The 227,674-nt window shown below is 73.3% G+C and carries 228 protein-coding genes, 1 tRNA gene and 3 pseudogenes (1 of these 232 only partly in view); 135 read left to right on the top strand and 97 right to left on the bottom strand.

The window, feature by feature from the left end:
- Positions 1-28: 28 nt before the first annotated feature.
- Positions 29-1,534: a sulfite exporter TauE/SafE family protein gene (locus G5V58_RS26090; RefSeq protein WP_165235748.1), complete on the bottom strand. Its 1,506-nt coding sequence runs from the start codon at positions 1,532-1,534 to the stop codon at positions 29-31.
- Positions 1,535-1,810: 276 nt separating this feature from the next.
- Here G5V58_RS26090 and G5V58_RS17895 point away from each other — a divergent pair, with 276 nt between their 5' ends.
- The 3 genes from G5V58_RS17895 to G5V58_RS17885 all read left to right on the top strand — a co-directional run bounded on the left by G5V58_RS17895 (position 1,811) and on the right by G5V58_RS17885 (position 10,061).
- Positions 1,811-7,219, top strand: a complete 5,409-nt coding sequence (locus G5V58_RS17895) for a PKD domain-containing protein (protein ID WP_165235745.1) — start codon at positions 1,811-1,813, stop codon at positions 7,217-7,219.
- Between the two features lie 322 nt (positions 7,220-7,541).
- Positions 7,542-8,819: a hypothetical protein gene (locus tag G5V58_RS17890; protein WP_165235742.1), complete on the top strand. Its 1,278-nt coding sequence runs from the start codon at positions 7,542-7,544 to the stop codon at positions 8,817-8,819.
- A 33-nt stretch (positions 8,820-8,852) separates the two neighbouring features.
- A complete protein-coding gene (locus G5V58_RS17885; RefSeq protein ID WP_165235739.1) occupies positions 8,853-10,061 on the top strand; it encodes a hypothetical protein in 1,209 nt (402 codons plus the stop codon).
- A gap of 6 nt (positions 10,062-10,067) precedes the next feature.
- Here the strand turns inward: G5V58_RS17885 and G5V58_RS17880 are convergent, their stop codons facing one another.
- The 7 genes from G5V58_RS17880 to G5V58_RS17850 all read right to left on the bottom strand — a co-directional run bounded on the left by G5V58_RS17880 (position 10,068) and on the right by G5V58_RS17850 (position 17,787).
- Positions 10,068-11,588, bottom strand: a complete 1,521-nt coding sequence (locus G5V58_RS17880) for an MATE family efflux transporter (protein ID WP_165235736.1) — start codon at positions 11,586-11,588, stop codon at positions 10,068-10,070.
- A gap of 74 nt (positions 11,589-11,662) precedes the next feature.
- Entirely contained in the window at positions 11,663-13,375 is a 1,713-nt protein-coding gene (locus G5V58_RS17875; RefSeq protein ID WP_165235733.1) for a Wzz/FepE/Etk N-terminal domain-containing protein, read from the bottom strand.
- The gene (locus tag G5V58_RS17870; protein WP_165235731.1) at positions 13,365-14,243 is read right to left on the bottom strand and encodes a YveK family protein; all 879 of its coding nucleotides are present in this window, start codon (positions 14,241-14,243) and stop codon (positions 13,365-13,367) included. Before G5V58_RS17870 ends, G5V58_RS17875 begins: the two co-directional genes overlap by 11 nt.
- Positions 14,240-15,109 carry a sulfotransferase family protein gene (locus G5V58_RS17865; RefSeq protein WP_165235729.1) on the bottom strand — a complete coding sequence of 290 codons (870 nt, stop codon included), beginning with the start codon at positions 15,107-15,109 and terminating at the stop codon, positions 14,240-14,242. The genes G5V58_RS17870 and G5V58_RS17865 overlap by 4 nt, the downstream gene beginning before the upstream one ends.
- Complete coding sequence (locus tag G5V58_RS17860; protein ID WP_165235727.1) at positions 15,106-15,675, bottom strand: hypothetical protein; 570 nt, start codon at positions 15,673-15,675, stop codon at positions 15,106-15,108. Before G5V58_RS17860 ends, G5V58_RS17865 begins: the two co-directional genes overlap by 4 nt.
- Positions 15,626-16,405: a hypothetical protein gene (locus G5V58_RS17855; RefSeq protein WP_165235725.1), complete on the bottom strand. Its 780-nt coding sequence runs from the start codon at positions 16,403-16,405 to the stop codon at positions 15,626-15,628. The genes G5V58_RS17860 and G5V58_RS17855 overlap by 50 nt, the downstream gene beginning before the upstream one ends.
- Positions 16,402-17,787 (bottom strand): hypothetical protein, encoded by a 1,386-nt coding sequence (locus G5V58_RS17850; RefSeq protein WP_165235723.1) that lies wholly within the window; start codon positions 17,785-17,787, stop codon positions 16,402-16,404. Before G5V58_RS17850 ends, G5V58_RS17855 begins: the two co-directional genes overlap by 4 nt.
- A 196-nt stretch (positions 17,788-17,983) precedes the next feature.
- Here G5V58_RS17850 and G5V58_RS17845 point away from each other — a divergent pair, with 196 nt between their 5' ends.
- Positions 17,984-18,742 (top strand): LamG-like jellyroll fold domain-containing protein, encoded by a 759-nt coding sequence (locus G5V58_RS17845; protein WP_165235721.1) that lies wholly within the window; start codon positions 17,984-17,986, stop codon positions 18,740-18,742.
- A gap of 12 nt (positions 18,743-18,754) precedes the next feature.
- Here G5V58_RS17845 and G5V58_RS17840 read toward each other — a convergent pair whose 3' ends face one another.
- The gene (locus G5V58_RS17840; RefSeq protein WP_165235719.1) at positions 18,755-19,750 is read right to left on the bottom strand and encodes a hypothetical protein; all 996 of its coding nucleotides are present in this window, start codon (positions 19,748-19,750) and stop codon (positions 18,755-18,757) included.
- Between the two features lie 155 nt (positions 19,751-19,905).
- Between G5V58_RS17840 and G5V58_RS17835 the strand changes: the two genes are divergently transcribed.
- The 18 genes from G5V58_RS17835 (at position 19,906) to G5V58_RS17750 (ending at position 35,964) form a co-directional block, all read left to right on the top strand.
- Entirely contained in the window at positions 19,906-20,628 is a 723-nt protein-coding gene (locus G5V58_RS17835; RefSeq protein WP_165235717.1) for a class I SAM-dependent methyltransferase, read from the top strand.
- A gap of 88 nt (positions 20,629-20,716) precedes the next feature.
- Positions 20,717-21,208, top strand: coding sequence for a glycosyltransferase family protein (locus G5V58_RS17830; protein ID WP_165235713.1), 492 nt, complete (start codon positions 20,717-20,719; stop codon positions 21,206-21,208).
- The gene (locus G5V58_RS17825) at positions 21,205-21,753 is read left to right on the top strand and encodes a glycosyltransferase (protein ID WP_165235710.1); all 549 of its coding nucleotides are present in this window, start codon (positions 21,205-21,207) and stop codon (positions 21,751-21,753) included. Before G5V58_RS17830 ends, G5V58_RS17825 begins: the two co-directional genes overlap by 4 nt.
- A 164-nt stretch (positions 21,754-21,917) precedes the next feature.
- On the top strand, positions 21,918-23,870 hold the full coding sequence (locus G5V58_RS17820; protein WP_165235707.1) for a glycosyltransferase: 1,953 nt from the start codon (positions 21,918-21,920) through the stop codon (positions 23,868-23,870).
- Complete coding sequence (locus G5V58_RS17815; protein ID WP_165235704.1) at positions 23,867-24,703, top strand: sulfotransferase family protein; 837 nt, start codon at positions 23,867-23,869, stop codon at positions 24,701-24,703. Before G5V58_RS17820 ends, G5V58_RS17815 begins: the two co-directional genes overlap by 4 nt.
- A gap of 187 nt (positions 24,704-24,890) precedes the next feature.
- Positions 24,891-25,325, top strand: a complete 435-nt coding sequence (locus tag G5V58_RS17810) for a VOC family protein (RefSeq protein ID WP_165235701.1) — start codon at positions 24,891-24,893, stop codon at positions 25,323-25,325.
- A 132-nt stretch (positions 25,326-25,457) separates the two neighbouring features.
- A complete protein-coding gene (mfd, locus tag G5V58_RS17805) occupies positions 25,458-29,012 on the top strand; it encodes a transcription-repair coupling factor (RefSeq protein ID WP_165235698.1) in 3,555 nt (1,184 codons plus the stop codon).
- A 611-nt stretch (positions 29,013-29,623) separates the two neighbouring features.
- On the top strand, positions 29,624-30,289 hold the full coding sequence (locus tag G5V58_RS17800; protein WP_165235696.1) for a hypothetical protein: 666 nt from the start codon (positions 29,624-29,626) through the stop codon (positions 30,287-30,289).
- A 1-nt stretch (position 30,290) separates the two neighbouring features.
- Positions 30,291-30,887, top strand: coding sequence for a MazG family protein (locus G5V58_RS17795; RefSeq protein ID WP_230486719.1), 597 nt, complete (start codon positions 30,291-30,293; stop codon positions 30,885-30,887).
- Positions 30,888-30,908: 21 nt separating this feature from the next.
- Complete coding sequence (gene eno, locus G5V58_RS17790) at positions 30,909-32,189, top strand: phosphopyruvate hydratase (RefSeq protein WP_165235693.1); 1,281 nt, start codon at positions 30,909-30,911, stop codon at positions 32,187-32,189.
- Positions 32,190-32,192: 3 nt separating this feature from the next.
- Positions 32,193-32,819, top strand: coding sequence for an FtsB family cell division protein (locus tag G5V58_RS17785; RefSeq protein ID WP_196240525.1), 627 nt, complete (start codon positions 32,193-32,195; stop codon positions 32,817-32,819).
- Entirely contained in the window at positions 32,816-33,316 is a 501-nt protein-coding gene (locus G5V58_RS17780; RefSeq protein ID WP_196240524.1) for a DUF501 domain-containing protein, read from the top strand. The genes G5V58_RS17785 and G5V58_RS17780 overlap by 4 nt, the downstream gene beginning before the upstream one ends.
- Entirely contained in the window at positions 33,309-34,211 is a 903-nt protein-coding gene (locus G5V58_RS17775) for a Ppx/GppA phosphatase family protein (protein ID WP_165235690.1), read from the top strand. Before G5V58_RS17780 ends, G5V58_RS17775 begins: the two co-directional genes overlap by 8 nt.
- A gap of 27 nt (positions 34,212-34,238) precedes the next feature.
- On the top strand, positions 34,239-34,634 hold the full coding sequence (locus G5V58_RS17770; RefSeq protein ID WP_165235686.1) for a phage holin family protein: 396 nt from the start codon (positions 34,239-34,241) through the stop codon (positions 34,632-34,634).
- A complete protein-coding gene (locus G5V58_RS17765; RefSeq protein WP_165235683.1) occupies positions 34,634-34,825 on the top strand; it encodes a DUF3618 domain-containing protein in 192 nt (63 codons plus the stop codon). The genes G5V58_RS17770 and G5V58_RS17765 overlap by 1 nt, the downstream gene beginning before the upstream one ends.
- On the top strand, positions 34,822-35,055 hold the full coding sequence (locus tag G5V58_RS17760) for a hypothetical protein (protein ID WP_165235680.1): 234 nt from the start codon (positions 34,822-34,824) through the stop codon (positions 35,053-35,055). Before G5V58_RS17765 ends, G5V58_RS17760 begins: the two co-directional genes overlap by 4 nt.
- A 116-nt stretch (positions 35,056-35,171) precedes the next feature.
- On the top strand, positions 35,172-35,879 hold the full coding sequence (locus G5V58_RS17755; RefSeq protein ID WP_230486718.1) for a uracil-DNA glycosylase: 708 nt from the start codon (positions 35,172-35,174) through the stop codon (positions 35,877-35,879).
- Between the two features lie 11 nt (positions 35,880-35,890).
- Positions 35,891-35,964, top strand: a tRNA-Leu gene (locus G5V58_RS17750).
- 5 nt (positions 35,965-35,969) lie between these two features.
- On the opposite strand, the gene G5V58_RS17745 is transcribed toward G5V58_RS17750, so the two are convergent.
- Complete coding sequence (locus G5V58_RS17745; RefSeq protein ID WP_165235677.1) at positions 35,970-36,854, bottom strand: hypothetical protein; 885 nt, start codon at positions 36,852-36,854, stop codon at positions 35,970-35,972.
- A 162-nt stretch (positions 36,855-37,016) separates the two neighbouring features.
- Here G5V58_RS17745 and G5V58_RS17740 point away from each other — a divergent pair, with 162 nt between their 5' ends.
- Positions 37,017-37,856 (top strand): Bax inhibitor-1/YccA family protein, encoded by an 840-nt coding sequence (locus G5V58_RS17740; protein ID WP_165235674.1) that lies wholly within the window; start codon positions 37,017-37,019, stop codon positions 37,854-37,856.
- 73 nt (positions 37,857-37,929) lie between these two features.
- Here G5V58_RS17740 and G5V58_RS17735 read toward each other — a convergent pair whose 3' ends face one another.
- From G5V58_RS17735 to G5V58_RS17710, 6 genes are all read right to left on the bottom strand, one after another.
- On the bottom strand, positions 37,930-38,601 hold the full coding sequence (locus tag G5V58_RS17735) for a response regulator (RefSeq protein ID WP_230486717.1): 672 nt from the start codon (positions 38,599-38,601) through the stop codon (positions 37,930-37,932).
- The gene (locus G5V58_RS17730; protein WP_230486716.1) at positions 38,586-39,806 is read right to left on the bottom strand and encodes a sensor histidine kinase; all 1,221 of its coding nucleotides are present in this window, start codon (positions 39,804-39,806) and stop codon (positions 38,586-38,588) included. The genes G5V58_RS17735 and G5V58_RS17730 overlap by 16 nt, the downstream gene beginning before the upstream one ends.
- 14 nt (positions 39,807-39,820) lie before the next feature.
- Complete coding sequence (locus G5V58_RS17725; RefSeq protein WP_165235668.1) at positions 39,821-41,137, bottom strand: FtsX-like permease family protein; 1,317 nt, start codon at positions 41,135-41,137, stop codon at positions 39,821-39,823.
- On the bottom strand, positions 41,134-41,877 hold the full coding sequence (locus tag G5V58_RS17720) for an ABC transporter ATP-binding protein (protein WP_165235665.1): 744 nt from the start codon (positions 41,875-41,877) through the stop codon (positions 41,134-41,136). The genes G5V58_RS17725 and G5V58_RS17720 overlap by 4 nt, the downstream gene beginning before the upstream one ends.
- A gap of 130 nt (positions 41,878-42,007) precedes the next feature.
- Positions 42,008-42,499 carry a DinB family protein gene (locus tag G5V58_RS17715; RefSeq protein WP_165235662.1) on the bottom strand — a complete coding sequence of 164 codons (492 nt, stop codon included), beginning with the start codon at positions 42,497-42,499 and terminating at the stop codon, positions 42,008-42,010.
- Positions 42,496-43,539 carry an SGNH/GDSL hydrolase family protein gene (locus G5V58_RS17710; protein WP_165235659.1) on the bottom strand — a complete coding sequence of 348 codons (1,044 nt, stop codon included), beginning with the start codon at positions 43,537-43,539 and terminating at the stop codon, positions 42,496-42,498. The genes G5V58_RS17715 and G5V58_RS17710 overlap by 4 nt, the downstream gene beginning before the upstream one ends.
- Before the next feature lie 40 nt (positions 43,540-43,579).
- On the opposite strand from G5V58_RS17710, the gene G5V58_RS17705 reads away from it, so the two are divergent.
- Genes G5V58_RS17705 through G5V58_RS17695 form a run of 3 tightly spaced genes read left to right on the top strand, consistent with a single transcriptional unit; the run spans position 43,580 to position 46,641 of the window.
- Entirely contained in the window at positions 43,580-44,968 is a 1,389-nt protein-coding gene (locus G5V58_RS17705; RefSeq protein ID WP_165235656.1) for a cystathionine beta-synthase, read from the top strand.
- 45 nt (positions 44,969-45,013) lie between these two features.
- A complete protein-coding gene (locus G5V58_RS17700; RefSeq protein ID WP_165235653.1) occupies positions 45,014-45,460 on the top strand; it encodes a Zn-ribbon domain-containing OB-fold protein in 447 nt (148 codons plus the stop codon).
- Positions 45,457-46,641 carry a lipid-transfer protein gene (locus G5V58_RS17695; protein WP_165235650.1) on the top strand — a complete coding sequence of 395 codons (1,185 nt, stop codon included), beginning with the start codon at positions 45,457-45,459 and terminating at the stop codon, positions 46,639-46,641. Before G5V58_RS17700 ends, G5V58_RS17695 begins: the two co-directional genes overlap by 4 nt.
- Here G5V58_RS17695 and G5V58_RS17690 read toward each other — a convergent pair.
- On the bottom strand, positions 46,631-47,212 hold the full coding sequence (locus G5V58_RS17690) for a TIGR03086 family metal-binding protein (RefSeq protein WP_165235647.1): 582 nt from the start codon (positions 47,210-47,212) through the stop codon (positions 46,631-46,633). The two genes, G5V58_RS17695 and G5V58_RS17690, sit on opposite strands and share 11 nt — an antisense overlap.
- 106 nt (positions 47,213-47,318) lie before the next feature.
- On the opposite strand from G5V58_RS17690, the gene G5V58_RS17685 reads away from it, so the two are divergent.
- Positions 47,319-47,744, top strand: coding sequence for a VOC family protein (locus G5V58_RS17685; protein WP_230486715.1), 426 nt, complete (start codon positions 47,319-47,321; stop codon positions 47,742-47,744).
- On the opposite strand, the gene G5V58_RS17680 is transcribed toward G5V58_RS17685, so the two are convergent.
- Genes G5V58_RS17680 through G5V58_RS17670 form a run of 3 tightly spaced genes read right to left on the bottom strand, consistent with a single transcriptional unit; the run spans position 47,698 to position 51,571 of the window.
- Positions 47,698-49,455, bottom strand: coding sequence for a hypothetical protein (locus G5V58_RS17680; protein WP_165235641.1), 1,758 nt, complete (start codon positions 49,453-49,455; stop codon positions 47,698-47,700). The genes G5V58_RS17685 and G5V58_RS17680 overlap by 47 nt on opposite strands.
- Positions 49,452-51,176 carry an outer membrane protein assembly factor BamB family protein gene (locus G5V58_RS17675; RefSeq protein ID WP_165235637.1) on the bottom strand — a complete coding sequence of 575 codons (1,725 nt, stop codon included), beginning with the start codon at positions 51,174-51,176 and terminating at the stop codon, positions 49,452-49,454. Before G5V58_RS17675 ends, G5V58_RS17680 begins: the two co-directional genes overlap by 4 nt.
- 29 nt (positions 51,177-51,205) lie before the next feature.
- Positions 51,206-51,571 carry a YchJ family protein gene (locus G5V58_RS17670; RefSeq protein WP_165235634.1) on the bottom strand — a complete coding sequence of 122 codons (366 nt, stop codon included), beginning with the start codon at positions 51,569-51,571 and terminating at the stop codon, positions 51,206-51,208.
- A 42-nt stretch (positions 51,572-51,613) separates the two neighbouring features.
- Between G5V58_RS17670 and G5V58_RS17665 the strand changes: the two genes are divergently transcribed.
- From G5V58_RS17665 to G5V58_RS17645, 5 genes are all read left to right on the top strand, one after another.
- Complete coding sequence (locus G5V58_RS17665) at positions 51,614-51,985, top strand: SseB family protein (RefSeq protein ID WP_165235631.1); 372 nt, start codon at positions 51,614-51,616, stop codon at positions 51,983-51,985.
- A gap of 50 nt (positions 51,986-52,035) precedes the next feature.
- Positions 52,036-53,424, top strand: a complete 1,389-nt coding sequence (locus tag G5V58_RS17660) for an AAA family ATPase (protein WP_165235628.1) — start codon at positions 52,036-52,038, stop codon at positions 53,422-53,424.
- Positions 53,417-53,887, top strand: a complete 471-nt coding sequence (locus tag G5V58_RS17655; RefSeq protein ID WP_165235625.1) for a GNAT family N-acetyltransferase — start codon at positions 53,417-53,419, stop codon at positions 53,885-53,887. Before G5V58_RS17660 ends, G5V58_RS17655 begins: the two co-directional genes overlap by 8 nt.
- Entirely contained in the window at positions 53,887-55,923 is a 2,037-nt protein-coding gene (locus tag G5V58_RS17650; protein ID WP_165235622.1) for a vWA domain-containing protein, read from the top strand. Before G5V58_RS17655 ends, G5V58_RS17650 begins: the two co-directional genes overlap by 1 nt.
- Positions 55,924-56,326: 403 nt before the next feature.
- On the top strand, positions 56,327-56,593 hold the full coding sequence (locus G5V58_RS17645) for a CBU_0592 family membrane protein (RefSeq protein WP_230486714.1): 267 nt from the start codon (positions 56,327-56,329) through the stop codon (positions 56,591-56,593).
- On the opposite strand, the gene G5V58_RS17640 is transcribed toward G5V58_RS17645, so the two are convergent.
- From G5V58_RS17640 to G5V58_RS17630, 3 genes are read right to left on the bottom strand one after another with little or no spacing between them, the layout of a single operon-like run.
- Complete coding sequence (locus tag G5V58_RS17640) at positions 56,590-57,084, bottom strand: FBP domain-containing protein (RefSeq protein ID WP_165235619.1); 495 nt, start codon at positions 57,082-57,084, stop codon at positions 56,590-56,592. The two genes, G5V58_RS17645 and G5V58_RS17640, sit on opposite strands and share 4 nt — an antisense overlap.
- A gap of 27 nt (positions 57,085-57,111) precedes the next feature.
- Positions 57,112-57,669, bottom strand: a complete 558-nt coding sequence (locus G5V58_RS17635) for a TetR/AcrR family transcriptional regulator (protein ID WP_230486713.1) — start codon at positions 57,667-57,669, stop codon at positions 57,112-57,114.
- Positions 57,670-57,679: 10 nt separating this feature from the next.
- Complete coding sequence (locus tag G5V58_RS17630) at positions 57,680-58,522, bottom strand: cobalamin-binding protein (protein WP_165235613.1); 843 nt, start codon at positions 58,520-58,522, stop codon at positions 57,680-57,682.
- 187 nt (positions 58,523-58,709) lie between these two features.
- On the opposite strand from G5V58_RS17630, the gene G5V58_RS17625 reads away from it, so the two are divergent.
- Genes G5V58_RS17625 through G5V58_RS17605 form a run of 5 tightly spaced genes read left to right on the top strand, consistent with a single transcriptional unit; the run spans position 58,710 to position 61,410 of the window.
- Positions 58,710-59,489 carry a sulfite exporter TauE/SafE family protein gene (locus G5V58_RS17625; RefSeq protein WP_165235610.1) on the top strand — a complete coding sequence of 260 codons (780 nt, stop codon included), beginning with the start codon at positions 58,710-58,712 and terminating at the stop codon, positions 59,487-59,489.
- Positions 59,490-59,511: 22 nt separating this feature from the next.
- Complete coding sequence (locus G5V58_RS17620) at positions 59,512-59,832, top strand: pyridoxamine 5'-phosphate oxidase (protein ID WP_165235607.1); 321 nt, start codon at positions 59,512-59,514, stop codon at positions 59,830-59,832.
- Positions 59,829-60,569, top strand: coding sequence for a VOC family protein (locus tag G5V58_RS17615; protein WP_165235604.1), 741 nt, complete (start codon positions 59,829-59,831; stop codon positions 60,567-60,569). Before G5V58_RS17620 ends, G5V58_RS17615 begins: the two co-directional genes overlap by 4 nt.
- Positions 60,566-60,922 (top strand): nuclear transport factor 2 family protein, encoded by a 357-nt coding sequence (locus tag G5V58_RS17610; RefSeq protein WP_165235601.1) that lies wholly within the window; start codon positions 60,566-60,568, stop codon positions 60,920-60,922. Before G5V58_RS17615 ends, G5V58_RS17610 begins: the two co-directional genes overlap by 4 nt.
- On the top strand, positions 60,919-61,410 hold the full coding sequence (locus tag G5V58_RS17605) for a GNAT family N-acetyltransferase (RefSeq protein ID WP_230486712.1): 492 nt from the start codon (positions 60,919-60,921) through the stop codon (positions 61,408-61,410). Before G5V58_RS17610 ends, G5V58_RS17605 begins: the two co-directional genes overlap by 4 nt.
- On the opposite strand, the gene G5V58_RS17600 is transcribed toward G5V58_RS17605, so the two are convergent.
- A complete protein-coding gene (locus G5V58_RS17600; RefSeq protein WP_456237791.1) occupies positions 61,407-62,747 on the bottom strand; it encodes an ABC1 kinase family protein in 1,341 nt (446 codons plus the stop codon). The two genes, G5V58_RS17605 and G5V58_RS17600, sit on opposite strands and share 4 nt — an antisense overlap.
- A gap of 256 nt (positions 62,748-63,003) precedes the next feature.
- Here G5V58_RS17600 and G5V58_RS17595 point away from each other — a divergent pair, with 256 nt between their 5' ends.
- The 3 genes from G5V58_RS17595 to G5V58_RS17585 are packed head-to-tail and all read left to right on the top strand — an operon-like array spanning position 63,004 to position 66,640.
- Positions 63,004-65,181: an SPFH domain-containing protein gene (locus G5V58_RS17595; protein ID WP_165235595.1), complete on the top strand. Its 2,178-nt coding sequence runs from the start codon at positions 63,004-63,006 to the stop codon at positions 65,179-65,181.
- Positions 65,182-65,222: 41 nt separating this feature from the next.
- A complete protein-coding gene (locus tag G5V58_RS17590) occupies positions 65,223-66,032 on the top strand; it encodes a metalloregulator ArsR/SmtB family transcription factor (protein ID WP_165235592.1) in 810 nt (269 codons plus the stop codon).
- Positions 66,029-66,640 carry a dihydrofolate reductase family protein gene (locus tag G5V58_RS17585; protein ID WP_165235589.1) on the top strand — a complete coding sequence of 204 codons (612 nt, stop codon included), beginning with the start codon at positions 66,029-66,031 and terminating at the stop codon, positions 66,638-66,640. The genes G5V58_RS17590 and G5V58_RS17585 overlap by 4 nt, the downstream gene beginning before the upstream one ends.
- Here G5V58_RS17585 and G5V58_RS17580 read toward each other — a convergent pair.
- Both G5V58_RS17580 and msrA read right to left on the bottom strand, forming a co-directional pair.
- Entirely contained in the window at positions 66,637-67,008 is a 372-nt protein-coding gene (locus G5V58_RS17580; protein ID WP_165235587.1) for a YciI family protein, read from the bottom strand. The two genes, G5V58_RS17585 and G5V58_RS17580, sit on opposite strands and share 4 nt — an antisense overlap.
- Before the next feature lie 87 nt (positions 67,009-67,095).
- Positions 67,096-67,740 carry a peptide-methionine (S)-S-oxide reductase MsrA gene (msrA, locus tag G5V58_RS17575; RefSeq protein ID WP_165239255.1) on the bottom strand — a complete coding sequence of 215 codons (645 nt, stop codon included), beginning with the start codon at positions 67,738-67,740 and terminating at the stop codon, positions 67,096-67,098.
- A 132-nt stretch (positions 67,741-67,872) separates the two neighbouring features.
- On the opposite strand from msrA, the gene G5V58_RS17570 reads away from it, so the two are divergent.
- Positions 67,873-68,940, top strand: a complete 1,068-nt coding sequence (locus tag G5V58_RS17570) for an NAD-dependent epimerase/dehydratase family protein (protein WP_165235585.1) — start codon at positions 67,873-67,875, stop codon at positions 68,938-68,940.
- A gap of 74 nt (positions 68,941-69,014) precedes the next feature.
- On the opposite strand, the gene G5V58_RS17565 is transcribed toward G5V58_RS17570, so the two are convergent.
- Complete coding sequence (locus G5V58_RS17565; RefSeq protein ID WP_165235583.1) at positions 69,015-69,272, bottom strand: hypothetical protein; 258 nt, start codon at positions 69,270-69,272, stop codon at positions 69,015-69,017.
- Between G5V58_RS17565 and G5V58_RS17560 the strand changes: the two genes are divergently transcribed.
- The 5 genes from G5V58_RS17560 (at position 69,250) to G5V58_RS17540 (ending at position 75,470) form a co-directional block, all read left to right on the top strand.
- On the top strand, positions 69,250-70,407 hold the full coding sequence (locus tag G5V58_RS17560; RefSeq protein ID WP_165235581.1) for a cystathionine gamma-synthase: 1,158 nt from the start codon (positions 69,250-69,252) through the stop codon (positions 70,405-70,407). The two genes, G5V58_RS17565 and G5V58_RS17560, sit on opposite strands and share 23 nt — an antisense overlap.
- Complete coding sequence (locus tag G5V58_RS17555; protein ID WP_165235579.1) at positions 70,404-71,729, top strand: glutamate mutase L; 1,326 nt, start codon at positions 70,404-70,406, stop codon at positions 71,727-71,729. Before G5V58_RS17560 ends, G5V58_RS17555 begins: the two co-directional genes overlap by 4 nt.
- Positions 71,726-73,051: an AI-2E family transporter gene (locus tag G5V58_RS17550; RefSeq protein WP_165235577.1), complete on the top strand. Its 1,326-nt coding sequence runs from the start codon at positions 71,726-71,728 to the stop codon at positions 73,049-73,051. The genes G5V58_RS17555 and G5V58_RS17550 overlap by 4 nt, the downstream gene beginning before the upstream one ends.
- A complete protein-coding gene (gene ilvA, locus G5V58_RS17545; RefSeq protein WP_456237790.1) occupies positions 73,044-74,261 on the top strand; it encodes a threonine ammonia-lyase in 1,218 nt (405 codons plus the stop codon). The genes G5V58_RS17550 and ilvA overlap by 8 nt, the downstream gene beginning before the upstream one ends.
- Before the next feature lie 270 nt (positions 74,262-74,531).
- Positions 74,532-75,470, top strand: coding sequence for a type IV toxin-antitoxin system AbiEi family antitoxin domain-containing protein (locus G5V58_RS17540; RefSeq protein ID WP_165235575.1), 939 nt, complete (start codon positions 74,532-74,534; stop codon positions 75,468-75,470).
- A gap of 98 nt (positions 75,471-75,568) precedes the next feature.
- Here G5V58_RS17540 and greA read toward each other — a convergent pair whose 3' ends face one another.
- Complete coding sequence (greA, locus tag G5V58_RS17535; RefSeq protein ID WP_165235572.1) at positions 75,569-76,078, bottom strand: transcription elongation factor GreA; 510 nt, start codon at positions 76,076-76,078, stop codon at positions 75,569-75,571.
- 147 nt (positions 76,079-76,225) lie between these two features.
- Entirely contained in the window at positions 76,226-76,633 is a 408-nt protein-coding gene (locus G5V58_RS17530) for a DUF4307 domain-containing protein (protein WP_165235569.1), read from the bottom strand.
- Positions 76,634-76,696: 63 nt separating this feature from the next.
- On the opposite strand from G5V58_RS17530, the gene mca reads away from it, so the two are divergent.
- Genes mca through G5V58_RS17505 form a run of 5 tightly spaced genes read left to right on the top strand, consistent with a single transcriptional unit; the run spans position 76,697 to position 79,797 of the window.
- Positions 76,697-77,584 carry a mycothiol conjugate amidase Mca gene (gene mca / locus G5V58_RS17525; protein ID WP_165239250.1) on the top strand — a complete coding sequence of 296 codons (888 nt, stop codon included), beginning with the start codon at positions 76,697-76,699 and terminating at the stop codon, positions 77,582-77,584.
- A 12-nt stretch (positions 77,585-77,596) separates the two neighbouring features.
- Positions 77,597-77,839 (top strand): hypothetical protein, encoded by a 243-nt coding sequence (locus tag G5V58_RS17520; protein WP_165235566.1) that lies wholly within the window; start codon positions 77,597-77,599, stop codon positions 77,837-77,839.
- Positions 77,840-77,858: 19 nt separating this feature from the next.
- Positions 77,859-78,473 (top strand): alpha/beta hydrolase, encoded by a 615-nt coding sequence (locus tag G5V58_RS17515; RefSeq protein ID WP_165235563.1) that lies wholly within the window; start codon positions 77,859-77,861, stop codon positions 78,471-78,473.
- Positions 78,470-79,588, top strand: a complete 1,119-nt coding sequence (locus G5V58_RS17510; RefSeq protein ID WP_230486711.1) for an epoxide hydrolase family protein — start codon at positions 78,470-78,472, stop codon at positions 79,586-79,588. Before G5V58_RS17515 ends, G5V58_RS17510 begins: the two co-directional genes overlap by 4 nt.
- Entirely contained in the window at positions 79,585-79,797 is a 213-nt protein-coding gene (locus G5V58_RS17505; RefSeq protein ID WP_165235560.1) for a hypervirulence associated TUDOR domain-containing protein, read from the top strand. The genes G5V58_RS17510 and G5V58_RS17505 overlap by 4 nt, the downstream gene beginning before the upstream one ends.
- On the opposite strand, the gene G5V58_RS17500 is transcribed toward G5V58_RS17505, so the two are convergent.
- The 12 genes from G5V58_RS17500 to G5V58_RS17445 all read right to left on the bottom strand — a co-directional run bounded on the left by G5V58_RS17500 (position 79,794) and on the right by G5V58_RS17445 (position 89,501).
- Positions 79,794-80,840, bottom strand: coding sequence for an MSMEG_0565 family glycosyltransferase (locus tag G5V58_RS17500; RefSeq protein ID WP_165235557.1), 1,047 nt, complete (start codon positions 80,838-80,840; stop codon positions 79,794-79,796). The genes G5V58_RS17505 and G5V58_RS17500 overlap by 4 nt on opposite strands.
- Positions 80,837-81,655 (bottom strand): carbon-nitrogen hydrolase family protein, encoded by an 819-nt coding sequence (locus G5V58_RS17495; protein ID WP_165235554.1) that lies wholly within the window; start codon positions 81,653-81,655, stop codon positions 80,837-80,839. The genes G5V58_RS17500 and G5V58_RS17495 overlap by 4 nt, the downstream gene beginning before the upstream one ends.
- 13 nt (positions 81,656-81,668) lie before the next feature.
- Positions 81,669-82,934: an MSMEG_0569 family flavin-dependent oxidoreductase gene (locus tag G5V58_RS17490; RefSeq protein WP_165235551.1), complete on the bottom strand. Its 1,266-nt coding sequence runs from the start codon at positions 82,932-82,934 to the stop codon at positions 81,669-81,671.
- Positions 82,931-83,251 (bottom strand): MSMEG_0570 family nitrogen starvation response protein, encoded by a 321-nt coding sequence (locus G5V58_RS17485; protein ID WP_165235548.1) that lies wholly within the window; start codon positions 83,249-83,251, stop codon positions 82,931-82,933. The genes G5V58_RS17490 and G5V58_RS17485 overlap by 4 nt, the downstream gene beginning before the upstream one ends.
- Positions 83,244-84,122, bottom strand: coding sequence for a carbon-nitrogen hydrolase family protein (locus G5V58_RS17480; RefSeq protein WP_165235545.1), 879 nt, complete (start codon positions 84,120-84,122; stop codon positions 83,244-83,246). The genes G5V58_RS17485 and G5V58_RS17480 overlap by 8 nt, the downstream gene beginning before the upstream one ends.
- The gene (locus G5V58_RS17475; RefSeq protein WP_165235543.1) at positions 84,119-85,519 is read right to left on the bottom strand and encodes an MSMEG_0567/sll0787 family protein; all 1,401 of its coding nucleotides are present in this window, start codon (positions 85,517-85,519) and stop codon (positions 84,119-84,121) included. The genes G5V58_RS17480 and G5V58_RS17475 overlap by 4 nt, the downstream gene beginning before the upstream one ends.
- 1 nt (position 85,520) lies before the next feature.
- Positions 85,521-86,579, bottom strand: coding sequence for an MSMEG_0568 family radical SAM protein (locus G5V58_RS17470; RefSeq protein WP_165235540.1), 1,059 nt, complete (start codon positions 86,577-86,579; stop codon positions 85,521-85,523).
- Positions 86,579-87,103, bottom strand: coding sequence for an MSMEG_0572/Sll0783 family nitrogen starvation response protein (locus G5V58_RS17465; protein ID WP_165235538.1), 525 nt, complete (start codon positions 87,101-87,103; stop codon positions 86,579-86,581). Before G5V58_RS17465 ends, G5V58_RS17470 begins: the two co-directional genes overlap by 1 nt.
- Before the next feature lie 38 nt (positions 87,104-87,141).
- Positions 87,142-87,966 (bottom strand): amidohydrolase family protein, encoded by an 825-nt coding sequence (locus G5V58_RS17460; protein WP_165235534.1) that lies wholly within the window; start codon positions 87,964-87,966, stop codon positions 87,142-87,144.
- Positions 87,967-88,088: 122 nt separating this feature from the next.
- Positions 88,089-88,256, bottom strand: a complete 168-nt coding sequence (locus tag G5V58_RS17455; protein ID WP_165235531.1) for a hypothetical protein — start codon at positions 88,254-88,256, stop codon at positions 88,089-88,091.
- 31 nt (positions 88,257-88,287) lie between these two features.
- Entirely contained in the window at positions 88,288-89,085 is a 798-nt protein-coding gene (locus G5V58_RS17450) for a thioesterase family protein (RefSeq protein ID WP_165235529.1), read from the bottom strand.
- On the bottom strand, positions 89,082-89,501 hold the full coding sequence (locus G5V58_RS17445; protein ID WP_165235527.1) for a nuclear transport factor 2 family protein: 420 nt from the start codon (positions 89,499-89,501) through the stop codon (positions 89,082-89,084). Before G5V58_RS17445 ends, G5V58_RS17450 begins: the two co-directional genes overlap by 4 nt.
- A 149-nt stretch (positions 89,502-89,650) precedes the next feature.
- Here G5V58_RS17445 and G5V58_RS17440 point away from each other — a divergent pair, with 149 nt between their 5' ends.
- The 3 genes from G5V58_RS17440 (at position 89,651) to G5V58_RS17430 (ending at position 94,058) form a co-directional block, all read left to right on the top strand.
- Complete coding sequence (locus tag G5V58_RS17440; protein ID WP_165235525.1) at positions 89,651-91,057, top strand: hypothetical protein; 1,407 nt, start codon at positions 89,651-89,653, stop codon at positions 91,055-91,057.
- On the top strand, positions 91,054-91,941 hold the full coding sequence (locus G5V58_RS17435) for a phosphotransferase enzyme family protein (RefSeq protein ID WP_165235523.1): 888 nt from the start codon (positions 91,054-91,056) through the stop codon (positions 91,939-91,941). Before G5V58_RS17440 ends, G5V58_RS17435 begins: the two co-directional genes overlap by 4 nt.
- 137 nt (positions 91,942-92,078) lie before the next feature.
- The gene (locus tag G5V58_RS17430) at positions 92,079-94,058 is read left to right on the top strand and encodes a thioredoxin domain-containing protein (protein ID WP_165235521.1); all 1,980 of its coding nucleotides are present in this window, start codon (positions 92,079-92,081) and stop codon (positions 94,056-94,058) included.
- A gap of 413 nt (positions 94,059-94,471) precedes the next feature.
- Here G5V58_RS17430 and G5V58_RS17425 read toward each other — a convergent pair whose 3' ends face one another.
- A complete protein-coding gene (locus G5V58_RS17425) occupies positions 94,472-95,593 on the bottom strand; it encodes a serine hydrolase domain-containing protein (protein ID WP_230486710.1) in 1,122 nt (373 codons plus the stop codon).
- A gap of 79 nt (positions 95,594-95,672) precedes the next feature.
- Between G5V58_RS17425 and G5V58_RS17420 the strand changes: the two genes are divergently transcribed.
- On the top strand, positions 95,673-97,262 hold the full coding sequence (locus G5V58_RS17420) for a GMC family oxidoreductase (RefSeq protein WP_165235516.1): 1,590 nt from the start codon (positions 95,673-95,675) through the stop codon (positions 97,260-97,262).
- Complete coding sequence (locus G5V58_RS17415) at positions 97,259-98,758, top strand: aldehyde dehydrogenase family protein (protein WP_165235513.1); 1,500 nt, start codon at positions 97,259-97,261, stop codon at positions 98,756-98,758. Before G5V58_RS17420 ends, G5V58_RS17415 begins: the two co-directional genes overlap by 4 nt.
- Before the next feature lie 10 nt (positions 98,759-98,768).
- Here G5V58_RS17415 and trhA read toward each other — a convergent pair whose 3' ends face one another.
- Positions 98,769-99,488 (bottom strand): PAQR family membrane homeostasis protein TrhA, encoded by a 720-nt coding sequence (trhA, locus tag G5V58_RS17410; RefSeq protein ID WP_165235510.1) that lies wholly within the window; start codon positions 99,486-99,488, stop codon positions 98,769-98,771.
- A gap of 103 nt (positions 99,489-99,591) precedes the next feature.
- On the opposite strand from trhA, the gene G5V58_RS17405 reads away from it, so the two are divergent.
- The 4 genes from G5V58_RS17405 to G5V58_RS17390 all read left to right on the top strand — a co-directional run bounded on the left by G5V58_RS17405 (position 99,592) and on the right by G5V58_RS17390 (position 103,315).
- The gene (locus G5V58_RS17405; protein ID WP_230486709.1) at positions 99,592-100,365 is read left to right on the top strand and encodes an isoprenyl transferase; all 774 of its coding nucleotides are present in this window, start codon (positions 99,592-99,594) and stop codon (positions 100,363-100,365) included.
- A 280-nt stretch (positions 100,366-100,645) separates the two neighbouring features.
- The gene (locus tag G5V58_RS17400; RefSeq protein WP_407939633.1) at positions 100,646-101,992 is read left to right on the top strand and encodes a PhoH family protein; all 1,347 of its coding nucleotides are present in this window, start codon (positions 100,646-100,648) and stop codon (positions 101,990-101,992) included.
- 323 nt (positions 101,993-102,315) lie between these two features.
- Positions 102,316-102,963, top strand: a complete 648-nt coding sequence (locus G5V58_RS17395) for an aggregation-promoting factor C-terminal-like domain-containing protein (RefSeq protein ID WP_165235502.1) — start codon at positions 102,316-102,318, stop codon at positions 102,961-102,963.
- Positions 102,964-102,997: 34 nt separating this feature from the next.
- Entirely contained in the window at positions 102,998-103,315 is a 318-nt protein-coding gene (locus G5V58_RS17390) for a hypothetical protein (protein WP_165235499.1), read from the top strand.
- 14 nt (positions 103,316-103,329) lie between these two features.
- On the opposite strand, the gene G5V58_RS17385 is transcribed toward G5V58_RS17390, so the two are convergent.
- Complete coding sequence (locus G5V58_RS17385) at positions 103,330-104,043, bottom strand: class I SAM-dependent methyltransferase (protein ID WP_230486708.1); 714 nt, start codon at positions 104,041-104,043, stop codon at positions 103,330-103,332.
- Positions 104,040-105,434, bottom strand: coding sequence for a class II fumarate hydratase (locus G5V58_RS17380; protein ID WP_165235496.1), 1,395 nt, complete (start codon positions 105,432-105,434; stop codon positions 104,040-104,042). The genes G5V58_RS17385 and G5V58_RS17380 overlap by 4 nt, the downstream gene beginning before the upstream one ends.
- Positions 105,435-105,455: 21 nt before the next feature.
- On the opposite strand from G5V58_RS17380, the gene G5V58_RS17375 reads away from it, so the two are divergent.
- Positions 105,456-106,112, top strand: coding sequence for a GNAT family N-acetyltransferase (locus tag G5V58_RS17375; protein WP_165235493.1), 657 nt, complete (start codon positions 105,456-105,458; stop codon positions 106,110-106,112).
- Here the strand turns inward: G5V58_RS17375 and G5V58_RS17370 are convergent.
- The gene (locus tag G5V58_RS17370; RefSeq protein WP_230486707.1) at positions 106,094-106,780 is read right to left on the bottom strand and encodes a spermidine synthase; all 687 of its coding nucleotides are present in this window, start codon (positions 106,778-106,780) and stop codon (positions 106,094-106,096) included. The genes G5V58_RS17375 and G5V58_RS17370 overlap by 19 nt on opposite strands.
- A gap of 67 nt (positions 106,781-106,847) precedes the next feature.
- On the opposite strand from G5V58_RS17370, the gene G5V58_RS17365 reads away from it, so the two are divergent.
- A complete protein-coding gene (locus tag G5V58_RS17365) occupies positions 106,848-107,045 on the top strand; it encodes a hypothetical protein (RefSeq protein ID WP_165235487.1) in 198 nt (65 codons plus the stop codon).
- A gap of 24 nt (positions 107,046-107,069) precedes the next feature.
- On the opposite strand, the gene G5V58_RS17360 is transcribed toward G5V58_RS17365, so the two are convergent.
- Positions 107,070-107,336, bottom strand: a complete 267-nt coding sequence (locus tag G5V58_RS17360; protein WP_230486706.1) for a TFIIB-type zinc ribbon-containing protein — start codon at positions 107,334-107,336, stop codon at positions 107,070-107,072.
- A gap of 80 nt (positions 107,337-107,416) precedes the next feature.
- On the bottom strand, positions 107,417-108,091 hold the full coding sequence (locus G5V58_RS17355) for an HNH endonuclease family protein (protein ID WP_165235481.1): 675 nt from the start codon (positions 108,089-108,091) through the stop codon (positions 107,417-107,419).
- A 100-nt stretch (positions 108,092-108,191) separates the two neighbouring features.
- On the opposite strand from G5V58_RS17355, the gene G5V58_RS17350 reads away from it, so the two are divergent.
- The 7 genes and pseudogenes from G5V58_RS17350 (at position 108,192) to G5V58_RS17320 (ending at position 116,203) form a co-directional block, all read left to right on the top strand.
- Positions 108,192-108,842, top strand: a complete 651-nt coding sequence (locus G5V58_RS17350) for a DUF1707 SHOCT-like domain-containing protein (protein ID WP_165235478.1) — start codon at positions 108,192-108,194, stop codon at positions 108,840-108,842.
- Positions 108,843-108,860: 18 nt separating this feature from the next.
- On the top strand, positions 108,861-110,573 hold the full coding sequence (locus tag G5V58_RS17345; RefSeq protein ID WP_165235475.1) for an FAD-dependent oxidoreductase: 1,713 nt from the start codon (positions 108,861-108,863) through the stop codon (positions 110,571-110,573).
- A 172-nt stretch (positions 110,574-110,745) separates the two neighbouring features.
- On the top strand, positions 110,746-111,993 hold the full coding sequence (locus tag G5V58_RS17340; RefSeq protein ID WP_165235472.1) for an extracellular solute-binding protein: 1,248 nt from the start codon (positions 110,746-110,748) through the stop codon (positions 111,991-111,993).
- Entirely contained in the window at positions 111,990-112,928 is a 939-nt protein-coding gene (locus G5V58_RS17335) for a carbohydrate ABC transporter permease (RefSeq protein WP_165235469.1), read from the top strand. Before G5V58_RS17340 ends, G5V58_RS17335 begins: the two co-directional genes overlap by 4 nt.
- Before the next feature lies 1 nt (position 112,929).
- Complete coding sequence (locus G5V58_RS17330) at positions 112,930-113,808, top strand: carbohydrate ABC transporter permease (protein WP_329957530.1); 879 nt, start codon at positions 112,930-112,932, stop codon at positions 113,806-113,808.
- On the top strand, positions 113,765-114,973 hold the full coding sequence (locus G5V58_RS17325; RefSeq protein ID WP_196240523.1) for an ABC transporter ATP-binding protein: 1,209 nt from the start codon (positions 113,765-113,767) through the stop codon (positions 114,971-114,973). The genes G5V58_RS17330 and G5V58_RS17325 overlap by 44 nt, the downstream gene beginning before the upstream one ends.
- 146 nt (positions 114,974-115,119) lie before the next feature.
- Positions 115,120-116,203, top strand: a pseudogene (locus tag G5V58_RS17320) (ABC transporter ATP-binding protein).
- A 27-nt stretch (positions 116,204-116,230) separates the two neighbouring features.
- On the opposite strand, the gene G5V58_RS17315 reads toward G5V58_RS17320, so the two are convergent.
- On the bottom strand, positions 116,231-116,779 hold the full coding sequence (locus tag G5V58_RS17315) for a TetR/AcrR family transcriptional regulator (protein WP_230486705.1): 549 nt from the start codon (positions 116,777-116,779) through the stop codon (positions 116,231-116,233).
- Between the two features lie 159 nt (positions 116,780-116,938).
- Here G5V58_RS17315 and G5V58_RS17310 point away from each other — a divergent pair, with 159 nt between their 5' ends.
- Complete coding sequence (locus tag G5V58_RS17310; protein WP_165235464.1) at positions 116,939-117,667, top strand: SDR family oxidoreductase; 729 nt, start codon at positions 116,939-116,941, stop codon at positions 117,665-117,667.
- Positions 117,668-117,924: 257 nt separating this feature from the next.
- Here G5V58_RS17310 and G5V58_RS26755 read toward each other — a convergent pair.
- A pseudogene (locus G5V58_RS26755) lies at positions 117,925-118,338 on the bottom strand (hypothetical protein); the annotation flags it as partial.
- On the opposite strand from G5V58_RS26755, the gene G5V58_RS17300 reads away from it, so the two are divergent.
- Entirely contained in the window at positions 118,325-119,689 is a 1,365-nt protein-coding gene (locus G5V58_RS17300; RefSeq protein ID WP_165235461.1) for an FAD-dependent oxidoreductase, read from the top strand. The pseudogene G5V58_RS26755 and the gene G5V58_RS17300 overlap by 14 nt on opposite strands.
- Here G5V58_RS17300 and G5V58_RS17295 read toward each other — a convergent pair.
- The gene (locus G5V58_RS17295; protein ID WP_165235459.1) at positions 119,686-120,486 is read right to left on the bottom strand and encodes an alpha/beta fold hydrolase; all 801 of its coding nucleotides are present in this window, start codon (positions 120,484-120,486) and stop codon (positions 119,686-119,688) included. The genes G5V58_RS17300 and G5V58_RS17295 overlap by 4 nt on opposite strands.
- A gap of 172 nt (positions 120,487-120,658) precedes the next feature.
- On the opposite strand from G5V58_RS17295, the gene G5V58_RS17290 reads away from it, so the two are divergent.
- Positions 120,659-121,549, top strand: a complete 891-nt coding sequence (locus tag G5V58_RS17290) for an alpha/beta fold hydrolase (RefSeq protein WP_165235456.1) — start codon at positions 120,659-120,661, stop codon at positions 121,547-121,549.
- On the opposite strand, the gene glpX is transcribed toward G5V58_RS17290, so the two are convergent.
- The 3 genes from glpX to G5V58_RS17275 form a co-directional block, all read right to left on the bottom strand.
- A complete protein-coding gene (gene glpX, locus G5V58_RS17285; protein ID WP_165235453.1) occupies positions 121,514-122,533 on the bottom strand; it encodes a class II fructose-bisphosphatase in 1,020 nt (339 codons plus the stop codon). The genes G5V58_RS17290 and glpX overlap by 36 nt on opposite strands.
- Before the next feature lie 10 nt (positions 122,534-122,543).
- Positions 122,544-123,473: an SLC13 family permease gene (locus G5V58_RS17280; RefSeq protein ID WP_165235450.1), complete on the bottom strand. Its 930-nt coding sequence runs from the start codon at positions 123,471-123,473 to the stop codon at positions 122,544-122,546.
- A gap of 312 nt (positions 123,474-123,785) precedes the next feature.
- On the bottom strand, positions 123,786-127,415 hold the full coding sequence (locus G5V58_RS17275) for an nSTAND1 domain-containing NTPase (RefSeq protein ID WP_165235447.1): 3,630 nt from the start codon (positions 127,413-127,415) through the stop codon (positions 123,786-123,788).
- 100 nt (positions 127,416-127,515) lie between these two features.
- Here G5V58_RS17275 and G5V58_RS17270 point away from each other — a divergent pair, with 100 nt between their 5' ends.
- The 3 genes from G5V58_RS17270 to G5V58_RS17260 all read left to right on the top strand — a co-directional run bounded on the left by G5V58_RS17270 (position 127,516) and on the right by G5V58_RS17260 (position 130,496).
- Positions 127,516-128,103 carry a DUF4245 domain-containing protein gene (locus G5V58_RS17270; protein ID WP_165235444.1) on the top strand — a complete coding sequence of 196 codons (588 nt, stop codon included), beginning with the start codon at positions 127,516-127,518 and terminating at the stop codon, positions 128,101-128,103.
- 76 nt (positions 128,104-128,179) lie between these two features.
- Entirely contained in the window at positions 128,180-129,733 is a 1,554-nt protein-coding gene (locus G5V58_RS17265) for an alkaline phosphatase D family protein (RefSeq protein WP_165235441.1), read from the top strand.
- A 31-nt stretch (positions 129,734-129,764) separates the two neighbouring features.
- A complete protein-coding gene (locus tag G5V58_RS17260) occupies positions 129,765-130,496 on the top strand; it encodes a hypothetical protein (RefSeq protein ID WP_165235438.1) in 732 nt (243 codons plus the stop codon).
- Here G5V58_RS17260 and G5V58_RS17255 read toward each other — a convergent pair.
- Together G5V58_RS17255 and xseA are read right to left on the bottom strand one after the other, a co-directional pair.
- Positions 130,493-130,717, bottom strand: a complete 225-nt coding sequence (locus G5V58_RS17255; RefSeq protein ID WP_165235435.1) for an exodeoxyribonuclease VII small subunit — start codon at positions 130,715-130,717, stop codon at positions 130,493-130,495. The genes G5V58_RS17260 and G5V58_RS17255 overlap by 4 nt on opposite strands.
- The gene (xseA, locus tag G5V58_RS17250; RefSeq protein WP_165235433.1) at positions 130,710-131,948 is read right to left on the bottom strand and encodes an exodeoxyribonuclease VII large subunit; all 1,239 of its coding nucleotides are present in this window, start codon (positions 131,946-131,948) and stop codon (positions 130,710-130,712) included. Before xseA ends, G5V58_RS17255 begins: the two co-directional genes overlap by 8 nt.
- A 47-nt stretch (positions 131,949-131,995) precedes the next feature.
- Between xseA and G5V58_RS17245 the strand changes: the two genes are divergently transcribed.
- A complete protein-coding gene (locus G5V58_RS17245; RefSeq protein ID WP_165235430.1) occupies positions 131,996-132,997 on the top strand; it encodes a 4-hydroxy-3-methylbut-2-enyl diphosphate reductase in 1,002 nt (333 codons plus the stop codon).
- 18 nt (positions 132,998-133,015) lie between these two features.
- Here the strand turns inward: G5V58_RS17245 and G5V58_RS17240 are convergent, their stop codons facing one another.
- Positions 133,016-135,559 carry a cellulose biosynthesis cyclic di-GMP-binding regulatory protein BcsB gene (locus G5V58_RS17240; RefSeq protein ID WP_165235428.1) on the bottom strand — a complete coding sequence of 848 codons (2,544 nt, stop codon included), beginning with the start codon at positions 135,557-135,559 and terminating at the stop codon, positions 133,016-133,018.
- A 61-nt stretch (positions 135,560-135,620) separates the two neighbouring features.
- Between G5V58_RS17240 and G5V58_RS17235 the strand changes: the two genes are divergently transcribed.
- Entirely contained in the window at positions 135,621-136,247 is a 627-nt protein-coding gene (locus G5V58_RS17235; protein WP_165235425.1) for an L-threonylcarbamoyladenylate synthase, read from the top strand.
- Here G5V58_RS17235 and G5V58_RS17230 read toward each other — a convergent pair.
- The 4 genes from G5V58_RS17230 to G5V58_RS17215 are packed head-to-tail and all read right to left on the bottom strand — an operon-like array spanning position 136,244 to position 138,667.
- Positions 136,244-136,783 carry a dihydrofolate reductase family protein gene (locus G5V58_RS17230; protein WP_165235422.1) on the bottom strand — a complete coding sequence of 180 codons (540 nt, stop codon included), beginning with the start codon at positions 136,781-136,783 and terminating at the stop codon, positions 136,244-136,246. The genes G5V58_RS17235 and G5V58_RS17230 overlap by 4 nt on opposite strands.
- Before the next feature lie 30 nt (positions 136,784-136,813).
- Positions 136,814-137,215 carry a DUF6542 domain-containing protein gene (locus tag G5V58_RS17225; protein WP_165235419.1) on the bottom strand — a complete coding sequence of 134 codons (402 nt, stop codon included), beginning with the start codon at positions 137,213-137,215 and terminating at the stop codon, positions 136,814-136,816.
- Complete coding sequence (locus tag G5V58_RS17220; RefSeq protein WP_165235416.1) at positions 137,212-138,276, bottom strand: DNA recombination protein RmuC; 1,065 nt, start codon at positions 138,274-138,276, stop codon at positions 137,212-137,214. Before G5V58_RS17220 ends, G5V58_RS17225 begins: the two co-directional genes overlap by 4 nt.
- A 37-nt stretch (positions 138,277-138,313) precedes the next feature.
- Positions 138,314-138,667 carry a nuclear transport factor 2 family protein gene (locus G5V58_RS17215; RefSeq protein WP_165235413.1) on the bottom strand — a complete coding sequence of 118 codons (354 nt, stop codon included), beginning with the start codon at positions 138,665-138,667 and terminating at the stop codon, positions 138,314-138,316.
- Positions 138,668-138,756: 89 nt separating this feature from the next.
- On the opposite strand from G5V58_RS17215, the gene G5V58_RS17210 reads away from it, so the two are divergent.
- Positions 138,757-139,308 carry a hypothetical protein gene (locus G5V58_RS17210; protein WP_165235410.1) on the top strand — a complete coding sequence of 184 codons (552 nt, stop codon included), beginning with the start codon at positions 138,757-138,759 and terminating at the stop codon, positions 139,306-139,308.
- A gap of 4 nt (positions 139,309-139,312) precedes the next feature.
- Here the strand turns inward: G5V58_RS17210 and G5V58_RS17205 are convergent, their stop codons facing one another.
- Positions 139,313-139,891 (bottom strand): TetR/AcrR family transcriptional regulator, encoded by a 579-nt coding sequence (locus G5V58_RS17205; RefSeq protein WP_165235407.1) that lies wholly within the window; start codon positions 139,889-139,891, stop codon positions 139,313-139,315.
- A gap of 3 nt (positions 139,892-139,894) precedes the next feature.
- On the bottom strand, positions 139,895-140,671 hold the full coding sequence (locus G5V58_RS17200) for an exodeoxyribonuclease III (protein ID WP_165235404.1): 777 nt from the start codon (positions 140,669-140,671) through the stop codon (positions 139,895-139,897).
- Positions 140,672-140,716: 45 nt separating this feature from the next.
- Between G5V58_RS17200 and G5V58_RS17195 the strand changes: the two genes are divergently transcribed.
- Positions 140,717-141,439 (top strand): CDP-alcohol phosphatidyltransferase family protein, encoded by a 723-nt coding sequence (locus tag G5V58_RS17195; RefSeq protein ID WP_165235401.1) that lies wholly within the window; start codon positions 140,717-140,719, stop codon positions 141,437-141,439.
- 313 nt (positions 141,440-141,752) lie between these two features.
- Here G5V58_RS17195 and G5V58_RS17190 read toward each other — a convergent pair whose 3' ends face one another.
- Complete coding sequence (locus tag G5V58_RS17190) at positions 141,753-142,247, bottom strand: thioesterase family protein (RefSeq protein WP_165235398.1); 495 nt, start codon at positions 142,245-142,247, stop codon at positions 141,753-141,755.
- A 46-nt stretch (positions 142,248-142,293) separates the two neighbouring features.
- On the opposite strand from G5V58_RS17190, the gene G5V58_RS17185 reads away from it, so the two are divergent.
- Positions 142,294-142,722, top strand: a complete 429-nt coding sequence (locus tag G5V58_RS17185) for a hypothetical protein (RefSeq protein WP_165235396.1) — start codon at positions 142,294-142,296, stop codon at positions 142,720-142,722.
- Positions 142,723-142,773: 51 nt separating this feature from the next.
- Here G5V58_RS17185 and G5V58_RS17180 read toward each other — a convergent pair whose 3' ends face one another.
- Positions 142,774-143,352, bottom strand: a complete 579-nt coding sequence (locus G5V58_RS17180; protein ID WP_165235393.1) for a hypothetical protein — start codon at positions 143,350-143,352, stop codon at positions 142,774-142,776.
- A 106-nt stretch (positions 143,353-143,458) separates the two neighbouring features.
- On the opposite strand from G5V58_RS17180, the gene ychF reads away from it, so the two are divergent.
- The 4 genes from ychF to G5V58_RS17160 are packed head-to-tail and all read left to right on the top strand — an operon-like array spanning position 143,459 to position 145,818.
- Positions 143,459-144,535: a redox-regulated ATPase YchF gene (ychF, locus tag G5V58_RS17175; RefSeq protein ID WP_165235390.1), complete on the top strand. Its 1,077-nt coding sequence runs from the start codon at positions 143,459-143,461 to the stop codon at positions 144,533-144,535.
- The gene (locus tag G5V58_RS17170; RefSeq protein WP_165235387.1) at positions 144,532-144,903 is read left to right on the top strand and encodes a hypothetical protein; all 372 of its coding nucleotides are present in this window, start codon (positions 144,532-144,534) and stop codon (positions 144,901-144,903) included. Before ychF ends, G5V58_RS17170 begins: the two co-directional genes overlap by 4 nt.
- A 57-nt stretch (positions 144,904-144,960) precedes the next feature.
- Positions 144,961-145,341, top strand: a complete 381-nt coding sequence (locus G5V58_RS17165) for a DUF2510 domain-containing protein (protein ID WP_230486704.1) — start codon at positions 144,961-144,963, stop codon at positions 145,339-145,341.
- A gap of 42 nt (positions 145,342-145,383) precedes the next feature.
- Positions 145,384-145,818 (top strand): hypothetical protein, encoded by a 435-nt coding sequence (locus G5V58_RS17160; protein WP_165235381.1) that lies wholly within the window; start codon positions 145,384-145,386, stop codon positions 145,816-145,818.
- A 17-nt stretch (positions 145,819-145,835) separates the two neighbouring features.
- Here the strand turns inward: G5V58_RS17160 and G5V58_RS17155 are convergent, their stop codons facing one another.
- From G5V58_RS17155 to G5V58_RS17145, 3 genes are read right to left on the bottom strand one after another with little or no spacing between them, the layout of a single operon-like run.
- Positions 145,836-147,023 carry a hypothetical protein gene (locus G5V58_RS17155; protein ID WP_165235378.1) on the bottom strand — a complete coding sequence of 396 codons (1,188 nt, stop codon included), beginning with the start codon at positions 147,021-147,023 and terminating at the stop codon, positions 145,836-145,838.
- Positions 147,020-147,577: a hypothetical protein gene (locus G5V58_RS17150; protein WP_165235375.1), complete on the bottom strand. Its 558-nt coding sequence runs from the start codon at positions 147,575-147,577 to the stop codon at positions 147,020-147,022. The genes G5V58_RS17155 and G5V58_RS17150 overlap by 4 nt, the downstream gene beginning before the upstream one ends.
- A gap of 36 nt (positions 147,578-147,613) precedes the next feature.
- On the bottom strand, positions 147,614-147,952 hold the full coding sequence (locus G5V58_RS17145; protein WP_230486703.1) for an HNH endonuclease: 339 nt from the start codon (positions 147,950-147,952) through the stop codon (positions 147,614-147,616).
- 93 nt (positions 147,953-148,045) lie between these two features.
- Between G5V58_RS17145 and G5V58_RS17140 the strand changes: the two genes are divergently transcribed.
- From G5V58_RS17140 to G5V58_RS17125, 4 genes are all read left to right on the top strand, one after another.
- Positions 148,046-148,231: a hypothetical protein gene (locus tag G5V58_RS17140; RefSeq protein ID WP_165235372.1), complete on the top strand. Its 186-nt coding sequence runs from the start codon at positions 148,046-148,048 to the stop codon at positions 148,229-148,231.
- Entirely contained in the window at positions 148,232-151,366 is a 3,135-nt protein-coding gene (locus tag G5V58_RS17135) for an ATP-binding protein (protein ID WP_165235369.1), read from the top strand.
- 51 nt (positions 151,367-151,417) lie between these two features.
- Positions 151,418-152,104: a hypothetical protein gene (locus G5V58_RS17130; RefSeq protein WP_165235366.1), complete on the top strand. Its 687-nt coding sequence runs from the start codon at positions 151,418-151,420 to the stop codon at positions 152,102-152,104.
- Between the two features lie 147 nt (positions 152,105-152,251).
- A complete protein-coding gene (locus G5V58_RS17125) occupies positions 152,252-153,547 on the top strand; it encodes a hypothetical protein (RefSeq protein WP_165235363.1) in 1,296 nt (431 codons plus the stop codon).
- A gap of 64 nt (positions 153,548-153,611) precedes the next feature.
- Here the strand turns inward: G5V58_RS17125 and G5V58_RS17120 are convergent, their stop codons facing one another.
- On the bottom strand, positions 153,612-153,872 hold the full coding sequence (locus G5V58_RS17120; protein WP_165235360.1) for a hypothetical protein: 261 nt from the start codon (positions 153,870-153,872) through the stop codon (positions 153,612-153,614).
- 219 nt (positions 153,873-154,091) lie between these two features.
- Here G5V58_RS17120 and G5V58_RS17115 point away from each other — a divergent pair, with 219 nt between their 5' ends.
- Positions 154,092-155,585 carry an MFS transporter gene (locus G5V58_RS17115; protein ID WP_165235357.1) on the top strand — a complete coding sequence of 498 codons (1,494 nt, stop codon included), beginning with the start codon at positions 154,092-154,094 and terminating at the stop codon, positions 155,583-155,585.
- Here G5V58_RS17115 and G5V58_RS17110 read toward each other — a convergent pair.
- Both G5V58_RS17110 and G5V58_RS17105 read right to left on the bottom strand, forming a co-directional pair.
- Positions 155,527-155,976 carry a MarR family winged helix-turn-helix transcriptional regulator gene (locus tag G5V58_RS17110; protein WP_165235354.1) on the bottom strand — a complete coding sequence of 150 codons (450 nt, stop codon included), beginning with the start codon at positions 155,974-155,976 and terminating at the stop codon, positions 155,527-155,529. The two genes, G5V58_RS17115 and G5V58_RS17110, sit on opposite strands and share 59 nt — an antisense overlap.
- A 21-nt stretch (positions 155,977-155,997) precedes the next feature.
- The gene (locus G5V58_RS17105) at positions 155,998-157,371 is read right to left on the bottom strand and encodes a class-II fumarase/aspartase family protein (RefSeq protein ID WP_165235351.1); all 1,374 of its coding nucleotides are present in this window, start codon (positions 157,369-157,371) and stop codon (positions 155,998-156,000) included.
- 285 nt (positions 157,372-157,656) lie between these two features.
- Here G5V58_RS17105 and G5V58_RS17100 point away from each other — a divergent pair, with 285 nt between their 5' ends.
- On the top strand, positions 157,657-159,804 hold the full coding sequence (locus tag G5V58_RS17100) for a DEAD/DEAH box helicase (protein WP_165235348.1): 2,148 nt from the start codon (positions 157,657-157,659) through the stop codon (positions 159,802-159,804).
- Positions 159,805-160,465: 661 nt separating this feature from the next.
- Positions 160,466-161,263, top strand: coding sequence for a glycoside hydrolase family 16 protein (locus tag G5V58_RS17095; protein WP_165235345.1), 798 nt, complete (start codon positions 160,466-160,468; stop codon positions 161,261-161,263).
- Here the strand turns inward: G5V58_RS17095 and G5V58_RS17090 are convergent, their stop codons facing one another.
- Complete coding sequence (locus G5V58_RS17090) at positions 161,264-162,031, bottom strand: hypothetical protein (RefSeq protein WP_165235343.1); 768 nt, start codon at positions 162,029-162,031, stop codon at positions 161,264-161,266.
- Positions 162,032-162,122: 91 nt separating this feature from the next.
- Here G5V58_RS17090 and G5V58_RS17085 point away from each other — a divergent pair, with 91 nt between their 5' ends.
- Together G5V58_RS17085 and G5V58_RS17080 are read left to right on the top strand one after the other, a co-directional pair.
- Positions 162,123-162,497 (top strand): VOC family protein, encoded by a 375-nt coding sequence (locus G5V58_RS17085; protein ID WP_230486702.1) that lies wholly within the window; start codon positions 162,123-162,125, stop codon positions 162,495-162,497.
- Complete coding sequence (locus tag G5V58_RS17080) at positions 162,490-163,305, top strand: thioesterase family protein (protein WP_165235337.1); 816 nt, start codon at positions 162,490-162,492, stop codon at positions 163,303-163,305. The genes G5V58_RS17085 and G5V58_RS17080 overlap by 8 nt, the downstream gene beginning before the upstream one ends.
- On the opposite strand, the gene G5V58_RS17075 is transcribed toward G5V58_RS17080, so the two are convergent.
- Positions 163,302-163,601, bottom strand: coding sequence for a hypothetical protein (locus tag G5V58_RS17075; protein WP_165235334.1), 300 nt, complete (start codon positions 163,599-163,601; stop codon positions 163,302-163,304). The two genes, G5V58_RS17080 and G5V58_RS17075, sit on opposite strands and share 4 nt — an antisense overlap.
- A gap of 727 nt (positions 163,602-164,328) precedes the next feature.
- Between G5V58_RS17075 and G5V58_RS17070 the strand changes: the two genes are divergently transcribed.
- The 5 genes from G5V58_RS17070 to G5V58_RS17050 all read left to right on the top strand — a co-directional run bounded on the left by G5V58_RS17070 (position 164,329) and on the right by G5V58_RS17050 (position 169,173).
- Complete coding sequence (locus G5V58_RS17070; protein ID WP_165235331.1) at positions 164,329-164,724, top strand: (deoxy)nucleoside triphosphate pyrophosphohydrolase; 396 nt, start codon at positions 164,329-164,331, stop codon at positions 164,722-164,724.
- Positions 164,721-165,650, top strand: a complete 930-nt coding sequence (gene mshB, locus G5V58_RS17065; RefSeq protein ID WP_165235328.1) for an N-acetyl-1-D-myo-inositol-2-amino-2-deoxy-alpha-D-glucopyranoside deacetylase — start codon at positions 164,721-164,723, stop codon at positions 165,648-165,650. Before G5V58_RS17070 ends, mshB begins: the two co-directional genes overlap by 4 nt.
- A 5-nt stretch (positions 165,651-165,655) precedes the next feature.
- Positions 165,656-166,024, top strand: coding sequence for a hypothetical protein (locus tag G5V58_RS17060; RefSeq protein ID WP_165235325.1), 369 nt, complete (start codon positions 165,656-165,658; stop codon positions 166,022-166,024).
- 22 nt (positions 166,025-166,046) lie between these two features.
- A complete protein-coding gene (locus G5V58_RS17055) occupies positions 166,047-167,702 on the top strand; it encodes a peptidoglycan binding domain-containing protein (protein ID WP_165235322.1) in 1,656 nt (551 codons plus the stop codon).
- Positions 167,703-168,072: 370 nt separating this feature from the next.
- Positions 168,073-169,173 (top strand): beta propeller repeat protein, encoded by a 1,101-nt coding sequence (locus G5V58_RS17050; protein WP_230486701.1) that lies wholly within the window; start codon positions 168,073-168,075, stop codon positions 169,171-169,173.
- 235 nt (positions 169,174-169,408) lie between these two features.
- On the opposite strand, the gene aspS is transcribed toward G5V58_RS17050, so the two are convergent.
- On the bottom strand, positions 169,409-170,689 hold the full coding sequence (aspS, locus tag G5V58_RS17045) for an aspartate--tRNA(Asn) ligase (RefSeq protein WP_165235319.1): 1,281 nt from the start codon (positions 170,687-170,689) through the stop codon (positions 169,409-169,411).
- A gap of 844 nt (positions 170,690-171,533) precedes the next feature.
- Positions 171,534-172,454, bottom strand: coding sequence for a GNAT family N-acetyltransferase (locus G5V58_RS17040; RefSeq protein WP_165235316.1), 921 nt, complete (start codon positions 172,452-172,454; stop codon positions 171,534-171,536).
- A gap of 23 nt (positions 172,455-172,477) precedes the next feature.
- Here G5V58_RS17040 and fdxA point away from each other — a divergent pair, with 23 nt between their 5' ends.
- The 3 genes from fdxA to G5V58_RS17025 all read left to right on the top strand — a co-directional run bounded on the left by fdxA (position 172,478) and on the right by G5V58_RS17025 (position 175,193).
- Positions 172,478-172,804 (top strand): ferredoxin, encoded by a 327-nt coding sequence (gene fdxA, locus G5V58_RS17035; protein WP_165235314.1) that lies wholly within the window; start codon positions 172,478-172,480, stop codon positions 172,802-172,804.
- A 4-nt stretch (positions 172,805-172,808) separates the two neighbouring features.
- Positions 172,809-173,909: a succinyldiaminopimelate transaminase gene (gene dapC / locus G5V58_RS17030; RefSeq protein WP_165239238.1), complete on the top strand. Its 1,101-nt coding sequence runs from the start codon at positions 172,809-172,811 to the stop codon at positions 173,907-173,909.
- 183 nt (positions 173,910-174,092) lie between these two features.
- Positions 174,093-175,193 (top strand): GGDEF domain-containing protein, encoded by a 1,101-nt coding sequence (locus G5V58_RS17025; RefSeq protein WP_165235311.1) that lies wholly within the window; start codon positions 174,093-174,095, stop codon positions 175,191-175,193.
- A 559-nt stretch (positions 175,194-175,752) separates the two neighbouring features.
- On the opposite strand, the gene G5V58_RS17020 is transcribed toward G5V58_RS17025, so the two are convergent.
- On the bottom strand, positions 175,753-175,923 hold the full coding sequence (locus tag G5V58_RS17020) for a DUF5999 family protein (protein WP_165235309.1): 171 nt from the start codon (positions 175,921-175,923) through the stop codon (positions 175,753-175,755).
- A 181-nt stretch (positions 175,924-176,104) separates the two neighbouring features.
- Entirely contained in the window at positions 176,105-177,061 is a 957-nt protein-coding gene (locus G5V58_RS17015) for a hypothetical protein (protein WP_230486700.1), read from the bottom strand.
- Between the two features lie 49 nt (positions 177,062-177,110).
- On the opposite strand from G5V58_RS17015, the gene G5V58_RS17010 reads away from it, so the two are divergent.
- Positions 177,111-177,770: a hypothetical protein gene (locus G5V58_RS17010; RefSeq protein WP_165235307.1), complete on the top strand. Its 660-nt coding sequence runs from the start codon at positions 177,111-177,113 to the stop codon at positions 177,768-177,770.
- 1 nt (position 177,771) lies between these two features.
- Here G5V58_RS17010 and dapD read toward each other — a convergent pair whose 3' ends face one another.
- Both dapD and G5V58_RS17000 read right to left on the bottom strand, forming a co-directional pair.
- Positions 177,772-178,710, bottom strand: coding sequence for a 2,3,4,5-tetrahydropyridine-2,6-dicarboxylate N-succinyltransferase (gene dapD / locus G5V58_RS17005; RefSeq protein WP_165235305.1), 939 nt, complete (start codon positions 178,708-178,710; stop codon positions 177,772-177,774).
- A gap of 25 nt (positions 178,711-178,735) precedes the next feature.
- Positions 178,736-178,882: a hypothetical protein gene (locus G5V58_RS17000; RefSeq protein WP_165235303.1), complete on the bottom strand. Its 147-nt coding sequence runs from the start codon at positions 178,880-178,882 to the stop codon at positions 178,736-178,738.
- A gap of 45 nt (positions 178,883-178,927) precedes the next feature.
- Here G5V58_RS17000 and G5V58_RS16995 point away from each other — a divergent pair, with 45 nt between their 5' ends.
- Complete coding sequence (locus G5V58_RS16995) at positions 178,928-180,031, top strand: DNA glycosylase AlkZ-like family protein (protein ID WP_230486699.1); 1,104 nt, start codon at positions 178,928-178,930, stop codon at positions 180,029-180,031.
- Position 180,032: 1 nt separating this feature from the next.
- Here G5V58_RS16995 and G5V58_RS16990 read toward each other — a convergent pair whose 3' ends face one another.
- Positions 180,033-180,521, bottom strand: coding sequence for a DinB family protein (locus G5V58_RS16990; protein WP_165235301.1), 489 nt, complete (start codon positions 180,519-180,521; stop codon positions 180,033-180,035).
- The gene (locus G5V58_RS16985; RefSeq protein WP_230486698.1) at positions 180,518-181,051 is read right to left on the bottom strand and encodes a DinB family protein; all 534 of its coding nucleotides are present in this window, start codon (positions 181,049-181,051) and stop codon (positions 180,518-180,520) included. Before G5V58_RS16985 ends, G5V58_RS16990 begins: the two co-directional genes overlap by 4 nt.
- Positions 181,052-181,126: 75 nt before the next feature.
- Between G5V58_RS16985 and G5V58_RS16980 the strand changes: the two genes are divergently transcribed.
- The 3 genes from G5V58_RS16980 (at position 181,127) to ileS (ending at position 185,748) form a co-directional block, all read left to right on the top strand.
- The gene (locus tag G5V58_RS16980; RefSeq protein ID WP_165235299.1) at positions 181,127-181,405 is read left to right on the top strand and encodes a hypothetical protein; all 279 of its coding nucleotides are present in this window, start codon (positions 181,127-181,129) and stop codon (positions 181,403-181,405) included.
- Complete coding sequence (locus tag G5V58_RS16975) at positions 181,402-182,304, top strand: hypothetical protein (protein ID WP_165235297.1); 903 nt, start codon at positions 181,402-181,404, stop codon at positions 182,302-182,304. Before G5V58_RS16980 ends, G5V58_RS16975 begins: the two co-directional genes overlap by 4 nt.
- 270 nt (positions 182,305-182,574) lie before the next feature.
- The gene (gene ileS, locus G5V58_RS16970) at positions 182,575-185,748 is read left to right on the top strand and encodes an isoleucine--tRNA ligase (protein WP_165235294.1); all 3,174 of its coding nucleotides are present in this window, start codon (positions 182,575-182,577) and stop codon (positions 185,746-185,748) included.
- Here the strand turns inward: ileS and G5V58_RS16965 are convergent.
- The gene (locus G5V58_RS16965) at positions 185,735-186,589 is read right to left on the bottom strand and encodes an LLM class F420-dependent oxidoreductase (protein ID WP_165235292.1); all 855 of its coding nucleotides are present in this window, start codon (positions 186,587-186,589) and stop codon (positions 185,735-185,737) included. The two genes, ileS and G5V58_RS16965, sit on opposite strands and share 14 nt — an antisense overlap.
- Positions 186,590-186,642: 53 nt before the next feature.
- Here G5V58_RS16965 and G5V58_RS16960 point away from each other — a divergent pair, with 53 nt between their 5' ends.
- The 9 genes and pseudogenes from G5V58_RS16960 (at position 186,643) to G5V58_RS16915 (ending at position 192,823) form a co-directional block, all read left to right on the top strand.
- The gene (locus G5V58_RS16960) at positions 186,643-187,104 is read left to right on the top strand and encodes an SRPBCC domain-containing protein (RefSeq protein ID WP_165235289.1); all 462 of its coding nucleotides are present in this window, start codon (positions 186,643-186,645) and stop codon (positions 187,102-187,104) included.
- A 7-nt stretch (positions 187,105-187,111) separates the two neighbouring features.
- Positions 187,112-188,179 (top strand): succinyl-diaminopimelate desuccinylase, encoded by a 1,068-nt coding sequence (gene dapE / locus G5V58_RS16955; RefSeq protein ID WP_196240522.1) that lies wholly within the window; start codon positions 187,112-187,114, stop codon positions 188,177-188,179.
- A gap of 387 nt (positions 188,180-188,566) precedes the next feature.
- Positions 188,567-189,190 carry a DUF5343 domain-containing protein gene (locus G5V58_RS16945; protein WP_165235286.1) on the top strand — a complete coding sequence of 208 codons (624 nt, stop codon included), beginning with the start codon at positions 188,567-188,569 and terminating at the stop codon, positions 189,188-189,190.
- A gap of 2 nt (positions 189,191-189,192) precedes the next feature.
- Positions 189,193-189,732 carry a hypothetical protein gene (locus G5V58_RS16940; RefSeq protein ID WP_165235283.1) on the top strand — a complete coding sequence of 180 codons (540 nt, stop codon included), beginning with the start codon at positions 189,193-189,195 and terminating at the stop codon, positions 189,730-189,732.
- A 328-nt stretch (positions 189,733-190,060) separates the two neighbouring features.
- Positions 190,061-190,303 (top strand): helix-turn-helix domain-containing protein, encoded by a 243-nt coding sequence (locus G5V58_RS16935; protein WP_230486697.1) that lies wholly within the window; start codon positions 190,061-190,063, stop codon positions 190,301-190,303.
- Between the two features lie 201 nt (positions 190,304-190,504).
- Positions 190,505-191,231, top strand: a pseudogene (locus G5V58_RS16930) (LOG family protein).
- A 9-nt stretch (positions 191,232-191,240) separates the two neighbouring features.
- On the top strand, positions 191,241-191,612 hold the full coding sequence (locus G5V58_RS26595; RefSeq protein WP_165235280.1) for a DivIVA domain-containing protein: 372 nt from the start codon (positions 191,241-191,243) through the stop codon (positions 191,610-191,612).
- Positions 191,613-191,627: 15 nt separating this feature from the next.
- Positions 191,628-192,050, top strand: a complete 423-nt coding sequence (locus G5V58_RS16920) for a hypothetical protein (protein ID WP_165235277.1) — start codon at positions 191,628-191,630, stop codon at positions 192,048-192,050.
- Entirely contained in the window at positions 192,050-192,823 is a 774-nt protein-coding gene (locus G5V58_RS16915) for a M14 family zinc carboxypeptidase (RefSeq protein WP_165235274.1), read from the top strand. Before G5V58_RS16920 ends, G5V58_RS16915 begins: the two co-directional genes overlap by 1 nt.
- On the opposite strand, the gene G5V58_RS16910 is transcribed toward G5V58_RS16915, so the two are convergent.
- Positions 192,820-193,641 carry an enoyl-CoA hydratase/isomerase family protein gene (locus tag G5V58_RS16910; protein WP_165235271.1) on the bottom strand — a complete coding sequence of 274 codons (822 nt, stop codon included), beginning with the start codon at positions 193,639-193,641 and terminating at the stop codon, positions 192,820-192,822. The genes G5V58_RS16915 and G5V58_RS16910 overlap by 4 nt on opposite strands.
- A gap of 110 nt (positions 193,642-193,751) precedes the next feature.
- On the opposite strand from G5V58_RS16910, the gene G5V58_RS16905 reads away from it, so the two are divergent.
- The 3 genes from G5V58_RS16905 to G5V58_RS16895 are packed head-to-tail and all read left to right on the top strand — an operon-like array spanning position 193,752 to position 195,851.
- Positions 193,752-193,919, top strand: a complete 168-nt coding sequence (locus G5V58_RS16905; protein ID WP_082574674.1) for a DUF3117 domain-containing protein — start codon at positions 193,752-193,754, stop codon at positions 193,917-193,919.
- Between the two features lie 34 nt (positions 193,920-193,953).
- Positions 193,954-195,513: a leucyl aminopeptidase family protein gene (locus tag G5V58_RS16900; RefSeq protein WP_165235268.1), complete on the top strand. Its 1,560-nt coding sequence runs from the start codon at positions 193,954-193,956 to the stop codon at positions 195,511-195,513.
- Positions 195,510-195,851, top strand: coding sequence for a hypothetical protein (locus G5V58_RS16895; protein WP_165235265.1), 342 nt, complete (start codon positions 195,510-195,512; stop codon positions 195,849-195,851). The genes G5V58_RS16900 and G5V58_RS16895 overlap by 4 nt, the downstream gene beginning before the upstream one ends.
- On the opposite strand, the gene G5V58_RS16890 is transcribed toward G5V58_RS16895, so the two are convergent.
- Entirely contained in the window at positions 195,852-196,505 is a 654-nt protein-coding gene (locus G5V58_RS16890) for an O-methyltransferase (RefSeq protein WP_165235262.1), read from the bottom strand.
- Between the two features lie 140 nt (positions 196,506-196,645).
- Between G5V58_RS16890 and sigE the strand changes: the two genes are divergently transcribed.
- From sigE to G5V58_RS16875, 3 genes are read left to right on the top strand one after another with little or no spacing between them, the layout of a single operon-like run.
- Positions 196,646-197,239, top strand: coding sequence for an RNA polymerase sigma factor SigE (gene sigE, locus G5V58_RS16885; RefSeq protein ID WP_165235259.1), 594 nt, complete (start codon positions 196,646-196,648; stop codon positions 197,237-197,239).
- Positions 197,236-197,697 carry an anti-sigma factor family protein gene (locus G5V58_RS16880; RefSeq protein ID WP_165235256.1) on the top strand — a complete coding sequence of 154 codons (462 nt, stop codon included), beginning with the start codon at positions 197,236-197,238 and terminating at the stop codon, positions 197,695-197,697. Before sigE ends, G5V58_RS16880 begins: the two co-directional genes overlap by 4 nt.
- 45 nt (positions 197,698-197,742) lie before the next feature.
- On the top strand, positions 197,743-199,011 hold the full coding sequence (locus tag G5V58_RS16875; protein ID WP_165235253.1) for a S1C family serine protease: 1,269 nt from the start codon (positions 197,743-197,745) through the stop codon (positions 199,009-199,011).
- Between the two features lie 711 nt (positions 199,012-199,722).
- On the opposite strand, the gene G5V58_RS16870 is transcribed toward G5V58_RS16875, so the two are convergent.
- The gene (locus G5V58_RS16870) at positions 199,723-200,247 is read right to left on the bottom strand and encodes a hypothetical protein (RefSeq protein WP_165235250.1); all 525 of its coding nucleotides are present in this window, start codon (positions 200,245-200,247) and stop codon (positions 199,723-199,725) included.
- Positions 200,248-200,385: 138 nt separating this feature from the next.
- Positions 200,386-200,640 (bottom strand): helix-turn-helix transcriptional regulator, encoded by a 255-nt coding sequence (locus G5V58_RS16865; RefSeq protein ID WP_165235248.1) that lies wholly within the window; start codon positions 200,638-200,640, stop codon positions 200,386-200,388.
- A gap of 99 nt (positions 200,641-200,739) precedes the next feature.
- Between G5V58_RS16865 and G5V58_RS16860 the strand changes: the two genes are divergently transcribed.
- Together G5V58_RS16860 and G5V58_RS16855 are read left to right on the top strand one after the other, a co-directional pair.
- Positions 200,740-201,453, top strand: a complete 714-nt coding sequence (locus G5V58_RS16860) for a CpaB family protein (protein WP_165235245.1) — start codon at positions 200,740-200,742, stop codon at positions 201,451-201,453.
- A gap of 1 nt (position 201,454) precedes the next feature.
- On the top strand, positions 201,455-202,657 hold the full coding sequence (locus tag G5V58_RS16855; protein WP_165235242.1) for an AAA family ATPase: 1,203 nt from the start codon (positions 201,455-201,457) through the stop codon (positions 202,655-202,657).
- Here G5V58_RS16855 and G5V58_RS16850 read toward each other — a convergent pair.
- Both G5V58_RS16850 and G5V58_RS16845 read right to left on the bottom strand, forming a co-directional pair.
- Positions 202,620-203,999 carry a hypothetical protein gene (locus G5V58_RS16850; protein ID WP_230486696.1) on the bottom strand — a complete coding sequence of 460 codons (1,380 nt, stop codon included), beginning with the start codon at positions 203,997-203,999 and terminating at the stop codon, positions 202,620-202,622. The genes G5V58_RS16855 and G5V58_RS16850 overlap by 38 nt on opposite strands.
- 6 nt (positions 204,000-204,005) lie before the next feature.
- Entirely contained in the window at positions 204,006-204,380 is a 375-nt protein-coding gene (locus tag G5V58_RS16845; protein ID WP_165235239.1) for a cupredoxin domain-containing protein, read from the bottom strand.
- A 156-nt stretch (positions 204,381-204,536) separates the two neighbouring features.
- Between G5V58_RS16845 and G5V58_RS16840 the strand changes: the two genes are divergently transcribed.
- From G5V58_RS16840 to G5V58_RS25640, 4 genes are read left to right on the top strand one after another with little or no spacing between them, the layout of a single operon-like run.
- On the top strand, positions 204,537-205,982 hold the full coding sequence (locus tag G5V58_RS16840; protein WP_165235237.1) for a WS/DGAT/MGAT family O-acyltransferase: 1,446 nt from the start codon (positions 204,537-204,539) through the stop codon (positions 205,980-205,982).
- Entirely contained in the window at positions 205,979-206,305 is a 327-nt protein-coding gene (locus G5V58_RS16835; protein ID WP_165235234.1) for a DUF6912 family protein, read from the top strand. Before G5V58_RS16840 ends, G5V58_RS16835 begins: the two co-directional genes overlap by 4 nt.
- A gap of 21 nt (positions 206,306-206,326) precedes the next feature.
- Entirely contained in the window at positions 206,327-207,955 is a 1,629-nt protein-coding gene (pruA, locus tag G5V58_RS16830; RefSeq protein WP_165235231.1) for an L-glutamate gamma-semialdehyde dehydrogenase, read from the top strand.
- A 22-nt stretch (positions 207,956-207,977) separates the two neighbouring features.
- Complete coding sequence (locus tag G5V58_RS25640) at positions 207,978-208,163, top strand: hypothetical protein (protein WP_196240521.1); 186 nt, start codon at positions 207,978-207,980, stop codon at positions 208,161-208,163.
- Here the strand turns inward: G5V58_RS25640 and G5V58_RS16820 are convergent.
- From G5V58_RS16820 to G5V58_RS16800, 5 genes are all read right to left on the bottom strand, one after another.
- Positions 208,148-208,630: a DUF2505 domain-containing protein gene (locus G5V58_RS16820; RefSeq protein ID WP_165235228.1), complete on the bottom strand. Its 483-nt coding sequence runs from the start codon at positions 208,628-208,630 to the stop codon at positions 208,148-208,150. The genes G5V58_RS25640 and G5V58_RS16820 overlap by 16 nt on opposite strands.
- Before the next feature lie 20 nt (positions 208,631-208,650).
- On the bottom strand, positions 208,651-209,094 hold the full coding sequence (locus G5V58_RS16815; RefSeq protein ID WP_165235225.1) for a hypothetical protein: 444 nt from the start codon (positions 209,092-209,094) through the stop codon (positions 208,651-208,653).
- 55 nt (positions 209,095-209,149) lie between these two features.
- Positions 209,150-209,632 (bottom strand): DUF2505 domain-containing protein, encoded by a 483-nt coding sequence (locus G5V58_RS16810; RefSeq protein WP_165235222.1) that lies wholly within the window; start codon positions 209,630-209,632, stop codon positions 209,150-209,152.
- A gap of 68 nt (positions 209,633-209,700) precedes the next feature.
- Positions 209,701-210,672, bottom strand: a complete 972-nt coding sequence (locus G5V58_RS16805; RefSeq protein WP_165235219.1) for a hypothetical protein — start codon at positions 210,670-210,672, stop codon at positions 209,701-209,703.
- 1 nt (position 210,673) lies between these two features.
- On the bottom strand, positions 210,674-211,153 hold the full coding sequence (locus G5V58_RS16800; RefSeq protein ID WP_165235216.1) for a DUF2505 domain-containing protein: 480 nt from the start codon (positions 211,151-211,153) through the stop codon (positions 210,674-210,676).
- 211 nt (positions 211,154-211,364) lie between these two features.
- On the opposite strand from G5V58_RS16800, the gene G5V58_RS16795 reads away from it, so the two are divergent.
- On the top strand, positions 211,365-212,183 hold the full coding sequence (locus G5V58_RS16795; protein WP_165235213.1) for a tryptophan 2,3-dioxygenase family protein: 819 nt from the start codon (positions 211,365-211,367) through the stop codon (positions 212,181-212,183).
- On the opposite strand, the gene G5V58_RS16790 is transcribed toward G5V58_RS16795, so the two are convergent.
- Positions 212,147-213,022 carry an EamA family transporter gene (locus G5V58_RS16790; protein ID WP_230486695.1) on the bottom strand — a complete coding sequence of 292 codons (876 nt, stop codon included), beginning with the start codon at positions 213,020-213,022 and terminating at the stop codon, positions 212,147-212,149. The two genes, G5V58_RS16795 and G5V58_RS16790, sit on opposite strands and share 37 nt — an antisense overlap.
- Positions 213,023-213,110: 88 nt before the next feature.
- Between G5V58_RS16790 and G5V58_RS16785 the strand changes: the two genes are divergently transcribed.
- Both G5V58_RS16785 and G5V58_RS16780 read left to right on the top strand, forming a co-directional pair.
- Positions 213,111-213,557 carry an Lrp/AsnC family transcriptional regulator gene (locus G5V58_RS16785; protein ID WP_230486694.1) on the top strand — a complete coding sequence of 149 codons (447 nt, stop codon included), beginning with the start codon at positions 213,111-213,113 and terminating at the stop codon, positions 213,555-213,557.
- 10 nt (positions 213,558-213,567) lie between these two features.
- Positions 213,568-218,490 (top strand): NAD-glutamate dehydrogenase, encoded by a 4,923-nt coding sequence (locus G5V58_RS16780; protein WP_165235208.1) that lies wholly within the window; start codon positions 213,568-213,570, stop codon positions 218,488-218,490.
- On the opposite strand, the gene G5V58_RS16775 is transcribed toward G5V58_RS16780, so the two are convergent.
- Positions 218,487-218,966, bottom strand: coding sequence for a VOC family protein (locus tag G5V58_RS16775; RefSeq protein ID WP_165235205.1), 480 nt, complete (start codon positions 218,964-218,966; stop codon positions 218,487-218,489). The two genes, G5V58_RS16780 and G5V58_RS16775, sit on opposite strands and share 4 nt — an antisense overlap.
- Positions 218,967-219,096: 130 nt before the next feature.
- Between G5V58_RS16775 and G5V58_RS16770 the strand changes: the two genes are divergently transcribed.
- Complete coding sequence (locus G5V58_RS16770; RefSeq protein ID WP_230486693.1) at positions 219,097-220,905, top strand: ABC transporter ATP-binding protein; 1,809 nt, start codon at positions 219,097-219,099, stop codon at positions 220,903-220,905.
- Positions 220,902-222,761: an ABC transporter ATP-binding protein gene (locus tag G5V58_RS16765; RefSeq protein WP_230486692.1), complete on the top strand. Its 1,860-nt coding sequence runs from the start codon at positions 220,902-220,904 to the stop codon at positions 222,759-222,761. The genes G5V58_RS16770 and G5V58_RS16765 overlap by 4 nt, the downstream gene beginning before the upstream one ends.
- Here the strand turns inward: G5V58_RS16765 and G5V58_RS16760 are convergent.
- Complete coding sequence (locus tag G5V58_RS16760) at positions 222,758-223,612, bottom strand: GNAT family N-acetyltransferase (protein ID WP_165235202.1); 855 nt, start codon at positions 223,610-223,612, stop codon at positions 222,758-222,760. The two genes, G5V58_RS16765 and G5V58_RS16760, sit on opposite strands and share 4 nt — an antisense overlap.
- On the opposite strand from G5V58_RS16760, the gene G5V58_RS16755 reads away from it, so the two are divergent.
- From G5V58_RS16755 to G5V58_RS16745, 3 genes are read left to right on the top strand one after another with little or no spacing between them, the layout of a single operon-like run.
- Positions 223,611-224,552, top strand: a complete 942-nt coding sequence (locus G5V58_RS16755; protein WP_165235199.1) for an alpha/beta fold hydrolase — start codon at positions 223,611-223,613, stop codon at positions 224,550-224,552. The two genes, G5V58_RS16760 and G5V58_RS16755, sit on opposite strands and share 2 nt — an antisense overlap.
- Positions 224,553-224,562: 10 nt before the next feature.
- Positions 224,563-225,402 carry an ABC transporter ATP-binding protein gene (locus G5V58_RS16750; RefSeq protein ID WP_230486691.1) on the top strand — a complete coding sequence of 280 codons (840 nt, stop codon included), beginning with the start codon at positions 224,563-224,565 and terminating at the stop codon, positions 225,400-225,402.
- A complete protein-coding gene (locus G5V58_RS16745) occupies positions 225,399-226,472 on the top strand; it encodes an ABC transporter permease (RefSeq protein ID WP_165235196.1) in 1,074 nt (357 codons plus the stop codon). The genes G5V58_RS16750 and G5V58_RS16745 overlap by 4 nt, the downstream gene beginning before the upstream one ends.
- Before the next feature lie 6 nt (positions 226,473-226,478).
- On the opposite strand, the gene crtI is transcribed toward G5V58_RS16745, so the two are convergent.
- Positions 226,479-227,674: the 3' portion of a phytoene desaturase family protein gene (gene crtI / locus G5V58_RS16740; RefSeq protein ID WP_165235193.1), read on the bottom strand. It continues 370 nt past the right edge of the window; 1,196 of the gene's 1,566 nt are visible here — the last part of the coding sequence; the start codon falls outside the window, past its right edge; the stop codon is at positions 226,479-226,481.

The raw sequence follows: 227,674 nt of genomic DNA, 5'->3' as shown, positions 1-227,674 counted from the left end.
CCGTCCACCGTCGGGTTGAAGGTCTGGCTCACCAACCCGGTCGCTGCGTCGAAGACGAAGAGGTTCTGCCGGCTGTACGCCGTGCCGTTGCGCGGGTCCTGCACCTGCGTGAAGAGCCCGCCGGCCACCATCTTGTCGCCGACCTGGACGATCTTGGTGACCTCTCCGTCGCGCACCCACGGTGTCTTGGTCGTCGGCACCTCGCCGGGCATGCGGCTGGCCGTCGGCCCCGCGACCGCCGCCGCTGCAGCGACGGGGGCGGCGGCCTGGGCAGAGGGTGCGACGAGCACCGCGGTCGGTACGGCGAGTGCGATTCCCGAGAGCAGCGTGAGTAGCCGGCGTGGACGCACGGGGGTCTCCTTGGTTCCGCCCGGAACCGCCGCCACGCGGTGGTCCCGGTGCCCGAACAGGCACCGCAGGCGTGCGGCACCTCTACGGTCAAGGCAAGACCAGTGCGACCGCCGTGTGACGGTCCCGGTCCTGCGGTCCCCTCTATTGGGGAGTCGGGGCGCCGACCCTGTTGAGCGCTTCCTGGCGGGGGGGCCCGCCAGCCGCCAGGGCGGTAGGCAGGATCTTCGACCTGGGCGGGCGTCGACGCGCCGAAGGCCGGCAGGCCGGTCGAGCGTCGCAGCACGCCCCACACCAGCGGCACCAGCACGAGCACGGCGACCCCGACGGCGGCGACGAGCATCGGGTGGGTGTCGTCCTCGCCGGCGCCGAGGGGTGCCCACCCGGCCTTGTCGAGCAGGGCCACGCCCGACATGGTCAGCACGACCACGATGCCACGGCGGACGAACGACTGCGGCACGCGCGGCGCGATCGTGCTCCCGAGAACCGTGCCCGGGACCGACCCGAGCACGAGCGGTACGAGGATCGCCCAGTCGAGCCCGTGCAGGGCGATGTTGGAGACTGCGGCAGCGAAGACCAGGGGAACCGCCTGCACCAGGTCGGTGCCGACGAGGCGGATCGCCGACAGGCCCGGGTAGATCAACAGCAGCGCGATCATGATCACCGAGCCGGAACCGACGCTGGTCACTCCGACGAGCAGACCGCCCAGTGCGCCGACCAGCACGGTGGGCAGTGGCCGTACCGCGGGGTGGTCGTCCTCGGTGTGGCGGCCCGAGCGCATCACTCGCAGGTTGAGGTAGAGCCGCAGCGCGTACGTGACCGCGGCGAACAGCAGCGCCACCCCGATCGACATCTTCAGCACCTCGTCGAGCTCGCCGGGCGGCGCCAGCCAGTAGACGAGGTGCGGACCGAGCAGCGCCATCGGCACTGACCCGAGGACGAGCCACCCGGCCAGCCGGAGGTCTGGTGATCCCTCCCTCTTGTGGACGACCGCCCCTCCGGTCTTGTAGACGGCCGCGGCCGTCAGGTCGGCGGTCACCACCGACGCGGCGTCCCCGACACCCAGGAAGATGAGCGCAGGCGTCATCAACGCGCCGCCGCCCATCCCGGTCAACCCGACGACGATGCCGACGAAGAAGCCGGCGGCGACCACGGCGACGAAGGTGGTGGTCAGGAGGTGGTCCACGAGCCCCATGGGACGGCGACAGCCGCGGCTCGACGGCGTGCCGGCCGGGCGCTCACCGATTTCGGTGATACCTCCGGCGACGTCCGGTCGGGCGCTTGCCCACTCCCTACTTTCGCGGACTGTGGCCACAGGTTCGTGGCCCGGATGTTTCGGCGCATGCCGATGTGAGGGAGAGCAGGCATGAACGGTTCGCGAGCGCGGGTGTCCCAGGGGCTCAGCACTGCGGTGGTGACAGCAGTCGGAAGCCTGGTGGCGTGCCTCCTTGCCGTGCTCGGGGTGGCGGCCGCCTCTCCGGCCACCGCCGCGGACGTCATCACGTTCCGCGCTTCCGCGGAGGTCGCCTTCAACCAGACGACGGCCCGCGCCGTGATCCCCTCGTCAGTCCGTGAGGGCGACGGGCTGTTGCTGTTCGTCACCACCAACGTGGCGGTGTCCTCCGGCACGACCGCCCCGGCGGGGTGGACGCTCGAAGGCCGCCGGCTCTCCGGCAACGACACCGAGACGTCGTTCTACAGCAAGGTGGCGGTGGCGAACGACGCCGGCCGCAACGCGGCCCTGACCTTCCCGCAGACCGTCAAGGGCACACTCAACCTCCTCGCGTACGACGGCACCGGTGCTGACCCGGTCGCGACCTTCGCCTCGGCGGCCGAGACCACCAACCGCGCCGCCCACACGACCCCCGGCGCCAACGTCGCGGCCACCGGCTCCTACGTCGTGTCGTACTGGGCCGACAAGTCCTCGACCACGACGACCTGGACTCTCCCCAGCGCTCAGACCCGCCGCAGCGTTGCGGTCGGCACGGGGACCGGTCGGATCACCGCTGTCGCGTCCGACCCCGGTGTCGGCGCCACCGCGGGAGCAGCCGCCGGCGTGACCGCGACCAGTGACGGCTCCACCGCCAAGGCGACCATGTGGAGCATCGTGCTCCAGCCCGACGAGGCCGCCAGCCCGAACGTGGCCCCCGTGGCGTCGTTCGCTGTCAGCTGCCCGACAGCCACCTGCACGGTGGACGGCTCCGCGTCGAGCGACACCCCGCCCGGGAGCATCGCGTCGTACGCCTGGGACTTCGGTGACGGCACCACCGGCACCGGCGTCACGACGACGCACACCTACACCTCAGGCGGCGCCAAGACCGTCACGCTGATCGTCACGGACAACCAGGGCCTGGCGTCCGCGCCGGCCACCCGCACGGCGAGCCCGGTCATCAGCGCGCCGACCGGCGGGACCCAGCCCGTCCCGGGCCACACGCGGCTCGTGCCCGACGTGCCCCGCAACAACATGCCGCGCATCAGCACCGGCGAGATCTGGGACATCGAGGTCGTCCCGCAGCTCAACCGTGTCTTCATCGCCGGGAACTTCACGTCGATCCAGAACAACAACGGCACGAACACCACGACGTACAACCAGGCAGGTCTCGCGAGCTACAACTACCAGACCGGTCTGGTCGACGCGCAGTTCCGTCCCACCTTCAACGGCGGTGTCGCGGCGGTCGAGGCCAGCCCTGACGGGACCAAGCTCTTCGTGGCCGGATCGTTCAACACCGTCAACGGTGTGGCCAAGCAGAAGGTGGCCAGCCTCAACCTGACCACAGGTGCGCCGTTGACGACGTTCGGCTTCACCAACAGCACCAACAACCAGGTCCAGTCCTTGGCGGCGACCAACTCCACGCTCTACGTCGGCGGCCGCTTCACCCGCATCAACGGTGTCCAGAAGACCGGTCTCGCAGCCGTCGACGCCGCGTCCGGTGTCGTCGACACGGCGTTCGACAACAACCTCTCCGGCGGCATCGGCACCAATGGCCAGCTCGGCGTCCCGCAGCTCAAGCTGACCCACGACAACAGCAAGCTGCTCGTCGTCCACACCGGCCGACAGGTCGACGGCCAGGACCGGCTGGGGATGGCGATCATCGACACCGCCAGCAAGCAGCTCCTCCCGTGGCGCGCCCGGCTCTGGGACGAGAACCTGTCGCGGGTCGGCGGCGTCACGCGCATCTGCTGCGCGGACATCGCTCCTGATGACTCCTACTTCGTGGTCTCCAGCGGCTCGGGCGGTGACGCCCCGCCGATCAGCGACACCGCGGTGCGGTACGACCTCGACCAGGCCTCCCTGCAGAACGACGACGTCCAGCCGGTGTGGATCGAGCGTCAGTTCGACAGCATCTACTCGGTGGCGATCACCGAGAAGGCGGTGTACGTCGGCGGTCACTTCCAGTTCGTGGAGTCGCCGGAGTCGTGCCCGACCGAGCCCTGCTACCCGGGCCTGGAGAACGTGGGCTACGGCACGGGCCAGGGCCTTGCCGGCTACGGACTGGGCGACGCGGTCGTCCGGCGAGACCACCTCGCGGCCCTCGACCCCGCCACCGGCCGGGCGGCCGAGTGGAACCCGCTCGAGGGCTCGAACTCCTACGAGGGCAACAAGGCCATGGAGGCCACGTCCCGCGGTCTGTTCATCGGTGGTGACGGCATGCAGCAGGGTGGGGTCCGCACTGGGCGCGTCGCGTTCTACGACCTCAACAGCGTGGTCTCCCCAGCTGCGTTGCCCGACACCACGATCACGACCCCGATCGAGGGTCGTGTCGTGACCAACAACGTCCCCTTCGACATCACCGGAACGGCGCGGGTCGCGACCGGCTCGGTCGGTCGGGTCCAGGTGTCGGTCCGTGACCGCAACAGCGGTCAGTACCTGCAGGACAACGGCACCGCGTTCACGACGTTCGGGAACACCAGCAACACCCTGAACGCCACGCTCTCGGGCACGGGAACCACTCGCACCTGGAGCATCCCGGCGACCATCTCCTCCAACCGGAACCTCATCGTCACGGCGCAGGCGTTCACCGCAGCCACCGGAGGCACGGGGGACAGCACGTCGGCGACCAAGAAGTTCGAGTCGTTCAGCATCGACGACCAGACGCCGAGCACCGCCATCACAGGACCGAGCAACAGCATCCTGACGTCGTCGACCTTCACCATCACCGGGACGGCGACCGACGACAAGGGCATCAACTCGATCACGTTCTACTTCCGTGATGCTCAGGGTCGCTACCTGCAGAGCGACGGCACCGTCGACGACATCTACAACTCCTTCCGCGGCCAGCCCGACGTCATCGGCGCCACCAGCGCAACGTGGTCCTACGACGTCACGCTCCCGCACGACGGCGAGTGGATGGTCGGCGCCAACGCCGTGGACACCGCAGGCCAGTCCGATCTCCGAGCAGCCACCCGCACGTGGCGGATCGACCCGAACGCCGTGGCCCCCTCGGTCACCATCGAGCAGCCGGCTCCGATGACGCCACCGTTCGCGGTGCCTGCGGTCACGGTCGAGCCGGGTGGGCGCATGACGTTCTCCGGCACCGCCTCGGACGATGAGGGGTTGCGCGACGTGCAGATCTCCCTGCGCAACACCAGCACCGGAGAGGCCCTGGGAAGCGACTGCACGTGGGGTTCGGGCATCCAGGCCGGCCAGTGCCGCATCTCACCCGTCGACATCAACGGGTCCAACTACAACTGGACCTACACCACGCCCTTCAACCTGACGCCGGGCACGTACTCGTTCACGGTTCGCGCCAACGACGACGAGGAGCTCACCACCTCGTCGACGAACCAGGGTCGGCTGACGGTGAACGCTCAGTACGCCGGAGACCTCGCGCCGAACGCGACGATGGCCTTCACCGCCCCGACCGACAAGTCACTCACGATCGCCCTCTCCGGTGCGGCCACCGACGACATCGGTGTGACCAGCGTGAAGGTGTCGCTCCAGGACCGCGAGAGCGGCCGCTACCTGCAGGCCAACGGCACCATGAGCACGACGGTCGCCTGGCGTGACGCCACGCTCGGCACGCCGAACGGCACCGCGACCACCTGGTCACTGCCGTCGATCACGTTGCCCACCGGGGGTGACTGGCGGTTCACCGCGCTGGCCTACGACACCCGCAACCAGCAGGACCCGAGCGCCGCCACCGCGAGCTACGCGGTCTACCCGAACGACGGCCCGCCGACCCTCAACGAGACCCTCGCGCAGCCCGGGGCCGGCGCCGTCTTCAACGACGGCAAGATCGTGGTCAACGGCCGGGCGGAGGACGCTCCGGACAACAGCGCCAGCATCGCCAGCGTCCAGGTCGGGGTCGTCAACAGCGCCGGGCAGTGGATGGGCTCCAACGGGACCTTCACCAGCACCGCGGCGAGCTACCGCACGGCGTTCCTCAACAGCCCCGGGAGCACTGGTTCGAACTACTCCTACACCACGCCCGTGATCCCGGCGGGGACCTACTCGGTCCGAGTCCGCCCGGTCGACGTGCACAACCAGGTGGGCACCGAGAAGATCTCGGACGGCGTCGTCGTCAACCAGCCGACGAACAGCCCTCCGGTGCCGAGCTTCACCTACACCTGCAACCAGAACGTGTGCGAGTTCGACGGCCGGGCCTCGACCGACGAGAACCCGACCTCGCTGACCTACTCGTGGAGCTTCGGGACGCAGGGCTCGGCCTCGGGACCGCTGCCGACGAAGACCTTCACCGCTCCCGGCACCTTCCCCGTGACCCTGACGGTCAAGGACGAGTGGCAGGTGTCGGTCGCCTCGGCGCCGCAGAACGTGACGATCGCCGAGCCCACAGGGAACTCCGCTCCGGCCCCCACCTTCGTGCAGAGCTGCCAAGGCCTCACCTGCTCGGTGAGCAGCCAGGGCACGGTGGACCCGAATGCCGGTGACACGATCACCTACTCGTGGAACTGGGGGGACGGGACGACGCCGAGCACCGGAGCCTCGCCGGCCGCGCACGTCTATGCGGCGTCCGGGAGCTACACGATCACGCTGACGACCACCGACGGCTGGGGCAAGGCCGCCTCGACGACCCGTGCGGTCAGCCTCACCGAGCCGGCGGGCAACACGGCACCCAGCGTCACCTTCACCGCGAGCTGCACGTCGTTCACGACCTGTCAGTTCAACAGTGCTGGCACGACGGACGCCCAGGGCGATGCGCTGCGGTACGCGTGGAGCTTCGGTGACGGTGGGACCAGCACGTCGACGGCTCCATCGCGCACCTACAACACTCCGGGCAGCTACGCGGTGACCCTCACGGTGACCGATGTCTGGGGCAAGGCAGCCAGCTCGACCCAGACGGTGAACATCACAGAGCCGGTGACCAACACGAAGCCGACCGCGGTGATCGCCTCGGGAAGCTGCACCACCTTCACCACGTGCGCGATGAGCGGCGTGGGGAGCAGCGACCCCGACACTGCGGCTGGTGACGGTGTCCGCAACTACGTGTGGAGGTGGGACGACGGAACTCCCGACACCACGGGAACGACGGCGAGCCAGTCGCACGTGTACAACACGGCTGGCACCTACACCGTCACCCTCACGGTGCTGGACAAGTGGGGACGGGCCAGTGACCCGGTGACCTTCGCGGTGACCACGCTCGCCGAGCCCGCGGGCAACAACCCCCCGACGGCGACCTTCACCACCACGTGCAACGCGCGCAGTTGCGCGGTCAACAGCACCGGCACCAGCGATGCCGACGGCGGCATCCGCAGCTACTCGTGGAACTGGGGCGACGGGACGGCGGTCTCGACCGGAGCGAGCCCGGCGGCCCACCTCTACGCGGCGGCTGGTGGCTACACCATCACGTTGACGGTGACCGACAACTGGGGGAGGACGACCACGGTGACCCGCCAGGTCACGGTGGCCTAGCCGAGAGGCACGACTGCACCACTCACAGGACCGGCCCGCTCGAGGAATCGAGCGGGCCGGTCCTTGCGCGTGTGCAGCCACGCGCGACGGGTCCGTGACGGCTGTCGTGTCGCGCGGATGGTAGCGAGTCCGGCGACGGGCGTGGCGAGGTTGTCCGAAGTCGGCCGGAACGGACGAATCGTGCTCGTTCCGCTGCAACGAGGGCCGTGGATCGGCCACTCTCGGGAGGTCTGGCTCGGGGAGACCGGGGCGCGCGACCCGGCGATCGGGGCGCGCCCTGACGCAGCCCTACACGTCCCCCGCCCCCGACGGAGGTACCCCCGTGTCCCACCCCCAGTACGAGCCGAAGCACCGCCTCGAGACCAGCCTGATCGACGACGTGCACCTCGCCGAGGCCGCTGTGCGCGCGGTCGGGCGGCACTCGCGACCCGCCCCGACGCAGCTGGCGGCCGGAGGACGCGACGAGTGCGTCGCCACGGTCCACGACGTCGACTCTGCCCGATTCGGCCGCCGCGCCGTGATCGCCGCTGCCGCAGCCGCCGTGGTGGGTCTCGGTGGCGGCGCTGCTGCTGCTGCCGCCCCCGGGTCCAGGTGGCGGCCAGGCCCGCGCCGCCCGCCGGAGTGGGGTACCAAGCCGCCTCGTGGGCCCAAGCCGCCGACGCACCCGACCCCGACTCCGACGCCGACTCCGACGCCGGACCCCACGCCGAACCCGACCCCGGACCCGAGGCCGACCCAGGACCCGACGCAGGACCCGACCCAGGACCCGACCCAGGACCCGACCCAGGACCCGACACCCGTCCCGAACCCGCCGCCCACCGCCGCAGGCGCCCTCATCGGGATGAACGCGCCGCCGAGCGAGTGGGACATGCGGGCCCGTGAGGTGGGGCCCGGCCTCGGCGCGCGGCGGATCTTCGCCGATCTGTCTGCCGGGCCAGGGCACCAGATGAAGCTGGTCGAGCAGGCGCACGCAGCCGGGCTGCTCCCGGTGATCTCGTACAAGGTTGGAGGTGATGTCGCCGGGGCGGTCGCGGGACGCTACAACGGCGTTGCTGCAGAGGCGGCGGCCAGGCTCGCTTCCTACGGCCTGCCGACTGCGGTGACGTTCTGGCACGAGCCTTACAAGGACATGTCCGGAGCCGACTACGTCGCGGCGAGCAAGCAGCTGTTGCCTCAGTTCAAGCGGGGTGCGCTCAGGGTCGGACCCATCCTCAACGGCTGGTTGCTCAACAACCGGCTCGCGGAGTTCGCGCAGTTCGCGCCGAGGGAGATGTTCGCGCTCTGGGACTGGGTCGGCATCGACACCTACGAGGACGGTGCCACCAAGCCGGCGAGCCGGATCCCCCTGCTGCGGAACTTCATCCGTTCGAACGGTTCGGACCTCCCGATCGGGGTCGGGGAGTACAACGGCTTCAGCGCCGCGACCCTCGCCGAGATGGGTGAGATGTTGCTCAGCACCCCCAATGTCTGGTTCGGTTGTGTCTGGAACAACACGGGGGGCCTGGGGTCGACCTTGGACGGCGACCGCTTGGCCGCGTTCCGGCAGACGCTCACCGACCCCCGTTGTGCCGCGCCGCGCAAGGCGGGTTCGAGCTCCTAGCGAATTCCTCTTCGGAAAGGTTCACCCGACCTCATGACGCCCTTCACCCGCCGTGATGCCCTCCGACTCGGTGGCGTAGCCGGAGCCACAGCTCTTGGTGCGGCTGCCCTGGGGGGCGACCTGTCGGTCGCGGGAGCGGCGCGTGCTGAGGAGCTCAAGAAGCGCGTCCGCGCCCGGCTCGACAAGGTGACGTACCGGCGGGGCGAGAGGATGACCCTGACGGTCCGGGACAACCTCCCACGCGGACGGAGGATCAGCGTGAGGGACTCCTCCGGTCGCACGTGGACCCGCAGGCCTGACTCCGGAAAGCACAGGATCTACACCGCCAGGGCCGACGAGACAGGCCGCGGCACCGTCACGGTGGCGGCGATGTGGGACGACGGACGAGTCGTCCACAACCGGCGCTACCGCTACCAGGTGCACTACGAGATCTCCGGCCAGCAGGTCAACGGCTTCGGCAGCGGTGCGCTCATCGGGATGAACGCGCCGGCCGACGAGTGGGACCTGCGAGTCCGCGAGGTCGGCGCCGGGCTGGCCGCGCGCCGGATCTTCGCCGACCTCTCGGCCGGTGCCAACAGCCAGCTCGACCTCGTCGAGCGGGCCCACGCCGACGGCATGCTGCCGGTGATCTCCTACAAGGTCGGCGGCGACGCAGCAGGAGCGGCCAGTGGTCGCTTCGACGCCGCCGCCGAGCAGGCGGCCACCAAGCTGGCGTCCTACGGACTGCCGACGGCGGTGACCGTCTGGCACGAGCCGTACCCCGACATCTCCGGTGCGCAGTACGCCGCATTGAGCCGGCGGCTGCTGCCCATCTTCAGACGCGGTGAGGTCAAGGTCGGGCCCATCCTCAACGGGTGGCTGCTCGACCGGCAGACGACGACCTTCGCGTCGTACGCTCCCGATGACCTCTTCCGGACCTGGGACTGGTTCGGCATCGACACCTACGAGACCGGCACGGCGACCAATCCGAGCGCCTTCAAACCGGCCGACGCCATCCGCAAGATGTCCGCTTTCGTGACCTCACGCGGTTTCGACCTGCCGCTGGGGGTGGGTGAGTACAACGGGCAGAGCGGGGCGACCATCCTCGCCGCAGGCGACGCGCTGTTCACGACGCCGAACGTGTGGTTCGGCTGCCTGTGGAACCAGAACCTCGACTTCGCGACCGTGCTCACCGGTGATCGGCTCTCGGCGTTCCGCCAGACTCTCGCCGACCCTCGGAGGCGGGACCTGCGGATCGCCTGAGCGATCTCACTGCCCACCCAGGGCCTCGGAACGGGTCACCTCGGGCCTGTCCGAACGGTGCTGGTTGCTGCGGCGACGAACCGCCGAGGCGAAGGTGTCGAGGGACAACGCCTCGCGCCAGGACCACACCACCCGCAGGTACACCGCCGCCGCGAGCCCGACGAGGCCGAGGTCCAACGCTCGGGGCAGGTCCGTCAGGACTCCGACGACGTCCGCGGCACCGAAGCAGGCCAGTGCGACCGCGGCAACCCTGACCGCTGCGGTGGTCACGGGCCACATGCCCATCTGTCGACGCACGATGAGCAACGGCAACAGGTTGCGGACGACGATCGCCGCCGACCACGAGATCGCTGCTCCGCGTATCCCTTGAGCGGGGATGAGGACGAGGTTCAGTGCCACGTTGACGGCGAGCGCAACCGACGCGTTGCGCAGACTCACCCAGCTCCGTCCCGCCATCAACAGCACTGCGTCGACCGAACCGCATGCGGTCGCCAACAACATGGTCAACGCGAGGATGACCACGACGTCCGAAGCGACGTGGTAATCGCCTCCGAAGACGCCCATGACCGAAGGGGCGAAGCCTGCAAGCACGAGGTAGAGCGGCCAGGCGGCGATGACGCTCCACAGCGTCGCCGCCTGGTAGACCGAGTTGGCCGCACGCACCTCGCCCCGTGCGAAGAGCGCGGCGATCTGGGGGGACAAGGCCTGCTGGACCGACTGCACGAACAGCTGACCCACCACGATGAAGCGAGTCGCTGCGGTGTAGAGGGCTGCCTCGGCAGGTGAGGCCAGGGCGGCGACCAGGACGATGTCGGATCGCTTAAGGGCCGTCTGAGTCACCCGAGCGATCGCTCGCGGTGCGGTGTAGGTCCAGAACTCCCGGGCGACCGACCCCCAGGGCGTCGCCTCGTGCTCGGCCTCGAGGCCACTGCTCGTGCGTCTGACGAGCTGGCGGTGGAGCCAGGCCACGCCGGCGAGGAACCCGACGGCGTACGGCAGGGACCATGCCAGCGCCAGCGCGAGCGGCCCCCCGTCCGCCAGGAAGACCACCAGGACGGCGACCGCCTGGAGCCCGAGCCTGCCGATGTTGTCGACGATCACGGTGGGGCGCATCGAACCCGTTCCGCGAGTCGCGGCCATCACGAGGTCGTGCAGGGCAGCGACAGGCATGACGAGCGCGAGGGCGCGCAGCATGGTCGTCATCCACGCTGCGGCGCCGTCACCCGTCAGGTGCGGTGCGACGGCGGGAGCGGCGGCGTACACCGCAACGGACAGACTCAGCGCCAACCCGAGCACCGGCACCGCTGAGACGACCAGGGTTCGCCGGATGTCGCCAGCGCGTCCGGACGCGAGCTGTGCGGGAAGGCACTTGACCAGGCCGGTGTCGGTGCCGAGCAGCGCGAACGACTCGAGGATGAGGAAGGTCGACGTCGCGGCGAACAAGGTGCCGGCGAGCGAGGCGCTGAACCCGTTCGTGACGATGACGACGAGGGCGATGCCGGAGACCGCGCTGAAGGCGGCACCCACGACGCTCGCGCTCCCGCGCCGGGCGAGCCGCTGCAGGTGAGCCCGGTGGGGGTCGGACGTGGAGACGGCTGTGGTCACCGGCGCGTGCGGGCCTTCTCCTCGCCCGCGTCACGCTTCGCTGAGGCAGGGGTCTTCTCCTCGCCTGAGTCACGCTTCGCTGAGGCAGGGATCTTCTCCTCGCCTGCGTCACCCTGCTGCGGGGGAGGAGTCTGCTCCCCGCCCGCGTCACGCTGCTCCAGGGGCAGCGTCGGGGCGGCCTCACGGGTGGTCACCGATCCGGTCTCGACTGTCCGGACCCGTTGCACCGGTCGTGCTCCGACCACGAGAGCGAGGGCCTCCGCGCTCTTGCCACGCACAGCCTGGACAGCGTTCCGCACGGTCCGCGACTGGGACCGACCGCGTCGCACCACCACGATGCCGAGGTCGGCTGCACCGAAGAAGGCCTCGCCCTCGGCGCTGTCCACACCCGGTGCCTGGATCACGATCAGGTAGCCGTCACGGACCAGGGGTGAGAGGACTGCGCGCACGCGGTCGGCGACGAGGAGCTCGCGACTCTGCGCATCGAAGCCCCCGTCGCTGAGCACGGAGAGCAGCGGCTCGACGCTCGGCCGCAGCAGGTCGCGGACATCGACGCGCTCGAAGAGCAGCGCCTGGGCCAGGCCGCGGTCATCGACGTCGACGCCGTCCCGGTTGTCGCCTCCGTCGGTACGCACGAGCACCACCCGATGACCGGCCTTGGCGAACGACTCCGCGATCGCGGCCGGGACCTCGCCGTCGGAGCTGGTGGGCCCGGGCGGGGCGACCGCGATGATGTCCGGGCGCGGCTCGAGCTCCAGCACGGCCGCCCGCAACCGGCGGACAGCGGTGCCGAAGGCCTCGGACTCGCTCCGCCGACGGTCGCGGCGGCGCAGCCCGGACGCAGGAGCGGCTGCGAGGACCGGCACTCCGGTGGCAGCGACGTCCGCGGTGGAGCGGACCACAGCGCGGCTGCGCTCGAGCAGCACGGCCAGCAGGCACCCCAGGGCCAGCCCGACCAGCGCGACCCCGAGCGGGACGACGGTCGCGGTGAGCCCCTCAGCGCTCTTGCCCGCCCCGGCTGGACCGATGACATCCCCGGTCGGCGACTCGCTGTTCTCCAGCGCCGTGCGCTGAGCCCGGAGGCTGACGAGCTCGTTGCGCAGGGCCCCCGACAGCTGCTCGTTGTAGAGCGCGGTCGCGGCGTTGTCGCTCTGGGCATCCGCGGTGGCCCGGCGCAGGTCCTCCATGACGGCGTTGGTGCGGGACTCGACCCGGCTGATCCGGGTCTGGTTGACCTCGTCCGACCGACGTGCCCGGTTCGCCAGGAACGCCTTGGCCACGGCGTCCGCGACCGGCTGGGTCAGGTTCTGCTGCTCGGAGGCGAACGTGATGTCCAGCACCTGGGTGTTCGGCGGGATGACCACCTGCACGTTGCGCTGCAGGGCGCCGAGGCTCAGTCCAGGGAACTGCGGCAAGACCGCGCTCAGCACTTCTTCGGAGCGCACCACCTGGGCCTCTGTCTCCAGGCTCGCGAGCTCGTCCTGCCGCACGGACGAGGGGCTGGGCACGTACGGGTTCCCTACCGACGGGTCGACCAGCACCCGGCTCGTGCTGGTGTAGACCGGCACCTGCGACCCGGCGTAGAGGTAGCCACCGACGACCCCGAGGAAGAGACACACGAGCACCAGCGGGAGGTGGTGCCGCACGGCACGCACCGTCGAGGTCGAACCGGGGCCGGCGTTGCTCGGGCTGGTGAGGTCAGGCGACATGATTGTCCTCGCGGATGGTGGTGGCGACCGGCGTCGCGCGTCGGCTCAAGGTGGAGAGGAGGTCGGGGCGGCGTCTCGACAGGGACCGGGCCAGCGCCCGGACGTCGAGGAGCAGGCTGAAGCGATCGCGGGCGGCACCCGTGAGCACCGCGGCCAACATCCCGAGCATGAGACCGGAGACGACCGGAACCTCTGTGTTGCGGTAGTCGGCCGCGGCCGGCACCGCGGCCGGGCGCAGCACGCGGGCAGGCTCCTGCAGCGCGTCCTGGAGCTCGTCGAGGGCAGCGCGGAACTCGACGACCTCGTTGAAGATGTCGTCTGACTCAGGGATGACGACCCGCATGCTCTGCTGCCGGGCCAGGTCGCGCTCCTTCGAGGAGACCAAGAAGCGCAGCTGGCGCAGCTGGTCCTGGCGCAGTGCGCCCAGCGTGCGTCCGCGTACCTCGATCAGCTGATTCGCTGCCGCGTCAGCGGCGCGGGCGGCCAGCGTCGGCGACGATGCCTGGATCGTGATGAAGAGGACCCGACTGAGCGGCGCGGCGGTCACGGACAGGTGGCTGCGCACACGGTCCGGGTCGATGCCCAGCACGTCGCTGATCGCACCGAGCACCCGAGGCGTCAGCACGAGTTGCGCGTCGGTGTCGATGGTGACCGCCGGAGCGACCAGGTCGCCGGTGGACAGGGTGATGTACTTCGGGACCGGTGCCAGCTCGATCGACGTCGTCGCCGAGTAGACCGCCGTCTGGCGCAGCGACCACGCACCGCCGAGAAGGACTCCGACGAGCATGAGCACACCGAAGACCGCAGCGTGCCTGCGCACGAACTGCGTGTAGTCGGACCAGAGCGGCAGCGTCGCCGGTGTGCTCACTGCCGCCATGCCGGCTCCCGTCCGAGGAGTCCGGCGAGCGCTCGGTCGTGGTCGTCGAAGTGCGACCGCAGACGCTCACGGGTCGCCTCGGACATCGGCGCGCTGGGGCGGCCGTTCCAGCGGTCGAACCGCTCGGGGAGCACCTCGGGCAACCCCAGGAAGTCCAGGAGGGCCGCATAGGTGTCCTCGGGGTGCTCGAAGAACGCCTCGCTCTCGACGACGTGCACTTGTCCGGGGGAGAGGTGCGCCTGCAGCCGGAGCAGCTGCTCGGCGTACTCGCCACGACGCACGTAGGCCTGATGACGGTGGGCATGGCTCCGGTAGTCACGGTCCGCCACCATCCGTGCGACCTCACCGTGGAGGCGTTCGTCCTCCAGACCGAGCGCGGTCTCGAAGGACTCGGTCTCGAAGCCGCGGGCTTGTTCGTGCTTCCAGGCGGAGTACGCGCGCTCTACCGGGTCCCTCAGCATGGCGAGCACCTTGACCTCGGGCAGGTGTCGCGCCAGTCGCTCGGCTGCGCACGGGTGCCACATGTAGTAGCCACTCGCCTCGAAGGTGACGGGCTCACCGGCGACCGGGCGTGGCCCGCGCCGCAGCCCGGCGACGGTGGGGAAGTGGCCCTGGTACCACGAGAAGTCGCGGTGGTAGTTGATGTCGAAGTAGTTGACTCCCTTGTGGAAGTTGGCCGAGTGCACCAGCGGGTGCGACATCAGGGCGCGGTAGAGCGAGGTGGTCCCGGCCCGCTGCGCGCCGACCATGATGAACGAGGGGAGTTGGCGGCGTCCGGCGGTTGCGGACCCCACGCGGACCGAGACCGCGCGTCCGACGGTCTTGACGCCGAGGGGCATCGCGGCACGAACGGTCATGGTCGTCCTCCAGGAGAGAGCTGGAACGGGTGCGTGAGGTGCTGCTCGAGCAGGGAGAGGATCCAGTCGGTGCGCCGTTCGAGCGAAGCCAGGGGCCCGTGCGTCAGCGCGTCCTCGTACCGAGTCGCGATCTCCAGCAGGTAGGTGGCGAACGTCGCCGCGTGGCGAGCCGGCTCGACGTCGAGGTCGAGCAGCGTGACGGGCACCTGGTCCAACAGCTCGCGCTCCCGGCGGGCAGCGTCGCGGCGACCCGGTTGGACAGCCTGCGCGGAGTGGTGCACCGCGTCGAAGCCGATCGGCACGCCTGTCGACGAGCGCTCCCAGTCCCAGACCTGGAGGACCGACCCGTCCATGCCCATGTTCCAGCCACCCCAGTCGCCGTGCCACGTGCCGAGCTCGAGCACCTGGCCGCCGTGGACCCGTTCGACCGCGCCCGCCGCGTCCGCGAGCCGCCGCCCTCGCCGGGTGTCGCCGAGCCGCTGCACACCGCCCGACAGCCGCGCCCAGAAGGCGCTCTCAGCCAGGACCTTCTCCTCCGTGCCGGCCAGGTGCGCCAGCTCCCGCACGGCGGCGCGTCGCGTGCTCGCGTCCACGGCCCGGCGCGGTTCGGTTCGCAGAGCGGTGACGACCAGTACCTGCACCCCCGACCACAGGTCGAGCCCGACCAGACGGGGGGGCCTCGAAGGAGACGGGGTGGCGTGCACTGAGGTCGGTGAGAACCTGTGCCTCCTGCCGCACGAGCCCCGCCGTGAGCTCGTTGTGCCCCACCTTCGCGAAGCCCAACACCTCGCCGGAAAGGTCGAAGACCTGGAGCACCGGCTTCTGGTTGGCACGACGCGTGCCGAGGATGACGCCGACGCGCACGTCGGTGCCGAAGCGTTCTGAGAGGTGGCGCTCGATCGAGTCGGCGCGGTCGGCGGAGCCCGACTCGACGCTCTGCTGCAGCATCGGCCAGCCGGTGAGGGCGAAGGCTCGCGAGCGGACCGACCGCTCGAGAAGGCCGCGCACCGGCGCGAGCGCCCTCGAGCTGCCGCCGAGGCGCCTCACCATGGCCGCCGAGGCAGGCACGTCGGCCGGCACGAGGACCCGGGGGCGCCGGGTGCTGGGGAACACGTACGCCTCACGGCTGGAGACGTGCGCCGCCCCCTGTCGTCGCCGGATCCGCGAGACCACCGGGGCCGTCCAGGGCTCCGGCCACAACAGCCGCGCGACCTCGGAGGCGTAGGACGCCGACGCACCGGGTGACTCCGCGCTCGGATCGGTGTTCGTCGCAGGCGTCGCCCGGGTCACGGTCACACCGCCACCTCCTCGGCGGGCAGGTCGGAGCGTGCCATGAGGCCGATGGTCATCATCGCGGTGAACATCGCAGCGCCGAGCGAGTCGTAGAACAGGAAGCAGAGCACCGCGCAGAGCAGGACGGTGCACGTCGTGACGTCGAGGGCAGCCGGCCCCCGAGCACGTCGCAGGAAGTGGTAGGCGAAGAAGGCGAGGCAGAGAGCCGTCCCGACGAACCCGGTGGTGAGCACCAGCCGCCACATGAACCCCTGCGTGCCGAGGGGTGGTGGAGCGCACTGGTGGCATTCGGCGGTCTCGCCGCCGGCGAGTGAGCTGAAGCTGCCCTGCATCGTCCTGGTGGTCCCGAACCCGACGAACGGAGAGCCGCTGCCGGTGACCGCGACGACCGTCTCCGCGGTGCCGGCACGGCGATCGTTGCTGTGCGGCGTCTCGACACGGAGCACGATCGTGTCGTAGAGCGGAGAGGACACGAACAGGATGCCACCGACGACGAGGGCGGCGACGAGCGCGTAGAGGGCCTTCGTGCGTCCGTTGACCGCGAGCCGGACCGCCGCGTACACCGCGGCGAGGGCCAGAGCGATCCAGAGTCCGCGGTTGAGTGAGAAGACGATCGGGAAGATCGACGCGACGAGCACGACGGGGCCGAGCTTGCGCAGTCGACCGGCGTCCCTGCCGAAGCAGGCCAGCATGAAGTACGGGAGGTAGAGCGCGACGTTGTTGCCCCAGTCGTTGGAATAGGGGAACGGTGCGGTGGGTCGGGGCTGGACGTAGCCCAGGAAGTCGACGCTCGAGGACAAGGAGGGATGGATCAGGGTCTTGACGAAGTAGGTCGACGTGAGGCTCCTCGGGAGGAGCAGCTCCATGAGGGAGGTGAACTCGAGCTCGGGCGTGACGACGGCCAGGACGCCGAAGCTCGCAGTCACCACGAACATCCAGCCGAGCAGTCGGACGACGCGCTGGGTGGGCAGCTCGCGGGCGGTGTTCGTGACGTAGAGCATGGCGATGGTGACCGAGACGTACCAGCCGCCCCAGACCGCGAACCCAGCCACCCGGCCCATGCCGCCGGTGCCGGGCACCGTCTGCGGCGCCTGCGCGCGGACCATCAGGACGCCGGCGAGCATCCACACCATGAAGAGCAGCCAGAGCGCCGAGCCCTTGGGAAGCCGCAACGGCTGCTCGCGACGGTAGAGGATGACCGCCATCGCGGCTGCGGCCACGAAGAAGATGAGCTGGGCCATGCCCAGCGCCCACCAGACCGGGAATCCGCCGAAGAGCACCACCAGCGGCCAGCCCGGCTTCAGAAAGCGGGGTTGCGGACGGCCAGGCGTCCGGGCGCCGTCCGCCGTGGCCAGGTCGGCGCCGACGACGAGCGGCATCGTCATCAGGCGTCCCCTCGTCGTGATCTGGCGTGACACCACCCCTGCGGCGCTGTCGGGTGAGACGCTAGGTAGGTGAGCGGCCCCGACCGGGGTGCCGCCGCAGCCATCCCCAATTGGGGGTACGGACATTCGGGGTGTGGGTGTGAGGCGAGCAGCGGGCGCCGAGTTCCGACGCAGGCGTGACGGAGCTGGCCGGACGGTGACGGCGGCGCTCCTGGCCGCTCTGCTGCTCCTGGCCGCGGGTTGTGGGTCCGACGACCCGCCGCGCGAGCCCCAGCCCCCGGCGGAGGCAGGCCCGGACCTCGACGACGCAGATCTCTGGCTCTCCTTCGAGCCGGACACGGCCGGTGACGTGAGCGCCACCTACACCGACGCCGCCGGCGGCGACGCGGTGGCCCGAGTGGTGACCGCGAACGGCGCGGCCTTGGAGGTCGTCGAGGGCCCGGACGGCGGTGCGGCCCTTGCCTTCCCGCCACTGTGTCCCGATGCCTCGGGATGCGCACGGGCCATGGTGGAGGTCCCGGACAGCGACGCCATCGACCCGGCGGACGGAGACTTCGAGTTCGGGGCCGCCGTCTGGCTGGCGCCCGACCAGACCAACGGCGGCGAGAACATCGTGCAGAAGGGTCGCTTCGGGACCGAGGGCGGCCAGTTCAAGTTGCAGGTCGACAACGTGGAGGGCCACCCCAGCTGTGCCATCCGCGGTGACGGCATGACCACGCCGGTGCTCGCCGAGTCCGACGTCTCGATCGCAGACTCCCGGTGGCACCGCGTCGCGTGTCGACGCGACGCCGGAGGGGTCACCATCGTGGTGGACGGCGAGGAGTCGAACCAGGCGGGGGCCACCGGCTCGGTCGAGAACGAGTGGCCGGTGCGGATCGGAGCCCCGGGTGTCCAGGACGGTGACGACCAGTTCCACGGTCGGGTCGACGACGTCTACCTCGTCATCGGCAGCTGAACGCCAGGCCGCTCAGGTGAGGCGCGCCACCCAGTCGGACGCGAGCAGCTCGGCGAACGCCACCTCGGTCTCGCCGCGCAGGGCGTAGGAGCCGTCGGAGGCGTCGTGCACGGAGTTGAAGTACGACATGGCCACGATGCCGTGCTCCCGGGCGTACTCGGCAGCGTCGACGAGCCAGTCGGCGGCCAGACCGGGGTTCGACGGGTCGTCTTGGCAGCCGTACTCGCCGACGACCAGGGGCGCCCCGCCCGTCCAGCTCAGCACCTCGTCGGCCTTGCTGCCGAACGTGCGCCACTCCTTGCCGTTCTTGGGTGACCAGGAGTTGTAGATGTCGACGCCCACGGCCGCGACGCCGGGGACGAGCCACTTCGACGGGTCGATGTCGTCGTGCAACGGGTCGAAGGTCCAGTGCTGGAGGATCGGCACCACCGTCACCTGGGGACACTGCTCAGCCGCCCGCTCGAGGACGCGGAGCTGCATCGCGACCCAGTCGGTGACCCGCATCCCGTCAGGTCCCGTGTCGTTCTCCGGCTCGTGGTGGACGCTGAGGAGGACCGGGGCTCCCAGGGCGCCGAGAGGCGTGAGCATGCTGTCCAGCCACCCGTCGTGATCGCCGTCAGCGATGGCGGCCCAGGTCACGTTCGGTTTGACCGAGACGTGCGGCAGCCTGCCCGCGGCCAGGTCCTCGCGTGCGCGGGTCACGAGCTTGTCCGGCTGGTTGCGGCCCTGGGCGAAGAACGAGCGGCGCAGCGCGAGCGTGGAGCCCAGGACGCCCTCCCACTCACCGATCGACTCGTGGTGCGCCACCGAGGACCCGAAGTAGACCTGACCGGGGGCGGGCGCGCCCGCGAAGGTCGCCGCCGGGGGGCTGGGGGCCAGGGTCGGCGTCGGGCTCGGTCGGATCCGGACCCGGTCGGTGCCCCGGTCCGCCGATCGGCACGCGGACAGCGCGGGGGACAGGGCGAGCGCACCTCCGAGCGACAGGACGCCGCGACGGCTCAAGGTCACGGTGCAGAACGTAGGGGCGCCTGCGACGCCGAGCCGCGACCCTCGGGTGGCCCTCACCCATTTCGGGGACTCGGACACTCCGGCGCGGGCAGGACCTCGGCGGACGACGAGATTGCGACTTCAGTCGCGGGGACCGAGGACCCTCAGGAGCTGCCATGAGCGACCAACGAGCGATCAGCCACGGCGAGAAGTCGTCCAGCAAGGGGGCGCGCGGCGTCAGCAAGCGCCTCGACGCCCTCTCGTCCCTCACTCCACTACGCGGCCGGCGTCTGCTCGACATCGGGTGCGCTGACGGCACGTACACACGCCGACTCGCCGTCGGTTTCGCCCAGGTCGACGCGGTGGACATCGAGCCGGAGCGACTGGACGACTTCCGCCGCGCCGGCCTCGGCAGCATCCGCGTCCAGGAGATGTCTGCCGACGCTCTCGACTTCCCAGACGAGACGTTCGACGTCGTCACCGCGATCGAGGTGATGGAGCACGTCGGCGACGTCGACGCCGTGCTCCGCGAGGTTGCGCGCGTGCTGTCCCCAGGTGGCCGGTTCCTCGTCACCACCCCGAACCGGTGGTTCCCCTTCGAGACGCACAAGCCCATCATCAACGGCAAGCGTCGCCGCCCCTGGGTCGCTCCGGGCCTGCCGTGGATCCCCGCCGTGCACCGCAAGTTCTCCGACGCACGGGCCTTCACCGTGACGGGCCTGTCCCGACAAGCCTCCGCGGCGGGACTCCGGATGTCCGCGCACACCTACATCATGCCGCCGTTCGACGCGTCTGCGGTGGGTCGCCGGATCCGCCCGGTCACCGACTGGGTCGAGGGGTCTCCGCTGTCGTTCTTCGGCATGGCGCTGGTGGGCGTCTTCGAACGCCCGGTCCGGTGACCGCGGGCAGGGTGCGCGTCCCCGAAATGGAGGAATCCCCGTTCCGGGCGCGCGACGAGGACCCCGGGCCCGCAGCATCATGCGCACCATGGAGACCGGCACCCACATCCCGTCGAGGGACAGCGCCGGTGCGCCGGTGCTCCTCGTGACGTCCCAGGGTGGTCATCTCGCTCACCTCATCGCGCTCCGTGCGTGGTGGGAGGGTCGTGACCGCCTGTGGGTCGCGCCGCTGACGCCGGACGTCGTCGACCGCCTCGGCGGGGAGCGAGTGGTCAGCTCGTTCTCACCCACGACGCGGAACCTGCTGAACCTCGTGCGCAACGCGGCCCTCGCGGTGCGGGTCTTGCGCCACGAGCGCCCGGCGATGGTCGTGAGCGCGGGCGCCGGCGTGGCCGTCCCGTTCTTCGTCGCCGCCTGGCTGATGCGCATCCCCACCGTCTTCATCGAGGTCTACGACCGCGTCGACACCCCGACCATGACCGGTCGGTTGTGCGGGCCCTTCACGACGCGTCGGATCGTCCAGTGGCAGAGTCAGCTCGCCTTCTACCCGGATGCCAGCCTGGTCGGACCGCTGCTGTGAACGGCGCGCCGCTGGTCGTGGCACTGGTCGGCACCGACCACCACCCCTTCGATCGCCTCGTGTCCTGGATGGACGACGCGGCACGCCGACGGCCGAACGTGCGGTTCGTGGTGCAGCACGGTACGACCCGTGCCCCGTCGGTGGCCGAGGGACGCGCCTTCCTGGGCCACGACGACCTGCAGGACCTGTTGCGGCGGGCTGACGTGGTGGTCTGCCACGGAGGGCCGGGCACGATCACGGACGCCCGGGAGGCGGGTCACCGGCCCCTCTGCGTCCCCCGGGACCCGGCCTTCGGAGAGCACGTCGACGGGCACCAGCTGCGGTTCGCGCGGACGGTCGGCGACGCCGGGGTCGTGAAGGTGGTCGCGCAGGCCGCCGAGCTCGCCACCGAGCTCGACCTCCGGCTGACGTCCCGGACACGGACCGGTGAGGTCGAGAGCGCCACCGTGGCGCGCGATGCCGCCCGGGCTGCGCTCGCCGCGGAGCTCGACGAGCTCCTCCGGGTGCGCCCGCTGCGCCGCGTGCGGCTGCGTCGCGCTTCCTGAATCAGGACTGCCGGCCGATGCCGTGCCTCGTACCCCGTATGGGGGACGTTGTCGGCGGCGGGACCGGTCGGCGGTCATCGTTGGCCAGGGTCTGGTCCACGACACGTGCGTCTCCACCCCGTCTCAGGGGTGGTGGACACCCAAGGTCCGGGGGGACGAGACAGATGGCAGCCGTCACGGTGGTGTACCTGGGGGGCTTCGGCCGCTCGGGGTCCACGGTGGTCGAGCGAGTGCTCGGCGCCTCCCGGGGGTGGACCAACGTCGGTGAGCTCATCGACCTCGCCCGGTACGTCGGCCCGTCGGACGAGCTCTGCGGTTGCGGTGAGCGGTTCTCGGCGTGCCCGTTGTGGAGCCGGGTCGGCGAGCTGGCCTTCGGCGGGTGGGACACGGCGGTGTTCAGCCGCTTGGTGTCCCTCCAGCGTGCTGCGGCCCGGCAGCGCAACCTGCCGGCCCTGCTGACCGTCCGCCGTCGATCGTCGGCGCTGTCCGAGCTGCAGTCCGCCTACACTGCGATCTACCAGGCGGTGGCCGAGGTGACGGGGAGCGGCGTCGTGGTCGACGCCTCCAAGGGCCCGGCCTTCGGTCAGGCTCTCGCCGGCGCGCCCGAGCTGGACCTCCGCATGCTCAACGTGGTGCGTGACCCCCGCGCCGTGGCGTGGTCCTGGACGCGCACCGTGGAGCGCCCGCACGCCGACGCCGGCGGGTCCGGCGGCGCGCTCGAGATGTGGCGGATCCCGGCCCACCGCTCCGCGGCCCAGTGGAGCGCCCTGCAGGTCGAGATGGCCGCGATCGCGGCGTGGGGCCGCAGGCCCTCGGCGCGGCTGCGCTACGAGGACTTCGTGCAGCACCCCGCCCGCAGCACCCTGGCCGCCGCGAGGGCGCTGGGTGTGGAGCTGTCCGCGACGGACCTCGCCCCGATCGACGACCGGGGACGCGTCGTCCTGGAGCCGAGTCACGGCCTGTCCGGGAACCCGTCCAGGTTCAGCTCGGGCGTGCTCGAGCTGCGTCGCGACGACCGCTGGTCCCACCAGATGGGGCGGCGCGACCGCGCCGTCGTCACCGCGATGACCCTGCCGCTGCTGCGCGCCTACGGCTACCCGACCCACACGTCCCACCGGACGCCGCCGGTGATCAGCACCGCACCCGCGTCCAGCACCGAGGAGCACACCGTGACCACACCAGCACCCACGCCGAGGACGACCCCTGCGCTGGTCAGCGTCGTCATCCCGACCCGTGGCCGCAACGCGCTGCTGAAGCAGACTCTGGCCTCGATCATCGATCAGGACTACGACGGTCCGATCGAGATCGTCGTCGTCCACGACCGCGAGGAGATCGACCCCACGCTCACAGCCCTCTCGCGTCCTGAGCGCCAGGTGCGCTCCATCAACAACACGCGCACGGGCGGCCTCTGCGGGGCTCGCAACAGCGGCCTCCTCGAGTCGCGCGGGGCGTACTACGCGAGCTGCGACGACGACGACCTCTGGCACCCGTCCAAGGTCCGCCGTCAGGTCGAGCGCCTCGAGTCCGACCCCGACCTGCTGGCGGTCGGCGCGGGGATCCGGCTCCTCATGGGAGAGCAGGGTGACGTCGACTGGCCCGCGCGGGAGCCCGTGGTGAGCCACGAGCGACTGCTGCACAACCGGGTCAAGGAGCTGCACAGCTCGACGCTGATGATGCCGCGGGCGGCCTTCGACGTGGCCGGGCTCTACGACGAGGAGCTCCCCTTCAGCTACGGCGAGGACTACGACTGGCTGCTCCGCGCCACTTCCGCGGGCAAGGTGGGGGCGGTGGAGGAGGTCCTCGCCGACATCCGCAAGGACGTGCCCTCCTGGTTCAGGGACAAGTCCCTCAACACGGCGACCGCGCTGGAGTACATGCTCGACAAACACCCTGGTTTCCGCCGCCGACGGCGCGGGCACGCACGGATCCTCGGCCAGATCGCCTACGCACGCGCGGCGGGTGGACAGCGCGCCCGCGGGCTCCGCATCGCCGGGCGCGCCCTGCGCCGCTACCCGGCCGCGCCCCACGCGTGGCTCGCGCTGGCCGTGGCGGGACCCGGCGTGCAGCCGCAGCGCATGCTCGGCCTGGCCCGCCGGCTCGGACGGGGGCTGTCGTGAGCAGGCTGCCCAACTTCTTGTACATCGGGCCGGACAAGGCGGGCTCCTCGTGGCTCCACGAGACGCTCCTGCGCCACCCGGACGTCTACCTCACCCCGGCCAAGGACCTCTACTTCTTCGACCGCTACTACGACCGCGGGACGGACTGGTACGCCGAGCAGTTCCGCGACGCCCGTGGTGAGTCCGTGGTCGGCGAGGTGTGCCAGGACTACCTCTTCCACCCTCAGGCCGCCGACCGGATCCGGGCGACCCTCGGCCCGTCGGTCCGCTTCATGGTCTCGCTGCGCGACCCCGTCGAGCGCGCCTGGTCCTCCTACCTGTACGCCCAGAAGCACGGCATGTGGCTGGAGCCCTTCTCCGACGCCCTTGAGCGCCGCCCGGAGCTGCTCGGCCACGGGCGCTACGCCACCGGGCTCGAGCGCTTCCTCGAGCACTACCCGCGCGAGCTGGTGCACGTGGCCGTCTTCGACGACCTCGGCCGCGACCCGCAGGGCTTCCTCGACGCGGTGACGGACTTCCTCGACATCGACCCGCTGCCGCTCAGTGAAGAGGAACGCCGGGCCAAGCTCACGGCCGCCAAGGCGCGATCCGTCCGCGCCGCGAACCTCGCGCGCCGGGGAGCCGACTGGCTGCGCGAGCACGACGGCGCCCGGATCGTCGGGCACGTCAAGCGGTCCCCTCTGGTGCACCGCGTCCTGTACCGACCCCTCGACCGCAGTTCGGTGCGCCCGGAGGAGCGGGACGTGGTGGCGGTGCGCACCGCACTCGCGCCCGAGGTGGAACGCCTCGAGGACCGGCTCGGGCTGAGTCTCCGCGAGGCGTGGGGCTGGTAACGTCAGCGGTCGCCTGGACGCGGTCGAGGGGCCGGCAGAGTGATCCCCCAACCCCTCAGATGCCGGCCCCTCGCTACCACTGAGCCACATCGAGGGTCCCGAAGGTGCCGCGGGGCGCACGGGTCCCCAACATCGGGTACGCCGAAACCGGGTTGAGCGGACCGCACGCCCTGGGCAGGGTGGCTCCATGGCTTCCTCGATCTCGCACACGACCATCGACTGCGGCAACGCCTACGAGCTCTCCGAGTGGTGGAAGCCGGTGCTCGGCTACGTCGACATCGACGGCGACCCGAACCTGCCCGGGCACGAGGAGTGCATGATCCGCGACCCGGAGACCGGGCACCAGGTGCTGTTCATCGAGGTGCCGGACCGGGTGCGCGGCAAGAACTGGCACTTCGACGTGCGCCCGCGCGAGCGCGGCCGCGACGAGGAGGTCGAGTGGCTGCGGGAGTACGGCGCGGAGGTGGTCGCCGACCACCGCGGGAAGTACGGACCGGGCAGCGGGTGGGTGACCTTCGCCGACCCGGAGGGCAACCAGTTCTGCGTGCTGCGGTCGCCGGCCGAGCCGGCCGCCCAGGAGCCGGCCCAGGAATCGGCCCAGGAATCGGCCCAGGAGGGCTGAGCCGAGGCCTCGGGGCTGTCGGCGGCGGCTCGTAGACTGAATCCAACACCCCCACCCGCGCGCGGATGGGGGCTGTGCTGCTGTGCCCTCCCTGCCGCGACCGCGCTCCACCTGCTCACCGATTGGCTGCCCGTGACCCTCTCCGGACTCTCCGACGCCGTCCTCGCCGACCCCACCCTCGACGAGGCGATCGCCGATGCGCGCGGGGGCGCGGTGCGGGCGCTCGACCTCACCGGGCCGCAGGCGGTCCGGCCGTTCGTGGTCGACGGCCTGGTGCGGGCCGGCCGGACGGTGCTGGCTGTGACGGCGACCGCGCGCGAGGCCGAGGACCTGGTCGAGGAGCTGGGGTCGCTCATCGACCCCGAGAGGGTGGCCCTCTACCCGAGCTGGGAGACGCTCCCGCACGAGCGGCTCAGCCCGCGCAGCGACACGGTCGGGCGGCGCCTGGCGGTGCTGCGGCGACTGGCGCACCCGGACGCGGCGCACGGCGCGCTGTCGGTCGTGGTGGCGCCGGTGCGCTCGGTGCTGCAGCCGCAGGTCAAGGGGCTGGGCGACCTCGAGCCGGTCGAGCTGGTGCCGGGCCAGAGCGTGGCCATGGACGACGTGGTCCGGCGACTGGCCGACGCGGCGTACTCCCGGGTCGACCTGGTCGAGCGGCGCGGTGAGTTCGCGGTCCGCGGCGGCATCGTCGACGTCTTCCCGCCGACCGAGGAGCACCCGCTGCGCGTGGAGTTCTGGGGTGACGACGTCGAGGAGATCCGCTCGTTCTCGGTGGCCGACCAGCGCGCGCACGAGGCGGTCGACCGGCTCTGGGCGCCGCCGTGCCGCGAGCTGCTGCTCACCGACGAGGTGCGCCGGCGCGCGTGGGAGCTGGGCGAGCGGCACCCGCAGCTGGTCGAGCTGACCGACAAGATCAGCTCCGGCATCGCGGTCGAGGGCATGGAGTCGCTCACCCCGGTGCTGGTCGACGAGATGGAGCTGCTCGTCGACCTTCTCCCCGAGCAGACCCACGTGCTGGTCCTCGACCCCGAGCGCGTACGCCGCCGCGCGCACGACCTGGTGGCGACCAGCGAGGAGTTCCTCGGCGCCAGCTGGGCGGCCGCGGCGAGTGGCGGCGAGGCCCCGATCGACCTCGGCGCGGCGTCGTACCGCGAGCTCGGCGACGTCCGCGCCCACGTCCTGGCCGAGGGCCAGAGCTGGTGGACGGTCAGCCCGTTCGGCCTGGCCGACGACGCCGACACCCTGGTGCCCGACGCCGACACGGCCGGCGTACCGACCCGCACCCTGGCCATGCAGGCCGCCGACGCCTACCGCGGCGACGTGGACCGGGCGTTCAAGGAGCTCGCCGAGCTGCACGCCGCTGGCTTCCGCTGCGTCGTCGTCCACCCGGGCCACGGCCCGGCCCAGCGCACCGTCGAGGCGCTCGGCGAGCGCGACGTGCCGGCCCGGCTGGTCGACCTGCTCGAGGACGCCCCGCCCGCCGACGTCGTCACCGTCACCTGCGGCTCGCTGACCCACGGCTTCGTCGACGAGCACAACCGGCTGGTCCTGCTCACCGGCGAGGACATCTCCGGCCAGAAGGCCACCTCCACGCGCGACATGCGCAAGATGCCGGCGCGCCGCAAGCGCCAGATCGACCCCCTCGAGCTGGCGCCCGGCGACTACGTCGTGCACGAGCAGCACGGCGTCGGCCGCTTCGTGGAGATGAAGCAGCGCGAGGTCGGCGGAGCGGTCCGCGAGTACCTCGTCCTGGAGTACGGCGCCTCCAAGCGCGGCGGACCCGCCGACCGCCTCTACGTCCCGGCCGACGCGCTCGACCAGGTCACGCGCTACGTCGGCGGCGAGCAGCCGTCGCTGGACCGGCTCGGGGGAGCCGACTGGAACAAGCGCAAGGGCCGCGCCCGCAAGGCCGTGCGCGAGATCGCGGCCGAGCTCATCAAGCTGTACGCCGCGCGCCAGGCCACCCAGGGCTACGCCTTCGGCCCCGACACCCCGTGGCAGCGCGAGCTCGAGGACGCCTTCCCCTTCACCGAGACCCCCGACCAGCTGACCACGGTCGACGAGGTCAAGGGCGACATGCAGAAGGTCGTCCCCATGGACCGCCTCATCTGCGGCGACGTCGGCTACGGCAAGACCGAGATCGCGGTGCGCGCGGCGTTCAAGGCCGTCCAGGAGGGCAAGCAGGTCGCCGTGCTGGTGCCGACCACGCTGCTGGTCACCCAGCACCTGTCGACCTTCACCGAGCGGATGACCGGCTTCCCCGTCGTGCTCCGCGCGCTGAGCCGCTTCCAGTCCGACAAGGAGGCGCGCGAGGTGATGGCCGGCATGGCCGACGGCACCATCGACATCGTCGTCGGCACCCACCGGCTGCTCAACCCGGACGTCCGCTTCAAGGACCTCGGGCTGATCATCGTCGACGAGGAGCAGCGCTTCGGCGTGGAGCACAAGGAGCAGATGAAGCGCCTGCGCACCTCGGTCGACGTCCTGGCCATGAGCGCCACCCCGATTCCCCGCACCCTGGAGATGGCGATCACCGGCATCCGCGAGATGTCCACGATCACCACCCCGCCCGAGGAGCGGCACCCGGTCCTGACCTACGTCGGCGCCTACGAGGACCGCCAGGTCACCGCCGCCGTGCGCCGCGAGCTGCTGCGCGAGGGCCAGGTCTTCTACATCCACAACCGCGTGCAGAGCATCGAGAAGGCCGCGGCCAAGATCCGCGAGCTCGTCCCCGAGGCCCGGGTGGCCACCGCGCACGGCCAGATGCACGAGAAGGCGCTCGAGCAGGTCATGCTCGACTTCTGGGAGAAGCGCTTCGACGTCCTCGTCTGCACCACCCTCGTGGAGTCCGGCCTCGACGTCTCCAACGCCAACACCATGATCATCGAGCGCGCCGACACCCTCGGCCTGTCCCAGCTGCACCAGCTGCGTGGCCGCGTCGGCCGCTCGCGGGAGCGCGCGTACGCCTACTTCCTCTACCCCGCCGAGAAGCCGCTCACCGAGACCGCCCACGAGCGCCTGGCCACCCTGGCCCAGCACTCCGACCTCGGCGGCGGCATGGCCATCGCCATGAAGGACCTCGAGATCCGCGGCGCCGGCAACCTCCTCGGCGGCGAGCAGTCCGGCCACATCGCCGACGTCGGCTTCGACCTCTACGTCCGCCTCGTCGGCGAGGCCGTGAGCGAGTTCCGCGGCGACCAGGAGCCCGAGCTCAACGAGGTCCGCATCGAGCTCCCCGTCGACGCCCACCTCCCGCACGACTACATCCCCAGCGAGCGCCTGCGGCTCGAGATGTACAAGCGCCTCGCCGAGGTCCGCGCCGACGACGACGTCGACCTGCTGCTCGAGGAGCTCAAGGACCGGTACGGCGAGCCGCCCGTCGAGGTGCAGTCGCTGCTCCTCGTCGCGCGGTTCCGGGCCCGCGCCCGGGCCGCCGGCGTCGGGGAGGTCACGCTCGCGGGCAAGAACGTCCGCTTCGCGCCGGTCAGCCTGCCCGAGTCGCGGGTCGTGCGGCTGCAGCGGCTCTACCCGAAGTCGATCGTCAAGGCGCCCGTGGAGACGATCCTCGTGCCGCGGCCGCACGTGGGGGGCGTGATGGGGAAGCCGCTCGACGGGATCGGGTTGCTGCAGTGGGCGCATGAGGTGATCGATGCGGTGATCGATCCGGCTCCTGTCGTTGCGTCGTAGTTGGCTTCTGGGTGCTTCGGCTCGTGGTGCGGCTCTCGGGGTTCCGGCCGCCTGTGGACTGACCCGGCCCCCGCCGGACCGCAGCCCCCTCACCGAACGCAACCGACGCCGTGTTGCACGCGACTGCTCCCAGCCCTCTTGCGTTGGGCATGCGTGCCCCACGCCGCGGGTCTAGCGTTCGGCGAGGGGGCTGCGGTCCGGCGGGGGCCGGGTCAGCCCACAGGCGGCCTGGTTTGGCGGCGGCACCCTCGCCTTCGCCTTCACGTGGGTGGGTGGATGCGGTTGGGGTTGTCGTAGATCGTGACGCAAGCGTGGCCGCCAGAGGCGGCCGCGCATTGCGGGCGGGGCTTGCCCCGCCCTTGAGCGCGTCTTACCGCCCCGACCGGGTCCCGCTGTCAAGGACGGACCACTCGCCGAAGGCCGCCGTCCGCCACGAAGTGGCGCGTAGCGTCCTTGACAGCGGGAGTCGGGCTGGTGAGCGCGCGGCCGCTACGCAATTGATCACTCCAACAAGCAAGAACCGGCGACGGGCAAGGAGAGACCCACGACCAGCGCAGTGACACCCTTCGGTGTCTAATAGCGGCGTGCGGAACGTGCGTCTTCTGGCTGTGGTGCCCGTCGTGCTCCTGACCGGTTGTGGGGTGGCGGGGACGCAGTTCCACCCGGGTGTGGCCGCTCAGGTCGGTGACGACACGATCACGGTCCGGCACGTGGACCAGGTCACCGACAACTACTGCAAGGCGCTGGAGGAGGTCTCGCGGACCCAGCCGCCGCAGGGGGACCAGACGACGCCGTTGCGGTACTTCTCCAGCGACTTCGTGAAGTCGCTCGCCTCGGAGGCGGCGGCGCGGCAGCTGGCCGACGAGCTGGGGATCGAGCCGACCAAGGACTACCAGGACCGGCTGGCGCAGCTGGAGCCGCAGCTGGAGCCGCTGAAGAGCGAGGCGCAGAAGGACGCGGTGCGCGACGTGGTGGGGGCCAACGCCTACACCGACGACGTGCTGACGCAGATCGGCGCCAAGGAGCTCGAGGACCAGGGCCAGTCCAGCGCGTCGCCGGACGACCAGCTGGCGGCGGGGCAGAAGAAGCTCGACGAGTGGGCGCAGGACCACGACGTGACGATCAACCCGAAGTACGCCACCGAGCTGGGGGCCACCGAGCCGGTCGACACCGACCTGTCCTTCGCGGTGAGCGACCTGGCCACGAAGGGCCAGGCGGCGCAGGTCGACCCGGCGTACGCCGACGCGCTGCCCGGCGACCAGGTCTGCCTCGACTGAAGTGACCGGCGCCGGGGAGGTGCCCCAGGCCGAGGTCGCGCCGCTGCTCGAGTTCCTCGAGGTGATGCGCCGGCTCCAGGCGCAGTGCCCGTGGAAGCGGGAGCAGACGCACCGGTCCCTGGCGCGCTACCTGCTCGAGGAGACCTACGAGACCCTCGAGGCCATCGACGAGGGCGACCTCGAGCACCTGCGTGAGGAGCTGGGTGACCTGCTGCTGCAGGTCTACTTCCACGCGGTGCTGGCCGAGCAGGAGGGCGCGTTCACCATCGACGACGTCGCCCGCGAGGTGACGGCCAAGATGGTGCGCCGCAACCCGCACGTCTTCGGCGACGCCCCGATGCCGCCGGACGCCGCGTCGGTCGATGCGCTGTGGCAGTCGATCAAGGTCCAGGACAAGCCGCGCCGCTCACCGACCGACGGACTGCCGCCGGCCCTGCCCGCCCTGCTGTACGCCGCCAAGGCGGTCGAGCGCGGAGTCGCGGCACCCGAGGAACCGCGGGACCTCGGCGAGCGGCTGTTGGCGCTGGTGGCCGAGGGCGTGGCCGAGGGCGTGGACCCCGAGCAGGCCCTGCGCGACGCCGTGCGCCGACACGGCTGAGGGGTCGCTAGGCTGCCGAACGTGGCATCCATCGAAGCAGTCGGCGCCCGCGAGATCCTCGACTCCCGCGGCAACCCCACCGTCGAGGTCGAGGTCGTCCTCGACGACGGCACGTTCGCCCGAGCGGCGGTCCCGAGCGGGGCCTCGACCGGCCAGTTCGAGGCGGTCGAGCTGCGCGACGGCGACTCGAGCCGCTACCTCGGCAAGGGCGTCCAGAAGGCCGTCGACGCGGTCATCCAGGTCCTCGGCCCGACCGTCGAGGGCCTCGACGCCGACGACCAGCGCCTGGTCGACCAGGCCATGCTCGACGTGGACGGCACGCCCAACAAGGCCCAGCTCGGCGCCAACGCGATCCTCGGCGTGAGCCTCGCGGTCGCGCGGGCGGCGGCGGACTCCGCGGGGCTGCCGCTCTACCGCTACGTGGGCGGGCCCAACGCCCACCTGCTGCCGGTGCCGATGATGAACATCCTCAACGGCGGCGCGCACGCCGACTCCAACGTCGACGTGCAGGAGTTCATGGTGGCGCCGATCGGCGCTCCGACGTTCAAGGAGGCGCTGCGCTCGGGCGCCGAGGTCTACCACGCGCTCAAGGCCGTGCTGAAGGAGAAGGGGCTCTCGACCGGGCTCGGTGACGAGGGCGGCTTCGCGCCGAACCTCGACTCCAACCGCGCCGCGCTCGACCTCATCGCCGAGGCCGTCGAGAAGTCCGGCCAGAAGCTCGGTGTCGACATCGCGCTGGCCATGGACGTGGCGGCGAGCGAGTTCCACGACGGCGGCAGCTACACCTTCGAGGGCCAGCCCAAGTCGAGCGAGGAGATGATCGCCTACTACGCCGACCTCGTCGCGTCGTACCCCATCGTCTCCATCGAGGACCCGCTGAACGAGGAGGACTGGGACGGCTGGGCGGCGATGACCGCGCAGCTCGGCGACCGGATCCAGCTCGTGGGCGACGACCTGTTCGTCACCAACGTGGAGCGGCTCCAGCGCGGCATCGACGGCGCCAACGCCAACGCCATGCTGGTCAAGGTCAACCAGATCGGCTCGCTCACCGAGACCCTCGACGCGGTCGAGCTCGCCCACCGCGCCGGCTTCCGCAACATGATGAGCCACCGCTCCGGTGAGACCGAGGACACCACGATCGCCGACCTCGCGGTGGCTACCAACTGCGGCCAGATCAAGACGGGCGCGCCGGCCCGATCGGACCGGGTGGCCAAGTTCAACCAGCTGCTGCGGATCGAGGACGAGCTGGGCGACGCGGCGCGGTACGCCGGAAAGGGCGCCTTCCCGCGGTTCAATCAGTAGGACATGTCTCCCACTGACCGCACCCGAGGACCTCGAGGGCGCACCGGGCCGGGCCGGCGCCCCGGTGCCGCGCGCCCGGCCCAGCAGAGCCGCGCCGCGGCGCGCCAGCAGGCGGCCGCCACCGTGGCGGCCGCGCAGGCCCAGAAGCCGCGCTCGCGGCTGACCGGCCGCGCCGCCGTGCTGGTGCTCGTGCTGGCGGTGCTCACGGTGTCCTACGCCTCCTCGCTGCGCGCCTACCTCCAGCAGCGCTCGCACATCAACGACGTCAAGGCCTCCATCGCCGAGCACGACGCGACCATCGACGCCCTCGAGGCCGAGAAGGAGCGCTGGCAGGACCCGGCGTACGTCCGCCAGCAGGCGCGCGAGCGCCTCGGCTACGTCATGCCGGGCGAGAAGACCTACCTGGTCCTGGGCGAGGACGGCCAGCCGCTGGAGCCCGCCGCCGAGCTGCAGGACCCGACCCAGGTGCTGCCCTCCGAGCCCGTGGCGTGGTGGAGCTCCGGCTGGGACTCCGTCGAGCTCGCGGGCGACCCGCCCAAGGTGGCCAAGCCGCTCGCCTCGGAGATCGACGGCACCAAGAAGGGCACGGGCGGCGAGGGCTCGGCGGGGGAGACCCCCGAGGCGCCGTGACCGCCTCGCCCACGCCCGACGACCTGGAGGCCGTCGGCGCGCAGCTCGGGCGCGCGGCCCGCGGCGTGCACGCGGTCGCGCACCGCTGCCCGTGCGCGCTGCCCGACGTGGTGGCGACCGAGCCGCGGCTGCCCGACGGCACGCCGTTCCCGACCACCTTCTACCTGACCTGCCCGCGGGCCGCCTCGCGCATCGGCTCGCTGGAGGGCTCGGGGCTGATGAAGGAGATGGAGCAGCGGCTGCGCGACGACCCCGAGCTGGCGGCGGCGTACGCCGGGGCGCACGCGCGCTACCTCGAGGCCCGCGAGGCACTCGGTCACGTCGCGGAGATCGACGGCATCTCGGCCGGCGGCATGCCCGACCGGGTCAAGTGCCTGCACGTGCTGGCCGCCCAGTCGCTGGCCCAGGGCCGAGGGGTCAACCCGCTCGGCGACGAGGTCCTGGACCTGCTCGGGGAGTGGTGGGCGCCCGGGCCGTGCGTCGAGCCCGGTGCCTGAGCCCGTCGCCGCGGTCGACTGCGGCACCAACACCATCCGGCTGCTCGTGGGCGCCCTGCCCGAGATCGCGCACCGGGAGTCGCGCATCGTCCGGCTCGGTCAGGGCGTGGACGCGACCGGCCGGCTGGCCGACGAGGCGCTCGAGCGGACCTTCGCCGCGCTGGACGACTACGCCGCCACCATCCGCGAGCACGGCGCGACGCGGGTGCGGCTCTGCGCGACCTCGGCGGTGCGCGACGCCGCGAACGGCGAGGTCTTCGTGCGTGGCGTCGAGCAGCGGCTCGGGGTCACGCCGGACGTGCTGACCGGCGCGGAGGAGGCGGCGCTGACCTTCGACGGGGCGGTGCGCGACCTCACCGACCCTGCGCCCGCGCCGGTGCTGGTCGTGGACGTCGGGGGCGGGTCGACCGAGCTGGTGCTCGGCTCCAGGGTGGGCGTCCAGACGGCGCACTCGATGGACATCGGCTCGGTGCGGCTGCACGAGCGGCACCTGCGCTCCGACCCGCCCACCGCGGCCGAGGTCGCGGCCTGCGTGGCCGACATCGACGCCGCCCTCGACGCCCAGCCGGTGCCGGTGGGCGCCGCCCGAACCGTGGTCGGCGTGGCCGGGACGCACCTGAGCATCGCGGCCGGCGTGCTCGGGCTCGCGTCGTACGACCGCGAGGCCGTGGACCAGCGACGACTCCCGGTGACCGAGGTGGCGGCGTACGTCGACCGGCTGGTGGCGATGAGCGTCGAGGAGCGCCTGGCCCTGCCGTACCTCAGCCCGGGCCGGGCGGACGTGATCGGCGCCGGCGCGCTCATCGTCAGCCGCGTGCTGGCCCGGGCGAGCGTCACCGAGCTGGTGGCCAGCGAGTCCGACATCCTGGACGGGATCGCGTGGTCTCTCGTTTGAACCGGTGACGCGGGGTACCGACGCCTCATGACCACCCAGCCCCACGCCGACGAGCCGATCGGCGCCACCGTGCACCGGCTCTCGGAGCAGCTGCCCGACCTGGTGCGCTCCGAGCTCCGCCTGGCCCAGGCCGAGCTGGCCGAGAAGGGCAAGCACGCCGGCGTCGGGATCGGCCTGTTCAGCGGCGCGGGAGTGCTGGCGCTCTACGGCCTGACCGGGCTGCTGACCACCGCGGTGATCGCGCTCGACCTGGTCCTGCCGCTCTGGCTCGCCGCGCTCATCGTGACCGTCGTGCTGTTCGTCGCCGCCGGCGTCGCGGCGCTCGTCGGCAAGAAGCAGGTCACCCAGGCCACGCCGGCCGCGCCCGAGCGCGCGATCGCCGGGGTCAAGGAGGACGTCCAGGCCGTGAAGGGGAACCGCTGATGTCCCAGACCCCCGCCGAGATCGAGGCCGACATCGCGCGCCAGCGCGAGCAGCTCGCCGACACCGTCAACCTGCTCCAGGAGCAGGTCCAGGCCAAGGCCAAGAGCACCGCGCGGCAGGCCGCGATCGCCGCCGGTGCCCTCGCCGCCGTGGCTGTCGTCGTCATCGTCGTGAAGAGGTGGAGAGCATGAGGAAGATCCCGCTGCTGGCCGCTGCCGCGGCCGGCTACGTGCTGGGCACCAAGGCCGGTCGCGAGCGCTACGAGCAGATCGCCGCCGGCGCCCGTCGGGTGGCCGGCAATCCGCGGGTGCAGGACGCAACCGCGCGGGCCCAGGAGACGGTCAAGGACGCGGTCACCACGGCCGCCTCGAGCGCCGCCGACAAGGCGCGTCGCCAGGCCTCGATCCAGCCCGCGCCGTAAGCACGCTCCCGCACCCGGCCACCGGGCAGCCCTTCGGTTCTCCGGTCCGGCCCGGCACCGGCTGGCCCGGCGATCCCGCCACGCCCGCGACCCCGGTCGCCACGACCGCCACCTCCGTGCGACGGCTCGCGCGCGGCGTACCCCTCGACGAGCTCGACGCCCGCGTCTCGGTCTGCCGGGCCTGCCCGCGGCTGGTCCGCTGGCGCGAGGACGTCGCGGAGACCAAGCGCGCGTCGTACGCCGGGGAGCCCTACTGGGGGCGGCCCATCCCCGGCTGGGGCTCGCCCACGCCCGCCGTGCTCGTCGTCGGCCTCGCCCCGGCCGCGAACGGCGCGAACCGCACCGGCCGGGTCTTCACCGGCGACCGCTCCGGCGACTGGCTGTTCGCCTCGCTGCACCGCGTCGGGCTGGCCACTCAGCCCACCAGCGTGCACGCCGCCGACGGCCAGGCGCTCGTCGACACCCGGATGGTCGCCACCGTGCGCTGCGCGCCACCCCAGAACAAGCCGACGACCGCCGAGCGCGACACCTGTGCGCCGTGGATCGAGGCGGAGCTCGCGCTGCTCGTCGAGCACGTGCGGGTCGTCGTGGCCCTCGGCTCCATCGGCTGGGACGCCACCCTGCGGTCCTTCCGCGCCCTCGGCTGGGGCGTCCCGGTGCCGAAGCCGCGCTTCGGCCACGGCGCCGAGGCCACCCTCACCGGGCCGGAGCACGACATCACGCTGCTCGGCTGCTACCACCCCAGCCAGCAGAACACCTTCACCGGCAAGCTGACCGAGCCGATGCTCGACGCCGTGCTTGGTAGAGCGGCGGCCTTACGCTGAGCCCCGCCAGCGCCCCCGTGTCCCAACCGGCAGAGGAAGTCGCCTTAAAAGCGACGAGTTCTGGGTTCGAGTCCCAGCGGGGGCACCCCGTCAGCGCCGCTTGACCCGGAAGGTGACCAGGGTCGGCCGCTCCTGCCGCACGCCCTGGCTGGTGGCCACGATCGCCACGCGGTGCCGGCCCAGCCCGTAGGAGCGCTTGAACGGCGAGGTGCAGGGCTTGGCCTTGCCGCCGTCGACCGCGCAGGTGAAGCGCACCGAGGGGGCCGGGCCGCGGAAGGTGATCTTGACGCGGGCCTTCGTCCCCGCGGTGCGCACGACCTTGGCGGGCCGCTTGGTGACCTGGGTCGTCGGGCAGGGCCCGGCGAGGCGGGGATCGGTGGCGCACTGGTCCTGGGTGTCGTCGCCGAAGCCGTCGCCGTCGGCGTCGCTCTCGACCGTGGCGGCCACGTCCAGGCGGTTGCCGGGACCGCCGCCCGACGTGGTGACCGTCGTCCCCACCGCGGGGTCGCCCCCGCCGGGTCCGGCGCTACCGGCCACGACGTCGCCGGCCCCGCCGCCGTACGCGAGGGCCAGGCCGCTCGCCGAGCTCAGCCCCAGCACGTCCCCGGCCCGCACCGGCACCCGCACCGCGAAGGCGTTGACCACGCCGGCCGCGACCGTGCGCGTCTCGGAGGCGACCACGACGTACTGCCCGGTGACGCCGGTGGGCCGGTAGACCTTGAAGGTGAGGGGGCCGCCGGCCGCGCCGGCGCGGTGCCGGAACCGGGTGACGACCCCACCGCCGGCCGGGACCGCGTAGCTGCCGGCGCCCGCGGCCTGCTGCAGCACGATCCCGTCGAGGGTGATCGGGCTCGGCGCGGCGTTCGCGTCGATCTCCGTCGTGGCGCCGATCTCCGCGGTGCCGGCCGCGGCCGTCGAGGCGGTGAGCAGGACGACGACCGCGGCACCGAGGACCGCGCGGAGCGGGCGGTTCATGGCCCGCAACCTAGCCCTGACGGGCGCCGGATGGTGCAGATCGGTGCAGATCGCCACTCAGCGGATCCACAGGCAACGCGGGAACGTCTGCGCTCACCTCGGCGTTCAACCAGTAGCGGGTCCGTACGATGGACCCCTCAGTCCGGCCTCCAAGGAGAGACCATGCAGAGCAACAACCCGATCTTCCGCCGCTCGGAGGAGTTCCAGCGCGGCGGGAGCAACCCCAACGCCGGCGGGACGATGACCGACCCGTCGCAGTGGCAGGTCGGCACCCCGGGTGGGGGCGGCTACGCGCCCGCGCCCGCCGCGACCGGCCCGATGACCATCGACTCGGTGGTCCAGAAGACCGCGATCACCCTCGGTGTCGTGATCCTGACCGCGATGGCGACCTGGATCCTGACCCCCGACGTGGTCGAGGGCGGCTCGACCGACAACCTCGGCCCGCTCTTCGCGGCCGTCACCATCGGCTCGCTCGGCGCCTTCGTGCTGTCGATGGTCAACTCGTTCAAGCGGGCCGTCAGCCCCGCACTCATCCTGGCGTTCGCGGCCCTCGAGGGCGTCGCGCTCGGTGCGATCAGCAAGCTGTTCGAGGTCACCTACGGCGGCATCGTCGTCAACGCCGTGCTCGGCACGTTCGGTGCGTTCGCGGGCACGCTCGCGGCGTACAAGGTGCTGAACATCCAGGTCGGCGACAAGTTCCGCCGTGGCGTCATCGCCGCCGTGTTCGGCATGGTGGGCATCAGCCTGCTGTCGCTCGTGCTGAGCCTGTTCGGCGTCAACATCGGCATCTTCGGCAGCGGCCCGCTGGGCGTGCTGTTCGCGGTCGCCGGTCTGGTGCTGGGCATCTTCATGCTGATCCTCGACTTCGACTTCGTCGAGCAGGGCATCGCCAACCGGATCCCCGAGGTGGAGTCGTGGCGCGCGGCCTTCGCGATGACGGTGAGCCTGGTTTGGATCTACACCAACCTGCTGCGCCTGCTGGCGATCTTCAGCGACAACTGAGCCCAGCCCCCACAGGGGACTGCTCCGGCGGCCTCGGGACCCTCGTGGTCCCGGGGCCGTCGTCATGTCCGGCTCAGGTCTGCAGGTAGGCGAGGACCGCGAGCACCCGGCGGTTGTCGTCGGAGGCCTGGGGCAGGTCGAGCTTGGTGAAGATCGCGCTGATGTGCTTGCCGACGGCCTTCTCCGAGACGAACAGCCGGCCCGCGATCGCCGCATTGGAGCGGCCCTCGGCCATGAGCGTCAGCACCTCGCGCTCGCGGTCGGTGAGGCGGTCCAGCGGGCGGTCGGCCGCGGAGCCGGCGACCAGGCCCGCGACCACCTCGGGGTCCAGGACGGTGCCACCCGCGGCCACCCGGCGTACGGCGGCCACGAACTCGTCCACGTCGGCGACCCGGTCCTTGAGCAGGTAGCCGACCGCACCCTGCCCGCTGGCCAGCAAGTCGCGGGCGTAGAGCGGCTCGACGTGCGCCGACAGCACGAGCACCGGCAGGGCCGGTCGGGCGGCCCGGGCGGCCACCGCCGCGGCCAGCCCCTCGGTGGCGAAGGTCGGCGGCAGGCGCACGTCCACGATGGCCACGTCGAAGTCGGCGCGCTCCAGCGCCTTCTCCAGCATCGGGGCGTTGTCGACCTCGGCCACCACCTCCATGTCGGAGGCCTCCAGGATCCGGACCAGCCCGGCGCGCAGCAGGGCCTGGTCCTCGGCCACGAGCGCCCGGAGCACGGCAGGGATCACGGCAGCGGGCACGGCAGCTCCATGGTCACCACGGTGCCGCCCCCGGCGGGCGAGTCGACGGCCAGGGTGCCGTCGAAGGCCGCCAGCCGCCGCGCCACGCCGGCCAGGCCGGTGCCGCTCGGGTCCGCCCCGCCGACGCCGTCGTCGCCGACGACCAGGTGCAGGGACCGGCCGTCGTGCCGCACCCGCACCCAGGCGCGCGTGGCGCCGGCGTGCTTGACGGTGTTGGCCAGGCACTCCGCGACCGCGAAGTACGCCGCGGACTCGACCGGCGGCGGCAGGGCAGGCGCGTCGACGGTGACCGTGACCGGCAGCGGGATCGGCAGGGCGAGGGCCTCGATGCCGCCGGCCAGTCCGCGGTCGGCCAGCGCCGGTGGGTGGATGCCGCGGACCACCGAGCGCAGGTCCTCCAGCGCGCTGACCGTGGTCTCGCGGGCCTCGCGCAGCAGCGCGGCGGCGGCCGCCGGGTCGGTGGCCAGGAGCTTCTCGGCCAGGCCGACGTTCATGCCGACGGCCGCGATCCGGGCCTGGGCGCCGTCGTGCAGGTCGCGCTCGATCCGGCGCACCTCGGCGGCGCTGTGGTCGAGGCTCTCGGTGCGGGTGGCCTCGACGTCGGCGACCCGCTGCTCGAGCCGCTCGACGCGGCCCCCGGCGAGGATGCCCCGGTCGGCGAGCGCGCGCGCCCGGATCAGCGCAGGCGTGACCAGCCACCACACGAGCGGGCAGACCAGCCCGACGGCCAGCAGCAGCCCCCACACCGCGGTGCGCTGCAGGACGAAGCCGCCGAGGTGGACCAGCGGCGCGACGAGGAGCAGCGCCGGCAGCCCGGACAGCACCGCGCCGCCCGACATCGAGAAGGCCAAGTGGCCCACGTCGCGCCAGCGGGCCGGGTCGCGCAGCCAGACCAGCGGGGTGCCGAGGAAGCCCCGGCCGTCGGTGTCGGCGTACGCCGCCGGCAGGTCGTCGCTCAGCAGGTCGCCGGCGATCCGGCGGTGCAGGGCGCTCAGCCTCTCGGTGGCCGGCACGACGAGGTGGGCGAGCGCGAAGCCGACGCCGAGGGGCCCGAGGCCCACGCACAGCAGGCTCAGCACGAAGAGCACCACCGACGGCACGAACAGCAGGAAGTCGGCCAGCCCCACCGCGCTCCACCGCACCCGGTCGACGAGCCCGCGCTCGTCGACCGGGCCGGGGGCGACCGTGCGGATCGGGCTCGGCATCGCCGCCCAGTCTGTCATCGCGGGGCCCCGGTCGTGAGGCTCGCGACCGCCGTGCGGCGGACCGCCGAGCGGGCGGCGAGCAGGGTCAGCGCGACCACGCCGGCCACGACCACCGGCGGCAGCCACAGGCCGCCGTCGGGGACGACGCCCTCGTGCCGGGCCACCGCGAACGGCACCACCGTGGCCAGCGAGGCCACCAGCCCGAGGAGCACGCCGACGGCGGCGACCACGCCGGCCTCGGCCAGCACCGAGCGCTCGACCTGGCCCGGCGTCGCGCCGAGCAGCCACAGCCGGTGCAGCTCGGCCCTGCGGTGCGCCACCACCTCCGCGAAGGAGTTGACGACGACGACCGCGGCGAACAGCACGATCATGCCGACCACCACGTCGTTGAGCAGGTTCACCGCGTCGGCGGTGTCCTGGTCGAAGCCGCCCGCGGGGAGCGTCCGCCCGTCCACGCTGACCAGCATGAGCGTGCCCACGGCCGCCGACGTCAGCACGATCACCGGCGCCAGCACGCCGCTGAGCAGGTGCGCCCGGCGCCGGGTGTTGTGCGCCGCGAGGTGGCCGGCGCCGCTCCGTCCGAGGGCCGGGCGGGCCACGACCGCGAGGTGCCGCAGCAGCCACGGCGCGAGGGCGGCCAGGCCCAGGCCGACCAGGATCGAGCACGACCCCGAAGTCTGCATCGCGGCGTACGGGTCGGCGTCGTGCGCGGTGACCGTCACGGTGACGACCGCCATCGCGACGCCGTACCCGATGAGCGCGACGCCGGCCGCGACCCGCCACCACGGCAGCCGCTCGCGGCGGGTCCGCCCCTGCCGACGCGCGGCGATGCCCGAGCCGAGCAGCGCGACCAGGACGAGGAGCACGCCCGTCGCCACCGGGGCGTACGCCGGCGCGTAGGTCACGTCGGCGCCGACGAGCCCGCTGCCGCGGAGCAGGGCGAGCAGTCCCGCCCCGCCGGCGTAGGCCAGGGCCGCGCCGAGGGCGGCGGCCACCAGCGCGACCGCGCCGGTCTCCGCCCGCACCAGCCGCTTGGTCTGCCGGGGGGTGGCCCCGACGGTGCGCAGCAGCCGGACCTCGTCCTCGCGCTGGGTGACGGTGATGCCGACGGTGGAGACGACCGCGAAGAGCACGATCAGGGTGCCCCAGCCGCCGACCACGGCGCCGATGGTGAGCAGCGACTCCCGGTCGGTGCTGCTGACGTCGCCGGTGGCGGTGGCGACCATGGTGGTGAACGAGCCCATGAGCGCCGTCCCGAGCAGGACGGTCAGGAACGTCGCGAGGGAGGCCGTGCTGCGGTGGCGCAGCGAGGCGAGCGCGAGCCGCGTCATGACGCCACCACCAGCTGGTCCAGGTGCGCCAGCTGGCCGGCGACGGCCTCGGCGGTGGGTCGGGCCATGGTCCCGGCCACCCGGCCGTCGACGAGGAAGACGACCGAGTCGGCGGCCGCCGCGGCGACGGGGTCGTGGGTGACCATGACGACGGTCTGGCCGAGGTCGTCGACGGCCTCGCGCAGCAGGCCGAGGACCTCGTGGGCGCTGACCGAGTCGAGCGCGCCGGTGGGCTCGTCGGCCAGGACGACCGCCGGGTCGGTGACCATGGCCCGGGCGATGGCGACCCGCTGCTGCTGGCCGCCGGAGAGCTCGCCGGGCAGGTGCCCGCCGCGCTCGGCCAGGCCGACGCGAGCCAGCAGCCCGCGGACCCGGGCCCGGTCCGGCCGGTGGCCGGCCAGGCGGACCGGGAGCCCGACGTTCTGCTCGGCGGTCAGGTACGGCATCAGGTGGAAGCCCTGGAAGACGAAGCCGATCCGCTCGCGGCGGAACCGGGTCCGGTCCTCCTCGCTCCAGTCGGTGAGGTCCTCGCCGGCGACGAGCACGCGGCCCGACGTGGGCCGGTCGAGCCCGGCCGCGCAGGTGAGCAGCGTGGACTTGCCGGAGCCGGAGGGCCCCATCACGGCCGTCCAGCTCCGCGCGGGGAAGGCGAGGTCGACGCCGGCCAGCGCGCGGACCGCCGCGCTGCCGTCGCCGTAGGTCCGCGTCAGGCCGCGGACCTCGAGTGCGGGTGTCGTCATGGTGACTCCTGGGTGTCGGGGCTTTCTTTGACACCCCGACGCTCCCAGCGCGCCGGCCCCCGCTCGATGGGGTTGGCCCGCCACTCGAGGTGGGCTTTTCCCTACCCCCGGCCGTGAGCCGCGGGCCGCCTCAGCGCCCGGTGACGCCGTCGACGAGCTCGCGCAGGACGTCGGCGTGGCCGGCGTGCCGGGCGATCTCGCTGGTCGTGTGGGCGACGGCCCACCGCACGCTCAGCTGGTGGCCGTCCACCAGCACCCTCAGCGGGTCGTCGAGGTCCGCGCGGGCCATGATCTCCTCGCTCGCCGCCACGGCCGCGTCGAAGGCCGCGAAGACCTCGGCGGGGGAGCGGTCCTCGGAGACGACCATGGCGAAGTCGACGTCGGCCCACCGCGGCTCGCCGGCCACGTGGTGGCCGAACCACCAGCGCTCGCCGGCGGTGACGTGCTGGACGAGGCCGAGCAGCGTGGTCTCCGAGCCGACCAGGCGCCGGCGCAGCTGCTCCTCGTCGAGCCCCTCCGTCTTCTTGACGAGACAGTGCCGGGCGAAGCGGAGGAAGGAGAGCGCGATCTCCTTCTCCGTGCCGGCGACGCGGGGCACGACCTCACGCTGGCTCTCGGTCACGCCGAGGCCGTACCCGATTCCTCCCGCGCGGTCGCGTGCTCGGCGTCGTGCGGGGCCTCACCGTCGGCCTGCGGGTGCCGGCGCCGGCGGCGCAGCTCGACCCACAGCCCGCGCACCCCGCGGGTCCGGCCGCCGACCTCGGTGCCGTCGAGCTCGGTGCCGGGCTCGTTGACGGCCTGGAGCGCCGCGGTGGTGATGGGCAGCACGCCCTCGCCGCGGTACGCCGCCGGCTCGGCCTCGTCGTCGGGCACCAGCCCGAGCGCGGCCAGCGTCGAGGGCAGGAGCACCGCAGAGAGCGAGCGGTAGCCGGCGGCGCTCGGGTGGAACTGGTCGGGGCCGAACAGCAGGGCCGGCGCGGCGGCGAACTCCGGGCCGAGGATGGAGCCGAGCGAGACGGTGCGGCCGCCGCCCTCGAGGACCGCGATGGTCTGCGCGGCGGCCAACCGGCGCGACCAGGCGCGGGCGACCTGCTTGAGCGGCGGCGGGATCGGCTTCACGGTGCCGAGGTCGGGGCAGGTGCCGACGACCACCGCGACGCCGGCGTCGCGCAGCCGGCGCACGGCCTCGCCCAAGGCGCTGACCGACGCGGCGGGCAGGACGCGGTGGGTGACGTCGTTGGCGCCGATGAGGACCACGGCCACGTCGGGCTCGATGGGCAGGGCGCGGTCGAGCTGGCCCTGCAGGTCGGAGGACCGGGCGCCGACCCTGGCGAAGGCGCGCAGGTAGACCCGGCGGTCGGCGCGCTCGGCGAGGCCGCTGGCCAGCTGGGCGCCGGGGGTCTCCTCGACCCGCGCCACGCCGTACCCCGCCGCGCTGGAGTCGCCGAGCAGCACGACCTTGAGGGCGGGACCGGGCCGGCCGCGGCCGTACCAGCCCGTGGCGTCGGGCGGCGGGGTGTCCCCGGCCTCGCCGATGGCCCGGCGGGCGAGCTGCGCCTCGAGGCGGAGCACGCCGTAGAGCGCGCCCCCGAGCAGCGACACGCCACCCCCGCCGTACGCCGCGGCGGAGGCGAGCCTGCGCGCTGCTCCGGCCTTCCCCACGAGTCCAGCCTACTTGCGGGTAACTGGAATCATCGGGCAGGTGGACTACGCCAACACCCTCCTGGACCTGATCGGCGACACCCCGCTGGTCCGGCTCCACCAGACGCTCGACCTGCCCGACGAGGACGGACCCCTCGTGCTGGCCAAGGTCGAGTACCTCAACCCCGGCGGCTCGGTGAAGGACCGCATCGCCTCGCGGATGATCGACGCCGCCGAGGCCTCCGGCGCCCTCCAGCCCGGCGGGACGATCGTCGAGCCGACCTCCGGCAACACCGGTGTCGGGCTCGCCATGGTCGCCCAGCAGCGCGGCTACCACTGCGTCTTCGTCTGCCCGGACAAGGTCAGCGTGGACAAGCGCAACGTGCTCAAGGCCTACGGCGCCGAGGTCGTGGTGTGCCCGACCGCGGTCGCCCCGGAGCACCCGGACAGCTACTACAACGTCTCCGACCGGCTCTCCAAGCAGCCGGGCGCGTGGAAGCCGGACCAGTACTCCAACCCGAACAACCCGCGCTCGCACTACGAGACCACCGGCCCGGAGATCTGGAAGCAGACCGAGGGCCGGATCACCCACTTCGTCACCGGCATGGGCACCGGCGGCACGATCTCCGGTGTCGGGCGCTACCTCAAGGAGCAGAACCCCCAGATCCAGGTCGTCGGCGCCGACCCCGCGGGCTCGGTCTACTCCGGCGGCACCGGCCGGCCCTACCTGGTCGAGGGCGTGGGCGAGGACTTCTGGCCCGAGACCTACGACCGCTCGGTCGCCGACCGGGTCATCGAGGTCTCCGACGCCGACTCCTTCGCCTTCACCCGCCGCCTCGCCCGCGAGGAGGCCATGCTGGTCGGCGGCTCGTCCGGCATGGCGGCGTACGCCGCGCGCCAGCTGGCCCAGGAGCTGCGCGCGGCGGGGCAGACGGACGCGATCATCGTGGTGCTGCTGCCCGACAGCGGCCGCGGCTACCTGACCAAGATCTTCAACGACGACTGGCTGGCGCAGTACGGCTTCCCGACCGGCTCGGAGACCGACACCGCCCAGACCATCGGCGAGGTGCTGCGCGGCAAGACCGGCCGGCTGCCCGACCTGGTCCACACCCACCCCGGCGAGACCATCGCCGAGGCGATCGCGATCCTGCAGGAGTACGACGTCTCGCAGATGCCGGTCGTGCGCGCGGAGCCGCCGATCGTGGCCGCCGAGGTCGCGGGCTCGGTCTCGGACAAGGTGCTGATGGACGCGCTGTTCGGCGGCAACGCCCGGCTCACCGACCAGGTCGAGGACCACATGTCGCCGCCGATGCCGACCATCGGCTCGACCGAGGACGCCCGCGACGCGGTCGCGCTGCTCGAGGGCGCCGACGCCGTGCTGGTCCACGAGGACGGCAAGCCGGTCGGCGTGCTGACCCGGCAGGACCTGCTGGCCTTCCTGTCCCGCTGATCCTGCGCCGAGCCCTACCAAGCACTTGCTTGGTAGGCTCGGCGCATGACGGCGACGCAGCCCGCGGTCGCGGGGTGGTTCACGACCGGACCCGACCCGGCGCTGCTCGGCTCGCGGTGCACGACGTGCGCCTCGACGTACTTCCCGCCCGTGCCGGCCCAGGGCGCGTTCTGCCGCAACCCGGCCTGTGACGGCGAGGAGCTCGAGGCCGTCGAGCTGAGCCGGCGCGGGACGGTGTGGTCCTACACCGACGCGCGCTACCAGCCACCGCCGCCGTACCTCGCGCGCACCGAGCCCCACGAGCCGTTCGCCCTGGCCGCGGTCACGCTGCCCGAGGGCGTCACCGTGCTGGGGCAGGTCGCGGACGGCTACGGCGTGGCCGACCTGCGGGTCGGGGCCGAGGTCGAGCTGGTCGTGGAGCCGCTCGACGACTCGCTGCTGGTCTGGCGCTGGAAGCCCGTGACCGAGCTGGGCGAGGAGGCCGACCAGTGAGCGCGGTCGCGGTGTTGGGCGTCGGGATGCACTCGTGGGGCAAGTGGGGCCGCCCGTTCACGGAGTACGGCGTGGCCGCGGCCCGGGCGGCGCTGGCCGACGCCGGCCTCGACTGGGAGGCTGTCGACCTGGTCGTGGGCGGCGAGACCGTGCGCAACGGCTACGGCGGCTACGTCGCCGGCGCCACCTTCGCCCAGGCCCTGGGCTGGAACGGCGCCCGCGTCGCCACGTCGTACGCCGCGTGCGCGACCGGCGCCCAGGCCCTGGACACCGCCCGGGCCCGGATCCTGGCCGGGCTGTCGGAGGTGGCGCTGGTGGTCGGCGCGGACACCACGCCGAAGGGGTTCCTCGCGCCCAATGCGGGGGAGAGGTGGGACGACCCGGACTGGCTGCGGTTCCGGCTGCTGGGGATGACCAACCCGGCGTACTTCGCGATGTACGCGCGCCGCCGGATGGACCTCTACGGCGCGACGCCGGAGGACTTCGCGGCGGTCAAGGTCAAGAACGCCCGGCACGGACTGGCCAACCCGAACGCCCGCTACCGCAAGGAGGTCAGCGCCGAGGAGGTGCTGGCCAGCGCGGTGGTGAGCGACCCGCTGCACCTGCTCGACATCTGCGCGACCAGCGACGGCGCGGCGGCCGTCGTGGTGGCCAGCACGGAGTACGCGCGGAAGCTCGGTCAGGACGCGCCGGTGCGGATCGAGGCGATCAGCACGGTGACGCCGACCTTCCCGAACACCGTGCTCGACATGCCGAACATCGCCACCGACCCGGCGCCGGGCGGCTCCGCGGGGCGGACCTTCAAGGAGTCGATCGGCGACGCGGCGTACGAGGAGGCAGGGCTCGGCCCGCAGGACGTGGACCTGGCCGAGGTCTACGACCTGTCGACCGCGCTGGAGCTGGACTGGGTGGAGGACCTCGGGCTGTGCGCCCGGGGCGAGGCCGAGGCGCTGCTGCGCGCCGGGGACACCACCATCGGTGGCCGGATCCCGGTCAACCCGTCGGGCGGGCTGGCCTGCTTCGGCGAGGCCGTGCCGGCCCAGGCGCTGGCCCAGGTCTGCGAGGTGACCTGGCAGCTGCGCGGCCAGGCCACCGGCCGCCAGGTCGAGGGCGCCCGCGTCGGCATCACCGCCAACCAGGGCCTCTTCGGGCACGGCTCGTCGGTCGTCCTCAGCCGCTGATCGAGCCGAACGGGTCGCGCCCCAGCAGCCCGACCAGCCGCTGCAGCGGCGTCGCGTCGTCGGGCACGGCCACCGACGGCGCGAACGGCGAGCGCTCGGGCGGGACCTGCTCGAGCAGCGCACGCGAGGAGTCGAGGGCGCGCTCGGCCACGTCGTCGTCGACGGGCAGCAGCCGGCCCACACCCCGACCGGCGTCCCAGCCGTGCACGATCGCCTCGACGGTGCGCAGCTGCAGGACCACCGCGGGCGGCACCGGACCGAGGCCCGTGGGGTAGGTCGCGGCCGGGTCGGCGGCGGCCAGCGCCTCGCGCAGGCGGGCCGAGCTCTCGGCGTACGCCGCCGGGAGGTCGGCGTTGGGCACCTCGCCGACCTGGGCGGTGAGCTCCGCGGCGTCCCCGGCCGTGCCGCGCAGGGACTCGGCGAAGTGTCGCTCGCCCACGACCAGGTGGCGCACGACGGCCTCGACGTCCCAGTCGGTGCACGGCGAGGGCCGCTCCCAGTCGGGGGTGTCGAAGTCGGCCAGCAGCGTGGCCGTGGCGTCCTGGGCGCGGGTCAGGTCCTCGAGGTCCATGACGTCACTCTGCCCCTGCCCACCGACAGCCATGCTCCCGAGCGATGAGTCCGCGCGGTGGTGGCGGTCAGAGCAGCACCAGTCCGCCACCGACCGAGGAGCCACCGTGCCCACGCTGAACCCCTACCTGATCTTCCAGGGCCGCGCCCGCGAGGCCATCGAGTTCTACCGCGACGTCTTCGGCGGCGAGCTCAACGTGATGGCCTTCGGCGACATGGGCATGACCGAGCACGACGGCCACCCGATCGACCCGAACGGCGTCATGCACGGCCAGCTCGAGACGCCCGACGGCTTCACGCTGATGTGCGCCGACACCCCGATGCAGGACACCCCGACGCCCAACGACCACATCAGCCTCAGCGGTGACGAGGCCGAGCGGCTGCGCGGCTGGTTCGACCGGCTGGCCGAGGGTGGCACCGTCGACGTGCCGATGGAGAAGGCGCCGTGGGGCGACGAGTTCGGTCAGGTCAAGGACCGGTTCGGCGTCAACTGGCTGGTGAACGTGGCGGGATCGGCTCAGCCCGAGGGCTGAGCACCTCCCACGCCAGCGCGGCGTACGCCGTCAGCAGCAGCCCTGTGCCGAGGAAGTCGTCGCCGAGCGTCCCGAAGGCCGACACGTCGATGCCGAGCCCCTCGGTGTCCGCGACGGCGAGGAAGGCCAGGGTGCTCATGGCCAGCAGCGCGTTGGCCAGGAAGAACAGCACCCGGGCCGGGCGCGGGTAGCGCTCGGAGTCGCCGTTGGCCTCGTCGGCGTCGGTCAGCGTCGCCCAGACCACGCCGAGGAAGACCGCGGCGCTGGCCCCGAGGCCCAGCACGGTGACGAACGGCGCGTCGAAGGTCGAGCGCACCGAGTAGGCCAGCGACAGCCCGAGCGCGGTCCCGACCGCGACCAGCCGGCGCCGGTCGAGGCGCCGGGTCGCGGCCAGAGCGAGGAGCACCACCAGCCAGAGCACCCCGGCGACGTCGGTGAGCGCCTCGCTGGTCCACGGCAGGTCCACGGCCCGGTCGCTCGCGCGGCCGACCGCGGTCACCAGGATCACCGTGCCGATGGCGGCGGCGAAGGTCGCCGGGAGCGGTCGCCGGTGGCGCTGCCAGAGCGCCCACGCCAGGAGACCGAGCGCGATGAGCACCCGGGTCCAGGCCACGGTGGCGCTCTTGAAGAGGGCGTCGGCGGCGTCGTCGAGGTAGAGCCGCTCGCCACCGGTGAACCGCGCGATCTGGGTGTCCACGCGGGTCAGCACCAGCGCGGCGAGCACGCTGGCGCTCAAGGCCGCCGCCACCGGGAAGGCGAGCGTCGCGACGGCGTCGTCCAGCCGGTCGAGGACGCCCGTCTCGGCGCGCGCCGAGCGCAGGACGACGCCGACGCCCAGGGCGAGCGCCAGGACCAGGAGCAGCCCGGCCGCGCCCAGCTCGGCGACGTGGCTGCTGCCCGACCCGGTCGGCACGCGCAGGTGGAGCACGACCAGGACGACCTGGACGACCGCGACGACGCCCACCACCACGCCCAGCAGCGGGGTGGGCCCGACCCGCTCGTCCACGACGGCGCCGACCTGCCGGGTCAGGAGCACGGCCAGCTGGGCGAAGGCCAGCCCGGCCACGAACGTGAACGGCACCGACAGCGAGGAGACGAGCTGCGCCATCTGGACGAGCGAGGTGGGGGTGGGGTCGAAGCCGAACGGCTGGGCGCGGTCGCCGACGAGCCGGGTGGCCACGCCCAGCGTGGCGCCGATGACCACGAGCGAGACCACGAACTCCCACCAGCGGAACGCCGCGCGCCAGCGGGCCGCGGTGAGCAGGACCAGCAGCAGCGCTCCGGACGCGCTGACGAGGGCGGCGGGCCGGTTGTCGTCGTAGGTGTCCAGCGCGGAGGCCAGCACGGCCAGCACCACGAACAGCAGCACCCCGAGGCGGAGCCAGGGGCTCAGGTGCAGGCTCGCCGCGTGCAGCAGGGCCAGGGTGACCACCACCAGGGCCAGGAACACCGGCGTGGTCCAGCGCGGGTAGACCAGGTCGCCGCTCAGCCCGGAGACCAGGTCGCTCTGGCGGCGGAGCGTCGGCCCGGTGAGGACCAGCGCCGCGGCGGCCACGAACGACGCGCCGGCCAGCGAGACGATCGCGGCCAGCCCGGGGGGCCACCGGTCCGGGCGCAGCCGCCCGCCGCGCACCGGGTCCACCAGGACCAGGCGCACCACCTCGGCGAGCGCGGCGGCCACGGCACGCACCAGGGCGACGGCGGCGGTCACGGTCCCACCTCGACCGACGCGCCGGTGCCGTCGGCCACGAGCACGCCGTCGGACGTCGCGCTCAGGTAGAGCGTCGTGCCGCGCAGGCCGCTCAACGTCCACCCGCGGACCTCGCCGTCGGCACCGAAGGCGACGAGCCTGCGCCCGTCGAGCACGAACAGGTGCCCGCCGACCGCGAGCGCCTCGTCGCCGCCGTCGGACCGCCACCGCTCGCGGCCGTCGCGCACGCCGAGGGCGACGGTGCCCTCCGACGAGGTGAGGGCGACGACGGCGCCGAGCGCGGCCACGGTGGAGCCCGTCGACGTGGGCGAGATCCGGCTGCTCCAGAGCCGCTCGCCGTCAGCCACGTCGAAGGCCTGCACCGCGTCCGGCGCCCGCACCACCAAGACGCTGTCGACCACGGCCATCGACTCCACGCCACCGGTGACCTCGGTGCTCCAGGCCTCGGTGCCGTCGTCGGTGTCGTACGCCGTCAACCGCCCGGCCACGTCGGACACGACGACCGTCCGCGAGCCGTGCACCGGCTGCAGGCGGATCCGGTCCGAGAGCGCGCCGGTCCAGAGGAGCTGGCCGGAGACCGGGTCCAGCGCGTCGACCTCGCCGGCGGCGCTGGTGACGACCAGGTGGTCGGCGTCGACGGCCAGCGGCTGTCCGGACGGCACGTCGTCCAGGCCGTGGCTCCAGCGCCAGTCGCCCCTCGGGCCGTACGCGACGACCTGGCGCCGCGACGTACCGGCCACGACCACGTCGCCGGCGGCCTCGAGGCTCAGCACCTCGCCGCCCGGGTGCGCCACCCAGGTGCGCAGCCGGGTGCCGTCGCCGACAGGGTCGAAGGCGACCACGTCGTCGGCCTGGGCGTCCGGCAGGAGCAGGCGCCCGTCCACGCCGGCCACCGGGGCCTCGTCCAGCGTGATCGAGGCGGGTGTGTCCTCGACGCCCTCGCCGCCGCCGGCCACCCGCAGCGGCCGGTCGTGGGCGGCCCAGTCCTCGACTCCGCCGAGGTCCGGCTCCAGCGGCTCGGTCGACCCGGCCAGCGCCGGCGCGTCGACGTCCTGCTCCGCCACGATGCCGCGGCCGCGGCACCAGCGCTCGTCGGTCGGGTTGTCCAGGACCGTGTCCTCTCCGCGCACGAAGCTGAGGGAGCCGGTGATCCGCAGGCAGTCGTCGCCGTCGGCCTGCGCCGCGAAGGACCCGCGGTAGCCGAGCTGCCCGGTCTCCCCGTCCACGATGAGGTCGCCGTCGCCGGACCACTCGCTGCCGTCGGCGACGTCGGCGGGGACCTCGAGCAGCGGCGGGTCGAAGACCAGCGCGATCGGGCCGTACGCCGCGAGCTGCTCCACCCCGTCGTCGGTGAGGCGGCGCAGGGTCGTCTCCTGCTGCGTCTGCTCCTCCTCCTCGTCCTGCGGGTACGTCGTCGTCGTGCTGCGCCAGATCCGCCAGGAGTAGGGGTCGTCGTCGAGCACGGTGGCGATCGCGCCGCCGACGACCACGGGGGAGGTGACGACCATCTCCGGTCCGGTCAGGCGCGCGTGCTCCACGACCTGGGCGGACCCGTCCGCGGTGCCGTCGGAGGTGACCAGGCCGCGGGTGCCGTCGGGCGGCACGAGGGCGGTGGCGGCGTTCTCCGGGTCACCGCTGACCTGGTCGGCCGTGCCCCACCACAGCAGCCCCACGACCAGGGCGCCCGCTGCGGTGACGGTCACCCCCGGCAGCGCGCGCACCGCGCCATCCTCGCTGCCCGGAGGGCGGCTCAGCCAGTGGTCTCGCCGTCGACGTAGACCCAGCGCCCGCGCCGGCGCTCGAAGCGGCTCCGCTCGTGCCGCGCGCCGGGCGTCCCGCCCCGGTCGAAGGCGGCCTCGAACTCCACCCAGTCCGCACCCGAGCCGAGCACGGTCAGGCCGGTCCAGGTCAGCTGCGGGTCAGGCTCGATGACGTCGGGCCGGGTGCGCGGGTGCCAGGTGCGGAAGACGTGGTCGAGCGCGCCGACGGCGTACGCCGCGTAGCGCGAGCGCATCAGCTCCTCGGCCGTCTCGGCCTCGGCGGCGCCGCGGTGCAGCCGGCCGCAGCACGCGTCGTACCGCTCGCCGGAGCCGCACGGGCACTCGCTGGTCAGCACGCCCCGACGTTAGCCGGGGCCGCGAGTGGACACCGGTGACCGATGAGCGAGAACGACGCCCAGGCCGAGGCCGAGGCGATGCTGACCCAGCTCGCGGCCACCATCGCCCTGCTGCCGCAGGAGCTGCCCGAGGGCGAGGAGCCGGCGCCCGAGGGCACGATCGCGCTCCCGGTGGTGGAGCAGGACGGCACGTCGTACGTCCCGGTCTTCACCAGCCGCGAGTCGCTGGCCGCGGCCGGCGCCGACCCGGACCACGCCGTCGAGGTGGCGCTCGTCCAGCTGGCGGCGGGCTGGCCGTCCGACGAGCTGTGGCTCGCGGTGGACCCGGCGAGCGAGAACGCGCTGACCCTGCCGCCCGACGTGGTGCGCGCTCTGCCCGGCTTCGTGGGCGCCGGTCCGAACGGCACGCTCTAGCCCAAGCGGAGCCCCCGTCCGCTTGTTGGGGCCGTGAGTAGCGTGGAGTCGTGACCTCTGCTCCCTCGATCTCCACCCTCGGCGCGCTCCGCGAGTCCGGCAACGTCCACAAGCCGCTGCGCACCGAGCTGCGCGACAACCTGCTCGGCGCCCTGCGCGAGGGCCGCGACCCGTGGCCCGGGCTGCACGGCTTCGAGGACACCGTGATCCCGCAGCTCGAGCGCGCGGTCATCGCCGGCCACGACGTGGTCCTGCTGGGCGAGCGCGGCCAGGGCAAGACCCGGCTCCTGCGCACGCTGGTCGGTCTGCTCGACGAGTGGACGCCGGTCATCGCCGGCTCCGAGCTCGGCGAGCACCCCTACGACCCGATCACCCACGAGTCCCGGCGCCGCGTGGCCGAGCTCGGCGACGACCTGCCGGTCGACTGGCGCCACCGCGACGAGCGGTACTCCGAGAAGCTCGCCACCCCCGACACGAGCGTCGCCGACCTGATCGGCGACGTGGACCCGATGAAGGTCGTCGAGGGCCGCTCGCTGGGCGACCCCGAGACCATCCACTTCGGGCTCATCCCGCGCTCGCACCGCGGCATCGTGGCCATCAACGAGCTGCCCGACCTGGCCGAGCGGATCCAGGTCGCGATGCTCAACGTGATGGAGGAGCGCGACATCCAGATCCGCGGCTACGTGCTGCGGCTGCCGCTCGACGTGCTCGTCGTGGCCAGCGCCAACCCGGAGGACTACACCAACCGCGGCCGGATCATCACCCCGCTCAAGGACCGCTTCGGCGCCGAGATCCGCACGCACTACCCGACCGCGCTCGAGGACGAGGTCGCGGTCATCCGCCAGGAGGCCGACCTCGTCGCCGAGGTCCCGGACCACCTCGTGGAGATCCTGGCCCGCTTCACCCGCAACCTGCGCGAGTCGTCCTCGGTCGACCAGCGCTCCGGCGTCTCGGCCCGCTTCGCGATCGCCGGCGCCGAGACCATCGCCGCCGCCGCGATCCACCGCGCCGTCTCCCAGGGCGAGGAGGAGGCGGTGGCCCGCGTCGTCGACCTCGAGACCGCGGTCGACGTGCTCGGCGGCAAGATCGAGTTCGAGAGCGGCGAGGAGGGGCGCGAGCTCGAGGTGCTCACCCACCTGCTCCGCACCGCCACCGCCGAGACCGTGCGCCACACCTTCCGCGGCCTGGACTTCGCGCTCCTGGTCGAGGCGCTCGAGAACGGCCGGATGGTCACCACCGGCGAGCAGGTCACCGCCCGCGACTTCCTGGCCGGGCTGCCGGTGCTGGGCGAGTCCGAGCTGTACGACGAGATCTGCGAGCGCCTCGGCGCCACCAACGACGGCGAGCGGGCCGGCGCGATCGAGCTGGCCCTGGAGGGGCTCTACCTCGCGCGCAAGATCAGCAAGGAGTCCGGCGGGGGCGAGACGGTGTATGGCTGAGGCCACCCTGCGCCACGCCACCCCGGACGACGCGCCCGCCCTGCGGGTGCTGGGCGAGGCCGTCGTCCCTGCGACGTACGCCCCGATCGACCCGGCGTACGCCGAGTTCACGCTGGCCGAGTGGTGGGACGTGGACCGGATGCGCGAGTCGGCCGAGCGGCTCTGGCACGGCGTGGCCGACGACGGCGAGCGCCTCCTCGGCGTGGCCAACCTCGGGCGCAGCGACGAGCGCTGGGTGATGTGGAAGCTCTACGTCCACCCTGACGCGCAGGGCTCCGGCCTCGGGCGGCGGCTGCTCGAGGCGACGCTCGAGCAGGTGCCGGACGGCGAGCCGCTGTGGCTGGAGTACGTCGACGGCAACACCCGGGCGGCCGGCTTCTACGCCGCCCACGGCTTCGTGGAGTCCCACCGCGAGGCCTCCGAACGCTTCCCGGACCTGGTCTGGATGAGGAAGGACCGCTGATGGCCAACCTCCACACCTCCCAGCGCAACAGCAGCTACGGCCGCTACGACGGCGGCGATCCGCTGGCGCCGCCCGTCGACCTGAGCGAGGCGCTCGACGCCATCGGCCAGGACGTGATGGCCGGCTACTCGCCCGAGCGCGCGATGCGCGAGTTCCTGCGCCGCGGCGGTCGCGACCAGCAGGGCCTCGACGACCTGGCCCGCCGGGTGGCCGAGCGGCGCCGCGAGCTGCTCCAGCGCCACGACCTGGACGGCACGCTCAACGAGATCCGCGAGCTGCTCGACCAGGCCGTGCTCGAGGAGCGCAAGCAGCTGGCCCGCGACGCGATGATGGACGACGGCGACCGCGCGCTGCGCGAGATGCAGCTGAACAACCTGTCCCCGAACACCGCCGCCGCGGTGAGCGAGCTCTCGTCGTACGACTGGGAGAGCCGCGAGGCCCGCGAGTCCTACGAGAAGATCAAGGACCTGCTCGGGCGCGAGCTGCTCGACCAGCGCTTCGCCGGCATGAAGCAGGCGCTCGAGAACGCCACCGATGAGGACCGCCAGGCCATCAACGAGATGCTCGGCGACCTCAACGGGCTGCTGGAGAAGCGCGCGCTCGGCGAGGACTCGCAGGAGGACTTCGACGAGTTCATGGCCCAGCACGGCGAGTTCTTCCCCGAGAACCCGCAGAACCTCGACGAGCTCCTCGACGCCATGGCCGCCCGCGCCGCCGCCGCCCAGCGGATGCTCAACTCGATGAGTCCGGAGCAGCGCGACGAGCTCATGCAGCTCTCGGCCCAGGCCTTCGGCTCGCCCGCGCTCATGGACGCGCTGTCCCGGCTCGACTCCAACCTCCAGCAGCTGCGCCCCGGCGAGGACTGGGGCGGCTCGGAGCGGATGGACGGCGAGGAGGGGCTCGGCCTCGGCGACGGCACCGGCGTCTTCCAGGACCTCGCCGACCTCGACGAGCTCTCCGACCAGCTGTCGCAGTCCTACGGCGGCGCCCGCATGGACGACCTCGACCTCGACAAGCTGGCCCGCCAGCTCGGCGACGAGGCCCGCGTCGACGCCAAGACCCTCCAGGAGCTCGAGCGCGCCCTGAGCGAGAGCGGCACCCTGCGCCGCGGCTCCGACGGCAACCTGCAGCTCACTCCCAAGGCCATGCGCCAGCTCGGCAAGGCGCTGCTGCGCGACGTGGCCGACAAGATGTCGGGCCGCCAGGGCCAGCGCGAGCTGCGCCGCGCCGGCGCCGCCGGCGACCTCTCCGGCGCCACCCGCCAGTGGGAGTTCGGCGACACCGAGCCCTGGTCGGTCCCGCGCACCGTGCTCAACTCCGTCGTGCGCCGCTCGACCGACCCCACCGGCCCGCTGGTGGCCATCGACGACATCGAGGTCCAGGAGACCGAGGCCCGCACCCAGGCCTGCGTCGCCCTGCTGGTCGACACGTCGTTCTCGATGGCCATGGACGGCCGCTGGGTGCCGATGAAGCGCACCGCCCTCGCCCTGCACACGCTCATCCGCAGCCGCTTCCGCGGCGACGCGCTGCAGCTGATCGGCTTCGGCCGGCACGCCGAGGTCATGGACATCGAGCAGCTCACCGCCCTCGACGCCATGTGGGACAAGGGCACCAACCTGCACCACGCCCTGCTGCTGGCCAACCGGCACTTCCGCAAGCACCCCAACGCCCAACCGGTCCTGCTCATCGTCACCGACGGCGAGCCGACCTCGCACCTCGAGCCCGACGGCGAGGTCTACTTCAGCTACCCGCCCCACCCGATGACCGTCGCGTACGCCGTCCGTGAGCTCGACAACTCCCGCCGCCTCGGCGCCCAGACCACCTTCTTCCGCCTCGGCGACGACCCCGGCCTCGCCCGCTTCATCGACTCGATGGCCCAGCGCGTCGAGGGCCGCGTCGTCGCGCCCGAGCTGGACGACCTGGGCGCCGCCGTCGTCGGCTCCTACCTCGGCTCGCGGGCCGGCGACGCCATGCCGTACCGCGGGGGCGGCTACGGCGACTGGTTCGGCGGCCGGGGTTTCTGGGTCGGGGACTAGACCCTCTGCGCGGACTCCGTCCGCTGTGCTGAACGGCGCGGACTCCGTCCGCGCGTGGTCGCCACGCTCTCGACGGACCGACTCGGGCACCGCCGCCGCGCGCTCCGCGCGCAGCACGCACTCCACGCGCGGCGACGGCACCCGAGCCGTTCCGGCGCGGCGACCCTGCACCTGGCGCAGGGCGCGTGGCCGCCGAGCCGGTGGGGCTGGGCGACCCTGCCCCTACCGCAGAGCGCGTGCCGGCCGTGGTGTGTTGCAGGGCGTGGACTCCGTCCGCGCGTGCACGTCGCGCTCTCGACGAACCGTGTCGGGCACCCTCGCCGCGCGCTGCGTGCGCAGCACGCACCCACGTGCGGCGGGAGCACCCGACACGGTTCGTCGACGGTGCGGCGATGATGCGTCCGTGGACGCATCGGTCATCGCCATCAACGTCGTCGGCTGGCTGGGGATGGGGCTGCTCATCAGCGCCTACGCGCTGGTGACCACGGGCCGGCTGACCGGGCCGAGCCTGGCCTTCCAGCTGATGAACCTGTTCGGTGGTGCGTTCCTCATGGTCAACTCGGCCTACTACAGCGCGTGGCCGTCGGCGGCGCTCAACGCCGTGTGGGTCGTGATCGGCGTCGTGGGCCTGGCCCGCGCGCGGCTGCGCGCGCCCGGGTCCGTGGCCTAGGCCGCGCGCAGCACGCGCTCCACGAACGCGTCCAGGTTGCGGCGCAGCCGCGCCACGCGGGCTTCGACGGGCAGCGTCTCGTGGACGGCGCTGGCGGCGGGGACCGGCACGAGGCCCCGCGCGTACGCCGAGCAGTCCAGGCCGCTGCAGACGTCGAGGCCGACGGTGTTGCCGTCGCGACCGGGCCGGCCGGCGCGGCGGGCGACCATGAGCGAGACGCCGGTGCCGCCGTGCACGGTGGTGCAGAGCGAGCACATGCGGGCGCGGTGGGCGCTGCCGTGGTTGCGGCGCAGCGCGAGCCCGACCAGGCCGTGGCGGTCGGTCTCGGTGACGAGGTAGCCGGCCTGCGGCGCCTTGGGGTCGACCCAGCCGAGGTAGTCCAGGTCGTCCCAGGGCTGCTCGGTCAGGTCGGGCAGGGGCGCGCGCTTCACCTCGCCCTTCGAGGCGTTGACGAAGCAGCCGCGCAGGTCGCGGTCGGTGAGCGGTTCCACAGGTCCATAGTCGCTCGCCTAAAGGTCTTAGGCAAACTGGTTCTGCAGGACCAGGTCGAGGGCGTCGATGGCCCGCGTCCAGGACGCGTGGGCCGACGGCCGGCTGTGCGCGAACGAGCCGCGGGCCTCGAGGTCGACGAAGCCGCGGACGGTGCTTCCGACGAGGCGTACGGCGTGCACCTCGTCGGTCCGCCCGAGCCGGTAGCCGCGCAGCGCCGCCCGCGACAGCGCGGCGTGCCGGCCCCCGGCGCGCAGGGACTCTTCGGAGTCGTCGAGGGGGTGCGTCGCGGCGGCGTACCGCCCCGGATGCTCGCGCGCGTAGGAGCGGTAGGCGTCGCCGAGGGCCTGCAGGGCCTCGCGGCCCGAGCGCCCGGCCAGCCCCTCCTCGGCGCGGTCGGCGATCTCGTCGAGGGCCAGCACGGCGATGCGGTTGCGCAGCTCGGCGGAGCCCGGCACGTGGGCGTACAGGCTTGCGACCTGGACCTCGAAGCGCCGGGCCAGCGCGGACAGCGTCACCGCCTCGAAGCCCACCTCGTCGGCCATCGCCGCGCCGGCCTGCGTGAGGCGCGAGGGGGTGAGCCCCACGCGGGGCACGTCAGCGCTCCCGCAGGAAGGCGGCCAGCTCCTCGACGCCGTCGACGAGCCGCGGCCCGGGCCGGGCCCACCGGGCGTCGGCGTTCACCGGCAGCACCCGCACGCCGGCGGGGAGCCGGTCGGCGATGGCCTCGGCCTGAGCGCGCGCGCCCGCCTCGTCGTACCCGCACGGCGCCACCACCACGACGTCCGGCCGGGCCGCGTGCAGGTCGTCCCACAGGATGCGGGTGGACTTCTGGCCCGCGGTGCCCAGCACGTTCTCGCCGCCGGCCAGCTCGACCATCTCGGGGATCCAGTGCCCGGGGGCGTACGGCGGGTCGGTCCACTCCAGCACCGCGACCCGCGGCCGACCCCGGCCCATGGTCGAGCGCCAGACCGCGGCCATCCGCTGCCGCAGGTCGTGCACCAGCGCCGCCGCGGTCTCGGACCGCCCGGTCACCCGGCCGAGCAGCAGCACCGAGTCGAGGACCTCCTCCAGCGTGTGCGGGTCGACGGTGACGACCTCGGCCCGGCAGCCCAGGTGGCGCAGCGCCTCGTCCACCGTCGTGACGTCGACCGCGCACACCGCGCAGAGGTCTTGGGTCACCACGTGCGTCGGGTCCAGGTCGCGCAGCGCGTCCGCCTGCAGGTGGTAGAGGTCCGCACCGCTCGCCAGCGCCGCGGCCACGTGCGCGTCGATCTCGGCCGGGGTCAGTCCCTCCGGCAGCGCCGAGGTCGACACGACGGTGCGCGTGCGCGCCTCGGCCGGGGTGTCGCACTCGAAGGTCACCCCGACGACGTCGTCGCCCGCGCCCAGCGCGAACAGGATCTCGGTCGTCGAGGGGAGCAGCGACACGATGCGCACGGCCCCAACCTAGGCCGTGTGCATCGCGACAGCGCGGCGCCACCGCCGCCCACGCGGCGCGTTGACGGCCCCGCGCGCCCTCGACGGGCCCAGCGGCCCGCCTCCGGTCCCGCGGGGCCGTCACCACACCACCTGGACGACGCTGGCATCCACGCTGACGCGATGCACGCGGCCTAGGCTGTCGCCAGTGGACGACCCGACAGCGACCGTACTGGTCCTGTTGGGACTGGCCGCGCTGGCGGCCGGGTTCGTCGACGCGGTGGTCGGCGGCGGCGGGCTGATCCAGCTGCCCGCGCTGCTCCTCGGCCTCCCGCACGCCTCGCCGCTGCACATCCTGGCGACCAACAAGCTGGCCTCGATCTGCGGCACGACGGTGAGCTCGGCGACGTACTACCGCCGCATCCGCCCCGACCCGCGCACGTTCCTGCCGATGATGGTCCTGGCCTTCGCCGGCTCGTTCTGCGGCGCGCTCGTGGCCAGCCAGATCCCGCGCGCAGCCTTCGAGCCCATCGTGCTGGTGGTGCTGGTCGTGGTCGGCGCCTACGTCCTGCTCCGGCCGCAGCTGGGCGAGGCCACGGCGCTGCGGTACGCCGGGCACCGCCACCTCGCGGCGGCCCTGGCCGTCGGGTTCGTGATCGGCTTCTACGACGGCGCCCTCGGCCCCGGCACCGGCAGCTTCCTGGTCTTCGCGCTCGTCGGCCTGCTCGGCTACTCCTTCCTCGAGGCCTCCGCCAAGGCCCGGCTGGCCAACTGGGCCACCAACCTCGGCGCCCTCGCGCTCTTCGTCCCTCAGGGCGGCGTGCTCTGGCAGGTCGGCCTGGTGATGGGCGCCTGCAACCTCGCCGGCTCCTACGTCGGCGCGCGGGTCGCGGTCGCTCGCGGCGCCGGCTTCGTCCGGCTCTTCTTCATCGTCGTGGTCAGCGGCTTCGTCGTGCGGATCGGGGGCGGCGTGCTCGGCGTCTGGTGACCGGTCGCCCTAGGCTCGACCCGTGAGCATCCCCGTCGACGTCGCCGACCTGGCGCGGGCGCTGGAGGACTTCGGCGCCGGCTACCTGCTGACCACTCGCGACGGCGCGGTCAAGGTGGTCTCGGTCGCGCCCACCCTGAGCGACGGCACCCTGACCGCGCGCGGGCCCGGCCGCGGCACGCTGGCCAACCTCGCGGCCAATGCGCAGGTGACACTGGTCTTCCCGCCGCGCGAGGACAGCGGGATGACGCTGCTCGTCGACGGCACGGGGGCCGTCGAGGGCGAGGACGTGCAGGTCACCCCGACCAGCGCGGTGCTGCACCGGCCGGCCGACCACGCATGACGCCGCGCTGGCTGACCGCGTTTCTGGACCTGCCGCCCGACCGGTACGACGCGGCCGCGGCGTTCTGGGCCGAGGTGACCGGCTACGAGCGTTCGGCGGCTCGCGGTCCCGAGGGCCAGTTCGCCTCCCTGTTGCCTCCGGACGGCGACGTCCACCTGAAGCTGCAGCGGCTCGGCGCGACGACGCCGCGCGTCCACCTCGACGTGCTCGTCGACGAGCCGGAGCAGGCCGAGCGGGAGGCGCTGGCCCTCGGGGCGCGCGTCGGCAGCCGGCCCTTCGACGGCGTCACCGTGCTGCGCTCGCCGGGCGGCTTCACCTTCTGCCTGGCCCGGGGGAGCACGGGGACGCGGCCGGCGCCACGCACCTGGCCCGACGGCCACACGTCGTACGTCGACCAGCTGTGCCTGGACGTCCCGCCGAGCCGCTACGACGCCGAGCTGGACTTCTGGTCCGCCCTCACGGGCTGGCGGCGCAAGGAGCGCGAGGAGGAGTTCGGACGGGTGACCCCCGGCGACGACCAGCCGCTCCAGCTGCTGGTCCAGCGGCTCGACGACGAGCAGGACCACGTCACCGCACACCTGGACTGGGCGACGAGCGACCCGGAGGCCGAGGTGACCGCGCACGAGGCGGCCGGGGCCACCGTGCTGGGCCGGTTCGACGCCTGGACCGTGCTCCGCGACCCCGCGGGCACGACGTACTGCGTCACCCAGAGGAAGCCGGAGGAACGATCCGCATGACCACGCACCGGGAGGTGGCCGAGGCCTTCTCCAACCACCACTTCGAGCAGACCTACGCCCACTTCGCCGACGACATCCGGTGGGTGAGCGCCAGCGGCGGCGCCCCGGAGGTGGGGCCGGCCGCGGTCCGGGCGGCGTGCGAGCAGGGCGCCGCGATGATGGCCCAAGCAACGATGGAGCGGCTGCGCTTCGTGGTCGCCGACGGCGGCGACGTCGTCGCGGTCGACACCCTCAGCCGCTACACCAACGGCGCCGGCGAGACGACGACGGTGGCCAGCTGCGACGTCTACGAGTTCCGCGGCGACCTGATCGCCACCATCACGTCGTACGCCGTCGAGGTGGACCCGGCGTGATCCGCCCGATGACCGAGGAGGACTGGGCGCAGGTCTGGCCGTTCTGGGACGAGATCGTGCAGGCGGGCGAGACCTACGCCTACCCGCTCGACCTCACCTCTGAGCAGGCCCGTGCGCTCTGGACGGTGCCGCCGCCCGGACAGACCGTGGTGCTCGAGGAGGACGGCACGATCCTGGGCAGCGCCACCATGGGCCCCAACCGCCCGGGTCGCGGGAGCCACGTCGGCACCGCGTCGTTCATGGTCTCGGGGGCGGCGCGCGGGAAGGGCGTCGGCCGGCGGCTGGGGGAGCACGTCGTGCAGTGGCACCGTGACGCCGGATTCCGCGCGATCCAGTTCAACGCCGTGGTGGAGACCAACGAAGCCGCCGTGCACCTGTGGCAGGCGCTCGGCTTCCGGATCATCGGCACCGTGCCGGAGGCCTTCGACTCCCGCGCGCACGGCCTGGTCGGCCTGCACGTGATGCTCCTGCCGCTGGTCGAGGGCTAGGCGCTCGCGAACCCCGGCAGGTAGTCGGTCAGGATCTGCCGGAACGGCGCCTCGGCCTCGAGCTGGCTGAGCACGCCGATGCCACCGAGCCAGGTCCGGTGGATGAGGAGGTACGACGGCGGCAGGTTGAGCTTGAGCGCCACGGTGTAGGTCGGCTGACGCGGGTCGTTGATGCGCTGGAACGTCGTGCGCATCCACTCGCGGCTGAACTTGAACCGCTCGACCTGGGCCGGCTCCACGAACGGGCTGAGGTAGTCCAGCAGCAGCTCGGGCTCGACGCGGGTGCGGTCCTTGAGGAAGCCCTCGGCCCGCAGACCGGCCTCGAGCCCGCCCGGGTCGTTGTCGGCGGCGATGCGGATCAGGCGGCCCATGGCCGCGGGCAGGCCGTGGCCCTCGAGGCGGGCGACGGCACCGAAGTCGAGCACGCCCAGCCGGCCGGGGTTGCCGTCCTCGTCGGGGATGGTGCGGTAGTTGCCGGGGTGCGGATCGGCGTGCAGCATGCCGGTGCGGCTGGGGCCGGCGAAGACGAACTCGGCGAAGAGCTCGCCGTAGTGGTCGCGCTCCTCCTGGCTGCCCTCGCGGATGACCGTGGCCAGGCTGCCGCTGCTCTCCATCCACGACGAGACCAGGACCTCGCCGCCGACGGCGACGACGTCGGGCACGGCGATGTGCGGGTCGCCGCGGAACGCCTCGGCGAACGTGCGCTGCGCCTCGGCCTCGAGCTCGTAGTCGAGCTCCTCGACCGCCCGCGCCTGCATCTCCTCGACCAGCGGCTTGACGTCGATGCCGGGCATCACCGGCGCGATGGTCCGCCCGAGCCGGGCCAGCTGGCGCAGGTCGGAGTGCAGGGCCTCGCCGGCGCCGGGGTACTGCACCTTGACCGCGACGTCGCGGCCGTCGTGCCATCGGCCCCGGTGGACCTGGCCGATGCTGGCCGCCGCGGTGGGGCCGCCGTCGAGCCAGACCAGCTGCTCGCGCCAGTCCGGCCCCAGGGCCTTCTCGATCTGCTCGCGCACGGTCTGGGTCGGCATCGGGGGCGCGGCGTCCTGCAGCTTGGTCAGCTGCTCGCGGTAGGGCCCGGCCACCTCCTCGGGCAGCGCGGCCTCGAGCACGCTGAGGGCCTGGCCGAACTTCATCGCGCCGCCCTTGAGCTCGCCCAGGGTGCGGAACAGCTGCTCGGCGGTGCGCTGCTGGATCTCGGTCATCACCGTCTCGGCCGGTGCGCCGCCGAGGCGTTTGCCGAGCCCGAGGGCCGTGCGCCCGGCGTACCCCAGCGGGAGGGCGGCCAGCCGCGCGGTGCGCCGAGCAGCCCGGCGCGGGAGGTCGCGGTCAGCCACGTCCCCCATTGTCCCCCGGCGGGTGAAACGGGCTCTCGGGAGCCGTGCCCCGGGGGCATCGGGCCGGCGCGCGCGCTCCGGACCGGACTTGTCAGGCCCTCAGGAGCCGGGCAGGATCGCTGGTCTGGGCCAGTGCTGAGCCGGCCCGGGACGACGGACACGGCGCAGTGGGGCGCCGTACGGGGAATCGTCGGGGCACGCCGGACCGGGGGGTCCGGGACTCTCGGGCGTGGACCGCGACCAAGGGGGAAGTGCCATGAGTACGACGCACGACGCGCGCCCGCCGGAGGGCTCGGCCGGGTCCACCGACGCGGCGCAGAACGCACCCGACAGCGCCTCGCGGCTGCTGGAGCTCGCCACCCGCAGCGCTGAGGCCCTGGTGGCCGACGCCCGCAGCGAGGGTGAGCAGCTCAAGGCCGTGGCCCGGGCCGAGGCCGACCAGCTCCTGGCCGAGGCCCGCAGCGCGGCCGAGCAGTTCGAGGCGCAGGCCCGCTCCGAGGCCGACCAGCTCCTGGCCCACGCCAAGGACGGCGCGCGCGACGAGGCCGACCGGCTGCTCGAGCAGCTGCGCCAGGAGGCCCGGGACCGCGCCGTGGACGAGGCCGAGGAGCTCCGGGCCGCCGCGCAGGAGCAGGCCGACCAGCTCACCCGCGCCGCCCGGACCGCGGCCGGCCAGCTGTGGGGCCGGACCCACGACGACACCGGCACCATGCGCGCCGAGACCGAGCAGCTCCTCGCCGACGCGCGCTCGCGCGCCGAGGATGCGCGGCGGCTGCTGACCGACGCCCGCACCGAGAGCGACCAGCTGCTCAGCACGGCGACCCGGGAGGCCGAGGGCGCCCGCTCGTCGGCCGCCACCCGCGCCGAGCAGCTGCTGGCCTCCGCGCGCGCCCGCTCCACCGACCTCGAGGCGGAGGCCGAGGAGGTGCTGGCCGAGGCGCTGGCCGAGGTCGAGCGGGCGCGCTCGCTGGCCCACCTCGAGTCCGAGGCGGTGCTCGACGCGGCCAGTGCGGAGGCCGAGGAGCTGCTCACCGAGGCCGGCACGTCCGCTGCCGAGCTGCGCAGCCGGGCCGAGGCCCTGCTCGCCGACGCCCGCGAGCAGGCCGACCAGGTCCAGTGGGTCACCCGCCTCGAGGCCGACACCCTGCTCGCCGCGACCTCCGCCGAGGCCGAGCAGCTGCTGGCCGAGGCGAGTGCGGGCTCCCAGGAGCTCCGGGCCGAGGCGTACGTCGTGCTCGAACGCTCCCGGGCCGAGTGCGAGCGCCTGGTCACCGACGCCCGCGCCGAGGCGGCCGGGCTGGTGGAGACCGCCGAGGCCGAGGCCGACCGCCTGGCCGACGACGCGCAGGCGCGCGCGGACCGGCTGGTGGCCGACGCCGAGGCCCGCGCCGCGGCGTTGCGGACGACGGCGCAGACCGAGCTCGAGACGGCCCGCACCGAGGGCGCCGCCCTGACCGCGACGGCCACCGCCGACGCCACCGCGGTGGTCGAGGCGGCGACGGCCGAGGGCGAGGAGCTGCGCGCCGCGGCCCGCAGCGAGGCCGACCGGCTGCGTGGCGAGGCGCAGGAGGAGGCCGGGCAGCTGCGGGGCCAGGCGCAGGACGAGGCCGAGCGGCTCCGCGCCGAGGCCGTGGCCCGTGCCGAGCGCGCCCGGCTCGAGGCCGAGGCCCGTCGTGCCGACGCTGCCGCCCACGCCGACCAGACGCGGGCCGCCGCGGTGTCCGAGGCCGAGCAGCTGCTCAGCCAGGCCCGCTCCAGCTCCCAGGAGCTGCGGGGCGAGGCCGAGCAGGCCCTGGCCGACGCACGCCTGGAGAGCGAGACGCTCAGCGCGACCGCGGAGACCGAGGCCCAGCAGGCCCTCGAGGCCGCCCACACCGAGGCGGCCCGGCTCACCGCCTCGGCGCGGGCCGACGCCGACGCGCTGCTGCTCGGTGCGCAGAGCCAGGCCGAGGAGCTGACCGCGTCCGCGCGCTCGGAGGCCCAGCGGGTGGTGGCCACCGCCCACACCCAAGGCGACCAGGTGCTGGTGACCGCCCGCACCGAGGCCGAGCAGCTGCTGTCCGGCACCCGCGCCCGGGCCGAGGCGCGCGCGGAGGCCGAGGCCGAGCTCGCGGCCGCCCGGACCGAGGGCGAGCGACTCCGCGCCGAGGCCCGGGCCGAGGCCGACGCCCTGCTCGAGGCCGCCCGCTCCACCCTGGCCGAGGCCACCGCCGACGCCGAGGAGCTGCGCACCACCGCCGAGGCCGAGGCCCAGCGCCTCCAGCTGCGGGCGCGCCGCGAGGCCAAGCGGGCGCGGCTCGCCCTGCGCGAGTCGCGGGCCCGCATCGACGAGGACGTGGCCCGACTCAAGCAGGCCCGCGAGGAGCGGCACTCCCGGGTCCGCGAGCAGATGGACCGGCTGCTGGCCCAGGTGGAGTCGGCCGACCTGGACTGATTCCTTGACAGGAATATTCGCCATGAGGAATGCTCTCCGGCATGGAGGCACTCCTCGCCGCGCTGGCTGACCCGGCCCGCTGGCGCCTGGTCGGGCTGCTGGCCGAGCGGCCGCGACCTGTGGGCGTCCTGGCCCAGCTGGCCGGGGCCCGGCAGCCGCAGACGACCAAGCACCTGCAGACCCTCGAGCGCGCCGGTCTCGTGGTGGGGGAGCGGCTCGGCACCCGGCGGGTCTACTCCCTGCGTCCCGATCCGCTCCACGAGCTCGCCGCAGCCCTGACCGCGCTGGCCGACGCCGCCGGCGCCGACCCCTCCTTCACGGCGTACGCCGACGGCGTGGCCGACGAGCGACGCGCCGCCTCGGAGCCGGGGTGGGCCGACGGCCGGACCTTCACGTTCCACCGCTCGCTGGCCGCCGCGCCGGACGTGGTGTGGGCCCACCTCACCGAGCCGGACCTGCTGGCCCGGTGGTGGGCGCCGGCCAGCCTGCGGATCTCCGACCTGGTCTTCGAGGCCGAGCCCGGCGGCCGGATCGTGCTGGAGTACCGCGACCGTGAGGACGTCGACGACTCCGACGTCGTGGTCGGGCGCGCGGAGGGCGTGGTGACCGAGGTCCGGTCCTCGGAACGGCTCGCCTACACCTCCTCGCCCGCGGGTCCCGACGGAGCGGCCGTCTTCACCGCCGACGTGACCTACGACCTGACCCGGACCGCCTCCGGCGCCGACCTCGACGTGACCTACCGGATCACCGACAGCACGGTCGACGCCGCCGACCCCGTCGCCGGCATCGAGCCCGGCTTCGCCCAGTCCCTCGACACCCTCGCCCACCTTCTCGACAGGAGCACCCCGTGACCCGACGCATCGTCACCAACATCGCCCTCTCCCTCGACGGCCGCTACGCCAAGGACGACCCGATGGACATGAGCTGGGTGATGCCGTACGCCGTCTCCGACGCCGCGCGCGACCACCTCACCTCGCTGTGGGAGAGCGCGACCACCGCCGTGCTGGGCCGCAAGAACGCCGAGGGGTTCCTCGGCTGGTGGCCGCAGGTCATCGACATGGACGGCGCCGACCCCCGCGACGTCGGCTTCGCGCGCTGGCTGGTCGACGTGGACAAGGTGGTGCTGTCCACGACGCTCACCCACGCACCGTGGCGGCACACGACCCTCGAGGACCGCGCGACCGCCGACGTGCTGCGCGACCTCGCGGCTGGCGAGTCCGACGACCCCGGCGACACCGGCGACACAGACGGCGACGTCTTCGTCGTCTCCTCGGCCAGCGTCATCCGGGCCGCGCTCGAGGCCGACCTGGTCGACCAGCTGTGCATCACCCAGTTCCCCGTGGTCCTGGGCTCCGGCCCCCGGCTCTTCGAGGGCGGCCCGGACAGCCGCTGGCAGCTCGCCCGTCAGGTCGCGGGAGGCGACGGCGAGCTGCTGCTCAAGTACGACCGGGTGCGCTAGCCCCGGGCGGCCTCGCGCAGCGACCCGGACTTGAACCTGCGGACCTCCTGCGGCCACCCGCAGCCCTCGGCCACCCGGCCCGCCCAGTAGCGCGCGGTCTCGTCGTCGGGCACGTCGACGATGGTCAGCCCGCCGAGCCACTCCTTGGTCTCGGCGAACGGCCCGTCGGTGACGAGCGTCGTGCCGCTGGTCGCGTCGGCGCTGGCCGCCTCCTCGAGCTCCTCGACCAGCCCGCCGGCGTACACCAGCACGCCCTGCTCCTGCATCTCCCGGACCACGGCCGTCGACGGCTCGACGCGACCCTGGTACCACGCCTCGTCGTGGTCGCCGACCCACTGCTGGTTGAAGAAGATGAGGTACTCCGCCATCGCTGCTCCTGTCTCCGGGCAGGCCGAACGCCCGCCGCTGTCAACGCTACGAACAGCGGCGGGCCGCTACGACAGGTCGGGCGAGAATCAGCCGGGGAACTTCACGCCGGTGTTGGCGTGGCAGCGGTAGCCGAACGGGTTCTTGGCGAGGTACTGCTGGTGCGGGTCCTCGGCGTAGAAGTACGGCGTCTCGCTGGCGGGGCGGATCTCGGTGGTGATCTCACCGAGCCGGCGGGTGGCCAGCTCCTGACCGTAGACCGCGGTCAGCTCGCGCGCGACCTGCTCCTGCTCGGGGCTGGTGAAGTAGATCGCCGAGCGGTACTGCGTGCCGACGTCGTTGCCCTGCCGGAAGCCCTGCGTGGGGTCGTGGACCTCGAAGAACTTCTTGACCAGGTCGGCGTACGACACGACCGAGGGGTCGAAGACGATCCGGACGGCCTCGGTGTGGTTGGTGCGGCCGCTGCAGACCTCCTCGTACGTCGGGTTCGGCGTGGTGCCGCCGGCGTACCCGACCGAGGTGGACCAGACGCCCGGCGTCTGCCAGTAGATCTCCTCGGCGCCCCAGAAGCAGCCCAGGCCGAAGATCGCGACCTCGTAGCCCTCGGGCACCTCGTCGGTGACGACGGGCGCGTCCAGGACCCGGTGGCGGGCCGCGACGGCCCAGGGGCGCTCGGTGCGGCCGGGCAGCGCCTGCTCGGGCTCGACGAGGGCGGACTTGGTGCGGGAGAAGATGGACACGGACTCTCCTTTGCTCGTGCGGGCCGTGCCGCTGGCGTGCGCGCCGGTCCCGCACAGTGTCCAACACGGGTGGTGGCCCGGACGTTCCCGCCGAGGTGGGCCCGGACGCGTGGGGTACCCCACGTCGTGCGCATCGCCATCACCGGAGCCACCGGCAACGTCGGCACCGCCCTGCTGCGGGCCCTGAGCGGCGCCGGCCACTCGCTCGTCGGGATCGCCCGCCGCCCGCCGGCCGCCTCCCACCCGCCGTACGCCGCCGCCGGCTGGCACGCCGTCGACCTCACCCGCGACGACCACGTCGACCGGCTGCGCGAGGCGGTGCGCGGCGCCGACGCCCTCGTGCACCTGGCGTGGGGGTTCCAGCCCTCGCACCGCCTAGACCACCTGCACGAGCTCGGCGTCGGCGGCACCCGCCGGGTCGCCGAGGCCGTGGTCGCGGAGGGCGTCCCGCACCTGGTGCACATGTCCTCGGTCGGCGCCTACTCCCCGCGCTCCGGTCCTCGACCCGTGACCGAGGACTACCCGGTCGACGGCGTCCCCACCTCGCCGTACTCCCAGCACAAGGCGGAGGCCGAGCGCTTCCTGGACGGCTTCGCCGCGGCCCACCCGTCGCTGACCCTCGCCCGGATGCGGCCGGGGATCATCGGGCAGTCGGCGGCCGGCAGCGCGCTGCTGCGCTACGCCGTGCCGGGGCTGGTCCCGGCCGCCGCGCTCCGCTTCGTGCCCGTGCTGCCACTCGACCGCCGCCTGGAGGTGCCGTTCGTGCACGCCGACGACGTCGCCGCCGCGGTGGTCGCCGTGCTCGCCCGAGGCGCGGAAGGCGCCTTCAACCTCGCCTCCGGCCGCCCGGTCACCGCCGAGCTCGTCGGCGCCGCCCTGCACGCCCGGACCGTGCACGTCCCCGCCCGCGTCCTGCGCGCCGGCGTCGCCGCGCTCTGGCACGCCCGCCTCGAGCAGCTCGACCCCGGCTGGATCGACCTGGCCTACGCCGTACCCCTCCTCGACAGCGCCCGCGCGGAGCTCGAGCTCGACTGGCGGCCCCGCCACACCGAGACCGAGGTCCTCGACGAGGTCATCACCGGCATGGCCACCTCGGCCAGCTCGCCGTCCCCGGTGCTCCGGCCCCGCCGGATCCTCGACAACCTGGCCCGCGCCCTCGGCGACGCCCCCGTCCACCGGCGGGCGCGGCCCTAGCGGATCCGGAGGTACGACGGCGGCACGACGTCCACCAGCCACACCCGGCTGGGAGCGACGCGCCGCGTCGGGGCTCAGCGCTGCTTGCTGAGGATCTCGACGAGGTTGCCGTCCGGGTCGCGCAGGAGGGCCGAGTGGTTGTCGTTGCCGACGTCGTGCCCGCGGAGCGCGGCGTCGGCGGTGCCCAGGCCGAGCAGCTCGCCCCAGGAGCGCGTGCCGGCCCCGATGTCGGCGGTGTGGAGGTTGACGAGCCCCGAGGTGATGACGGCCCCAGCGTGGCACGGGCTGGCCGGTGGATACGCTCGCGTGATGAGCCAGGAGCACCGGACCAAGTCCGGCTTCGAGACGCGTGCGATCCACGCGGGGTGGGAGCCGGACCCGTCGACCGGAGCGGTGATCCCCCCGATCTTCGCGACGTCGACCTACAAGCAGGACGGGGTGGGCGGTCTGCGCGGCGGCTACGAGTACAGCCGCTCCGCCAACCCCACGCGCACCGCCCTCGAGGCCACCGTGGCGGCGCTGGAGGAGGGCGAGCGCGGGTTCGCCTTCGCCTCCGGGCTGGCCGCCGAGGACACCATCGTGCGCGGGCTGCTCGAGCCGGGGGACCACGTGGTCCTGCCCAACGACGCCTACGGCGGCACGCACCGGCTCTTCGACAAGGTCGAGACGCGCTGGGGCGTGGGCCAGACCCCGGCCGCGCTCGGTGACCTGGACGCGGTCCGGGCCGCCCTCACCGACCGGACCCGGATGATCTGGGTCGAGACGCCGACCAACCCGCTGCTCGGGATCGCCGACATCGCGGCGCTGGCCGACCTGGCCCACGGCGTGGGCGCACTGCTGGTCGTCGACAACACCTTCGCGTCGCCGTACCTCCAGCGCCCGCTGACCCTCGGCGCCGACGTGGTGGTGCACTCCACGACCAAGTACGTCGGCGGCCACAGCGACGTCGTCGGCGGCGCGGTCGTCGTGCGCGACCTGGAGCTGGCCGAGAAGGTGGCCTACCACCAGAACGCCATGGGCGCGGTGGCCGGCGCGTTCGAGTCGTGGCTGACCCTGCGCGGGCTCAAGACGCTCGGCGTGCGGATGGAGAAGCACTGCGACAACGCCGAGCGGGTGGTGGCCTTCCTCGAGGCCGACGAGCGGGTCGAGCACGTCTACTACCCCGGGCTGGCGAGCCACCCGGGCCACGAGGTCGCGGCCCGGCAGATGGACCGCTTCGGCGGGATGGTCAGCTTCCGGGTCAAGGGCGGCGAGGAGAGGGCGCTGGCGGTCTGCGGCGCCGCCGAGGTCTTCACGCTGGCCGAGTCGCTCGGCGGCATCGAGTCGCTCATCGAGCACCCGGGCCGGATGACACACGCGAGCGTGGCCGGGACCGACCTCGAGGTGCCGGCCGACCTGGTCCGCCTGAGCGTCGGGATCGAGACCGTCGACGACCTGCTGGCGGACCTAGACCGCGCGCTCGGGTGACACAGCCCGGCGAGGGCAGGGCCGTCTGCGTCGACTTCGGCTCGACCTTCACCAAGGCGCTGCTCGTCGACCTGGCCGAGGGCCGGGTGCTGGCCGGCGCGGAGCACCGGACCACGATCGACACCGACGTCCTGGACGGGTACGACGCGTGCCTGGCCGCGCTCGGACCCGGAGCGCAGGGCGCCGAGGTCCTGGCCTGCTCCAGCGCCGGCGGCGGACTGCGGATCGCGGTGGTCGGCAACGAGGAGCTGGTCACCGCCGAGGCGGGCCGTCGGGTGGCGCTGTCCAGCGGCGGCAAGGTCGTGACCGTCCGGGCGGTCGCGCAGGGCCACGACCTCGACCTGACCGCGGACGCCCCCGACGTGGTCCTGCTGGTCGGTGGCACCGACGGCGGCAACGCGGAGCCGCTGCGGGAGGCCGCCCGCGGCCTGCGCGCGTCCGGCTGGCGCGGCCCGACGGTGGTGGCCGGGAACGCCGACGCCGCCGACGAGGTGAGCGCGCTGCTCGGCGAGGTGCCGCACGTGGTGGCGCCCAACGTGGTGCCCCGCATCGGCGTCCTGGCGCCGGACGGTGCGCGCCGGGCCATCCGCGAGGTGTTCCTGTCCCACGTCATCGGCGGCAAGCACCTGAGCGCGCGGGCCGACTTCACCGCGATGGTCCGCGGCGCCACGCCGGACGTCGTGCTCACCGGCGTCGAGCTGCTGGCCGAGGTGGCCGGCGAGGTCGTGGTCGTCGACGTCGGCGGCGCCACCACCGACGTGCACTCGGTCGTCGAGCTCGACCCCGAGCAGGCCGAGCTGGCCCGCGACGTGGTCGCGCCCACGCCGGTCACCCGGACCGTCGAGGGTGACCTCGGCATGCGGTGGTCCGCGGCCTCCACGGTCGAGGAGGCCGGGTTGGACGAGCTCACCCACGCGGCCGCCGTGCGCCGGACCGACCCGGGCTTCCTGCCCACCACCGAGCAGGAGCAGGACGAGGACGAGGCCATCGCGCGGGCCGCCGTGGGGCTGGCGCTGCGCCGGCACGCCGGCCGGTCGCGGGTCGTGGTCAGCCCGGAGGGGCGGGTGGTCGAGCGGAGCGGGGTCGACCTGCGCGAGGTGCGCCTGCTGGTCGGGTCGGGCGGCGTGCTGCGCCACGGGCGGGCCGGGGCGGCCGAGCGCGTGCTGCGGATCGAGCGCGACGGTGACTGGCAGCTCCCAGATCGGGCACAGGTCGGCGTGGACACCGACTACGTCCTGGCCGCGGCCGGGCTGCTCGCCGCCGACCACCCCGACGCGGCGCGCCGGCTGGTCGCCCGCCTCGGCGATAGGTTGACGCCGTGAGCGACGAGGCTCCGGCGCGGCCGGCCGAACCCCACGGCAGCGTGGCCACCCGCCTCGCCCAGCAGTGGGCGGCGATCCGCCGCCTCGAGCGGCGGCAGGAGCGGGCCCCCGAGCCGGTGACCATCACCGCCGGTACGTCGAACTTCAGCCGCGCCGAGGTGCCGTACGGCGTCGACCTCACCGCCGCGTGGTCCTGGCGGCTGCTGGTCATCGCGGGAGCCGCCGCGCTGCTCGGCTACCTCATCGGCTTCTTCGCCGTCATCGTCATCCCCGTCGTCGTCGCGCTGCTCATCACCGCCCTGGTGGCCCCGCTGGTCGACTGGCTGGAGCGGGTCGGCGTACGCCGCAGCCTGGCCTCGATCCTCGTGGTGCTGTTCACGATCACCTCGGTGGCGGCGCTGTTGACCTTCGCGGGCCAGCAGGTCGCAAACGGCGCCAGCGACCTGGCCGACCAGACCGTGGCCGGGCTCCAGGAGATCCGCGACTGGCTCAAGGACGGGCCGCTGCACGCCAGCGACTCCCAGATCAACGACTACATCCAGAAGGCCCAGGACGGCATCACCAAGTCCACCGGCGAGGGCGGCGTCATCAGCTCGGTGACCGAGGTCGGTGCCGCGGTCGGGCACGTGCTCGCCGGCTTCTTCATCGTGCTCTTCTCCACCTACTTCTTCCTCTCCGACGGCAGCCGGATCTGGGCCTGGCTCGTGCGGCTCTCGCCCCGCGCGGCCCGCGAGCGGGTCGACGGCTCGGGCCGGGTCGCCTGGATCTCGCTGACCCAGTTCGTGCGGGCCACCGTGATCGTCGCCGCGACCGACGCGATCCTCATCGGCGTCGGCGCGTGGGCGCTGAGCGTGCCGTTCTCGCTGGCCATCGGCGTGCTGGTCTTCCTCGGCGCGTTCGTGCCGATCGTGGGCGCCACCGTGGCCGGCGCGGTCGCCGTCCTCGTGGCCCTGGTCGACCAGGGCCTGGTCCGCGCCCTGATCATGCTGGCCGTGGTCATCGGCGTGCAGCAGCTCGAGGGCCACGTGCTCCAGCCGTTCCTCATGGGCCGCTGGGTCTCGGTCCACCCGCTCGGGGTCATCCTGGCCATCGGTGCGGGTGTGCTGACCGCCGGCGTGGCCGGCGCCCTGGTCGCCGTGCCCCTGGCCGCCGCGGTCAACGCCGTGGCCCAGCACCTCGCGGCGTACACCGATCCGGGGGACGATCCGGTGGAGGAGCTGGCCGAGGACTACCTGGAGACCGGCGAGACAGCGGCCGTCGAGGAGCACCCCGAGCCACCGGGGGACTCCGACGACCCGGACGACGGGAGGGTCGGTGGCTGACCTGATGGACGGCGTGCACCTGCACGACGTGGAGGTCGCGCGCGAGCTGATCCGCGACGTGGCCATCGAGACGCCGGTGGAGTTCTCGCGCTGGCTCTCGGCGCTGGTCGACGCGCCGGTCTGGCTCAAGTGCGAGAACCTCCAGCGCTGCGGCTCGTTCAAGATCCGCGGCGCCTACACCCGGCTCTTCCGCCTCTCGCCCGAGGAGCGCGCCCGCGGCGTCGTCGCCGCCTCGGCCGGCAACCACGCCCAGGGCGTCGCGCTCGCCGCGCAGATGCTCGGCATCAGGTCCACCGTCTTCATGCCCGAGGGCGCGCCCATCCCCAAGGAGCGCGCGACCCGGGCGTACGGCGCCGAGGTGGTGTTCTCCGGTCGGGTGCTGGAGGAGTCGCTGGCCGCGGCGCGGGCGTTCTCCGCGGAGACCGGCGCGGTGCTCATCCACCCGTTCGACCACGTGGACATCGTGGCCGGCCAGGGCACGCTCGGCCTCGAGGTCCTCGAGCAGGTGCCCGACGTCGCCACCCTGCTCGTCCCCACCGGCGGCGGCGGGCTGCTGGCCGGCGTCGCGCTCGCGGTCAAGGAGGCCCGCCCCGACGTGCGCGTCGTCGGCGTCCAGGCCGCCGGCGCCGCGGCGTACCCCACCTCGCTCGCGCAGGGCCGCCCCGTCCAGCTGCCCTCGATGAAGACCATGGCCGACGGCATCGCGGTCGGCCTGCCCGGCGACGTCCCGTTCGCCGAGGTCCGCGATCACGTCGACGAGATCCGCACCGTCTCCGAGGAGTCGCTCTCCCGCGCCCTGCTCGCCCTCGTGGAGCGGGCCAAGATGGTCGTCGAGCCCGCCGGCGCCGCCGCCGTGGCCGCGCTGCTCGACGCCCCGCACGACTTCCCTGGGCCGGTCGTCGCCGTGCTCTCCGGCGGCAACATCGACCCGCTCCTGCTCGGCAAGGTCATCCAGCACGGCATGGCCGCCGCCGGGCGCTACCTCGGGCTGCACGTGACCATCCCCGACTCGCCCGGTGGCCTCGCCAACCTGCTCATGGAGATCGGCGCCGCCGGCGCCAACGTGCTCGAGGTCGCCCACGAGCGCATCTCCCCGGACCTGAGCCTCGACGAGGTCGAGGTCCAGGTCCAGCTCGAGACGCGCGGCCAGCAGCACGCGGAGGCGCTGATCGCCCGCCTGCGCGAGCGCGGCTACCGCGTCATCGAGTGACCTCGACGACCCGCTAGCCCCGCCCGCGGAAGCGGCCGATCAGCGCCTCCGCGCGCCGCCGCCCCGGGTCTCGAGCCGGTCCAGTTTCACCGGCCGGCCGGTGAAACTGGACTTCCGGCCGCATGGTTCGTACGCCTAGTTCCAGTTTCGTACTCCCCGGGGAGATCTCTGCGTCCACGGAGCGCCCACAGGCATGCCGCAATGGCCGTTCGTCCACACGCTCTGCCCGCGATGCCTGTGTCAGGCGCGACGGTCGCAGACGCTCGATGGGTGCTCGAACACGTGGCCGACCCGCTCGGAATCATCCTGCGGCGTGATGCGCTCGCCGTCGGCTTCAACGACAACCACCTCGCTCGCGCCCGACGCGACGGGTCGATCGTCCGGCTGCGTCAGGGTCTGTACGTGCTCGGCTCGTCGTGGGCGTCGGCTGACCCGGCAACGCGCCACCGGATGCTCGTCGCCGGCGTTCTGCGTCTGTACCGGAACACCGTGGCCGCGTCCCACCAGAGTGCGTGCGTCCTCCAGGGCGGCCCGATGTGGGGGCTGGAGCTGTCCCATGCGCATGTGACCAACCTGGCGGGGGTCGGCGAGCGACGTGCCGCTCGGGTCACCCACCACCGCGGCGAGTGCCGCGTTGGCGACCTCACCCGCAGCGAAGGCCTTTGGGTGACCAGTCCGCTCCGAACGGCTCTCGACACAGCGAGTCTGGCCGGGCGGGACGCAGGCGTGTGTGTCCTGGACTGGTATCTCAACCGCGGCCTGGTGACGCGGCACGAGCTCGGTGTCGGTCTCGACAGGAAGGTCGATTGGCCGGGCTCACTGCCCCTGCAGTTGGCCGTTCGCCTGTGCGACGCTCGCAGCGAGTCCGTCGGAGAGTCGCGGACCCGCCTCCTGTGCGTCGACCGACGGCTGCCCCTGCCAGACCTGCAGTTCGAGGTGTTCCACCCCAGCGGCCGCCTGGCCGGCCGCACTGACTTCGCTTGGCCGGCGTACGGGCTGTTGGGTGAGTTCGACGGCGTCGGGAAGTACACGCGCACGCGGCGTCTTGGAGAGACCGTCGTCGACGCGGTGTTGCGCGAGAAGGCGAGAGAGGACTTGCTGCGCGAGTTGACCGGCTGGCGGATGATCCGGTTCGTGTGGGCCGATCTGGACACCCCTGCGGCCACCGCCGCTCGGATCGGACGCGCGATGCACCGCGCTGCGGCGTGACCGTGGCGTACGGAACTGGCGGATCGGGCGGGAGTTTCGTACTCCAAGCGTGAGTTTCACCGGCCGGCCGGTGAAACTCACGCTGCGGGCGCAACGCCTCAGCCGGTGAAGGGCACCGCGTCGAGGATGGTGACCTCGAGCGTCTTGCCGTTGGGGGCCTCGTAGCTGACCGTGTCGCCCTTGGCCGCGCCGTTGATGGCCTGGCCGAGCGGGGACTGCGGGGAGTAGACCTTGAGGCCGCTCTCGGCGTCCTCCATCTCGCGGGCGCCGAGGAGGAAGGTCTCGGCCTCGTCGTCGGAGTCGCCGACGAACTTGTAGGTGACCTTCATGCCGGGTTCGACGATGCCGTCGTCGGCGGGGGTCTCGCCGACCTCGGCGCGCTGGAGCATGGATTCGAGCTGGCGGATCCGGCCCTCGTTCTTGCCCTGCTCCTCGCGGGCGGCGTGGTAGCCGCCGTTCTCGCTGAGGTCGCCCTCCTCGCGGGCCGCGCTGATCTTGCTGACGATCTCCTGGCGCACCGGACCCTTCAGCTCCTCGAGCTCGGCCTGGAGCTTGTCGAAGGCCTCCTGGGTGAGCCAGACGGTGCCCTGCTCGGTCTGCTGGGTCATGGGGGTACTCCTGACGTGTCTGTCGAGATGGTCTGATCGGTGCGCCTGCGCACGGACGTCGCGGGCCGGTCCTGAACGGTCCCGCGGGACGATCAGACCGACCACTGTAGCCCGATCCGGGCCGCTGTCGAAGTCAAGTACGACAGGTCAGCGCGGCCGGTCCTGGCCCGAGGCGGTGCAGCCGACGTTCTCCACCGAGGTCGCGCGGCGGTCGGTGCGGACGGTCTCGGTCTGGCGCCGGCCCTCGGCCAGGTCGGGGGAGAAGGTGAGCTCACCGACGGTGGTGTGGTCCTCGGCGTACGCGCGGAGCGTGCAGGACGCGTCGACGTCGGAGTCGCGCAGCTGGACGACCACGACGGCGGTGACGTGGTGGTCGTCGTCGACCGAGAACGACTCCAGCTCGGAGGTCACCTGGGGCCGGGCGTGCTCGTAGACAGCCCAGGCCAGCCAGCCCAGGAAGACCGCGGCGACCACGACCGAGGCGAGCAGGACCAGCCGGCGCCGGCCGGGCGAGGGCGCGCCGTACCGCTCGGTCAGGGTGTCCTGCGCGCTCACGGGACAAGGGTCGCACCTAGGCTGAACGCCGTGACCGCAGGACCTCGAGCCGGACTCCGGCTCATGCACGTGCACGCCCACCCCGACGACGAGTCGAGCAAGGGGGCGGCGTCGACGGCGATGTACGTCGCCGAGGGCGTCGACGTCCACGTCGTCACCTGCACCGGTGGCGAGCGCGGCTCCATCCTCAACCCGAAGATGGAACGCCCCGACGTGCTCGAGAACATGGCCGAGATCCGCCGCCAGGAGATGGAGCGGGCACGCGACATCCTCGGCGTCCGGCAGGACTGGCTGGGCTTCGTCGACTCCGGCTGGCCGGAGGGCGACCCGAAGCCGCCGCTGCCCGAGGGCTGCTTCGCGCTGGTGCCGCTCGAGGAGGCGGCCGCGCCGCTGGTGCGGCTGATCCGCGAGTTCAAGCCGCACGTGATGACGACCTACGACGAGCGCGGTGGCTACCCGCACCCCGACCACATCAAGTGCCACGAGATCTCGGTCGAGGCGTTCGCCGCGGCGGCCGACCCGGAGCGCTACCCGGAGCTGGGCGAGCCGTGGCAGGTGGAGAAGCTCTACTACCACCACACGTTCAACAAGGCGCGGATCCAGGCGATCCACGACGCGATGATCGCCCACGGGCTGGAGTCGCCGTGGGAGGAGCGGCTCAAGGAGTGGAAGGACGAGCCGGAGTGGGAGGCGCGGGTCACCACCCGCGTGCCGTGCTCGGACTACTTCGGCGTCCGCGACCAGGCCCTGCTGGCCCACGCCACCCAGATCGACCCGGACGGCTTCTGGTTCGCCGTGCCGCGCGAGATCCAGGCCGAGGTGTGGCCGACCGAGGACTTCGAGCTGGTCACGTCGCACGTCGACACCGAGATCCCCGAGGACGACCTGTTCGCCGGGATCGTGGTGCCGGGTGCGGCGGACGCCGCCGAGGACAGCGCTGCGAGCGCCTGAGAGACTGGGACCATGTCCGCACTCGTCCTCCTGACCACGCTGGCCGACGGCGTCCCCCAGGACGAGGACGTGAAGGCCGGCTGGACGGCGTTCGTGCTGTTCCTGCTCCTCATCGCCGCCGTCGTGGTGCTCGGGTTCTCGCTCTCCAAGCAGCTGCGCCGGGCGCAGGCGGCCAAGGACGCTGGTGTGTACGGCGACGAGGACGGGGCGGACGACGCCGCGGCCGAGGAGCCCGAGAGCCACTCCGCCGGCTGATCCGGGTACTTCTCCACCCGTGGAAGCGGTCCCGAAGCTCGTCGCCGTTCGCGAGCCCGACGCCCCGGACGCCGTCGTCCTCGTGCTGCACGGCGGCGCCTCGCGCGGCGACCAGGTGGTGGTGAGCCCGACCCAGCTCTCGGTCGTGCGGATGATCCCGACCGCGCACGCCGTCGTCCGGGCCGGCCGCGGTCGGCTGGCGGTCTACCGGCTGCTCAACCGCTACCGCGGCTGGGACACCGACCACACCCCGGTCTCCGACGCGGACTGGGCCATGGAGCGCGTGGCCGAGCGGTACGGCGACCTGCCCGTGGGTCTGGTCGGCCACTCCCTGGGTGGCCGCGCCGCCCTGCTGGCCGGCGACGGCCCGCGGGTGCGCTCGGTCGTGGCCCTCAACCCGTGGGTCTACCCGACCGACACCGCCGACCTGTCCGGCCGACGGGTGCTGGTCCTGCACGGGCTGCGCGACCGGGTCGCCAGCCCGGCCCGAGCCGAGGCCGTGGCCCGCAACCTCGCGCGGACCGCCGACGTCGCCTTCGAGACCATCCCCGACGGCAAGCACGCCATGCTCCGCCACGGCCGCGAGTTCGACCGCCGGGCCGCGGAGTTCACCGCCGAGGTGCTGCTCGGGTGAGCGGGGCGGTGCAGCCGTTCCGCATCGAGGTCGCGGGTGACGTCCTCGACGACCTGCGCGACCGGCTGCGGCGCACGCGCTGGCCGGATGCGGTGGTCGCCGACTGGACCCTCGGCACACCGCCCGACGCGTTGCGCACGCTCGTCGAGCACTGGGCCGAGCGCTTCGACTGGCGCGCGACCGAGGCCCGGCTCGACGAGCTCGACCACGTCCGTGTCGAGGTCCACGGCGTCGGCCTGCACGCGGTCCGGGCGGGCCGTCGCGGGGCCCCGCCCCTGCTGCTGGCGCACGGCTGGCCGGACTCGTTCCTGCGCTTCGAGCGGCTGCTGCCGCTGCTGGCCGACGACTTCGAGCTGGTCGTGCCGAGCATCCCGGGCTACGGCTTCTCCGACCGGCCCACCACGCTCGGCAGCGGCCCGGACCGGGTCGCCGACCTGTTCGCCGGGCTGATGACGGCGCTCGGCCACGACCGGTTCGGCTACCACGGCGGCGACATCGGCACCGGCATCGGCAAGCGGCTGGCCCTGCGGCACCCGGACCGCCTGCTCGGCGTACACCTCACCGACGTGCCGTGGTGGCACCTGCTCGGCGCGCGTCCCGACGAGCTGGCCGGGCTCAGCGAGGCGGAGCGGGACTTCGTCCGCGAGGGCGAGCGGTGGTACCGCGAGGAGGGTGCGTACGCCGCCCAGCAGGCGACCCGCCCGCAGACCCTGGCCTACGCGCTCACCGACTCCCCGGCCGGGCTGGCCGGGTGGTTCCTGGAGAAGTTCCAGGCCTGGAGCGACGGCGACGTCTTCGACGTCTTCAACCTCGACTGGCTCTGCGCGAACCTGACCGTCTACTGGGTCACCGGCACGGCGGCCTCCGCCGCCCGCTACTACTTCGACTCCTCCCACGCCGCGCCCGCCGAGGGCCGGGTCACCGTGCCCACGGGCTTCGCGGTCTTCCCGGCCGACCTGACGCCCGAGCCCCGGGCGCTGGCCGAGCGCTCCTTCGACCTGGTGCGCTGGACCGAGCTGCCGCGCGGCGGCCACTTCGCGGCGTACGAGGTGCCGGAGCTGCTGGCGGGGGAGGTGCGGAGCTTCTTCGCGCCGCTGGTTACCGGACAGCCATGACGAAGGAGTTCGAGAAGGGCGACCGCGTGGAGTGGGACAGCCCGGGCGGTACGGCGGTCGGCACCGTCGAGAAGAAGATCACCAGCCGCACCGAGGCCGCCGGCCGCACGGTGGACGCATCGGAGGACGAGCCGCAGTACCTCGTCAAGAGCGAGAAGTCCGGCGGCGAGGCCGTGCACAAGCCCGAAGCGCTACGCAGGAAGTCCTAGAGCTCGGAGTACAGCTCCAGGTGGGCCCGGGCCGCCGCCGCCCAGGTGTAGCCCCGGGCCAGCTCCCGGCCGGCCTCCGGTGGGGGTGCGTCGTCGAGCACGCCGCGCAGCGCGGCGGCGATCCCGGCGGGGTCCGCGGCGTAGGCCACGGTGTCGCCGAGGACCTCGTGCAGCACCGGCAGGTCGCGAGCCACGACCGGGGTGCCCGCGGCCAGCGCCTCGAGCGCGGCCAGGCCGAACCCCTCCTTGGTCGAGACCATGGCCAGGGCCGCGGCCTCGGCGACCAGGTGGGGAAGCTCCTCCTCGCTCAGCGCACCGAGGACCACCGGCGCGACGCCCAGCTCTCGGGCGCGGACGTCGAAGGTGGCGCGGTAGTCGCGGTAGTCGAAGAGCGTCTCGCCGCCGCCGATGACCAGCCGCAGCGACGGGTCGCCGAGCAGCGCGAAGCCCTCGAGCAGGTCGAGGGTCCCCTTGCGCGGCTCGATGCCGCCCAACGCGAGGACGTAGGTCCTCAGGTGGGCGAACCGTCCCGTGCCGCCGGCGGCCTCGAAGCGCGGGGCGTCCACGCCGTTGGGGATGACCGTGGGCCGCAGGTGGGCGATCTCCTCGGCGACGGTGCGGGAGACGCAGATCCGGGCGTACGGCGCCACCAGAGCCCGCTCGTGGCAGGCCGCCAGCTCGGGGGTGGTGAACGTGTCGAGGTGGTGGACGGTGCGCAGGCAGGGGAGTGCGGCGTTGGCGCTGATGCAGTCCTGCGCGTGCACCACGTCGTACGCCGCTCGCTCGCGCTCGAAGGCCGCGCGGAGGACCTCGATGGACCGGACGATCCGGGCTCCGACGCCTTCCCCGTCGCGGGCCTCGAACGGCACTGCGTGCACCGTGACCGCCGCGGCGACGGGCCGGAAGAAGGTGGTGTCGCCGCCGCGGCCCAGGGTCCAGACGTGCACGTCGACGCCGAGCTCGGCGAGCGCCTCGGCCAGGGCGAGCGTGTGCACGACGCCGCCGCGGGGGCGCGTCGAGTAGGTCAGCAGCGCGACCCTCACCCGCCGTACGCCCCGGGGTTGAGCTCCTTGAGGTGGTGCAGCAGCCGTCGGGAGCGGGCCACTTCCGCCGCCACGTCGAGCTCGGCCACCGCGAGCCCGCCCTTGGAGCCGGTGCGGGCCAGGACCTCCCCGCCGGGGCCGACCACCTTGGCCTGGCCGAGGAAGCGGAGCCCGCCCATGACGCCGGTCTGGTTGGAGGAGACCCAGACGACCTGGTTCTCGGCCGCGCGGGCGCAGTCGTAGAGGTCGAACAGCCGGGACTGGCGGTCCTGCGGGAGGCGCGAGGCCCGGTCGGTCACCGAGGCCGGCCAGGCCGACAGGCAGGCGAGCACGGTGGCACCGTCCAGGGCCAGCGAGCGCGAGGCCTCGGGGAAGGTCTTGTCGTAGTCGATGAGCATCCCGAGCCGGCCGACGGGAGTCTCGAACGCGGTGAACGAGGTGCCCGCGGCGTAGGCCAGCGACTCGCCGGCCGGCTGGTGGACCTTGCGGTGGCGGCCCAGCACGCCGTCGCCGGAGACGCAGACCGCGGCGTTGTGCAGCCGACCGTCAGCCTCCTCGGCGTACCCCACGCAGACGACCATGTCGCCCGCCAGCGCAGCGACTCGACGCACCTCGAAGGAGTCCTCGGTCAGCCCCGGGGGCAGTGAGGACGGGTCGGGGTGGCGCAGGTCGGAGAGATAGCCGCCGAGGGTCGCGTCGGGGAGCACCAGGAGGTCGACGCCGGCACGGCGGGCGTCGGCCACGATGCCCTCGACCTTGGCCAGGGCCCGGTCGAGGTCGCGGCCGAAGTGGGCGGCGACCGCCCCCAGCCTCATCGGACGACCACCCTCACCCGACGGCCTGCCGCCGCGGGGCGAGCGCCCCGGTGAGGCAGCCGGCCACGTGCTCGGCGTCGCGGGCGATGCCGAGGAAGCGGCCCGAGCCCCACGTGTGCAGCCACGGCAGGCCGAGGAAGAACAGCCCCGGCACCGCGGTGACCCCGCGGGTGTGGGTGGGGCGCCCGGAGCCGTCGAAGACCCCGACCCGCACCCAGCGGTAGTCGGGCCGGTAGCCGATCGCCCAGACCACCGACGTGACTCCCTCCGCATCCAGGTCCAACGACGTGTGCTCGGTGTCCGGCGTCCACACCGGCTCGTAGCGCGACGGCGGCGGCGCGTCCAGCCCCTGCTGCTCGATCCAGCGGTCGATGTCGCGGTTGATGGAGTTGTACGTCGCGTCCGCGGCGTCCAGCGCGGAGCCCGCGGTCGGCCGGAAGCGCAGCGTGGCGCCCCCGCCGGACTCGAGCAGCCCGTGCAGCCGCATCCCCGCCGCGGCGAAGCGGCGCAGGTCGATGTCGCGCCCGCCGTCGCGGCCGGTGACGTAGTGGTTGGTCTTCTCCCGGGCGCTGGCGCCGCCGGGGTACTGCGCGACCGGGGTGTCGTAGAGGCCCATGTCGCTGAGCCAGGTCATGACGTCGCGGCCGCGGTAGGTCCGGGCCACCCGGGGCGCGTCGCCCAGGGCGAGGTGCACCCGACGTCCGGCCAGGTGCAGGTCCTCGGCGATCTGCGCGCCGGACTGCCCGGAGCCCACGACGAGCACCGCGCCGTCGGGGAGCTGGTCGGGGTTGCGGTAGTGCGCCGACTCCAGCTGGGTGACCGACGGGTCGAGCGCGGGCGCCCACGGCGGGACGATCGGCAGGTGGTAGCCGCCGGTGGCCACCACCACGTGGTCGGCGCAGTACGTCGTCTCGCCGGCCGGTCCCGTGGTGGTCACCAGGAAGCCGCCGCCCTCGCGCTCGGTCAGCGCCGTGGCCCGGGTGCCCTCGACCAGCGGCGGCCCGAACGTCGCGGCGTACCCGCCGACCCAGGCCTCGACCTCCGTCTTGGTCATGAACCCGTCCGGGTCCGGCCCGTCGTAGGCGTAGCCCGGCAGCCGGCAGTGCCAGTTCGGGGTGACCAGGGTGAAGGAGTCCCAGCGCCGGTCCGACCACTCGTGCACGGCGGTCTCGGCCTCGAGCACCACGTGGTCGACGCCGTCGCGGGTGAGGAACCAGCTGGTCGACAGCCCGGCCTGTCCGGCGCCGACCACCACGGCGGAGGTGCGCACCTCGGTCATGACGCCGCTGCCTCACGGGCGGGCTCGTCGGGCAGCGGCGGCCAGATCCGCACGACCGTGACCCAGTCCTCGGCGTCGTAGGACGACGCCGCGGCGGCGATCTGGTCGGTGGTGGCGGCCGCCGACGTGCAGGCGAAGCCGTAGGTCTCGCGGACCCGCTCGCTGGCCAGGTCCAGGGCCAGGGTCGCGCGCCGGGCGAAGTCGCGCACGGTGTAGGTGTGACCGGCCACGAGGTGGTCGTGGACCACCAGGGAGGGGGAGTAGCAGGACTGCACCTGGCCGTCGGGCCAGCGCACGTCGAAGGTCAGCTCAGGCACGGGCGGTCTCCGGTTCGCGGTACTGCTGCAGGTAGAGGTCGGGACGCCGGTCGCGCAGGTGGAACATCGCGCGTCGGGCCAGGTCCAGGGACTCGGCCACGTCGACCGAGGCCACCGCCATGCCCTCGTCGACGCCGGTGCCGGCGAGCACGTCGCCGCCAGGGCCCACGACCTTGGCGTGGCCCACGAAGCGCAGCGAGCCGAAGCTCCCGGTCTGGTTGGAGGCGACCCAGACCAGCTGGTTCTCCAGCGCCCGGGCCTGGTCGAAGAGGTTGAAGCGGTGCGTCCACCGGTCCTGGGCCAGGTCGCCGGCGGTGGCGGTGCGCGAGGCGGGCCAGGCCGAGATGCAGGCGACGACCTCGGCGCCGTCGAGGGCGAGTCCGCGGGCTGCCTCCGGAAAGGCCTTGTCGTAGCAGATCAGCATCCCGAGCCGGCCGACCGGCGTCTCGAACGCGCGCAGCTCCTCGCCGGCGGCGTAGAACATCCCTTCCCCGAGGGGTTGGTGGACCTTGCGGTGCACGCCGAGCACGCCGTCGCCGGTGACGGCCGCGGCGCTGTTGTAGCGCTCGGCCCCGTCGGCCTCGCAGAAGCCGACCACGACGGTGAGCTCGCGCGCGATCGCGGCCACGCGGCCCAGCTCGGGGCCGTCGAGCTCCATGACCGGCGGCAGCGACTCGGGCTGCTCGTCGTGGCTGCCGTCGCGACCGCGGCCGAGCACGGAGAGGTAGCCGCCCAGGCACGCCTCGGGCAGCACCAGGAGCGAGGCGCCCTGCTGGCGCGCGCGGTCGGCGTAGGCCGCGATCTGGGCGAGGTTCTCCTCCACGTCGCGGCCGAAGCCCGCGCAGACGGTGGCGATGGTGGTCGTGCTCATGAAGCGGCTCCCAGGTGGGTGACGGAATCGCGGACCGCCTCGGTGACCACGCCGTCGGGCCAGCGCAGCCCGACGCCGGAGCCCTCGGCGAGCTCCCCGCAGACGGCGGTGGTCACGAACCCGGGCAGGGCCGCGCCCGCGGGCTCGCGCTCGGCGGTGACGACGGCGAAGCCGGGGAAGCAGGTCAGCCAGTCGCCGTACGCCGCCTCGTCGGGCGCGGGGATCGACTCGACGTCGAGCACGGCGCGCACGCCGCCGGCCTCGGCCAGCATGCCGGTGGTGCCGACCAGGCCGCTCATGGAGACGTCCTTGGCCGCGGTCGGCGCCAGCGCCGGCACCACGTCGGCCAGTGCCCGCAGCTCGGGCCCGGTGCGGTGGCTGGAGGAGTCCCACTGCGCACCGGTGTAGCCGGGTCGCCAGCCGCCGCCGAGGTCGGCGGTGACCCGCAGCGCTTGACCCGCGCGCCCGCCGGCGCCCGGCACCGGCCGGTCGGTGCGACCGAGGGCGGTCACGCTGAGGGCGGCGGGGACGCCGAGCTGGGTGTGGCCGCCCAGCACGGGGACGTCCCACGCCCGGGCGGCCTCACCCAGCCCGCGCAGGATGCGGCGGGCGAAGGACGCGTCGCGGGCGCCGACCGCGTCGAGCAGCCCGACCGGACGGGCGCCCATGGCGGAGAGGTCGTTGAGGTTGACCAGGACCGCGCACCAGCCGGCCCACTCGGGGTCGCGCTCGACCATGGCCGGGAGGATCGCGTCGCAGGCCGCGACCACGTCGGTGCCGGGCACCGGGGCGCCGTCGTCGCCGAGGAATCCGTCGCCGCTGTCGACCAGGCCGGTGAGCAGCCCGCCGAGCGCGGCCTTGGTCGCCTCGGCCAGGCGCTGGATCCGGTCGACGGGCCAGTCGACCAGCACGTGCGGGCGACCGTGCAGGTGCAGCCGCTCGCGGCTGACCCAGCCGAGGCGGCGGAAGAGCGGTTCGTTCTGGGCCTGGACCGTGGCGTCGAAGCGCAGCGCGCCGCGCGCCTCGGCGGTCGCGCACGCCGCGCGGACCAGGGCGGCGCCGACGCCCAGCAGCATCCGCGCGTCCTTCGCGACGACCAGCCGGCTGCCGCGCCACCAGCCCAGGTCGTGGCCCGGCAGGGCGGGGTGCAGCCGGACGCCGCCCAGGACCTCGCCGTCGTGGGCGCGAGCCACGAGCACCACCGTGCGCGGGTCGTCGTCGGTGTCGTCGCGGTCGCTGCCGACGAAGAGCCCCTGCTCGCCCACGAAGACCTCCTGCCGCAGCCGGTGGTACGCCGCCAGCTCGGCACCGTCGGCCTCGACGACGACGAAGGAGTCCAGGCTCGGCGGCACCCGGCGGGACCCGATGAGGACGACGTCCTCGACCAGCTCGCTCACCTCACGCCCCCTCGCAGGACAGGGCCGAGCAGGCGCCGCAGGCCGCGCAGCCGGCCGCCTGGCCGGCGCCGTGCATCCCGGCCCGGCGCAGTGCCGCCGCGACCCGGGCCGTCACGTGGTGGAGCACGTCGCTCGGCGGCGCGGGCACCCGGTCCACGTCGGTGGCGAGCGTGCCGGCCAGCGGACGGAACGGCACGACGAAGGGGTACACGCCCATCGCGATCAGCTCCTCCGCGCCGGCGACCAGCTCGTCGGGGTCCTCGCCGAGGCCGACGAGCAGGTAGGTCGAGACCTGGTTCCAGCCGAAGACCCGGACCGCCTCGACCCACGCCGCGCGGTACTCCGCCAGCGGGACCGAGCCCTTGCCCGGCATCCACCGCCGGCGCACGCCGTCGTCGAGCGACTCCACGTGGATGCCGATCGAGCGCGCGCCCGCGTCGTACAGCTCCTGGATGGTCTCCAACGACGCCGGCGGCTCGCACTGCACCTGGATGGGCAGGTCGGGCAGCACCTCGCGGACCGCACGCACGCACCGCGCGAGGTGGGTGGCGCCGCGGTCGCGACCGTTGCTGGTGCCGGTGGTCATCACCATCTGGGTGATGCCGTCGAGCTCGTGCGCCGCCCGCGCCACCTCGGCGATCATGGCCGGCGTCTTCACCGCGATGGTCGAGCCCTGGCGCAGGGACTCCTCGATGGCGCAGAAGCGGCAGCGCTCGGCCTCGTCGTACCGCACGCAGGTCTGCACGACCGTGGTGGCCAGCACCCGGGCGGAGTGGAGCCGGGCGATCTGCTCGTACGGCACACCGTCGGCGGTGCGCAGGTCGTAGAAGCGGGGCCGCGCCACCGCCTCGACGCCCATCCCGGTGTCCGCGCCGTCCAGCAGCAGCCGGCCGCCGCTGACGGTGTACGGGCTGCGCGGGTTGAGCGGGATCGCCGCGCCGACGCCGTCGAGGAGCACGTGTCCGTCGTCGCTCGGGCCGGCGCCCGCCCGACGCGCCACCGGCGCGTCGAGCAGGCGGATGCCCTGGATGGCGACGTCCACCCGGGTCGAGCTGGACATCAGAGGTTGTAGACGCTGTTGATGATCGCGCCCTTGTTGGCGAAGTGGATGACCGCGTCCTGCACGTCCAGCGGGTGGCAGGGGATGACGCCCTCGATGAGGTCCTCCTCGCGCTGGCCGTGCAGCGCCATGCCGAAGCGGCAGCAGAGCACGGTGCCGCCCTCCGCGATGAAGGTCTTGATCGCCTCGTTCATGTTCTGGTTGCCCGGGAACGCCGTGTCGCCGGTCGTCGGGAAGCCGCGGGTGTCGGCGCAGGCCAGGGCGCCGGGGCCGTAGAAGTAGAGCGTCGCGTCGAAGCCCTTGCGCAGCGCCCGCGTGGTCTGCAGCACCGCGACGAAGCTGACCGAGCTCTCGTGCGGGATGCCGTGGACCAGGGTCAGCCAGGCCTGGCCCTCACTGGCCTGGTAGTCGGGGAAGAGCTTGGTCGAGCCGTAGAGATTGGTGCCCTTCGGCTGCGAGGGGTGCGGGATCTCGGCCACCGACTTCTCCATGTTGGCCAGGATCTCGTCGTCGAACACGGACATCTCTTCTCCTCGGGTCGGTGTGTGGGTGGTGCTGCTGCTCAGCCGTAGAGGGCCGAGAAGTTGTCGTGGAAGAACGCCTGGGCCAACGCGCCGTCGCCGGCGGCCGCGGCCAGGCGGGCGTGCTCGCCGGCGAAGTCGCCCCAGGGGGTGTCGGTGGCGAACAGCACGCGGTCGTGGCCGACCCCCCGTCGTTCGATCTCCTGGACCAGCCAGCCGGCGGCGAAGCCGATCGACCAGCTGGCGTCGGTGTAGACCCGCTTGCCGGCCTCGATCCAGTCGAAGAGCCGGTGGCCGATGAGCTTCATGTGCCCGCTCATCCCGCCGCCGAGGTGGACCAGGTGGATCTTGGTGGCGTCGCCGTACCTCTCGACGAGCGTGCCGACCTGGTCGACGTCGGAGGCGCCCCCGGGGCTGGTGTGCACATGCACCACCAGGTCGCGCTCGGCCGCAGTGGTGAAGATCCGGTCCAACTGCTCGGCACAGTCGGGGTCGGTCGGGCTGCCGCCGAGCAGGAAGCTGGTCTTGAGCGCGGCGACGCCCTCCTCGCCCGCCAGCGCGAGCGCCGCGTCGTTGCGGGCGGCGTCGGACTGCTTCGGCGAGAGCCAGAGCCCGCAGCGGACCCGGTCGTCGTCCTGGGCCGCCTCGAGGGCGAGGTGGTTGAGCGCGAAGGCGACGTCGGGGTCCGGCACGCCGTAGTTGGGCAGCACGAGCGCGCGCTCGACGCCCTCGTCGTCCAGGGTGGCCAGGAGCTCGGCGACCGTCGCCTTCGCGGTCACGTCGGCGCTGATGGCCGGCCCGCCGTAGAAGGGGTACGCCGGCAGCACGCCGATGTGGCGGTGGGCGTCGAGGACGGGGCGGGCCATGCCCCAGAACGATCCCGGTGCGCCGTTTCCGGTTGGTTTCGCGGGGAAGACGAAGCGCGGCTCAGCGCGTAAGTTCGCGGTTACGCGACTCGCGGGGACCCGCGCGGGTCAGCACCGGGGACTCAGGCCGCCCAGCGCGTCGCGTCGGACATCAGGTCGGCCAGCTTGGACACGCCGGCCAGGTCCTCGCGGCGCTGCAGCAGCTCCTGCACGTGGCGGCGGTAGCGGAGCACGGCCTGCCGGCGGCGCTCCTCACGGGCCTGGACGGTGTCGACCTCTGGCGCGAGCATGATCAAAGTCTAGTTAGTCAATCAACTTAAGTCAACGAGGACTCACCAGCAGTGGCTGGGCCACGTGCGCCAGCACCCCGTGCCGGTCGGACATGGTGGCGTGGGCGGCTCCGCGGCCGTGCGGGCTCAGGTCGGTCGCGGCGTCGAGGAACATCCACTCCTCGTCGGGGACGCGCTCCACGGTGACGGTGAGCGTGTTCGGGATCGACCACCACTCCTGCAGCGGCAGGCGGGCCGAGACGCCGTTCGTCGAGTCGGCGACGACCACGAGCCGGTGCAGCGGTGCGGTCTCCTCGCCGGCGACGAGCGGGATGCGGACCCGGGTCCAGAGCCGGGCCCGCCCGGTGGCCGGACCGGCGAACCCGCCCTCGACGAAGCGCCAGTCCACGGACGGTCCGTAGCCCCACTCCGGCGGCACGCCCTCGAAGAACGCCGTCTCCTCGGCCTCGGGCAGGGGTGGCAGCTCCGCGGGCGGCTCGACCAGGTGGCGCGTCGACTCGCGGTCCTCCCGCACCCGCCAGGCCGTGGCGGTGCACGCGAGCCGCTCGTCGACGTACAGCCGAGCGGCGACCATCTCGACCCGCCGCCCGGGCCGCACCACCTCGGCCTCGGTCCGCACCCGCCCCTGCGGGATCGCGCCCAGCATGTCCACGGTGAGCCGCGCGATGGTGAACCCCGGGTCGTCGGTCGTGCGGTCCACGGCCCGCGCCAGCAGCGCCGACGGCGGCCCGCCGTGCTGCGCCGCCAGGTCCCAGGGGCTGGTCGTGGCCGCGGTCGACTCGAACGTGTCGTCCCCGACCGGGAGGTAGTAGGCCTCGGGGAGGTTCACCGCTCGTCGTCCCAGGCCGCCGCGCTGATGCGCCACCCGGCGCCGGTCCGCACCAGCTGCAGCGTCTTGGCGCCGCGGCCGCTCATCGGCGCGCCGCCCTGCACACCCTCCTTGGCGTAGGTGCACCAGTGGTGCGCGATGTCGCCGTACACCTCGGTGCGCCCCTCGACCTCCCACTCACGGAACTCGCTCAGCGTCCCGTCGGTGAGCAGGGCCTCGCGCGGGGCGATGAACCCCTCCACGTCGTACGCCGTCGGCTCGCCGCCGCACGTCCGGACGACCAGCGCCTGAGGCAGGAGCACCTCGCGCAGGGCGACCATCCGTCGGGCGACGTCCGGCGCCGGGCCGGAGGTGAAGGCATCGAAGAACGTGCGCACCGCCGCGGCGATCTGGGTCTCGTCGTCTCGCTGGGCCACGAGCCCAGCATCCCTCAGTGACGACCGGGGACCGTGCCGGCATGCTCCAGGCGCGAGATCCCTCTCGCGACTCCAGGCCCGCGCACGGGCAGCCCTGCGACCCGTCGCCTACGATGCTGCGGTCTACGAGGTCCTCACGGGGAGGAAGCATGACCGCGGACCCGACGGTCGTCGCAGCCACGGCCGGACCGCCTGAGCCCGAGCCGCGGCGCGCGCCGCTCGACTACGACCCGATCGCCACACGCACGCACCACCGGGTGACCGTGCTGTACGCGGTGGAGGCCAGCGAGGACGCGGTGGCCTCCGCATCGCACGGCTTGGGCTCGCCGGTCTGGTCGTCGCTGAAGTTCGACCGGCTGGAGGCTTCCTACCGGGCCAGCCAGCGACAGTTCCCCTTCGTCCTGGCCCGCAGTCGGGTCGAGTCGCTCGAGTTCGAGCACTTCGACGGGCTGGTCCAGCGCAACCGTTTCTGGCTGATCCGCCTGCCCAACAACCTCGTCGAGGTGGCCCTCACCGTCGAGGTCGAGTGCGATCCCGCGGCGCTCATCCTGCTGCTGGAGGACCTCCACCACCGCAGGGTGCGCATCGACGGGAAGTCGCTGTGGGAAGGCGTGCTCACGTACGCACCCGACGCCGTCGCCCCGGTGCTCGACGGCTTGGGGCTCGAGACGTACAACCTCGTCCACCTCGACGAGCGGCTGTGGGACCAGGTGCGCGGCAACGGCCGGGTCAACGTGCAGCTGGTCTCGAGCCTCATCTACCGCTTCGACGAGCCCTACGCCGCCTTCTCGGACCGCATCAAGCTGCCGCCCGAGTCGAATCGCGGCGCTGCGTTCGCGGCGACCGGTCCGTACGTCGGTGTGACGGTGCGGAACCAGGGCTACGTGGAGAACGCCGTCCTCACCTCGTGCATGTTGTTCGTCGGTGCGTTGATGACCCTGCGAGCCGTGCGAGAGCAGGCGTTCGCCGAACTCATGCGAGCGCGCCGGTTCCTCGCCCCTGAGCACGACTCGAGTCCCACTGCGACGCGACGCCAGCAGACCCTCCTCGCGGTGTCCGCTCAGGGGATGGCCCGCCTCCAGCTGGACCTCAGCGCCGGGGTCGAGGCCTTCCAGCGCGTCGCGTCCACCGTTCCGTCGCTGCGGGTGACCGACTTCCACGAGGACCTCTTCGAGAGCGCGTCCATCACCAACGAGGTGCAGACCGTCGGGGCCATCCTGGAGAGGCTGGGTTCGGCGCTGAGCGCTGAAGCGGCTCGCCGACATGCTGCTGAACGTCGGGCCGACGAGCGGAACCGCGTCGTCCGATCCGTGGCGTTCGGCGTCATCACCACGATCGCGCTGCCGCTGGGCATCGTCTTCGGGTTCTTCGGGATCAACGGTTCGGAGGTGCACAGCGACCGCTCCATCACGGACGTGCAGTTCTACTGGGTCTTCTACGTCGCGCTGGGGACCGTCATCGGGGCAGCGGTCGTCATCGCCGTGATCCTCCACCTCTGGTACCGCGTCGAACGCGCTCGCGAGCGGCGACACGTGCGCGAAGCGCTGTTGGGATGAGTGGCGATTCGCAGTCCGCAGGTGTCGCCCGCGCCGAGAGCCTCGCGCTCCGTGCGCTGGCCCAGGCGGAGCGGCCGGCCGAGGGGCTCCACCTCGTCCGGTGGGGGACCAACGCGGTCTTCCGGACCGCCGACACCGTCGTGCGCCTGGCCGACAGTGACTACGACACCGATCTCCTCCAGCAACAGGTCGACCTGGCGATCTGGCTGAGATCGCGGGCCTTCCCGACGGCGCGCCTGCTGCACCAGGGAGTCGTGGACGGTCAGCCGGTGACCGTGTGGGAGCGCATCGCCGAGGTGCGCGAGCCGACGATGGCGGACCTCGCCGAGCTCGCGCGCCGGTTCCACGACGTGACAGCCGACTACGACGGCTCCCTGCCCGAGTGGGAGCCGCTGGGTCGGCTCGGCGTGCGCATGGACCAGATGGAGCCGGACCGTGTCATCACCGAGCAGGCGCTGGCCCAGTTGCGAGAGGTCAAGGACCACCTCGTCAACCAGGTCCGCGACGTCGACTTCGTCTTGCCGCGGGGACCGATCCACGGAGACATCCACGAGGGGAACGTCCTGGTCGACTCTTCGGGCCCGCACCTCATCGACTTCGACCGGATCGCACGCGGACCCCGCGAGTGGGACCTCGTCGAGCCGCTGGCGGGAGTCGTGCTGTTCGGTCAGGACGACGCTGAATGGCTCACGTTCGCCCACCGTTACGGCTACGACCTCAGGGAATGGGGACCCTGGACCGAGCTGCTCAAGCTGCGCGCGATGTTCATGTTCAGCTGGCTGCTGACACTGCAACGGACGCCACAGGTCGAGGAGGAGGTGCGCACGCGCTTGGCGTACTTCCTCGAGCCGGAGGCGCCGCTGGCGCCTTGGTCTGCGATCTGACCTCCAGAGCTCGGCCGACGTGGGCGTGCGACGGAAGTCCCGCATGCTGCGGTGACGCGAGGTCACCGGCCACGCCGGCCCGGTGCCCGCACCGGCCGCGCACTCACCCCTCACCTCACCCCTGACACGCTGGGGCCATGGCCAACCGCCTCCGGGACGCGACCTCGCCGTACCTCCTCCAGCACGCCGACAACCCGGTCGACTGGTGGGAGTGGGGGCCGGAGGCGTTCGCTGAGGCTCGGCGGCGGGGGGTGCCGGTGCTGTTGAGCGTGGGGTACGCCGCGTGCCACTGGTGCCACGTGATGGCGCACGAGTCGTTCGAGGACGAGGCGACGGCGGCGTACCTCAACGAGCACTTCGTCTCGATCAAGGTCGACCGCGAGGAGCGGCCGGACGTGGACGCGGTCTACATGGACGCGACCACGTCGATGACCGGGCACGGCGGGTGGCCGATGACGTGCGTGCTGGACCACGAGGGCAGCCCGTTCTTCGCGGGCACCTACTTCCCGGACCGGCCGCGGATGGGGCAGCCGAGCTTCCGGCAGGTGCTCGAGGCGCTGTCCGACGCGTGGACCACGCGGCCCGAGGAGGTGCAGCAGGTGGCGGGGCGGCTGCGCGAGCACCTGGGGCGGGGGGTGGCGCTGGCCGCCGGGACGATCACGGCCGAGACGCTGGACGCGGCGGCCGCGCTGCTGGTCTCGGAGCACGACGCGGTGCGGGGTGGGTTCGGTGGCGCGCCGAAGTTCCCGCCGTCGATGGTCCTGGAGTGGCTGCGCCGCCGCGGCGAGGACCGCGCGCTGCCGCACACGCTGGAGGCGATGGCCCGGGGCGGCATCTACGACCAGCTGGCCGGCGGCTTCGCGCGCTACTCGGTCGACGACGCCTGGGTGGTGCCGCACTTCGAGAAGATGCTCTACGACAACGCCCAGCTGCTCGGGCTGTACGCGCGGTGGGGCGGTCCGCTCGGCACGCGCATCGCCGAGGAGACCGCGCAGTTCCTGGTCCGCGAGCTGCGGACGGCCGAGGGCGGGTTCGCCTCGGCGCTGGACGCCGACAGCGAGGGCGTGGAGGGCAGGTTCTACGTCTGGACGCCGGCCGAGCTGGCCGACGTGCTCGGCCCGGACGACGGCGCCTGGGCGGCGAGCGCGTTCGAGGTCACCGAGGGCGGCACCTTCGAGCACGGCTCGTCGGTCCTCCAGCGGCTGGTCGAGCCGGACGACCCCGAGCGCTTCGAGCGGGTCCGGGCCGCCCTGCTGGAGGCCCGTGCCGCGCGGGTCCGGCCGGCGCGCGACGACAAGGTGGTCGCGGCCTGGAACGGCCTGGCCATCGCCGGGCTGTGCGACGCGGCCCTCCACGACCGGCGCTGGGTCGCGCCGGCGGTCGAGGCGGGCGAGCTGCTCTGGGGCGTGCACGTGGTCGACGGGCGCCTGCGGCGGGTCTCGCGCGACGGCGTGGTCGGTACGCCGGCCGGCGTGCTCGAGGACCACGGGTGCGTGGCGTCGGGGTTCCTCGCGCTGCTCCAGGCGACGGGCGAGGCGGTCTGGCTGGAGCGCGCGCGGCACCTGCTGGACGACGCGCTGGAGCGGTTCCGGGCGCCGGACGGCGGCTTCTTCGACACCGCGGTCGACGCCGAGGCGCTCGTGGCCCGGCCCCGCGACCCGAGCGACAACGCCTCACCCTCGGGCTTGTCGTCCATCGTCCACGCGCTGGTCACGGCGCACGCGGTCACCGGCGAGGGCCGCTACCGCGACGCCGCCGAGGAGGCGCTGGCCACGGTGGCCACGCTGGCCGAGCGCGCGCCGCGCTTCGCCGGGTGGTCGCTGGCCGCCGCGCAGACCCTGGTCGACGGCGGCCCGCTCGAGGTGGCGGTGGTCGGACCGGCCGGCCCGGACCGCGACGCGCTCGAGGTCGCGGCGCGCGCCCTCCCCGGCGCCGTGGTGCTGGTCGCCGACGGCCCGCGGTCCGACGTGCCCCTCCTCGAGGGGCGCACGCCCGTGCAGGGGAGGGCCGCGGCCTACGTCTGCCGCGGGTTCGTCTGCGAGCGACCGGTCACCGAGCCCGAGGACATCGCCCGCTCCCGGCCCGCCTCGAGCTCGGCCACGAGGTCCACGCCGTAGCGGCCGACGTCGATCTGCAGGGTGTGGCGCGGGGCGGCGTCGTAAGCCGTTCACGAGCTGAACGGTTCGGTTCTGGAACGAAACGATTCCGGAACCATGCGGATGGCGCACGAATCGGCCTCGGTGAGGAAGTCCGCCGAGACCGACGGGTGCGCCGCGAGCGGCTCGCGGTCGGGCTCGGGCAACCCGTAGGGCTCATGGTCCCGGCGAGGGTCCGGATCGGCCCGCGGGAGGCGGCCAGCGCCTGCCCCTCGGCGTGGTCGTGCCGGGGTCGGTGGCTGCGGACGTCAGCTCCCGCCGGCGTCGCCCGGAGAGCTCGAACTGGTCGTAGGCGACGCCGTGGCCCCGGAGCCGCTTGGCCGTGGTGCTGCCCGAGCAGCCGGCGCCGATGACGCAGCCGGTGACCGGTGCGCTCACGGTAAGCAGGCGAAGGCGGTGCGGACGTAGGCGTCGGTCCGCGCCGAGGAGGTCATGTGGTCCTCCATCCGGTTCATGGCGTAGGCGAAGGTCGTGCGCCGGTCCAGGTCGTTGACCACGATCGAGCCGCCCCAGCCGGTCCACCAGCACACCCGGCCCTCGGGCACCGCGGGGGCGGCGCCGGGACTGGGCAGTGCGTAGCCGGTGCCCCACGTCAGCGGCACGGCCAGCACCTGGTCGAGCCCGTCGGCCTGGACCTCGAGGACCCGGTCGAGGGTGTGCTCGGACAGCAGCCGGACGCCGTCGACCGCGCCGCCGTGCGAGACCGCGCACTGGATCCGCGCGATCGAGCGCGCGTTGCCCAGCCCACCGACTCCGCCGAGCCCGGCGCCGCGGAACGCCGCGCCGTTGAAGTCGGGCTCGGACAGCAGCGGGTTGGTGATGGTGGCGATGAGGTGGTTGCCCTCCGGCAGGGCGGCCACGTCCAGCGAGGACGACGTGGGCGGCACCAGGTCGGCGACCCGGGCCAGCACGTCCGGGCCCGCGCCGAGGTGGAAGTCGGCGCCGAGCGGCTCGGCGAGGAGGGTGCGGAACTGCTCGGCCAGCGGGACGCCGGTCGCCGCACGCACCAGCCCGTCGAGCAGGTGGCCGTAGCTGATCATGTGGTAGCCCGACCCCTGCCCCGGCGGCCACCACGGCTGCTGCGCGGCCAGCGCCGCCTCCGCCCGCTCGAGGTCGAGCAGGGCCGGCACGTCGAGGGGCTCGCTCCACCCGGCGTACCCGGACGTGTGCGCGAGCAGGTGGCGCACCAGCACGTCGGGGCTGGAGAACTCCGGCCAGTACGACGCGACCGGGGCGTCGAGGTCGAGGTCGCCGCGGTCGACCAGCAGCAGCGTGGTCAGCGCGGCCATCGTCTTGCTCACCGACCACACCATGACCAGGGTGTCCTCGACCCACGGGACACCGGGTCGGGCCTCGCCGCCCCAGAGGTCGACGACCAGCTCGCCGTCGTGCACCACCGCCACCGAGGCGCCGAGATCGGTGCCGTCGGCGAGGTGGGCGGCGAGCAGCTCGCGCAGCGGCTCGAAGGCGTCCTGACAGCTCCCGGAGACGGTCACGGAGCCCAGACTAGGAACACGTTCCACGCGCCGCCACCGACCCGGCGGGGCCCCTCGACACCCGGAGTAGGTTCGGTCCATGGCGGGTGAGCGGGCCGACAGCTACGACTACGTGATCGTCGGGGCGGGCAGCGCCGGGGCGGTGCTGGCCGCCCGACTCTCCGAGGACCCGGGCCGCTCGGTGCTGCTGCTCGAGGCCGGCGGCGAGTGCGACGTCGACGAGGTCCACATCCCGGCGGCGTTCGCGTCGCTGTTCAAGACGCGGTGGGACTGGAACTACACGACCACCGAGCAGAAGCAGCTGCACGGGCGCGCGGCGTACTGGCCGCGGATGAAGGCCCTGGGCGGCTGCTCGTCGATGAACGCGATGATCTACATCCGCGGCAACCGGCTCGACTACGACACCTGGCGCGACCAGTACGGCGCGACCGGGTGGGGCTTCGAGGACGTGCTGCCCTACTTCACCAGGGCCGAGCACAACGCCCGGCTGGGCGGGCCACTGCACGGCCAGGACGGGCCGCTGTGGGTGGAGGACCGCGTCTACACCCACGAGCTGAGCTCGGCCTTCGTGGACAGCGCGGTCTCGGCTGGGCTCAAGCCGACCGACGACTTCAACGGCGTGAGCCAGGAGGGCGCGGGGCAGTACCAGGTCACGTGCAAGGGCGGGCGGCGCTGGTCGACCGACGAGGGCTACCTCAAGCCGGCGCGGTCACGGAGCAACCTCACCGTCGCGACCGGGGCCTTCGCCACCGCGCTGGTGCTGGACGGCGACCGGGCCACCGGCGTGACCTTCCGGCAGGGCGCAGGCACGCACACCGTCTCCGCGCGCCGCGAGGTCCTGCTCTGCGGCGGCGCCGTCAACAGCCCGCAGCTGCTGATGCTCTCCGGCATCGGCCCGGCCGCGCACCTGCGCGACGTCGGGGTCGAGTCCCGCGTCGACCTGGCCGGGGTCGGCGCCAACCTCCAGGACCACCCCGCGGTGCCGTTGATCTGGCACACCCACGGCGTCACCGACCTGGCCCAGCTCAACAACCTGCGCAACTTCGTGCGCTGGAAGGCGCGGGGCACCGGCCCGCTGGCCTCCAACATCGGCGAGGCCGGCGCGTTCTTCGCCTCCCGCGACGGCCTGGCCGCGCCCGACCTGCAGATCCACATGGCTCCGGCCGGCTTCTACGACAACGGCCTGCACGAGCCCCACCACGCCATGGTCACCGCCGCGCCGACGCTGGTCTCGGTCGCCTCGCGCGGCACCCTGCGGCTGCGCTCGGCCGACCCGTCGTGGCAGCCCGCCATCGACGCGGCGTACTTCGACGACCAGGCCGATCTCGACGCCATGCTGGCCGGGCTGCGGCGCACCTTCGAGATCTGCACCCAGGGCGCGCTGGCGGCGTACGTCGGGAAGCCGTGGCAGCTGCCCGAGTCGCCGTCCGACGAGGACCTGGTCGAGCACGCCCGGACGTGGGCGCAGACGCTCTACCACCCGACCTCGACGTGTGCGATGGGCTCCGGCGAGGACGCGGTCGTCTCGCCGACGCTCGAGGTGCGCGGCGTCGCGGGGCTGCGTGTCGTGGACGCCTCGGTGATGCCGGCCGTCGTGCGCGGCAACACCAACGCCCCGACCATCATGATCGCCGAGAAGGCGGCCGACCTGATCAAGGAGAGCGCGTGACCACCACCGAGGCCCCGGCCACCACCTTCGAGTCGCTCGACCCGCGCACCGGCGACGTCGTCGGCACCCACCCGGTGCACACCGCCGAGGAGGTGCACGCCACCGTCGAGCGCGCCCGGACCGAGGCGGCCTGGTGGGGCGCGCTGGGCTTCGACGAGCGCGAGCGGCACCTGCAGACCTGGAAGGGCGCGATGACCCGCCGGGTCGCGCAGCTGGCCGACCTGATGCACCAGGAGACCGGCAAGCCGCACGGCGACGCCATGCTCGAGTGCGCGCTGGCCATCGACCACCTCGCGTGGGCGGCCTCGCACGCCGAGAAGGTGCTCAAGCGGCGCAAGGTCCCCAGCGGGCTGCTGATGGCCAACCAGGCGGCGTACCTCGAGTACCAGCCGCTCGGCGTCGTCGGCGTGATCGGCCCGTGGAACTACCCGGTCTTCACCCCGATGGGCTCGATCGGCTACGCGCTGGCGGCCGGGAACGCCGTGGTCTTCAAGCCGTCGGAGTACACCCCCGGCGTGGCCGAGTGGCTGGCCCGGACCTTCCTGGAGTCGGTCGGACGGCCGGTCCTCTCGGTCGTCACCGGCTTCGGCGAGACCGGCGCGGCCCTGTGCGCCGCCGGCGTGGACAAGGTCGCGTTCACCGGCTCCACCGCCACCGGCAAGAAGGTGATGGCCGCCTGCGCCGCCACCCTCACCCCGGTGGTCATCGAGGCCGGCGGCAAGGACGCGCTGCTCGTCGACGAGGACGCCGACGTGGCGGCCGCGGCCGACGCCGCCCTGTGGGGTGCGGCCGCCAACGCCGGGCAGACCTGCACCGGCGTGGAGCGGGTCTACGTGCACGAGCGCGTCTACGACACGTTCCTCGACGAGCTGACCCGCGCCGCCTCGCGACTCGAGGCCCACGACGGCGACGACAGCCCCATCGGGCCGATCACCATGCCCAAGCAGCTCGACGTCATCCGCCGCCACATCACCGACGCCCTGGCCCGCGGCGGCCGGGCCCTGGTCGGCGGCGCCGACGCCGTGGGGGAGCGGTTCGTGCAGCCGACGGTCCTGGTCGACGTCCCGGAGGAGTCCGAGGCCGTGCAGGAGGAGACCTTCGGGCCCACCGTCACCGTCCGCAAGGTCGCGGACATGGACGAGGCCGTCCGGCTCGCCAACTCCACCCGCTACGGCCTCGGCTCGACCGTGTTCTCCAAGGCGCGCGGCATGGAGCTGGCCTCACGCATCCGCTCCGGCATGACCGCGGTCAACGGCGTCATCACCTTCGCCGCGGTCCCCTCGCTGCCGTTCGGCGGGGTCGGCGACTCCGGCTTCGGCCGCATCCACGGCGCCGACGGGCTCAAGGAGTTCACCTTCGCCAAGGCCATCGCCCGGCAGCGGTTCAAGCCGCTGCTCGCGCTCACGACGTTCAACCGGACGGCCCAGGCCGACCAGCAGCTCGCCTCGCTGCTCACCGTCCTGCACGGGCGCGGGACGACGATCGGCAAGCCCTAGGGCGTGTGGGTCAGCGCAGGGCGTACGTCGCCAGGCTGACGCCGACGTAGTGGCTGGCGAAGGCGGCGACGGTGAAGGAGTGGAAGACCTCGTGGAAGCCGAACCAGCGCGGTGAGGGGTCGGGGCGCTTGAGGCCGTAGACCACGCCGCCCAGCGTGTAGAGCGCGCCGCCGGTGAGGATCAGCACGAAGACCGCGATGCCCACGCCGAGGCCGAGCGCCGTGGCGCCCTCGAAGAAGGCCGGGATGAAGAAGATCGCGGCCCAGCCGAGCGCGATGTAGATGGGGACGTAGAGCCAGCGCGGGGCGTCGGTCCAGAAGATCCGGAACAGCACGCCGAGCACGGCGCCGGTCCACACCGTGGTCAGCAGGGCGACCTCGGCCGTGCCGTGGAGCAGCAGCAGGCTGAACGGCGTGTAGGAGCCGGCGATGAGCAGGAAGATGTTGGAGTGGTCGAAGCGGCGCAGGAACGCCCAGACCCGCGGTGACCAGGTCCCGGTGTGGTAGATCGCCGAGACGGTGAACAGCACCAGCGCGGACAGCGTGAAGACCGCCGAGCCGATCTTGGTGGTGGTGGTCGGCGACAGCGCGATCAGCACGATCCCGCCGGCCAGGGTCAGGGGTGCGGTGGACAGGTGCAGCCACCCGCGCAGCTTGGGCTTGAGCTCTCGGAGGTCGTCCCTCAGCTCCTCGATGCCCGCGCGGACGGCGTCGGAGACCGGGTTGCTCATGTCCGTGAAGGTACCGGTCTTCCCTGAGGGTCGGATGAAGGTGCGGCGAAGGTGCGCGGCCCGTGCGGGGAACGTCACGCCCGATCGTCGTTACCATCGGAGAGTGGTGGACTGGAAGCGTGGCCTGCGGCGGGTCGTCTACCCCGCCTACGAGGCCCGCGTCCTGCGCCGGATGCCGGACAGCCTGCCCAAGCACGTCGGCGTGATGCTCGACGGCAACCGCCGCTGGGCCCGCTCGGTGGGCCGCGACACCGCCCACGGCCACCAGGCCGGCGCCGACAACATCGAGCCGCTCCTCGGCTGGTGCGACGAGGTCGGCATCGAGGTCGTCACCCTCTGGCTGCTGTCCACCGACAACCTCAACCGGCCCTCCGACGAGCTGGCCTCGCTCATGGACATCATCGAGGCCACGGTGGAGTCGCTGGCCGAGCGGCGCCGCTGGCGGCTGCACCCGGTCGGCGCCCTGGACCTGCTGCCGTCCTCGACCGCCGAGAAGCTCAAGGCCGCCGAGGAGGCCACCCGCGACGTGGACGGGATGCTCGTCAACGTCGCCGTCGGGTACGGCGGGCGCCGCGAGATCGCCGACGCCGTCCGCTCCCTGCTCAGCGAGCACGCCAGCCGCGGCACCTCGCTGGAGGAGCTGGCCCAGATCATCGACGTCGAGCACATCGCCGAGCACCTCTACACCAAGGGTCAGCCCGACCCGGACCTGGTGATCCGCACCTCCGGTGAGCAGCGGCTCGGCGGCTTCCTGCTGTGGCAGAGCGCCAAGAGCGAGTTCTACTTCTGCGAGGCCTACTGGCCCGACTTCCGGCGCGTGGACTTCCTGCGCGCCATCCGCGCGTACGCCCTGCGCGAGCGGCGCTACGGGGCGTAGCCGCCCGACGTCTGGACGTCACACGCTCTTCACCTCGCGGCCGGGCGTGTCGCACCGGACGGACCCGTCGCCCGGCGTACGTTCTGGGCCATCGGCGGGTGGGGAAGCCCGCCGTATCGGGAGGCCCGAACCTTGGCGCTAGCGAAGATCCACACCACGACCGGCCGCGCGCCGGCGGTGGGTGGGGGCCGGCACTCCGGCCTTCGGGCTCCCTCCCGGTCCGACAGCAGCAGCTGAGTCCAGGACCGGGGCGAGGAGTGCGCGCGCCGGTCAGCGAGGGGTGACCGTGCCGATCAAGGCCAGCTCGTCCAGCCAGGCTCCCGCTCCGACGGGTGTCCGCACCTACGTCCTCGACACCAGCGTCCTGCTGGCCGACCCCGGGGCGCTGCGGCGCTTCGAGGAGCACGAGGTCGTCCTCCCGGTGGTCGTGATCACCGAGCTCGAGGGCAAGCGGCACCACCCGGAGCTGGGGTACTTCGCCCGTACGGCGCTCCGCGTACTCGACGAGCTCCGCATCACCCACGGCCGCCTCGACGAGCCGGTGCCGGTGGGGGAGCACGGCGGCACCATCCGCGTCGAGCTCAACCACACCGACGCCGACACGCTGCCCTCGGGCTTCCGGCTCGGCGACAACGACACCCGGATCCTCGCGGTGGCCCACAACCTGGCCGCCGAGGGCTACCAGGTGACCCTGGTCAGCAAGGACCTGCCGCTGCGCATCAAGGCCTCGGCGGTGGGTCTGGACGCCGAGGAGTACCGCGGCGAGACCATCAGCGAGTCCGACCCCGGCTATTCCGGGATGGCCGAGCTGGAGGTGGCGGCCGGCGACCTCGACGAGCTGTACGACGACGGCACCCTCGACCTCGAGGCAGCCCGCGACCTGCCGTGCCACTCCGGGCTGGTGCTGCTCTCCGAGCGGGGTACGGCGCTGGGCCGCGTGGGCGCGGACAAGCAGGTCCACCTGGTGCGCGGCGACCGGGACGCCTTCGGCATCCACGGCCGCTCCGCCGAGCAGCGGATCGCCCTCGAGCTGCTCCTCGACCCTGAGGTCGGGATCGTCTCCCTGGGTGGCCGGGCCGGCACCGGCAAGTCCGCGCTGGCGCTGTGCGCCGGCCTCGAGGCGACCCTGGAGCGCAACGAGCACAAGAAGGTCGTGGTCTTCCGGCCACTGTTCGCGGTCGGCGGCCAGGAGCTCGGCTACCTGCCCGGCTCCGAGGCCGAGAAGATGGGCCCCTGGGGCCAGGCGGTCTTCGACACCCTCGGCGCCGTCACCTCGCGCGAGGTGATCGAGGAGATCCTGGCCCGCGGGATGCTCGAGGTGCTGCCGCTCACCCACATCCGCGGCCGCTCGCTGCACGATTCCTACGTCATCGTCGACGAGGCCCAGTCGCTGGAGCGCAACGTCCTGCTCACCGTGCTGTCGCGGATCGGGGCCAACTCCAAGGTCGTGCTCACCCACGACGTCGCCCAGCGCGACAACCTGCGGGTGGGCCGGCACGACGGCGTCGTCGCGGTGGTGGAGAAGCTCAAGGGCCACCCGCTCTTCGCGCACGTCACGCTCACCCGCTCCGAGCGGAGCCCGATCGCGGCCCTGGTCACCGAGATGCTGGAGAACGTCACACTCTGAGCCTGCTGGCCACCGCCGGCCCGGCGGGGCGGTCCAGTTTCACCGGCTGGCCGGTGAATCTTGCCACCTCGCGGGGCCGGTGTGGCCGCTGTGACTGATGAGTCATCCGTTCGCCCAGGCTTGGCGTCGTTCGGTTTGCAACCACCTGGCGCGTCAGGCAAGGTAGCCAGGATTCCCGAGCGCCCTCGTCACCCGTGGAAGGTCCCTACTCGATCGTGTCGTCGTCCAAGCCGCAGGCCGGTAAGCACCGTGCCGCGAAGCCCCACCGCGCACCGAGGGTCGCGTCCCGGGCCGCGCTGAAGACCTCGCTGACCCTGTCGTCGATGGCGGTCGCGGGCACGGTCATCGCCGTGGGCAGCGGCGCGCTGTCCCTCGGCGCGGACGGCGGCACCGACGGCCCGGCCTCCTCCGCCCAGGTCGCCGACGCGCTCGCCCCGGTCACCCCGGTGACCGCGGCCGCCGACGCCAAGGCCGAGACCGCTTCCGAGCCGAGCGACGACACCGCGACCAGCGACCCGGACGCCGCCGACGCCAGCGCCGCGAAGGTGCTGGCCGACCGCACCCAGGTCGTCACCCGCTCCGACAGCCGCGCCGCGGCCGACCCGCTCAAGAAGGACGCGCTGTCCCTGGGCGCCGGCAACACGATGGCCCGCACCGAGGACCTCTCCGACGAGGACCCGCGCGACATCGCCCGCGCCCTGCTCGCGTCGTACGGCTGGGACGAGAGCCAGTTCGGCTGCCTCGACTCGCTGTGGACGCGCGAGTCCGGCTGGAACGTCTACGCCGACAACCCGAGTTCCAGCGCCTACGGCATCCCGCAGGCGCTGCCCGGCTCCAAGATGTCCAGCGAGGGCGACGACTGGGCCACCAACCCCGTCACCCAGATCCGCTGGGGCCTCGGCTACATCCAGGACCGCTACGGCTCGCCGTGCGGCGCCTGGGGCCACAGTCAGGCCCAGGGCTTCTACTGAGCCGACTCGCCGGGGTGCCGTAGCCTCCGCCTGGATGACCTTCGACGACCTGGCTGCCGGGCTGAACGAGTTCTTCGTCGAGCGGCTGCGCGAGGAGGTCACGGCGCATCCAGGCGAGAGCGCACAGGCGATGCTCACGCGGCTCGAATCGGCGCACCAGCCGGCGCCGCCCGTGAGCACCGACGTGTGCCGGCGCTGCAGGAGGTCCGTCCTGGTGAACGATGAATTCGTGACTCACCTGTCCGCGGACGGCGGTACCAATCGCGGCTGCCTGGCCGCTTCGTTCACGCCCGGAGCGGGATGGACGACTCCCTCCCGCGCAGCTGGAAAGCGTCCGTCCAGTCAGCGGTGATCGTGCGCCGATGCTCAAGCGGCGGTGAAGACCGTCACGTGGCCGGCGTACTCCCGGGGCCAGCCGTCCTGCGGCGGGTCCCAGGAGACGTCCTCGCCGGAGGAGTCGAGGTAGGCCAGCGCGGTGTCCCGGTCAGGGAACACCGCGCTGGTCTCCACGTCGGCGCGCGTGACGGTGGCGAAGTGCCGGCGCAGCGCCGCCTCGCCGTTCTCGCGGCTGAAGCGGGTGCGCACGGCCTTGCCGCCGGCCGCGCGGCGCAGGTCGGCGACGTGCTCGTCGCCGTTGGTGACGGCGATGAACGTGCCGCCGGGGCGGAGCACGCGGCGGACCTCGGCGAGGCCGCGGTCCAGGTCCGGGATGTGGTAGAGCATCCACAGCGCCAGCACCACGTCGTACGCCGCGTCGGGCGCGAGCAGGTGCTCGACGTCCTGGACCTGGGCGGTCAGGCCGCGCTCGCGCTGGAGCTCGACCATGCGGTGGGACTGGTCGGTGGTGAGCAGGGCCAGCCCGGGGTGCTCGGCGGCCAGCCGCTCGGCGAAGGCGCCGGTGCCGGCGCCGATCTCGAGGACGTCGGGCATGCCGCCGCGGGTGGGCAGTGCGGCGCGGACCGCGTCGAGGACCAGGTCGGCGGGGTCGACCCCGGACGGGCCGGCCCGCCAGACCGACTCGCGGGTCCGGAGCCGGTCCTCGGTGGCGTACTGCGCCCGGACGTGCTCGGGATCGTTCACGGGTGGGTCATGGACTCGACGTCGAGCGCCTCGTCCAGCTGCTCCTCGGTGACCTCGCCGCGCTCGACGTAGCCGAGCCTGATGACGGTCTCGCGGATGGTGGCGCCGTCCGCCAGGGCCTGCTTGGCCACCTTGGCGGCGGCCTCGTAGCCGATGTGCTTGTTGAGCGGGGTGACCACCGAGGGCGAGGACTCGGCGTAGGCGCGCATCCGCTCGGCGTTGGCCGTGATGCCGTCGACGCAGCGGGCGGCCAGGACGCGGGAGGCCGCGGCCAGGAGGCGGACCGACTCGAGGACGTTGCGGGCCATGACCGGCATTGCCACGTTGAGCTCGAAGGCGCCCGAGGCCCCGGCGAAGGTCACCGCGGCGTCGTTGCCGACGACCTGCGCGCAGACCATGAGCGTGGCCTCGGGCAGGACCGGGTTGACCTTGCCGGGCATGATGCTCGAGCCCGGCTGGAGGTCGGGGAGGTGGATCTCGGCCAGGCCGGTCGTCGGGCCCGAGGACATCCAGCGCAGGTCGTTGCAGATCTTGGTCAGGCCGACCGCGTAGGTCTTGAGCGCGCCGCTCAGCTCGACCAGCGAGTCGCGGGTGCCCTGCGCCTCGAAGTGGTTGCGGGCCTCGGTGAAGGTCGTGCCGGTCGACTCCGACAGCGCGGCGATGACCTGCTCGGGGAAGCCGGCCGGGGTGTTGATGCCGGTGCCGACCGCGGTGCCGCCCAGGGGCAGCTCGCGCACGCGGGGGAGCACGGCGTCGAGCCGCTCGGCGGCGTAGCGCACGGTGGCGGCGTACCCGCTGAACTCCTGGCCCAGCATCACCGGCGTGGCGTCCATGAGGTGGGTGCGGCCGCTCTTGACCAGGCCGGCGAACTCCTCGGCCTTGGCCTCGAGCGAGGTGGCGAGCACGTCGAGCGCGGGGACCAGGTCGGAGGTCACCGCGAGCGAGGCGGCCACGTGGATCGCGGTGGGGAAGGTGTCGTTGGAGGACTGCGAGGCGTTGACGTGGTCGTTGGGGTGCACGTCGGTGCCGGCGCGGGAGGCGAGCGAGGCGATGACCTCGTTGGCGTTCATGTTGGAGCTGGTGCCGGACCCGGTCTGGAAGACGTCGATCGGGAACGCCGCGTCGTGCTGACCGACGGCCACCTCGCGGGCCGCGGTCTCGATGGCCTCGGCGTGCGCCGGGTCGAGGACGCCGAGCGCCCCGTTGACCTGCGCCGCGGCCGCCTTGACCTCGCCGATGGCGTGGATGAGGGCGGGCTCGATCGGCGTACCGCTGATGGGGAAGTTCTCCACGGCGCGCTGGGTCTGCGCCCGCCAGAGCGCCTCGCGGGGCACCTGGACGTCACCCATCGAGTCGTGCTCGATCCGGAAATCACCTTGCTCGTCGACCATGCTCCGAACCTAGCCTGAGCCGTGCCCGATCCTCTCGCCGACCTCTGGCCCCCGTTCGGCCTCCGCGTCACCTGCGGTCCGCTCGTGCTGCGGCCCGTGCGCGACACCGACTTCCCCGACGTCTTCGCGGTGCTGCACCGCGGCGTGCACGACCCGGACCGGATGCCGTTCTACGTCCCCTGGACCCGGCCGTCCGGGGCGGAGCTGGAGCGGCGGTTCCTGCAGTACCACTGGGGCAACCGGGCCGCCCTCGCCCCCGACGCCTGGCAGCTCGACCTCGGCGTGTGGCACTCCGGTCGGTTCGTGGGGATGCAGGGCGTCACCACCTCGCACTTCCCGGTCACGAGGACCGGGGAGACCGGGTCCTGGCTGGGTCGTGAGTTCCACGGTCAGGGCATCGGCACGCTCATGCGCCAGGCCGTCTGCGTGCTGTGCCTGGACCACCTCGGCTTCGACGAGGTGACCTCGGCGGCGTTCAGCGACAACCCCTCCTCGCTCGCCGTGAGCCGCAAGGTCGGCTACCGGCCCAACGGCGAGCAGCGGCTGGCCCGCGAGGGCGTCCTCGCGACCAACGTCCAGCTGGTGCTGCGGCCCGAGGACCTGGTCCGGCCGCCGTGCGACGTCGAGGTCGTCGGCGCCGAGGCGTTCCTCGAGCTGGTTCAGGCGCGGGCGACGTAGAGCCAGTACTCCTCCTCGCGCTCCTGCAGCGTGACGTCGTGCCGCTGCGCCTCGACCGCGCCGAACACCTCGCCCAGCGCCGCCTCGAGCTCGGGCGACGGCGCCGCCGACCACACCACCAGCGCACCGCCCGGCCGCAGCACCCGCCGCGCGTGGGTCAGCGCCGGCGCCTCGTAGAGCGCCGCGTTGGTCGCGTGCACCAGGTAGCCCGGCCCGTTGTCCACGTCGAGCAGCACCAGGTCGTACGTCGCGTCGCGGCCCTCCTGGAGCGCCACGGCCACGTCCGCCTCGACCACCGTCACCCGCTCGTCGGCCAGCAGCGCCGGCCCGTGCGGCACCTGCCCCGTCCGCATCCAGTCGACGATCGCCGGCTCGATCTCGACCACCGCCACCTTCTCCACGCGCGAGTCGGCGAGCACCTCGTGCATGGTGAACCCCAGCCCCAGCCCGCCGACCACGACGGCCCGCGGGTCCTCGACCAGCGCGAGCGCGGTCTGCGCCATCGCCCGCTCGGTGCTCACCTCGAGGGTGTCCATCACGAACACGCCGTTGGCCCGCAGCTCCAGCGCCGACGGCCCGCCGTCCACCGGCCGGCGCTCGCGCAGCACCAGCTCGCCGCGCTCGCTCTCCGCGCGCGCCACCTCGACGTACTCCACCTCGGGCTCCACGCCGCCCATCCTCACGCTCGTCGCCACGCTCACGTGTGGCGGTGCCCCGTCCGGGCACCGGACAGCCATGACCGGATCAGACGAGGGCGGCCAGGTGTCGGAGACCCAGGACCTGAGCAAGGACGACGGCACGACGCCCATCGCCGACGACCAGGCGGTGGCGGGCTACCCCGAGAGCGAGTCCGGGGAGCCCGACGAGGGGCCGGCCGGACCGAACGCGAACACCAACGCCGGCGACAGCACCGGCGAGCCGGTCCACGACTGACCCCGGCGGCCCCGACGAGCGCCCTCAGTCGAACAGCTCGCTGAGCCAGCTCTCCTTGCGCTTGCGCTGGTGCGGCTGCTGGTAGCCCTGCTGGTAGCCCGGCTGGTGGCCCTGTTGGTAGGGCTGCTGGTACCCCTGCTGCTGCGGGTGGGCCGGCGGCAGCGGCGGTGCTGCGGCCGCCGGTGGCTGGAGCAGTGAGCGCTCGATGATCTTGTCGAGCTCGCCGCGGTCGAGCCAGACGCCGCGACAGGTCGGGCAGTAGTCGATCTCGATGCCGCTGCGCTCGCTCATGACGAGGGTGGCCTGGTCGGTGGGGCACTGCATGCCCGGACAACGACCGGGGGCGGGTGCGGGGTTCCGTGTCGGGCCGGTCAGCCGACGACGCTCACCGACAGCGACGAGTCCGCGCACCCGGCGGCGACGTCCTCGAGCGCGGCCTTCTCGGCGGCGTCCTGCTCGAGGCCCCAGCGGATCTTGGCGACGACCCAGTCCTTGACGTAGCGGCAGTCGTTGATGGGCGGCAGCCACTCGGCGACGTCCTGGTCGCGCTTGCTCCGGTTGAGCGAGGCGGTGACGCCGACGAGGGTGTGGCTGTCGCCGAGGTCGTTGGCGTAGGCCTCCCGCCGCGAGGCGCTCCACGCCGAGGCGCCGGAGTCCCAGGCCTCGGCCAGGGGCACGACGTGGTCGATGTCCAGGTCGCCGGCCGCGGTCGCCGAGACGCCGTCGTAGTAGGAGTACCAGCGCCCGCCCGACAGCGAGCAGCCCGAGCCGACGCTCGGTGCGTCCTCGGCCTCGGCGAGGAGGACCTCGGCGCGGGTGTCGCACCCGTCGCCGTCGGCGTCGACCCACAGCCGGAACGCGTCGCGGCTGTAGCCGGTGCGGCCCTCGCCGGCGACCGGGATGTGGTCGATGGCCTGGGTGAGGGTGCCGCTCCACTGGCTGTCCGCGCGGGCGGCGCCGGCGGTGGCGAGCTGGAGCGACAGAGCGACGGCGAGGACGGCGAGGACGGTGGCCAGGGCCGAGGCGGCCCGTCCGAGGAGGCGCATGGCCCACACGGTCCATCGTCGTGGTACCCGCGGGGAACGCCCGGACACCCGGAACGTTCCGTCCTCTGGCCCCGCGCCCGGCCGGAACTAGGCTGGCCGCATGGCGGGCGAGCTGACACCGGGCGCGGCACCGGGCGCGGGTGACCCGACGCGGCTGCGCATCTCCGACGCGGAGCGGCACCAGGTCGCCGAGCTGCTCCGCGAGGCCGCCGGCGAGGGCCGGCTCGACCTCGACGAGCTCGACCAGCGGCTCGAGGCGACGTACGCCGCGCGGACCTACGCCGACCTCGTCCCGATCACCCTCGACCTCCCGAGCCATCCGCAGCACCTGCGCCCGGCGGCCCCGCCGACCACGGCTCCCGCGACCCCGCGGGCGGTGTCGGCCGACGTCGTGCCCGGCCCGGAGCGCGAGAGCCACTTCGCGATCATGAGCGGCCTGAGCCGCAAGGGCCTGTGGGTGGTCCCGCGGCACCTGACGATCCTGGCCCTCATGGGCGGCGCGGAGCTCGACCTGCGGCGCGCGAAGTTCGCCGCGGACGAGGTCACCATCACCATCAACGCGTTCATGGGTGGCGCCCAGGTCATCGTGGGGCCGCACACCCGCGTGCGGATGGAGGGCACCGGCATCATGGGCGGCTACTCCGGCCCGTCCGGCCTGGTCGAGGGCCACCTCGACGAGACCTCGCCGGTCGTGCGCATCAAGGGCGTGGCCATCTGGGGCGGCGTGAGCGTGGAGCGCAAGCACCTCTAGGCGCCGTACCGTACGGCCGTGGCCACGGGACCCCGCAGCGACAGCCCCGCACCCGACGAGCGGACCGTCCACACCTCGCGCCTGCGCGAGGCGGACCCGCAGGCGTTCCCGGAGCTCTCCGAGGCGGCTTGGGCGCTGCTGCGCGAGGCCGGTGAGGTCCTGGAGCCGGCCGCCGGTGAGGTCCTGTTCGAGGCGGGCGACCCCTACGACGTGTACGTCGTGCTGGCCGGCTCCGTGCACCTGGTCGACCGCCGCGACGACCGGGTCGTGTTCGTGGTCGAGCCCGGGGACTTCGTGGGCGAGCTCGGGTCGCTCATGGGCCAGGCCGCGTTCCTGCCGGGCCTGGCCGCCGCGGGCACGCGGCTGCTCCGGGTGCCGGTGCCGGCGCTGCGCCGGCTGGTGGAGATCTCCGGTGAGCTGAGCGACGTGCTGCTCGCGGCGTTCGACGCCCGGCGCGGGCTGCTGACGCGCACCGGCGAGGGCGGCATGGTCCTGGCCGGCGACGCCGGCGACCCGGACCTGCACCGCATCCAGGACTTCGCCGAGCGCAACCAGCTGCCGTACCGCACCGTGCTCCGCGCGGACCCGGACGCCTGGGCCGAGCTCGCGCGGACCAGCGCGCTGCCGGCGAGCGGCACGGCCGTCGTCACCGGCGACCGCCGGGTGCTGACCGCGCCGTCCACGCGCGACCTGGCCACCGCGCTCGGCATCGACCTCTGGGGCCTGGGCGAGCAGGCCCGCTGCGACCTGCTCGTCGTCGGTGCCGGTCCGGCCGGTCTCGCCGCGGCCGTGTACGGCGCCTCGGAGGGCCTCGACGTCGTGGTCGTCGAGGACGTCGCCATCGGCGGGCAGGCGGGCCGCTCGTCGCGCATCGAGAACTACCTCGGGTCCTACCGAGGCGTCTCCGGGAGCGAGCTGGCCCGCGCCGGGATGCTCCAGGCGGTGAAGTTCGGAGCCCGGCTGGTCTCGCCGCGCTCGGTCACCTCGCTCGCCGCGGGCGACGGCGGCTTCCGGGTCCGGCTGGACGACGAGGTCGACCTCCACGCCGGGTCGGTCGTGGTCGCGAGCGGCGTGCGCTACCGCCGCCTCGACCTGCCCGGCGTGGCCGACCTGGAGGGCCGCGGCGTGCACTACGCCGCGAGCCAGCTCGAGGCGCCGCTGGTCGCCGGCCGCTCCGCCGTCGTCGTGGGCGGCGCGAACTCGGCCGGCCAGGCCGCCCTCTTCCTCGCGCGGTACGCCGGGCACGTGCACGTGCTGATCCGCCGGGCCGACCTCACCGAGACGATGTCGAACTACCTGACCCAGCGGCTGCTCCACCACGAGCGCGTCACCGTGCACCCCCGCACCGAGCTCACCGCCGTCCACGGCGCCGACCGGCTCGACGCCGTGACGTGGCGCGACGAGCGCGGGGAGGAGACGCGCACCGACGTCGCCGCGGTGTTCGTGATGATCGGCGCGCAGCCCGGCACCGCCTGGCTGGCGGGCTCGGGCGTGGAGCTGGACGAGAAGGGCTTCGTGGTGACCCACGACGGCTTCGCGACCTCGCTTCCCGGGCTGTTCGCGGTCGGCGACGTGCGCTCCGGCTCGGTCAAGCGCGTGGCCTCGGCGGTGGGAGAGGGCTCGGTGGTCGTCTCGGCCGTGCACGCCCACCTCACGGCCACCCGGGCCGCCGAGACGACGGGCGAGACGACAGGTGAGACGACAGGTGACCGGGATCACTCGGCTGGGTAACGAGGCACCAGTCGTCACGCGGTGCGGGCTGGACAGACGAGCCCAGAGGGACTAGACGTGACGTACGACACTCGATCCGGGAGGGCATATGGGTGGGCCAGATGCACGGCGAGCGGAGGGATCGAGGCGCGGGCGGGTCCGACGCGCGTGGGCCTCGGGGCTGGTGGCGGCCTTGGCCGCGACCGCGCTGAGCGCCTGCGGCAGCGACGACGGACCGCCCACGCTGAACTGGTACGTCAACCCCGACGGGGTCGACACCCTGACGGCGCTGGCGAAGTCCTGCAGCACCGACCAGTACAAGATCGCGATCCAGCTGCTGCCCTCGGGCGCGACCGACCAGCGCACCCAGCTGGCCCGGCGCCTGGCGGCCAAGGACTCCTCGACCGACCTGATGAGCCTCGACCCGGTCTTCGTCGCGGAGTTCGCCAACGCCAACTGGCTCGAGCAGCTGCCCGACGACGTGGCGGCCAAGGCCACCGACGACGACGTGCTCTCGGGCGCGGCCGAGACGGTCACCTGGGACGACGGGGTCTACGCGTTCCCGCAGTGGGCCAACACCCAGGTGCTGTGGTACCGCAAGTCGCTCGCGGAGGCCGCCGGGCTCGACATGAGCCAGCCGGTCACCTGGGACCAGGTCATCGACGCCGCCGCCGACAACGGCGGGACGGTCGGGGTGCAGGCCAACAAGTACGAGGCGTACGTCGTGTGGATCAACGCCCTCATCCAGGGCGCGGGCGGCGACATCATCTCCGACAACGAGGCCGGCAAGGACGCCAAAATCGACATCGACTCCGACGCGGGCAAGGACGCCGCAGCGGTGATCCAGAAGCTGGCCGACTCCAAGGCCGCGCAGCCCGACCTCACCACGTCCAACGAGGGCACCAGCCTGGGCCAGATGTACGCCGGCGCGGGCGAGTTCATGACCAACTGGACCTTCGTCTACCAGAACTACAAGGGCCTGGTGGACAGCGGCGACATCACCCAGGACGACTTCAGCGACCTGGGGTGGGCGCGCTACCCCGCGACGGTCGAGGGCGAGGACTCCCGCCCGCCGATCGGTGGCATCGACATCGGCGTCGGGGCCTACTCCAAGCACCCCGACTACGCGCTCGAGGCCGCGGCGTGCGTGACCTCCTCCGAGGCGCAGGTGGACCTCGCGGTCAACGAGGGGCTGATGCCGTCACGCACGTCGGCGTACCAGGACCCGAAGCTCACCGAGGCCTACCCGGCCGACCTGCTCCAGCTGTTCAGCCAGAGCGTCGAGGACGGCGGGCCGCGGCCCAAGAGCGCCTACTACGCGACCATCTCGGCGGCGGTGCAGAGCGTGTGGCACTCGCCGACCTCGGTCAACCCGGACACCACCCCTGAGAAGTCGGCGAAGTTCCTCCGGGACGTCCTCGACGGGAAGGCACTGCTGTGACGACCCTCGCAGAAGCACCTCAGCGCCGCCAGGAGCGCGAGGTCCACGTCAGCGACCGGGCCAAGGCCGAGACCCGGCTCGGTCAGCGGCTGGTGGCGCCGGCCATCATCCTGATGCTGGTGGTCACCGCGTTCCCGATGCTGCGGGCGCTCTACCTCTCGCTGTTCAACTACTCGCTGACCGCGCCCGAGGACCGCGACTTCGTCGGGCTCAGCAACTACCTCACCGCCCTGACCGACCCGCTGTTCTGGAAGACGACCGGGGTGACCGTGCTCTACATGGTCGTCACGGTCAGCATCGAGCTGGTCATCGGCTTCGCCTTCGCGATGGTGATGCACCGCGTGATCTTCGCCCGCGGGGTGATCCGGACCTCGATCCTGATCCCCTACGGCATCATCACCGTGGTCTCCGGCTTCGCCTGGCAGTTCGCGTTCAGCTTCCAGAACGGCTTCATCAACAACTGGCTGCCGTTCATCGACTCCGACTTCAACTGGTTCGGCCAGACGACGCCGGCGGTGATCGCGATCTGCGTCTCGGAGATCTGGAAGACCACGCCGTTCATGTCCCTGCTGCTGCTGGCCGGGCTGGCGCAGGTCTCGGAGGACATGATCGAGGCGGCCAAGGTCGACGGCGCCACGTGGTGGCAACGGCTGTGGCGGGTGATCCTGCCGAACATGCGCGCGGCGATCATGGTCGCGGTCCTGTTCCGGGCGCTCGACGCCTACCGGATCTTCGACAACATCTTCGTGATGACCGCCGGGGCGGTGAACACCGAGTCGATCTCGTTCCTGACCTACCGGCAGACCATCGAGCAGTTCCAGCTCGGCATCGGCTCGGCGCTGTCGGTGCTGCTGTTCCTCTCGGTCCTGGTGATCGCGGGGCTCATCGTCAAGGTGTTCAGAGTCGATCTCGCTGCGGCGAGGCAGGAGGGCTGACGTGCGCAAGGTTGGAACAGCCCTCGGCTGCCTGCTGATCCTGCTGTGGTGCCTGCTGCCCGTGGCGTGGATCGTCTCGCTCTCCTTCAAGTCCCAGACGGCCATCACCAACGGCAGTCCCGGGTTCCTGCCCGCCTCCGGCGACAGCGCCGGGTGGCAGAACTACAAGGACGTGCTCGACAACGAGCAGTTCCGCCGCGCGATCTTCAACTCGATCGGGATCAGCCTGATCGCGACCGCGCTGTCGGTGATCATCGCGACCCTGGCGGCGTACGCCATCGCGCGGCTGGAGTTCAAGGGCAAGAAGTTCGTGCTCACCACCGCGCTGGTCATCGCCATGTTCCCGGTGGTCTCGCTGGTCGGGCCGCTGTTCGACATGTGGCGGGCCTTCGGCCTGTACGACACCTGGCCGGGCCTGATCATCCCCTACATGTCGTTCACGCTGCCGCTGGCGATCTGGACCCTGTCGGCGTTCTTCCGGGAGATCCCGTGGGAGATGGAGCAGGCGGCCCAGGTCGACGGCGCGACGTCGTGGCAGGCCTTCCGCAAGGTCATCGTCCCGCTGGCCGCGCCCGGGGTCTTCACCGCGGCGATCCTGACGTTCTTCTTCGCGTGGAACGACTTCGTCTTCGGGATCTCGCTGACCTCGACCGAGCGGGCCCGCCCGATCCCGGCGGCCCTGTCGTTCTTCGTCGGCGCCGACCCGTTCAACCGGCCGGCCTCGCTGCTGGCGGCAGGAGCGGTCGTCTCGACGATCCCGATCATCATCATCGTCCTCATTTTTCCAGCGCAAGATCGTCGCCGGCCTCACCTCCGGCGCAGTGAAGGGTTGAGTCGTGGCTTCCATCGAGATGAAGAACATCGTCAAGAAGTACGGTGACGGCTTCCCGGCCGTGAACGACGTGAGCATCAACGTCGCCGACGGGGAGTTCGTGATCCTCGTCGGGCCCTCGGGCTGCGGGAAGTCGACGCTGCTGCGGATGATCGTCGGGCTCGAGGACATCACCGACGGCGAGATGATCATCGGCGGCAAGGTCGTCAACGACCTCGCTCCCCGCGAGCGCAACCTGGCCATGGTGTTCCAGAACTACGCGCTCTACCCCCACCTGAGCGTCTACGAGAACATCGCCTTCCCGCTCCGGCTGGCCAACGTCGACGACAAGACCGTCGACCAGAAGGTCCGCGAGGCCTCGAAGACGCTCGAGCTCGACGAGCACCTCGAGCGCAAGCCCGGCAACCTCTCGGGTGGCCAGCGCCAGCGCGTGGCCATGGGTCGCGCCATCGTGCGTGACGCCGACGCCTTCCTCTTCGACGAGCCGCTGTCCAACCTGGACGCCAAGCTCCGCGGCCAGATGCGCAGCGAGATCGCGCGGCTGCAGAAGAAGCTCGGCATCACCACGGTCTACGTCACCCACGACCAGACCGAGGCCATGACGCTGGGCGACCGCGTCGCCGTGCTCAAGCGCGGCCTGCTCCAGCAGCTGGCCACGCCGCGGCAGCTCTACACCAACCCGGCCAACCTGTTCGTGGCCGGCTTCATCGGCTCGCCGCCGATGAACTTCCTGCCCGCCACCGTCGAGGGCACGACCGTGCAGCTGCCGTTCGGCTCGGTCGAGATCCCGGCGGCCAAGGCCGAGGCCGCCGCCGGCAAGGGGCTGCTCATCGCCGGCATCCGACCCGAGGCGTTCGAGGACGCCTCGGTCGCCGACCAGTCCGGTGGCGGCTCGACGTTCCGGGCGACCGTCGACGTGGTCGAGTGGCTGGGCAACGAGGCCTACGCCTACATCCCCTTCGAGGCGCCGCCCGAGGTCCGCAAGCAGCTCGAGGAGCTCGAGCGCGACCTCGACGGCGAGACGCTGCGCACCCAGCTGGTCGTCGGCCTGTCCGGTGCGACCCGCATCGCCGCCGGCGACGACGCCGAGATCTGGGTCGACACCTCGCAGATGCACCTGTTCGACCCGTCCACCGGCGAGAACCTCACGATGGACGCCGAGAACGCCGGCGACATCCCCGGTCGCGCCGACCGGCAGGCCGTCACCGCCTGAGCCGAACCGGGGGCTCCGGCCCCTGCGCGCACCCTGCCCACCCGTGGACCGCCTTCGCGGCGTACGCGCGGCGTGGGTAGGGTGACGCGCGTCACTTCACTACGGATCGTCCGGCACGTACCTGCCGGTGAAGGGAATGGTTCAGCATGGCCACAGTGACCTTCGAGAAGGCACAGCGCTGGTATCCCGGGGCGGACAAGCCCACGGTGCCCGGCATCGACCTCGAGATCGGCGACGGGGAGTTCATGGTCCTCGTCGGCCCGTCCGGGTGCGGCAAGTCCACGACCCTGCGGATGCTCGCCGGGCTCGAGGAGATCAACGCAGGCAAGATCTACATCGGCGACCGCGACATCACGCACACGCCGCCCAAGGACCGCGACATCGCGATGGTCTTCCAGAACTACGCGCTCTACCCGCACATGACCGTCGCGGACAACATGGCCTTCGCGCTCAAGATGGCCAAGGTCAGCCCCGACGAGCGCAAGAAGCGGGTGGCCGAGGCCGCCCGCATCCTGGGCCTGGAGGAGTACCTCGAGCGCAAGCCCAAGGCGCTGTCCGGTGGCCAGCGCCAGCGCGTGGCCATGGGCCGCGCCATCGTCCGCAACCCGCAGGTCTTCTGCATGGACGAGCCCCTGTCGAACCTCGACGCCAAGATGCGCGTGCAGACCCGCACGGACATCGCCAAGCTCCAGGCCGACCTCGGCGTCACCACCGTCTACGTCACCCACGACCAGGTCGAGGCCATGACCATGGGCGACCGCGTCGCGGTGATGAAGCTCGGCGAGCTCCAGCAGGTCGACACCCCGCTCAAGCTCTACGACAAGCCCGTCAACCTCTTCGTGGCCGGCTTCATCGGCTCCCCCGCAGATGAACCTCATCGAGGCCAAGGCGGCCGACGGCGGGGCCAGGATCGGGAACTACCTCGTGCCGGTCGACCCGACCGCCTCGAAGAAGATGCAGGGCAACATCACCGTCGGCGTCCGGCCCGAGGCCTGGCGCCTGGTCTCGGCCAACGACGGCGGGCTGCCCATCAAGGTGACGGTCGTCGAGGAGCTCGGCGCCGACGGCTTCGTCTACGGCACCTGCGACGTCGAGGGCACCCCCGGCAACGTCATCGTCCGCGTCAGCGGCCGGGACCAGGTGGCCAAGGGCGACACCATCTACGTCACCACCGACCCGCAGAACGTGCACGTCTTCGACACCGACACGGGCGACCGCCTGTCCGACTGACCTGCTCCACCCCGACGGCCCTACCGCTCACGCGGTGGGGCCGTCGTCGTCCTCCGGCCAGCCGCCGCCGGTCAGGCCCGCGGTGGCGAGGAGCACCCGCCGGCGGGCGGCGCCCTCGTCGTCGCCGAAGCGGTCGATGGCCCAGGACAGGGCGGTCACCAGCTCGAAGACCTCGTCCGCGGCGGCGTCCGGCCGAGCCGCACCGACGGTCCGCGCGCCGTCGAGCAGCAGCCGGGTCTGGGCGACGAGGCACGCCGTGGACGGGGCGACGGGCGAGCTCGGGTCCACGTGCGCGTCGGCGAGGCAGTAGGGCAGGTCGTGCCAGATGCGCAGCAGCCACGCCAGGTGGACCAGCCACTCACGCAGCGCCGCGCTCGGGTCCTCGGTGCGGGCCAGTTCCTCGCCGAGGGCCACGGCGTCGGTGATGCTGCTCGCCATCACCGCGGAGAGCAGGTCCTCGCGGGTCGGGAAGTGGCGGTAGAGCGTCGCGTTGCCGACCCCGGCCCGCACCGCGATGGTGTCGAGCGGGGCGAGCACGCTGTCCTCGGCGAAGACCTCCCGTGCCGCGGTCAGCACCGCGTCCCGGTTGCGCTGGGCGTCGGCGCGGAGCGGCCGAACGGCTCCGGCGCGTTCTCGTGGCTTCCCAACCACCGAGCACCCTCCAGCGGCAAGTGGGGAGTGTCCCCATATAGTCGGTCGTTGTGGGGATGGTCCCCACTTCAGAACGGAGTCTAGATGAGCACCACACCACTGGCCGGACGCACCGTCCTCGTCACCGGGGCCAACGGCGGCCTCGGGCAGGAGTTCGTGGCGGGCGCACTCGCCCGCGGCGCGGCGAAGGTGTACGCCGCCGCGCGCACGCCGCGGAGCTGGGAGAGCCCGCTCGTGGAGCCCCTGCACCTCGACCTGACCGGCCCCGAGAGCATCGCGGCCGCAGCGGCCCGAGCGGGCGACGTCGACCTGCGGGTCAACAACGCCGCCATCGCCCCGGAGGGCGACAGCATCACCGGCTCGGTCGAGGACGCCCGCCGCGTGTTCGAGACCAACTTCTTCGGCACCCTGCAGGTCGCCAACGCCTTCGCCCCGGTCCTGGCCTCCCACGGCGGCGGCACGATGCTGAACGTGATCTCGTCCGCGGCCTGGGTCAGCGTCCCCACGGTCTACGGTGCGTCGAAGGCGGCCCTGTGGTCGGCCAGCAATGGGCTGCGCCTGGCGCTGGAGGGCCAGGGCACGCACGTGGTCAGCTTGCTGGTGGGCATGGTCGACACCCCGATGTCGCAGCGCTGGGACGTCGCCAAGGTCACCGCGGCCTCGGTGGTCGACCAGGCCTACGACGGGGTGGTGAACGGCGCGCTCGAGGTCCTGGCCGACGAGGAGACGCGGGGGCTCAAGGTCCAGCTCGGCACCCCCGCCGAGGAGTTCTACCCCCGGGTCCACGAGCAGCTGGCCTTCTTCAAGGCCTGAGCCGTCACTGGCGGTAGCTGCTGTCCGGCAGCTGGTCGGGGCAGCTGCCGCCGGGGGTGGTGGCCAGCTCGAAGTGCCAGATCTCGTTGGCGAACACCTGGCACAGGCCGTACGCCGCGCCGTGCCGGCCGAGCCAGTCGTCGGCGTCGGTGGGGCCGATGTCGACGGCGTCGCCGGTGACGTGGCGGGAGGTGTCGGGGGGTGGAGACGTAGCGGCGGGCCTCGTCCTCGCTGCCGTACTTCGCGACGGCCTCGTCGAAGAGGCGCTGCTGGTGGGCGCGGCTGCGCCAGCCGCTGGTGATGCGGAGCTCGACGCCGTCGCGCCGGGCGTCGCGGGTGGCGGCCTCGACGGCGGCGAGGAGGTCGGGGTCGAGGTGGCTGACCGAGGCGGGGTCGCCGTCCGGGGGAGGGGCGTCGGGTGGCGTGGCGGGCAGCGTGCGGGCGGCGGCCTGGTGGGTCGCGGGGACGGTGCGGTCGGTCTGGTCGCCGGCGGCGCCGCAGCCGGCGACGAGCAGGGCGAGGGCGGCGGTCACGGCCGCGGGCAGGACGAGGCGGAGGGTCACGGCTCCACGGTGGCGGCGGCGGGCGCCGGATCCATCGGTCGCAGGTGCCGGACGGCGGCACCTGAGGACCACCCGCCTGTCATAGCGTGGCGCCGTGCCGAAGACCATCCGCGAGCCGGCGCGGGACGTGGACGTCGTGCTCGAGACCGACGTGCTGGTGGTGGGGTCGGGACCGGCGGGGCTGTCTGCGGCGCTGGCGTCGGCGCGGGCGGGCGCGGAGACGGCGCTGGTCGAGCGGTTCGGGTGCTTCGGCGGCAACATCACGGCGGTCGGGGTCGAGGGGATGGCGTGGTACCGCCACGAGGCCACGGTCGAGGCCGGAGGCATTGGGCGCGAGCTCGAGGACCGGGCGGCGGCGATGGGGGCGGCGACCCCGGAGAGCCAGTCGCTGTCGATGGAGATCGACGCCGAGGCGTTCAAGGTCGTGGCCGACGTCCTGGTCGAGGAGGCCGGGGTGCGGCCGCTGCTGCACCGGCAGGTGGTGGCGCCCCTGCTGGACGGCGACCGGGTGATCGGGGTGCTGACCGAGTCCAAGGCCGGCCGGGAGGCGATCCTGGCCCGGCGGGTGGTGGACGCGACGGGCGACGCGGACCTGGCCTTCCGGGCCGGCGCCCCGACGAGGACGACGCCGCGCGAGGAGATGCTGGCGGCGTCGGTGATGTTCCACCTGGCCGGGGTGGACAAGGCGGAGTTCCTGGCCGGGGTGCGCGCGGACCCGCAGACCTACGCCGACTGGAGCGAGGCGGACTGGGAGGTGGAGACCGACGGCAAGGAGGACGCCCTGTTCTCGCCGTACCTCCGCAAGCCGTTCGCCGCCGCGGTCCGCGACGGCGTCGTCCCGGCCGGGCTGACCACCCTCGGCGGCACGTGGGGCGCGGTCCACGACAGTGGCGAGCTGACGTACCTGAACATCGTCCACCTCCCCGGCGTCGACGGCACCGACCCCGACGACCTCACCCGCGGGGAGATCGAGGGCCGGCGGCAGGCGGTGCACGCCATCGCGGCGCTGCGCCGCTACACCCGCGGCTGTGAGCACGCCCGGCTGCGCAACTTCGGCATGACCATCGGCATCCGCGACTCGCGCAAGATCGTGGCGGCCTACGACCTGACCGAGGCCGACGTGCGCGGGCAGGCGCGGTTCGAGGACTCGGTGGGGATCTACCCCGAGTTCATCGACGGGTACGGCGTGCTGGTGCTGCCCACGACCGGGCGCTACTACGAGGTGCCGTTCCGCAGCATGGTGCCGCGCGGCCTGCGCAACCTGCTCGTGCCGGGGCGGCCGAGCGGCGGCGACCGGATCGCCCACGCCTCGACGCGCAACATGTCGTGCTGCGCGGTGCAGGGTCAGGGCGCCGGCGTGGCCGCCGCGCTCTCACTCCACCAGGGCCGCGAGCTGACCGAGGTGGACCTCGGCGCCGTCCAGCGCGAGCTGGACCGCCAAGGGGTGCGCGTGCACTAGCGCCGGGCGCTCGCGCGGTCCGCCGTGCGACGGATGCCGTCGGCGAAGGTCTCGAACAGCGCCTCGGGCAGGTCGTGGCCCATGCCGTCGACGAGCAGCAGCTCGGCGCCCGGGATGGCGGCGGCGGTGGCCCGGCCGCCGGAGACGTGGACCATCTTGTCGGCGGTGCCGTGCACGACCAGGGCGGGGACGCGCACGGCGTGCAGCTTCTCGGCGCGGTTGGGCTGGGTCAGGATGGCGACCATCTGGCGCATCGTGCCGCTGGCCGTGACGCCGCGGTCCCAGGTCTCGCCCGCGCGCTTGCGGGTGGCCTCCTCCGTCGTGGGGTACGCCGGGGAGCCGATCAGCTTCCAGGTGCGCACGCTCATCTCGACGTAGCCCTCCTTGCCGGCCCGCGAGCCGAGCAGGCTGGGCAGGAGCGAGGGGTGCTGCCAGCCGACGGTGCGCTTGCCGGTGGTCGACATGATGCTGACCAGCGAGCGGACCCGGTCGGGGTGGGCGATGGCCAGGGTCTGGGCGATCATCCCGCCCATCGACACGCCGCACACGTGCGCGGACTCGACGCCGAGGTGGTCGAGCAACCCGACGGCGTCCTCGGCCAGGTCGAGGAGGGAGTACGGCGCCCGCACGCGACGGCCGGTGAAGGCGCGCACGAGGGTGGCGCGGGTGACCCGGCCCTGGGCGCGACTGGAGCGGCCGACGTCGCGGTTGTCGTAGCGGATGACGTAGAACCCGCGCTCGGCCAGCATCCGGCACAGCTCGGGGTCCCACCAGGTCATCGGGCCGCCGAGGCCCATGACGAGGAGGAGTGGATCCCCGTCGGGGGTACCGAACGTCTGATAGGCGAGCTCCACCTCGCGTCCGACGGGGGCGAAGAGCTCCTCAGAGACGGGGACCGACACGGTGAAGAGTCAACCAAAGGGGCGGAAGTCCGCCGTTCACGGGTCACCGGTCCGTAACCTCAGGGACGTGGGCCAGTCAGCGTCGACGAGCTCCAGGCGGGAGAACCCGAGCCTGGGCTCGTTCCTGCTGCCCGACGGCTTCGCCCGCCCGCGGGTCCGCGACGTGCTCCGCGAGGGCAGCGTGGTCCTCGAGGCCGGCCGGTACGCCGCCAGCTCGCTGGACGAGCGCCGCCGCCGCTGGCGTGCGCCGTACGCCACCCGGGGCGCGGTCGTCACCGACGAGCCCGTCGTCCTGGTCCCGGGCTTCATGGCCGGCGACCTGAGCCTGCACGCGATGAGCCGGACGCTTCGCGGGCGAGGCTTCCGCACCTACTCCTCCCACATCAGCGCCAACGTCGGCTGCACGCTCGAGGCGGCCGACGCGCTGGAGTCGCGGATCGAGTCGATCGCGATCAAGCGCGACAGCCGGGTCCGCATCGTCGGGCACAGCCTGGGCGGGATGCTGGCCCGCGGTCTGGCCGTACGCCGCCCGGACCTGATCAGCGGCATCGTCACCATGGGCAGCCCGATGCTCGCGCCCGGCGCCCACCACGTGCTGCTCACCTCGAGCGTCGACCTGCTGGTCCGGCTGAGCCGGGCCGGCGTGCCCGGGCTGATGGCCGAGGAGTGCGTGCGCGGTCGCTGCGCGCGGCAGAGCTTCGAGGAGAGCCGCGAGCCGCTGGCCGGCGACGTCGCCTTCACCGCGGTCTACTCCCGGCGCGACGGCATCGTCGACTGGCGGGCCTGCGTCGACCCGACCGCCCACGCCGTCGAGGTCACCACCTCCCACGTGGGGATGGCGCTCGACCCGCACGTCGTCGACGTGGTCACCGCGGCGCTGCAGCGCCCGGCGTCCGGACGCCGTGGGCTGCGGTCGCTCGACTCAGTGCTCGAAGTCGACAGCAGCGAAAGCGCGTAGCTTCGACAGCTGGTGCTCGCTGCGGATCGAGCGGATCGTCCCGCTGCGCGAGCGCATGACCAGCGAGTCGGTGGTGCACCCGCCGGGGCGGTAGCGCACCCCGCTCATCAGGTCGCCGTCGGTGATGCCGGTGGCCACGAAGAAGCAGTCGTCGCCGGTGACCAGCTGGTCGGTGGTGAGCACCGCCTCCGGGCTGAGGTCGTGGCCGGCGTCCAGCGCCCGCTGCCGCTCGTCGTCGTCCTGCGGCCACAGTCGGCCCTGGATGACGCCGCCCATGCACTTGACCGCGCAGGCCGCGATGATGCCCTCGGGCGTGCCGCCGATGCCGAGCAGCAGGTCCACGCCGCTGCCGGGCCGCGCGGCCGCGATCGCGCCGGCCACGTCTCCGTCGACGATGAAGCGGATCCGCGCGCCGGTGGCCCGGATCTCCTCCGCCAGCCTCTCGTGGCGGGGCCGGTCCAGCAGCACGACGGTGACGTCCTCGGGCTCGGTGCCCTTGGCCTTGGCCACCTGGCGGATGTTCTCGGCCACGGGGTTGCGGATGTCGACCACGTCGGCCGCCTCGGGCCCGGTGACGAGCTTCTCCATGTAGAAGACCGCGGACGGGTCGTACATCGAGCCGCGCGGCGCCACGGCCAGCACGGCCACGGCGTTGGCCATGCCCTTGGCCGTCAGCGTGGTCCCGTCGATGGGGTCGACGGCCACGTCGCACTCCGGCCCGGTGCCGTCACCGACCCGCTCGCCGTTGTAGAGCATGGGCGCGTTGTCCTTCTCGCCCTCGCCGATGACCACGACGCCGTCCATCTGGATGGTCGAGATCATCACCCGCATCGCGTTGACCGCGACTGCGTCGGCGCCGTTCTTGTCGCCGCGGCCGACCCACCGCGCTGCGGCCATCGCGGCCGCCTCGGTGACCCGGACGAGCTCCAGGGCCAGGTTGCGGTCCGGGGCTTGGGGGGAGGGGACCAGGCGCTCGGGCTCCATGAGCCAGACCCTAGCCGGACACCGCCCACAGGGTGACCACCCCGAGGCAGAGCGACACCGGGGTGATGACCAGCGAGACGCGGTGGAACGCCGCGGTGCCGACGCTGCGGCCGGCGCCGGTGAGCGTGCGGCGCCACAGCAGGTTGGCCAGCGAGCCGGTCCAGGTGAGGCCGGAGCCGATGTTGAGCCCGAGCAGCGCGGCCAGGACGGCGGTCGTGCCGAGCGGGGCGACCAGGGGCACGAGCAGGATCGTGGCCGACAGGTTGGTGAGCAGGGCGGCCAGGACCGTGGCCAGGACCGCGATGGCCAGCAGCGCGGCCAGCGAGGTGCTCGAGGGGACCAGGTCCGCCACGACGTCGCCGAGGAACCCGGAGGCCACGGCGGCCACGGTCACGCCGAGGGCCAGGACGAGCAGGGCGAAGGACAGGTTCGCCGCGGCGACGACCTGGCGCGGGGTGACCTCGCGGCGTGCGCCGGCCCAGACGACCAGCACGAGGGCGGCGGCGGACGACGCCCACGCGGGCGCGACGTCCCAGCGTGAGAGCACCGTGAACGCCGCGAGCATGAGGACCAGCACGAGCACCGGGACCAGCGGCACCGGCGGGCCGGTGAGGTCGTGCCCGTCGCGCGGGGCGGCGGCCAGGTCGCGGCGGAACAGCAGGCGGAGCAGGACGTACTCCACGAGGAGCACGACCACCCAGACCGGCCCCATCCGGGCCGCGAAGCCCAGGAAGTCCAGGTCCAGGTGGGGCAGGGCCAGCAGGTTGGTGAGGTTGGAGACCGGGAGCAGGAGCGAGGCGGAGTTGGCCATCCGCAGGCAGGCGAAGGCGCCGGGCCGGTCGGAGGTGCCGAGCGTGGCCGCCGCGCCGACCACGATCGGGGTGAGCAGCACGACGGTGGCGTCCAGGCTGAGGACCACGGTCACCAGGGCGGCCAGCACGAAGACGCCGAGCAGCAGCCGGTCCGGGCGGCCCCCCGCTGGCCCCGCCGACGATCCGGGCGGCGGCGCGGAACAGCCCGGCGCGGGCGCAGACGTCGGAGACGACCAGGATCGTGACGAGGAAGACCACGACGGGCAGCAGCTCGCCGAGGGTGTCGGTGAGGGCGTCGCGGTCGACCAGGCCGGTGGCCAGCACGACCACGGTGGCCAGGACGGCGACGCCGGCCTCCCGGCGCCAGGGCAGGTGCAGCGTGGCCGCGACGAGGAGCCCCGCGAGGGCGACCAGCGCGACGGCGTCGGCGAGGACGGCCGTCAAGGGGCCGTGGTGAGCGTGATGTCGTCGACGTCGCAGCTGGCGGTGTCGCCGCGGGTGGCGATGCCGATCGTCGTCGGCGGGCGGAGGACCGGGTCCACGGTCGTGGCCACCCGGCGGCCGCCCAGCAAGACCGCGATCACGCCCTGATCATCCACCAGCGCGAGCGGTCCGGCGCTCCCGGGTGGCGCGGTGAACGGCAGCACGTGGGTGCTGCCGGAGCCGCTGAACCACTCGGCGCGGCCCTCGCCGCTGTCGCGGTCGAGGGTGACGACGAGCTGGGTCGCCCCGTCGCCGGCGTACAGCCCGCAGGCGCCGCGGGTCCGGCCCGGCGTGACCCGCACCGACCAGGTCGCCCCGGCGCCCGAGACGGGCGCGGTCCGCCACGCGGTGTAGTCGGGGCCGAGGCCGGCGGACTCCATCCGGTAGCGGCCGCCCTTGACCGACGCGGTCACCGTGCCGGTGGACACCGGCTGCGGGCCGGTGCCGAACGGCGTGGCGCCGTCGAAGCCGTCGGTGAAGACCACGGTGCCGGGCGCGGCCACCTCGGGCAGGGCGCCGATGTCGGCGGAGCTCGAGACCTTGAGCGGGGGCGGTGCCGCGCGCTCGTGGCCCGGGCAGAGCGCCTCGCGGTCGTCGTCCTCGAAGGCCAGGCGCCAGCTGTCGTCGTCGATGCGGTCGCCGAAGACCCGGCACAGGTCGGCGCGGGGGTCGTCGGACAGCTCCAGCTCGGAGGAGCGCGGGTCCCACAGGCGCAGGGAGCCGTCCACGCTGGCCGAGAGCAGCATGCCGTCGTCGTCGAACAGCGACTCGGAGACCAGCGACGTGTGCCCGCCGGTCAGCCCGCCGAGGTAGGCGCCGTCCTCGGCGCCGAAGACGTAGCCGCGGCCGGCCAGGTCGAACGTCGCCACGGTGTGGCCGTCGGGGGACAGGCTGGAGGTCCAGCTCACCGGCGGCAGGCCGGTGGGCGGCGCGTCGGGGAGGCTGGCGCGGAAGCTGCCGACCGGCGTACCGGTGGCCACGTCGACCAGCGCGACGTCCTCGAAGGTCGGGAAGTCGATGAGCACGTGCTCGCCCGCGGCGTCCGCGGTCAGGTGCTGCACGCCGGAGTCGCTGCGGCCGGGCACCAGCTCGGCGGTGCTGTTGTCGCCGAGGGCGTTCCACACGACCAGCTGGGAGGAGACCGAGGCGGAGAGCACCCGGCCGTCGTCGAGCACGGCCAGCGCGGTCGGGTCGCCCTTCGGGCTGTGCCAGGACGTCAGCTCGCGGGGCGCGGCCGGGTCGCGCAGGTCCCAGAGGGTGACCCAGCTCGTGCGGGCCACCGCGAGCAGCGAGCCGTCGTGGGAGAACGCCAGCACCGGCACCGAGCCGTCGTCCGGGCTGAACGTCGAGAGCGGGGTCGGCGTGCCGCCGGCCGGGAGGTCGGCGGCCAGGTCGTAGGCGTGGATCCCGGCCTTGCTGTCCACCGAGACCAGCACCCGGCCGTCGGGGCGCACGGCCAGAGCGCCCGACTCCGGGAGGTCGAGCACCCGCTCGGTGGCGGTGTCCCAGACCAGGGCACGGCCGGCGCCGGTGGTCACGGCGCCCACCGACCCGCCGACGCCGATGTTGTAGAAGGAGTCCTGCTCGGGCGAGCGGTAGACGTCACGGGCCGGGGAGCGCAGGAGGGTCCGGGCCGCGGTGCGCAGCTCGCGGTCCGAGCCGTTGATCTCGAGCCCGCGCAGCAGCGCCGCCGCCGCGGCCGCGGGGTCGTGGGTCAGCTCGCGCTGCGCGATGGCGGCCAGCTCGCCCACCCGCGCCTGCTCGGCGCGTCGGCGGTCGGCGCGAGCGTTGACGAGCAGCACCACGACCAGCGTGACGGCGAGGGCGGCGACGACCAGGCCCACGCCGGCGCGCACCAGGCGGCCGCGGCGCTGGCGGGCCGCCGAGGCGTCGACGTACGCCGTGACGTCGGCGGTGCCCATGTCGGGGTTGCGCGAGCGCCAGGCGCGGGCCTGGGCCAGCTCGAGCCCGGCGAGCAGCCCGGACTGGGTGGCGCCACCCTCGCGCCAGTCGCCGGCCCGGCGCTCGAGGCGCGCGCGGAGGACGAGGTCGTCGCGGCGCTTCTCGATGAGCGCGGCCAGGGGCGGCCACGCCGAGAACAGCGACTCGTGCGCCGGCGCGTAGACCTGCTGGTCGTTGACCTCGTTGATGACCACGAGCCGGGCGTCGACCAGGTCGTCGAGGATCTCGCGGTGCCGCGGCGGGACGTCCGCGGCCCGGGCCAGCCGCTTGTGCGGGGTCGCGTCGGTGAGGTTGACCAGGTGCAGGACGGCCTCGGCGACGTCCTGCTCGGTGCGACCGGCGGTGACCACCTCGCCGGCGCGGGAGGCGATGGCGCCGCGCACCCCGCCGATCGCGTCGTACGCCGCGTGCGTGAGCCGGCCGTCCTGGGACTCGGCGGCCAGCCGGGCCAGCGTGAAGGCCAACAGGGGGAGTGCCTCACCACCGCCGGTGTCGTCGACCAGGCGCTGCACCAGCCCGTCCTCGAGCGTGAGGTGCGAGCGGCGGGCGGGCTGGCTGATGACCTCGGCCAGGTCGCTGCGCGACAGCGGCGGCACGTGCAGCACCGTCGGGGCGACCTGCAGCGCGGACTTGCCGGTCTCGGCGGCGACCCGGTCCCACATGTCGGTGCGGGCCGTCATGACCACGCGCAGCGGGGAGGGGGCGGTGCAGGCGGTGGTCAGCGCCTGCAGGAACGCCGTCCGCTCGGCCTCCCCGGTCATGGTGACCAGCTCCTCGGCCTGGTCCACCACGACCAGCACCTTGGTCTCGGCCGAGGCCTGGCCGGACGCGCGGATGGCCCGGACGTACTCCGCCATCCCGCCCGGCGTGCGCAGCAGCTCGGCGCACCGGTCGGCGTCGAGCTCGGCCTGGCGCAGCTTGGCCGCGTGGGCCAGGGCCAGCGACATCTCGGCCAGCGGCACGTCCGACGGCGTCCACGGGTCGGTGATCACCCAGTCGTCGGAGACCCGGAGCGCGGGCACGAGGCCGGCGCGCACGAGCGAGGACTTCCCGCTGCCGGACGGGCCGAGGACCGGGATGATCGCGCCCTCGCGGCTGCGGCTCGGCGGGTCGACGAGCTGGCGGAGCTGGTCGATCTGCCGGTCGCGCCCGAAGAACACCGCGGCGTAGGACTCGTCGAACGCGCGCAGTCCGGGGAACGGCGAGCGGCCGGCGTCCCAGCGCGCCTCCTGCTCCAGGCCCAGGGCGCCGAGCGCCGCGCGGACCCGGTCGCGGTCGATCTGGCCGGCGCTGATCTTGAGGCCCTGGAGGTCGGCGATGAGCGGGTGCGGGTCGGCGCCGTCGACCAGCAGGGCCAGCACGGGCTTGCGCAGCCAGCGCGTGAGCGCCAGCTCGGAGTGGCACCACTGGCTGGCCACGGACTGGGGCGTGGTGATGAAGACGACCGCGTCGCAGGCGTCGAGGTTGGTGAAGAGCTGGTCGCGCCAGGCCTGTCCGGGCACCAGCCCGCCGGTCGGGTCGAAGTCCAGGAACACCGAGCCGTAGCCCAGGTCCGCCAGTGCGTCCTTGACCTCCGCGGCGAGCGCGTTGTCGGCCGAGGAGTGCGACACGAAGAGCTGCGCCACCACTTCCCCTTCCGCCGGACGGCTCGTCGTCGACCAGCGCGCCCGAGTCGCGCGGCCGGGCCATCATCACCACTCTCGGGCCGCCTGGGAAGATGGGGAGGTGAGCGACACGCCGGAGCAGGGACGCGAGCGGCCCAGCCGCTACACCCGCAGCTTCGGTGGTCTCATCGGCGCGATGGTCGTCACGGTGGTCTTCATCGCCGGGTACGTCGCGTTCCGGGCCGTCACCCGCGACCAGCCCGACGTCAAGCAGGACGTCGACTACCTCGCCCAGGTCTCCGAGCTCCAGGGGGCCGACGTCACCGTCGTCTTCCCGTGCGGGCTCCCCGACGGCTGGCGGGCCACGAGCACCGACTTCGAGCGCGGCGACCCGCCCACCTGGGGGATCGGCTTCGTGACCGACGACGACGAGTTCGTCGGGGTCCGGCAGGAGCAGTCCGACGTCGACGACCTGCTCGAGACCTACGTCGACAAGAGCGCCGACGAGGGCGAGGACGCCTCGCCGGAGAACTCCCTCGGCGTCTCCACCTGGCAGACCTGGTCCGACGACGGCGGTGACCACGCCTTCTCGACCACCCTCGCGGGGCCGCTGGACGGCCAGACCCTCCTCGTCTACGGCTCGGCCTCGGTGGCCCAGCAGGAGGAGCTCGTCGGCCGGCTCAGCACCGGCTCCACGCAGGGCTGCTGAGCCTTCGCCCGCCGTTCGCGCCCGCGTCGGGTCCGGGGCCCTGTCCGGTCGCGTGACTGCGTGAGCGTCGCGGAACGTGGTCCTCGACCCGTCCCTGTCCCGCCGGCACCTGCTCGCGGGCCTGGCCGCACCCGTCGTGCCGGCCGTGCCCTTCCTGCCGGGCGTGCCCGCGCTGCGGCCCGCGGTCCTGCGCGACCCGTTCGCGCTCGGCGTGGCCTCCGGCGACCCCTGGCCGACCAGCGTCGTGCTGTGGACCCGGCTGGCGCCCGAGCCGCTGGCCGACGACGGCCTCGGCGCGATGCCGCGACGTCCGGTCGTCGTGCAGTGGCAGGTGGCCGAGGACGAGGCGTTCCGGACCGGGCTGCGCGGCGGGTACGCCGTCGCGGAGCCGGCCTGGGCACACAGCGTGCACGTCGAGGTGGCCGGGCTGCGCCCGGACCGGCCGTACTTCTACCGGTTCCGCGCCGAGGGGCACCTCTCGCCGGTGGGCCGCACCCGGACCGCGCCGGCCGGCGGCTCGCTCCCGGCGTCGGCCACCGTCGGGGTCGTGTCCTGTGCGAACTGGGAGGAGGGCTTCTTCACTGCCTACCGGCACCTGGCCGCCGAGGAGCCCGACCTGGTGCTCCACCTCGGCGACTACCTCTACGAGAGTCCCGAGGACCCGGGAACCGACGCGACCACCGGCGCCGGCCACGTGCGCGGTCACCTCGGCCGGGAGACCCGCACGCTCGCGGCGTACCGGCAACGGCACGCGCAGTACAAGACCGACCCCGACCTCCAGGCCGCCCACGCGGCCGCGCCGTGGGCGGTGGTCCCCGACGACCACGAGGTCGACGCCAACTGGGCCGGCGCCACGCCCCAGACCCCACAGCCGCACTTCCTGCGGCGCCGGGCCGCGGCCTTCCGCGCGTACTACGAGCACATGCCCCTGCGCCGCTCCTCGCTGCCGCGCGGTGCCACGATGCCGGTCTTCCGCCGGCTCGCCTGGGGCGACCTGGCCACCGTGCACCTGCTCGACACCCGCCAGTACCGCTACGACCAGGCCTGCGGCGACACCCGCGTCATCGGCTGCACCGCACGGCTCGCCCCCGACCGCACGATGCTGGGCGGCGCGCAGGAGCGGTGGCTGGGCGACGGGCTGCGCGCCTCGCCCGCCCGGCGGGACCTGCTGGCCCAGCAGGTGTTCGTGGCGCCCAAGGACAGCTTCCCGGGGCCGCTGGAGGAGTTCGCCATGGACGCCTGGGACGGCTACCCCGCGGCCCGCCGCCGGCTGCTGCGGTCGCTGACCGACGTCCGGAACCCCGTCGTGCTCACCGGCGACGTGCACCGCCACTACGCCAACGACCTGCTCCTCGACGCCACCACCGTCGCCGCCGAGCTGGTCACCACCTCGGTGAGCAGCGGCGGTGACGGCTCGGTCCGCACCGCCCTGACCGACGTCCAGCTGGCCGAGAACCCGCACCTGCGCTGGGTCGACAGCCGGCGTGGGTACGTCGTGCTGCGGCTCGCGCCCGACCGGCTGCGCGCGGACTTCCGGACCCTGCCGTTCGTGCGTCGCCCGGGCGCTCCGGTCTCGACCGCGGCGACGTTCACGCTGGCCGACGGGGAGCGCGGGCTGCGGCGGGGCTGAGCCCGGCCGACGCGTGCGGCAGGCTGCCACCGTGGCGGCACCCGACTGGCTGGAGCGCTACCGCGCCGGGGACCGCGACCGCGTCTGGCACGAGCTGCGGCAGTGCGGGGCGCGTCTCGAGGAGACCGAGCAGGCCGTCGCGGCGGCGGTCTGCGACGAGATGGCCCGTCGGGCCCGGTCCAACGTCGAGACGGTGGTCGCGCGGCTGCGCTCCGAGGGCTACCGCTTCCACACCAACGACGACGAGCGGGAGCCCGTCGAGCCCTTCCGCCCGGCCTCGGAGGAGGCGCCGGCCCTGCTCGGGTGGCTCGAGGAGCGCTTCGGCCCGGTCCCGCTGACCGTCGCGTCCTGGTTGCGGCTGGTCGGCGACGTCTGGTTCGTGGGGACCCACCCCACCTGGCCGGACGCCGCGGCCGCCGATCCGCTGGTGGTCGAGCTGGAGGGGCTGCGGTGGCCCGGGGCGTCGATGCGCGAGTTCTTCGCCGGCGAGTCCGAGGCGCAGGCCGAGGGGAGCGACGGCGAGGTGTTCGTGCTGCCCGTCGCTCCCGACGCGCTGCACAAGGCGAACGTGAGCGGCGGGCCGGCGTACGGCTTCCGGCTGCCGGACGGCAGCGTCGACGCGCTCTTCGTGGGTGAGGTGGCCACGCCGTTCGTCGACCACCTCAACGCGGTCTTCGCCGGCGGCGGCTTCCTCGGCCACGGTGACGCCCAGCCCCCGTGGGAGCTGCGCCGCCGGCTGACTGAGGGACTGCTGCCGCTCTAGCCCTCGCCGTCCGCGTCGGCCTCGAGGGTCTCGTCGAGGCGCTGGCGGACCCCGTCGAGCCACTGCTGGCAGATCGTGGCCAGCTGCTCGCCCCGCTCCCAGAGGGCCAACGACTCCTCCAGGGTGGTGCCGCCGGCCTCGAGGCGGCGCACGGTCTCGACCAGCTCCTCGCGGGCGGCCTCGTAGGAGAGCTCCTGCTCGGGCTCCTTGTTCTCAGCCATCGGCGTGGTCCTCCAGGCGCTCGGTGCTCGTGGTGGTGGCGTGGACCCGGCCGTCGGCGACCCGGACGCTCACGTCGGCGCCGGCGGCCACGCCGGCCACCGAGGTCACGACGTGGCCGTCGGCGTCCTGGAGGACGGCGTACCCCCGCTCCAGCGTGGCCAGCGGCGAGAGCGCCCGGGCTCGGGCGCGGTGGTGGGCGATGTCGTCGGCGGCGCGGTCGAGGCGGTGGACGAGCGTGCGGCGGGCCCGGTCGCGCAGGGCCTCGAGCTCGGCGGCGCGCTCGTCGAGCATGCCGCGCGGGTCGCCGAGGACCGGACGCGAGCGCAGGGCGTCGAGGCCGGCCTGCTCGCGGTGCAGCCAGTCGGACAGGGTGTGGCGCAGCCGCCGGCGGGCCGCGTCGACCAGGCGCAGCTCCTCGGCCACGTCGGGGACGACCAGCTTGGCGGCGTCGGTGGGGGTGGAGGCGCGGACGTCGGCGACCAGGTCGAGCAGCGGCTGGTCCTGCTCGTGGCCGATCGCGGAGACGACCGGGGTGCGCATCCGGTGCACGGCGCGGACGAGGGCCTCGTCGGAGAACGGCAGCAGGTCCTCCACCGAGCCGCCGCCGCGGGCGACCACGACGACGTCCACGTCGGGGTTCCGCTCCAGCTTGTCGAGCGCGGCCATCACCTCCGCGGCCGCGCGGGGGCCCTGGACGGTGGCGTAGCAGGTCTCGAAGGCCACGTTGGGCCAGCGGCGGCGGGCGTTCTCCAGCACGTCGCGCTCGGCCGCGGACTGCGGGGCGGTGACCAGCCCGACGCGGTGGGGCAGGAACGGCAGCGAGCGCTTGAGCTCACGGGCGAACAGCCCCTCGGCGGCCAGCAGCTGCCGGCGCCGCTCGAGCCGGGCCAGGAGCTCGCCGAGGCCGACCATCCGGATCTCGCGGACGGCCAGGGAGAACGAGCCGCGGTTGGCGTAGTACGACGGCTTGGCCTGCACGACCACGCTGGCCCCCTCGACCAGCGGGGTGGCCAGCGAGTCCACCCGGTCGCGGGGCACGGTCAGCGGCACCGAGATGTCGGCCACCGCGTCGCGCAGCACCATGAACACCGTCTGCAGGCCGGGCCGGCGGTTGATCTGGGCGATCTGGCCCTCGACCCAGACCGGGCCCAGGCGGTCGACGTACTGGCTGATCAGGTTGGCGATCTGACGGACCGGCGCGGGGGACTGCGCCGAGGTCTCCAGAGCCACGCTCGCCGACTTTAGAGCAGCACACCGACGCCCGTACGCTGGGAGGCGTGAGCACCGACCTCGGCACCCCCCGCGTGCTGGCCCCCGACGAGGCCGAGCGCGCCGTGCTGCTGGCGGCGCCCCGCGGCTACTGCGCCGGCGTGGACCGCGCGGTGGTGACCGTGGAGAAGGCGCTGGACCTCTACGGCGCCCCCGTGTACGTCCGCAAGCAGATCGTCCACAACAAGCACGTCGTCGCCGACCTCGAGGCCCGCGGCGCGGTCTTCGTCGAGGAGCTGAGCGAGGTCCCCGAGGGCCGGACCGTGGTGTTCTCCGCCCACGGCGTCTCGCCCGCGGTGCACGCCGAGGCCCTCGAGCGCGACCTCAAGACCATCGACGCCACCTGCCCGCTGGTGACCAAGGTCCACCACGAGGCCAAGCGGTTCGCGGGCGACGACTACGACATCCTGCTCATCGGCCACGCCGGCCACGAGGAGGTCGAGGGCACCGCCGGTGAGGCGCCCGAGCACATCCAGCTGGTCGAGGGCCCCGGCGACGTGGACGCGATCGTGGTCCGCGACCCGAGCAAGGTCGCCTGGCTCTCCCAGACGACCCTGTCGGTCGACGAGACGCTGGAGACCGTCGCCGCCATCCGGCAGCGGTTCCCCGAGCTGCTCGACCCCCCCAGCGACGACATCTGCTACGCCACCCAGAACCGCCAGCTCGCGGTCAAGGAGATCGCCCAGGACTGCGACCTGCTCATCGTGGTCGGCTCCGGCAACTCCTCGAACTCCGTGCGCCTGGTCGAGGTGGCCCTCGAGGCCGGCGCGCGCGCGTCGTACCGCGTGGACGACGCCTCCGAGATCGACGAGGCCTGGCTCGACGGGGTGCGCACCGTCTCGGTGACCTCGGGCGCCTCCGTGCCGGAGTCGCTGGTCGAGGAGGTCCTGGCCTACCTCAGCGAGCGCGGCTACCCCGACGCCCGCGCGGTGCACAGCGCCGAGGAGAGCCTGATCTTCGCGCTCCCCAAGGAGCTGCGCCGCGACCTCAAGGCCGCGGGCCGCGGCTAGCCCCGCGCAGCACCGCCGTCAGCGGCGGCGGCGGCGCCGGGTGCGCTTGCTCGACGGCGTCGCGGGCGGGGTCGTCGGCGGCTCCAGGGGCTCGGCCGGCTCGGCCGGCCCGGACGTCGTGGCCTGCTGCTGGTCCGACCAGCGCCGGCGCGGCGGCTCGTCCGCCTGCTCGTCCGGCTCCTCGTCCGCGGTCTCGGGCTCGTCCGCGGTCTCGGGCTCGTCCGCGAGCTCGGGCTCGTCCTCGGGCTCGTCCAGGGGCTCGGACGCCGCCGGGTCCGGGTCGGGGCCGATCTCCTCGGCCTCCTCGCCCCAGTCGCCCCAGTCGTCGTCCTCGCCGTCGTCCCAGTCGTCGTCGAGCTCGTCCAGCTCGTCGTCCTCGTCCCACTCGAGGTCGTCGTCCTCGAGGTCCTCGTCGACGTCGGCCTCGGCGTCCTCGGGAGCGGCGTCCGGGTCGAGGTCGCCGTAGGCGTCGTCGGGCTCGCCCTCCTCGTCGGGACGGGCCTCGTCGGTGTGGTCGTGCACCTCGAGGTCGTCCACGTCGCCCAGGGCGTCGACCTCGTAGGTCTCGGGTGTGTGCTCGTCCCAGTCCTCGTCCTCGACGTACGCCGGGCCGTCGGTGTCGTAGCCGAGCTCGTCCTCGTCGCGCTCGCGCGAGAGCTGGCGGTCGCGGCGGATCGCGACCACGACCTGCAGGGCCAGCAGGAGCAGCAGCACGGCGATGACGACGACGAACCACTTGGCGTAGGACTTCTCCTCCTCGACCGTCTGGTGCGGGGCGAGCGATCGGCTCGCGGTCACGAAGGCGGGGTTGGCGGCGTCGGCGATGACCAGGTCGCCGTCGAGGTCGGCCCAGCCGGTGTTGACCACGGCGTCGACGACCTTGCGGGCCAGCTCGCCGGGGGCGGCCTTGTCCGAGGGCGCCCAGCTGCCGAGCATGAGGACCAGACGGTTGTTGCGGTCGATGGACTCCAGGACGGCGTACGGGTCCTGCGAGGTGATCTCCTGCACGGAGTCCTCGCGGTCCAGCAGGCGGGTGGAGGAGAGCTTGAGCGGGGCGTCGAGCGCCTCGGAGTCGGCGGCGAGCGCACCGACCATGAGCCCGGAGCGGTCGTCGGCCAGGAAGGCGTCGGGGTCCATCAGCTGGATCGTGAGCGGCGTTCCGGCGGCCCGCTGCAGTGCCGAGATCAGGGCGGCGGCGTTGACGGCCGCGCTGGCCTTGCGGCCCTCGGTGGCGCGCAGGGCGACCGGGAGCGTGCCCTCGAAGATCTGCGGGAACAGCTGGAAGCCCTGGGTCTTGCCCGTGCCGTGCCCGACCGTGACGGTCGAGGCGTCGCCGTCCACGTCGACCTCGGCCGCGGGGATCGAGGGCGGGGTGCAGGCCGAGCCGTCGGGTGCGACCGCGGTGAGGGTCATGGTGATGTCGTTGACCGAGCGGATCGCCGAGGCCGGCAGCTCCACGTCGAGGTCGAAGCGGGCCTCGTCGCCCAGCACGGTGGAGCCGACGAGCGTGCCGTTGGCGCGCACGTCGAGCCGGGCGCCGCTGGTGCTGGCGAACGCCGTGTGCGTGCCCTCCAGGTGCAGGGCCATGGCGTCGACCGGCTCGCCGAACGAGTCCTGGCGCAGCTCGATCTGCTGGGTGACCGAGCCGTAGCCGGTCAGCGCGACCGGGTCGACGCCGAGGTCCTCGAGGCTGCGGGTCTTCTCGGTGCTGCGCGGCTTGGTCTGCAGCGACGGGTCGACGGCGTCGGTGCCGGAGAGGCCGAGGGTGTCGGTGGACAGGGTGCGCACCGCGTCGACCAGGTCGTCGCCCTCGCCGGCGAAGGTCAGCAGCGGGATGCCCGACGTCGTCGACACCGCGGTGGTGACCTCGCCGGCCCGGCCGGGCGTGAGGGCGACCACCCGCTGGCTGGCCGTCGCGGTGGCCGCGTCCGGGACGTTCAGGCTGAGGTTGACCGGGGTGGTGTCGTCGTAGCGGTAGGCCAGCGCGGCCACGGCGGTCAGCCCGGCGGTGATCATGTCGTCGTCGGCGTCGCTCGGGATGACGACCGTGATCCCCGACGACGAGGCCGGGAAGAAGCCGGCCAGCGTGGTCGGTGGCGTCTCCGCCCCGGTGTACTGCAGCTCGATCTTGCGCAGGGCCGCGACACCGCCGGCGGGTGCGCAGGTCGCGCCCGCGGCCGGCGTGGCCGAGGTGAGGACGCTGAACGCGATGGTGCCGTCGGCGACCACGTCGGCCGGGGTCACCGGGACGCTCACCTTCTGGTAGAGCGCCGAGGGCACCTGGAGGCGCACCGCGCCGTTGACGAGGAACGAGATGACGGTGCCCTCGGTCACCTCGGACTGCGTCACCACGGCGTCGATCGCGCTCACCTGGACGCCGGCGGGGACGGGCACCTGGAGCGTGCTGGTGTTCTGCGCCGCGGTCGACAGGGTGCCGGGGACGCTGGTCGCGTCGGCGCTGGCCGGAGCGCCCGGCAGCAGGGTCGCCGGCACGGCCAGGAGGGCGCTGAGCAGCGTCCACGCCGCCACGCGCCGTGCCCGCACCCTCGTCGCCCCCCGCACGTAGGCACCCTAATGGGCCGCCGGGAGCCGGTCCGGCAGTCCGGGACTTAGGCTCGGTGGTGTGGCGAGGTACGTCGACATCCACCCGGACAACCCGCAGCAGCGCCTGCTGCAGCAGGTCGTGGACGCCCTGCGCGACGACGACGCCCTCATCGCCTACCCGACCGACTCCGGGTACGCGCTCGGCTGCCGCGTCGGCAACCGCGACGGCCGCGACCGGATCCTGCGCATCCGCGGCCTCGACGAGCGGCACCACTTCACGCTGGTCTGCAAGGACTTCAGCCAGCTCGGCCAGCTCGTGCACGTCGACAACGCGGCGTTCCGGGCCATCCGCTCGGCCACGCCCGGGCCCTACACGTTCATCCTCCCCGCGACGCCCGAGGTGCCGCGGCGGCTGCTGCACCCGAAGAAGCGCACCGTCGGCGTCCGCATCCCCGACCACCGCGTGGTCCAGGCGCTGCTCGAGCTGCTGGGGGAGCCGCTGCTGTCCAGCACCCTGATCCTGCCCGGCGAGACCGAGCCCCGGACCAACGGCTGGGACGTCAAGGAGGAGCTCGACCACGTCGTGGACGTCGTCATCGAGGCCGGCGAGACCCCGGCCGAGCCGACCACCGTCATCGACTGGTCCGAGGGTGCCCCCGAGGTCGTGCGGTACGGCGCAGGCGACGCGTCGCGCTTCGTCGCCTAGCTCGCCCCTGGCCGGTAGGTGTGCACGACCACGCCGTGCTCGAGCTGCTCGGTGCCGACCAGCTCGAGCGGCTGGCGCAGACACGCGTCGGAGAGCCGCTCGCCTTCTCCCACGAGGACCGGGAACACCCACAGCCGGAGCCGGTCGACCAACCCGGCGGAGAGCAGCTCGCGGGCCACCCCACCGTGGCCGTAGACCAGCAGGTCGCCGTCGCCGGTCTCGCGGAGCTCGCGGACCGTCTCGGTCACGTCCCCGCGCACCAGCCGGGCGCCGTGCCAGTCGACGCGCTCCAGGGTGGAGGAGAAGACGTACTTGTCCACGTCGTACAGGGCCTGGCCGTAGGGGTCGGTGGGTGAGCCCCACAGCCGGGCGAAGAGCTCGTAGGTCGCCCGCCCCATCAGCATGGCGTCCGTGCGCTCCAGCTGCCGCAGCGCGATCGCGGCGGCCTCGGCCGCGAACAGCCCGCCGGTCCAGCTCGGGGGTGAGCCGGTGATGCCGTCGGCGGAGACCAGCGTGTTCTCGACCACCTCGCGCACGACAGGTCAGACCCGTCGGGGCGGGCAGACTCAGCGGTCGCCGACGAACTGGTCGCGGACGCCGAGCACGGCCAGGCACAGGGCGTAGCCGACGGCCAGTGCGCCGGCGTGGTGGGCCAGGCCGCTGATGACCACCTGCAGGGTGCTGTCGCCGCGCTCTCCCAGCGCCCGCGGGCGGGCCAGTGCGACCAGGGCGAAGACGACGAGCATGACCAGCGGGGGCAGCACGCCGACCATGAAGAAGTCCTGGGGCCGGACCAGCAGGGCCACCAGGACGCACACCAGGACGAACGCGACGTCGAAGACGTGGCCCACCTCGCCGCCGAGCGTGGTGTCCAGCGAGGCGACGGTGAGGGTCAGCGCGAAGCCCAGGGACACCATCTGGTGGCCCAGTTCGTGACCCTCCTCCCAGAGGGTGCGAGCCTCGCTCACACCGCCACGGTATGCCCGCCGGGCGGCCCGTCGTCGGACCCACGCCGCTCGACGGCGTGCAGCTCGACCGAGCGTGGCGAGGGCAGGTCGTCGTCGGTGACGGCCAGGTCGGAGAACCGCCGCGCGGCCACCAGGACCCGGGACTCCAGGGAGCCGACGGTCTGGTTGTAGTGGCCGACGGCGGCGTTGAGCGAGCGGCCGACCAGGTCGAGGTGGCCGACCATGGTGGCCAGCCGGCCGTGCAGGTCGCGGCCCAGGCGGTGGACCTCGCGGGCCTGGTCGGCCAGCGCCTCGTGGCTCCACCCGTGCGCCACGGTGCGGAGCAGGGCGATGAGCGTGGTGGGCGTGGCCAGCACCACCTGGCGGTCGGCGGCGTGCTCGAGCAGCCCGGGGTCGGCCTCGAGCGCCGCGGCCAGGAACGACTCCGCCGGCAGGAACAGGACCACGAACTCCGGTGTCTCCGGCAGCGAGCGCCAGTAGGCCTTGCCGGCCAGCAGCTCGACGTGGCTGCGCACCTGGCGCGCGTGCCGGCGCAGGTGGACGGTCCGCTCCTCGTCGTCGCTCGCGGTGGTCGCGTCGAGGTAGGCGTCGAGCGGCACCTTGGCGTCGACCACGACCGAGCGGCCGCCGACCAGGTGCACGACGAGGTCCGGCCGCTTGGCGCCGTCGTCGAGGTGGACCTGCTCGGTGAAGTCGCACCGGTCGACCAGCCCGGCCAGCTCGACCGCCCGCCGCAGGTGCAGCTCGCCCCAGCGCCCGCGCACCTGCGGCTTGCGCAGGGCCGTGGACAGCGCCCGGGTCTCGCGGCGCAGGTCCTCGTGGGCCGCGCGCATCCCGAGCACCTGCTCGTTGAGCTGTCCCTGCCAGCTGGCGCGCTGGTGGTCCAGGTCGCGCATCTGGTCACTCAGCCGGTCCAGGCCCTGGACCAGCTCGGCCTGGTCGAGCCGCTCGTCGACGTACGCCGTCCGCGAGCGCGCCCAGAGCACCCCGAGCACCGCACCCAGGCCGAGGCCGAGCGCGAGGCCCACGGTCAGCACCAGCAGGATCTCGAGGACGTCCACCCGTCCAGGGTGGCGGTCGGCACCGACAGCGGCCGGCTCATCCCTCCGGGCGCGGCGTCCCCTGGTGGAAGCGGAGCCGCCACCCGTCCCCGGTGCGCAACCACAGCGACGTCCGGTTGGCGGCGCCGGAGCCGTCGAGCTTGCGGCTCACGTAGTGGGTCAGCACCACGCCGTCGGCGACCTCGTGGACCCGCAGCTCCGGCAGGGGGAGCTCGACCTCGACGGGTCCGCCGTCCAGGGCCATGGTGTCGCGGGTCCAGGTGGCGCCCGACTGGCCGAACTCGAAGAAGTCGGGGTGGAACGTCGCCGCCACGTGCGCGGCGTCGTAGCGCGTCTCGGCCCGCCACAGCGACTCCTCGAGGGAGCGGAGCCCGTCCTCGTCCCGTGCCACCGGTCCAGCGTAGGCGTTGCCGGAGGTTGACGCGGTCAACGTCCTGCGCGAGTATCGGACCGATCGTTCTGTCTTTCTAGAGGAGTTCTGTGAGCACCGTCGACGTCCCCACCCGCACCACCCTCCCGACCACGCCGCTGCGCCGGCTGTACGCCGCCCGCGCGGTGTTCGCCTTCCTCTGGGCCGGCGCCTTCGCCGCCGTGGCGTCCCCGTTCGGCACCGCAGCGCTGGTCCTCGCGGTCCTGTACGCCGCGGTCGACGCCGCGGCGACGCTCGTCGACGCGGCCACCCCCGGCGACCGGCCGAGCCGGCTGCTGCAGGTCAACGTCGCGGTGAGCACCGTGACCGCCGTGGCCCTGGCCGCCGTCGGCACGGGCGACCGCGGCGACGTGCTGCTGGTCTGGGGTCTGTGGGCGCTGGTCGCCGGCGCCCTGCAGCTCGGCACGGGTCTGGCGCGGCGCCGCCGCCTGGGCGGCCAGGGCGCGGTCGTGCTCAGCGGCGGCCTCTCGGTCCTGGCCGGCGCCGGCTTCGCCGCGTCGTCGCGCCACGGCTCGCTGGTGGGCATCGCCGGGTACGCCGCGCTCGGCGGCGTCTTCTTCCTCGTCTCGGCCCTGCGCCAGGGGCGCGGCGCGCGCGGCTGAGGCCTCAGGCCCCGGCCAGCAGCCCGTCCACGCCGCGCCGGAAGACCCGGCCGACCTCGGCCGGGTCGCTCAGGCAGCCCGCGGCCATCGCGCCGTCGCGGAGCAGCACGAACAGCTCCGCGGCGGCCCCGGTGCGCCGGCCCGTCAGCGGCTGGAGGGTGGCGGCCACCGTCTCGGCGTACCACCGCCGGTGCTCCAGCACCGCGCGGTGGACGGGGTGGTCGACGTCGGGGTACTCCGCCGCGGCGTTGAGGAACGCGCAGCCGCGGTAGGCCGGGTCGCTCAGCTGGGCCACCACCGCGCCGGCCAGCGCGGCGACCGCGGCCTCGGGACCGTCGGACCTGGCCAGGGCCTCTTCGAGCCGCTGGCGCTCGGCGGCGCTCGCCGCCTCCAGGTAGGCCACGACCAGCTCCTCCTTGCCGGGGAAGTGGCGGTACATCGTCGACCGCGTCACGCCCGCCGTGGCGATGACCTCCTCGACCCCCACGGAGTGGATGCCGCGGGTGTAGAAGATCCGGCTGGCCGTCTGCAGCAGCCGGTCGCGGGCCGGCGAGGGCCGGGCGCTCGACGTACGGGTGGCCACGGCTCAGTCCAGGTCGACCAGGACGGGCGCGTGGTCGGAGGCGCCCTGGCCGGCGCGCTCCTCGCGGTCGATGGCGGCGTGCACGACGCGCCCGGCCAGGGACGGCGAGCCGAGGATGAAGTCGATGCGCATGCCGCGGTTGCGCTCGAAGCGCTGGCGGTAGTAGTCCCAGTAGGTGAAGACCTCCGGCCCCGGCGCGTGCGGGCGGACCACGTCGACCCAGCCGTCGTCCAGGAAGGCCTGGAACGCCGCGCGCTCGGGCGCCGTGACGTGGGTGGACGTGGCGTAGGCCGCCATGTCGAAGACGTCCTCGTCGCGCGGGGCGATGTTCCAGTCGCCGACCAGGGCGGCGTCCTCGCCCAGCCAGCCGTGCGCGGCCTCGCGCAGCCGGGCCAGCCAGTCCAGCTTGTAGACGTAGTGCGGGTCGTCGACCTTGCGGCCGTTGGGCACGTAGAGCGACCACACCCGCACCCCGCCGCAGACCGCGCCGATGGCGCGGGCCTCCGCGGCCACCGGCTCGCCGTACCCCGGCATGCCCTCGAACCCCACCTGGACGTCCTCGAGGCCCACCCGGGAGAGCAGCGCCACGCCGTTCCACTGGTTGGTGCCGCTGTAGGCGAGCTCGTAGCCCATCGACTGCAGCCCCATCAGGGGCAGCTGGTCCTCGCGCGCCTTGGTCTCCTGGAGCGCGATCACGTCGACCTCGTGGCGCTCCAGGAACCGCTCGACCCGGTCGATGCGTGAGCGCAGGGAGTTGACGTTCCAGGTGGCGAGCCGCACCACCTCAACCTAGTCACCCCGGCCGACCCCGTAGCGTGGCCCCACATGGAGCGGGTCTGGGCGTGGCTGGTGCACGCCTACACGGCCACCGGCGTGGTCCTGGCGCTGCTGATGGTCCACTTCGCCTACCAGGGCGAGGTCCGCACGGTGCTGTGGCTGTTCCTCGCCGCTATGTTCGTCGACGGCACCGACGGGATGCTCGCGCGGCGGTGGCGGGTCAAGGAGCTGGCGCCGGAGTTCGACGGCGCCCTGCTGGACAACATCGTCGACTACATCACCTACGCCTTCGCGCCGATGGTGCTGCTGTGGGAGACCGGCTACCTGCCCGACGGGGTCTGGGGCGGCTTCGTCGCGGCCGCGCCGCTGGTGGCCTCCTGCTACCAGTTCTGCCGGGCCGACGCGAAGACCGACGACCACTTCTTCCTCGGCTTCCCGTCGTACTGGAACATCGTCGCCTTCTACGTCGTCGTGTTCACCCTGGGCGAGGTCGCGACCACCGCCGTGCTGCTGGCCCTGGTGGTGCTGGTCTTCGTGCCGGTGAAGTACATCTACCCCTCGCGCACCGAGAAGCTCTGGTACACCAACATGACGCTCGCGTCGCTGTTCCTGGTGCTCTTCGGCGCGATCACCTCACAGCTCCCCGACGTCCCGGTCGTGCTCACCGGGCTGTCCCTGGCCTACCTGGCCTACTACGTCGCGGTGAGCATCTGGTTGACCGTGCGGACCGGGAATCCGGTGGCGGCTCCCGCTGTCGACCCCGCACCATGATCGGCATGACCTCGTTCGACGCTCCCCGCACCGCGTGCGCCCACGCGCACGTGCGGGTCCCCGACGCGCGGACCTGACCCCGGCGCGCCCGAGGCCGGTCCGCGCCTTCCGCGAGCCGTTCCCGGTGTCCGTCGAGGGCGTGCTCACCATCGCCGGTCGCGACACGGTCGTCACCGGTGCCGGTGCGGGCAGGTGACGGCTGCCGGCGACCCGCACCCACCAGACCCGCTACCCGGGGAACCGGGGTGCGGCTCCGCGACCTGGTCCGCCGCGGGGCCGCACCTCCGCGGCGTGTCCGTCGTGGGCGGCGACCTCAGCGCAGGTGCAGGCAGCTGGAGGTGTCGGCGCTCCAGTCCAGGGCGGCGTGCTCGGCGATCCGGGCGTCGAGGTTGCGGGCGATCTCCTCGGGCCACGGCTCGGTGCCGCGCGGCTCGAGCCGCACGCACAGGCTGATCTCCTCGATCATCGTCGACAGCCGCTCGCGGGTGTCGTCCAGCACGAAGACCAGCCCGTGCACCGCCCGCTCGGAGCGGCCGAGCAGCCGCACCCGCACCGACATCCGCTCGCCGGTGTGCAGCTCGTGCAGGTAGGTGAGGTGGTGCTCGGCGGCCAGGCAGGCCAGCCCCGCCCGGACCGGCCAGTTGTGGGGGATGCCCACGCCCTCGAGGGACTCGTCGAGCCCCTCGCTGCCGATCCCGAGGTAGTGGCGGACGTTGAGCTGTCCGTTGTTGTCCTCGAAGGCCATGGGGACCGTCTGCACGGCGTACGCCGGCAGCCCGACCAGCTGCTCGTAGGTGGGGGTGTCCATGCCGCTGACCCTAGGACCTGCCCTCCCCGGGCTCTACGGTGCGGGCATGAAGCGCACGATCGAGGTCTTCCTGGTGATCGCGCTGGTCGTGGACGTGGCCTACTGGTCGATCTGGTGGACCTCGCGCGACACGCTGGCCAGCGAGCACCGCCCGGCGTACTACGAGTTCGAGAACGCCTTCCCGCTCGCCGACGCCTGGCTCGGCCTCACCTGCCTGCTCGCCCTCCTCTCCCTGCGGCGTGGGCGGCCCACGGCGCTGCTCTGGCTGCTGTGCGCCGGCTCGGCCGGTCTCTACCTCTTCGGCATGGACCTCCTCTACGACCTCGAGCACGGGATCTTCGCCCGGGGCGGCGGGGGCGCCGTCGAGGCCGGGATCGTCACGCTCACGGCGGTCTTCTCGGTGACGGTGCTGCGCTGGGCGTGGACGCGGCGCGAGGAGCTGCTCGGGCGGCCAGCGCCGTCAGGAGCCGGCTGAGCCGCTCGGCGGCCTCGCTCCTGGCCGCGCGGGCCGACCGCGACCGCACGGTCACCTGGACGGTGAGGCGCTCGCGCGCCAGCACCAGCCCCACCTCGTGCAGGGTGGCGAGCGCCGGCCGCCCGGCTGGAGCAGCCGCAGCACCGCCTCGCGCCGGCGATCGACCCACCCGTCCGCGTCGTAGGCCGCGACCGTGGCCCGACCCGCCTCGCCGAGTCGCCAGCTGCGCGGAGCGGTCCGCTGGACCGGGGTGCGGAACCGGCCGCCGATCAGGGCGCGGACCGGCACCGCCGCGGCCCGCTCGGTGCTCGGCCACCGGGTGGCGCCGACCAGGACCGTCTCGCCCGGGCGCGCGCCCGCGGCGAGGACGAAGGCCGTGCGCCCGTCGTCGGCCCGGGTGCACGGGTCGCGGCCGGCGCACCGGTGGACGACGCGCCAGGGGTGGAGATCCGACGCCCCCGGCAGGGCCGCCGCCAGGTCGCCCGGCGTCGTCGGCGTCCATGGGGCCGGCGCCGCCTTGGTGGGCGCCGGTGGCTCCGGGACCCGGCTCGCCACACCCTCGGGCGCCCCACAGGCGGCGAGGGCCAGCAGGGCCAGGAGCAGCGCTGCGCCCGAGCGGGAGGTCGACATGCCGCCATGCTGCGCGAGGACGCCGACGCCCGCGACCGCCCCGACCGCGACCTGTGGACAACGCGGATGCGGGACGGGCCTGTGGACGGTCCTAGGCTTGTCGGTCGTGGCTCTCACGATCGGCATCGTCGGACTCCCCAACGCCGGGAAGTCCACGCTCTTCAACGCGCTGACCAAGAACGACGTGCTCGCGGCGAACTACCCGTTCGCCACCATCGAGCCGAACGTCGGCGTGGTCGGCGTACCCGACGAGCGGCTGCCGAGGCTGGCCGAGCTGTTCGCCAGCGAGCGGGTGGTGCCGGCGACGGTGGAGTTCGTGGACATCGCAGGCATCGTGCGTGGTGCGTCGGAGGGGGAGGGGCTCGGCAACAAGTTCCTGGCCCACATCCGCGAGTCGGCCGCCATCTGCCAGGTGACCCGCGTCTTCCGCGACGCCGACGTGACGCACGTGGACGGCGAGGTCAACCCGGGCAACGACATCTCCACGATCCAGACCGAGATGATCCTCGCCGACCTCCAGACCGTCGACAACGCGCTGCCCCGGCTGGAGAAGGAGGCGAAGATCAAGAAGGAGACCCAGCCCAGGGCCGCCGCCGTGCGCGAGGCCAAGGAGGCCCTCGAGGCCGGCACCCCGATCATCGCCACCAAGGTCGACCGCACGCTGATCCGCGAGCTGTCGCTGCTGACGGCCAAGCCGTACATCTACGTCTTCAACTGCGACGCCGACGAGCTCTCCGACGAAGCCCTCAAGGACGAGATGCGCGCGCTGGTCGCGCCGGCCGAGGCGATCTTCCTCGACGCCAAGTTCGAGGCCGAGCTGGTCGAGCTCGGCGACGACGACGAGGCCCGCGCGATGCTCGCCGAGATGGGCGTCGACGAGCCGGGCCTCGACGTGCTCGCCCGCGTCGGCTTCGACACCCTCGGCCTGCAGACCTACCTCACCGCCGGCCCCAAGGAGTCGCGCGCCTGGACCGTCCGCAAGGGCGCCACCGCCCCCGAGGCCGCCGGCGTCATCCACACCGACTTCCAGCGCGGCTTCATCAAGGCCGAGATCGTGTCGTACGACGACCTGATGGCGGCCGGCTCCATGCTCAAGGCCAAGGAGCTGGGCCAGGTGCGCATGGAGGGCAAGGACTACGTCATGCAGGACGGCGACGTCGTCGAGTTCCGCTTCAACGTGTGACCGGCTGGGAGCCCGCCGACGGCTGGGTGCTCGCCTCGATCGGCGTGTTCCAGCGCCCGTGCACGCTCACCGAGCTGGTCGCGGCCGGCGACTGGATGAACCACGCGGTCCTCACCGAGCCCGAGGTGTCCGGCGCGCTCGGCCGGCTGGTCGGGTCCGGGCTGGCCCGGGTGTACGAGGACTGGACCCTGGAGCTGACCGACGAGGGCGCCAGCCTGTTCTCGGCCGAGGTCCGCAGCATCCAGACCCAGCTCGACCTCATCGAGGACGGCCTCGCGGGGCGCGCGCCCGAGCCGGCCCGGGTGCGCCTGCCGGACGGTGCGTTCGCCGCCGCGGTCGCGGCGTACCTCGAGCACCGCGAAGGGTGAACACGGTCGACCGCCAGGGCTAGCATGACGGCTCGGCGGCGAGGGACGGAGGCGCGCGTGAGCGGCACCGAGGCGGGTTGGTACGACGACGGCAGCGGACGCCGGCGCTACTGGGACGGCCAGGGCTGGACCGACCACCTCGAGCCGGCCGAGCCGGGCCTGGGCGGGGCGCTGAACCGGATCGAGGCGGCCGCGGTCTCGGGGGGCCAGCCGCGGCCGGCGGCGCGGGGGGCCAGCTACGTCGTGCTCCAGGTGATCCTCAAGGAGAAGCTGTGGGGCACGGGCTCCGGCAACCTGCCCGAGCTGGAGAAGGCCATCAACGCCCAGGCGGCGCTCGGTTACCGGCTGCACACCATCACCACCTCCTCGTCGGGCAGCAAGGGGCTCGGCGGGGGCGACCGGATCCAGGCCACGATGGTGTTCGAGCGCCTGACCTGACCCGCGGCCCGGGTGTGCCCGAGGCTCGGCGATGATCGTCGGGTGGCACTGGGCGAGACGACGGTGAGCCGCTCCTGGCCCTGGGGTGCGGCGGTGGTGGGCGACCCGGGTGCGGCGCCGCCGGCGCCGACCGAGGCCCTGGTCACCATCGGGACGGGGGCCGTGGTGCTGCGGCTGCGGCACGCCCAGGACGTCGAGGTCGTCGACGGCGAGGCGAGCCTGGCCACGGCAACCTGTCACGTGCGGGTGCTGGACCGGGTGGAGGCGACCGGTCGGACGACCCTGTGCGACGTCGTCCTGGAGACGCCGTCGGGCAAGCTCAGCCTCGGGGACGGGAGCGGTGCCGTGGCCATCGAGGTCGAGGGCTCGCCGCGTCACCGTCTGGTCGTGAGCGCCGAGCACCTCCGCAGCGCGGGGCTCGACGAGGTGTGGGTGGACGTGGTCCCGGTGACCCAGCTGCCGCTGAGCGTGCTCTAGGCGGGTGGTCCGACCGCTCAGTAGTGGTTGCCGGGCGCCATGCTCTCGTCGGGGACGCTCGGCAGCCCCCAGTCGTAGCGGTCCTTGAGCGACTGCAGCAGCTGCTGCACCGCCTGGCCGCTGAGCGGCACCTGGTCGGCGGCGTTCGGGTCGGTGGGCCCGTCGCCGGCCTGCAGCCGGTTCATGGCGGTGTCGAAGGGCCGGTAGTAGTCGTCCTCGAGGGTGCTGGTCGCGTCGGTGTAGAGCTCGTCTGCGGTGCGCGCCTTGAACGGGCGCTCCTCGTGGGGCGGCTCGACGTCGATGCCGATGTCCTCGGCGATGTCCTTGAGCGAGTTGCCGATCGAGATGGCCTTGTCGACCTGCCCCTTGGCCACGCTCACGACCGGGATGTGGTCCAGGAGCCCGTAGGCGTCCTTCGCGATCTCCTCGACCTTGGCGATCCAGGCCGGGTCCTGCGGCGTGTCCGCGGGCTGCTCCTCGGCGCGGACCCAGGCCCCCAGCTGCTCCTCCGCGGCCGCGCGCAGGCTCTCGGCGTACTTGGTCACGCCCAGCTGGGTGCCGTTGATGATCTTGGTCGCGGCCGCGAAGCCGGCCGTCACGTAGGCGCTGAAGACCGCCAGCTGGGCCACCGTGTCGTTGTAGTTGTCGTAGAAGGTGCTGAAGGCGTACTGCGCGTGGCCCTCCCAGCCGCTCAGGAGGGCGCCGATGTTGGCCCAGTCGTCACGGGCGCCGACGTCGAGGCCCGCGACCACGTCGCGCTGCATGGCCCGGATGGTCTCGGCCAGGGCGGGTACGTCGGGCTCGGTGAACTGCGCGCAGAGGCTGTAGAGGTAGTCGCCGAGGCCGCTGGCCCAGCTCGCGCCGTTGCGCCAGGCCTGGTCGGTCTGGTCGCGGATGTCCTTGGCCAGGGCCGCGAACGGGTCGGGGCCGTTCGGGTCGATGCTGTGGCGGTCGTAGGCGACGGTGAAGCTGGACAGCCTCGGGTGCACGGCGTACTGGCCGTCGGGGCACGGGAACTCGTAGCGGCTCGGGTAGTGGTCCAGGTCCACGGTGAAGGTGTCCGGGCCGGGCGACTGGTCGTGGTTCCCGAAGTAGTTGACGGTCTGCCACAGGTAGTCGGCCGCGAGCTCGTTGCCCTTGAGGTGGCCCAGGTAGGTCTCGACGTCGGCGAAGACCGAGCGGAGGTGGGCCTTGTCGAAGCTCACCGCTCCACCACCGGAGGCACGACGGGCGTCTGCTGCTGGTCCTGCTGCTCGGTCTGGTCGCGCTGGTCGTGGTCGGTGTCCGGGTCGACCGGGTCGGGGGTCGAGCCGATGACCACCGGGTCGTGCGGCTGGAAGTCGCCCTGCCCCATGCGGGTCGGCTGGTTCGGGTCGACCGCGCCGGGCTGCGACGGGTCGGGGAGCGCGGGTGGCACCTGGTGGGTGGGTACATCGAGCGTCTTGAGCCCGGTCCCGAGGTGCTGGTAGTCGGAGGCGGCGTCCTCGTCGGTGGCCACGAAGTCGTCGGCGGTCTTGATGATCGACGAGGCGCAGTGGTCGAGGGAGACGACGGTCCCGCGCATCACGTCGTAGACCTGGCCGCCGATGCTCAGCATCGAGCGCATGATCGCCGGGTCGCCGGCGCGCGCTGCCTGCACGTCGAGGCTCTGCAGGTGGTCGTAGAGGCGGTTGGCGATGCCCGAGACCAGCTCGGCCTCGGCCGGGATGTCCTGCTTCCCGGCCACGTACATCGCCTCGATCGGCGACTTGATGCTCACCACAGCAGCCTTCCTGGGGCGGCCGCCGGTGAAACCTCAGGGCGTGAGCAGCCGGGCGACCTCGGCCTGCCGGACGAGGAACGCGCGCTCGTCCATGCGCTTGCGGCGCAGCCAGGTGGTGACCTCGGTGTTGCACTTGCTGGCGTTGCACGAGCCGCAGGCCGGGACGACGTTCAGCAGCGTGTAGCGACCACCGCGCGAGACCGGCAGCAGGCAGTCCTTCTGCAGCGCGGCGCCGTCGCCGCCGCAGTAGGCGCAGCCGCCCCAGGCCTCCATCAGCGCGAACCACTGGTCGTCGGTGAGGTCGTGGGTGACCCGGGCCATCCGGCGCCGGCGGCGGCGGGCGTACGTCGCGGTGCGGGTCCGGGAGGCCACCTGGCGAGGGTAGGCGCGCGGGCGCAAGGTTTGCGCAAGGCGCGGCTGCGATGCTGCACGTCCACCCACCCCCGACCCTCCCGAGGTGACCCGATGACCGACGCCGCGCCCGAGCCGAGCCCGCCCGCAGGCGAGCCCGCAGGGGAGCCCGCCGTGGACGCCGCGGGGGAGCTCACGGCGGCCGAGCGGCTGGCCATCGCGCTGGGTACAGCGCCGCCGGGAACCGCGCAGCCCGCCGTCGCGGTGCCGGAGGAGACGACCGCGCGAGAGCACGCCTGAGTGGACGTCCGCGTCGAGGTCCTCGGACCGCTGCGCGTCCTCGTCGACGGGCGGCCGGTCGAGCTCGGCCCGGCCCGGCGGCGGGCCCTGCTGGCCGCGCTGGCGGTCGACGCCGGCCACGTCGTGCCGACCGACGTCCTGGCCGACCGGATGTGGAGCGGGGAGCCGGCGCCGCAGGCGACGGCGACCATCCACGCCTACGTGTCGCGGCTGCGCAGCGCGCTGCGCACCTTCGACGCCGAGGGCCGTGAGCAGCCGTCGCCGCTGCGCACCCAGCCGCCGGGCTACGTGCTCGACGTACCCCGCGACCGCATCGACGCCGACGTCTTCGCCGACCTGGTCGCACGCGCCCGCGCCGAGTCCGAGCCGCAGCAGGCCCGGGCGCTCGTCGGCGAGGCGCTGGGCCTGTGGCGGGGGGCGGCGGCGTACCTCGACGTCACCGCGGGGTTCGCCGCCCGCGAGGCCGACCGGCTGCGCGAGCTGCGGCTCTCGGCCGTGGAGCTGTCGGTGCGGCTGGACCTCGAGCTGGGCCGGCACGCGGCGCTGGTCGACGAGCTCGGCGCGCTGCTGGTGGCCGAGCCGCTGCGCGAGGGGCTGCACGCCGCGCTGATGCTGGCGCTGTACCGCTCCGGACGCCAGGGTGAGGCGCTCCAGCACTTCGAGGACGTGCGGCACCTGCTGGCCGACGAGCTCGGCATCGATCCCGGCCCCGAGCTGCGCCGGCTGCACGAGCAGATCCTGCGCCAGGACGAGGAGCTGGCCGCGCCGCCCACCACCGCCGCCCGGCCGACCGCCGCGGGGGAGCCCGCGCCGCCGACCGAGGAGCTCACCGGCGCCACCCGCATCGTCGGGCGCGCGGACGAGCTGCGTCGACTCGTGGCGGCCGCCGAGCGCGCCCGGAGCGGCACGGCGACCACGGTGGCGGTCGTCGGCGAGGCCGGCATCGGCAAGTCCCGGCTGCTCGAGGAGCTGGCCGCCCGCGCGGCCGGGACCGGGACGCTGGTCGCCTGGGGCCACTGCTGGCAGCACGAGGGCGCCCCGGTCCTGTGGCCCTGGGTCCAGGCCCTCGAGGCGCTGGCCGACCGGCTCGAGCCCGCCGAGGTCGAGCGCGCGCTCGCGGGCCGCGGGGCGGGCGTGGCGGCGCTGGTGCCCCGGCTCGGCTCGGCCGTGACCGGCACGCCGTCGTCCCTGGACGGCGCGCGCGTGCAGCTGTACGACGCGGTGGCCGGCTTCCTCGAGGTCGTGGCCCGCGAGCGGCCGGTCCTGCTGCTGCTCGAGGACGTGCACTGGGCCGACCGGGCCAGCCGCGAGCTGGTGGAGTACGTCGCCACGGCGGTCCGGCAGGCGCCGCTGGCCGTCGTCGTGTCCGTGCGCACCCACGCGGAGTCCTCGGCGCTGGTCGGCACCGAGCTGCTGACCGCGCTGGCCCGCACCGGGCGCGCCGAGCGTCTCGACCTGACCGGCCTGGACGAGGCCGCGGTGCGTGAGTACGTCGTCGACCGCACCGGCAGCGTCCTGGACGACGCCACCGCCGGCGCGCTCACCGACCGCACCGGCGGCAACCCGTTCTTCGTCGGCGAGCTGGTCCGGCTCCTCGTGACCGACGCGAGCGACGACGGCGAGCCGGTGCTGCCCGACACCGTCCCGGACAGCGTCCGCGACGTGGTCCTGCGCCGCGTGGAGCGGCTGCCCGAGGCGGACCGCACCGTGCTGACCGTGGCCGCCGTGGTCGGGCGCACCTTCGACCTCGGGCTGCTGGCCGCGGCCGCCGGGCTGGACGACGAGGTCGTGGACGAGGCCGTGGACCGCGCCACCGCGCTCGACATCATCCGGTCCGACCCCGGCGGGTTGAGCCGGCACCGCTTCGTGCACGCCCTGACCCAGCAGGCCCTGCTCGAGGCGACGGGGCCGGCCCGCCTGCGCCGGCTGCACGGTGCCGTGGCCGCGGCGCTGGGGGAGCGGGAGCCCGAGCGCACGGCGTACCACCTCGCCGCCGCCGGCTCGGCCGCCGACCTCGAGCGCGCGGTGACCCTGCTGACCGGCGTGGCCGAGGAGGCCTGGCGGCGCGGCAACCTCACCGAGACCGAGGCCGTGCTGCTGCGGGCCCTGGAGCTCACCTTCCGGCTCGGGGCCGAGTCCGGGCCCGCGGAGATGGCGGTGCGCGTGCGGCTCTGGTCGCTGTACGCCGCCACCGAGGGTCCCGGCTCCCCGCGCGAGACCGCGCAGCACGAGCAGGCCGTGCGCCTGGTCCGCGAGCACGGCGGCGCCCGGGACCTGCTCGCCGCGCACCAGGCGCGGCTGGCCTACCTGCTCTGGATCGACGACGTGGTCGACCTGGCCCAGCTGGTCGAGGAGATGGAGCGGGTCGCGGAGGGCGCGGACGACGACCTGTTCCGGCTCGCGGCCGCGATCGCGCGCGGTCACCTGCTGCACCTGACCGGACGCCTGGCCGACTCGGCCGCCGCGTGGGACCGCGCCGACGCGCTGTCCGAGCACGTCGAGGTCCCGGTCGGGGTCTTCCCGCTCGACCCGCGCTGCCAGGTGCCGACGTGGCAGGCCCACGTCGCGCTGCAGCGCGACGACGCCGCGGCCGCGCAGGCCCACCACGCGCGCAGCCTGGGCCGGCTCCCGGCCATGGGCCCGACCACCCGGGCCTACATCGCCAACACCTCGGCGTTGCTGTGTGCGCTCGGGGACGACCCCGAGGGCGCGGCGCGGTTCGCCGCAGCCAGTCGAGGACCCTCGCTGGACCTCGGGCTGACCCAGAGCCTCAAGCACCTCGACGTGGTCGAGGCCTGGGCCCGCGAGCGGCTGGCCCCGGGCACCGCGCTCGACGAGGTCACCGCCGCGATCGAGCGCGCCGGGGCGGCGCCGGCCCTGGCCATGCGGCCGACGCTGCGGTCACTGACCGTGGACGTCCTCCTCCGCGCGGGGGACCGCGACCGCGCCCGGACCCAGCTCGACGCCGCCTTCGCCGACGTCGAGGCCACCGGCGACGTCGCCCACCTGGCCGAGCTGCACCGCCAGCGCGCGCTGCTCACCGGCGACCCCGCCGAGCTGGACCGGGCTCGCGAGGTCGCCGCCGAGCAGGGCGCGCTGCTGTTCGCGCGCCGGGCCGACGCCACCCGTCTCTGAGCGCCAGCGGTCCTCAAGGTCTGCGCAAGGCCTGACGCCGACGCTGGCGTCATGACCACACTCACCGCACCCACCAGCCCCGTCTCCGACACCCTGGCGCCGCAGCGCGGGCGTACCGCCTGGGCCGCCGCCGGCGCCCTCGCCGCCCTCGGCGGGGTCGCCACCATGCTGCTCCAGGGCACGCTCAACGCGGCGTACGACAGCTCGATCTCCGGCGACCCCGAGGCCATCGCCGCCGCGATGGCCGAGGTCAAGGGCCACGCCGCGCTCTTCCACCTCGCCGTCTCGCTCAGCGCGGTGCTGCTGCTGCCGTTCGGCGCCGGCCTCGTGCGCCGGCTGCGGCGCGGGCTCGACGCGGACAGCCTGCTGCCGTGGGTGGCCGGTGCCGGCGTGCTGCTGACCTCGGCCGTGCTGATCCTCGGCAGCGGCCTGGACACCGAGTTCGGCGTCTTCCCGCCCGAGCCCGGCGACGTGCCGGCCGAGCACATCTCCTTCTACGGCCACTGGATCGGGACCATCCCGTGGCTGTGGACCGGGCTCGGCGCCACCGCCGGGTGCGTGGCCCTGGCCGGCGTACGCCGGGTCGTGCCGCGCTGGCACGCCGTGGCCGGCTTCGTGCTGGGTGGCGCGACGCTCGCGTTCGGCGTCTCGCCGATGGAGTACATGGCGCTGCTGCCCGCCACGCTCTGGCTGCTCGTGACCGGCCTGGCCTTCACCCTCGGTGACCGCCGCGCCTGACCGCTCCCACCCCGAGGGCCCCGACCACACCGGTCGGGGCCCTCCTTGCGTCCGGGCGTCAGCCGGACCCAAGCGCGCCGCAAGCGCTCGTTGGGAGCGTCCTGCCCATCACCTGATGACGTCGCAAGCCACGCGAAGGAGCCCGCCGTGCCGACCCCGATCCTCACCCGTCTCACCTCACCCTCGACCCTGGTCCACCTGGTCTCGGTCTCCGCGCTCGCCGTCGCCGCGGTCGTGGTGGGCACCGCCGAGGACGCCCACGGCGCCACCGCGGAGCCGACGACCGCCGCGGCGGCCGCCCCCGGCACGCTGGTCTACGTCAAGGACTTCAACGTCTGGGCCGCCCGCACCGACGGCACCGACGCCCGCCGCATCACCAGCGACGGCAGCGTCGCCCACCCCTACCTCTCGCCCAGCCAGGCCGACACCGGTGCGGTCGTCGTCGCCCACGACGAGCGGATCGTCCGGATGGACGCCTTCGGTCACGTGCTCACCGTGCTCGACCCGCCCGGGCTGCTGAACTCGGCCGGTCACCTCATGGACGGCACGCCGTCGTCGGTGGCGATCTCGCCCAACGGCGCGCTCGTGGCCTACACCCAGGTCGAGTCCGGCTGCCCCGTCGGCGTGGACTGCGACACCCGCTTCGCCACGGGCTACACCGCCGCCGACCACCTGACCGACCCCGCGCCGTACGGCGTGACGTACGGCAACGACCCGAGCTGGCTCGGCAACGACCGCACCGTGCAGGGCGGCGGCGCGATCCCCGACGTGCGCGTGCACGTGCTCGGCCAGCCCAGCCCGCCGCGGTGGTTCGCCGACTCCCAGATCGAGAACCCCGGCCAGGAGCTCACCGACCCCACCGTCTCGCGCAACGGGACCTGGGTCTCCGCCGTGCGTGACACCGGCCCGAACACCTCCGTCCTCTGGGCCAAGGCCGACGGCGACCTGGTGAACGCCCCCGAGCTGTGGTGCTCGACCAGCCCCGAGCCCGTCGCCGAGCCGGCCTTCTCCGCCGACAGCACCACGCTGGCCTGGGTCGTCGGCACACAGGGCATCTACATGGAGCGCGACCTGGAGAACTGTGCTCAGCCCGCCCTCGTCGTCCCCGGCGGCCGCGAGCCGTCGTTCTCCGCGGCGCCGTTCAGCACCGTCGACCCCTACCAGCCGCCCAAGGCCAACGCACCCCGCTCGACCGGCGCCCCGAGCGTCGCCGGCAAGGCCCGGGTGGGCAAGAGGCTGAGCGCCCGCACCGGCACCTGGACCGACGCCGCGTCGTACGCCTTCACCTGGCTGCGCGGCGGCAAGGCCATCAAGGGCGCCAAGGGTTCGACGTACAAGCTCGGCCGCAAGGACGCCGGCAAGAAGATCGCCGTCCGCGTCACCGCCACCGGCCCCGGTGGCAGCGCCTCGGCCACGAGCAAGGCGGTCAAGGTCAAGCGCTGACTTGGCCCAGAAGCGACGCCGCCGACCGGAGACCCGGTCGGCGGCGTCGTCTCGCGGGGACGGGCTACGGCACCATCCAGTGCGGGTGGGTGCGGTCGCCCTTGCAGACGTAGCGCCGGCCCTGGGCGTCCCAGCCGGACTTGCCGTACGACGACTGCGGGCAGAACTGCCCGCCGCGGATGCAGCTGCCGCTCGAGGTGTGCGTGCAGGCGTGCCGCTCGTGCTGGACGTGGACGTGGGTCGCCGCGGTGGCGTCGACGGTGGCCAGGGACGGCCCGCCCAGGCCGGCGACGGTCAGGGCGATGGCCGCGACGGCGGTCTTCATGCGCATGTGCTTCTCCCGTGTGGCGCCCCGGTCCGTCCGGGGCGCGCGAGGAGCATCGGCCGCCCCTGGTGTCAGGCGAGGCCTTGCGGACCCGAACCACCCGAGATGACCACGCCGTCACCCCTGCGGGCTGGCTCGCCCGGGCCACCCGGTCCGCCCGGCCGACCGTGATCGGCGTCACGATTGGTTGCACGACGCAACTACATGTAGCCTGCACACGTGCCCCACGTCTCCGCCGAGCCCGACGAGTCCGGTGTCGTCCCCTCCCGCCTGCTGCGCGAGCACCCGCTGCTGCCCGTGGTGGTGCTGTGCTTCGGCGGTCTGACCGCGTCGCTGAGCCAGACGCTGCTGGTGCCGATCCAAGGTGAGCTGGGGCTGCTGCTGGGCAGCAGCCAGGCCAACGCGTCGTGGGTCATCACCATCACCCTGCTGGCCGGTGCGGTGGCGATGCCGGTGGCGGGGCGACTGGCCGACCTGTTCGGCAAGCAGCGGGTGGTCGCGGCGAGCGCGGCGCTGCTGCTGGTGGCCAGCGTGGTCTGCGCGCTGAGCGACTCGCTGGCACCGATGCTGGTGGGGCGGGCGCTGCAGGGCCTGGCCATGGGCTTCATCCCGGTCGGCATCTCGCTGATGCGCGAGATCACCCCGCCGCACCTGACCGGTACGGCGATCGCGGCGATGAGCGCGACGCTCGGCGTGGGCGGCGCGATCGGGCTGCCCCTGGCGGCGTGGATCGCCGACGGCAGCGACTGGCACATGCTCTTCTGGGTGGCGGCCGGGCTGGCCGCGGTGGTGCTGGTCAGTGCGTGGTTCCTGGTGCCGCACGTGCAGGACTCCGAGCCGGGTCGCTTCGACCTGCTGGGCGCGGTCGGGCTGGCCGTCGGGCTGGTCAGCTTCCTGGTCGGGGTGACCAAGGCGAGCACCTGGGGCTGGACCGACGCGCGCACCCTCGGCGCGATCGCGTTCGGGCTCGTGGTGCTGGCCGGCTGGACGGCGTACCAGGCGCGCACCAGCCAGCCGCTGGTCGACGTGCGGACCACGTCGCGGCTGCCGGTGCTGATGACCAACATCGCCGCCATCGCGATCGGCTTCGGGATGATGGCCCAGGTCATCGTGGTCCCGCAGCTGCTCGAGCTGCCCGAGGTCACCGGCTACGGCCTGGGCCAGTCCATCCTGGCCGCCGGGCTGTGGATGGCGCCGTCGGGGCTGATGATGCTGGTCTTCGCGCCCATCTCGGCGCGGCTGATCGCGAACATCGGGGCCAAGTACACGCTGATGATCGGCGCGGCGGTGGTCGGGCTCGGCTACCTCGTGGGCTTCCTGCTCATGGACGCGCCCTGGCAGCTGCTGCTGGCCTGCTGCGTGGCCAGCGCGGGCATCGGGATCGGGTACGCCGCGATGCCGACGCTCATCATGGACAACGTGCCGATCCGCGAGGCGGCCAGCGCCGTGGGCGTCAACGCCCTCATGCGCTCGGTCGGCACCACGCTGGCCGCGGCGGTCATGGCCACCGTGCTGACCAGCTCGACCACGACCTTCGGGGACTTCGCGCTGCCCACCGAGAGCGCCTTCAAGTGGTGCTTCGCGCTCGGCGCGCAGGCGGCGTTCGTCGGTGTCGCGATCGCGGCCTTCGTCCCGAAGGCCGGCAAGGACGACGTCACCCCGGCGGCGGCTCCGGTCGCAGCCGCGAGTGCGCCCGGTCCAGCCCGTCGTTGAGCTCGCGCAGCTCGGCCACCAGCGCCTCGGCGCGGTCCCGGCCGAGCTCCTTAAGCACCTCGTCGTAGACCGCGGCCCGCAGCGTGCCGTCGTGGACGTACGCCGCTCGGCCGGCCTCGGTCGGCCGCAGCAGCCGGCTCGGGCTGTCCGGCACGGCGTACCGCTCGACCAGGCCGTGCCCGATCGCGGCGTTGACCTGCCGGTTCACCGTCGACGGGTCGAGCTGGAGCTCCTCGGCCAGCTCGCGCAGGGTGCGCGGCGGGCCCTCGGTGAGCAGCCAGAGCAGCCGGAACGCCGACGGGTCCAGCCGCGCGCCGGGGTAGACGTGCGCGCGGCGGCGGGCCAGCCGCATCAGCTCGTCGCCGAGCTCGCGGAGCACGCGCTCGTCCATGCCAGGGCAGGCTAGTGGACGTCAGTGTCCCATCGGCCGGCGCGCGGCCACCGCACCGCGGGCCCGCTGGGCGGTGGCCCGGGCCAGCTCGGCGCTGAGCCCGACGTGCTTGGCCGGGTCGAGCAGCGTGATGATCTCGGTGCGCGAGAGCCGCTCGGTCACCCGCGGGTCCTGGGCCACCACGGTGGCGAAGTCCTCCTGGTGGTCCACCGAGCGCATCGCGGCCTCGTGCACCAGCTCGTGGGCGTCCTGGCGGCCCAGGGTCTCGGCCAGCGCCATCATCAGCGCCTCGGCCATGATCGCGCCGCCGGTGAGGTCGAGGTTGCGCCGCATCCGGTCGGGGAACACCTCGAGCTCGCTCAGCACCGCGGCCAGCCGGACCAGCTGGTCGGCGGCCAGGATCAGCGACTGTTCGACGGCCTCGTCCATCATCGCCGAGGCCGCACCGTCGACCTCGCCGGCGTGGATGACGGCCTCCAGCGCGAGCCCGGTGAGCGAGCGGAGGTGGGCGCCGATGGTGACCATGTCCTGGCACAGCTTGGCGTTGCGCTTCTGCGGCATGGTCGTCGAGCCGACGTCGTCGGGCGGGAGGTTCTCGCGGACCTCGCCGACCTCGGCCGCGCTGAGCCGGGAGACCTCGTAGGCGATCGTCGACCCGGTCGCCGACATCAGCGCGATGACCGTGACCAGCTCCCCGAACGGGTCCGCGATCGAGCGCGACGGCAGCGCCATCGAGCCCAGCCCGAGCCGGGCCGCCACCAGCTCCTGCACGTGCGGGCCGGCCTGCCCCATGGCCGCGAAGGTGCCGGTCGCGCCGCCGGTCATGGCCACGAACATCCGCTCGCGCAGCCCCTCCAGACGCTCCAGGTGACGCAGCATCGCGTCGGCCCAGGCGGCCACCTTGAACCCGAACGTGATCGGCACCGCCTGCTGCCCGTGCGTGCGCCCCGGCATCACCACGGTCGCGTGGTCCTCGGCCAGCGCCGCGCACGCGTCGAGCACGTCGAGGACCAGGTCGACCAGGACCGCGTGCGCCTCGCGGACGCCCAACACGTCACCGGTCTGCTGGATGTTCTGCGTGGTCGCGCCCCAGTGCACCCAGCCGCCGTGCTCCTCACCGCACGCACGCGCGAGCTCGGTGACCAGCGGCATCATCAGGTGCCCGGTGCGGGCCTGGCCGGCGTCCAGCGCGGAGACGTCCAGCTTCTCGAGGCGGGCGTGCGCGGCGATGACGTCGGCCGACTCCTGGGGGACGAGGCCGACCTCCGCCTGCGCCATCGCCAGCGCGGCCTCCACGTCGAGCCAGCGCTGCCGCCGGGCGTCGACGCCCAGGATCCGGCGCACGCCGTGGTCGGGGAGTCTCGCGTCGCTGATCCAGCCGTCCGCTGCGTGCACCGGTCTGCCTCCGCCTCCGCGTGGAGGGCGTGCGTCGCCGTTGACCCGCCCGCATGGGTGAGCCCAGTCTAGGCGCCCACGCGGGACCCTCGGACAGCACGCGGGCGGTCGGGGTACAGTGGTTGCGCATCACCGGTCGTCGCACGACCGGTACGGCGCCGGTCAGGCGCCAGATCGCGTCGGGGGGCCGAGCCAGGACCCCTGTCCGCGAGGTTCGTCGCCCCAGAGCACGGCGGTGCGGCGTACGGCAGAGCCACGGGGTCGTGGCGGTCGAAAGGGAGCTCCTTGGCCAGACGAGGCCAGCGCCAGTCGGGTAACCGGCAGGCCAACCAGCGCAACAACCAACGCCGGCACGGCGACAACGAGGGCATCATCCCGGTGCTCGCGCGCGCCGTCCGCGAGGTCGAGGCGCGGGCCCAACGCGGGCCCGTGTCGCCGTCCGCGCGCACGAAGTTCCAGGTCATCGCCCTGCTGGTGCGCGAGGAGCGCGCCCGCATCAAGGCCGACACCGAGCTGACCGAGGCCAAGAAGGCCGACCAGCTCAAGCGGCTCGACGGCGTGGCCACGATCCTGGCCAAGACCACGGCCACGGACCCGACGCTGTTCGCGCTGCTGGCCGAGGACGCCAAGGTCTCCGACGCCGCCAAGGAGCTGCGCCGCGAGATGATCGCCTCCGCCGGCATGGAGGCCGAGGTCGAGCCGGAGCCCGAGCCCGAGGCCGCCGCGGCGCTCACCGGCCACGAGCGCCGCGTCGTGCCCACCTCGGTCAAGCAGCGGCTCCTGTCCAACCCCTTCCTGGTCCCGGACTTCTCCGCCGCCGACGAGCACCGCCCCAGGGCGCGCCGCCTGGCCTCGTGGGAGCTGCTCGGCCCGCTGTTCCGCTCCTTCGAGTACAACGGCGGCGCCGCCTGCATGCCGCTGCCCGAGCCCAACGGCACCCGCGTGCCCGACGGCCTCGAGCTGATGCGCCACCAGGCGCAGCTGGTCCACTCCGCCGCCGACGGCCACCGCACCTACCTGCTGGCCGACGAGCCCGGCCTCGGCAAGACCGCGCAGGCGCTGCTCGCCGCGCAGGCCGCCGACGCGTTCCCGCTCCTGGCCGTCGTGCCCAACGTGGTGAAGACCAACTGGGCGCGCGAGGCCGGCATCTGGGTGCCGAACCGGCCGGTCACCGTCATCCACGGCGACGGCGAGGACGTCGACGGCTTCGCCGACATCGTGGTCGTCAACTACGAGATCCTCGACCGCCACGTCGGCTGGCTCGGCGACTTCGGCTTCCGCGGGATGGTCGTCGACGAGGCGCACTTCATCAAGAACAAGCAGTCCCAGCGCAGCCAGAACGTCCTCAACCTCTCCGAGCGCATCCGAGCCCGCCGGGCCCGGCCGCTGCTCATGGCGCTCACCGGCACCCCGCTGATCAACGACATCGAGGACTTCCAGGCCATCTGGGAGTTCCTGGGGTGGATCGACGACAAGAAGCCACTGTCCCCGCTGATGGACAAGCTCGAGGAGACCGGTCTCACCCCGGCCGACCCGCCGTTCTACCCCGCCGCCCGCACCGCCGTCGTCGACATGGGCATCGTGCGACGCCGCAAGGTCGACGTGGCCGCCGACATCCCCGCCCGCCGCATCGCCGACATCCCCGTCGAGCTCGACGACGACATCGGCCGCTCCATCCGCGAGGCCGAGCGACAGCTGGCCCAGCACCTGCTCGAGCGCTACGACATGGCCATCGCCACCCGCCGCAGCGGCGCCCCCGTCGAGGGCATCGACCACGAGCTCGTACGCCGCGTCGCCACCTGGGAGCGCGAGGACACCGGCACCACCGCCAACCCCGACGGCGACAACGTCTTCACCATGCTGCGCCGCATCGGCCAGGCCAAGGCCGGCCTCGCCGCCGACTACGCCGCACAGCTCGCGCGCAGCGTCGGCAAGGTCGTGTTCTTCGCCAAGCACGTCGACGTCATGGACCTCGCCGGCGAGACCTTCGCCAAGCGCGGCATCCGCTACAGCCAGATCCGCGGCGACCAGACGCCCAAGAGCCGCGAGGCCAACATCGAGGCCTTCCAGCAGGACCCCGACGTGCAGATCATCGTGTGCTCGCTCATGGCGGCCGGTGTGGGCATCAACCTGCAGGTCTCGTCGAACGTCGTGCTCGCCGAGCTGTCCTGGACCGACGCCGAGCAGACCCAGGCCATCGACCGGGTCCACCGCATCGGCCAGGCCGAGCCGGTCACCGCCTGGCGGATCATCGCCAGCCAGACCATCGACACCAAGATCGCCGAGCTGATCGACTCCAAGGCGGGGCTCGCGGCCCGGGCGCTCGATGGGTCGGACGACGAGGTCGGGTCTTCGGTCGACATCCAGCTCGAGGCGCTCGTCGCGCTCCTCACCTCGGCGCTCGAAGAGCGTGAAGGGTTGCTTTCGCTGTAGGGCTTGGGGTCTGGGTGCTGCTTCTCCTGGTACCGCTCTCGTGGGCTGTCCACCTGTGGGCTGACCCAGCCTCCGCCGGACCGGGACCTGGCGCCGGAGCCAACCGACGCCGTGTTGCACGCGACTGCTCCCAGCCCCATTACGCCCGGTGTGCGTGCCCCACGCCGCGGATTTAGCCTCCGGTGCCAGGCCGCCGGCCCGTCGGTGGCCGGGTCAGCCCACAGGCGGCCAGGGTCCGGCGTCACCGTCGCCTCCGCCTTCACGGGTGGGGTGGGGGCAGGTGCTGTTGTTCGCAGATGGGGACCGCAGCGTGGCCGCCTTGGCGGCCGCGCTTGTGTGGGGCGGGGCGCAGCCTCGCCCTTGAGCGCGCCCACCCAGCCAGACCGGGTCCCGCTGTCAAGGACGAACCCCTGGGCCGAAGGCCCCGCCGTTCGCCACGAAGTGGCGCGAAGCGTCCTTGACAGCGGGAGTCGGGCTGGTAAGCGCGCGGCCGCACGCAATTGATCACCCGAACATCAAGAAGTGCCGAGGCAGGCAGCGACAGGACGGCAAGCACCAAGAACCCACACGGTGAGTTGAGGAGCCCGCCTACGCTGTGCGCGGTCGTGGTGGACGACCGCGAGCGCGAGGGGGAGCGGTGCGGGGGAGGGTGCTCAGGCCCGTGGTGGCGGGTCTGGTGGCCGTGCTGGTGGCGGCGGGGCTGACCGCGTGCAGCGACGGTGAGCACGAGCGCACGCTCGTCTGGAGCGACGACTTCGACGGGCCCAACGGGGCGCTCCCGGACCCGAAGAAGTGGGAGCTCGAGCAGTTCGCGGACGCCACCGACGACGAGAAGCAGTGCTACACCAACTCCTCGGACAACGCGCACACCGACGGCAACGGCTACCTCGTCATCTCGGCGATCAAGCAGGCCGGGAACTGCGCGGACGGGTGGTACCGGTTCATCACCTCGGCGCGGCTGACCACGCGGGGGATCAAGACCTTCGAGCACGCGCGGTTCGAGATCCGGGCCAAGATGCCGCCCGGCGTCGGCACCTGGCCGGCGTTCTGGGCCCTCGGCCAGGAGAAGGGCGTCGAGTGGCCGGAGGTCGGCGAGATCGACGCGATGGAGTACGTCGGGCGCGACCGCAACCACGTGATCGGCACCGTGCACGGGGCCGACGACGAGGGCAAGCACTGGTTCCTGCAGGCCGACCACGACAGCGACACGCTGCTGAGCGCGGACATGCACACCTACGCCGTGCAGTGGGACGGCGACGAGGTGCAGTGGTTCATCGACGGCGAGGAGTACGGCAGCGTCACCAAGGACGAGGTCGAGGACGTCGGGCACTGGGCCTTCGACCGGCCCTACTACCTGATCCTCAACCTCGCGATCGGCGGCGTGCTGGGCGGCGAGGTGCCCGACAGCCTGACCTTCCCGCAGGAGCTGGTCGTCGACTGGGTACGCGTCTACGAATAGTCAGGCCCGGCGCCGCAGCCGGATCCGCGCGTACCGGAACCCGACCATGCGCTGGAAGGCGCGCAGCCCGTTGGTCTGCTCGGGCGGCGTCGCGGTGTCGATCAGGTAGCGCACACCGAGGCGCGACAGCTCGGTGACCAGGGCGGCCGTGGCCAGGTAGCGCGCGTCGCTGTGGGCGTCGCTCCACCCGAGCGTGCGGAAGTAGCGCAGCGTCGCGAACGCCCCGTCCCGGGGCGCCACCGCGAGGAGCAGCGGCTGGCCGTCGGGGCCGTCGACGGTCAGCCACACGTCGTGCTGGAGCAGGTCGTCGTTGTCCGGGTCGGGGACGCGGTACGACGCGTCGGCGTGCGTCCGCTCGGCCCGGTCGGCCGCGGCAACCAGTGCGCGGCGCTCGGCCGGGTCCTCGACGGGACGCGGCTTGAGGCCGCGGCCCTCGGCGGCGCGGATCTTGCGGCGCAGGGTCTGGGCGCGGCGACCGGTCGTGTAGTCCTCCGGGTCGGCCGGGACCTCGAGGACCGCGGTGCCGAGTAGCCGGGCCGGGACGCCGTAGGAGACCCGCGCGTCGAGCACCCGGCGCACCGCGCGGCCGCCCGGGGCGTCAGTGGGCGCGGCGTCCAGCGCCGGCAGGCCGCGCACCGCGCGCACGGCGTCGCGCACCGCGCGGCGGTGCCGCACGGCGTACCGCGCGCCTGGCCGGCCGGCGTCGACGTAGGCGTCCCAGAAGGCGGCCAGGGACCGCTCGTGCTCATCAGTCCCGAACGTGATCATCGCCTGGTCAAGGGTAGGCGGCGAGATGCCCCATCGGGCATCGGTGAGAGGACCCTCACGAAGGCGCGAGGACAGTCAGTACGGTGCCGGGGTGCACCGCTCCCGCATCGGCCTCGTGCTCATCGACCACCCCGAGGAGGACTGGGACCGCGCGCTCGCGTTCTGGGCCGGCGTGCAGGGGGTGACGCCGAGCGGGGACGACGAGTACCGCTCGCTCGGCACCCTCGGACCGGTGTCGTTCGACGCCCAGCGGCTCGGCGCCGGCACCCCGGCACGCCTGCACCTCGACATCGAGAGCGACGACGTGGCCGCCGAGGTCGCCCGGGTGGTCGCCCTGGGGGCCCGGGTGGTCGACGAGCGCGAGGGCTACACCGTCCTGGAGGACCCGGGCGGCCTGCTCTTCTGCGTGGTCCCGGTGCAGACCGGCGAGCGCTTCGAGCAGGAAGCCCACACCTGGGATGAGTGAGTTCGACGACCACACCGCGGTGACGCCCGACGGCGCGGGCGGCTACCGCGCCGAGCTGTCCGAGGGCTGGGTGGTCGGCGGCGGGGTCAACGGCGGCTACCTGCTCGCCGTCATGGGCCGCGCGCTGCGCGAGGCGCTGCCCGGCAAGCCGGACCCGGTCGCGGTGAGCGCGCACTACGTCTCGCCGTCCACACCCGGCCCGGCCACGGTCACGGTCGACGTGCGCCGCGAGGGCGGGTCGGTGGCCACGGCCGCCGTCGACCTGGTCCAGGACGGGACGACGCGGATCAGCGCGCTGGCCACCGTCGGCGACCTGGCCCGCTTCGCCGAGCGGGCGCCGGAGGTCCGCACCACGGCGGTCGAGCCCACGCTGCCCGCGCCCGAGGACTGCACCGCCTCGGCCGACGCCCCCGACGAGGTCCGGGCCTTCGTGCGGATGCTGGACCGCCTCGACCTGCGGCTCGACCCCGCGCACGCCGCGTGGGGGCAGGGCGAGCCCGGGATGACCGGCGTGATCGCCGGGTGGTTCCGCTTCCCCGACGGCCGCGAGCCCGACGCGCTCTCGCTGCTCACCGTCTGCGACGTGCTGCCACCGGTGACCTTCGACCTGGGCATGCCCGGCTGGGCGCCGACCCTGGAGCTGACCGTGCACGTGCGCGCGCACCCGGCGCCGGGCTGGCTCAAGGTGCGCCACGAGACCCGCAACCTCGCCGCCGGCCTCTTCGAGGAGGACTGCGAGATCTGGGACAGCGCCGGCCGCCTGGTCTGCCAGTCCCGGCAGCTCGCGCTGGTGCCGCGTCCGCTCTAGTCGAAGTACGAGCGCGGCATCGCGTAGACCCAGCGTCGGCGCGGGTGCTCGGTCACCGACCACAGCAGGTCGGTGTCGGCGTCCCAGGCGATGTCCTCCGGGCCCATCGGCGCCGCCCACCGGTGCTCGCGGAAGGCGCCGGGCTCGCCGACGTACACCGAGCCGGGCATGCGCGGGCCGTGCGAGGCCGTGACGTACCAGCGGCCCTCGGCGATCGCGGCGCCCTGCGCGCGGACCACCCCGCCCTCGTCGAGCGCGAGCGGGCGGGAGACGCCCGACTCCTCGGCCAGGAACATCGTGGTCGGGTCGACGGGGGAAGCGGGCCAGCCGGCGGGTCTGGCGGCGGTTGCCGTACTCGCCCACGACCAGCTCCGGTGGGGTTCGGCTGCGGTCGAGGGAGAGGAAGGAGTAGCGCAGCGCCGGCGAGCCCTCGTCGGTCACGGCGCGGTAGCCGAACCGCACCGGCAGCACGTAGCGGTGGCCGAAGGACTCCACCAGCCCGGTGGACGGCACCCGCAGGACGTCGTCGACGCGGCAGGTGTAGACGCCGCGAGCGGTGGCGGCCACGTGCACGTAGGGCCCGTGCCACACCAGTCCGCCGGCGTGCACCTTGAGCGGGGCGATCCCGGCCACCCCGTCCTCGACGACCGGCCGGACCAGCAGCACGTGCCGGTAGCGCCGGGTCCGCAGGTCGATGAACGTCAGCCGCGAGCCCTGGCCGTGCTGGGCGTACCACGACACGACCAGCGTCGGTGCCGGCGCCTCGGTGTCGGTCGACGTCGACACGCCCTGGGGCCACCAGTCCGGGTCGCGGCGGTCGGCGCGGTCCCACGTCAGCGCGCGGCGTACGGCGAGCCCGGGCGCCCACGTGCGCCGCGCCCGCCGGTTGAGGTCGCCCAGCACAGCCGCCAGCCCGGCCCGCCCGCCGAGGCGCGCGGCCAGGGCGTCGATCTCGTCGACGTTCTCGTCGGTGCGCACCAGGTGCGGTCCGAGCGGTCCGGTCGTCACCCTCACAATCTAGGGATGCAGCTGCAGCTGGTCGTCGGCGCCGCCGTCGTGCGCGCCGGTCGGGTCCTCGCGGCGCGTCGCACGGCGCCCGCCAGCGCCGCCGGCCGCTGGGAGTTCCCCGGCGGCAAGGTCGACCCCGGCGAGACGCTGGAGCAGGCGCTGGTCCGTGAGATCGGGGAGGAGCTCGGCGTCACGGTCCGCCTCGACCGGTGGCTGGCGGGCGAGCAGCCGATCGGGGCGTACGTGCTCCGGGTGGCGCTCTGTGTCCTCGAGCACGGTGAGCCGACCCCGACCGAGCACGACCGGCTGCGCTGGCTGGCCGCGGGCGAGCTCGACGACGTGGACTGGCTCGACGGCGACCGACCCTTCCTGAGCGAGCTGTCGGCGGTGCTCACTACGCTCGAGACGTGACGGACCACGCGGGTCGACCCGCGCAGCGACTCCTGCTCGTGCACGCCCACCCCGACGACGAGACCATCGGCACCGGGGCGACCATGGCGCGCTACGTCGCCGAGGGGCGCGGGGTGACGCTGGTGACGTGCACGGCTGGTGAGATGGGCGAGGTCCTGGTGCCCGAGCTCGAGCACCTCGCCGCCGACCGGGAGGACCGGCTCGGCGAGCACCGCAAGGGCGAGATCGCCGACGCGATGGGGGTGCTGGGGGTCACCGACCACCGGTGGCTGGGGGGCTTCGGGACCTACCGCGACTCCGGGATGCAGTGGCACGCCGACGGCTATGCGATCCCGGCCGACACCATCCACGACAACGCCTTCTGGCGCGCCGACCTGACCGAGGCGGCCGACCACCTGGTGCGGATCATCCGCGAGGTCCAGCCCCAGGTCCTGGTCACCTACGACCAGTTCGGCGGCTACGGCCACCCCGACCACATCCAGGCCCACCGGGTCGCGATGTACGCCGCCCAGCTGGCCGCGGTGCCGTCGTACGCCCTCGACCTGGGCGAGCCGTGGCAGATCGGCAAGATCTACTGGTCGGCCATGTCGGAGAGCCGGATGCGCGCCAGCCTGCGTGCGCTGCGCGCGGCGGGCGACACCACGTCGTTCGAGGGCATGGACCCAGACGGCCCGCTGCCGCCGTTCGTCACCGCCGACGAGAACCTCTCCGCCGCGGTGGACGGCTCGGCCTACCTCGACCAGAAGATGGACGCCCTGCGCTCCTACCCGACCCAGGTGCAGCTCGAGGGCGGCTTCTTCGCGCTGTCCAACAACGAGGGCAGCCAGACCTGGGCCGTCGAGTTCTTCCGCATCGCCGCGGGCCGGCGCGGGCCGCTCGGCCCCGATGGGCTCGAGTCCGACCTGTTCGCCGGCCTGGAGGACTAGTCAGGGTGGCGCGGGCGCGGGTCGCCCTGCTGCCGGTCGCGGTCCTGGTCGGCGCCGCCTGCGCGGTGGCCACGGTCGCGCTCTACCAGCTGTGGTGGGGTCTGCTGCTCGCCGTCCTCGCGACCCTGAGCGCGGAGCTCGCCGTCCCGCGCGGCTGGGCCACGCGATTGGTGTTCGCGCTGGCCTTCGACGTGGTCGTCGGCCTGGGCGCCGTGCCGCGGGGAGCCGGCGACTACCTGGTGGCCTCGACGGCGTCCGGCTACGGCGTCCTGGTTCTCGCATTGGTCGTCCTGCTGCTGGCCATCGCCACGCTGCCCCGCCCGGGCCGGCGTGAGTTTCACCGGCCGGCCGGCGGAACTCCCACACTCGAGTGACGGAAGTTCCTACAGTGCACCCGTGAGGCGAGTGCGACGGCGCGGTGTCGGGCACGAGCGCGAGGGCGGCTGGGCCGTCCTGGCCATCGTGCTGGCCGTCGCGGTGGTCGTGGCGGGCGGCTGGGTCGCGGCGTACGCCGGCGCCACCGGCAAGGTCCCGCTCGGCACCCACGTGGCCGGCGTGGACATCGGCGGTCGTGACCGGTACGCCGCCTCGGCCACGCTCGCCTCGGCCATCCGGCCCCAGCTCGAGCAGCCGATCACCGTCCAGGTCGGCACCGTGACCACCCAGGTGACCCCGGCCGAGGCCGGCATCTCGGTGGACTCCGTGGCCACCGTGCGCCAGGTGGTGGGCAAGCGCAGCTGGGACCCGCGGCGGATCTGGCAGTACTACTCCGGCGGCGACGCCACCACGCCCGTGGTCAAGGTCGACGCCGGCCGGATGAACGCCCTCTTCGACCGCCTCGACGAGCAGGCCGGCCAGCCCGCGCGCAACGCCGGCATCTCGCTGGCCGGTGGTGCGGTCGCCCTCACCGAGCCGCGCGACGGCGCGCAGCTCGACCGCGACCAGGCGGCGACCGCGCTGGTCCAGGCCTACGTCCAGGGCCACACCGTGGCGCGGCTGCCGCTGCGCCTGGTCGCCCCGGACATCGACGGCGCCGAGCTCGAGTCCGCGGTGCAGACCCTGGCCAACCCGGCGGTCTCCGCACCGGTGACCCTGACCTTCGCCGGGTCCCAGGTGGTGCTCCAGCCGCGGCAGTACGCCGACCTGCTGAGCATCGTCAGCCAGGGCGGCGCACTGACCCTCGACGTCGACTCCGGCGCCCTGGCCGCGCTCGTCGACCCGACCGCCCACGACGTCGAGCCCGTCGACGCCTCGATCAGCCTCCAGGACGGCACCCCGACCGTCGTGCCCGCGGAGGCGGGCCAGGCCTTCGACGAGACCGGCGTGACGAAGGCCTTCCTCGGCGCGGTGACCGCCCAGGGTCCGGCCCGCACCGTCGCGGTCGACCCGGCGGGCGAGACCGAGGCGACGTTCACCGACGCCGACGCCCAGGCCCTCGGCGTCACCACCCCGGTCGCGAGCTTCGCCGTCCCGGTCCCGGCCTCGGCCGGAGCGGCGCTCACAGCCGCCGCGGCCCGCCTCGACGGCACCCTGCTCAAGCCGGGCGACACCCTCTCCCTGCGCAGCCGCACCGGCGAGGTGAGCGGCTCGGTCAGCCGACTGGCCACCGCCACCTGGAACGCCGGCTTCCTGGCCGGGCTCACCGACGTCGCGCGCACCGGCTCCCCGACGTACGCCGCCGGCCTGCCGGTCGGGCGCGACGCCTACGTCGACAGCACCGCCGACCTGGTGATGCGCAACGACACCGGCCGCGGCGTGCTGCTCTCGGCGCGGGTGGCCGACGGGCAGGTCGTGGTCGACGCCTGGTCGACCAAGGAGTGGGAGGTCGGCGTCACCGTCGGCGCGCCGTACGCCCCCGTCGCGCGGACCACTGTCACCGACGTCACGCCGACGTGCGTGGCCAGCCCTGGCGCGGACGGCTTCAGCGTCGACCTGGCCCGGACCTTCACCGACCTGGCCGACCCCGCCCGCAGCCGCATCGACACGGTCACCACGACCTACCAGCCCGAGCCCGCCGTCGTCTGCCAACCCACGCTGCCGCCCGCGCAGTAGCGACGAGTCCCGGCGCCGGGACCGGTCGGCCGTCGCATGACCACCGTGCGCGCCGACCTCTTCGTCTCCGTCGACGGGTTCGCCCGGGGTGAGCACGCACCGGGCTACTCGGCTACGACGGGCCCGACCTGCGGAGCGCGGGCAGCCTCTCGCTGGTCCGCCGGCTCGTGGACGCCGCCCTGGGGGAGCCGGAGCTCGCGCGTTCATCTCGGGCCGGCGGACCTGCGAGCTGGCCGGCCGCTGGGGCGGGGACCACCACGACGGCGTACCGGTCCTGGTGCTGACCCACCACGTCCCCGACGAGCCGCCGCCGGGGGACCGGCAGGTCTCGCACCTGCGCTACCGGGTGCTGCGGTAGTACGTTGCCGAGATGATCTCGGGAACCTCGTCACTGCCGCGCGCCCTGGTGGCCGCGCTCGTCACCGCCCTGGTCGTCGGGGGGCTCGCCGCCCTCGTGACCGACCGGGCCACCGCCGCCGCAGGGGTGCGCTGGGTGGACCGGCCCACCGGGTCCGACGCCCAGTTCCGCGGCCTGGCGCCGGTGAGCAGCAAGGTCGCGTGGGTCAGCGGCACGGAGGGCACGGTGCTGCGCACCACCGACGGCGGCCGGCACTGGCGCGACGTCTCGCCGGGCGGCGACAGCGGCGACCTGGAGTTCCGCGACATCGAGGCCTGGGACGACCAGCACGCCGTGGTCATGTCGATCGGCGAGGGCGGCGACTCGCGCATCTACCGCACCGGCAACGGCGGGCGCACCTGGCAGCGCACCTTCCAGAACCCGTCCAAGGCCGCGTTCTACGACTGCCTGAGCTTCTGGGACCGCCGCCACGGGCTGGCCATGAGCGACCCGGTGAAGGGGAAGTTCCGGGTCCTGGTGACCAACGACGGCGGGCGCACGTGGGCCAAGCGGCCGAGCGACGGGATGCCGGCGGCGCTGGACGGTGAGTTCGGCTTCGCGGCCAGCGGCACCTGCCTGGTGACCGCCGGCAAGAGCGACGCCTGGATCGCCTCGGGCGGCGCGGCCGCGCGGGTCTACCACTCCGCCGACCGGGGCCGCACCTGGACGGTCACCGACACCCCGGTGGTGCGCAGCGACGCGGGCGGCATCTTCTCCCTCGCCGTGCGCGACCAGCGCACCCTCGTCGCGGTCGGCGGCGACTTCGAGAAGCCGGACAAGACCCAGCGCACGTCGGCGTTCTCCGAGGACCGCGGGCTCACCTGGCAGCTCGGTGGCGACCTGCACGGCTACCGCTCCGGCGCCGCGTTCCTGCCCCGCACCGCCGAGACCGGCTCGCCGTCCCAGGGCGTCGTCGCGGTCGGCCCGACCGGCACGGACGTGTCGTACGACGGCGCGGTGACCTGGAAGCGCGTCGACCGGGGCAGCCTGGACGCCGTCGAGTGCACCGCCGACGGCGCCTGCTGGGGCTCGGGCTCCGACGGCCGGGTGGCGGTGCTGCGCGGGCTGGGGTGACCCCGGCCCGGTCCGCCGCCACCTGCTCGAACCGCTCTCGCAGGCGCTGCTCGACCGGCCCCGGGAACCCGCTCACCCAGGCGGTCTTCGGCGTGGCCTGCCCGGCCTGCGCCCACGAGGACCTGTGCCCGGCCGACGTCTCCGAGCACCTGCTCATCCCCACCGACCCGGTGGCCATCCGGCTGGGGCTGGACGCCCTGGGCCGCAGAGGCCCCGCCCGGCCTGCTGAGCGCGCCTACGGCGCCAGTCGGTGCAGGTCGCGCGGGAACAGCGTGACCTCGCGGATGTTGGCCGCCCCCGTCAGCCGCGCCACCCACCGCTCCAGCCCGATCGCGAACCCGCCGTGCGGTGGGATGCCGCGCCGGAAGGCCTCGACGTACGACGCGTACGGCGCCAGCGGGTAGCCCCGCGCGGCCAGCGCCGCCACGTAGTCGTCGTAGCGGTGCAGCCGCTGCGCCCCGCTCACCAGCTCCAGGCCGCGGAACAGCAGGTCGAAGGAGCGCGACCACCGCGGGTTCTCGGGGTCGGGGTGGCTGTAGAAGGCCCGGTGCGCCGTGGGGTAGCCGTGCACCACCACGAAGTCGCTCCCGTGCTCCTCGCGGCCCCACGCCCCGAGCGCCCGCTCGTGCTCCGGCGCCAGGTCCGGCTCGTCCTCCGGCGCACCGATCAGCGCCAGCGCCTCGCGGAAGTGCAGCGTCGGTACCACCTCCGGCACCACCGGCACGTCGAGGCCGAGCAGCTCCACCGCGCGACCGGCCCGCTCGTGCACCGCCTCGACCATCCCGGCCACCGTGTCCCGCAGGCACGCGATGACCTCGACGTGGTCCTCGACGAACCCGAGCTCCACGTCCAGGCTGACGTACTGCGCCAGGTGCCGCACCGTGTCGTGCGGCTCGGCCCGGAACACCGGCCCGACCTCGTAGACCCGCTCGAAGACGCCGACCAGCACCTGCTTGTAGAACTGCGGGCTCTGGGCGAGGTACGCCGGCCGCCCGAAGTAGTCGACCTCGAACACGTTGGCCCCCGACTCCGTCGCGGACTCCACCAGCTTGGGGGTGTGCACCTCGGTGAACCCGGACGCGTCCAGCGTCGACCGGAACCCGTGCAGCGACGCCGCCGCGAGCTCCCACACGGCACGCTGCCGCGGGTGGCGCCACGTGGTCGCCGCGTGGTCCAGCAGCGTCGGCAGCCCGGTGTCGAGCCGCGGGCGCCACAGCTCGACCGCCGGCGTGTCCGCCGGGTCGCCCAGCGCCGTCACCACCGGCGACGTGACCTCGACGCCGCCCGGGGCCTGGGCGTTGGCCGTCGCCGTGCCCACCACCTCGACCGGCGTCTCCTCGGGCGGCAGCGGTGTCCCCGGGGCGAACACGGCCTGGGCCAGCCCGGTGCGGTCGCGCAGGACCAGGAAGCTGACCGTCGCCAGCTCGCGGCGGCGGTGGACCCAGCCCTGGAGGCGGACCCGGCTCCCGGGTGCGGTCGTGGGCAGGGCGTGGGCGGTGGTGCGTGGGACCTTCATCTGACCTCCGGAGTGGGGCTGCCCTGGAGGTGTGGGCGGGGGCAAGGTCGCGGTGCCACCACACCTTCGCCGGCACGGGGCCGGCCTCTGGAGGTCCCGGAGCGAACGTGTTGTGAGGGGTGTCAGGCCTCGCGCGCACCGGGTCTCCAGGGTAGGGGGAGGGTGCTGTGGTGGGCGAGGTGGTTTTGGTCTGGGTGCTTCGTCTCGTGGTGCGGCTCTGGGGTCCGGCCGCCTGTGGACTGACCCGGCCCCCGCCGGATCCGGTGTTCACCGTCGAAGGCAACCGACGCCGTGTTGCACGCGACTGCTTCCAGCCCCATTACGTCCGGTGTGCGTGCCCCACGCCGCGGATTCAGCCTTCGACGGCGAACTCCGGCCCGGCGGGGGCCGGGTCAGCCCACAGGCGGCCTGGTCTGGCGGCGGCACCGTCTCGTCTCCGCCTTCACGGGTGGGTGGGGGTGTGGTGCGGGTTGCCGCGGCCGGCGCCGCCGAGAACTTGTAACGCGCAGTTATCGGATCTTCCGACCCGTTACAACGGGTCGGAAGATCCGTAACTGCGCGTTACAAGTGCGTGGAGGCCGACCTCAGCGTGGTCGCCGAAGGCGGCCGCGCTTGTGTGGGGCGGGGCACAGCCTCGCCCTCAGCGCGCCCTCACCAGCCAGACCGGGTCCCGCTGTCAAGGACGGACCTGTCGCCGAAGGCCGCCGTCCGCCACGAAGTGGCGCGTAGCGTCCTTGACAGCGGGAGTCGGGCTGGTGAGTGCGCGGCCGCACGCAATTGATCACGCCAACCAGGAGAGACGGCGACGGGCAAGCAGAGAACCCACCGCCAGCTCAGAACACCCTCAGGACAGCGGCGACGCGAGGTACCGGTACCGGTGGTGCTCGACGAACCCCAGCCGCTCGTAGAGCCCCAGCGCGGGGTCGTTGTCGCCCAGGACCTGCAGGTACGCCGTGGCCGCGCCGCGCTCGGCGGACCGCTCGACCAGCGCCGCCATGACCGCCAGGCCGAGCCCTTGGCGCCGGTGACCGGCGTCCACCGCGATGGACCGGAAGCCGACCCAGTCGCCGTCCACGGCCGCGACGCCGCTGGCCCGGGTGTCGAGGCGGGCGGTGACCAGGTCGCCGTCCTCGTCGAGCTCGACACCGCCGGCGTCGACGCCCCGCAGCGCACGGGCGACACCCGCCACCGACGCCAGCTCGAAGACCGTGTCGGCGTCACCGGACTCGGAGACCCAGCCGTGGCTCAGGAACAGGGCCTCAGGCGCGGTGTCGCGCAGGACCGCGGCGATCGGCCGGGCGCCGTGGGCGGTGTAGAAGTCGACCACCCCGGCGTACGCCTCCGCGTCGGACAGGCCGGGGTCGGTCATGGCCAGCACTGAGTTGGCCCGGCGCGCGGCGTACGTCGTGGAGCGGCGCAGCGTCCAGGCGCCCAGGGGCGAGGTCTCCAGGCCGGGGAACAGCGTCATGCCGCGGTGCTGGGCGGTGACCGGGTCGACGCGCAGGCGCGGGGAGGGGCGCGGCGGGACGGGCTTGCCGGAGACGATGTCGGCGAGGGCGATGGTGACGGTGTCGGTCGGGGAGCCGTCGGAGGAGTCGCGGGCCACGACGCAGATGCCGTCGCCCCACGCGGTGCAGGTGCCGAGCACGTCGGTGAGGGCCGGGCCGCCGGAGGGGCCGGTCTCGCCGCGCAGGATCCGGCGGACGACGACCCGCTGGCCGACGACGTGCGGCCCCAACGTGTGGGCACCCGCGTCGGACGACACGCCGGGATACTAGGCTGCCTCCCGTGACGTACGTGATCGCTCAGCCCTGCGTGGACCTCAAGGACCGGGCCTGCGTCGACGAGTGCCCGGTGGACTGCATCTACGAGGGCAAGCGGATGCTCTACATCCACCCCGACGAGTGCGTGGACTGCGGTGCCTGCGAGCCCGTGTGCCCGGTCGAGGCGATCTTCTACGAGGACGACGTCCCCGAGCAGTGGAAGTCGTTCTACGACGCCAACGTGAAGTTCTTCGACGACCTCGGCTCGCCCGGTGGCGCCGCGAAGATGGGCGAGATCGACCACGACCACGAGCTCGTCGCCGCGCTGCCGCCGCAGGAGCACGACGAGTAGTCCGCTGAGCAGCTCACGAGGCGTCTCCGCCCGTCTCCCCGACTTCCCCTGGGACAAGCTCACCGCTCACGCCGCCCGTGCGCGGTCGCACCCGGACGGGATCGTCGACCTCTCGGTCGGTACGCCGGTCGACCCGACCCCGGGGGTCGTGCAGGAGGCGCTGGCCGCGGCCGCGGACTGGCCCGGCTACCCGACGACGATCGGGCTCGAGGCCACCCGGCAGGCGTGCCTGGACTGGCTCGGCACCCACGGCGTCACCGGGGTCGGCCTGGACGGCGTGCTGCCGACGGTTGGCTCCAAGGAGCTCATCGCCCAGCTGGCGCTGCACCTCGGCGTCGGCGCGGGAGACCTGGTGGTCTTCCCCGAGCTGGCCTACCCGACGTACGATGTCGGCGCGGCGCTGGCCGGCGCCCGCGCGCTGGCCACCGACTCGCTCACCGCGATCGGACCGGAGCGGCCCGCGCTGCTCTGGCTGAACTCGCCGTCCAACCCGACCGGCCGGGTGCTGCCGCCCGAGCACCTGCGCAAGGTGGTGGAGTGGTGCCGCGAGCGCGGGACGGTGCTGGTCTCCGACGAGTGCTACCTCGAGTGCGCGTGGGACGCGGAGCCGGTCTCGGTGCTGCACCCCTCGGTCAGCGGCGGCTCGCCCGACGGCATCCTCACCGTCCACTCGCTGTCCAAGCGCTCCAACCTGGCCGGCTACCGCGCGGCGTTCGTGGCCGGGGACCCCGCGCTGGTCGGCGAGCTGCTCGCGGTCCGCAAGAACCTCGGGCTCATCGTGCCCGGCCCCGTGCAGGTCGCGATGGCCGCCGCCCTGGCCGACACCGCGCACGCCGAGGAGCAGCACGCGCGGTACGCCGCCCGGCGCACCCACCTGCGCGGCGCCCTCGAGACGGCCGGCTTCCGCGTCGACCACTCCGAGGCCTCGCTCTACCTGTGGGCCACCCGCGACGAGGACTGCTGGGCCACCGTCTCGTGGCTGGCCGAGCGCGGGATCCTCGCCGCGCCCGGCGACTTCTACGGCTCGGCCGGCGCCCAGCACGTGCGCGTGGCCTTCACCGCCACCGACGAGCGGGTCGCCTCGGCCGTGCACCGGCTGACCTGAGACATCCGCCCCGATCCCACCCCGTCGGGTGGTGATCGGACCCGGCTGACCAGACCGCTTCCGCGCAACCCCCGCGTTCGCCGGTATCGGCGCGCTGCGCTCCCTACCCTGACGGCACCAGGGAGACCGGAGGGAGCCGGTCGCCCGTCGACACACCGGGACCGGGGGGTACCTGTGGACCTCGTGACGCAACCGGTCGCGCCTGGCGACGCGCTGGCCCGTGGCCTCGGCGCGCCGTACCACCGCCTGCTCGACTGGATGCGCCCGCGCGACGTCACCGTCGCCGCGCGCACCGTGTCGGTGCTCATCGCGGTCGGCGTCGCCGTCACCGTGCTGACCCTGCCGCTGCAGCCGGGGACCAACCGCCCCACCGACCCCGCGGTCCTCGCCCTCGCCGCCCTCGCGCTCTTCACCGCCGCGCTGATGGCCGTGGCCTCGTGGTTCTTCGACCAGGCCAGCCGGCTGGCCTGGGCGCTGTGCCCGGTCACCGCCATCGCCGTCATCGTCTTCGTCGACCTGGCGACGCACGACGCCTCGGTCTCGGCCCAGATCTTCTTCGTCTTCCCCGCGGTGTACGGCGCCGCGCTCCTCCGGCGCCCCGGCGCCATCGTGATGACCGCCCTGTGCCTGCTCGGCGAGGTCGTCGTCGTCTTCAGCCAGCTCGGCGCCCGCGAGGCCGTCCTCGACACGGCGTACATGGCCTCCGCGCTGGTGACCATGTCCTACCTGCTCGTGCGCAGCGGCGAGCGCCAGGACGCGCTGGTCACCGAGCTGGCCCGCCTCGCCGCCATCGACCCGCTCACCGGCCTGGTGACGCGCCGGGCGTTCGACGAGGCCCTCGACGGCGCCCTCACCCGACCCGAGGGCGACGAGGGCACCTCGCTGGTGCTCCTCGACGTCGACGAGTTCAAGTCCGTCAACGACCGCTACGGCCACCCCGGCGGCGACCAGGTCCTGGTGCAGCTCTCCGGGCTCCTGGTCGAGGCCTCCCGCCGCGGCGACGTCGTGTGCCGCCTCGGCGGGGACGAGCTCGCCGTCCTGCTCCCGCGCTGCACGATCGACGTCGCCCTGCGCCGCGCCGAGGACATCGCCGAGCTGGTCCGCGCCCACGGCTTCGACCTCGGCGCCGGCGACCTGGTCAAGGTCTCGGTCAGCGCCGGCCTCGCCCACGCGCCGACGCACGGGTCGGCCCCCGAAGAGCTGTACGCCGCCGCCGACGCCGCTCTTTACCAGGCCAAGCGCGGGGGGCGGGACCGCGTCGTGGCACATCCGTTGCCGGTGTAGGTGGGGCTGGGTGCTGTGTCTCGTGGTGCGGCTCTCGTGTTCTCGGCCGCCTGTGGACTGACCCGGCCCCCGCCGGACCGCAGCCCCCTCACCGAACGCAACCGACGCCGTGTTGCACGCGACTGCTCCCAGCCCCATTGCGTCCGGCATGCGCGCCCCACGCCGCGGGTCTAGCGTTCGGCGAGGGGGCTGCGGTCCGGCGGTGGCCGGGTCAGCCCACAGGCGGCCTGGTCGGCGGCGGCACCCTCGCTTTCGCCTTCACGTGGGGGTGGGGGAGTGAGGTCGAGGTCATTCGCACATCGGGACCGCAGCGTGGTCGCCGAAGGCGGCCGCGCTTGTGTGGGGCGGGGCGCAGCCTCGCCCTTAGCGCGCCCTCACCAGCCAGACCGGGTCCCGCTGTCAAGGACGGACCTGTCGCCGAAGGCCGCCGTCCGCCACGAAGTGGCGCGTAGCGTCCTTGACAGCGGGAGTCGGGCTGGTAAGCGCGCGGCCGCTACGCAATTGATCACCCGAACAGCGAGAGCGGCGACGGCAAGCAGGGGCCCGAGAAGAACGGGACCTAAGCGATCAGCTGGTCGTGTCCCTCAGGTGTCAGGTAGTGGCCGTCGTCGAACAGGATGATGCCGTTGCAGAGGCGGCACCAGCCCTGGCCGCTGCGGTCGGCGACGACGTGGGCGGTGCAGCAGTCGGTGGCTCGGCTGTCCGGGCACGCCGGAGTGTGGGTGCACATGTGGGTTCCCTCCCCGTGGTCGAACCCCTCCCCGGGGTTCGAACGATCCAAGACTGTTGTACTCCCGCACCCCCGGGTGTGCACGAACTGCGCCCGAATCCCTGTGGAAATCGTCCGATCGGACTACCGCCCGACCGGCCCGACTGACCCCGCTGGGGGTCGGTCGGGGCCAGGGGAGGCGTCAGTACACGTCCACGTGGACGTGGTCGCGGTGCTCGAGGACGGCCCGGTCGCCGGGACGGTCGGGTGGGTCGTAGTCGCGCCAGCCGTCGCCGGAGCGGGCGCCGGCGGTCCAGATGCGGGCGTCGAAGATGACGGTCTTGACGTCGAGGCGGTCGGCCTGGCTGACGAGGTACTGCGCGATGGCCCAGCCGCGGGTCTTGTTGCGCGGGCTGATCGGGCGCACGAAGACGTCCACCGCGCGCCCGTCGTAGTGCGCCGAGCCGGGCATGTGGCCGGTCGAGACGCCGCCGGGCTCGAAGCCGCCGAGGGGCTGCTGCGGGAACAGGGAGGCCACGTCGCGGCGTACGGCGTCGGCGCGCTCGGTCAGCCCGGAGTCCTCCAGGGCGGCCGGGCCGGCGTCGGTGTCGCCGAGCCGGCAGCTGAAGGCGCGCGGGGAGTTGCCGGTGAGCGCGGAGGCCAGCACGCGGGCGTCGGCCTCGTGGTCGGCGTAGGCGTCGGGGAAGCCCGAGCGCTGGACCTCCTGGGCCGCCACGGTGATCTCCAGCGCCTCGTAGCCGGGCACCTTGACCAGGGCGTCGTAGAACGCGTTGGCCGCGTGCGCCGGGTCGCGGACCTCGGCGAGCGTGCCCCAGCCCTGGGAGGGTCGCTGCTGGAAGAGCCCGGCGGAGTCCCGGTCGCCGCCGCGCAGGTTGCGCAGGTCCGACTCCTGGTACGCCGCGGCGAGGGCGATCGAGGCGGCCCGTGCCGGCAGTCCGCGCTCGACGGCGATGGCCGCGATCAGGCCGGCGTACCGCGCCTGGCTCGGGTCGAGGACCACGGTGCGCCCGCCCACGTCAGCGACGCACTGGTCGGGGGCCAGGAACGGGATCTTGTCGCCGCGCACGGCGAACCACCCGACCGCGGCCAGCAGCGCCAGCACCACGACGCCCGCGCCGACCGCGATCCCCCTCCTCACCCGGCGATTGTGGCGATCCGGACCAAGCCGGTCGGGGATGATCGGCGGCGTGGCCACCACGGGAGCCTCCGTCGCGCACCGCCGCCGCTGGCCGGCGACGGTGGCCGTCGTGCTCGTCCTGGCCGCCCAGGTGGCCCTGCCGGAGCGGGTCAGCCTCGGGCCGCCCTGGCTGGTGCCGCTGGTGCAGCTGGTGCTGCTCGTCCCGCTGGTCGTGGCCAACCCCGTGCTGCTCGACGAGGACCCGCAGCACCCTGCGCTCCGGGTCCTGGCCCTGGTGTCGGCGTTCGCGGTGCTCGGCGTCAACACGGTGCGGGTCGTGCACCTGCTCGTGCTGATCGCCGGCGGCACGTCGTTCGCGGGCTCGGACCTGGTCCGCGCCGCCGTCGTCGTGCTGCTGACCAACGTGGTGGCGGTCGCGGTGGTCTTCTGGGAGCTCGACCGCGGCGGCCCGCAGGCCCGCGACCCGCGGCACCCCGCGCCCGAGGACGAGCCCGACCTGCTCTTTCCGCAGATGACGCTGGACGGGTACGACGCCTGGCGGCCGGCGTTCCTGGACTACCTGTTCGTCGCCTTCACGGCGTCGACGGCGTTCAGCCCGACCGACGCGATGCCGTTGAGCCGGCCGTTCAAGGTGCTGTTCATGCTGGCGTCCTCGACCGCGCTGCTCACCGTGGCCGGCGTGGCCGCCCGCGCGGTGAACCTGGTCTGACCTAGTTGGCGTGGAGCACGGCGTTCAGCGCGACGCCGTCGCTGCGCCACGGCACGGCCTCGATCGCTCCGGTGACGGAGTTGCGGCGGAACAGCACGTTGTCGGCGCCGGACAGGTCGCGGGCCTTGACGACCTTCGGCTTGCCCTCGATGTCGGTGATCGTCACCTTGGTCCCGGCGGTGACGTAGCAGCCCGCCTCGACGACGCAGTCGTCGCCCAGCGAGATGCCGAGACCGGCGTTCGCGCCGATCAGGCAGCGCCGGCCGACCGAGACGACCTCGGTGCCACCGCCGGAGAGCGTGCCCATGATCGAGGCGCCGCCGCCCACGTCGGAGTCGGCGTCGACCACCACGCCGGCGGAGATCCGGCCCTCGACCATCGAGGTGCCGAGGGTGCCGGCGTTGAAGTTCACGAACCCCTCGTGCATCACGGTCGTGCCCTCGGCCAGGTGCGCGCCGAGGCGGACCCGGTCGGCGTCGCCGATGCGCACGCCACTGGGCAGGACGTAGTCGACCATGCGCGGGAACTTGTCCACGCCGAACACCGTGACCCGCTGCCCGTCGGCCATCAGCCGGGCCCGGGTCTCCTCGAAGCCCGCGACCGCGCACGGCCCGGCGCTGGTCCACACGACGTTGGCCAGCAGCCCGAACTGCCCGTCGAGGGAGACGGTCCGCGGCCGGACCAGCCGGTGGCTGAGCAGGTGCAGCCGCAGCCAGACGTCCTCGGTGGACGCGGGCGCCTCCTGCAGGTCGGCGATCTCGACCAGGCGCACCTCGCGCGTGACCCGGCGCACGTCGTCCGACCCGGCCAGGGCGGTCAGGCTCGCGGGTGCGTCGCTGCCGTCGTGGCCGCCCATGGCGGGCCGCGGGAACCAGGCGTCGAGCACCGCGCCGCCCTCGTCCAGCGTGACCAGCGCGTGTCCCCAGGCTCCGTCGCTCACGCGCCAACCCTAGGGGTGAGCCGGCTCAGGACTTCTTCTGGGTCTTGCCGCCCTTCTTGCCCAGCTCGGCCTGCGCCGCGGAGGACTTCCGGGGGTTCTTCTTCCCCTCCTCGGCCGCCTTCGCGTTCGCCTTCTGGGCCGTGCTCGACCCCTTGCCCTTCTTGTCCGCCATGGCGGAGCGGTACCCGCCGTCGGCGCTGCCTCCTAGGGTCGAGCCGTGGTGCACCAGCTCAGTCGGGAGGACGCCCGGCGCATCGCGCTGCGGGCGCAGCTGCTCGACGCCGAGCGGCCGACGTCGGTGCTCGAGGTGGTCCGGCACCTGACGCTGGTGCAGAACGAGCCGACCGCCCCGCTCGGCGCGCCCACCGCCGACCTGGTGCTCTGGAGCCGGCTCGGCGCAGCGTACGACCGCGACGAGCTCGCCGACCTCATCGACCAGCAGGTGCTCATCGAGCACCACGGGTTCATCCGGCCGAGCGAGGACATGGCGCTGTTCCGCGCCGAGATGACGATCTGGCCCGGGCGCGAGCCGCTGCGGCAGTGGCAGCTCGACGTCGCGCGCTGGGTGGAGGCCAACGACGGGTGCCGCCGCGAGATCCTCGACCTGCTGCGCCGCGAGGGACCGCTGCCGGCCAGCGCCTTCGACGACACCTGCGAGGTGCCGTGGCCGTCGTCGGGGTGGAACAACCACCGCAACGTCACGATGCTGCTCAAGAACATGGTCGAGCGCGGCGAGGTGGCCGCGGCGGGGCGCGAGGGCCGGCAGAAGCTGTGGGACCTCGCCGAGCGGGTCTACCCCGACGATCCTGTGCCCGAGCCCGACGAGGCCCAGCGCACCCTCCACGAGCGCCGGCTCCGCGCGCTCGGTCTCGGGCGCAGCCGCAACCCGGCCGCGCTCGGCGGGGAGTACGACGTCGGCGAGGCCGGCGAGCCCGCGGTCGTCGAGGGCGTGCGGGGGGAGTGGCGGGTCGACCCCGCGCTGCTCGAGCGTCCCTTCACCGGCCGGACCGCCCTGCTCTCGCCGTTCGACCGGCTGGTCCAGGACCGCCGGCGGCTGGACCAGCTGTTCGGCTTCGACTACCTGCTGGAGATGTACAAGCCGGTGGAGCAGCGGATCTGGGGTTACTACGCCCTGCCCGTGCTCCACGAGGACCTGCTCGTGGGCAAGCTCGACGCGACCGCCGAGCCCGAGGAGGGCGTGCTGCGGGTGGACCGGGTGCACGAGGACTTCGACTGGCCCGCGGCCACGCGGGACGCCGTCGAGGCCGAGATCGAGGCCCTGGCCGCCTGGCTCGGGCTCGAGGTCATGCGCGTGGAGTGAGTCAGCGCTCCTCGCCGGTCTCGCCGTCGATGGCCTCGCGGAGCAGGTCGAGGTGGCCGCAGTGCCGGGAGTACTCGTAGACCACCTGCTCCAGCACCTCGCGCACCGAGCCGATCCGGTCGTCGGGGTCCCACACGAAGTCGAGGTCGGACTGCTCCAGGCCGTCCAGCACCGCATCGGCCCGCGCGCGCACCGCGCGCCAGGTCGAGAACGCCTCCTCGACCACGGCGTCGTCGGCCACCGCGTCGCGGAACTGGGCCGCCCAGTCGCCGGCGGGGAAGAACGGTCGCGGCTCGTCGGTGCGCGAGAGCGTGACCACGAACCAGTAGTGCTCCATCTGCGCCAGGTGGCGCACCAGCCCCAGCACCGACAGCTCCGACGGCGGCACCGACCTGGCCGCCAGCTGCTCGGCGCTCAGCCCCGCCGCCTTGGCCTCGACCACGCCTCGCGCCTCGCGCAGCCAGCGCCGCAGCGCCTCCAGCTCGCTCACTGTCCCGTCCTCCCGTCGACGCACTCACGAAGCAGGTCCGCGTGACCGCAGTGTCGCGCGTACTCCTCGACCAGGTGCACCACGACGTCGCGCACCTCGATCTCGTCGCCGCGCACGTCGACCACCCGGTCGTAGTCGTCGCCCGCCAGCCACGCCTCGGCGTCGGCCACCTCGCGCCGCCAGTCCGCCCATGCCTGGTCCACGCACTCCTGGGTGCCCTCGGCGCCGTCGAAGTCGTCGTCGCGGTCCGTCCCCGACGAGGCCAGCCGTGGTGCGTCGTGGCGCCCCTGCAGCGCGCGGACGTTCCAGGACTGCTCGACCCCGGCCAGGTGCCGCAGCAGCCCGAGCAGCGACATCGACGACGGCGGCACCGACCGCTGGGCCAGCTGCGTGGGGTCGAGGCCCTGCAGCTTGAGCTCGAAGGTCTTCCGGTAGTGGCGCAGGTAGCCCTCGACCACCGCCCGCTCGCCCCGCGGCTGATCGGTGATGGTGCGGGGGTCCTCCTCGGACGGCAGCCAGGTGTCGCTCACGCGCCCACCCGACCAGAGCCGCGGTCGAGGGGCAAGCCGGATTCGACGGCCCCCGTGCCGGGTAGACCCTGACGCATGACGCTGCGCCTGGACCCGCACGCGGCCGCCACGGTGATGGCCGCCCACCACGCCGCCGCCGATGCGGTGGCCCCGTTCGACCCACCCGGGTCCGACGCCGGCGAGGCCACCGGTCAGGTGCACCGGCTGCTCGACGCCCTCAGGTCCGTCGGCGACCACGTCGCGGAGGTCAACGACGTCCTGGCCATGCACGTCCAGGAGGCCACCGACAACATCGAGGCCACCGACCTGCACCTCGCGCAGGGCTTCCGCATCGCCGTGAAGAGGCTGCCGTGATCGTCGAGACCGAGGTCGAGGGCGAGCCCGACCAGGTCCGGGCGGTGGCCGACTGGCTGCGCGGGACCTACCAGGCGGCGGTGGAGCGCGCCGCCCAGCACACCCAGGCGGCCCGGCAGCTGGTCGGGGGCGAGTGGGGCGGGCAGGCGGCGTCGACGTACTCGCGGGCGGCGCGCGCGGTCGTGGCCAGCTGTGACGCGGAGGCCGCCCGCATCGGGCGTGCGGCCGACCTGCTCGACGTCCTCGCCACCCGCATGCAGCAGCGGGAGAACTGGATGGAGCGCATCCGCGGCCGGGCGCGCGACGCCGGGCTCGTCGTGACCGGCACCCGCATCCGGCACGTGGACCGGACCGACATCGGCGTGCCCGCCGACGACGCGGAGGCCGCGGCCAAGGACCACGAGGCCGACCTGGAGATCCTCCTGCAGGACCTGGGGCAGGAGGTCGACGAGGCCCACCAGACCTTCCGGGACTGGGTGCACGGCGAGCTCGACCTGGCGGTCCAGGCCGAGCGCCGCCGCGCCCACCTCGGCCCGACGCCGGGGGAGATCGGCTCCGCGCTGGCCAAGAACCTGGCCACCGGCGCGGCGAGCGCGGTGTCGAGCAAGGTCGACTTCGCGCTGAGCGTCGGCGGCGCCGCCCTGGCGCTCGGGAAGGGCGAGCCCGGCGAGTTCGACGACACCGACGCCGGCGTCGTCGTCTCCACCGTGGCGGGCGCGGGCGTGGACGCCGCCGTCAGCTCCACGCCCTGGAGCGTGGTCGCCGGCGCGGTGGTCGACACCGGTGTCGACCTGGCCGGTGGCGAGGACGGCCGCGACCCGCTCGCGCCGCCGCCGACGGACCCCGATCCGGGGCGGCGCGGTCCGCGCGGGCCCTCCCCGCGACCCGAGGAGCGCTGAGCCGACTGATTCGCGCGCGCTCGGGCGCGCGCCGTACGCTGGGCGGCACAGGCGCTCGAGCCGTCATCAGCGGCGAGCCCCGGGAAGAACGCCCCCGTCGACCGAGGTCGGCAGGGGTCAGTAGAACCCGGCGGGTAGGCCCGTCACAGCCGTGAACGAGGGGTCCTCCAGCGGCACCGGAGGGCAAGCAGGGTGGTACCGCGGCTCCCGCGTGACGGAGGCCGTCCCTGTGATCAGCACCGGCAGGACCGATCACAGGAGACAGCAGCGATGAGCTACCCCAAGGCCTCGACGTCCGGCGCCCACGGCGTCCCCTCGAGCCCGCGCTTCCCCGAGATCGAGCAGGCGGTGCTCGACTACTGGGCCGCCGACGGCACCTTCCAGGCCAGCGTCGAGGCGCGCGAGGCGGGGGAGGACGGGTCCAACGAGTTCGTCTTCTACGACGGCCCGCCGTTCGCCAACGGACTGCCGCACTACGGCCACCTGCTGACGGGCTACGTCAAGGACGTGGTGCCGCGCTACCAGACCATGCGCGGGCGGCGCGTCGAGCGGCGCTTCGGGTGGGACACCCACGGGCTGCCGGCCGAGCTCGAGGCGATGCGGCTCAACGGCATCAAGACCACCGACGAGATCCTCGAGCTGGGCATCGAGAAGTTCAACGAGGCCTGCCGCGCGTCGGTGATGAAGTACACCGGCGAGTGGCGCGACTACGTCACCCGCCAGGCGCGGTGGGTGGACTTCGACCACGACTACCGCACCTACCAGCCCGACTACATGGAGTCGGTGATCTGGGCGTTCAAGCAGCTCTACGACAAGGGCCACGTCTACGAGGGCTTCCGCGTGCTGCCCTACTGCTGGAACGACGAGACGCCGCTGTCCAACCACGAGCTGCGCATGGACGACGACGTCTACCAGAACCGCCAGGACCCGGCGGTCACGGTCGGCTTCCCGATCACGTCCGACGGCGAGCTCCACGACGCCAAGCTGATGATCTGGACGACGACCCCGTGGACGCTGCCCAGCAACCTCGCGGTGATGGTCGGCACCGACATCGACTACGTCGGGGTCGCGCACGACGGCGCCACCCTGGTGTTCGCCGAGGCCCGCCTCGCGGTGTACGCCCGCGAGCTGGGCGACGCCCCGCAGGTCGTGTGGCGTGGCAAGGGCCAGGAGCTGGTGGGGCTGACCTACACCCCGCCGTTCCGCTACTACGCGGGCCACGCCCACGCCTTCCGTGTCGTGGCCGCCGACGAGGCCGTCACGACCACCGACGGCACCGGGCTGGTGCACAGCGCCGGTGCCTTCGGTGAGGTCGACAAGGAGGTCACCGACCGCGAAGGCATCGAGGCGGTGATGCCGGTCGGCAAGGACGGGCGGTTCACCGAGCCCGTCAGCGAGTACGCCGGCATGCAGGTCTTCGACGCCAACCCCCACATCATCGACGACCTCAAGGCCACGACGGGCGCGGTCACACCGGGCACGCTGCTGCTGCGCCGCGAGACCTACGACCACAGCTACCCGCACTGCTGGCGTTGTCGCGAGCCGCTGATCTACAAGGGCGTCTCGTCGTGGTTCGTCGAGGTGACGGCGTTCAAGCAGCGGATGGTCGAGCTCAACCAGCAGATCAACTGGGTGCCCGAGCACACCAAGGACGGCCAGTTCGGCAAGTGGCTGGAGAACGCCCGCGACTGGTCGATCACCCGCAACCGGTTCTGGGGCTCGCCGGTCCCGGTGTGGGTCTCCGACGACCCGGCGTACCCGCGCGTCGACGTCTACGGCTCGTTCGCCGAGCTCGAGCGCGACTTCGGGCGGGTGCCGCGCGACCGGGACGGCAACCCCGACCTGCACCGGCCCTACGTCGACGAGCTGACCCGCCCGAACCCCGACGACCCGACCGGGCGGTCCACGATGCGCCGGGTCTCCGACATCCTCGACGTCTGGTTCGACTCGGGCTCCATGTCGTTCGCGCAGAACCACGTGCCGTTCGAGAACGAGGACTGGTTCCTGCACCACTTCCCGGCCGACTTCATCGTCGAGTACGTCGGGCAGACCCGCGGCTGGTTCTACACGCTGCACATCCTGGCCACCGGCGTCTTCGACCGGCCGGCGTTCGAGAACTGCATCAGTCACGGCATCGTGCTCGGCTCCGACGGCAACAAGATGTCGAAGTCGCTGCGCAACTACCCCGACGTCAGCGAGGTCTTCGACCGCGACGGCGCGGACGCGATGCGGTGGTTCCTGATGTCCTCGCCGATCCTGCGCGGCGGCAACCTGGTCGTCACCGAGCAGGGCATCCGCGACGCCGTGCGCGTGGTGATGATCCCGCTCTGGAACAGCTGGTACTTCTTCCAGCTCTACGCCAACGCGTCCGGGTACGACGCCACGCGTCGGACGACGTCCACCGACCCGCTGGACCGCTACCTCCTGGCCAAGTGCCGCCAGTACGTCGAGCAGGCCACGGCCGAGATGGACTCCTACGCCGTCGCCGACGCGTGCGAGACCACGCGGCAGTTCCTGGACGTGCTGACCAACTGGTACATCCGCCGCTCCCGCGACCGGTTCTGGGGCGACAACGCCGACGCCTTCGACACCCTCTACACGGTGCTCGAGACCGTGTGCCGGGTGACCGCGCCGCTGCTGCCGCTGACGACCGAGGAGGTCTGGCGCGGCCTCACCGGCGAGCGGTCGGTGCACCTCACCGACTGGCCGCGGGTCGACGAGCTGCCCGAGGACGACGCCCTGGTCGCGGCCATGGACCAGGTCCGCGAGGTCTGCTCGGCCACCTCGGCGCTGCGCAAGGCCCGCAACCTGCGCAACCGGCTGCCGCTGGCCTCGCTCACCGTCGTGGTCGACGACCCGTCCGCGCTGGAGGGGTTCGAGGCGATCGTGGCCGACGAGGTCAACGTGAAGGCGGTCCGGCTGCTCGCGGCCGGCGCGCCCGAGGCCGCGTCGTACGGCGTGTCGCAGAAGCTCACGGTCAACGCCCGGGCCGCGGGGCCGCGGCTGGGCAAGGACGTGCAGCAGGCCATCAAGGGCTCGAAGTCCGGCGACTGGTCGGTCGCGGAGTCCGGCGCGGTCGTCGCGGGCGGGCTGGCGCTGCAGGAGGGGGAGTACACCCTCGAGACCGTCGCCGGCTCGGCCGAGGAGTCCGCGGCCGTCGGCGTGCTGCCCACCGGCGGCTTCGTGGTCCTCGACGCCGCGCTGACGCCCGAGCTCGAGCAGGAGGGCCTGGCCCGCGACCTGGTCCGCCAGGTCCAGCAGGCCCGCCGCGACGCCGGCCTCGAGGTCTCGGACCGGATCGCGTTGACGATCGCCGGCTCCGAGGCCGTGCAGGCCGCGGCCCGTGCGCACGAGGCGCTGATCGCCGAGGAGACCCTCGCGACGTCGTACGACGTGGTGGCGGGCGCCGACGGCGAGCCGCAGGTGAGCGTCAGCCGGGTGTGAGCCCGAGGCGGGCGGCGTGCTTGTCCAGGTGGGCGAGCACGTCGTCCACCGGCTTGTCCGGGACGCCCCAGATGAGCTCGGTGACGCCCTGCTCGGCCCAGCGCGCGAGGTCGGCGGGGTCGGGGCGGAAGGCGATGAGCACACGGACGTCGGGCGCGCTGTCGCGGCCCTCCTCGGCCCACGCCTGCTGCAGCGCCTCGATGCGGTCGCTGATGTCGGTCTCGCGCGGGGTGGTCATCCAGCCGTCGGCGTGTCGGGCGATCCAGCGGAACGTCTGCGGGCCGCCGCCGGCCCCGATGATGAGCGGGACGTGGGCCTGGACGGGCTTGGGGTAGGCCCACGACGGGCCGAAACGCACGAACTCGCCGTCGTAGGCCGCCTCCTCCTGGGTCCACAGCGCGCGCATGGCCTCGACGTACTCCTTGAGGACGGTGCGACGCCGGTCGGCCGGGACGTGGTGGTCCTCGAGCTCGTCGGTGTTCCAGCCGAAGCCGGCGCCGAGCGTGACCCGGCCGTCGGAGAGGTGGTCCAGGGTGGCGATGGTCTTGGCCAGGGTGATCGGGTCGGACTCGACCGGCAGCGCGACCGCGGTGGACAGCCCGATCCGCTCGGTGACCGCCGCGGCCGTGGCCAGCGAGACCCACGGGTCGAGGGTGCGGGTGTAGCGGTCGTCCGGCAGCGTCTCGTCGCCCGTGCCGGGGTGCGCGGCCGTGCGCCGGACCGGGATGTGGGTGTGCTCGGGCACGTAGAGCGTGGCGAAGCCGCGCTCCTCGCCCGCCTGGGCCAGCGCCGCCGGCGTGATGCCGCGGTCGGAGGAGAACAGGACCAGCCCGTGGCGCATGGCGGCAGCGTAGGGGAGAACTAGAACCAGTTCTAGTTTCGTAGGCTGGGTCTGTGTACGCCACCACCGCCTCCGGCCTGGTCCGCGCTCCGCGGTCGGCGGTGTACGCCGCGCTGCTCGACCCCGCGGCCGTCTCGCGCTGGCGGGTGCCCGACGACATGAGCGCCGAGGTGCACGAGTGGTCGGCGGTCGAGGGCGGGCGGTTCCGGGTGTCGCTGGCCTACGCCGACGCCTCGCGGTCCGGCAAGACCGCCGGCAACGTCGACACCTACGCCGGGCGCTTCGTGCGGCTGGTGCCCGACGAGGAGGTGGTCGAGGAGCTGGCCTTCGAGTCCGCCGACCCGGCGCTCGCCGGCGCGATGACCATGACGTGGACGCTGGCCGACGCCGCCGGCGGCACCGAGGTCACGCTCGTGCACGACGGGGTCCCGGACGCGGTGTCGGCCGCGGACAACGAGACCGGGACCCGGATGGCGCTGGCCCACCTCGCGGCGTACGTCGAGGGGCTGGTGTGATGGGCCGGTGGCCACCCCCTCGCCCCTCGACCTGACCGCCGGCGCCGTCGACCTCACCGTGCAGCTGGTCGACATCGAGTCGGTCAGCCGCAACGAGCAGGCCATCGCCGACGCGGTCGAGACCGCGCTGTCGGCGTACGACCACCTGACGGTGAGCCGGCACGGCCACACCGTCGTGGCCCGCACCTCGCTCGGCCGGCCCGAGCGGGTGGTCATCGCCGGCCACCTCGACACCGTCCCGGTCAACGACAACCTGCCCGCCCGGCTCGACGGCGAGCTGCTGCACGGGCTCGGCACGTGCGACATGAAGGGCGGCGACGCGGTCATCCTGCGCCTCGCCGCCACCGTGCCCGAGCCGAACCGCGACGTCACCTTCATCCTCTACGAGGCCGAGGAGATCGACTCGGAGTTCAACGGCCTCAACCGGCTCAGCCAGAGCGACCCCGGGCTCATGGCCGCCGACTTCGCGATCCTCATGGAGCCCTCCAACGCCGAGGTCGAGGCCGGCTGCCAGGGCACGCTGCGCGCCGAGGTCCGCGCCACCGGCGAGCGCGCCCACTCCGCCCGCGCCTGGAAGGGCGTCAACGCCATCCACCAGGCCGCCCCGATCCTGGACCGGCTCACGGCGTACGAGCCGCGGCGGCCGGTGATCGACGGCCTGGAGTACCACGAGGGCCTCAACGCCGTCGGCATCCGCGGCGGCGTCGCCGGCAACGTGCTCCCGGACGAGTGCGTCGTCGAGGTGAACTACCGCTTCGCCCCCGACCGCAGCGAGGACGAGGCCCAGCGCTTCGTGCGCGAGTTCTTCTCCGGCTACGAGGTGGCGATCGTGGACAGTGCCCCCGGCGCGCTCCCGGGGCTCGACCTCCCCGCCGCCCGGGCCTTCATCACCGCCGTCGGCCGCGAGGTCAACCCCAAGTTCGGCTGGACCGACGTCGCCCGCTTCACCGCCCTCGGCATCCCCGCGGTCAACTTCGGCCCCGGCGACCCCATGTTCGCCCACAAGCAGGACGAGCACGTGCCGGTGGAGCACATCGAGCGGTGTGAGGCCCAGCTCCGGGAGTGGCTGAGCTGACGGTCCTCGCTCACCCCCTCCCGCAGCTGCGCCTCTCACCGCCCGACGTGCTTCACCGGCACGTGCTCGTCCGGCGTGCGCGCGACACCGGGTCGCCGGGCGCGGCGGCCCGTCGGCGGCGCGGCGTGAGCGGCGGGCTGGCACGCTAGGCGCGTGGTGAGAGCGAAGTACAAGGGCCCGGTGATCCAGCGGCGCGGGCAGGTGGACGGGTCGACGACCGACCAGCGGCTGCTGGACTCGCGCGGGCCGACGGACTGGGTGCACACCGACCCGTGGCGCACTGTCACGGATGCACCACACGCGGGGCCGGTCGGCGTGTAAGACCGCGCCCCGTCAAGAGCGCCAGTACGCTCGCACGGTCCACCTTCTTAACAGAGCGGGTAGCGAATGGCTGATCTGCCGTACGTCCTCAACACTGGAACGCTGAGCAAGTTCTTCGACACGATGGTGACGACCGGAACTCCATCGAAAGTCACGGTCAAGTACCTGGAGTCGATCGGGTTCAAGAGCTCGAACGACCGCTACCTGACCTCCTTCCTTAAGGACTTGGGCTTCGTAGACGCGTCTGGAACGCCTACGGACCGCTGGCGCGACTACCGGCACACCGGTGAGTCCAAGTCCGTCATGGCGGCCGCTGTCCGAGATGGGTGGAGAGGACTCTTCGAGCTATACCCGGACGCCGATCGGCGGGACGACGAGGCGATACGCAACTGGATGCGCACGCGCTCCCCGTCCGCCTCGCCGACCGTCGTTGATCGGTCGCTCAAGTCCTTCCGTAGTGCGTCCGCGCTTGCGGACTTCGACGCTGGCGTTGCCGCCGCCGCTCAAGAGGAGGCCGCGTCCGCCCCCGTGGTGAGCGCGACGGTGCCGACCATCCCCACGATGCCTCGGCAGGCAACGCCCGAGGTGATCATCAACATTCAGCTTGAGGTGCCGGCAACGGACAACCCCGACACGTACGACCGCTTCTTCGCAGCGATGAAGAAACACCTCTTCCCCGACGAGTCCTGATCTTGGACCCGTTACGGATCGCGGACTACCGGACACGCTCACGAGCGTTCACCGTCGAGGCGCACGCGATCTTCAGCATCCACGAGGACGCTCGGAAGTCACGGGTCGTCGAAGTCCACGCGAGCTTCGAGGCTCTGGACGAGCTAAGCCTCAAGCAGGATGACTTGTTCCGGCAGGCACTTCGATGTGCCGAGAATGGCCTGTATCGGGCTGCCCACGTAATGGCATGGGCAGCCTTCATGGACTACTTGGAAGAGATGCTGGCCTCGGATGGCTTGGTCCAAGTGCGCGCACTTCGTCCCGCTTGGAAGGGCCGCAACATCGAGGAGATGCGTGAGTACGTCACTGAGCACGCCTTCGTCGAAACGACTCAACCGCTTGGGCTCTGCACCAAGAACCAGATGAAGGCTCTGCTAGGTCTACTCAACAAGCGGAACGAGTGCGCACACCCGAGCGACTTCTACCCGGGAGTGAATGAGACCTTGGGCTACATCTCCGAGGTTATTCAAAGAACCAAACAGCTTCAGGCAAAGAGTCTCTGAGCCGGATCTTCAGCGGTGCCGGCGCTCCAGTTGACGCAGCCGCCGAATGAAGGTGGACATGCTGATCTCCGCTTTCAGATAGTCGTCGCAGAGACGATGCGCGGCGGCACTTCGACCCTCGTGATCGTTGAGAAGCTGCTCCGTCGCTAAGCGGGCTGCTCGGAGTTCACTCAAACGCGTCATGAGGGCGCGGGTCGATGCCGCACTTGGCGGTTCGGATCTTTCGACTTCGCGCCGAGCGGCGTCTCTCCACGACGTCGGCACTTCTCCCATTCGTCGAGACTATTGTCTCGGTGACAGTGAGCGCGAGGGTTCTTAGCGTCCTCGAGTGCCCGTACGCGACTCCGACCTGTCGCGAGGCATTGCCGAGCGCCTAGCCAATGAGCGACGCGCGCGTGGTTGGTCGATGGAGCGGCTCGCTGAAGAGGCGGGTGTTCACCGCACCTCGATCGGGCTGATCGAGCGTGGCCGGCGCTCCATGACTTTGGAACTTGCGGATCGGCTGGCGCAGAGCCTGGGTCTTCGACTGTCGGCGCTCGTCGAGGACGTTGAGCAGTCCCGAAGTCGGTGAGCCAGCCAGGGTGCGCACGGGCCCTGCGACTAGTGGATCTAGCACATTCCGCCTGGGACTGTGACAGTCACACCAGTCGCCGCTCTTCGCTCGGCGAGCTCTGCCCAAGTACGCTCGCCAAGTGGTCGTAGCCAGCCGTTCTCAGTTCGAGTCGGCGGCGAGCAAACCGCTTCTGACCAGCGCAAACGTAAGGATCACTGAGTGAGAAGCAAGTTCAAGGGGCCTGTCGTGCAGCGCCGGGGGCAGGTGGACGGGTCGACCACGGATCAGCGGCTGCTGGACTCGCGGGGGCCGACGGACTGGGTGCACACCGACCCGTGGCGGGTGCTGCGGATCCAGGCGGAGTTCGTCGAGGGGTTCGGGGCGCTGGCGGAGCTGGGGCCGGCGATCGCGGTGTTCGGGTCGGCGCGGACGCCGGAGGACCACCCGTCGTACGCCCTGGCCGAGGAGCTCGGGCGCAAGCTGGTGGACGCGGGGTTCGCCGTGATCACCGGTGGGGGGGCCCGGGGCGATGGAGGCGGCCAACCGGGGGGCGAGCGAGGCCGGCGGGGTGAGCGTGGGCCTGGGCATCGAGCTGCCGTGGGAGTCGGGGCTCAACGAGTGGTCCGACATCGGGGTCAACTTCCGCTACTTCTTCGCGCGCAAGACGATGTTCGTGAAGTACTCCCAGGGCTTCGCGGTGCTGCCGGGCGGGTTCGGGACCCTGGACGAGCTGTTCGAGGCGCTGACGCTGGTGCAGACGCAGAAGGTGACGCGGTTCCCGATCGTGCTGATCGGCACGACGTACTGGTCCGGGCTGGTGTCGTGGCTGCGCGACACGGCGCTGGCCGACGGCAAGCTGAGCGAGTCCGACCTCGACATGCTGCAGCTGACCGACGACGTCGACGAGGCGGTCGCGGTGATGGTGGCCGCGCGCGAGGGGCGCTGAGCTGCGGTGATGTGGTTCTTCGCGATCCTGGTCGTGCTGGTCATGGGCGGGGTGGCCGCGCTGGCGGCGGGTCGGGGCGCGCCGATGGCCGAGGCGTACGACGACCGGCCCGACGCGCTCGTGCCGCGCGAGGGGACGCTCGGGGCCGAGGACGTGCGGCGGGTGCGGTTCTCGCTGGCCTTCCGCGGCTACCGGATGTCCGAGGTCGACACGCTGCTCGACCGCCTGGCCCGGCAGCTGGAGGACGCCGAGCGGCCGGCGGTGGAGGCGGCCCCCGCGCCGGAGCCGGAGCCCGCGCCGGCGGGCGAGACCGTCCGGGCTGAGACGCCGTCCGAGACGCCGCTCGCGCCGGAGGCTCGTGGCGACGACCACGCGCCGTAGGGCACACTGCGGCCCGTGTCGCTCGCCGTGGTCTGCTACGTCCTCACCGCCCTGGCGGCGGTGGTCGTGGTGCTCACGCGCCTGCGGATGCGCGGCGGCCAGGGCGCGGGGCGGTTCCACGTGGGCCGGCGTCTGCTCGACGTGCACACGTTCTTCGGCGTCCTCGCCGTGGTGGTCTGGACGGTCTTCCTCATCGCGCCCGAGGACTCGACGGCCGGAAGCTCGTCGGTGGGCATCGTCGGGCTCGGGATGTTCTGGGTCGTGACGATCGCGGGCCTGCTGATCCTGGTCCGGTGGCTGCCGAGCCACGGCAAGCACGCCTCCGAGGGCCGGCAGGACACCTGGTCGGAGGGGCCGGGGCTCTCGGTGCTCGCCCACGTCGGCATGCTGGTCGGCGTGGTCGTCTTCACCTTCGCCTACCTGACCTCGGCGGTCTGATGCGCCGAGCGCTCCTCGCCGCCCTGGTCCTGGCCGCGGCGCCGCTCGGCGTACCCGTCGCGCCGGCCGCGCCGTCGTCCGCCGCGCCCGCACCGGTCGAGCGCGCCGGTCACGTCCTCGAGCAGCGCGTCATCGGTGATTCCGTGCGCGGCCGGGAGATCCGCGCCTGGCACCTGGACGACGCCAAGGGCAAGGGCCCGACGGTGGTGCTGGTCTCGACCATGCACGGCAACGAGCCCGCGACCCAGCAGATCCTGCACGCGCTGCGGAAAGGCCCGCAGATCCGCGGCGTCGACCTGTGGGTGGTCCCGGTCTACAACCCCGACGGGCTCGCCGCGCACCACCGGCGCAACGCGCACGGCGTCGACCTGAACCGCAACTACCCGTACGGCTGGGTCGACCTCGACGGCAACTACGAGTCCGGGTCGCGGCCGGCCTCGGAGCCCGAGACGCGGGCGATGATGGCCTTCCTCAAGGACGTGCGGCCGGACTACGTGCTGAGCTTCCACCAGCCGCTGCACGGGGTGGACACCGACAACAAGCGGCCGGGCTTCTCGCGGCTGGTCGCGCGCACGCTGCGGCTGCCGGCCACGCGCCTGGACTGCGGCGGGGTCTGCCACGGCACCATGACCGGCTGGTTCAACCACACGTTCCCGGACGCGTTCGCGCTCACGGTGGAGTACGGCGCGCGCCCGCCCCGCACGACGATGCGGGTCGACGCCCCGCGGCAGGTGCTGAGGATCTTCGGCGCCGTCGCGCGCCCCACCCGCTAGCGGCCCTGGAAGACCGGCTTCTCCTTGGCCACGAACGCCGCCACGGCGGCGCGGTGGTCCTCGGTGGCGCCGGTGCGGGTCATCATCTCGCCCTCCAGGGCGAGCGACTCGGCGAAGGTGTGGCTCGCGGCGTACGCCACGGAACGCCGGATCGCGCCGAGGGCGACGGTCGGCCCGGCGGCGAGGCGGGCGGCCAGCTCGGCCACGGTCGCCTCGAGCTCGTCGGCGGGCACGACGCGGCTGGCCAGGCCCAGCTCGAGGGCTTCCTCCGCCTTGACCGTGCGCGGGAAGTAGAGCAGGTCGAGCGCCCGGGCCGGGCCGACGAGGCGCTGGAGGGTGTAGCTCGAGCCGGTGTCGCAGGACAGCGCGACGTTGGCGAAGGCCAGGTTGAAGCCGGCGGTGTCGGCCACCACCCGGACGTCGCAGGCGAAGGCCAGGCTGGCGCCGGCGCCGGCCGCGACGCCGTTGACCGCGGCGATGACCGGCTTCTCCATCTCGGCCAGCGCGGTGACGGTCGGGTTGTAGTGCCGCTCGACGGTCGTGAACAGCTCGTCGCTGCTGCCGCTCTGGAGGAGCTGGACGTGCTCCTTGAGGTCCTGGCCGGTGCAGAACGCCCGGCCCGAGCCGGTGAGCACCACGCAGCGGGCGGCCGGGTCGCCCGCCGCCTCCTGCACGGTGTCGCGCAGCAGCTCCTTGGTCGCGATGTCGAGGCTGTTCATCGCCTCGGGCCGGTTGAGCCGGATCGTCGCGACGCCGTCGGTGACGTCGTAGAGGACCGGGGAGGGCGCTGTGCTCGACGAGGACTCGTGCTCGGTCATGGAGGCAGTGTGCCCTCCACCACGTCTGATCTGGGATACTGGTCCCACGCCGCTGGGCGTCCTCGGGTCCCCGGGCCCGAGTTCGAGGGGAACGAAAGGCAGGGTGCCGCATGGCGGCGATGAAGCCGCGGACCGGCGACGGTCCGCTGGAGGTCACCAAGGAAGGCCGCGGCATCGTGATGCGCGTGCCCCTCGAGGGCGGTGGCCGCCTCGTCGTGGAGCTGAACGCCGAGGAAGCGGGCGCCCTGGGCGACGCGCTCAAGGACGTCGTCGGCTGATGCCCCCTGGTCGCGTTCGGGGGTCTGCGACCACGTGAGCTCCGCACCTCACCCGTCCCGGGTCTCGCCGCAGGTCCCGTCCCAGGTCTCCCCGCCTGAGTTCGCCGTCACCGCGAGTGGCCCGCACGCGGTCACCGGCGTCGAGGTCATCGCGCTGCCCGTGCTGACCGGCGCCGACGGCCCGCTCCTCGGTCCCGGCGCCGCCGACGTCGGCGACCTGCTGGGCGTCGACCTGCTCGCCGTGCTCGAGGCCGACCGGGCCACCGGGAAGGTCGGCCAGGTCACCGCGCTGCCGGTCCCGCTCGGCTCGCCCCAGGACGCCGACCTGCGCCAGGTGCTGCTGGTCGGTCTGGGTGAGGCCAGCGCGACCGACTTCCGCCGCGCCGGGGCCACCCTGGCCCGCGCGGTCCAGGACCGGTCCGTGGTCGCGACCACCATCCCGGCCGTCGAGCCGTCCGTGGGGCTCGAGCCCTTCGTGGTCGGCGCGGTGCTGGGCTCGTTCGGCTTCGCCTGGCGCTCGGCGCCGCCGGAGCACGTCCCGGTCCAGCGCGTCGTGCTGGCCGAGCTGGACGACGCCGACCGGCCCGCGGTCGCCCGGGCGGTGGCCGTCGGCGGGGCGTCGTGGCGCGCCCGCACCCTCGCCTCGCTGCCCAGCAACCTCAAGAACCCGCCCTGGCTGGCCGAGCACGCCGCCTCGCTGGCGGCCGACGCCGGGCTCGAGGTCCGGGTCTGGGACGAGGCCGAGCTGGCCGCCGGAGGGTTCGGCGGCATCGTCGGCGTGGGCCAGGCCTCCGCCACCCCGCCCCGGCTGATCCGGCTCGACTACACCCCGCGCAAGGCGTCGCGGCGGACGCCGACCGTGGTGCTGGTCGGCAAGGGCATCACCTTCGACACCGGCGGCCTCTCGATCAAGCCGGGCGAGGCCATGGTGAACATGAAGCGCGACATGACCGGCGGCGGCGTCGTCATGTCGGTGCTGGCCGCGCTGGCCGACGTGGGCTGCCCGGTCCGGGTCGTCGGGCTGGTCCCGGCGGCCGAGAACGCCGTCGGCGGCAACGCGCTGCGCCCCGGCGACGTGCTGCGCCACTACGGCGGTCGCACCACCGAGGTCACCAACACCGACGCCGAGGGGCGGCTGGTGATGGCCGACGCGATCGCCTACGCCGTCGCCGAGCTCTCGCCCGCGGCGGTCGTCGACGTGGCCACGCTCACCGGCGCCATCAAGGTCGCGCTCGGCCAGCAGGTCGGCGGGCTGTTCGCCAGCTCCGACGCGCTGGCCGCCACGCTGCTCGCCTCGGGCGAGCGCTCCGGTGAGCCGCTGTGGCGCTTCCCGCTGGCCGCGGCGTACGAGGAGAAGATCGCCTCGCGGGTGGCCGACGCCGACAACGCCGGCGGCGGCCCGGGGGCGATCACCGCGGCGCTGTTCCTGCAGCACTTCACCGGTGGGGTGCCGTGGGCGCACCTGGACATCGCCTCGGTGGGCGATGCGCCGGCCGACGGCTACGAGTGGAGCAAGGGGCCGACCGGCTTCGGCGCGCGGCTGCTGCTCGACTGGCTCGGCTCGGACGACCCGCTTGCGGGGCTCGCCCGGTGATCGGGCTGACCGTGCGCTGGTCGCTCGCCGACGCGCCGGCCGGGGTCGAGGAGGAGCTCGCGGCGTACGTCGAGGGGACGTCGCACGCGCGGTTCAGCGCGATGGCCGGGCTGCGCTCCAAGATCTGGCGGTGCGTGCCGGGGGAGTGGTTCGAGGGCTGCTACGTCTTCGAGTCCGACGCGGCCCGGGCGGCGTTCCAGGAGTCGTTCACCGCCGAGGCGGCCGACGTGCCCGGGTCGCAGATCGTGGGTGCGCCACCGGTGCTCATCGAGGCGTGTCGCGTCGTGGCGGTCGCCGAGGGCGCGGCCGGCTGGGTCTCCGCGCCGCGCGCGGAGTGATCACCCCGCCTCGGGGCTCCACTCCTTCTTGGCCAGCAGCAGGCCGTCGCCGACCGGCAGCAGGACCGGCACCAGCGCGTCGTCGTCGCTGACCTGGCGGATCAGCTCGCGGATGGCCGTGGTCTCCTCGTCGCGGACGCTCGGGTCGGCCACGCGGTCGTGCCACAGCGCGTTGTCGAAGGCCACCACGCCGCCGGGGCGCAGCAGCCGCAGCGCCTCGGTGAGGTAGGCGGCGTACTCGGTCTTGTCGCCGTCGACGAAGACGATGTCGTAGTGGCCGTCGGTCAGCCGCGGCAGGACCTCGAGGGCCGAGCCCGCGATGGTGCGTGCCCGCTGGGTCGCGATGCCGCCCTCGGTGAAGGTCTCGCGGGCCAGCCGCTGGTGCTCGGTCTCGATGTCGACGGTGGTGAGCACGCCGTCGGCGCGCATCCCCCGCAGCAGCCAGAGCCCGGAGACCCCGGTGCCGGTGCCGATCTCGACCACCGCGCGGGCGTCGAGCACCGAGGCCAGGAACCGCAGCGCGGCGCCGCCCCCGGAGCCGATGGCGGTGACGCCGACCTCCTGGGCGCGCTCGCGGGCGCGGGTGAGGACGTCGTCCTCGGCGACCAAGGCCTCCGAGTAGGACCAGCTCTGGGCACTGATCGGATCGGTCACGCTGGCAACCTATCGCCACCCGTCGGCGTTCCCCGGGAACACCGCCGCCGGGTCGGTCGTTCAGACCAGCAACGGCTCACAGGATCCTCTCAGTCGAGGTCCGTAGCCTGAGCAGCCCGACCCGAGGAGTGGTGGAGACGATGGACGAAGCCGGCACGGCCGAGACCGTCCCCACGTGGGACGAGATCGTCGAGCGCCACTCCGACCGGGTCTACCGGCTGGCCTACCGGCTGACCGGGAACCGCCACGACGCCGAGGACCTCACCCAGGAGGTCTTCGTCCGGGTGTTCCGCTCGTTGTCGACGTACACGCCGGGCACCTTCGAGGGCTGGCTGCACCGCATCACCACCAACCTCTTCCTCGACCAGGCGCGCCGCAAGCAGCGGATCCGCTTCGACGCCATGACCGACGAGCGCGCCGACCGGCTCACCAGCGCCCTGCCCAGCCCGGACACGGCGTACTCCGACCAGCGCTTCGACGACGACGTCGAGCGCGCGCTCCAGGAGCTCCCGCCCGACTTCCGTGCCGCCGTCGTGCTGTGCGACGTGGAGGGGCTGTCCTACGAGGAGATCGCCGAGATCCTCGGCGCCAAGCTCGGCACCGTGCGCTCGCGCATCCACCGCGGCCGGGCCCTGCTGCGCAAGGCGCTGGCCCACCGCGCGCCGGCCTCGGGCCGCGCCCGCTACTCCGGGCCGCGCACCGGTCCGCTGCGCGTGGTCAAGGGGCGGGCGTGATCGGGCACCTGGGCGAGCGGGTCAGCGCGCTGCTCGACGGTCAGCTCCCGCCCGCCGAGGAGGAGCGCGCCTGGGCCCACGTCCACGGCTGCCACCAGTGTCGCGACCTGGTCGAGCGCGAGGGCTGGGTGAAGACCCGGCTCGCCGGGCTGTCCTTCGAGTCCTCCTGCGCGCCGTCGACGCTCAAGGGCTCGCTGCTCGCCTCCTGCTCCTCCGGGCTCCCGCCCGGTGACGTCTACCTGGCCTCGGCGTCCACCGACGTCCGGCCGCGACGGGTCTCGCTCGTCGCCCTCGGCGGCGGGGCCGCCGGGGCCGCCGTCATGGGCGTCCTCGCCCTCGGCGCGGCGCCGGCCGACGCGCCGACCCTGGACCGGCGCACGCCGGCCCCGACCACCTCGATCTTCAACCAGGTGCCCTCGACCGTCGGCTCGCACCGGCGGGGCGTGGCGCTGCCGTAGCCGGCTTCCGGTGTGGGATTTCCGCGCACCGGGAACAATGACGGTGTGACTGACGAGGCTCCTCCCGAGGAGACGCAGCCGTTCGGTGCGCCCATCGGGCCCCGGCCGACGTGGACGCCGCCGTCCTCCTACCCGGCGTACCCGCCGCCCGGCACCACCCCGCTGACCGCCCAGGCCGAGGTGGCCACCTCCAGCACCCGCGCGCGCCCGGCCGGCTGGATGTGGCCGGCGGTCGTTGCGCTCGCGCTGGTGCTCGGCGTCGGGGGCGGCGTGGCCGGCAGCGTGATCTACGACCAGACCTCGTCGGACTCCTCGTCCTCCTCCGGCGGCGGCACCGGCCCCGGCCTCTCGCAGACCGGCGCGCGGACCGCCCCGCCGCTCGACGCGGACTCGACCTCGGTCGCCGCCGTGGCGCAGGAGCTGCTGCCGAGCACCGTGCAGATCTCGGCGGAGTACGAAGGCCAGGCCAACGGCGCCACCGGCTCCGGCTTCGTGCTGGACTCCGCCGGTCACATCGTGACCAACAACCACGTGGTCGCCTCCGCCGCCGACGACGACGGGCCGATCGAGATCGTCGACCAGGACGGCAACCGCTTCGAGGCCACCGTCGTCGGCCGCTCGCCGGTCTACGACCTCGCGGTGCTCTACTCCGACGGCGCCAAGCAGATGAAGCCCGCCTCGCTCGGTGAGTCCCTCGCCCTGCACGTCGGCGACCCCGTGGTCGCCTTCGGCTCCCCGCTCGGCCTCTCCTCGACCGTCACCTCCGGCATCGTCTCCGCGCTGCAGCGGCCGGTCACCACCGGCGACGCCGACGCCTCGTCGTACATCAACGCGGTGCAGACCGACGCCGCCATCAACCCCGGCAACTCCGGCGGGCCGCTGGTCAACCTGCTCGGCCAGGTCGTCGGCGTGAACTCCGCCATCGCCACCACCGGTGGCGGCGCGACCGGCACCGAGTCCGGCAACATCGGCGTCGGCTTCGCCATCCCCATCGAGCAGGTCAAGGTCACCGCCGACCAGATCCTGCGCACCGGCGAGGCGCGCTATCCCGTCATCGGCGCCAAGGTGCAGACCGGCCAGCAGGACGGCAAGGGCGCCGAGGTCGACTCGGTCGTCGACGGCACCCCCGCGGACGAGGCCGGCATGAAGGCGGGTGACGTCGTCGTCGCGCTGGAGGGGCAGCGGGTGAGCGACGGCATCGCGCTGATCGTGTCGATCCGCTCGCACCAGCCGGGGGAGACGCTGACCTTCACGGTGGACCGCGACGGTGACGAGAAGGACCTGCGCGTGACGTTGGACTCCGAGGTCGGGTAGGCGGACGGTCCACTCAGCTCGCCTCCTCGAGGCGGCCGAGCTCGACCAGGCGCGACCGCACGCCTCCGGGGCCGCGCGGGGCAACGCAGCCGCTGCGGCGCTCAGCCACGGCGCTGTGCCGGCACGCATCGGCGCCTCGACGCGCCCGGCCCCTCGCTGCGCCCGGCGAAAGGACGCGCCGGCGGGCCGGCGGACCGACGGGTGGCCTGGCCGCCAGCGAGCCGCCCGGGCCTCGCGGTGCCCGCCGTCGGAGCGCACGAGTAGTAGCGGCGGGCGGCGCTCCGCCGGACCGCCACCGGTAGGCACGGTCGCCGGTCGCCGGTCGCCGGTCGCCGGTCGCCGGTCGCCGGTCGCCGCGGCTGGGCCCGGCCGGTCTGCCGAGCCGCCGCGGGTGGGCGCCGCCGGTCTGGCGGACCACCGGCAGCAGGCGCGGCCGTTCCGCCGAGCCGCCACGGGCAGCACGGCACTCCTCCGCCTCCCGCCCGACCCGCCACCTCCACCACCGTGCTGGTCGCGCGCCCGCGCGCCTGCCCGCTCGAGCGCGCCGCCGCGGGGGCGGTCGATGCTTGCAGGTCCGGCGTCGTCGACGCGTCCCGTCGCGCGGCGACACCGCTGCCGGCGGCGGTGTCGGGCGCGTCAGCCCTCGGGCTGTCGGGCCCTCGGGCGCTTGGGCTGGCGAGCGCCTCGTGTTCAGTTGTCGTCAGGGTCCAGTCAGCTCGCCTCCTCGATGCGTCCGAGCTTGATGAGGCGGGAGCGGATGCCGCGCGGGCCGCGTTCGAGGACCAGGGCGAGGTCGTCGATGGTGGCGCCGGCGTCCCAGCGTTCGAGCAGCAGGTGCTCGTCGGTGTCGGTCCAGGGCTCGTAGGCGCGCGGGATGCGGGTGCGGATGGCGGCGAGGCCGTAGGGGCCGGGGCGGCGGCGGGCTGGGCGGCCGCAGATGCGGCTCTGCAGCTCGCGGGTGACGTCCTCGAGGAGCTCGAGGTGGCTCTTGTCGCCGTCGAGGCAGAGCTGGACGGCCACGGTGCCGTCGGTCTCGGAGGCGGCGAGGACCTCGACCGCCAGGCGGCCGTCGGTCGACGTCGCCTCGACGGTCCAGGCGGTGCCGTCGATGCTGACCTCGGCCCGGTGCACCTTGACGAGAGGCGGGTCGGACGACCCCGGCGGCCCGGTCGGCTCGGTCGCCTCGTGCTCGGGTGGAGCGGCGGAGGCGGTGGGGGCGGTGGCGGTCGTGCTCACGGGTGGTCCCTTCCTCGTGGGGTTGGTCGTGAGCACGAGTCAACGCCGACGCAGGGACAGCCGCGGGACCTGCACCGACCGCTGTGGAGAGCCGGGCCCGGAGCGCCCCGCTGTGGACAGCTGGTGGCGATGCGGGGCTCAGAGCTCGTCGGCGGTGGCGGCGTCGGCGGGGTCGAAGGGGTGCTCGTCGATGAAGGCGCGGGTGGCGGCCTTCTGGCGGGCGACGTAGTCCTCGAGGTCGGCGAGGTCGACGCGCCACTGGCCGCGGCCGCCGATCTTGATGGCGGGGAGCTCGCCGCGGCGGACCATGGCGTAGACCTGGGCGGACGACGTGCTCAGGATGTCGGCCACCTCGGCGAGCTGCAGGAACTGCGGGCGGTCGGCGGCGGCCATGGGGCCATGGTGGCACCTCGTGCTTCACACGGGCCTCAGGGATCACGATCTGTGGAGGAGCGCTGGCCACGTCAAGCGTCGCTGGGCACACTGGGTCGCGTGGTCCTTGATCTCGGGGAGGCCACGGCGGCGACGTCCGGCGACGGACGCGCGACCGGCGGCCGCGACGTGCCGCCGGCCCTGCGCGGGCACCGGCCGGCCTGGCGTGACCCTCGCCTGTGGTTCGGCATCGTGCTGGTGGCGGCCAGCGTCGTGCTCGGCGCGCGCGTGCTCGCCGGCGCCGACGACACCGTGCGGGTCTGGGCGGTGGCCGACGACGTGGGCGCGGGCCAGCGGATCGGGGCCGACGACCTGGTCGCGCAGCGGGTGCGGTTCGCCGACGACGACGCGCTGAGCGGCTACTACACCGTCGAGGACGAGCTGCCGGGCGACCTCGAGCTGGTGCGCAGCGTGGGCAGCGGCGAGCTGCTGCCCCGCTCCGCCGTCGGTACGCCGAGCGCGACCGGCCTGGTGGAGGTGCCGGTCGCGGTCGAGCCGGAGCTGGTGCCGCCGGGGGTGGGGCCGGGCGACACCGTGGACGTCTACGTGGTGGCGCCCCTCAGCGCCGACGCGGACGGGTCCGGCGAGCCGCTGCCCGACGGCGCCGCGCTGAGCGAGGTCACGGTGGTCGACGCGCCCGACGTGGCGAGCTCCTTCGGGACCAGCGGCCGGCGCCAGCTGGTGCTGGCGGTGCCGGAGGCCGACGCGCCGGGGTTCTTCGGCCTGCTGGCGCGCTACGACACCCCGAGCCTCACGATCGTGCGCCGGGGCTGACGTGCGGGTCGTCCTGCTCCTGGCCGCGGGCGCGGCCTGGGAGACCCAGGCCCTGAGCGTGCTGGGCGGTCGGCGCGACCTGGTGGTGCTCAAGCGCTGCGTGGACGTCGACGACCTGCTGGCCACGGCGACCAGCGGACAGGCCGACAGCGCGGTCGTGGCGGTGGAGGCGCCCGGCTTCGACGTCGCGGCGGTCGACCACCTGCGCCGCCACGGGGTCCGGCCGGTCGCGGTGGTGGCCGACGAGCCGGGCGCCGTGCGCGCGGAGCGGATCGGCGTACGCCGGACGGTCACCGACGTCGCGGAGCTGCCGGTCGCGCTCACCACCGACGCCGAGCCCGAGCCGCCGCCGGAGGCCGAGCCCGAGGCCGAGGCTCGGGCCGGCCGGGGCACGGTCACCGCGGTCTGGGGTCCGGTCGGCGCACCGGGGCGCACGACGGTGGCCACCGCGATGGCCGCGGCGCTGGGCCGCACGGAGCGGACGACCCTGATCGACGTCGACCCCTACGGCGGCACCGTGGCCCAGGTCCTGGGGGTGCTCGACGAGGTGAGCGGGCTGCTCGCCGCGGCGCGGCTGGCCGGCAGCGGTCGGCTGGTCGAGGGGTTCGCGAGCGTGCAGCGGGCCCTGGACGGGCGGCTCACCGTGGTGACGGGGCTGCCGCGACCGGACCGCTGGAGCGAGGTGCGCCCGGGCACGATCGAGCTGCTGGCCGAGACGGCGCGCACCGAGGGCCACGTGGTGCTCGACGCCGGTCCCGGGCTGGACGAGGACGACCTCACCGGGCGGCCGAGCCGCGGGGCCATCACCCGGGCCGCGCTCGAGGTCGCCGACGAGATCGTCGCGGTCGGCACGGCCGACCCGGTCGGGCTGAGCCGGCTGGCCCGGGCGCTCACCGACCTGCGGGCGCAGCACCCGGTCACGCCGGTGCGGGTCGTGGTCAACCGGATGCGCCCGACGCTCGGCTGGTCCGAGCGCGACGTCGCGGCGATGCTGGCCGACTTCACCCGAGCGGTGGCGATCCACTTCCTGCCCGAGGACCGCGCGACCGTGGACCGGGCCCTGGTGACCGGCCGGACGGTCCAGGAGACCGCCCCGGCGAGCCCGCTGGCCCAGGCCGTGGACGCCCTCGTCGGCAGGGACGGCAGCAGCGGGAGGCTGCGCCGGCTCAGGCCGAGAACAGCAGGTACAACCCGCCCGCGGTGAAGGCCACCATGGCCACCAGCAGCGACAGCTGCCCGGTGAGCTGGTGGCGGCGCGGCAGCAGGTGGATGGCCCGGTCGTGCGCCGCGACCACGCCGACCACGTGGCCCAGCACGACCGCGAGCACCTTGATGGTGGCCAGCGCGGTCGGGTGGTAGGCGAAGAAGAACGACGGCGTCCAGTTCGCGGTGCCGAACCAGTTGGAGCCGTTGCTGAAGGGATCGCTCATCTGGATGAGCGTGTTCTCGCCGACCTCGAGGAAGTAGGTCAGGTAGTGCGCCACGAAGTAGCCGATCACGATCGGCACTATCGAGTGCGCGAACTGCCCGGGCAGCGCCCGGCGCGGCTGGTCCGGTCCGACGCCGGTCAGCATGGTCCCGGCCGCGAAGACGCCGCCGACGACCAGCACGAACGTGAGCAGCCCCAGGTTGTTGGCCACGTGCGCGAGCGAGTGGTCCTGCACGAAGTCGCCCTGGATGAACTTCACCCAGCGCGTGGAGTCCTTGAAGGAGTCGAAGGCCGTGCTGCCGAACAGGACCGCGACCACCGCGACCAGACCGGGCACGACGGGCGTGGCGTCCAGGTTGGCCAGCGGGCTGCGCACCACCAGCTCGCCGCGGCGCTCACCCCACGGCGACATCCGGGCCACGAGGGTGGAGAACACCTCGAACGGGTCGGCCTTGGCGTAGAAGTCGTCGCCGAACAGCGCGCCGCCGAGCAGCATCGCCGCGACGTACGCCGCGCACCACAGCCGCACCGGGCCGAGCTCGGTGGCGAAGGGGTAGACCAGCTCCATCCACACGAACGCGTAGAGCCCGATCGCCGCCGGCCACATCCCTAGCCGGGCGGGGTAGGTGAAGACACCCACCGCCGAGTCGCCGCCGGTGAGCCGGGCGAACCCCGCGTTGATCGTGCGCACCGGGCTGATGGCCCGGTACGCCGGCCCGAACAGCAGCGACGCCGGGACGAAGCCGGTCCACAGCAGGACGTAGAAGATCCCGAAGAACGGGTTGATGAGGGTGTCCTCACCCAGGACCGCCACCATCACGGTGTAGGCGAAGGCCACCATGCCGAAGGCGCGCAGCACGACGAAGAAGGCGGGCGAGGCCACCAGTCGCCGCAGGGCGGCGGGCGCGGGCCGGCCGGTCCGGTCGGCGTCGTAGCGCGGGGTGCGCCAGGCCACGGCCAGCACCGTGAAGCTGACGACCAGCGCGGCCACCGCACCGGCGACGGTGAGCTCGAGGGGGATGGGCAGGTCCTTCTGCCCGCCGATGCCGTGCGCCAGGAGGTGCCCGAACGAGCCGGAGGAGCCGCCGGACGGGGCGGCGGGGGCGACCGGGTCCACGAGGGTCTACTTCACCTCGAGCTGGACGATCGTCTTCTCCAGCGCGTGCGACTCGACCTCGACGATGCCGGGCTTGTCGATGGTGAACGTCGGCAGGGTGACGGTGCCCTTGGTGTAGGCCAGCTCCTGCTCGGGGTCGGAGTGCACGTGGATCTCACCGGCGGCGTCGGAGGTCACCTTGAACTCGATCGGCTGGCCGACGGCGACCTCGACCCGGTCGCCGTTGGGCGTGACGTCGTCGCCGGAGAAGGTGACGTCGATGGTCTTGGTCGGCTGGTCCGAGCCGCCGCTGCCGCTGTCGCCGGGCTTGTCGTCGTCCCCGCACCCGGCGAGGCCGACGGTGCAGACGACCAGGGCGAGGGCTGCGATCGCGCGCCGCATCGAGGTCCACCTTTCGTGACGGGTACCGGGAGGCCGGGAGACCAGGAGCCCCACCGATCGTGCCGGAGGGCACGAGCCGACGTCCTGAGACCTCTGTAAGAATCCCATGACGGCCAAACGGGGCGGTGACCGGGAGGGGACGGGGGTGGTGCGACGGTGAGCGAGCGGCTGCGACCACGCGACGTGGCGTTCCTCGAGCACGAGGACCCGACCGTCCCGCGCCACGTGGCGACCGTGGAGGTCTTCGACCCCGGTGCGTCGGGCTTCGACTACGACGGCTTCGTGGCGCTGATCCTGGACCGGATCTCCTTCGTGCCCCGCTACCGCCAGCGGGTCCAGGAGGTCCCCGGCCACCTGGCCAACCCGGTGTGGGTCGACGACGACCACTTCGACATCGGCTACCACGTACGCCGCAGCGCGCTCCCGCGTCCCGGCAGCACCGAGCAGCTGCGCGAGCTGGTCTCGCGCATCGTCAGCCGCCCGCTGGACCGGGCCCGGCCGCTGTGGGAGATCTACTTCGTCGAGGGGCTGGCCGACGGCCGGGTCGCGCTGCTCTACAAGACCCACCAGGCGCTGGTCGACGGCGTCGAGACCGTCGACCTCGGCCAGGTGCTGCTCGACAAGGACCCGGGCGTCAAGGTGCTGGGCGGCGACGAGTGGCACCCGCACCGCCGACCCTCGCCGGCCGGGCTGCTGGCCGGTGCGCTCCACGACAACCTCACCGACCGCGCGACCGCGCTCGACACCGTGCGCCACGCCGTCGGCACGGCGGTCGGCACCGCCGACCGGCTCACCGCCGGGGCCGGCCGGGTCCTGTCCGGGCTGGCCGGGCGCCGGCCCGACCGCGGCCACGCGCTGTCCGGCGAACTGTCGCAGCAGCGCCGCGTGGTGGGGGTGGACAGCGCGCTGGCGGACTACCGCACGATCCGCGACGTGCACGGCGGCACCATCAACGACGTCATCCTGGCCACCGTCACCGGCGCGCTGCGGGCCTGGCTGATGACCCGCGCTGAGTCGATGGGCGGGCTGCGGCAGGTGCAGGCGATGGTCCCGGTCTCCGTCATCGACCGCGAGCTCGAGGCCACCTCGCTGGGCAGCCAGATCGCCCCGCACTTCGTCACCCTGCCGATCGGCGAGCCGAGCCCGGTGGTCCGGCTGCACCAGGTCTCCTACTCCTTCCAGGCCCACAAGGAGACCGGCCGTGCGGTCGCGGCCAATCGCCTGGCGGGCATCGCGGGCTTCGCGCCCACCACGTTCCACGCCATCGGGGCGCGGGTCGCGGCGGCCGAGGTGCGCCGCGACTTCCAGATCTCCATCACCAACGTGCCGGGGCCGCAGTCCCCGCTGTACGCCGCCGGCGCGCGGATGCTGCGCACCTACCCGATCCACCCGCTGCTGCCCGGCCAGGCGCTCGCCATCGGCGTGACGTCGTACGACGGTCAGGTCTTCTACGGCATCAACTCCGACCGCGACCTGGTCCCGGACGTCGACGTGCTCGGGCAGTGCGTGACCGAGGCGCTGGCCGAGCTGCTCGACACCGCGACCGGCGGGCGGCCGACCATCCCGCGCGGGCGCCGCAAGAAGGCCGCGCCCAAGCCGTGAGGGTCTACGTCCCCACCACCCTCGACGGGCTGGCCCGGCTGCGCGACGAGGGGCGGCTCCCCGCCGACCTCGACCGGTACGCCGCCGACGACGCCAGCGAGGAGGCGGAGTACGCCGCGCTGGTGGCCGCGGCCGTCGACTCCGCCGCCCTGGCCGGCGGCGGTCGCCGCGTGGTCGTGGTGGCCGAGCTGGCCGACCCGGACGGCGCCGTACCCCTGCGCGACGTGGTCGCGGTGCACGCCGACGAGAGCGCCGGGGCCGACCCGGAGGACGACCTGGGCTGGTTCGCCACCCAGGAGATCGGGGCTCTCCTGGGCGGCTGAGGGGCCAGATAGCGTGGGCGCATGGACGCGATCACGTTCCCCCCGGCTCCCACCAACGAGCCGAACCTGACCTACGCGCCGGGCAGCCCCGAACGGGAGGCCCTGACCGCGGAGCTCGAGCGCCAGGAGAGGCGCGAGAAGAACCTCAAGGCCTACATCGGCGGTCGCTGGAAGGCCGGCGGCGGTGCCGAGCACGCCGTCGTGCAGCCCCACGACCACCAGCACGTGCTGGGCCGGTTCAAGGGCGCGACCCAGGCCGACACCAAGGCCGCGGTCAAGGCCGCCACCGAGGCCGCGTCGGTCTGGCGCGACATGGACATGGACGACCGCTGCGCGGTGCTGCTGCGCGCGGCCGACCTGCTGGCCGGTCCGTGGCGCCAGCGGATCAACGCGGCGACGATGCTCGGGCAGTCCAAGACGGCGTTCCAGGCCGAGATCGACTCCGCGTGCGAGCTCATCGACTTCTGGCGCTACAACGTCCACTACGCCAAGCAGATCCTCACCGACCAGCCGATCGCCAACAGCCCGGGCGTGTGGAACCGCACCGACCACCGCCCGCTCGAGGGCTTCGTCTACGCGATCACGCCGTTCAACTTCACCGCCATCGCCGGCAACCTGCCGACCGCGCCGGCTCTCATGGGCAACACCGTGATCTGGAAGCCGTCGCCGACCCAGCAGCTGGCCGCGAGCCTGACCATGGAGCTGCTCGAGGAGGCCGGCCTCCCGCCGGGCGTCATCAACATGCTGCCGGGCGACGGCATCGCCGTCTCGGAGGTCGCCCTGGGCCACCCCGACCTGGCCGGCATCCACTTCACCGGCTCCACCCCGACCTTCCAGCACCTGTGGCGCACGGTCGGGGAGAACATCGAGGGCTACCGCTCCTACCCCCGCATCGTCGGGGAGACCGGCGGCAAGGACTTCGTGCTGGCCCACAGCAGCGCCGACCCCGACGTGGTCCGCACCGCGCTCATCCGTGGCGCCTTCGAGTTCCAGGGCCAGAAGTGCTCCGCCGCCTCCCGCGCGTACGTCGCCCGGTCGGTCTGGGACAAGATGAAGGACGACTTCCTGGCCGAGGTCGAGGCGATCACCATGGGCGACGTCACCGACTTCTCGAACTTCATGGGCGCGGTCATCGACGACCGGGCCTTCGCCAAGCACCGGACCGCGATCGAGCGGGCGCGGAGGTCCCGCAAGCTCGACGTGCTGGTCGGCGGCACCCTCGACGACGAGGTCGGGTACTTCGTGCGCCCCACCGTCGTGCAGGGCGGTGACCCGACCGACGAGATGTTCTCCACGGAGTACTTCGGGCCGATCCTCGTCGTGCACGTCTTCGACGACGCCGACTTCGAGACCGTGGGTCGCCAGCTCGAGTCGATCGCGCCGTACGCGCTGACCGGCTCGATCATCGCGCGCGACCGGCGCGCGGTGGCGTGGGCCCAGCAGGAGCTGCGCTTCGCGGCCGGCAACTTCTACATCAACGACAAGCCGACCGGGGCCGTCGTGGGGCAGCAGCCGTTCGGCGGTGGCCGGGCCTCGGGCACCAACGACAAGGCCGGTGCCGCGGTCAACCTGCTGCGCTGGACCTCGCCGCGCTCGATCAAGGAGACGCTGGTCCCGCCGACCGACTACCGCTACCCCTACATGGGGTGAGGCGGGTGCGAGACTGGCCGGCATGAGCCCGGACCTGGTCGCGCTGCACCTCGGCGCGCTGCACCCGGTCGAGAAGGTGCTCACCCTCGTGCTGGCCTTCGGTCCGTTCGTGGTGCTCGGCCTGGTGATCGCCACCCGCCGGCGCCACGAGGAGGACGACGACGCCGCGGACGCCCGCGAGGCCGCGGACCCTCAGGGCGACAGGTAGTTCTGGCCGGTCGTGTGCTCGACGTCGAGCGCGCGGTCGAGCAGGTCGGCCACCAGCGCCTCGAGCCGCCCGCCCGCCAGCGGCACGCGGACCCGGACGTCCAGCTCGACGACCTCGACCGTGACCACCCCGCGCTCCTCGAGCCGCACCGTCCCGCGCATCTCGCCGGGCCGGCCGGGCACGCTCACCTCGACGTCGGCGCGGGTCGGCGTGGTCCAGCGCTCGCGCTGGACGACGTGGACGGTGTCGCCGAGCAGCTTCGTCGCGATGGATGGCAGCCCGTCGGCGCGCTGGACCTGGTCGATGACGACCTCGGTGGCCACGGCGTCGTGGTGCACCGACACCGTCGCCGACACCACGCGGAGCCGGTCGCACACCTCTTGCCGGAAGGACGCGGTGGTCAGCATCCGGTGCACCTCGGCCGCCGGGGCGTCGTAGGTCAGCTCCCGGGTCACCCGTGTCGTCACGAGGGGCGAGTACCCGCCGCTCAGGCCACCTGCACCCGCCCGGAGGACTGGACCGTGAACGCCTGCCGCAGCTCCTCCAGGGGTACGTCGAGCGCGGCCAGCGTGATCCGGATCCCGTTCGCCTCCACGACCGGCCACGCCGCCGGGCGCAGCCGGGTGTGGTCGACCGGCGCGCCGGGACGGATCCGGATGCGCAGCAGCGGGCCCTCGACCCGTGCGGACTCGACGGACTCCCAGGGCACCACCAGCTCGCCGTACGGGCTGCGGGAGACGACGCCGTCGCCGTGCAGGCCGAGGGGCGAGGCGACCGCGCGCATCCGGAGCCACGCGAGGACGTAGGCGCCGGCCAGGACCGCCCACAGGACGAGGAAGCCGAGCGACGCCGCGAGTGCGGCGGTGTGCTCGAGCCACAGCAGCAGGCCGGTGAGCACGGCGGTGGCCACGACGACGCCGCCCGTCAGCACCAGCAGCGCGCGCCGGTCGAGGGTGCGGCGGCGCAGGGGGACGTCCCACGCCCGCTCAGCCGGCCAGGTGCTGGCGCCCGACGGCGTTCTCGGCCCGCAGCGCCTTGCGCAGCAGGTCGGCGATGAGCGACTCGATCTTGCCGCCGACGAGCGGGATGCCGACCTTGATCTCCATGACGACGGTCTCGGTCGTGGTGCCGCCCGCCTCGCGCAGGGTGATGGTGCCGCCCATCTGGCCGGGCTTGCCGGGGATGACGACCTCGACCACGCCGTTCTCGACGTCGTCCCAGCGCTCGGTCTGGACGAGGTTGATCTCGTCGCCGACGAACTTGCGCGCGAAGCCGGGGATGCCCTCGGCGCCTTGGACCTGGTCGATGACCACCTTCATGCCACCGCCGTCCGGGCCGACGCTCACCGTGCGCCGGGTCGCGCCCTGGGCGTCGCAGACGCGCTCGCGGAACGCCGGGTCCATGAGCATCTCGCCGACGTCGGTCAGTGGTGCGTCGTAGGTCAGCTCGCAGGTCAGCGTGGTCGCCATCTTGGTGCTCCTCCCCGTCCGGCCGCGCCGCGCGGCCCCGTGGTCGCATCATCGCGGATGCCCGTCGCTCAGGCGCCGCAGGCGTCCATCTCGGCGCCGAAGCCACCTGGGCCGGGCGCGATGTCCACGACCTCGGCGGGCGGCGGAGCCGGGACCCGGACCGGGCGGCCCTGGTCGGCGAAGGTCACCTCGACGGTGCCGGGGATGAGCTCACCGGTGTCGACCGGCACCTCGATGCCCTCGGCCTCCAGGGCGAGGTAGAGCGAGCGGAACGACACCGAGTAGCCCCGCAGCACCCCGTCGCGGACGTCGAAGTACGCCGGGACCGTGGCCCGCGAGTCGGGCGGCAGGCCGAGCTCCCGCACGGCCTGCGAGCCGAGCAGGGACACCGCGGTCACCAGGTCCAGGGTGCCGAGGATGGTGCCGAGCTGCTCGAGGTCGGTGTACTCCCGGCCCACGCCGTACGACGCCGCGATGACCGCGTTGGGCGGCTGGGTCGTGGCGACGTCGGAGGTGAGCAGCTGCTGCAGCCCGCTCGGCGCGCCCGCGGCCAGGTCGGCGACGTCGACCCAGCACGGCCACGGGCCGTCGGTGTCGGGCGAGTCGATCGCGCGCATCCACGCCGACGCGCCGACCGCCCGGAAGTCGAACGTGTAGGTGCCGTCCCCGGTCGACAGGTAGCGGCGGATCTCGAAGGCCCGCGGGTCGAGGCGGAACGACCCGCGCTCCTGCAACCCGGCCCCGGTCGTCCCTGCGTCCAGGCGGTACGTCGCCGAGCCGCTGCGCAGCAGGGCCAGCACGGCCCGGCGCAGCTCCCGGCGCGCCGCGGGGTCGTGGCCCAGCTCGGGCTGCCCCGGGAGCTCGGGGGGCCTCGTCGGGGACGGCGTCGGTCTCGCAGCCGCGCTCGACGTGGAGGTGGGCGTGGGTGTCGGGGTTGCGGACGCGACGCCGGTGAAGCGCGGCTCCGGGTCGTCGCCGCCGCAGCCGCTCAGCGCGGCCGCCGCCAGGGCCGTGGCCAGCGCCAGCACCGTGAGCCTCACGTCAGGGCTGCTCGAGCCAGGCGGTGCCGACGGCGTGCTCGGCGTCCATCCCCGCGCGGATCCGCTCGGCCAGCAGCTTCTCCAACCGGCCGCCGAGGAGCGGCACCTTGACCTTGAGGCTCAGCTCGACCACCTCGGTCGTGCCGGTGCCGGACGGCTCGAGCCGGATGGTGCCGGTCACGTCGGTGGGTGTGCCGGGCGCCTCGATGCTCAGGCTCCCGGCGTCGGGACCGAGCCACACCTCGCGCTGGACGGCCCGGGTCGTCTCGCCGGCGAAGGTCCGGGCGAACGACGGCAGGTCGGTCGTGCGCTGGACCTGGTCCACGGTGAGGCGGAACCCCTCGCCGTCGCGCTCGAGCTCGACGTCGGCGGAGACCACGTCCTGCGCCGCACACGCCGCCCGGCGGAAGTCCGGGTCGGCCAGCATCGCGAAGACCCGCGCCGGCGCAGCGTCGTACGACAGCTCGTGGCGCAAGTCCATGCCGGGAGTGTGGCAGAGCGCGGCCGTCGGAACCGGCCGTCAGCCCGGCCGCAGCGGTCGGACGCGACCTGGAGCGGCTCGGTGGCCTCGTCCCCCTCCACGACCTGGGTCGTGGGTGGGGGCGCGAGCTGCTGGTGGCCAGTCGCGAGCCTGCGGCGCCGACGGTGGTGCCGTGGCTGCGGCACCGCGGAGCATGGCTAGGTTGAGCGCCATGGCGCAGGAGCAGACCGAGGAGCAGCCCGAGGAGCAGTTCGTCTCGTTCGGCGAGCAGGGGGCGCAGCTGACCTACGGCAGCTACCTGCGGCTGCCGCAGCTGCTGGACTCCCAGCACCTCGAGTCCGACCCGCCGGCCCACGACGAGCTGCTGTTCATCACCATCCACCAGGTCTACGAGCTGTGGTTCAAGCAGCTCCTGCACGAGGCCGTGGCCGCCCGCGACGCGATGAGCGCGGGGCGCGTGTGGTGGGCCCAACACCTGCTCGCGCGGGTTCACGTCATCGAGCGGGTGCTCGTCCACCAGGTCGACGTGCTCGAGACCATGACCCCTCAGGACTTCCTGGAGTTCCGCCAGCGGCTGGCGCCGGCCAGCGGCTTCCAGTCGGTGCAGTTCCGCGAGCTGGAGTTCCTGTCCGGCGCCAAGGACCCGGCGTACGTCGACCGCTTCCGCGGGATCACCGACGAGGAGAACGCGCGCCTGCGGCGGCGGCTCGAGGAGCCGACGCTGTGGGACGCGTTCCTCGACGTGCTGCGCCAGCGCGGGCTGCCGGCCGGCACCGACGAGGAGGTCAGCGCGTCGCTGCGGCGGGCCGCGCACGACCGCAGCCAGTACGCCGACGTGTGGGCGGTCAGCGAGGCGCTGCTCCAGCACGACGAGCTCGCCGCCAACTGGCGCGCGCGGCACGTGACGATGGTGGAGCGGATGATCGGCTCCAAGTCCGGGACCGGCGGGTCCAGCGGCTCGACGTACCTGCGCAGCCGGCTGCCGCTGCGCTACTACCCGCTGCTCTGGGGGCTGCGCTCGGAGCTCTGAGCCTCCCGGTGCACGACCAGCCCGACGACGACCAGCGCGATCCCGGCGAGATCGCGCCCGGTCGGCACCTGGCCGAGCACGACGAACCCGATCGCGGTGGCCGCGGCCGGCAGCAGCGAGAGCATGAGGGCGAAGGTCGCGCGCGGCAGCCGGGCCATGGCCAGCTGGTCGGTCACGTAGGGCACGACCGAGGAGCAGAGCCCGACGCCGATGCCCCAGAGCAGCCAGAGCGGGTGGGTGAACGCCGGGAGCGCGGGCAGCAGCCCGAACGACGTGGCGGCGACTGCGGCCACGAGCATGGCCAGACCGAGGCGGTCGATGCCGGCCATCGGGTCGGAGCCGTCGGCGGGGCTGGCGATCCGGTCGGCCAGCACGACGTACAGCACGAAGCCGGCGCCGTTGGCGAAGGCGAACACGAAGCCGAGCGGCTCGGCCACCAGGCGCACCTGGGTGAGCAGGGCGACGCCGGCCACGGCGAGCAGCAGGGCGAGCACGTTGCGGCGGGTGCGCACGCCGAGCGCGGCCAGCACGAGGGTGCCGACGAACTCCACCGCGCCGACCGTGGACAGCGGCAGCCGGTCGACGGCGAGGTAGAACAGCGAGTTCATCGCGGCCAGGACCAGACCGAGGGCGACGAACAGCCGCCACGACCCGCCCGACAGCAGCCGCCAGGGCCGGCGCCACACGGCGAAGACCACGGCGGCGGAGGCGATGCGCAGCCAGGCCACGCCGAGCACGTCGACGCGCGCGAAGAGCAGCACGGCCAGCGACGGGCCGAGGTAGTGGAAGACCGCGCTGGTCAGGAAGTACGTCGTGGGCGGCAGGCGGGTCAGGCGCACGCCACGAGGATCCACGGCGCGGGCCGCCGTCGGAATGGCAAGATGAAGGCGCACGGCCCACCGGGAGCGGAAGAGAAGGCGGAACCGCGTGGACGACGTCAACCTGAAGATCCTGCGCGAGCTGGCCGCGGACCCGCGGCTGGGGATGTCCGCGCTGGCCCGCCGGGTGGGCATGTCGCCGCCGGCCGTCACCGAGCGGGTGCAGCGCCTCACCGAGGACGGGGTGATCGGGTTCCGGCTCGAGGTGGACCCGGCCGCGCTGGGCCTGCCGGTCGCGGCGTACGTCCGGGTGCGCCCGACGGCCGGCCAGCTGAGCAAGGTGGCCGAGCTGGCCCAGCGGCTGCCCGAGGTCTCGGAGTGCCACCGGATCACCGGCGAGGACTGCTTCCTGCTCAAGGTGCACGCCGCGAGCATCGCGGCGCTGGAGGAGACGCTGGACCGCTTCCTGCTGTTCGGCCAGACCGTCTCCAGCCTGGTCGTGTCCACCCCGGTGCAACCTCGCCCTCTCGTCCCGGAGGCGGTCGCACCGGACTAACCTCGGAGGCGTGTCAACGGCGACGCAGCACCAGTCCACGTCCGAGCAGGCCAAGGCCGAGCTGATCGAGCAGGCGACCAGGGTGGCCCAGGCGGGCAAGGGGACCGGTGGGCCGCCGCACGACCAGGTCGGCGAGCTGCTCCAGGCCTACTACCGCCACGTGGCGCCGGAGGACCTGGCCGACCGCTCCGAGATGGACGTGTACGGCGCGTTCGCGGCCCACTACAAGCTGGCCGCGCACCGTCCGCAGGGCACGGCCAACGTCCAGGTCGCGACCCCGACGCTGGCCGACGCCGGGTGGTCGGCGGGCGGGCACACCGTGGTCGAGGTCGTCGTGGACGACATGCCGTTCCTGGTCGACTCGCTGACCATGGAGCTCTCGCGCCACCTGCGCGACGTGCACGTGGTGATCCACCCCAACTTCGACGTGGTCCGCGACATCACCGGGGTGCTGCAGGAGGTCCGGTCGGTGCCGGACGGTGCGCTCGAGCCCGAGGGCGAGGCGGTCCGCGAGTCGTGGATGCACGTCGAGATCGACCGGCTGCCCGAGGGCGAGGACGCGGCGTCGGTCGTCGACGACATCCAGCGGGTCCTGCGCGACGTCCGCGAGGCGGTCGAGGACTGGGGCAAGATGCACGCCCAGGTCGAGGCCGTGGTCGCGGACCTGCGCGACGACCCGCCGCCGCTGGACCCCGAGGAGCTGCGCCAGGCCGGGGAGTTCCTCACCTGGCTGGCCGCCGAGAACTTCACCTTCCTCGGCTACAAGGAGTACCGCCTCGAGCGCGACGGCGACGACGAGTTCCTGCGCGCGGTCCCCGGCACGGGCCTGGGCATCCTGCGCGCGGACCAGGAGATGTCGGAGTCCTTCGGCCGGCTGCCCGACGCGGTCAAGGCCAAGGCCCGCGAGAAGACCCTGCTGGTCCTGGCCAAGGCCAACTCGCGCGCGACCGTGCACCGCCCGGCGTACCTCGACTACGTCGGCGTCAAGACCTTCGACGCGAACGGCGAGGTGGACGGCGAGCGCCGCTTCCTCGGGCTGCTGGCCAGCGCGGCCTACACCGAGAGCCTGATGCGGATCCCGCTCATCCGCGAGAAGGCCAAGGCGGTGCTCAAGCGCAGCGGCTTCGACCCGCGCAGCCACGCCGGCAAGGCGCTGATGGACACGCTCGAGACCTACCCGCGCGACGAGCTGCTGCACACCCCCGTCGACGAGCTGGCACCGATGGCCGAGGCCGCGATGAGCGCGCGCGAGCGGCGGGCGCTGCGGATGTTCATCCGCCGCGACACCTACGGGCGCTACGTGAGCGTGCTGGTCTACCTCCCGCGCGACCGCTACAACACCGCGGTCCGGGAACGGTTCGAGCGGATCCTGCAGGACCAGCTGCACGGGGAGTCCACCGAGTTCACCGTCCGCATCAACGAGTCGACGACCGCGCGCGTGCACTTCGTCGTGCACCTGTCCAAGGGCGCCGACCTCGTCGACGTCGACACCGCCGAGCTCGAGCGGCGCCTGACCGACGCCAGCCGCAGCTGGCGCGACGACTTCCTGCAGGCCGTGGTCGCGGAGTACGGCGAGGAGGTCGGCACGATCCTCGGGCGGCGCTACGCCGAGGCGTTCCCGGAGGCCTACAAGGAGGACTACCCGGCGCGCACCGCCTCGGTCGACCTCGGCCGGCTCGAGGCGATCCGCACCGACGCGGCGAACGGCAGCGGTCTGGACCTCAGCCTCTACGAGCGCCTGGACGCCGGTCCGGGGGAGGTGCGGCTCAAGGTCTACCGCATCGGTGACCCGCTCTCGCTGTCCGAGGTGCTCCCGATGCTGTCATCGATGGGGGTGGAGGTCGTCGACGAGCGGCCCTACGAGCTCGACGGGCTCGAGCGGCCCTCGATGGTCTACGAGTTCGGGCTGCGCTACGGCCGACCGCTGCCGTCCGGTGCGCGCGAGCTGTTCCAGGACGCGCTGCGCGCGGTGTGGGACGGCTACAACGAGACCGACGGCTTCAACGGGCTGGTGCTCGGCGCCGGGCTGACCTGGCGGCAGGCCACGGTGCTCCGCGCGTACGCCAAGTACATGCGCCAGGGCAACAGCCCCTTCGCGCAGGACTACATCGAGGACGCACTGCGCGGCAACGTCGACATCACCCGGCTGCTGGTGCGGCTGTTCGAGGCCCGCTTCGACCCCGAGCAGCAGCAGGAGGGGCGCGAGGCGCAGGTCGAGCAGAAGATCCTGTCCGCCCTCGACGACGTGGCCAGCCTGGACCACGACCGGATCCTGCGCTCCTACCTCACCCTGATCAAGGCCACGCTGCGCACCAACCACTACCAGCGCGACCGGGCCACCGGCGGCGTGCACCCCTACCTCAGCCTCAAGCTCGAGCCGTCGGCCATCCCGGACCTGCCGCAGCCGCGGCCGCGCTTCGAGATCTTCGTCTACTCCCCGCGGGTCGAGGGCGCGCACCTGCGCTTCGGCCCGGTGGCCCGCGGCGGCCTGCGCTGGTCGGACCGGCGCGACGACTTCCGCACCGAGGTGCTGGGCCTGGTCAAGGCGCAGATGGTCAAGAACACCGTCATCGTCCCGGTCGGCGCCAAGGGCGCGTTCTTCTGCAAGCAGCTGCCCGACCCGAGCGACCGGGAGGCGTGGCTGGCCGAGGGCATCGCGTCGTACACGACCTTCATCTCCGGGCTGCTCGACATCACCGACAACCTGGTCGACGGCGAGACCGTGCCGCCCGAGGGCGTGGTGCGCCACGACGGCGACGACTCCTACCTCGTGGTCGCGGCCGACAAGGGCACGGCGACGTTCTCCGACATCGCCAACGGGGTGGCCAAGGACTACGGCTTCTGGCTCGGCGACGCGTTCGCCTCCGGCGGCTCGGTCGGCTACGACCACAAGGCCATGGGCATCACCGCGCGCGGCGCGTGGGTCTCGGTGCAGCGGCACTTCCGCGAGCGCGGGATCGACTGCCAGAGCGAGGAGTTCACCGCGGTCGGCATCGGCGACATGAGCGGCGACGTGTTCGGCAACGGGCTGCTCTGCTCGGAGGCGACCAGGCTGGTCGCCGCCTTCGACCACCGCGACATCTTCCTCGACCCCACGCCGGACCCGGCGGCGTCGTACGCCGAGCGCCGGCGGCTCTTCGAGCTGCCCCGCTCGAGCTGGCAGGACTACGACCCGAGCGTGATCTCCGAGGGCGGCGGGGTCTTCTCGCGCTCGCTGAAGTCGGTGCCGCTCAACGACGCCGTGCGCACCGCCCTCGGCATCGACGCCGACGTGGCGGCGATGACGCCGGCCGAGCTGATGAGGTCGATCCTCCAGGCGCCGGTCGACCTGCTGTGGAACGGAGGCATCGGGACCTACGTCAAGAGCGAGGACGAGACCCACGCCGACGTCGGCGACAAGGCCAACGACGCGATCCGGGTCAACGGCGCCCAGGTCCGCGCCCGCTGCGTGGGGGAGGGCGGCAACCTCGGGCTGACCCAGGCCGGGCGCGTGGAGTACGTCCTGGCCGGCGGCGACTCCCGCGGCGCGTCGGAGGAGGCGCGCACCGACGCGTGGAGGGGCGGACGGGTCAACACCGACTTCATCGACAACTCCGCCGGCGTGGACACCTCCGACCACGAGGTCAACATCAAGATCCTGCTCGACCGCGTGGTCAAGGCCGGCGACCTCACCGAGAAGCAGCGCAACGCGCTGCTCGCGCAGATGACCGACGAGGTCGGCGCCCTGGTGCTGCGCGACAACTACGAGCAGAACCTCGCACTGGCCAACGCGGTCGCGCACGCGCCGTCGCTGCTGCACGTGCACGAGGACTTCATGCGCCGCCTCGAGCAGGCCGGCACCCTGGACCGCGAGATCGAGGGACTGCCCTCGCGTCGGGTGGTGCGCCGTCGGCTCGACCGTGGCCGCGGGCTGACCCCGCCCGAGCTCGCGGTGCTGATGGCCTGGACCAAGATCGTGCTGGCCGACGAGCTGCTCGAGGGCGACCTGCCCGACGACCCGTACCTCGACATCGACCTCAAGGCCTACTTCCCCACGCCGATGCGGGAACGGTTCGAAGCGCAGATCGAGGCGCACCCGCTGCGCCGGGAGATCATCGTGACCCAGGTCGTCAACGACCTGGTCAACGGCGCCGGCATGACCTACTGGCCGCGCCTGGCCGAGGAGACCGGCGCGTCGGCCGCCGACCTGACCCGGGCGAACTTCGTGGCCCGCGAGATCTACGGCTCGCTACCCTACCGCACCGAGCTGACGACCTGGGACAACCGGCTGGACGCCGGGCTGCAGACCCGGATGCGGATCCAGATGCGCACCCTGGTCGAGCGGGCCTCGCGCTGGCTGGTCACCAACCGGCGCCCGCCCCTGGACAGCCAGGCCACCGTCGAGGCGTTCGCCGGCCCGGTGCAGGCCACCATGGCCCAGCTGCCCGAGCTGATGGTCGGGCGCGAGCTCCAGGCCTACCTGGACCGGCTCGCGGCGTACGAGGAGCGCGGGGTGCCCGAGGAGCTCGCCCGCCGGGTCGCGGTCCTCGAGCCGGCGTACATGCTGCTCGGCGTCGTGGAGACCGCCCAGCAGCTCGACCTGAGCCCCGAGGAGGTGGCGCGGGTCCACTTCGCGCTGGGGGAGCGGCTCGGGCTGCCGGTGCTGCTCCAGCGGATCGTGGCCCTGCCGCGCGAGGACAAGTGGCAGACCATGGCCCGCGCGGCGCTGCGCGACGACCTGCACGGCGTGCACACCGCGCTCACCGCCCAGGTGCTGCGCGGCACGCCGGCCGAGCTCGCCGCGCCCGAGCGGATCGCGGAGTGGGAGGACGGCGAGGCCGTGCTGGTGGCCCGGGCCGCGGAGACCCTGGGCCAGATCTGCGCCGAGGACCAGGCCGACCTGGCCCGGATGTCGGTCGGGCTGCGGGTGGTCCGGGGGCTGCTGAGCGGCTAGGCGCCCTCGGTCGTCAGGAACTCCGGCGGCACCGGCAGGCACAGCTCGTTGCCCTCCGGGTCCTGGAGGGTGACCCAGGCCGTGCGGGGACCCTCGGTGCCCTGGCCGACCCGGGTGGCCCCGAGGGCGACCAGCCGGTCGACCTCGGCCGGGTCGGGGTCGCGGCCCGGGCGCAGGTCGAGGTGGACCCGGTTCTTGACCGTCTTGGGCTCCGGCACCCGCACGAACAGCAGGCGTGGCGCGCGGTCGGTGCCCTTGGGGTGGGTGAGCGCGGCGCCGGACGCCCAGACCAGCCGACCCTGGTGCGTGGTCGTCTGGTCCTCGGTGGCGAACCCCTGGTCGAGCATGGACCGGATGAACGCCTCGTCCTGGGGCTCGACCTGCCAGCCGAGGGCCTCGGCCCACCAGTCGGCGAGGGTGTGGGGGTCGGCGCAGTCCACGACGACCTGGAGGGTGTAGACCGGCGCATCGCTCATGGTGCTCACCCTGCCGGAGACCACCGACAGCCGTCCCCGCACGGCTCGTCGCGCCCCGTGAGGGCCGCGGGACGGTAAGAACCAGATATCGATTAGCCCCTGTCGGTGGCGCGACCTAGCATCGTTGACGATGACAACTCGGGGGCAGGAGACGCGACCGGCCGGGGTGCACTCGCTGTGGCGGCTGCGGGGCTACCTCCGCCCCCACGCCCGGGCCCTCAGCGTGATGTCGGCCGCGGCGCTGCTCACCGTGGCGACCACGCTGACCATCCCGCTGGTGACCAAGGCCATCATCGACGGCCCCATCACCGACCGCGACCTCGGCGCGCTGCTGCCGCTGGGGCTGCTGGCCCTGGCCCTCGGCGTCCTCGAGGCCTTCCTCATCTGGGTGCGCCGCTGGGCGCAGTCCAACGCGGTCCTCGGGCTGGAGACCGAGATCCGCCACGACCTCTACGAGCGCCTGCAGCGGCTGCCGATGAGCTTCCACACCCGCTGGGAGTCCGGCCAGCTGCTCTCGCGCGCCACCCAGGACCTCTCCGCGATCCGCCGGTTCATGGGCTTCGGCGTGCTGTTCCTGGTCCTCAACATCCTCCAGGTCACGGTGGTCACCGGGGTCCTGCTGCACATGTACTGGCCGCTCGGCCTGGTCGTCGCCGCCACCGCCCTGCCCGTCGTCTGGCTCTCGATGCGCTTCGAGACGCGCTACGTCGCGGTCTCGCGCCAGGTGCAGGACCAGCAGGGCGACCTGGCCACCCGGGCCGAGGAGGGCGCGGTCGGCATCCGCGTCATCAAGTCCTTCGGCCGCTCCGAGCACGTCGCCGAGCAGTACGAAGCGGCCGCGCGCACCCTCTACGCCACGTCGATGACCAAGGTCCGGCTCACCGCGCGGTTCTGGACCTTCCTCGAGGTCATCCCCAACGTCGCCGTGGTCATCGTGCTGGCCACCGGCGCGATCGGCGTGGGCAAGGGCGAGCTCACCCCCGGTGAGCTGGTCGCCTTCATCACCCTGCTGCTCTCGCTGGTCTGGCCGGTGGCCTCGCTCGGCTACATCCTGGCCATGGGCCAGGAGGCGATGACGGCCAGCGCGCGCATCCTGGAGATCTTCGACACCGAGCCCGACATCGTCGGCGGCACGCGGCGCATCGCCGAGCCGCGCGGCCACGTGCGCTTCGAGGGCGTCGACTTCGCCTTCCCCGACGCCGGTCCGGACGCCGGACCGGTGCTGCGCGGGGTCGACCTGGAGATCCGACCGGGGGAGACCGTGGCCCTGGTCGGGGCGACGGGGTCGGGCAAGTCGGTGCTCACAGCGCTGATCCCGCGGCTCTACGACGTCACCGGCGGCCGGGTGAGCATCGACGGCGTCGACGTGCGCGAGCTCGAGCTCGACCACCTCCGCTCGCTGGTGGCCACGGCGTTCGAGGAGCCGACGCTGTTCTCGATGAGCGCGCGGGAGAACCTCACCCTCGGGCGCGCCGACGCCACCGACGCGGAGGTCGAGCAGGCGCTCGAGGTGGCGCAGGCCGGCTTCGTGCACGAGCTGCCGTGGGGGCTCGACACCCGGATCGGCGAGCAGGGCATGTCGCTGTCCGGCGGGCAGCGCCAGCGGCTGGCCCTGGCCCGCGCCGTGCTCGCCCAGCCGACGGTCCTGGTCCTCGACGACACGCTGTCCGCGCTCGACGTGCACACCGAGAAGCTCGTGGAGGAGGCGCTGCAGCGGGTGCTGTCCGGGACGACCGGGCTCATCGTCGCCCACCGCGCCTCCACCGTGATGCTCGCCGACCGGGTCGCGCTGCTCCAGGACGGCCGGATCACCCACGTCGGCACCCACCGCGAGCTGCTCGCCACCGTGCCGGCGTACGCCGACCTGCTCGGCTCCGACGCCGACCCCGACCTCGAGGCCGTGCTGGACCGCGCCATCGACGAGGAGGTGCGCGCGTGAGCACGGACCAGTCCGCGCAGCAGTCCGCGCAGCAGACCCAGCCGGAGTGGCGCGGCGTGGCGGAGGTCGACGCCGACGAGGCCGCGGAGCGGATGACCGCGGGCACGATCGGCGGCGGCTCCCAGCGGCTGCTGCGCGAGCTGCTCACGCCCTACAGGCGGGCCATCCAGCTGCTGGTCGGCATCGTGCTGGTGGAGAACGCCGCGCGGCTGGCCATCCCCTACCTGGTCAAGGAGGGCATCGACACCGGCATCCCGCCGATCCGCGAGCGCGACGACCTCGAGCCGCTGCTGCTCATCGTCGGGATCGTGGTCGTGGCGCTGCTGGCCCAGGCCTTCGCGCGCCAGCTGTTCCTGGTCCGCTCCGGCCAGATCGGCCAGGACATTCTCTTCGAGATCCGGCGCCGGGTCTTCCGGCACTTCCAGGCCCTCAGCCCGGCCTTCCACGACGCCTACACCTCGGGCCGGGTCATCTCGCGGCAGACCTCCGACGTCGACGCGATCTACGAGATGCTCGAGACCGGCTTCGACGGCCTGGTCACCGCGGCGCTGACCCTGGTCGGCACCGCGGGCCTGCTGCTGTTCCTCGACGTCAAGCTCGGGCTGGTGGCGCTGCTGTGCGGGCCGTTCCTGGTCTGGCTCACCGCCTGGTTCCGGCGCGAGTCGGCGACGTCCTACCGGGTGACGCGCGAGAAGGTCGCGCTGGTCATCGTGCACTTCGTGGAGTCCATGGGCGGGATCCGCGCGGTCCAGGCCTTCCGCCGCGAGCCGCGCAACCAGGAGATCTTCGACGACGTCAACGACCAGTACCGCGCGGCCAACCTGGTCGCCTTCCGGCTGGTCGCGTGGTTCATGCCCGGCGTCCGGCTCATCGGCAACGTGACCATCGCCGTGGTGCTGCTCTACGGCGGCTACCGCGCCTACCACGGCGACGTGACCGTCGGCGTGCTCGCGGCGTTCCTGCTCTACCTGCGCCAGTTCTTCGAGCCGATGATGGAGATCTCGCAGTTCTACAACACCTTCCAGTCCGCCTCGGCGGCGCTGGACAAGCTGGCCGGCGTCCTCGCCGAGGAGCCGTCGGTGCCGGAGCCCGCGACCCCGCACCGGCTGGAGCACGTCCGCGGCGCGGTCACCTTCGAGCACGTCGGCTTCTCCTACGTGGACAACCGCCCGGTGCTGCCCGACCTCGACCTGGTCGTCCCGGCCGGGCAGACCGTGGCCCTCGTCGGCACCACCGGCGCCGGCAAGACCACGCTGGCCAAGCTGGCCACCCGGTTCTACGACCCCACCGCCGGCCGGGTGCTCCTGGACGGCGTGGACCTGCGCGACCTGACCTCCGACGACCTGCGCCGCAGCGTGGTGATGGTGACCCAGGAGAACTACCTCTTCTCCGGAACCATCGCCGACAACATCCGCTTCGGCCGGCCCACGGCGAGCATGGACGAGGTGGTGGAGGCGGCGCGCTCGCTCGGCGCCCACGACTTCATCACGGCCATGCCCGAGGGCTACGAGACCGACGTGGCCAACTCCGGCGGTCGGCTCTCGGCCGGGCAGCGCCAGCTGGTGGCCTTCGCCCGCGCGTTCCTGGCCGACCCCGCCGTGCTCATCCTCGACGAGGCGACCTCCTCGCTCGACGTGCCCTCGGAGCGGCTGGTCCAGCGCGCGCTGCGCACGGTGCTGGCCGGGCGGACCGCGGTGATCATCGCCCACCGGCTCTCCACCGTGGAGATCGCCGACCGGGTGCTGGTGATGGAGCACGGCCGCGTCGTCGAGGACGGCTCTCCCGCCGAGCTGATCGAGGGCGGCGACGGCCGCTTCGCCGGGCTGCACCAGGCCTGGCTCGACTCCCTGGCCTAGGCGCCCCGGCGCCTGGTCAGCCCCTGCAGCGTCTGCACCGGGACCATCCCGGCCGAGACGTACGCCGCGACCCCGCCGGTGTTGCTGGACGGGGTGGCCACCGACAGCCCGGAGGCGCCGGCGGCCAGGCACGCGTCCACGAGCGCGCGCACGCAGGCGCGGCCGTAGCCCCGACCGCGGTGGTCGCGGTGGGTGGCGAGCGGCTCGAGGTACGCCGGGCCGCCCGGCACCGACAGCCACGCCGTACCCGCCGCGACCGCGACGCCGTCGTGCCGGACGACCAGGTCCAGATCGGGGCGGTAGCCGGGTCCGGCCGCCATCCGGTGCCAGCTCGGCTCGTCGAAGGTGGACCTCGCGAAGCCGTGGCGCTGCACCGTGACCCGTCCGCTCACGTCGTCCGCGGCGCGGACCACCTCGCCCCGGTCGGCCACCTCCCAGCGCGCGCCGTCGGCCCACAGGTTGGTCCAGGGGTCGGGGTCGAGGGACCAGCCCCGGGCGGCGAGCTCGAACCGCAGCGCCGAGTCGTCGGCCGCCTCGCTCCACTGCTGCTCGCCGGGCAGCGCGTCGACCACGTCGGCCACCGCGGCAGCGACCTCGGGGTCGGCCCTGAGGTCGGGGCGCACCCGCGGGCGCGCCGTGGCGTCCTCGATCTCGGCGACGGCGACCAGCCCGTCGGCGCGCCACCAGCCGTGCACGGTGCCGGCGAGGACCTGGTCGGGCCCGCGCAGGTGCCAGCCGAGGTCGCCCGCGTGCAGCTCGGCGCCGACGTAGCGGCGGCCGGCGTCCCACCCGGCGACCTGGGCGACCAGCGCGGCCGCGTCCGGGCGGTCGAGGACCTGGTGGCGCAGCATGCCCGGACCGTACGCCGTCGGCGCCGTGGGGTACGAAGGGTTTGTGCCGGACTCCTGGGACTGCGAGCAGCTCGACGTCGAGGTCGACGGGGTGCGCCTCCACGCGCGGGTCGCGGGGCAGGGGCCGCCGGTGCTGCTGCTGCACGGCTACCCCGAGACCTCGGCCATGTGGCACCGGGTCGCGCCCGCGCTGGCCGAGGACCACACGGTGGTGGCCGCCGACCTGCGCGGCTACGGGCGCAGCGACCGGCCGGCCAGCGACGCCGGGCACGCGGCCTACGCCAAGCGGGCCATGGCCGCGGACCAGGCCGGGCTGATGCGCGCGCTCGGCCACCCGTCGTACGCCGTCGTCGGCCACGACCGCGGCGCCCGCGTGGCCCACCGGCTGGCGCTGGACCACGCCGAGGCGGTGACCAGCCTCGCGGTGCTCGACATCGCGCCGACCCGGCACGTCTTCGGCGACGTGGACCGGCAGCTGGCGCTCAGCTACGACCACTGGTTCTTCCTGGCCCAGGAGAACGACCTGCCCGAGGTGCTCATCGGCGGCGCGGCCGAGCACTGGCTGCGCACCAAGCTGCGCCAGTGGGCCGGGCCGGACGCCTCCTTCGACGAGGCCGTGGTCGCGGAGTACGTCGCCTGCTTCGACGCCGCGAGCATCCACGCGACGACCGAGGACTACCGCGCCGGCGCCACGGCCGACCTCGAGGACGACGAGGCCAGCTGGGTCGCGGGCGACCGGGTCCGCTGCCCGACGCTGGCCCTGTGGGGCGAGGCCGGGCTGGTCGGGCGGCGCTACGACGTGCTCGAGGTGTGGCGGTCCTACGTCGACGCCGAGGTCACCGGGCACGCGGTGCCGGGCGGTCACTTCGTGCCCGAGGAGGCGCCGCACGAGACCGTCGCGGCGCTGCGCGAGCACCTCGGCCACCCGGGAGCCCGGTAGCCTCCGCCCCGTGACCGCTCGGGCGATCGAGGTCGTGGACCTCACCATGACCTACGGCGACGTGCGCGCCGTCGACGGCGTCAGCCTCGCCGTCGACGAGGGCGAGTTCGTCGGCATCCTCGGGCCCAACGGCGCCGGCAAGACCACGACCCTGGAGATCATCGAGGGGCTGCGCAAGCCCGACTCCGGGTCGGTGACGCTGCTGGGCGAGCCGGTCTGGCCGCGCAACCCGCGGCTGCTGCCGCGCATCGGGGTCCAGCTCCAGGCGTCGTCGTTCTTCGAGCGGCTCACCGCCCGCGAGCAGATCCACACCTTCGCCGCGCTGTACGCCGTGCCGACGGCCACTGCCGACGCGTGGCTGGAGCGGGTCGGCCTGACCGACAAGGCCGGCGCCCGCGTCGAGGAGCTCTCCGGCGGCCAGGCGCAGCGGCTGTCCATCGCGTGCGCCCTGGTGCACGACCCGGACGTGGTGTTCCTCGACGAGCCGACCGCGGCCCTGGACCCGCAGGCGCGGCGCAACCTGTGGGACCTGCTGTCGGGGCTCAACGACTCCGGGCGGACCGTGGTGCTGACCACGCACTACATGGACGAGGCCGAGGCGCTCTGCGACCGGGTCGCGATCATGGACCAGGGCCGGGTCCTGCGCTTCGACAGCCCGGCCGCGCTGGTCCGCGGCCTCGACGCACCGACCCGGATCACCCTGGCCGACGGCGAGGTCCTCTCCACGCGCGACCCGGCGGCCGAGGTGGCCCGCCTGGCGTCCGAGCACCGCCTGGACGGGCTCCAGGTGCAGACCGGCACCCTCGAGGACGTCTTCCTCGACCTCACCGGACGGGAGTACCGGGCATGACCGGTTTCCGCGCGCTCAGCGTCGCCATCGTCAAGGGCTTCCTCCGCGACCGCACGTCGGTCTTCTTCTCGGTGGTCTTCCCGCTGATGTTCCTGGTCCTCTTCGGCGGGCTGCTGGCCGACCAGGGCCAGTCCGAGGTCGACCTGGTCCAGGTCGGCGACGTCTCGCTCATCGACGGCCTCGACGGCGACGCGAAGGCGGCGTTCGAGGACACCTTCGACGTCGAGCGCAGCGACGACCTGGCCGCCGCGCTGGAGGAGGTCCGCAAGGGCGACGCGGACGTCGCGGTCGAGATGCGCGACGACACCCTGGTCGCGCACTACACCCAGACCGACCAGGTCAAGGCCGGCATCACCCAGGGCACGCTCCAGGCCTTCGTGGACGGCGCGAACGTCGCCCAGCTCGCCGAGGCGGCGGGTCAGGCGCCGGCGTACGCCCTGGAGACCGAGCGGGTCGAGGACGACTCGATCAAGACCATCCAGTACTACACGCCCGGGCTGCTCGGCTGGGCCGTGGCGATGAGCGCCGCCATCGGCGCCGCGGCCACCATCCAGGGCTGGCGGCAGACCAAGCTGATCCGGCGGCTCCAGCTCTCGCCGGTCTCGACGCGCACCGTGGTGGCCGCGCGCATCTCGGTGACCGTGGGCATCGCGCTGGTCCAGCTGGTCATCTTCGTGGGGCTGGCCGCGGTGGCCTTCGGGCTCAAGCTCACCGGCTCGTGGTGGATGGCGGTGCCGCTGCTGGTCGTGGGCACGCTCTGCTTCATGTCGCTCGGGCTGCTGGCCGGAGCGGTCACGCGCACCACCGAGGGCGCGGTCAACGCGGCGAACTTCATCGTGTTGCCGATGTCGTTCCTGTCCGGCTCGTTCTTCCCGCTCGACGGGGCGCCGACGTGGCTGCGGGCCGTGGCCAACGTGCTGCCGCTCAAGCACCTCAACGACGGCATGCTCGACGTGATGGTCCGCGGCGAGGGACCGGGCGCCGCCCTGCTGCCGATGGCGTTCCTGGTCGTCTTCACCGTCGTGGTCACGCTGATCTCGGCGCGACTGTTCCGGTGGGACGCCGTCTGAGGTCGCTCAGGCCGCGTCGGTGCGGCCCGCGAGCGGCGCCGGCAGCGGCCGCACCGAGCGGTCGCCGCGGGTCCGCTTGAGCACCAGCTCCGCGCTGATCAGGCACATCGGCAGCCCGATGCCGGGGATGGTGCTGGCGCCGGCGTAGAGCAGCGAGTCGACCTTGCGCGAGGCGTTGCCGGCCCGGAAGAACGCGCTCTGGCTGAGCACGTGCGCGGGGCCGAGCGCGCCGCCCGACCAGGCATTGAGCCCACTGGCGAAGTCGGCCGGGCCGACGGTGCGGCGCACGACGATGCGCTCGGCCAGGTCGGGTACGCCGGCCCAGGCGGCGGTCTGTGCGATCGCGGCGTCGGCGGCCTTCTCGACCGCCGGGTCGCCGCCGCCGCCGAGGCCGGGGTCGGCCGGGACGGGCACGAGCACGAAGAGGTTCTCGTGTCCCGGCGGCGCGACCGTGGGGTCGGTCGCCGAGGGTCGGCAGACGTACGCCGAGGCGGGCTCGGGGACGCGGCGCGTGTCGAAGACGTCGCCGAAGTTCTGGTGCCAGTCGCGGGTGAAGAACAGCGAGTGGTGCGCGAGCTCGGGCAGCTCGCCCTCGACGCCGAGCATGGCGAGCACGGCGCCCGGACCGGGGTCGCGCTTGGCCCACCAGGACTCGGGGTAGGTCTGCAGCTCGCGGGGCAGCATCGTGGTCTCGACGTGGTGCAGGTCGGCGGCGCCGACGACCAGGTCGGCGTCGTACCGCTCGCCGCCGGCCGTCTCGACGCCGGTCGCGCGGGGCTTGCCGGTGCCGCCGGTGGTGCGGATGCGCGTGACGGGGACGCCGGTGTGCAGCCGCGCGCCGGCCCGCTCGGCCACCCGGGCCAGGGCGTCGACGAGGGTGGTGAACCCGCCCATCGGGTAGCGCACGCCGTCGGCCAGGTCGAGCCAGCTCATCAGGTGGTAGAGCGACGGCGCGCGGTCGGGCGACGTGCCGAGGAAGACGGCCGGGTAGCCGAGGACCTGCCGCAGCCGCGGGTCGGTGAAGCGGCCGGCGACGTGGGTCTCCAGCGAGCGGCTCAGCAGGCCGGACAGGCGCGCCCCGTTGCGGACGATCTCGGGCGCGAGCAGGGCCCGTCGGGACTGGAAGCTGCTGTAGAGGAAGTGCTTCAGCGCGAGGCGGTAGGCCGTCTGGGCGGAGTCGAGGTAGTCCTCCAGCGCGGTGC

This window comes from Nocardioides anomalus, assembly GCF_011046535.1.
GTDB lineage: Bacteria > Actinomycetota > Actinomycetes > Propionibacteriales > Nocardioidaceae > Nocardioides > Nocardioides anomalus.
Note: the sequence above shows the minus strand (reverse complement) of the source record. Positions and strands in the feature narration are given on the sequence as shown.

Coding starts and splice junctions, on each gene's coding strand:
- G5V58_RS17885 (WP_165235739.1), top strand. CDS start 8,853: ATGACGCCCTTCACCCGCCGTGATGCCCTCCGACTCGGTGGCGTAGCC.
- G5V58_RS17875 (WP_165235733.1), bottom strand. CDS start 13,375: ATGTCGCCTGACCTCACCAGCCCGAGCAACGCCGGCCCCGGTTCGACC.
- G5V58_RS17865 (WP_165235729.1), bottom strand. CDS start 15,109: ATGACCGTTCGTGCCGCGATGCCCCTCGGCGTCAAGACCGTCGGACGC.
- G5V58_RS17850 (WP_165235723.1), bottom strand. CDS start 17,787: ATGACGATGCCGCTCGTCGTCGGCGCCGACCTGGCCACGGCGGACGGC.
- G5V58_RS17835 (WP_165235717.1), top strand. CDS start 19,906: ATGAGCGACCAACGAGCGATCAGCCACGGCGAGAAGTCGTCCAGCAAG.
- G5V58_RS17830 (WP_165235713.1), top strand. CDS start 20,717: ATGGAGACCGGCACCCACATCCCGTCGAGGGACAGCGCCGGTGCGCCG.
- G5V58_RS17820 (WP_165235707.1), top strand. CDS start 21,918: ATGGCAGCCGTCACGGTGGTGTACCTGGGGGGCTTCGGCCGCTCGGGG.
- G5V58_RS17810 (WP_165235701.1), top strand. CDS start 24,891: ATGGCTTCCTCGATCTCGCACACGACCATCGACTGCGGCAACGCCTAC.
- G5V58_RS17785 (WP_196240525.1), top strand. CDS start 32,193: ATGTCTCCCACTGACCGCACCCGAGGACCTCGAGGGCGCACCGGGCCG.
- G5V58_RS17770 (WP_165235686.1), top strand. CDS start 34,239: ATGACCACCCAGCCCCACGCCGACGAGCCGATCGGCGCCACCGTGCAC.
- G5V58_RS17765 (WP_165235683.1), top strand. CDS start 34,634: ATGTCCCAGACCCCCGCCGAGATCGAGGCCGACATCGCGCGCCAGCGC.
- G5V58_RS17760 (WP_165235680.1), top strand. CDS start 34,822: ATGAGGAAGATCCCGCTGCTGGCCGCTGCCGCGGCCGGCTACGTGCTG.
- G5V58_RS17745 (WP_165235677.1), bottom strand. CDS start 36,854: ATGAACCGCCCGCTCCGCGCGGTCCTCGGTGCCGCGGTCGTCGTCCTG.
- G5V58_RS17740 (WP_165235674.1), top strand. CDS start 37,017: ATGCAGAGCAACAACCCGATCTTCCGCCGCTCGGAGGAGTTCCAGCGC.
- G5V58_RS17730 (WP_230486716.1), bottom strand. CDS start 39,806: ATGCCGAGCCCGATCCGCACGGTCGCCCCCGGCCCGGTCGACGAGCGC.
- G5V58_RS17725 (WP_165235668.1), bottom strand. CDS start 41,137: ATGACGCGGCTCGCGCTCGCCTCGCTGCGCCACCGCAGCACGGCCTCC.
- G5V58_RS17720 (WP_165235665.1), bottom strand. CDS start 41,877: ATGACGACACCCGCACTCGAGGTCCGCGGCCTGACGCGGACCTACGGC.
- G5V58_RS17700 (WP_165235653.1), top strand. CDS start 45,014: ATGACGGCGACGCAGCCCGCGGTCGCGGGGTGGTTCACGACCGGACCC.
- G5V58_RS17690 (WP_165235647.1), bottom strand. CDS start 47,212: ATGGACCTCGAGGACCTGACCCGCGCCCAGGACGCCACGGCCACGCTG.
- G5V58_RS17665 (WP_165235631.1), top strand. CDS start 51,614: ATGAGCGAGAACGACGCCCAGGCCGAGGCCGAGGCGATGCTGACCCAG.
- G5V58_RS17655 (WP_165235625.1), top strand. CDS start 53,417: ATGGCTGAGGCCACCCTGCGCCACGCCACCCCGGACGACGCGCCCGCC.
- G5V58_RS17650 (WP_165235622.1), top strand. CDS start 53,887: ATGGCCAACCTCCACACCTCCCAGCGCAACAGCAGCTACGGCCGCTAC.
- G5V58_RS17615 (WP_165235604.1), top strand. CDS start 59,829: ATGACGCCGCGCTGGCTGACCGCGTTTCTGGACCTGCCGCCCGACCGG.
- G5V58_RS17610 (WP_165235601.1), top strand. CDS start 60,566: ATGACCACGCACCGGGAGGTGGCCGAGGCCTTCTCCAACCACCACTTC.
- G5V58_RS17595 (WP_165235595.1), top strand. CDS start 63,004: ATGAGTACGACGCACGACGCGCGCCCGCCGGAGGGCTCGGCCGGGTCC.
- G5V58_RS17590 (WP_165235592.1), top strand. CDS start 65,223: ATGGAGGCACTCCTCGCCGCGCTGGCTGACCCGGCCCGCTGGCGCCTG.
- G5V58_RS17580 (WP_165235587.1), bottom strand. CDS start 67,008: ATGGCGGAGTACCTCATCTTCTTCAACCAGCAGTGGGTCGGCGACCAC.
- G5V58_RS17560 (WP_165235581.1), top strand. CDS start 69,250: ATGAGCCAGGAGCACCGGACCAAGTCCGGCTTCGAGACGCGTGCGATC.
- greA (WP_165235572.1), bottom strand. CDS start 76,078: ATGACCCAGCAGACCGAGCAGGGCACCGTCTGGCTCACCCAGGAGGCC.
- mca (WP_165239250.1), top strand. CDS start 76,697: ATGCACGTGCACGCCCACCCCGACGACGAGTCGAGCAAGGGGGCGGCG.
- G5V58_RS17520 (WP_165235566.1), top strand. CDS start 77,597: ATGTCCGCACTCGTCCTCCTGACCACGCTGGCCGACGGCGTCCCCCAG.
- G5V58_RS17505 (WP_165235560.1), top strand. CDS start 79,585: ATGACGAAGGAGTTCGAGAAGGGCGACCGCGTGGAGTGGGACAGCCCG.
- G5V58_RS17495 (WP_165235554.1), bottom strand. CDS start 81,655: ATGAGGCTGGGGGCGGTCGCCGCCCACTTCGGCCGCGACCTCGACCGG.
- G5V58_RS17490 (WP_165235551.1), bottom strand. CDS start 82,934: ATGACCGAGGTGCGCACCTCCGCCGTGGTGGTCGGCGCCGGACAGGCC.
- G5V58_RS17480 (WP_165235545.1), bottom strand. CDS start 84,122: ATGAGCACGACCACCATCGCCACCGTCTGCGCGGGCTTCGGCCGCGAC.
- G5V58_RS17470 (WP_165235540.1), bottom strand. CDS start 86,579: ATGTCCAGCTCGACCCGGGTGGACGTCGCCATCCAGGGCATCCGCCTG.
- G5V58_RS17465 (WP_165235538.1), bottom strand. CDS start 87,103: ATGTCCGTGTTCGACGACGAGATCCTGGCCAACATGGAGAAGTCGGTG.
- G5V58_RS17460 (WP_165235534.1), bottom strand. CDS start 87,966: ATGGCCCGCCCCGTCCTCGACGCCCACCGCCACATCGGCGTGCTGCCG.
- G5V58_RS17455 (WP_165235531.1), bottom strand. CDS start 88,256: ATGCTCGCGCCAGAGGTCGACACCGTCCAGGCCCGTGAGGAGCGCCGC.
- G5V58_RS17440 (WP_165235525.1), top strand. CDS start 89,651: ATGACCGCGGACCCGACGGTCGTCGCAGCCACGGCCGGACCGCCTGAG.
- G5V58_RS17435 (WP_165235523.1), top strand. CDS start 91,054: ATGAGTGGCGATTCGCAGTCCGCAGGTGTCGCCCGCGCCGAGAGCCTC.
- G5V58_RS17430 (WP_165235521.1), top strand. CDS start 92,079: ATGGCCAACCGCCTCCGGGACGCGACCTCGCCGTACCTCCTCCAGCAC.
- G5V58_RS17420 (WP_165235516.1), top strand. CDS start 95,673: ATGGCGGGTGAGCGGGCCGACAGCTACGACTACGTGATCGTCGGGGCG.
- trhA (WP_165235510.1), bottom strand. CDS start 99,488: ATGAGCAACCCGGTCTCCGACGCCGTCCGCGCGGGCATCGAGGAGCTG.
- G5V58_RS17395 (WP_165235502.1), top strand. CDS start 102,316: ATGGCGGTCGCGGGCACGGTCATCGCCGTGGGCAGCGGCGCGCTGTCC.
- G5V58_RS17390 (WP_165235499.1), top strand. CDS start 102,998: ATGACCTTCGACGACCTGGCTGCCGGGCTGAACGAGTTCTTCGTCGAG.
- G5V58_RS17380 (WP_165235496.1), bottom strand. CDS start 105,434: ATGGTCGACGAGCAAGGTGATTTCCGGATCGAGCACGACTCGATGGGT.
- G5V58_RS17365 (WP_165235487.1), top strand. CDS start 106,848: ATGACCGGATCAGACGAGGGCGGCCAGGTGTCGGAGACCCAGGACCTG.
- G5V58_RS17360 (WP_230486706.1), bottom strand. CDS start 107,336: ATGAGCGAGCGCAGCGGCATCGAGATCGACTACTGCCCGACCTGTCGC.
- G5V58_RS17355 (WP_165235481.1), bottom strand. CDS start 108,091: ATGCGCCTCCTCGGACGGGCCGCCTCGGCCCTGGCCACCGTCCTCGCC.
- G5V58_RS17350 (WP_165235478.1), top strand. CDS start 108,192: ATGGCGGGCGAGCTGACACCGGGCGCGGCACCGGGCGCGGGTGACCCG.
- G5V58_RS17310 (WP_165235464.1), top strand. CDS start 116,939: ATGAGCACCACACCACTGGCCGGACGCACCGTCCTCGTCACCGGGGCC.
- G5V58_RS17295 (WP_165235459.1), bottom strand. CDS start 120,486: ATGGGCCTCGGCGGCCCGATGACCTGGTGGGACCCCGAGCTGTGCCGG.
- glpX (WP_165235453.1), bottom strand. CDS start 122,533: ATGGAGCCCGAGCGCCTGGTCCCCTCCCCCCAAGCCCCGGACCGCAAC.
- G5V58_RS17255 (WP_165235435.1), bottom strand. CDS start 130,717: ATGGCTGAGAACAAGGAGCCCGAGCAGGAGCTCTCCTACGAGGCCGCC.
- G5V58_RS17195 (WP_165235401.1), top strand. CDS start 140,717: ATGGAGCGGGTCTGGGCGTGGCTGGTGCACGCCTACACGGCCACCGGC.
- G5V58_RS17190 (WP_165235398.1), bottom strand. CDS start 142,247: ATGGACACCCCCACCTACGAGCAGCTGGTCGGGCTGCCGGCGTACGCC.
- G5V58_RS17185 (WP_165235396.1), top strand. CDS start 142,294: ATGAAGCGCACGATCGAGGTCTTCCTGGTGATCGCGCTGGTCGTGGAC.
- G5V58_RS17180 (WP_165235393.1), bottom strand. CDS start 143,352: ATGTCGACCTCCCGCTCGGGCGCAGCGCTGCTCCTGGCCCTGCTGGCC.
- G5V58_RS17140 (WP_165235372.1), top strand. CDS start 148,046: ATGACCGACGCCGCGCCCGAGCCGAGCCCGCCCGCAGGCGAGCCCGCA.
- G5V58_RS17130 (WP_165235366.1), top strand. CDS start 151,418: ATGACCACACTCACCGCACCCACCAGCCCCGTCTCCGACACCCTGGCG.
- G5V58_RS17120 (WP_165235360.1), bottom strand. CDS start 153,872: ATGAAGACCGCCGTCGCGGCCATCGCCCTGACCGTCGCCGGCCTGGGC.
- G5V58_RS17110 (WP_165235354.1), bottom strand. CDS start 155,976: ATGGACGAGCGCGTGCTCCGCGAGCTCGGCGACGAGCTGATGCGGCTG.
- G5V58_RS17090 (WP_165235343.1), bottom strand. CDS start 162,031: ATGATCACGTTCGGGACTGATGAGCACGAGCGGTCCCTGGCCGCCTTC.
- G5V58_RS17080 (WP_165235337.1), top strand. CDS start 162,490: ATGAGTGAGTTCGACGACCACACCGCGGTGACGCCCGACGGCGCGGGC.
- G5V58_RS17075 (WP_165235334.1), bottom strand. CDS start 163,601: ATGTTCCTGGCCGAGGAGTCGGGCGTCTCCCGCCCGCTCGCGCTCGAC.
- G5V58_RS17070 (WP_165235331.1), top strand. CDS start 164,329: ATGCAGCTGCAGCTGGTCGTCGGCGCCGCCGTCGTGCGCGCCGGTCGG.
- G5V58_RS17050 (WP_230486701.1), top strand. CDS start 168,073: ATGATCTCGGGAACCTCGTCACTGCCGCGCGCCCTGGTGGCCGCGCTC.
- aspS (WP_165235319.1), bottom strand. CDS start 170,689: ATGAAGGTCCCACGCACCACCGCCCACGCCCTGCCCACGACCGCACCC.
- G5V58_RS17020 (WP_165235309.1), bottom strand. CDS start 175,923: ATGTGCACCCACACTCCGGCGTGCCCGGACAGCCGAGCCACCGACTGC.
- G5V58_RS17000 (WP_165235303.1), bottom strand. CDS start 178,882: ATGGCGGACAAGAAGGGCAAGGGGTCGAGCACGGCCCAGAAGGCGAAC.
- G5V58_RS16980 (WP_165235299.1), top strand. CDS start 181,127: ATGACGCTGCGCCTGGACCCGCACGCGGCCGCCACGGTGATGGCCGCC.
- ileS (WP_165235294.1), top strand. CDS start 182,575: ATGAGCTACCCCAAGGCCTCGACGTCCGGCGCCCACGGCGTCCCCTCG.
- G5V58_RS16965 (WP_165235292.1), bottom strand. CDS start 186,589: ATGCGCCACGGGCTGGTCCTGTTCTCCTCCGACCGCGGCATCACGCCG.
- G5V58_RS16945 (WP_165235286.1), top strand. CDS start 188,567: ATGGCTGATCTGCCGTACGTCCTCAACACTGGAACGCTGAGCAAGTTC.
- G5V58_RS26595 (WP_165235280.1), top strand. CDS start 191,241: ATGTGGTTCTTCGCGATCCTGGTCGTGCTGGTCATGGGCGGGGTGGCC.
- G5V58_RS16915 (WP_165235274.1), top strand. CDS start 192,050: ATGCGCCGAGCGCTCCTCGCCGCCCTGGTCCTGGCCGCGGCGCCGCTC.
- G5V58_RS16910 (WP_165235271.1), bottom strand. CDS start 193,641: ATGACCGAGCACGAGTCCTCGTCGAGCACAGCGCCCTCCCCGGTCCTC.
- G5V58_RS16905 (WP_082574674.1), top strand. CDS start 193,752: ATGGCGGCGATGAAGCCGCGGACCGGCGACGGTCCGCTGGAGGTCACC.
- sigE (WP_165235259.1), top strand. CDS start 196,646: ATGGACGAAGCCGGCACGGCCGAGACCGTCCCCACGTGGGACGAGATC.
- G5V58_RS16865 (WP_165235248.1), bottom strand. CDS start 200,640: ATGGCCGCCGCCGACCGCCCGCAGTTCCTGCAGCTCGCCGAGGTGGCC.
- G5V58_RS16845 (WP_165235239.1), bottom strand. CDS start 204,380: ATGCGGCGCGCGATCGCAGCCCTCGCCCTGGTCGTCTGCACCGTCGGC.
- pruA (WP_165235231.1), top strand. CDS start 206,327: ATGGACGCGATCACGTTCCCCCCGGCTCCCACCAACGAGCCGAACCTG.
- G5V58_RS25640 (WP_196240521.1), top strand. CDS start 207,978: ATGAGCCCGGACCTGGTCGCGCTGCACCTCGGCGCGCTGCACCCGGTC.
- G5V58_RS16810 (WP_165235222.1), bottom strand. CDS start 209,632: ATGGCGACCACGCTGACCTGCGAGCTGACCTACGACGCACCACTGACC.
- G5V58_RS16800 (WP_165235216.1), bottom strand. CDS start 211,153: ATGGACTTGCGCCACGAGCTGTCGTACGACGCTGCGCCGGCGCGGGTC.
- G5V58_RS16795 (WP_165235213.1), top strand. CDS start 211,365: ATGGCGCAGGAGCAGACCGAGGAGCAGCCCGAGGAGCAGTTCGTCTCG.
- G5V58_RS16775 (WP_165235205.1), bottom strand. CDS start 218,966: ATGAGCGATGCGCCGGTCTACACCCTCCAGGTCGTCGTGGACTGCGCC.
- G5V58_RS16770 (WP_230486693.1), top strand. CDS start 219,097: ATGACAACTCGGGGGCAGGAGACGCGACCGGCCGGGGTGCACTCGCTG.
- G5V58_RS16755 (WP_165235199.1), top strand. CDS start 223,611: ATGCCCGGACCGTACGCCGTCGGCGCCGTGGGGTACGAAGGGTTTGTG.
- G5V58_RS16760 (WP_165235202.1), bottom strand. CDS start 223,612: ATGCTGCGCCACCAGGTCCTCGACCGCCCGGACGCGGCCGCGCTGGTC.
- G5V58_RS16745 (WP_165235196.1), top strand. CDS start 225,399: ATGACCGGTTTCCGCGCGCTCAGCGTCGCCATCGTCAAGGGCTTCCTC.